The organism is Bradyrhizobium cedriense (genome assembly GCF_054602315.1).
Genome location: NZ_JBTSWB010000008.1, coordinates 341061 through 564384, shown reverse-complemented (window position 1 = coordinate 564384; position 223324 = coordinate 341061). Strand labels below are relative to the sequence as shown.

Below are 223324 nucleotides of genomic sequence, written 5' to 3'. Positions count from 1 at the left end.
GCCAGGATCTCCCGCACGCCGAAGGCGCGGACCAGCGTCTCATGGCCTTCCATGCCCAGCGTTTCCGTGACGCGCCGGGGCGCGAAGAATTCGACGACGCCAAGACCGATGCTGAACCAGCCCAGCGCGCGCGCGAGCTGGTCGGCGGGCTGCTTCAGGCTTGGGCCGCCCTGGACGATCTTCGGGTCGCCTTTGGTGCGAACAATGTTGGAGAAATGAAACATGGGTCTGCTCCTCAGGGCTTCAACACGACCTTGACGCAGGAATCGCGCTTGTCGCGAAACACCTGGTACATCTCGGGGCCTTGGCTGAGCGGGACGGTGTGGGTGATCACGAAGGAGGGATCGATCTCGCCGTCTTCGATGCGGCGGAGCAGGTCGTCGGTCCAGCGGTTGACGTGGGTCTGGCCAGTGCGCATCGTCAGCCCCTTGTTCATGAAGGCGCCCATCGGAAGCATGTCGGAGAGACCGCTGTACACGCCCGGCACGGAGATGATGCCGCCCGGCCGGCAGACATAGATCATCTCGCGCAGCACGTGAGGCCGGTCGCTCTCCGCCATCACCATCTGCTTGGCGCGGTCGAGCAGCGTGTCGGGCAGGGACGCCATGACATGCGACTCCATTCCCACGCAGTCGATGCATTTCTCCGGGCCCTTGCCGTCGGTCAGCTCCTTGAGCCGCTCCAGTACGCTCTCGGTCTCGAAATTGATCGTGGTGGCACCGCCGGCCTCCGCCATGCTGAGCCGCTCGGGCAGGCAGTCGATCGCGATCACCTGGTTGGCGCCGAGCAGGATGGCGCTGCGGATCGCCATCTGTCCGACCGGGCCGCAGCCCCAGATCGCAACCGTATCGGTGGGCTCGATGTCGCATTGCTCGGCCGCCTGCCAGCCGGTCGGGAAGATGTCGCTGAGGAACAGCAATTGCTCGTCGGGAATGCCCGCGGGCACCTTGATGTGGGTCGCATCCGCAAAGGGCACGCGGAGATATTCAGCCTGGCCGCCGGGATAGCCGCCGGTCAGATGCGTATAGCCGAACAGACCCGCCGTCGTGTGTCCAAAGACCTTGTCGGCCAGATGACGCTTGCGGTTCGTGGTCTCGCACACCGAAAAATTGCCGCGCTTGCACTGGTCGCATTCGCCGCAAATGATCGTGAAGGGCACGACGATACGGTCGCCCTTCTTGAGCTTGCCGTCGACACCCGAGCCGACCTCGACCACTTCACCCATGGTCTCGTGGCCCATGATGTCGCCGGGCAGCATGCCGGGAATGAAATTGTGGAAGAGATGAAGGTCGGAGCCGCAGATGGCGCAACTCGTGACCTTGATGATGGCATCGCGCGGGTCCTGGATCTCCGGATCGGTGACGGTGTCGCATCGTATGTCTTCCTTGCCGTGCCAAACCAGCGCCTTCATCTTCCGTCCTTTCGGCTGAGCCAGTTGCCATCTAAGTCCAGGAACGAACGATGGTTGCTATCGCCGCGCGCAAATTGTTCGCACCGCGCAGATAGGAACGAGAGAGCAGGGCAGCGATTGGGCGTCATCACCTCAATCCAAGGAAATGCCGCATGCCCGCCAATCAACTCGCCGTCGTCACCGGCGCCTCCACCGGTATCGGCCTGGAACTCGCCAGGTGCTGTGCCCAGGCAGGTTTCAACCTCGTCATCGCTGCGGACGAGCCTCAGATCGAAAGGGTCGCCGTCGATCTCCGCCGGCTCGGCGGCAGCGTGGAGCCGGTCCAGGCTGATCTCGCCACCACCGAAGGCGTCGACAAGCTCTGCGCTGCGGTGGGCGACCGGCCGATCGACGCGCTTTTGGCCAATGCCGGGGTCGGCCTCGGCAAGGCTTTCCTTGACCAGGATTTTGCCAGGGTGAAGCACCTCATCGACACCAACATCACCGGCACGCTGTATCTGATCCACCGCGCCGGCAACGAGATGCTCCGCCGCAACGCCGGTCGCATCCTGATCACCGGCTCGATCGCCGGCTTCACGCCGGGCAGTTTCCAGGCGGCGTATAACGCCAGCAAGGCATTCCTCGATTCCTTCTCGTTCGCGCTGCGTGAGGAGCTGCGCGACAGCGGCGTGACCGTCACCTGCCTGATGCCGGGCGCGACGGAGACAGAGTTTTTCCGCCGCGCCGACATGATGGATACCAAGGTCGGCACCGAGAAGAAGGACGGCGCGTATGATGTCGCCAAGGCCGGTTTCGATGCGATGCTGCGCGGGGAAGCCGACATCGTCACCGGAATGAAGAACAAGATCCAGACAACGGTCGCCAACGTCACGCCGAACGAGATGTTGGCCAAGCAGCATCGCAAGATGGCGGAGCCGGGTACGGCAAAAACCTGACGTCCCCGCTGCCATTTTTCGTGGCCGGCTCGGCACTCGGCATTTGACAAAGCGCCGGGGGCCGATTCACATACCCTAATGCGTTCGGCCCCCAAGCCAGTCAAGCTGTGCTCGCTGGATAGGGGGCTGGGCAATGGATCGCATCGAACAGGCGTTTGTCGCGACCGCGATCACGGGGTTTCTCGTGATGATGGGCGCAATCGTCTGGATGATGATGACTTGAGGGCCAGGAGGCTGTGTTGGAGGCTGTCTTGCGCATCGCGCTGCCCTATGCCGCGGTTCTCCTGTGCCTGGCAGTCACCGCCTGGATCGCTTTCGCGCGTCTGTTCTGATTGCCTGCCTCATCCATCCGCCGGATCGGCGATCAGCGCGGCCAGCTTCAGTGCCATCACGTCAAGATCGATCGGCTTCGCAATGAGCGGGACGTCCTGAAATTCCGGGCCGACGGTGACCTTTTCATACCCGGTGGTGAACACGAAGGGCACCTTGCGCGCCCTCAGTTCGCGGGCGATCGGAAAAACCATTTCGCTGTGAATGTTCACGTCCAATACCGCGGCATCCAGCGTGCTGCCGCCGCGCAGGATCTTGAGCGCGTCCTCGACGTGACCGGCGGGACCTGCGACCTCCGCTCCCAGGGCGCGGAATGTCTCGCTGATGTCATCGGCGAGAAAATATTCGTCCTCGACCACGAAAACCCTGCGCCCGCTGAAAGGCGCGGGCCGACTGAATGGCGTACGCGATATCGACATGGTGCCTCCACCCTTCGCTCCACCTGTAGGAACAAAAAAAGGATGCCCGCCTTAGTTGCGAAACGGCGCAATTGAGAACGGGTTCCATGAACAATCGCGACATCATCGTGATCGGAGGCTCGGCGGGAGCGACCCAGCCGCTCAAGCAGATATTGAGCCGCTTGCCGCCGGATTTGCCGGCTGCGGTCTTCATCGTCCTGCACATTCCGGCGCAGGGGATTGGAATTCTGTCGACGGTCGCCAGGAGCGCCGGCCCGCTCCCGGTTCGCCAGGCCGAACACGGCATGAAGATCGAGGCCGGACAGATCTACCTTGCCGCGCCGGACCATCACCTGCTGCTGTCCGAGGATCGGGTGCTGCTCGGGCGGGGTCCGCGCGAAAACCTGGTGCGGCCGGCCATCGACGCCCTTTTTCGCTCCGCAGCCATCACCCATGGCCCGCGAGTGATCGGCGTGCTTCTGAGCGGCTTGTTGTCCGACGGCGCGGCAGGCCTCGATGCGATCAAGCGCTGCGGCGGGATGGCGGTGGTCCAGGATCCCACGGATGCCATTTCCGACGAGATGCCGCGGCGCGCCATGGAGGAGACCACGGTCGACCTCTGCACTCCCGGCGCAAATATGGGTGACGTGCTGTCCGACCTGGTCAGGGAGCAGGCCGGAGCCGCGCTGCCGATCCCGCCGGAGATCCGACTGGAGGTCGAGATTGCGGCCGGAGACCGGATTGGCAGCGACAAGCTGTTCACGGTTGCCGATCCCGTCGCGCTGACCTGTCCGGCCTGCGGGGGCGTTCTGTCCGAGGTCAAGGAGTCACGCCCGATGCGCTTCCGTTGCCAGGTCGGTCATGCCTTCACGATCGATACGCTCGCCAAGGAGCAGGAGGGACGCGTCGACGAGGCCTTGCGTGTCGCCTTGCGGATCATTGAGGAGCGGGCGGAACTGGTGCAGCGCATGGCCGCCGATGGCCGGCGCAGCGGCAGGCCCGCGGTCGCCGAGATGTACCAGACGAGAGCGGCCGAATATCGAGAATATGCCGACATGATCCGGCGGGTGGTGCTACAATCGCTCGATCCTCCAGCCTGCAAGCGGGAGGCGTGAAGGGGCTGCCCATGGCCATCTCCCTTGCCGAACGATCGCAGCAGCTCGATGCCGAGCAGCGCCTTCTGGTGAAGGCCGACCGCGATATCGAGGAGGGTTGCCAACGCATCCGCAAGCAGGAGGATCGCGTGCGCGAATTTCTGGCCTGTGGTCACGATACCGACCAGGCGCAGCAACTCGTCGAGCTCCTCAAGAAGACCTTGATCGAATGGCAACGCCACCGCGTCCTGATCGCGCAGCGCGTGACGTATCTCCAGCGGCAATTGGCGGCGGGGCGGCCGGAAGCCGGCTGATAGCCGAAGCCCGGCAAGTCCGCGCGCCAAGACCCGACAGGTGATGGAGCCGCCTGCGACGCCTTGGATATTCGACGGAGGTCTGTGACGTTTTTGTCTTTGATCTGTTGGGGTCTGGTCGATTTCTGCTATTTGCAGGGGCTGGGCCCCATTTTGTCCCGACCAGCGAACGAGAGCTACCAGGAACATGACTGAAGTCGGCGACCAAGCGGTCGAAGGAGAGCGCCAGACCAAGACCCCGCTCGTCATCGGCGTTGGCGCTTCTCCTGGCGCTCTGAATAGTATCGAGCGCTTCTTTGCCAAGCTGACCCTGGGCGCTGACCAGGCCCTCGTGCTCGCGCTACAGAACCATGAGGCCTTCGAAGAGACGCGGCTGCGCCGGATCGTGCAAAGCTCGAACGGCGGCAAGCTGTCCGACCCCGGTCATGGCGATCCGATCGAGGGCGGCACCGTCTATCTGTGCCCGCCCGGGATGATCACCACGATTCAGGACGGCCGTTTCGCGATCCGCAAGGCCGAACAGGCGCCCGGCGAGCGCGCCACGATCGACAGCTTCCTTGTGTCGCTCGCGGAGGAGCGCGCCGAGAAGTCCATCGGCGTGATCCTGTCCGGCACCGGCGGCCACGGCACCCTGGGCACCGCAACGCTCAAGGATCACGGCGGCCTCGCCATCGCCGAGAAGATCGCGAGCGAGGAGTCCGATTCTCTCAAGGATGCCAACGCGCCGGCGGCGATCGCGGACTACGTGCTGCCACCGGAGGAGATTCCCGAGCACATCCAGGTTTATGCCCGCCATCTGCAGCGGCTGGAGGAGAAGCAGGGCTTCGACGAGGTGCTGGCCGCGGCCGCAACCTCGCTGTCGCGGATCGCCGACATTCTCCGCAACAAGACCGGCAACGATTTCCACGGCTACAAGCAGAACACTTTCCTGCGCCGCGTGCAACGGCGCATGCAGGTCGTCCAGATCGACGATATCCCCGCCTATGTGGACTTCCTGCGCAACGACAAGGATGAGGCGCAGCATCTCTTCAACGATCTCCTGATCGGCGTCACTGAGTTCTTCCGCGACAAGCGCGAGTTCGAGGTGCTGGAGACCCAGATCATCCCGAAGATCTTCGAAGGCAAGGGTGCGGTCCAGCAGGTTCGCGTCTGGGTGCTCGGCTGCGCCACGGGCGAGGAGGCCTATTCGATCGCCATCCTGCTGCGTGAATACATGGCGCGGATGGACGCCGCGCCGCAGGTGCAGATCTTCGCCACCGACATCGACGGCCGGGCGCTCGCCGCCGCGCGGGTCGGACGCTATCGCAGCTCCATCGAGGCCGACATGAGCAGCGAGCGCCTGGCGCGCTGGTTCGTGCGCGAGGGCGACACCTATTGCGTGGTCAAGGAGCTGCGCGAGATGTGCATCTTCTCCCAGCACAACGTCATCAAGGACGCGCCATTCTCCAGGCTCGACCTCGTCTCGTGCCGCAACCTGCTGATCTACCTCAACTCAGAGCTCCAGAGCCGTGTGATCCCGCTCTTCCACTTTGCGTTGTTGCCCGAGCGATATTTGTTCCTCGGCAATTCGGAGAATGTGACGCGGCATCCGAAGCTGTTCGTCCCGATCGACCGCCGCGCACGCATTTTCAGGAAGCTCGACACCGGAGCGCGGCTGCCGCCGGAATTTCCGATCACGACCGCAGCGGGCAGGATGCCGGCGGAAGTGGCGCCGGTGCGCTCGTTCGGTCCCGACGTCGGTCTGGAGCGGCGCGCGCAGCGGATCGCGGACCGGTATGCCCCCGCTTACGTCATCACCGACGATAATTTCCAGATCCTGCATTTTTCGGGGCGCACCGGGCGATACATCGAGCCGACCGCAGGCGCCGCAACCCTCGACCTGCTCCAACTCGTGCATCGCGATCTCCGCCTGGAACTGCGAACCGCGCTCGGCCGCGCGGCGGAGACCGACGAGCCGGTCCATGCCGAGCAGGTGCACCTCGAAGCAAGCGGCCACCGTATCCTCGTGAACATCACGGTGGAGCCGATCCACGAGGGCGCTGGCGGTCACCGCAATTTCGTCGTTCTGTTCAAGGACGGACCGGCCCAATTGGCCGAGGACGACCGGAGCAAGCCGAACGCGCTCATCCGTACCGAGCACGTCGAGCGGCTCGAAAGCGAGCTACGCGCGACGCGTGAGCGCCTCCAGGCCACCATCGAGGAACTCGAAAGCACCAACGAGGAGCTGAAATCTTCGAACGAGGAATACCAATCGCTCAACGAAGAGCTTCAGTCCGCCAACGAAGAGCTCGAGACCTCGCGCGAAGAGTTGCAGTCGATCAACGAAGAGCTGACCACCGTCAATGGCGAGCTGGCGCACCGCGTTCAGGAATTGACCCGCGCCACTAGCGACCTCAAGAATTTCCTCGAAAGCACGCAGATCGCAACCATATTCCTCGACAACGATCTGCGGGTGATGACCTTCACCCCGGCGATTACGCAGGTCTTGCATCTGGTGGAAACCGATGCGGGCCGGCCCATTTCGCATATCAAGGCGCGCATTCCTATCGAGGAGCTCTACGACGACGTTCGCCGCGTGGCGCGCACCCTGGGGGGCGCCGAGCGCGAGCTGACCGCGCCGGACGACGGCACCCGATACATCGCGCGCGTCCTGCCTTACCGCAGCATCGACAATTTCATCGCGGGCGTCGTCATCACTTTCATCGACGTCACGGCGATCACCCGCGCCGAAGAGCGGCAGCGCCTGCTCCTGGCCGAGCTCCAGCATCGGGTCCGCAATACGCTCGGCGTGGTACGCTCGATCGCGCGCCGCTCGGCCGAGACGAGCTCCACCGTCGAGGAATATGCATCCCATCTCGACGGCCGGCTGAACGCATTCGCCCGCACCCAGGCATTGGTCACCCGCGATCCTGAAGGCGGCGTCGACCTGGAATATCTCGTGGTCGAGGAGCTGCTGGCCTATGATGCGCGCGAAGGCGAGCAGATGCGGGTTTCCGGCCCCAAGGTACGCTTCCAGCCCAAGGCCGCCGAAACGTTCGCGCTGGCCATTCACGAACTCGCGACCAACGCGCTGAAATACGGTGCGCTGAGCCGGCCATCGGGCCGCATCGAGGTCTCCTGGCTCATTGACGAAAGCACCGAGCCCAAGCAGCTGGTGTTCGAATGGCGGGAGCGTGGGGGGCCGGAGGTGTCGCCGCCGCCGCGAAACGGTTTCGGCACCGAGCTTCTCAAGCGTACTCTGGCGTTTGAGCTGAAGGGACACACCACGATGGCTTTCAACTCGGGGGGTCTGCAATGCACGATCGCCATCCCACTGAGCAAGCGCGCCTTCCACACACCGGTTGTGGCTGACTGATGTTGTTGACGACCGCCGATCGCAGCCTGGTGCAGCCGGCCATTCGCCGGTTGAATGCACTGAGGCGCCTATCGCCGGAGGCGCGCGCGTCGCTTGAACATGCGATGCTCGAGGGGGTGCAGCGCGCTGGAGCGGGCGAGGACCTGATCTCGGAGGGAGACCCTGTCGATAGCGTCCGCATCGTATTGTCGGGCTGGCTCTGCCGCTACAAGACGCTCGAGGACGGCCGCCGCCAGATCGTCAACTTCATCTTACCCGGGGAGAGCTGTGACGCCTATGCTTTCCTGCTCTCCACCATCGATCATTCCATCGCCACGCTGACGCCGGCCATCTACACCAAGCTCAAGCGCGCGCGCTTCGACGGCCTGCTGGCCGCCGACCGTTCGCTTGCCGAAGCGTTCTTGTGCGAGACCCTCGTCAATAGCGCGATCCAGCGGGAATGGGTCATCAATCTTGGCCGTCGCGTCGCGCTCGAGCGCCTCGCGCATCTGTTCTGCGAGATCTTCGAGCGGCTTCGTCCCGTCGGCATGGTCGAGGGCAATACCTGCGCGATGCCGGTGACGCAGATGGACCTGGCGGACGCCACCGGCCTGTCGGTGGTCCATCTCAATCGCACGCTGCAGGAGCTGCGCGCCTCCGGACTGATTGCGTTACGCGATCGCACGCTGACAATCAGGGATCTCGAGGCGCTCAAGGACGCAGCCCTGTTTTCGCCGAGCTATCTGCAACTCTATCGGCGCGGCCCAGAGCAGGGATGACCCGCGGTCCTGCCGCGAGCAAAGAGGACAGCGGCGCGGTGGGGATTCTCAGGTCTGTCCACTAGGAACAGGTGCCGAAATGAGCTAGTTTACCGGCATCACCGGGCATGGCTCTGTCCGTAGGCGCCGGTGGCTGAGAGATCTCGCGCTCCCGCCTGCATTTTTCGGGAGCTGCTGTGTTCGATAATCCCCAGCATTCTGAAACTCGAGCTCTCCTTGAACGCGCCGACCGGGTTATCCAAGAGAGTATACGTCTGCGGGCTCTCAATGCCGAGGTCAGGAAGGAATTGCGGCTGATCCGCTACGAATTGGAACGGCAGCTCGCCGAGTGCTCCGCCAACAGCAGGGCGGCCCCGAGCGGTCGGGCACCGGTCTTTTGTCCGTGAACTCGCGCTACTGCGCCGGGATCTTTGCGAACATCCAGCCTGAGCCGCGAAGAATGTGTGCAATTGCGCATTTTGAGTAACTTACGTAAATGGCGCGCTCCCCGGTACGCTTATACTTTTTTCAATGTGCGACGCCCTCGTATCACGCGCAACCTGCGCGATCGATGTCAGCAGCGCTCTTCGAGAGGAGCGCCGACTGCTCATCGAACATCACGATCAAATCGTGGCTGACCTGCGCTTGGCCATTATGGAATGCGCCATGGTTCGCACGGAAATCAAAGCTTACCGAGACAATCAGGACAACTAGGGCTCGTTGACGTCCGCCCGGACAGACCACTGTGCGACGGCGGCTTTTTCACGGAACGCTGGCAACCGTTCCGTCTCCGGAACGTTGTCGCTTCGCCGCGCCGAACTGGCGTGGCGCTGACTCAACCGAGAACGCAACGGCGCGCTCCGAAAGCAGGGAGAACGTCTCATGTTGACGCGGCGCAAGTCCAGGCAAACGGATCCGCTCGAGGCGCGTTTGGCTGCCGAAGCTGAGCGGTTGCGCGAACAAGCCGGTTCGCTTCCGCCAGGGCCGGCGCGCGACGAGATATTGCGCAGGGCGCGTCAGGCGGAAACCGGCTCCCAGATGAGCGAGTGGCTGCGATCACCCGGCCTGCAGCCGCCGGACTAGGGTGGAGCTGGGCCGACGCGCTGTCGCTGGTACACGGAAAGCGCGTGCACATAGGTGGCACGCGCCGGGAACGGGTTAGATGTCGGCGCGTACCGATGCGCTGATGTCGTGGGCAGAAACCGGAAAAATGAGCGCCACGTCCATCGTCCCCGTTGCGTCCGGTTGTCACCCGGCGGTGCCTGAGATCAACGCCGCTTCGCAGCTTTGGTTCGCCGATTATAGGGCGAGCGGTTGACGGGCCTCAGCGAAATCCCTTCGCGTTGCGCCTTGCTGCGGATGGCTGCGACCGGACGCTGAAGCTTGATGCTCATCACGCCGGTCGGCGTGTTGCCTTTCGCAAGCTGCTTCAGCTTGCTCACGTCCGCGGGCGTCCACGGCTGCCGTGCGCGCCGCTTGTACGAAGGGTTTGCCTTGCGCGGTCCCTTGCGGCCGATCGGTGAGCCCGGCCGCTTCCATGCTGCTTTCGCCATGATGATCCTCCTTCAAGTCGTTCTTGAACATGCGAATCAGCATTTCGGTTCCGGCATTGTCCTGCCGTGATCCGTCCGTCGGCAAAATCACCGCGCGTTAACTTAGTGAAATGCCGGAACCGGCAGTTGCGGCGGAAGCTACAAACATTGCCGGGTTGGGGCGCCCCCAACCGGCAAGCGACTGACGAAAAATGCAACTCGGGCCTCGGCGCCTGATCCTCCCGCCGGGGCCCATTCCTCCGATCCGAGACCCCTTTGTGTAGGTACGATGACCGCCAAACGTAATCGCAGGAAGCAAACCCAATCGCTCCAGGAGCGGCTGGCCGCCTTCGCCGAAAGCGCCCGTGAGCGCGCGCACAACCTGCCGCCCGGCAGGGAACGCGAGATGCTGCTGCGACGCGCCAAGCAGAATGAAGTGACATCGAGCCTGACCGACTGGCTGAGCGCACCCGTCTCCCCCCGACGCGGACCATCATGATGGGAAGCATCAAGCACTACCGCGCATTCCAGATCGATCCGGACGGGCACGTGTTCGGATGCATCAATCTGGTTTGCGACGACGACGAGCAGGCCAAGCGCGAAGCTGCCGCGCTCGTGCTGGTCCACCGCATCGAGCTGTGGCGGCTCGACCGGCGGATCGCGCGGTTCGAACTGCCGCAGGAGATTGCACGCCGGTAGAGCTTCGGGAACCGCGCGCTGCGCCCCGGGTTGGTCGAACGATATCGACTTCGCCAGGAGCCAGCATGACGGACGCCGACGTTCGCAAGGGGATGCCGCCCGTCAAGTTGCCGCGCGAGGAGTTCGAACGGCGTTACAAGGGGCAGTTCGTCGATCCCGCCTTTGCTCCGCTGCAACGCGAGCTCGATGCCATCACCGCTGCGGCCTGGGACGCCTACAGCCATTCGCGCAAGGCGCCGTTGACACGGAAGGCGGGCGCGGGTTTCTCCGACCCCGATTACGATCTCGCGCTCGACTGGCTCGATGCGCGCGCAAAAATCCTGGAAGCGCAGCGACGGCATGACGATGCGGACGAGATGCCGCGGATCCTCGTCATCAACGGCTCGGCCCGCAGCGAGCACACCTGTCCCGGCGAGATGTCCAAGACCTGGCGCCTGGTGAAGCTCGCCGAGCCCGTCTTCGTCGAGATGGGATGTGCCGTCGACATCCTCGATCTTTCGCGTCTGGCCTCGGAATTCGGCAAGACCATTCACCCCTGTAAGTCCTGCGTCGGCACGGCGATGCCCCTGTGCCACTGGCCATGCAGCTGCTATCCGAACCACTCGCTGGGGCAGACCCACGACTGGATGAATGAGATCTATCCGCTCTGGGTTGCCGCTCACGGCATCCTGATCGTGACGCCGGTGAACTGGTACCACGTGCCCTCAGGACTCAAGGCGATGATGGACCGCATGGTCTGCGCCGATGGCGGCAATCCCGATCCGACGGCGACTCACGGCAAGAATGCCGCCGAAGCCAAGGCGATGGAGCTCAAGGGCTGGTCCTATCCGCGCCATCTCGCCGGCCGCCATTTCGGCCTCGTCGTTCACGGCGATGCGGTCGGCGCCGAGGGCGTGCGCCGGGCCTTGTCCGACTGGCTGACCGACATGCAGCTGATCTCGGCGGGCCGCTTCGCCGAGCTCGACGGCTATGTCGGCTACATGGAGCCGTACGCCACCTCCCATCGCGATCTCGACGAGGACGGGGAATTCCAGATGGAGGTGCAGAACGCGGCGCGCGCGCTCGGCAATGCGGTCCGGCTCGCGCGGGCCGGGCGGCTCCAGGAGCCCGGTGCCGGACTTGCGGACCCGAACCCGAAATGACAGCCGCGCCGCCGCTCGATTGCCTGATCGTCGGAGGCGGTCCCGCCGGGCTGATGGCCGCGATCTATCTGGCGCGGTTTCGCCGCAGCGTCTGCGTCGTGGACGCCGGCGCGAGCCGTGCGGCGCTGATCTCACGCAGTCACAATGTCCCGGGCTTCATCCACGGCCTGTCCGGGACTGAACTGATCGAACGGATGTCGGCCCAGCTGGACGAACTCGCCGTCACGCGCGTGAACGCCGAGGTCACCGCGCTGCAACGGGACGAGAATGGATTTCAGGCGACGTGGGGCGGGCGCATGCATGCGGCCGCCGCCGTCGTTCTCGCTTGCGGCATCGTCGATACCCATCCACCGTTCGAGGAATGGCGCGTCGCCGTCGCGGACGGCCTGTTGCGCTACTGCCCGGTCTGCGACGCCTTCGAGGCGACCGGCCGCCGCATCGGCGTCGTCGGCCCGCTCGCGCGGGCCGCCGCAAAGGCGCTGTTCCTGCGCGGCTATTCGCGCGACGTCACGCTGCTCGCAACGGAGGCTGACGACGATCAGGCCGCAGCGTCACGGCTGGCCGAGGCCGGTGTCGATCTCGTGTTCGCGCCCGACCTCCACTTGAGGCGGAGAGACGAGCTGCTAGAAGCCGTGTTCGCCGACGGCCGCACGGCGCAATTCGACACGATCTATCCTGCGATGGGCGCGGAGGTGCGCTCGCAGCTCGCGGTGGCGCTCGGCGCCGAACATACCGGCGAAGGCTATCTGAAGGTCGACGACCACCAGCGCACCTCGGTTCGCGGGCTCTACGGCATCGGCGACGTCGTCACCGACCTGCACCAGATCTCGGTCGCGTTCGGCCACGCAGCGGTTGCCGCCTGCACGATCCACAACAGCCTGCCGCAGCGCTTTGCATAGCCGGTCCCGTCACGACCGAACGGAACCTGGAACGAAGCGCGTTGCTGCGCTTTGGTCGATCGAAGTGGGGCGCGCAACTGGAGACAACCGATGGCTCAATCCGAAGACATGACCCGCTGCATCGACCTCTGCATGAGCTGCTACCGGACATGCCTCGGCACGGCGATGAATCACTGCCTGGAAACCGGCGGCAAGCACGTCGAGCCGAAGCACTTCCGCCTGATGATGGCCTGCGCGGAGATGTGCCGGACCGCCGCGCATTTCATGCTGATCAACACGCCGCATCACAAGCACACCTGCGGTGAGTGCGCCGAGATCTGCCGCGAGTGCGCCGAGGATTGCGAGCGGATCGGCGGCATGGACGAATGCGTCGCGATGTGCCGCTCGTGCGCTCAATCCTGCCGTGCGATGGCGGCCTGAGGAGGCGCCCATGCTGGAAGAGAAGCTCAAGGAAGCCATCATCGACGAATTGAAGCGCCAGGCCGCCGACCGGCCGCAATCGCTGAGGGTTCAGGGCGCAAATGATGCGAACCGCTCGGAGGAGCTGACCGTCAACGGCAGGATCGACCTTGGCGCGCTCGTCATGGTGATCGCGGGATCGGTCGCGGGCGGACCCTAGCGCGCTTCTCTGCACACCTCATGCAATTCGGGCGGAGCGTCGCAGGGACTGCGGCGGCTGACCGAATGCGCGTATGAAGGCTCTGCGCATCCGCTCGGGGTCGCGAAAGCCCGTGGACTGCGCGACGCGCTCGATCGTCTCTCCGGAGGACTGCACCCGCTCGCGTGCGACCTCGACCCGCAAGCGTTCGAGGGCCTTGGTCGGTGTTGATCCGGTTTCGGCGATGAAGGAGCGGACGAAATGCCGTGAGCTCAGGCCCGCCCGTTCGGCGAGCGCCTCGACCGTTAGCTGGGCATCCAGATTCTCGCGCATCCACGACAGCAGGCTGCCGAAGCGGCCGTTCGGCGTCTTCAATTCGAGCAAGGTCGAGAACTGCGATTGCCCGCCGCCGCGGCGATGATAGAGCACGAGCTGCCGGGCGATGGCTTGCGAGATCTCCTCGCCGTGGTCCTCGGTGATCATGGCGAGCGCGAGATCGATCCCGGCCGTGATTCCCGCCGACGTCCACACCCGGTCATCCCGGATGAAGATCTGGTCCGGCTCGAGCCTGACGTTGGGGTAGCGTCCGGTGAAGTCGCGCGCGCAGCACCAGTGCGTCGTCGCACAGCGGCCATCCAGCAGTCCCGCCTCGGCGAGTAGATAGGCCCCGTTGCAGACGCTGGCGATACGCACGCCACGCTTCGCCAGTCTCCGAATGAACGCGATCGTCGTCTTGCAGCGCGCGGCCGCTTCGATGCCTTCTCCGCCCGCGACGAAGAGCGTCGTGACTGCGCTTGCCGCGCGCAGGTTGCGCGCCAGCATCTCGGTGCCCGACGAACTGCGTACCTCGCCTGGCCTTGTGGCGACGGTGATCACTTGCGGCGCGTCCGGTGTGTGACGTCTGGCGATTTCGAACACCGAGATCGGGCCGGCCGCGTCCAGCAACTGGAATTCAGGAAAGATCAGGAAGCCGATCATGGACGCGTCCAAAAATGAGGGAAATACGCCGTTTCCGCGCCTTAGGCCAACATGGCAGGCTGCGACCGTCAAGCGCGATGTCGAGGTTGGAGATATGTCGGGTCCGTTGCAGATCGGCCTTCTGGTTTTTCCCCGCGTCACCCAACTCGATCTCACGGGTCCCGCTCAGGTCTTCTCCAGCCTGCCGGATGTGAACGTGCATCTGATCTGGAAACGCATCGAACCGGTGCCGAGCGACTCCGTGATTACGCTGACGCCGACCGTCACGTTCGCCGATTGCCCGCAGCTCGATGTGATCTGCGTTCCCGGTGGCTACGGTACCGACGAGCTGATGCTCGATGAGGACGTCCTCGCGTTTCTGCGCAGGCAGGAGAGTGGCGCCAAATACGTGACCTCGGTCTGCACCGGCTCGCTCGTGCTCGGTGCGGCCGGTCTGTTGCAGGGCTACCGCGCGGCCACGCACTGGACGGCCACCGACGCATTGCCGTTCTTCGGGGCGTCGGTGTCGCGCGAAAGAGTCTGCATCGATCGTAATCGGATCACCGGCGGCGGCATCACCGCCGGAATAGATTTCGCGCTCACGCCGGTCGCGATGTTGCGTGGCCGTGCCGCAGCGGAGATGGTCCAGCTCCGCATGGAATACAATCCCGCCCCGCCGTTTGCGGCCGGCTCGCCGGACACGGCGCCAGCTGCGATCGTCGCCGCCATGAAGGAGCGGGTCGCACCTGCGCAGGCGAAGCGTTTGGAGCTCGTCAGGAAGGCCGTCGGTCAGCAGGAATAACACGCTGCGAAAATCGGCGATCGAACTCGGGATCATTGGGGCAGGTCATCGCTGACATGCGTCGCGATGCTGGAATGGAGGGGGCAATGGCGCCTTGTCGCGTACGTAAGTTGCAGTCATGGCGCGTCCCGCTTGCGCGGTTCACCTTCGGACTTGCCCTGACGCTGGGGCCGGTCGCGCTCGCCGGGCGGAGCGCGGCCGCCGATGTCTCCGGCGGGGTGGTCAGGATCGGCATCATCAACGATCAGGCGGGACCTTTGTCGGACCTTGCCGGACCGGGCTCCGTCGTCGCCGCGAAGATGGCAGTCGAGGATTTTCAGAAGACCACGCCGGGGCTCAAGGTCGACATCGTCGTTGCCGATCATCAAAACAAGCCGGATATCGGCGCCCAGATCGTCCGCAAATGGTTCGACGTGGATGGCGTCGACATGGTGGCCGACGTCGGAAATTCGGCGGTCGCCCTCGCCATCCAGTCGATCGCGCGCGACAAGAACAAGATCGTGATCTATTCGGCCGTGGGCACCACCGAGATCGGCGGCAAGCAATGTTCGCGCACCGGTCTGATGTGGCTGCACGATAATTACAATCTGGTCGCCGGCTCGGTTCGGAAGCTGGTGTCGCAAGGGTACGACAGCTGGTTCTTCATCGCGTCCGACTACGCGTTCGGACGCAACATGGTCGAGGTGTCTCAGCGCGTGCTTGCGGCGACGGGCGCCAAGTCGCTCGGCGCAGTGTTTCATCCGTTGGGAAACGCCGACTACAGCTCGTTTCTGCTCCAGGCCCAGGCCTCGAAGGCGAAGGTGGTTGCCTTCGCCAATGCGGGTGAGCAACTCGTGACCTCGATGAAGCAATGGAACGAATTCGGAATGAATGCGGGCCCCCAGAAGGCGGTCGCCGAACTCATGTTCCTGACCGACGTACACGCCATGGGGCCCGAAACGGCCAAGGGCCTGACCACGGTCACGGCCTGGTATTGGGCCCTCAACGAGCAGACACGTGCCTTCGCCCACAGGTTCTACAAGTTGCACAATGCCATGCCGACCGCGCCACAGGCCGCGGTCTATTCGGCGGTCCTGCAATACCTGAAGGCTGCCGCTGCGGCCGGAACGGATGAGACCAACGCAGTCCTCGAGAAAATGCGGTCAATGCCCGTCGACGACTTCTACGCGCCGGGAGCGCGACTGCGCGCCGACAACAAGCTGGTGCATGATTTCTATCTCGTGGAAGTCAAGAAGCCCTCGGACGTGAAGGCCCCCTGGGACTACTACAACGTTGTCGAGAGGATACCCGCCGAGGATTCCTATCTCCCCTTGAGCCAGAGCGAATGCCCGCTGCTGAAAACCTCGCAGAACTAGCGCATCGTTCCATCCGCGCCTTGCGATCCTGAAGGCGCGCGTCCTCAGCCATACTCCTCCCCGATGCCGTATTCCCGGTAGATCGCCAGCGGATCGACGTCGGGAAACAGGCGGCATTTGGCCTGGGCGAGGTGCAGGCTCACCGCCGCCGGCTCCTTGCCGTTCGCGAGCAGCTTGCGGATGTCGTCCATATGCGCGTTCGGCTGATGCCGCGGTTCGAGCTGCTCCAGCGCGACCAGCGCCGTTGCGAGCGCCTCGGTCAGAACCCAGTCGTCGTGGCCCGTGATTCCCTTCTTCGGCATCGGCAGACCCCACATGTGGCGGCGGCCGGCAGCTTACCGCGACTTCCGCCAAATCGCCATTGACCCGTTGCGGGTTTGCGCGCGTGCAGGCGGACGGCCATGCTCCGGCTTGCCTTACGGCCGCGTCCGGCTAAAAGGCGGCGAGTTGCGGGGCGATGCTAGCTTTGTCGAAACGAACTTGGCGTAGACGGGCCGCTCCCGCATCGAGGCCGGCCGTTCCGGTCTGGGTCCCAATTCCCGTATTTCGCAACATCGTTTGGTTGCGCTCCCCAGAAGGTTCGAGCCAGCATGGTCTTTCTCAGCTTCGTCTACCGCTTCCTCACCAATTTCGCCTTCATGGCGGTGGTTTATTTCAGCCTGAACTTCATGGAGAAATATCCGAACCGGGCGATCCTGGCCATTCTGGTGCTGGTCTATGCCGCCATGCGTGCGGCTTCGACGCTGCGTGCGTTCTACTTCTTCCAGAAAATCGAGAGGCTGGAGGCGGAGACCAAGCGCCTTCAGGCTCCGATCAATGACGGTTCGGGCGGAACGTCGGCGCGCAAGCAGGTGCTCGCCGACGTCGCGCGACTGCGGCGCGACGGCGAGCTCAAGTCCTATATGGACCTGTTCTTCCTGGCGCTGATCGTGCTGCTCTGCGTCGCCGCGATCATGCGGCAATGAAGACTTAGGCGCGCTTCTTCAGGCTGGCGACGCGGGTCGGGCGGGGCATGGCGCTCTTGGATGCCGACCCCTTGGATGCGGTGCCGCTCGGTGCAGCCGCCTTGGGCTGCGCCGCATGATCAAGCGACAGCGGCGCCGCATGCGCCGTACGCCGTCCCTGCAGCTTGGCTGCCTTGCCCTTTGCTGCTTTGGCCTGTGCCGCCTTGTCCTTGGCTCCGTGCGTCTCGGCCGCCATCGCAAGCCGCGTCGCGGCACGCCGCGACAGGGACGTCGACAGCAGCACCTCGACCGAGCCTTCCGGGATTGTGAAGAGCGCGCGGCCTGGCACGGGCAGGGTGGCCGCGACATCGGCATGCGCCATGGTCCGGAGCGGCAGCAGCGGCCGATGTTCGGCCCGCGCATTGAGGTCTGCCAGCGCGGGCGCGGGAAGCATCGGAGTTTGCGCGAACACGAAGTTCGGCACGCGCGGCCAGCGCGCGATTGGCGTCGTCTCCGTCGGCGGATGCAGCAGCCATTCCACCGCCGTGGTCGGCGTCGCAGGCCGCTCGGCGGTCGCAGGCACCACATGCACGATGCGGTAGCCGCGCGCCTTGAGGTCGCGGATGATCTTGGGCAGCGCCGCCACGGTGCGGGCCTGGATGTCGTGCAGCAGCAGGATGCCCTTGCCCTTGGCTTCCAGCCGCTGGATCGCGAGCTGGTAGACGCGGTCGGACGACACATGCCGCCAGTCGTCGGCCGGGAAATCGGCGCTCCAGACCTGGATGCCGCGCGAGATCAGATGGTTCTCGATGCCCTCGGCGCGCATCAGGCCGGGAATGCGGAAGAACGGGGCGAGCTGGGACGGATCGGTCATCGCAGCCGCGGTCCATTCGATTCCGCCGTTGATCTCGGCCTCGGCCTTTTCGATCGGCATCCGGTCGAACGTCAGCGGATGGTCCATGCTGTGCGTGCCGACGGTGTGGCCCGCCGCGACCAGCTTGCGCACGCCTTCCGGATTGGCCTTGGCCTGGTTGCCGATGATGAAGAAGGTCGCCTTGATGCACTCGTCGGCGAGGATCTTGAGCACCTGGTTGGAATATTTCGGCAGCGGACCGTCGTCGAAGGTCAGGACGACCTCATGGTCCTTCAGCGGCAGCGTCTCGCGATATTGCATGGTGCCGATCAGCGGATGCTCGCGCGGATCGACCACGAGGGTGCGGGAGGTGCCGAGCGCGTCCGGATTGCCGGGGCAGTCGGCCGCGAGCGCGGCCGGCGAACCGATGGTCAGAATTCCCAGACAGAGGACGATCCACGATCGCGTCCGCGAAACAACGCTACTTCCGATCATGAACCTGGTCTGCCCTCATCTGCGATTGCCGCCTTATTAGGTCGGAGACGCCCCAAAATGGTTCAGGTGCAATACCCCCTGCAACTTTGCACGGGCTAGCATGAACGGAGTGTTAATTGGGCCCAGATCACCCCATTTTGCGCCGGCGTGACATTCCGGCATCAGCGCGTATCGGCATTCCTGTGCGGTGTGCCGGCAGGCACGACGTGAACCACGCGATAGCCGTTCTCTTTCAGATACCGCAGGAAGGCCGGCATCATCGCGGCCGTGCGTGCCTTCGGGTCGTGGAAGAGGATGATACCCTTTCCGCTCTCAGCCAAGCGCTCGGTCACGAGCTTCAGCTCCTGCTCCGGCGTGATCTCGGTCCAGTCGCTGGCCCAGAGGTCGGCTCCGAACACGACGATGCCGCGCGACTGCAGCAGATCGAGCTGCTCTTGCGTCGACTCGAAATAGGGAAAGCGGAAGAATGGCGTCGAGGGCGTCGTGGTCGAGGTGCCGTGCAGTGCCATCTCGTCGGCAGCGATGCCGCGGTCGATCTCGGCCTTCGCCTTGTCGAACGGGATCCGCGCCATGAAGGGATGCGATAAGGTGTGATGGCCGACGGTGTGGCCCTCGCGGGCGATGCGCTTGACCATGTCGGGATGCTGCGAGGCGTGCAGGCCGATCAGGAAGAAGGTCGCGCGCACGCACTCCTGCGCCAGCGCCGCCAGTACCTTCGACGTCGTCGGCGGATAAGGTCCGTCGTCGAAGGTCAGCACGACCTCGCGATCGGCCAGCGGCAGGGTCTGGGGAAAGCTCTTCAAGCCCACGCGCGGATAGGTCCTGGCGTCGACGCTCAGGACCCGCGAGGTGCCGAGCGCGTCCTTGCGCGGGCATTCGGCGGCATCCGTCGAGGCGATGCCGATGACGGCCGCGATGAGCGCGCCCGCCGTCACCGAGGTCCGTCCCGCTCGAAGCATCTTTATCATTGCGCTCGCAGTTGCCTTGTGGGTATTGGCTGACCGTCAGCCCGGATCACTCGTTCCAACCTGTCAAACGGCGAGGCGCGCCATGAACGAACATATGGACGTTGCCCGATCCGCTGCGGATTCGGTACTCGACCACGTGCCGATGCGCAATGAAGACGGCGAGATTCGTCACGAATTCGTCGAGGAAATTGCCCGTGCGATCGCGGCCGGCGACAGTGCGGCGCTGCGCGCCTGCGTCGCCGAGCTGCACGAGGCCGACCTCGGCGACCTGATCGGAGCCCTCGAGGCCGACGACCGTGTCCGCCTGGTCGAGCTGACCGGCCGCGATTTCGACTTCTCGGCGCTGAACGAGGTCGACGAGGCCGTCCGCGAGGAGATCCTCGAAGAGCTGCCGCCGGAGACGGTCGCCGAGGGTGTCCGCGAGCTCGAATCCGACGATGCGGTCGAGCTCCTGGAGACCCTCGACGAGGCCGAGCAGGAGGAGATCCTCGAGAAGCTGCCGCTCAAGGAGCGCGTCGCGCTCGAGCGCAGCCTGCTGTACCCGGAGAATTCCGCCGGCCGCCGGATGCAGACCGAGTTCATCGCCGTGCCTCAGGATTTCACCGTGGGCCAGGCGATCGACTATATGCGCGAGACGCCGGACCTGCCCGACCGCTTCTACGAGATCTACGTCGTCGACAAGGACCAGCACTGGCTGGGCGCCGTGCCGCTCGACGTGCTCTTGCGCACGCGCCGCCCGGTGGCGCTGACCGAGCTGACCGACGAAGACCGCCGTCGCGTCTCCGTCCTGGAGGACCAGGAGGAGGTGGCGCGCATGTTCGGCAAGTATAATCTCGTCGCCGCGCCCGTGCTCGACACCCAGGACCGCCTCGTCGGAGTCATCACCGTCGACGACGTCGTCGACGTCATCGAGGAGGAGGCGGACGAGGACCTCAAGGCGCTCGGCGGCGTCACCAGCGACGAAGAACTGTCGGACACCTTTCTGACCATCGCGCGCGGCCGCTTCAACTGGCTGCTGGTCAATCTCGCCACCGCGTTCCTCGCGTCGTCCGTGCTCGGCCTGTTCGAAGGCCAACTCGAGAAGATGGTGGCGCTCGCCGTGCTGGCGCCGATCGTGGCGAGCCAGGGCGGCAATGCCGCGACCCAGACCATGACGGTGGCGGTGCGGGCGCTCGCGACCCGCGAGCTCGGCTCCTCCAATGCCTGGCGCGTGGTGATGCGCGAGGCGCTGGTCGGCCTGGTCAACGGTCTCGCCTTCGCCGTGATCACGGGAATTGCGGCGGTGGCCTGGTTCAAGATCCCGGGCCTTGGCATCGTCATCGGGCTTGCGATGATCTGCAACCTCATCGCCGGCGCGCTCGGCGGCATCCTGATCCCGATGGCCCTCGACCGTGTCAGGGCCGATCCGGCGGTGGCCTCCGGAACGTTCGTGACCACCGTGACCGACGTGGTCGGCTTCTTCTCCTTCCTCGGGATTGCGACGCTCTGGTTCGGGTTGAGGTAGATCACGCCTCCACTCGGTCATTCCGGGGTGCGCCACTTGGCGGGCCCGGAATCCATTTGCCGGCGCCCTCCGGTGCACGATGGATTGCGGGCTCGCGCTCCGGCCGCGCCGGAATGGCGGGCCGCTCTCTTTAATCCGAACTTAAGCGACCTGCCGCATCATCGTCCGCGCTTGGGGGAATGGGCATGCGGCTGCGGCTGAAGGCGGACGGACGTATCGTCGAATTGCGGGACGGACAGGAATTTCCGGTCCAGCCGGCGGCCAATGCCGCGCCGGCCGATACCAGCCCGCTCGCGGTGCGCGACTTGCGCCGCCGCGCCTGCCTGACCCAGATGGAGTTCGCCGCCAAGCTCGGCGTGCCCGTCGAGACCATCCGCAACTGGGAGCAGGGCAAGCGCGCGCCGCGAGGGCCTGCTCGTGCACTGCTCGCCGTGATCGCGCATGCGCCGGACACCGTGTTCCAGGCGCTCGCCAAGGTCTGACGCACACCTCCCGTTAGTCCTGCGCCGAAGATCCACCCGGGCTGCCGCAGCTTCCGTTGGCAGCGTCGTGGGTGGGGTCCATAATGGCTCGCGGGGTTGCCGCAACCGAGAGGAATCCTCATGCTGTTCGTCGAGGCCAATGGCGCAAGGATCCCGGCGGTCGGGCTCGGGACCTGGGAATTGGAGGGGCGCACCTGCGCGCGCGTGGTCGAGCAGGCGCTGCGGCTCGGCTATCGCCACATCGACACCGCGCAGGTCTACGATAATGAGCGCGATGTCGGCGACGGCCTGCGCGCCTCCGGCGTGCGACGCGACGACGTCTTCCTCACCACCAAGGTCTGGACCAACCATTTCGCGCCCCACGATCTCGAGCGCTCGGTCAAGGAGAGCCTCGCCCGCTTGCGGCTTCCCTCGGTCGATCTGTTGCTGCTGCACTGGCCCAACCCCCACGTGCCGCTCGCGGAGACGCTCGGCGCGCTGTCGCATGCGAAGACGATGGGCCTGACCCGCCACATCGGCGTCTCCAATTTCACGGTGGCGCTGATCGAGCAGGCGGCCGCGCTGTCCGCGGAGCCGCTCGTCTGCAACCAGGTCGAGTATCACCCCTATCTCGACCAGGCGAAGGTGAGGGCGGCCTGCGACCAGCATGGCCTCGCGCTGGTCGCCTACAGTCCGATCGCGAGGGGCCGTATCAAGTCCGATCAGACGCTTGTCGACATCGGGCGCACCCACCGCAAGACGCCGGCCCAAGTCTGCCTGCGCTGGCTGGTGCAGCAGAATGTCGCTGCGATCCCGCGCACCTCGCGCATCGAGCGCCTGTCTGAAAACATCGAGATCTTCGATTTCGAGCTGTCGGAGGGCGAGATGAGCCGGGTCGCCGGGCTCGCCAATTCCGGGGGACGCCTGACCGATTTCGGCTTCGCGCCGAAATGGGATTGAGGGGGGCCATCATTATGCTAGGACCGGCGCGGCAACCCGAAGTCACTCGATGGAACCGCGGAAGATCATACGGACTGACATTGCAGCGTCTGCGATCGCGCATCTGACGCTGGTGGGGCTGATCATTCTGATCAGCGAGGTCCGTCCGTTTCACGCCGCGCCGCCTGAGACCGTTACCGTCGACATCGTCACCCCGGAGCAGGTCGAGGAGCAGATCAAGGAGCAGGAGACGAAGGAGGCGGCCAAGGAGAAGCCGCCGGAGCCGCCCGATTTCAAATTGCCGAAGTTGGATTTCACGGACAAGTCGGACGCGTCGGCCAAGCAGCAGGCCGCGCCATCGCCCTCCCAACATGCTTCGCCCGAGCCGCAACGGTCTGCGCAACAGCAACAACCACAGCAGCAGTCCTCGCCGTCGAAGCCGCCCGAGGCCAATGCACAACCACAGCAGCCTCCGGCGCAAGCCCAGCCACAGCCGACGTCCCAGGCCATGCCGCAGCCACCGATGCAGCCGCCGCCGCAATCGATGCAGCAGCCGCAGGCCGCAGCGCCGCCGACCTATCAGACGCCGGAGCCCGACGTCACCGTCAAATACGGCGTCATGCTGGGCCTGCCGCCTGAACTGCCGATGGAGTTGTCGAAAGATGCGCCCAAGGACGACGGAGGCGATGCCAAGGATTCGAGCGCCGCGAAGCTTCCGCCCGAGGTCATCGCCACGCTTCGCCGCCACCTGAGGAGCTGCGCCAAGCTGCCGGCCGGGGTGGCGGTGACCGACAACGTCCATGTCAAGCTGCGCACGGTGTTCGCCACCGACGGCACGCTGGCGCGCGAGCCGGTCCTGATCGAGGCCCCGCCGTCCGCGAAGGGCGTGGCCATCGTCAAGTCCGCAATGAGCGCGCTCCAGAACTGCCAGCCCTACAAGATGCTGCCAGCCGACTTGTACGCGGAATGGAAGGTGTTGGATTTGCCGTTCAGCCCGCGGGATTTCGGTGGGTAGCGCGGCGTTGTGTAGCCCACTTCCTGCTGTTTCGTCCCTCTGTCAACCGCTTCTGTAGAAATATTCCGCTTTACCGAAATTCGGTTTTGTCGTATGTGTCGCTCATCCCGGCTCATCCTTGAGGGGCGATCGTGTGGTCGTCATGTTCGCGAGCCGGGCTTGCGGTGGACGCGGCAGCGTCGGGCGCGAAAGGCAAGGGGCAGGGCGGATTGATCTCCGTGAGCCCTCGGCATCGCGCGGACGAACGGCGCTGCTAGGCTTCGTCTCGCATGCAAGTTTCCGGCTCCGTCGACAGGGCCGGGAAAACTGCGGCGAAATGGCGGGCCGTGCGTACGGCAAAACCGTGTGGTCCTGGCCGTCGTTGCTACGGTCAAGCCTTGGCGAATGCGGCAGTCGCGCCAACCGGCGCGGTGCCGGTGACTTTCGCGGGGTGAGGGAGGCCAGAGGGAACTCGGCTCCCGGGAGAGCGCGGCATAAGCCGTCCGACCATCGCGCAGGGAAGGCCGAGTGATCGGCACCACCTGTATGCTGCTGTGCGGTTCTTCCTGCGTGTGCATTTCGCGCAGCGGACCGCGGGTGTGAGGTCAGCACCCGGTCTTCCCTGCGCCCTCCTGGCCAAGAGGGTGAGCGACGAAGCAAAGCTCGGGCGAATTCAGCCGCGAGGACGTGAAGCCGTGTCTACGATTTGCGTGCGAGCCTCAAAACGATGTTGGCTCACCTTGCTCCGTCATTGTGATCGCTTCCGTGCCCCGGACGCAGCGCAGCACGCGCCTCAATGACCGCGCTTCAACTCCTCGCCATCCACCACATCCGGCGCCATCGCGGCCCACGCACTGGATGCGAACTGCCGTCGCCAGGTCACGACCACCACCGCCGCCGTGGTGACGAACAGCACCCAGGGACTGACGAACCAGCCGAGATAGCCGAGCGCGAAGAAGAACGCGCGCTGGCCGCGGTTGAAATGACGGCCGGCGGACTCGAACAGGCGCGAGGTGCGGATGACATGGGCTTCGGCCTCGGGCGTGTCGCGCCGGTCAGCCGGTGGCATGCCGCCGAACAGGATCGCGACGTAGTTGAACAGTCGGTAGGCCCAGGCGAACTTGAAGAAGGCGTAGACGCAGATCAGCACCAGGCCGACGCATTTCAACTCCCACATGGCCGGCGACGTGCTGAGGTCGATCGGCAGCTTGCTCAAAATCGTGATCGCATCATTGGTGGCGTGCAGCAGCGCCAGCGCGCCGCCGAGCGCGAACAGGCTGGTGGACGCGAAAAAGGCGGTGCCGCTCTGGAGCGAGGCCATGATCTGCATGTCGACCATGCGTGTCTCGCGGTGGAGCATCCGGCGCACCCAGACCTCGCGGTATCGATTCATGCGCGCCGACAGGCTGTCGCGTCCATAGGCCGAGTGCTCCAGCGTCAGGGCATAAACCAGCCACTCGATGCCGAAGAAGCCGACGGCGGTGATGTCGACCCAGTGCCTGCTCATGTCTGTCTCCTCGCAATCGCAACGATTGCCACGCGTAATCCGGTGCGGCAACGATTGATTGGCAGCAGGCGATGGCGCTAAAAACGGCTCGCTTCAAGGCGTCGTGGGAAGGATTGATGACATGGCAGCGCTGAAACTCGCGATCGGCAACAAGAACTACTCGTCATGGTCGATGCGGCCCTGGCTCGCGCTGCGAGCCAACGACATCCCGTTCGTGGAGACGCTCATCCCGCTCTACACCGACAACCCCGCGGACAAGGAGCAGATCCTGTCCTTCAGCCGCGCCGGCAAGGTGCCGGTGCTGGTCGACGGCGACATCACGGTGTGGGATTCGCTCAGCATCATCGAATACATCGCCGAGCGCTTTCCTGAGAAGAAGCTGTGGCCCGACGAGGCCGCGGCCCGCGCCCATGCCCGTTCGGTGTGCGCCGAGATGCATTCGGGTTTCATGGCCCTGCGCAACGAATGCGGCATGAACCTGCACCGCCCCGTGCGTCCTGTGACGCTGTCGGCGGACGCCAAAGCCAACATCGCGCGAATTCAGGAGATCTGGCGCGATTGCCGCGCCCGCTATGGCGCCGAGGGACCGTTCCTGTTCGGCCGCTTCGGTGCAGCGGACGCGATGTATGCCCCGGTCGTGCACCGCTTCCGGACCTACGCGGTCGAAGTAACGCCGGACACCAAGGCCTACATGGAGGCGATGATGGCGCTGCCGGCATTCCAGGAATGGACGCGCGACGGGCTTGCTGAAACGCTTGTCATCGACAAGTTCGAGGATGCCTGACGGCGGATCCGGCGGGGGCCGCTGACCGAGTTCCGGCCGGCGGAATAGGGTGAGGGTGGCGGGACCGGGCTGTGACATTTGCCTGCGACATCAGCCTGCGACATGCCGGCGGAACAAACCGCTCCCTACGGTATGATCGGCCCGCCTGCTGCCCTGGTATCGTTCTGAAATGACTGAAAAATTTGATCGCTTGCCATGCTGGCATGGCGCTGGCCAAAACGGGGGTGCGCGTGTTATACAACAACCCGGGTTTCCGGCCGGCCATCGCAGTGGGACCATGGGCGATGCGGGCGCTGTTTGAGTTATGGAGAGGGTGTTGAAGCACAAATTTCCCGTGGGATCGCGCGTCTTGTTCACCGCCAGCAATGTCGCGCGCCCTGCTGCCAGCGGCTCGTATGAGATCATCCGTCTGCTGCCGACCGATGGCGACGACTGCCAATACCGGATCAAGAGCTCGACCGAAGCGTTCGAGCGCGTCGCCAAGGAAAGCCAGCTCGCGCTCTCCTGAAGGCTGACCGCACCAGCGCATTGGTGCCATCAGGGATTTGTATCCTGCCGCCGTCAAAAGGCCCGCTTCACCTTCACAACGTGGGCCGGGGCAGTTGCCGGCTCGCGGTACTCGCTTGACCATTCGCTCTTTGCTCGCGTGAGGGGACGTCGCGCATGAACTGGGCATGGGCCACTTCGCTCGACCAAATCTGGCGTTCGCCTGCATTCCCGATGTGGACGGCGCTGGTGGCTGCCGGATTCTTCGGATTGATCCTCCTGATCACGCTGCTGCGCGCCGACAGATCGGTCGCCAACGGTGCGCTCACGGTCATTACGCTGCTATCCATCGCGATCGCGGGGGCAGCCACCGTGCGCGTCTATGGACCGGAAGGGCAGTCCGCACCCGCCGAAGAGCGCGTGCAGGCCGCTGTCACGGCCAGCCTGCCGGCGCTGTCCTGTCTCGACGACCTCGCCGGCGATGCCGTCGCCGCTGGCTGCGAGAAGGCGCTGTTCGGCGCGCCTGACGCCGCGGCTGCGGCCGTCTCCAACACTGCCGCCAGGATCGACCGGCTGACTGCGCTCGGCGACGTCGCCACGGCCGAGAAGCGCCTCACGCTCGAGATGAAGGTGCTGCGCAGGTCGCTTGAGCGTGATCGCTACGGCCTCGTCGCGCACGTGCTGGTCGCGCGCGACGGCTGCACGCAATTCGATTGCGCCGCGTTCCGCTCGCTGACCGACCAGCAGCAGGTCGCCGCCAACATGGAATCCCATCTCTACGACACGCTGGTTGCGCGCTATGCGCCGACCTGGAACGTGCCCGCAACGGCACCGGCGATGCCGGCCACCGCGGCGCTTGCCGGGATGCCGCCGTCGATGCCGACGGGCAGGCCGACCAATGCCGAGTTCCCGAGCGCTTCGTCGACGCCGCCGGTGAGCATCATGAATCCGGAGCCGCCCACGGCGGCGACGCGCCAGGCGGCGCCGGCACCGCGGGCGCCTGCCGCGGCCTCGGCACAGGCCGCGGCACCAGCTGCGCCGGCCGCGAAGAAGCCGCCGGCTCCAAAGGCTGCGCGTGCGCCCGCCGCCGCACCGGTTCCGCTCGCGCCGCCGGCGCCGACGGCTGCTCCCGCGGCTGCGGATAACGAGTAGATCGGCATTTTAAATGCGCAGCCGCCCGGCTAATGCTTGGCCATGCCGCTACATCTGATCAAGCTCGCCGTCGGCTGCGACTCCGTCAAGGAATTGAAGGGGTGGGTGGCCGAGCGGATGCAGACCGCCAGGAAGAAGGGTCTGCCGCAACATCACATCCACATCACCCGCATGGTGCCCAAGCGCGACGCCGAAATCCTCGCCGGCGGTTCGCTTTACTGGGTGATCAAGGGTGAGATCGCCGCGCGCGAAAAGATCATCGCCATCGAGCCGTTCCGCGACAAGGACGGTATCGGGCGCTGTCGGATCGTGATGCAGCCGAAAGTGATTTCCGTCTCGCCGCGGCCGATGCGCCCGTTCCAGGGCTGGCGCTATCTCGGCGACGATTCCGTGCCGGCCGATCTCGGCAAGTCCGCGGCCGGCTCCATCGCGGCGATGCCGGAGCCGATGCGGCGCGAGCTGCGTGACCTCGGACTGCTCTAAACCGCGATATTGTCGATCAGCCGGGTGGTGCCGAGCTTGGCCGCGACCAGGATTCGGAGCGGGCCGTCCTTGCGCGAGGTGACCGGTGCCAGCGTCTCGGCATGGCGGACCTCGTAATAGTCGAGCACCAGGCCGGCCGCCTCGATCATCTCGGCACCGCCCGCCATCGCCGGCGCGATGGAATCGCCGGAACGGATGCGCGCGGCGCTCGCCTTCATGGCGCGGTAGAGGACGGTGGCGGTCTGTCGCTGCTCTGGCGAGAGGTAGACGTTGCGCGAGGACATCGCGAGCCCGTCGCGCTCGCGCACGGTGCGGGAGCCGATGACCTTGACGCCGAGGTCGAGGTCGCGCGCCATCTGCGTCACCACCCGCAACTGCTGAAAATCCTTTTCGCCGAAGATCGCAAAGTCCGGCCGGCACTGCGTGAACAGCTTGCCGACGACGGTGGCGACGCCGCCGAAGAAGTGCGGGCGGAAGCGGTCCTCGAGCCCGGCCAGCGCCGGTCCCTCCGGGAGGATGCGGGTGGCAAAGCCTTCCGGATACATGGCCTCGACGCCTGGGTGCCAGACGACATCGACCTCCTCGGCCGCAAGCTTGGCGATGTCGGTCTTCCAGGTTCGCGGATAGGCGCCGAAATCCTCGGTCGGGGCGAACTGGGTCGGGTTGACGAAGATCGACACCACGACGCGGCTGGCGCGCCGCTTGGCCAGGCGAACCAGGGACACATGCCCGTCATGGAGGGCCCCCATGGTCGGGACCAGCGCGACGGTGGCCTTTCGCTTGCGGAGATTGTCGACGGCGCGCCGCAGGGCGGGGACCGTGCGGGCGATCAATGGGCTTGCTGACATCAGGACTCGACGGATTGGAATCATCGCAGGCACGGGCGTGGCGCCCGGCCGGCTAACCTTAACAAGCGGCGATCGTGGACGCCATGCATCCGGATGCGGCACAGCATCCCGCGCAACGTGGCGCACGATGTCGCGACATTGTGGGCGGGGTCACGGACGAAAGACGGCGCAGCGATTCATGACGAAGCAGGTGCGCTGCGATTTGCATGACCCGTCACGCATTTCACTTGACCGCAGACGCGGTCAACTCGAAGATATTCGTCAAGGGTGTTGAGGATTGCCATGCTTGTGCAGGCTAGCCAAGGCCAATCCGGCTCGGCGCATGTGGTCGTGCTCGGCAACGAGAAGGGCGGCTCCGGGAAATCGACCACCGCCTTGCACATCGCCGTTGCGCTCCTGAAGGCCGGCCAGCGCGTCGCGACAATCGACCTCGACTGCCGTCAGAAGAGCTTCACGCACTACATCGACAACCGCGCGGCCTGGGCCCGCCGTACCCAGCTCGACCTCGAACTGCCGGTGCATCGCTGCATCAAGCTCGGCGAGACCATGCAGATCGCCGAGAACGAGAATTCCGAGTTCCAGCAATTCATGGAAGCGGTTTCGGCGGTCGAGAGCAGCTTCGACTTCATCGTCATCGATACGCCCGGTACCGACAGCTATCTGATGCGCCTCGCCCATTCGATGGCTGACACCCTGGTGACGCCGATCAACGACAGCTTCCTCGATTTCGATGTGCTCGGGACCGTCGACCCCGCCAATTACGCCGTCACGGGCGAGAGCCATTATGCCGAGATGGTGCGTGACGTCAGGCGCAAGCGCCGCCAGCTCGACGGTGCAACCACCGACTGGATCGTGGTGCGCAACCGTCTGTCCATGCTCGGCTCCCGCAACAAGCAGCTCGTCGCCGAGGGATTGAAGGATCTGTCGCTGCGGCTCGGCTTCCGCTACGTCGACGGCTTCGCCGAACGCGTCGTCTACCGCGAATTTTTTCCGCGCGGCCTGACCGCCCTCGACGAGATCGACGAGGCCACGCTCGGCATGCGGCCCAATCTCGGCCACCTCACCGCGCGGGAGGAGGTGACCAGCCTGCTCCGCCAGCTCAAGCTGCCGCTCGACGAGCGCGGCCGCCGCCGTGCCGCCAACCGCGCCGAGTGGTTCAGTCAGGTCGACAAGCCACTCGAGGTTCACGACATCCTGGGCGCCTGACATCGCGGTATGCCGCTACTTCCGGTGACCCGAACCCATGGGTTCACGCGGGAACCCGGCCTGCGCCTGACGCGTTTTTACCCTGCGTTGACTTCGAAATTGAACCCAATCGAGCGCGGTTGCGTCGGATGGTGAGCTGTACCTCACGTAGCGGTACGAGAATGGGGTGCCCACAAAACGGGTGCGGCGCACAATGGAAGGGCGGCCGATTCACAATATTTAGCCTTCCTGTCACGCTGCTGTGACATATATTAGCGAATAGGCGACAAGGGACCGAAGAGCCCCGGAAGAACACGATTTTCAACAGGGATTCAGGCCGCTGGAGCCTGAGGCTGAGGACGAAAATGAAGCGTGGAATTGCCGTTCTGGTTTCGGTCAGTGCTCTCTGCGGCATCGCCTATTTCACGGCGAGCAAGTGGGCAATCAAGCACGAGACCATCACCTTCTATGATGCATCGCGCGACAACCGTCCGGTGCCGCTCCACATCGCGGTGCGCCGCGACAAGGAAATGCAGGCCAATGCCGGCATGATCATGCTGCCGGTCGCAGTGATCAATCACGGCAACACCGTCAAGAACACCGAGTACGGCTTCCTCGCCAACATCTTCGCTGCGCGCGGCTACATGGTCGTGAGCCCCCAGCATGACTTGCCGACCGATCCTCCGATGGTGACCAAGCCCGGCGAGCTCTATGTCGGTCGGTTGCCGCAGATCCTGCGCGGCGTCGCCAACATCCATTTCGCCATGCACGAGATGAAGAAGGTTCAGCCCAACGCCGACTACGACAGGGTGACGATGGTCGGTCACTCCATGGGCGGCGACATCACGATGTACTTCGCCAAGCAGTATCCGGATGAGGTCAAGAAGGTCGTCACGCTCGACAATCTGCGCGTGCCCTTCGTCACTGCGGGCAAGTTCAAGATCCTGTCGTTCCGCTCGCAGGATCCGCAGTTCAAGCCCGATGCAGGCGTGCTTCCGACCGACGAGGAATGCGAGAAGGCCGGCATTCAGGTCGTGAAGACCGAATTCCAGCACAACGACATGCGCGACACCGGTCCGGATGTGGCCAAGAACTCGATCCAGGGCATGCTCGACAAGTTCTTGAGCGCGACCGACAGCGAGGTCGCGCCGGTCGACACGCAATCCTCTCCGCCGAAGATTCTCGAGCCTGGTCCGGTCGCACTGATGGCGCCTGCCAAGAGCTGACGCCTCGCCATCATCGGCACCCATCTTGAAGCCTCCGCCGACGGACGTCCGCGGAGGCTTTGCGCATTGACCGGGCTCTCCGCGCCCACCACATTAGCTGCCCACGAATGATTGAGCAGGGATGTCGGGCCAGCCCATCAAACCGCGCGGCGATTCCGTCTCGACGAAGACCGGCGGCGCAGTGCCGCAGACCGGGACGTCGACCTCGGAGGACATTGCCGCCTTCGTCGCCAAGGCGCGTGCGCTGTCGCCGCATGCGCCCGGTGCGAGAGGGCGGCTGATCTTCGCGCTGGATGCGACGATGAGCCGGCAGCCGACCTGGGATATGGCCTGCGCGCTCCAGGCCGACATGTTTCGCGAGGCTGCTACCCTCGGCAGTCTCGACATCCGGCTGGTCTACTATCGCGGCCTCAACGAGTGCCGCGCTACGGGTTGGATCTCCGACAGCACCAGGCTGGCGACGCTGATGAGCAAGATTGATTGCCGCGGCGGCGACACCCAGATCGGCAAGGTGCTGACGGAGGCCCGGCGCGAGGCGGTCGCGTCCGGCGTGCGGGCTGTGGTGTTCGTCGGCGATGCCATGGAGGAAGGACTCGAGGAGCTCTGCGCCAAGGCCGGCGAGCTCGGCATGCTCAAGGTGCCCGTGTTCGCATTTCAGGAAGGCCATGATCCGGTCGCCGAGCAGGCCTTTCGCGAGATCGCGCGCCTGACCGGCGGTGCCTGGTGCCGGTTCGATCCCGGTGCGGCGGCGCAGCTCCGCGAACTGTTGCGGGCGGCTGCGGCCTACGCCGCAGGCGGACGCGAAGCGTTGTTGAAACTGGCGAGGACTGCGAGCGGCGCGGCGATGCTGATCGGCCAGATGAAGTAGCGATCAGGCTGGCGCCGCGCGCGGCGCCGTGGCCGCGATGCATTTTGCCGCGAGGGCGCCTATATTCCGGCCATGACCCTGATCGCCGGCGCTGTCGCTGTTATCACGATTTACCTCCTGCTCCAGATGTTCCGTTCCGCCAATCCGGCGGTGCTGGCACGCACCGTCAAGTTCGGCGGTGGCGTGCTGGCGCTGGCGGTCGCGGCCTTCACCGGCTTGCGGGGCGAGCTGGCGGTTGCGATCCCGCTCGGAATTTTTGGTGCTGGGTTGCTCGGCTGGACGCCATTGGCGAATGCCGGCTTCGGCAATGTCGGCGGGCTGTTCGGCGGGCTGTTCGGCGGCGGCGCGGCGCGCCCGTCCGGACAGGCCTCGCGGGTGCGCTCGCAATTCCTGGACATGCGGCTCGACCACGACACCGGCCAGTTGACCGGCCTGATCGTCGCCGGCCCCCACGCCGGTCGTGATCTCGGCGAGTTCGATCTCACCGGCCTGCTGGCGATGGTCCCGGCGTTCGATGCCGAGAGCGTGGCCTTACTTGAAAGCTATCTGGACCGCCGGTTTCCCGCTTGGCGTCAGAACGCGCAGGGCGATGCGGCAGGGGGGCAGCGCCGCTCGGCGGCGAGCGGCAAAATGACGGCGGAGGAAGCCTATCAAATCCTGGGCTTGCAGCCGGGGGCGGGGCGCGACGACATCAGCCGGGCTCACAAGTCCCTGATGAAGAAACTCCATCCCGACCAGGGGGGCTCGACGTATCTCGCCGCCCGGGTAAACGAGGCCAAGGATACTCTGCTTCGCACGCATAACGGCTAACTCCGGCACCACGCTACAAACGCTCGTACCGCGTGAGCTCTGCTTGCTCTGTCTGCCGTCGCCCCGATGCCCGCCCTTGTCGGCGTGGTCGATCCCTTGAGCAAGTTTTAACCGTAAATCCTTGACGAGAGGTTGTCGGGGAGCGGCTTTCTCATCAACAGCCTCGGCATCGTCGCATCCCGAAACGAAAATGCCCGCGCAAAGCGCGGGCATTTTGTCCGGGACGGCGAAGCAAGATCAGTTGCGGACGGTGATGCAGGAGATCTCGGCGCGCTTCAAGGCGCGGCAGACAGCCTCGGCCTGGTCGCGCTCGAGCCCGGCGAAGCGGGCGCGGTAGAGCTTGCGATTGTCCTTGGCGACCACGGGCTCGGTGAACGGGTCGGCCTTGCTGAGGAGGCCGCGGGCCGAGTTGCGGGCGGCATCGATGCGCTGCTGAGCTTCGTTCTCGCTCTCGAGCGCGCCGACCTGGACGATCCAGCCGCTGTGGAGGGGGGCCGGCCTGGTGGTGGCGCTCATCTGGATCGGCTGCGGCGCCGGGTCGGCGGATGCGAGCTTCGGACCCGCGGGAACGGGCGCTGCGGCGGTTGCGGCCGGCAGCACTCCGAGAATGCCGTTGCCGGTGCCGAATCCCGCCGGCTGCCGCGGCAGTTCAGTGCGGGCAATCTCGGCCTTGGGCGCTTCCGGCTGGCTCACGGCCTCCGGCTTGTTGATGAGATCCGCCCTGGCGACGACGGCGCCGGAGGTTTCCGCGACTTCGGAGCGGGGCGGGATGGTGCTGGTGACCGGCGGGGCGACCTGGGTCGGGGCGGCGGAGGCGACCTTCACGGCGCCGGCCTTGACCTGAACCGTCTTGACCCGAACCGGCTTCATCGGCTCGGACGAGCCGGGCATGATGGAGAGCGGCTGGCTCGAGATCACGCCATTGGTGAGCGGCGCCGGCTCGATCCTGGATTCGGTCGCGCGAACTTCGGGCTTGCTCGCCTCGGATCGGTGCTGAGCCGGCGGCATTGCAGCGGTCGCGGCGGCAAGCGTCGACAGACGCGCGGCGAGACGCGACGGGGTCGCTTCCGGGGCGGGGGCAGCGGCCTGAACCTGCGCGGGAGGCCGTGCCGGCGCATCCGAGGCATAGGCAACATCGGTATTGGCGTCAGCGCCGCGCTCAGTGATCGCCGCGACGGTGTGGGTGGTCGCGCCCTTCTCGAGATTCTCCGCGAGCAGGTTGCGCATGATGGCGTCGCGCGAGCCGCCGCTGCGGCCGCCGAGCACCACGCCGATCAGGTGGCGGTTGCCGCGGCGCATCGAGGTGACGAGGTTGAAGCCGGAGGCGCGGGTGTAGCCGGTCTTGATGCCGTCGACGCCCTCGACGCTGCCGAGCAGGTGGTTGTGGTTGCGGATCGACTGTCCTCGCCAATTGAACGTCGAGGTGGCGAAATAGCGGTAGTAGCGCGGGAAGCGCTCCTGGATCGCGCGACCGAGCGTGGCCTGATCGCGCGCGGTCGTGACCTGCTCGTCGTTGGGAAGGCCGTTGGCGTTGCGGTAAACCGTCTTGGACATGCCGAGCGAGCGCGCCTTGCGCGTCATCATCTGGGCGAAGTCATCCTCGCTTCCGGCAATCGCTTCCGCGATCACCACCGCTGCGTCGTTGGCGGAGCGGGTCACGAGGCCCTTGATCGCGTCGTCTACGCGAATGGTCTGGCCGACACGCAGGTTCAGCTTGGTCGGATCCTGATCGGCGGCGTGCCGGGACACCGGCAGCTCGGTGTCGAGCTTCAGCTTGCCGGATTCGAGGCGCTCGAACAGCAGATAGAGCGTCATGATCTTGGTCAGCGAGGCCGGATGGCGGATCCCGTCGGGGCTTGTTGCCTGGAGCACCGCGCCGGAATTGCCGTCGACGATGATGGATGCGAATTTCGGGCTGGAGCTCTCGGACACATCGCGCTGCACCCGGTGGTGCGCATACTGCCGGCGATGACGCCGCGCCTCGGCATCATCGGTGGTGAAAATCACTGCGGTGGTGATCGTAAGAAGCCCGAAAACGCCAACCCGCGCCCAGCGCGAGGAAGACAAGTTTTTACGAAGCATGGAACCCCGTCCCCGTTTCTGACTTGATCACCGGCTCGTGAGGCGAAATTGTGCCCAATGGAGCCGGGATCATTACCTGCTCAGGCTGTCCCTCCGCTGGTGTTCGCCGCGGGAGACGTTGAACCCGAGCCGCTGTTCTGGCTAAGGTGATGTTCTCAAACGGCTTTTGGCCGCTGTCGGAAGTGAACACGTCCAGGGAATCAAAGTAGGGGGCCGGGGTTTCCAAAAGCTTAAGGAACCATTGCGGGAAACCCCGGGAATCTCAGCAATTTGCACTCGGTTTTTGTGCGACGCACAAGATTCTTGACTTTTTTGTGCGCTGCACTAAATTTGTGCGAAGTCAGGGAGCCGGGGCTTCCCGACGCGAGCCAGGGAAAAGGATTCCGACATGTTCAAGGTTGAAGACTTTCAGAGCTACGGGAAAGAGCAGTTCGAGCAGTGCGTTGCCTCCGCGACCTCGGTGCAGCACGGCCTCCAGGCGATCGCCAGCGCCTATGGCGACTATACGAAGAAGTCGTTCGAAGACACCAAGTCCTTCGTCGAGAAGCTTTCCGGCGTGAAGTCGCTGGACAAGGCCATGGAAGCGCAGACCGATTTTGCCCGTTCCACCTACGAGACCTTCGTTGCGGAATCGCAGAAGATCGCCGGCCTCTACAGCGACCTCGCCAAGCAGGCGTTCAAGCCGGTCGAGACCATCGTGTCGAAGTTCACCCCGGCCGCTCAGTAACGTTTCAGGACGTCCTGAATCGAAAAGCCCGGCTCAACCAGCCGGGCTTTTTTGCGCGCATCCGTGGCCGGATAGATCCGTCAGCGCGCCACGCGCAGCTTCGACAGCGAAGTGCCGATATCCTTGAACACCGAGACGGTCTGGCTCGCCGAGGTGACCAGATAGAACTTGTCGCTCCCGCTGGCGCAATATTGCAGCACGCTCGATGTCGGATCCCCGCCGGTGTTCACCTGGACCGTATAGATCGTGACGTTGTAGGGCTGGGCCTTGGCGTTGTCGCAGAGGATCTTCTGCCGGGCGTCGATCTGCGAAGCATTGTTGTACCAGCGGTTCTGCGTGTTGAGACCATCGGAAAGCAGGACGATCGCGTCCTTGTAGGTGTAGTTCGTATCCTTGGCCGGCGCATTCATGGGATCGCCGGTCGACAGCGTCATCCAGCCCCAGGCAAGGCCGATGCCCTGATTCGTATTGCCGGTCGGAACCAGCTTGTCGATAAGGGACTTGAGCGAAGTCCAATCGTAGCTGAGCGGCATGATCGGCTGGATGTAGGCCGAATTGCTGGAGTTGCAGTAGGAATATTGCTCGGCCGGAAAAAGCGTGGCCGAATTGCCGCTCACGGGAGTCGTGTTCTTGGTGTCATAGTTCTGGTCGCGGTCAGTGACGCAGCCGGTCCAGGTATTGTGGTTCTTCGGTGTCCAGGTCTTGCCGTTGTTAACGCAGCTTGACCGCCTCGTGTAGCTCGTGTTGCTGCAGGTCCCGTTCACGGCCTCCCAGTCGGACCAGTCGATCCAGCTTTTCGTGTAGTTGGTGCTGCCGACGTTGACGTCCTTGGAAAAGGGCACGACCGAGATGTAGACGTCGCCGTTGTTCTTCGCGAGCGCGCTGAGCTGGTCGACCAGGTTCTTCGCGGCCGTTTGCATTGCCGGCATCTTACCGTCGTCTGACATTGATCCCGTGACATCGAGCACAAGGGCCACGCGCATGCGCGTCAAGCCCCAGGCGCTGGTGGATGTCGTGCCGACGTCGAGCGTCGGGAAGCCGGCGATCTTCATGAAGGTGGTGGTGTAGGTGCCGGCTCCGCTGAGCTGGATGGTCGAGCCGATGCTGCTGCTGGCGTTATAAGTGGCCGCGACGCTGACCGAGGGCAGGGTGTTGGTCTCCGTAAACAGGGCGTTGAAATAGGCTTGCGCCTTGGTGGATAACTGCGACGTCGTGATCGTGCCGGACGACAGGTCTCTGGAGAGCATCAGCGCCGTGGAATCCAGGGCTGACTGCATGGAGGAGCGCGCCTGGGCGGCGCGGCTATAGTCGATTGCGGCGCCGACGAAGCTCAGCACCGGAACGAGCGCGATGGCGAAGATGACGGCGATATTGCCCTGCTCGGCCGCTGCAAAGCGGGCGAGTTGCCGACCAAGGCGGCTCACGAGAGGCAGGCGAGACATGACGATCCCCGAAATCTTTATCTTGCCCGATTTCGCGCCACGCCATTGAATGGCAGGTAAATTGGACCGCAGAAAACCGGAGCCATCTGCGGAAAACCCGTCGCAGACGGGCTAAGGGGCAGGTTCCTGGTCAACGTGTTCTAAACGCGACGTTCGGAAATTTTTGTCAAATCGGTTCGAATTGATTAACCTGATGAGGATCGCCCGGACCGGGAATCGGGACGGCCGCGGCCGCATCGGCCGGACCTTCGCAAGCTTGCGGCCAGCCGGGGGCAGGCCCATATTGCTGGCGAACGATCCGGCTCGAGCCGGATCTGTCGGGAGCGGCGATCCAACCAGGCGGCGCGCCTGCGCCAGGCTCCGACGGGCCGGGTCGCGCGGTGACCGCCTTCGCTTCCGTGGGGAATTTGAACGCCTGTGCCATGTCGCAATTGACTTCCAGCCTCCACCCGTCCGCGCCAGCCGTCGCCGACGCTCCTCGCATGAGCAATGACGAGAACCGTTCGGGCAGCCCCTCGGGTCCGAACACGTCGGTCATCACCAAGGTCAAGCCCAAGACCAAGCGGCCGAACCTGTACCGCGTGCTGATCCTGAACGACGACTACACGCCGATGGAGTTCGTCGTTCACGTGCTGGAGAAGTTCTTCAACAAGGACGTCGAAGCTGCGACAAAGATCATGCTGCACGTCCATCATCATGGCATTGGGGAGTGCGGCGTCTTCACCTACGAGATCGCCGAGACCAAGGTGACGCAGGTGATGGATTTCGCCCGCAAGCACCAGCATCCGCTGCAATGCGTGATGGAGAAGAAGTAAGCACCTGGCGGCACGTTTGATGCCGGCTCTTGTGTCAGCCACTGTGATTGCCGCCTGACGGTTGCGCGCGATTTCCGTTGCACCCCGGCAAAACTACGGAATTCTGCGCCAGGGTAGATCCCGCCCAAATCGGAACGGGTTTTGCATCGAGAAATGCCGCAGGTGTGTCGCCGCCGAGTCGCGGAACCGGTCTTTCGCCGCGGTCTTGTATAACTATATGTGACAAAGGTTGTTGTTGCCTGACCGGGCGAGGACGATCATGATGGTGGGGGCCATAGAGGACGCGAATGCCGACTTTTTCTCAAAGCCTTGAACAATCCCTGCATCGTGCACTGGCGATCGCAAACGAGCGTCATCACCAATACGCGACGCTCGAGCATCTTCTGCTCTCTTTGATCGACGACTCCGATGCAGCCGCCGTCATGCGCGCCTGTAGCGTCGATCTCGACAAGCTCCGCACGAGCCTCGTCAACTATCTTGAGACCGAATTCGAGAATCTGGTGACGGATGGCGCCGACGACGCCAAGCCGACCGCCGGCTTCCAGCGCGTGATCCAGCGCGCGGTGATCCATGTGCAGTCGTCCGGCCGCGAAGAGGTGACCGGCGCCAACGTGCTGATCGCGATCTTCGCCGAGCGCGAGAGCCACGCCGCATACTTCCTGCAGGAGCAGGACATGACGCGCTATGATGCCGTCAACTACATCAGCCACGGCATCGCCAAGCGGCCGGGCGTCTCCGAGGCACGGCCCGTGCGCGGCGTCGACGAGGAGACCGAGACAAAGGGCAACGAGGATCCCAAGAAGAAGGGCGAGGCGCTCGAGACCTATTGCGTCAACCTCAACAAGAAGGCGCGCGACGGCAAGATCGATCCGGTGATCGGACGCAATTCCGAGATCAACAGGGCGATCCAGGTGCTGTGCCGCCGGCAGAAGAACAACCCGCTGTTCGTGGGCGAAGCCGGCGTCGGCAAGACCGCGATCGCGGAGGGCCTTGCCAAGCGCATCGTCGACAGCGAAGTGCCGGAGGTTCTGGCGGCTGCGACCGTGTTCTCGCTCGACATGGGTACGCTGCTCGCCGGCACGCGCTATCGAGGCGATTTCGAAGAGCGCCTCAAGCAGGTGCTCAAGGAGCTCGAGGCGCATCCCAACGCCATCCTGTTCATCGACGAGATCCACACCGTGATCGGTGCGGGCGCGACGTCGGGCGGGGCCATGGATGCCTCGAACCTGCTCAAGCCGGCGCTGGCCTCAGGCACGATTCGCTGCATGGGCTCGACCACCTACAAGGAATATCGCCAGCACTTCGAGAAGGACCGCGCGCTGGTGCGGCGCTTCCAGAAGATCGACATCAACGAGCCGACCGTCGAGGACGCCATCGCGATTCTCAAGGGGCTCAAGCCGTATTTCGAGGACTACCACCGGCTGAAGTACACCAACGAGGCGATCGAGGCAGCGGTGCAGCTCTCCTCGCGCTACATCCACGACCGCAAGCTGCCGGACAAGGCGATCGACGTGATCGACGAGTCCGGTGCCGCGCAGATGCTGGTGGCGGAGAACAAGCGCAAGAAGACCATTGGCATCAAGGAGATCGAGACCACGATCGCCTCAATGGCGCGGATCCCGCCCAAGAGCGTGTCGAAGGACGATGCCGAGGTGCTCAAGCATCTCGAGCAGACCCTGAAGCGCACCGTGTTCGGTCAGGACAAGGCGATCGAGTCGCTGGCCGCTTCGATCAAGCTCGCACGCGCGGGCCTGCGCGAGCCGGAGAAGCCGATCGGCTGCTACCTGTTCTCGGGTCCGACCGGCGTCGGCAAGACCGAGGTCGCCAAGCAGCTCGCGGCGACGCTCGGCGTCGAGCTGCTGCGCTTCGACATGTCCGAGTACATGGAGCGGCACACCGTGTCGCGCCTGATCGGCGCCCCTCCAGGCTATGTCGGCTTCGACCAGGGCGGCCTGCTGACAGACGGCGTCGACCAGCATCCGCATTGCGTGGTGCTGCTGGACGAAATCGAGAAGGCCCATCCTGATCTCTACAACGTGCTGCTCCAGATCATGGACCACGGCCGGCTCACCGACCACAACGGCAAGCAGGTCAACTTCCGCAACGTGATCCTGATCATGACCACGAATGCGGGCGCGGCGGATCTCGCCAAGCAGGCGTTCGGCTTCACCCGTTCGAAGCGGGAAGGCGACGACCACGAGGCGATCAACCGGCAGTTCGCGCCGGAATTCCGCAACCGCCTCGATGCCATCGTCTCGTTCGGCCATCTCAGCGTCGAGGTGATCGGCACGGTCGTGGAGAAGTTCGTGCTTCAGCTCGAAGCGCAGCTCGGCGACCGCGACGTCACCATCGAGCTGTCCGAGCCGGCCAAGGCCTGGCTGGTTCAGCACGGCTACGATGAGCAGATGGGCGCACGTCCGATGGCCCGTGTGATCCAGGAGCACATCAAGAAGCCGCTGGCCGACGAAGTGCTGTTCGGCAAGCTCAAGGGCGGTGGCCACGTTCGCGTCGTGCTCGTCAAGGACGAGGCCGACGAGACCAAGGAAAAGATCGGCTTCGAGTTCCTCGACGGCCCGGTCACGCCGAAACAGGAGAAGCTCCCGGGCGCCCGTAAGCGTCCGCCGGGCAAGTCCAAGCCGGGCGGCCCCGGCGGCTCGAAGGGGCCGACTTCCAAGGGCCCGCTGGTCAAGGTTTGATTGCCGTTTGACGAATTGACTGGGCCGGCTGCGAAGCCGGCCTTTTCGTTGATATCGATGTCGGACCGCGGAGCGGCCTTAAGTTCCGGCCTCCGGCGCGCGCGGTGGGCGCGGCTTCTTCGGAGCACGTGGCGATGCGTGCGGCACCGACGGCTGCATCGTCACGATGACGGGGTTCGGCTTGTGGTCGGTTGCCGCGCCCGTCGCGGCATCGACGCCCATGCCGATAACGCCGCCCAGCAAAAGATTGCCTGCAAAGCCCGCGGCTCCGGAAGTCGGTATGTCCCGGCTGAGCGGCACGATCTGCGGTTCATAGCCTTCCTTCTGGAAGGTGATCGAGATGTCGGCATTCCGCTTGACGACCACAGAGCAAGGCGTCGTGCAGGTGGTCGGAACGTCCATTCCGCTGACCACGGCTTCCACGCCTGATGGTGTCGATGAAATGCTGATGTTCTCCGTCGTGCCGCGCGTCACAGACGCGCAGCCGCCCAGCACGACGCTGAGCGCCACAATTCCCAATGAACGCATGAATAGCCCCCTTGTCCCGGCGTCTATGATGCGCAACCGTAACGGGAGAGCAATACGTCATTGGTCCTGATAGTTAAGCCACGCACAGGTTGCATGGAAGCGGTCGGAAGCTCGGCGCGGACCTCGCTAGTCGCCTCTCAGGCGCTGGTCGTCCTGCACGCGAACGTGCTCGGCGCCGCGCGCGCCCGCCGGCGACAGCCGCAGCAGGCTCAGTAGTGCGCCGCAGAGCGCAAACCCGACGCCTGCGAGCAGCGCCAGCCTGGTCCCCTCAACCGGATACCGTCCAAGCAGCAGTGCCACGAGGGCGGCGCCGGTGGTCTGGCCGAGCAGGCGCGCCGTGCCCAGCATGCCGCTGGCGCCGCCGGCACGCTCGCGCGGGGCGGCTGCGATCATGGTGCGGTTGTTGGGCGTCTGGAACAGGCCGAAGCCGGCGCCGGCGAGCGCCATCCGCCAGATCACATCGAACGGTGTCGGGCTTGCGGGCAGGAAGGCGAGCGCGGCAAGCCCGCAGGCGAACAGCGTGAGCCCGATGCCGCCGAGCAGTCCGGCCGGATAGTGCTCGATGAGGCGGCCGGCGAGTGGCGCTGCGAAAGCCACCGCGATCGGCCAGGGTGTGATCAAGAGGCCCATCTCCACGGCCGAATAGCCGAAGCGGCTTTGGAAATAGAAGGGTATCGCCACGAAGGCCAGCATCTGCCCGCAGAACGATGCGATCGAGGTCGCAATCGACAGCGCGAACACGGGGATGCGCAACAGGTCCATCGGCAGCAGCGGCGAGCTCATGTGGGTTTCGCGATGGACCAGCAACGCGCCGGCAGCGAGCGCGACCGCGAACTGGATGAGGCATATGAGCGCTGGCTGACCGTGACCGACGCTGTCGATCGCGGCGATGCCGACACCGAAGGTGATCGCGGACAGGCCTGCGCTCTGCCAGTCGAAGGAACGGGCCGCGGGCTCCGTGTGAGGGAGGCTGCGCAAGCCCAGCACGAGCGTCGCCGCGCCGAGCGGCACGTTGATGGCGAACAGCCACGGCCAGCTCCCGACCGCGAGGATGCCTGCGGCCAGCGTCGGGCCGACTGCGGCCGAGAAGGCAACGACCAAAGCGTTGAGCCCGATGCCGCGGCCGAGTTGGTTGCGTGGATAGGTGAAGCGCACCAGCGCGGCGTTGACGCTCATGATGCCCGCCGCGCCAAAACCCTGGATGATGCGCGCGGCCGTCAGCAGCGGCAGCGTGTGCGCCAGCGCGCACAAGGCGGATGCTAGCGTGAACAGCGCCAGCCCGACCAGATAGACCCGGCGGTAGCCGACGATCTCGCCGAGCGAGGCCAGCGGCAGCAGCGAGATCGTGATCGCGAGCTGATATCCGTTGACGATCCAGATCGAGAAGGCCGGACTCGCATCGAGGTCGGCCGCGATCGTCGGCAGCGCGACATTGGCGATGGCGCTGTCGACCACCGCCATGATGATGCCGAGCGCAATGGTGAGCACCGCCTGGTTGCGCTGCGGCTGCGGCAGGCCGTCGGCGTGCTCACTTGTGGTCGATGACATCGTGAAGCGTGTTTGCTCGAGACGCGGTTGCTGGTCCGCAACCTGGTCCGACCCGGGATGGTTCCAGCCAAAGCCTGGGCGATTTCCGCCCTATTTCGGCTTCCGTGGTTCCTGAATCGCCTTGAGATAGCTTACTACGGCCTCGGCGTCGTCTCGGCCGAATCGAGCCGTTGGCATGGAGCGGTGGATGCTGCTGTAGCCGTCCTGGAGGCGCTGCATGAAGTCGGGGTCGTAGAGTTTGTTCTCGCCGAGGTTCCGGAAAGGCGGTGCCAGCTCGTTCCGGCTCTTGCCCGTCGTGCCGACGGCGTGGCATTGCGCGCACATCCGTTGCAGCAATGCTTCAGCGCGCCGCTGTTCGGCGTCCAGGGCTTGACCTGCTGTGCTCCAGAGAGCGCCGACGGCCAGCAGCGCTGGCGCGAACTTGTTCATCGCGCACTCCCGTCGGGCCCCGCAATGGCAGCAGGATGCCACGGCCGACGCAAGCGGGCTTGATGCAGCTCAAGTGTCCTACACCGCCGGCGGATTCCGCTCGGTGAAGGTCACGCGTTGGTGCCAATAGGGATAGGGCAGCGTCACCGTGCTCGCGGCATCGAGCTTTGCGACCTGGTCCTTGGTCAGCGACCAGCCGACCGCACCGAGGTTTTCGCGCAGCTGGGCCTCGTTGCGCGCGCCGATGATCAGCGTCGAGACCGTCGGACGCTGGAGCAGCCAGTTCAGCGCGATCTGCGAGACGCTCTTGCCTGTTTCCTTGGCGATCTCATCGATCGCATCGACGACGCGGTAGACATGCTCGTCCGGAACGGGCGGTCCGAACTCGGCCGTCTTGGGCAGTCGGCTGACTTCCGGCTTCGGCTGACCGCGGCGGATTTTTCCGGTGAGGCGCCCCCATCCGAGCGGCGACCAGACGACGGCACCTAGCCCCTGGTCGAGCCCCAGCGGCATCAGCTCCCATTCGTAGTCGCGCCCGATCAGCGAGTAGTAAGTCTGGTTGGCGACGTAGCGCGGAAAGCCGTGCTTGTCGGCGACGGCAAGCGACTTCATGAGGTGCCAGCCCGAGAAATTCGAGATGCCGACGTAGCGGATCTTGCCGGCGCGCACGAGCATATCGAGCGTGCCAAGCACCTCTTCAGGCGGCGTGAAGGCATCGAAGCCATGGAGCTGGAACAGGTCGATGTAATCGGTGCCGAGCCGGCTCAGCGAGCCGTCGATGGCCGCGAGCAAATGCTGCCGCGAAGAGCCGATGTCGTTGGGGCCGTCACCGAAGCGGAACGTCGCCTTGGTCGAGATCAGAACCTTGTCGCGGCGGCCCTTGATCGCTTCGCCGAGCACCCGCTCGGACTCGCCGAGAGAATAGACATTCGCGGTGTCGAACATCGACACGCCGGCTTCGAGGCAGATGTCCAGAAGGCGCCGCGCTTCGGTCGCGTCCGTCGCGCCCCAGGCGGCAAGGCGGCCGACGCCGCCGAAGGTGCCGGTGCCAAGGCTCAGAGCGGGCACCATGAGGCCTGACCGGCCCAAGCGTCGGTATTCCATCGATATGCTCCTTGGCGCTGGTTGGTGCGTGCGCTTCTGATGTCCGATGGTAGCGCAGGGATTCAGCCCGGACCATCGCGCGCGCACATGGCGGCCCTGCGTTCAGTCGACGCGTTACGCCGTTGTGATTTGCAGGCTTAAGGCCGTGATCGCCGTGCGCAGCCGGACCTCAGCGACTAAGGTCGTCAAGAAGCCTGAGCACGTCCGCGGACGCCTCTTCGACGAGCGCGATTTCCCTGAGAGCGCCGGCGAGGTCGCCGTCCGCGAAGAGCTTGGCAGCCCGTTTTCCGTGGTCGTGAACGAGGGCGTGCGGCTTTTCGAGCGGTCCGAACGCCCGATGACTGCGCATCGTCAGAGATCCATCGCCGTAGTACCATTTGCCCAATCGGCAGGAATGATGATCTGCGAGTTCGTCGGCTTTCAGCGTCACGCGGCCGATCGCCATGTCTGCGAGGCGCTTCTTCCAAATGACGTGGTCCGCCTTGGCGAGCCGCGGAATCTTGTTGTCGAAGGACAGGCCGGCAATGTCCTGAAGTTGCCTGCCAGCGATCCCCTGGGAGACGTCGAGCTGAGAGGAGATGCTTTTGATCTGATCGACGTTCGCCAGCGTCATACGCGCAATCGCCGCGATGCCTTCGGCCACTTCGCGGGAGGCCTCGGTTTGCTGATTGAGGATATTGGCGATCTCGTCCATGCCGTCCGTCAGGGTGGCCGTCCGAGCTTCGACGCTGGACATCTCCTCGCCCAGCCGCGTAACGACGCCCTTGCTCTCGGCAGCCGCTGACTTGCAGCCGGCCATGGCGGTCACGATGAGTTCGATCTCATCTCTCAGGCGTTGTATCCGCTCGCGAATGTCCTCGGTCGCCTTGCCGGTCTGTTGCGACAGTCCCTTGACCTCCGAGGCGACCACGGCAAAGCCACGTCCAGCTTCGCCGGCGCGTGCGGCTTCGATCGTCGCGTTCAGCGCCAGAAGGTTGGTTTGCCTCGCGATCGCATCGATCGAGCCGACGATGGCGCCGATTTCTTCGGACGCCGCGCTGAGGGCCAGGATCTTGTCCGACGCGTCGTTCGCAGTCGCCTCGACCCGCTCCATCGCCCTCGAGGCGAGCCGGACGGTAGACATTCCCTGTTCGGCGCCGACCTTCATCTGGGCGGCGCTTGCAGCCGCATCCTCGGCATTGGATCGGATCTGGCCCACCGAAGCGACCATCTCTTCGCTGGCGGCGGCGAGGGCTTGCGTGCGTTGGTCGACCTCCCCGCAGGCGGTGAGCATCCGGGCTGCGGAAATCGCGGTTTCATTGCTCTGGACGTTGAGATCCACGATGGCGTCGAGCTTGTTCGAGGCATCGCCGGCCAATCTCGCCGCGAGCTTCGAGACGGCCTTGGACAGGCGATCGTCTCCGCCGCAGTCGGGTGCGAGGAAATTGCCTTCGGTCAAAGCCTCGATGTATGTCGCCAGAGCCTCGTCGCGGGGTTGCAACGCCGTCAGCTGGTCCGGCGCGGCATTGGATACCTTCAGTGCGGCGATCGAGCGCTTGCGGTTGGCACTGGCGAAAAGGGACATGCGGCATTCCGGCAAAGCTTTGTGGACGAACCTCTTCAATTTAGGCACCGAAACTGAACGGCTCGTAAGCTTTCCTATCGGAATTCTGCAAATGGAGGGCGCTCGGCCGCGTGATGTCCCGAGGTGCGAGGCGCGTTGCATCGCAGCATCCGCCTTCGTGCCAGAGGGCGCCAGGACGCTCCCACTGACCGATCAATGCCGCAACTGGCTCTGCCGGAAATCGCGTGGCGACATTCCGAAATGCTCGCGGAAGACGCGGCCGAAATGCGAGAGATCGTTGAAGCCCCAGGCAAAGGCGATCTCGCTGATATGGCGATGGGCGAGCACGGGCGAGGCGAGATCGCGCCGGCATCGGGCGAGGCGTTCGGCAAGAACATAGCGCTGGAACGAGGTGTCCTCGTCGGCGAGAAGGTCGTTGACGTAGCGCGCCGAGATGCCGAGCGCGGCCGCGGTCTCCGCCAGCGAGAGATCGGGGTCGGAGAGATGCGCGCGGATGTGCGCCTTTAATCGGTAGAGCAGGGCCGAGCGGTGGGTCGAGGACGGCAGCGATGTCTTGCCGAGCCGCTCGCTCAATGCCATGGCGAGCAGATCGACCGCCTGTTCCGACAGCGTGGCGGCGTTGTCCGGCGCCAGCCCGTCCGCGTTCTGGCAGAGGCGAAAGATGAAATCATAGACGAGCCGCTCGAGCGGTGCGTCGGCCCCGAACGTCGTCGCTGTCAGCGTCTCGGTGCCGCCGAGCCGGCGCTGCAACATCTGGCGCGGCACCTTGAAGATGGTCTGCGTGAAGGCTTCGTTGAACTCCAGCTCATAGGGCCGGGTGGTGTCATAGAGCGCGAACTCGCCGGGGTGGATCACGGTCTCGCGGCCGTCCTGCACCACGCCGCCGTCGCCGCGATTGCCGAGCGCGACCAGGACGAAATCCTGGTCCGAGCGCGCGATGCGCGAGGGGGTGCGAAACACGTGCTGGCGGTCCGAGCAGACCTCGGAGCATGCGGCCCTGCCGAGCGAAGCCTGCGTGACCGAGCCGCGAAACGCGCTGCCGAGATCGGACTTGCAGTCGAGTCCGACGAAGACGTCGCAGACGATGTCCTGCCAGAGGGCGAGCCGCCGATAGCCGGGGCTGCCGTCGGTGGTGAACTGGATTGGCATCTGAGAGCCTCCCTTCATCCAGCAAAACCGTACTTTGGCGCAGATCGAGCTTGACCGGAGGCAAATCCCATACCGGATCGGCCATCTCCGGCAGTCGAGTTTTTGTTCCGCCGTGGTCGAGCGCCCGGCCGCCCGGCTCGGCCAAATAGACTGCATCGGACGTGGTTTCCGATCAACCGGCAATGGAGGCGGGAATGGGCATCGAACATCCGAAATACAAGGTCGCGGTAGTGCAGGCGGCGCCGGCCTGGCTGGACCTCGACGCCTCGATCGACAAGTCGATCGCGCTGATCAGGGAGGCTGCGGAAAAGGGCGCCAAGCTGATCGCCTTTCCGGAGGCGTTCATCCCCGGCTATCCCTGGCACATCTGGATGGACTCGCCGGCCTGGGCCATCGGCCGCGGCTTCGTGCAGCGCTATTTCGACAATTCGCTGTCCTACGACAGCCCGCAGGCTGAAAGGCTGCGCGAGGCCGTCCGCAAGGCAAAGCTCACCGCCGTGCTCGGCCTGTCCGAGCGCGACGGCGGCAGCCTCTATCTCGCGCAATGGCTGATCGGCCCTGATGGCGAGACCATCGCAAAGCGCCGCAAGCTCCGGCCGACCCATGCCGAGCGTACCGTCTATGGCGAAGGCGACGGCAGCGATCTCGCCGTGCATGCGAGGCCTGACATTGGCCGTCTCGGCGCGCTGTGCTGCTGGGAGCACCTCCAGCCGCTGTCGAAATACGCAATGTATGCCCAGAACGAGCAGGTCCATGTCGCGGCCTGGCCGAGCTTCTCGCTCTATGATCCCTTCGCGCCGGCGCTAGGCGCCGAAGTCAACAACGCCGCCTCGCGGGTCTATGCGGTGGAGGGCTCCTGCTTCGTGCTGGCGCCTTGCGCGACGGTGTCGCAGGCAATGATCGACGAACTCTGCGATCGGCCGGACAAGCATGCGCTGCTGCATGCCGGCGGCGGCTTCGCCGCCATCTACGGCCCCGATGGCAGCCAGATCGGCGAGAAGCTGGCGCCGGACCAGGAGGGTTTGCTGATCGCCGAAATCGATCTCGGCGCCATCGGCGTTGCCAAGAACGCGGCAGATCCGGCCGGGCATTATTCGCGGCCCGACGTGACGCGGCTTCTGCTCAACAAGAAGCGGTACCAGCGCGTCGAGCAGTTCGCGCTGCCGGTCGACAGCGTCGAGCCCATGGAGATCGCAGCGGCGGCAAGCTGAACGCCGCAGGGAGGCATCGCCATGGAATCCGCAATTCCCGTTCATCTCGAAACTGCGCGCACGCGTCACAAGCGCGTGCCTGACGATTACCAGCCGCCATATCCGTCCTTCGTGGCGCGCTACAAGCCGGCCGTGAGCCGGGTCGTGATGGCCTATTTCGGCGTCCAGTATCGCGGTGAGACGCCGCCGGAGGCGCTGACGGAAATCACAGGGCTGCTGGCGGGCGAGGGCGGTCCTTCGCACTGGGACCGCGCGCATTATGTAGACCAGTCTGGCTATGAGACCATCGTCACGGTTGCCTATTGGGACGACCACGCGCGCTTCGATGCCTGGTTTGCGGCGGCGCGCGAGGCCTGGACCGGCAAAGCGCGTGAAGGTGTCGGCACCTTCATCGAGGTGCTGCGTCCTCTTGTAGCGCGGCACGAGACGCTATTCTCCTCGCCCGACCGGCCCGAGGGTATCGCCGTCATTGCGGACGGCATCAGCGGCGAGGTGCAGGAGCATGCTTATTGGGGCGGCATGCGCGACCGCATCGCGCTGTCGCAGATCGACGCGATGATGCCCGGCGGCGCGCCCGTGCTGATCCGCGACGGCGCGCGCCTTCGCGTGAAGGCGCATGACAATCTCCGCCTGATCCGCTCCGGGCAGGATTGGAGCGATACCGAGACGTCGGAACGAAAACTCTACCTCGACGACGTCGAGCCGATTCTGCGTGAAGGCATGGATTTCCTGCGCGACGATGGTCTCGCCATCGGCTGCTATGCCAACCGCTACATGCGCGTGCTCGCGGATGACGGCAGGGCGAGCGAAAAGTCCTACGGCCAGAGCTGGTGGAAGAGCCTCGCGGCACTCGAACGCTGGGCGGAGTCGCATCCGACCCACGTCAGGATCTTCGGTGCAGCGATGAAATATCTCTCGACGCTTGGACCCTCAGCCAGGCTGCGCCTGTATCACGAGGTCACTGTGGCCGCCGCCGACGAGCAGTTCTTTGAATATCTGAACTGCCATCCGAAGACCGGCATGCTGGCGGCGGTCGAGACCGTCAGCGCCTAAGCGGCACAGTGGCCGAGCAGCTCGGGATGTGCGGCGCAGATGTGATGCGCGCCGGCATCACGCAGCTCGTCCTCGCTGCCATAGCCATAGAGCACGCCGATGGCGGTCATGCCGTTGGTCCTGGCTCCGACCACGTCATGGCTGCGGTCGCCGATCATGACAGCGGTGTCCGGATCAACCCCGGCCTCGTCGAGCGCATAGCGGAGCAGGTCGCGCTTGTCGACGCGCGTGCCGTCGAGCTCGGAGCCGAACACGCGCTCGAAATACGGCTTCAGGCCGAAATGATCGACGATGCGGGTGGCATAGACGGCGGGCTTGCTGGTGGCGACGAACATGCGCGGTGATGTCGCGGCAAGTCTCGTCAGGGTGTCCATGATACCGGCATAGGCTTCGTTCTCGAACAAGCCGATGTCGCTGAAGCGCTCCCGATAGAGCAGCAGCGCGCGGTCTGCGAGTTCGTCGGTTCCGGTGAGCTTTTTCAGGCTGGCATGCAGCGGCGGCCCGATGCACCAGGTCAGCTCGTCCTCGCTCGGGACAGGCTGGTTGAGCCGCTCCAGCGCGTATTGGATGGATCGCGTGATCCCCGGCTTGGGATCGGTCAGCGTGCCGTCGAGATCAAAAAAGATTGTCACCATCCGGGCGGGCCTGCGTTGATACTGTCGCTTGTTGCTAGTTGGCTGGGGTTCCAAGTCAAGGTTCGTTTTGTCAGATTGCGTCAATGCCATGCGAATAGCTCGGGTTATCGCCGTCTTGTGCCAGGCCCTCATGCTGGCGCCGGGGCTGGCGGAGGAGGCGCCGCCTCCGGTCGCGCCCCCCAAGCCTGAGGAGACGGCCAAGCCGGCGGAGAAGCCCGCAGACGCTCGCGAGAGCGACACGCGGGAGTCGCTCTGCCTGATCATCGAAGCAGCCGCGCGCGACGCCAATCTGCCGTTGGAGTTCTTCGCCCGCGTGATCTGGCAGGAAAGCCGTTTCCAGTCCGACGCGGTCGGGCCGGTGACGCGCAACGGCCAGCGCGCGCAGGGGATCGCACAGTTCATGCCGGGCACCGCGAGCGAGCGCGGACTGCTTGATCCCTTCAGTCCGGTTCAGGCACTGCCGAAGTCCGCGGAGTTTCTCAACGAGTTGCGTAATCAGTTCGGCAATCTCGGCCTCGCGGCGGCCGCCTACAATGCCGGCCCGCGGCGCGTGCAGGAATGGCTCGCCGGCACCGGACCGATGCCCGAGCAGACCCGCAACTACGTCTTCGCCATCACGGGCACGAGCGTAGATGCCTGGGCCAAGGCCGGCAGCACCGGCAAGGAGCCGCCGAGTTCACCGCCGACGAGCTGCCGCGATCTGGTGGCGTTGCTCAAGCGCGCGCCGAACCCATTCGTCGCCGAGCTCGAGCAGCATGTGGAGCTTGCCGCCGCAAAGAGCTGGGGGGTGCAGCTCGCGGCCGGCTTCGACCGCAACAGGGCGCTGGCGATGTATTCCCGCGCCGTCACGAAACTGAGCACCGTGATCGGCGAGCGCGATCCGAGCCTGCTAAGCTCGGTGATGCGCAGCCGCGGCACGCGGGCGTTTTACCAGGTCCGCATCGGCACGGATACGCGAGCCGAGGCCGATGATCTGTGCAGTCGCATCCGCAAGGCGGGCGGCGCCTGCTTCGTGTTGAAGAACCGCGGTATGAGCGGGTAGGGGCGCGTCTCCCCTCGTCATTCCGGGGCGCGCCCTTTTGGGCGCGAGCCCGGAATCCATCACACGGCAGTCTCTGCGGCCCAATGGATTCCGGGCTCGCGACTTCGTCGCGCCCCGGAATGACGGCGATGAGTGCGTCACGCATGCCAGCTCCGCCGCCGGCTTCCTTGACGCAAGCTAGTCGATCGCCCGTTATGCGGGCACGATTCCTCACCCGGCCAGACTTCCCGTGGCGCTCCCTCCACTCGATTCACCCGAATGGCAAAGTCCCTGGCGCGCCTTTGCGTGGGGACTGCGCTCGATCTCGCAGACGATCCTCACCATCGTGCTGTTCGTGACCTATCTCGGCATCGGCGCGCTCGCCCACGACACGCATTTCAGCCTGGTCTGGGCGCTCGCCTCGACCCTGTTCGTCTGGGCCGGTCCCGCGCAGATCATTCTCATCACGACGCTCGGCTCGGGCGCGACCATCATCCAGTCCGCGATCGCGGTGACGGTGAGTGCCATCCGCCTGTTTCCGATGGTGGTCTCGGTGCTGCCCTTGATGCGCACGCCGACGACGAAACGGCGTGAGCTGGTCTTCGCCGCGCATCTGACGGCGGTGACCCTGTGGGTCGAATGCCACCGCTTTCTGCCGCTTGTACCGCGGGAGCGGCGTATCGCCTTCGTCCACGGGCTCGGCTGTGGTCTCGTGTCGGTGTGCCTCGTCGCCAACACGGTCGGCTATTTCCTCGCCGCCAATCTGACCCAGACGCTTGGAGCGGCGATCCTGCTGTTGACGCCGCTCTCCTTCCTGTTCTCGACCGCGCGCAACAGCCGCGAGCTCGCCGACGTCGTCGCGCTGACGCTCGGGATCTTGCTCTATCCGCTGGCCGCGAAGTTGAACTCCGGTCTCGATATCCTCGTCAGCGGCGTCGTCGCCGGCACCGTCGCCTACGGCGTGCATTGGTGGCGCGAGGTGCGGGCATGAGCATTGCGCAGCTCATCGGCGATTGGCATGCGCTCGCCGTGCTGTTCGTCGCCGGCGTCGTTCCCAACCAGATCTGGCGCATGCTGGGGCTGTGGTTCGGCGGCGGCATCGACGAGGGCTCCGAGCTCCTGGTCTGGGTGCGGGCGGTCGCGACCGCCATCCTGGCCGGCGTCATCGCCCAGATCGTGGTCGAGCCGCCGGGCGCGCTCGCCAGCGTGCCTGATGTTCTGCGCTATGGCGCGGTCGGTGCCGGGCTCGTCGTCTTCCTGCTGACCCGCCGCTCGATCTTCGCGGGCGTTGTCACGGGCGAAGTCTTCATGCTGGTCGGCAAGTGGTGGTTGGGCTAAAATCGCGGGCGAACAGCAAGGAATAGGACATATGGCTCGCGAACAGGAGCTCCGCGACGGCGAGATCGCCATCGAGCTGCCGCCGACGCAAGATGCCGGCCTCGTCTTCATCGGCCGCATCCGCACGCCCTGGACGTCACGGCTGGAGACGCCGCGGCAGGGGCGTCAGGACGGCCCGATATGCCGGCTCGAGATCTTCGAGCCGTTCGTGCCGGCGATCAAGGGCGTCGATTTCTACAGCAATCTCGAGGTGCTCTACTGGCTCGACCAGTCGCGCCGCGACATCATCCTGCAAAGCCCGAAGAACAACGAGAAGACCCGCGGCACGTTCTCGCTGCGCTCGCCGGTGCGGCCCAACCCGATCGGCACCTCGATCGTGAAGCTGGTCGGAATCGAGGGCAATGCGATCCTGGTGCGCGGGCTCGATTGCCTCGACAACACGCCGCTGATCGATGTCAAGCCTGACCGCTGCGAGTTCACGCCGCTGGCAGCGCCGCAGCGGGGCGATTTCGAGACGGAGTGATTTTCTCCGTTATTCCGGGGCGTGCCGTAGGCACGAGCTATGGTGCGCAATTGCGCACCTGAGAATCCATCGGGCGGCAGACACGGTGGTGAAATGGATTCCGGGCTCGCGACTTCGTCGCGCCTGGGAATGACGATCAGCTCTTCAACACCGCGATCAGCTTGGCCGCGTGCTCTTCCAGCACTTTGGCGTCTTCCTTGCGGCTCGCCGGCGGCAGCATGGCGACGCCGTCGTGGCGCGGCATCACATGCATGTGCAGGTGAAACACCACCTGTCCGCCGGCGGGCTCGTTGAACTGCTGCACGGTGATGCCGTCGGCGTTGAATGCCTTCATCGCGGCGGCCGCGATCCTGTGCGCGCCGCGGGCGACATGGGCGTAGTCATCCGGCTTGATGTCGAGGATGTTGCGCGCAGGTGCCTTCGGGATCACCAAGGTGTGGCCTGGCACGCGTGGCATGATGTCGAGGAAGGCGAGGACGTGCTCGTCCTCGTACACCTTGTAGCAGGGCAGTTCGCCGCGCAGGATCTTCGCGAAGATGTTGTTGGTGTCGTAGGCGGTCATTGGCAGCTCCTCGGCGGCTCCTCGAGATTTTGCGCTTACTGTCACCAGCCGTGGCAAGGCGTCAAGGCGCCTCGTCCGCGCCTTTGCGGAACGGGCCGAGCTCGGCAAGCTCGCGTCCGGCTTCGGCGACGTAGGCGCGCTCGCGCTTGAGGTAATCGTCGATGGCGCGGCGCAGGCCGGGATCGGCGATGAAATGGGCGGAATGGGTGGTCTGCGGCAGGTAGCCCCGCGCGATCTTGTGCTCGCCCTGCGCGCCGGCCTCGACATGCTTGAGGCCGCGTTGGATCGCGAAATCGATCGCCTGATAGTAGCAGACTTCGAAATGCAGGAACGGATGATGCTCGACGGCGCCCCAGTTGCGGCCGAACAGCGTGTCCGAGCCGATGAAGTTGATCGCGCCCGCGATCCAGCGATCGTTACGGCGTGCCATCACCAGCAGCACGTCATCGCTCATGGTCTCGCCGATCAGCGAGAAGAATTCGCGCGTCAGATACGGCCGGCCCCATTTGCGCGAGCCGGTCTCCATGTAGAACGCGAAGAAGGCGTCCCAGGCGTCCTCGGTGATGTCCTTGCCCGTCAGCCAGTGGATGGTGATCCCGGCGGCGAGGGCATCGCGCCGCTCGCGCTTGATCGACTTGCGGTGGCGCGAGTTCAGCGTCGCCAGGAAGTCGTCGAAATTCGCAAAGCCCTCGTTGTGCCAGTGGAACTGCTGGTCGGTGCGCTGGAGGAAGCCGTGCTCGGCGAGCAGCTTCCATTCCGCCTCGCGCGCGAAGGTGACATGGACCGAGGAAGCCTTGCTGACCCCGCACAGTGCCACCAGCCCGCTCGCCAGCGCCTCCATGATGCGCTCGCGATCGACGCCGTCGCGGACCAGAAGCCGCGGCCCCGTGGCCGGCGTGAAGGGCACCGAGACCTGGAGCTTCGGGTAGTAGCGCCCGCCAGCGCGCTCATAGGCATCCGCCCAGCCGCGGTCGAAGACATATTCGCCCTGCGAGTGCGATTTCAGATAGCAGGGCACGACGCCGGCGACGCGGCCGTCGAGCTTGGCCACCAGATGCCGCGGCCCCCAGCCGGTGCGGATCGTTGCCGAACCCGATGTCTCGATGGCGGAAAGAAATGCGTGCGAGACGAACGGGTTATAGGCGGCATTTAAGAGGCCGAGGGAATTGCCTGGACCGGCGGATGAGGTTCCCCCGTCATTCCCATTGCAAGCCTTGCCGGGAAAGGCGCAGGCGTCCCAATCCTCGGGCGAGACTTCGCCGATGGACGGTACGGCCTCGAGCGTAATTTCCGATGATGCCATTGCGCCCAAGATCGTGCATTGCAGCAGCGACTTCAAGAGGTGGGAACCGAGCTCTCTCGTGCCCCGGACGCATCGCAGCGCGCAGCGGCGGTACCCTACGGCACGAACCCCTCGAAGATCATCTGATCCGCATACTGCCCGACCCGCGTCCGCTGCTCGGGTGTCCGCACGGTCCAGCCGAGCAGGGCGCAGCCGAAGACGTTACGGGCGATCCAGGGGGCGGGGGCTGGGAGGTGATCGACCTTGAAGGCGACGAAATGCGGCTGGGTCCGGAAGCCATGGCGCAGGTACAGCATGCTGTCGCGCTGCTCCTGCGTCAGGTCAGCCCAATAATCGTCCTCATAGGTCCGCTGCGCGACGATACCGCGCGCACGGGAGGGCAGCAATTCGCGCAGCGCCAGCACCTGGTCGGGATCGAAGGACATACCGACGGCCGGTCCGTCATAGGATGCCAGCACCTCGGCCATCCGCTTCACCAGCTTGCGGTCGCCGCGGAAATGGCTCTTCACCTCGATCACCAGCGGCACCCGGCCTCCGACCAGGGCACAGAGGTCGGACAGCGACATCATCCGCTCGTCGGTGTCCTTGAACTTGACCGCTTTCAGCTCAGCCGCGGTCATTGCGATGACGTCGCCGGTGGCCTCGGTGAGGCGGCCGAGGGCATGGTCGTGATGCACCATGGCCTCGCCGTCGGCCGAGAGCTGGATGTCGACCTCGATCGAGAAATTGCCTGCAATCGCAGCCTGCACTGCGCCCGGCATGTTCTCGACGATGCCGCGCGAAATGTCATGCAGGCCGCGATGGGCGACCGGCCGAACTGTCAGCCAATCCGGAGCACGCATGCGCGTCAGGCGACCTCGAAGACGCCTTCGACCTCGACCGCCGCATCCGCGGGCAGCGAGGCGACCCCGACGGTGGTCCGGGCATGGCGGCCCTTGTCGCCGAAGGCGGCGACCATCAGGTCGGAGGCGCCGTTGAGAACCTTCGGCCCGTCCAGGAAATCCGGCGCCGAGTTGATGAAGCCGCCGAGGCGCACCACGCGCACGACCTTGTCGAGGTCGCCTAGCGCCGCCTTCACCTGCGCCAACAGGTTGACGGCGCAGCCGCGCGCGGCCGCCGCACCCTCCTCGATGGAGACGCCGGCACCGAGCTTGCCCTTGGCGATCAGCTTGCCGGCGGGATCGAAGCAGACCTGGCCGGAGACGAACAGCAGATTGCCGGTGCGCACGAACGGGACGTAATTTGCGACCGGGGTGGGGGCCTCATGCAGCTTGATGCCCTGTTCCGCCAGTTTTTGCTCGACCGTGCCCGCCATGTCCGACCTCGTTGTCCAAAATCATTGCCCCGGCGCGTTTGAAGGCCGGGCGCGCCCTGTTTCGCCCATCGTGCCGTTACATGCAAGCAACCGGGGTCGGCGTTTTGTCGAGGCAGAGCAACAGGTTCAACGCGAAGCGGCAACTTTACGTGAAACGGCCTCAGTTGCGACGCAATGGAACGGTCATTAAAATGTCGAATCTGCGCTTTCCTCAGGGAACAGACATGGTGCACCTTTTCCGGACTTCGCTCGGTGTGATGGCGCTCGCGGCGGCCGCTTTCGGCCCCGGCGACGGGGCGCTGGCCGCCAACGGTCCATTCCTCGCGCACCAGGCGCTCTATGACCTCAGCCTCGTCAAATCGCGCTCCAATTCGGTCAACAGAGCCCGCGGCCGCATCCTCTACAATTTCACGGGGAACGCCTGCGAGGGCTATACCTCGGAATTCCGCCAGGTGTCCGAGCTCGACAGCGGCGAGGGCAAGGTCACGCTGAGCGATCTCCGCTCCAATTCATGGGAGGACGCCGGGGGAAAGAGCTACCGCTTCAAGATCGAGACGCGCATGAACGAGGCGGATGCCGGCCGCGTCGATGGCTCGGCCGAGCGCGACGGCGACCACATCAACGTCAAGCTGAAGCTGCCGGCGCCGAAGAGTTTCACCCTCGACGGCAAGATCGTGTTCCCGACCGAGCAGATCCAGCGCATCATCGCCGCCGCCAGGGATGGCAAGTCGCTGCTCGAGCTTTCCGTCTATGACGGCTCCGACGACGGCCAGAAGGTCTACAACACGCTGACCGTGATCGGGCAGCCGATCCCCGCCGACCGTGCCACCTCGGCCGATCCATCGACAGCGGACGAGCACATGAAGTCGCTCAAGCGCTGGCCGGTCACCGTCAGCTATTTCGATCGCGACGCCCAGCAGAAGGAAGGCGAGCAGACGCCGGTCTATGCGATGTCGTTCGAACTCTACGAGAACGGCGTCTCCCGCCAACTCGTGCTCGATTACAACGATTTCGTGATCTCGGGTTCGATGGGCAAGTTTGACGTGAAGGACAGCAAGCCCTGCAATTGAGGGTTCGTTGCATCTAGCCCTCAACACCGTCTCCAGCTACGCTTCCTGCGAACCACAAACTCCGGGAGGCAGCTCATGCCCAAGCTCGATCATCTCCGCCCCAGCGGCCTTCATCACAATCCCGCCTATTCCCACGTCGTGACCGCTTCCGGCGCGCGGACCATCTACATCTCCGGCCAGGTGTCGGTGGACGAGGAGGGGCGGATTGTCGGCGAGGGCGATATTGCCGCGCAGACGACGCAGGTGATGCAGAATCTCGGCCACGCCCTGAAGGCGGCGGGGGCGACCTACGCCAACATCGTCAAGATCACGACGTTCGTCGTGAACTACAAGCCGGAGCTGCGCCCGATCATCGGCAAGGCCCGCTCCGCCTTCTTCGAGGGCATGGAGCCGCCGGCCTCGACGCTCGTCGGCGTCTCCGCGCTCGCCGCGCCGGAATGGCTGATCGAGATCGAGGCGATCGCGGTCACTGATTGAACCGGGGCTACGCCGACCTGGCTTTGGCCATCTCTTGCAGGACGGCCATCGCCTCGTCGGCCCTGTCCGCCGGCACAAGCAGGTGATCGTGATAGAAGGCCGAAACGGCATTCACGCTGATGCCGGCGTTGGCCAGACGTGACGTGACTGCCGCCAGAAAGCCCACCGCATCGAGTGCGGAGTGAACCGTCAGGGTGATCAGGCGGGATGTGAACGTGTAGCGCAGTCCTGCGCGCTCGGCATCCTCACGCCGCGTCACGAGAGTCGTGCCTTCATGCTCGCGGAACGTCAGCAGCGGGCGGATGTCGGCGGGAAGGCGCTCATCGTGTGGAACGGTGCAGAACACGAAGAGGTCCGGATACAGGTCCGGATTCATATTCTTCAGCAAGGCGTTGAGATCGAGCTCACCTGCCATGGCGCGTTGCCTTTCCGCGGATGACTTCGCGATCCAGCGACAGTAATCGGTGCCATACGAACCGCAATGGACTACGAAGCTGCGATTGAAAGCTCAGGGGTATTGGAGTCGCTTCGTGCGTTCGACCCGCGCGTGGTCGGCACACTGCCCCTTGGACTTGCCGTGTCGGGCAGCGACGTGGATATCGTCTGCCACGCCTTTGATCCCGACGGCTTTGCCGAGACGATTTGGCGGCGATACCATTCCTGCGATGATTTCCAGCTCCATCAGTGGACGTCTGCGGGGCGTCCATTGGTTGCCCGCTTCGCATGGGGCGGGTGGCCGTTCGAGGTCTTCGGAGCGCAGCGACCGGTCGACGAACAGCCGGGATGGTTGCACTTCGAGATCGAAAGGAGGCTGCTGGCGCTCGACGATGGTCGCCTGCGCAGCGCCGTCGCTCGGCTGAGATCGCAGGGCGTCAAGACGGAGCCAGCCTTCGCCGCCGTGCTCGAGATCGCAGGGGATCCCTATCGCGGCCTGCTCGATCTCGTCCACGAAACGGATGATCAATTGCGGGCCCGGCTGAGCAGGCTGTGACGAAGAGCGCGGGCCGACCGGCGATCACTCCTGCGCCTTCTCCGGCCCTTCATACGCAATGCCGCGGATCACCGCGGCGCTGCCGAACTTCTTGCGCAGACTATCCACCGCGCGCTCGGCGTGGGCGGCGCGGCGGTCGAGCATGTCGGTGTCGTCGGCGGGCGAGCCCTCGCGCAGCGCGCTGACGCCGGCGCCCATCAGGCGGAAGGCGGTGCCGTCGATCTCTTTCGCCAGCATCTCGCGGCAGATCGCGAAGATCTTCGCGGCAAGCTGGGTCGGCGCCGCGATCGATTGCGAGCGGGTGCGCTGGCGGAAATCGGCGGTCTTCAGCTTCAGCGTGACGGTCGAGCCGCCGAGCTCGCTGCTCTTCAGCCGCGACGAGGTCTTCTCGCACAGCCGCCACAGGATCTTCTCCAGCGTCGCGAAATCGCGGATGTCGGTCTCGAAGGTGGTCTCGCTGGAAATGGTCTTGGCGCCCCGGTCTGGCTCGACGCGGCGGTCGTCGATGCCGCGCGCGAGCCGCCACAGCCGGCGGCCGTCGCTCGGAAATTGTCGCATCATCTCGATCTCGTCGGCCTTCTGCAGGTCGGCGATGACGCGGAAGCCGCGCTGGCCCAGGCGCTCCTGCGTTGCGGGGCCAACACCGAAGATGAAGCCGACCGGCCTCGAAGCCAGCATCGTAAGGGCTTCCTCCTGGTCGAGTGCGGCAAAGCCGCGGGGCTTGTCGAGGTCGGAGGCGATCTTGGCGAGGAACTTGTTGCAGGACAGGCCGACCGAGACGCTGATGCCGATGTCGCGTTCGACCTCGCGGGCAAAGCGCGCCAGCACCTTTGCGGGGATCATGCCGTGCACCCGTTCGGTGCCGGAGAGGTCGAGAAAGGCCTCGTCGATCGACAGCGGCTCGACCAGCGGCGTCAGCGCCTGCATGGCCTGCCGCACCTCGCGGCCGACGCGGACATATTTGGCCATGTCCGGCCTGATCACGGTCGCATGCGGGCAGGCGTCCAGCGCCTTGTACATCGGCATGGCAGAGCGCACGCCATAAGTGCGGGCGATATAGCAGGCAGCCGACACCACGCCGCGCTTGCCGCCGCCGATGATGACGGGCTTGTCGGCGATGTCAGGATTGTCGCGCTTCTCGACCGTGGCATAGAAGGCGTCGCAGTCGATATGGGCGATGGTCAGGCCTGCTAGCGCGCGGTGGCGGACGAGGCGAGGGGATCCGCAGGCGGAACAGCGGCGCACGCCCATGTCCAGATCGGCCAGACAATCCCGGCAGAAGCAGCGGGGCCCGGCCGGGTCGGGGACGCTCACGGCACGTCGCGCTCCCAGGTCCGGTCCCCGAGCGCGTCGCCCAGGACCTGCCGCGCTGCGGCAACGTTGGTCGGATGCAGTTCCGCAGTGCCGGCAAAGGCCTTCACAGTGGCGTCATCGCGCAACACGAAATCGAGCACGCTGAGGAGGAAATTCGGGTCCGCGGCGGCGTTCCGGAGGGTCTCCGGGCCCACACCTGTCTCGGCCAGGAACAGGCCCAGCCGCTCCGGCTCGCTCGCGACGAAGGACAGCGCCTGAATCGCAACGATTTCAGCGACTTCGCGGGGGTTGTGAACAGGCTTTTTCACGGGCCCGGTTTGCCTTTCCGTTAACTTTCGGTGTCTACTTTGCATCATGCCCGAGTCTCGTGCCTGAGTCTTGCGATCCGGGGCAAGCAACTGGAAACCACATCGCAGAAAGTGGGCCCTCGGCTTTAACGAAACTAGAGCGAATCTGAGGCTAGTTTGAATCCAGTTTTCGAAGCGCCGGAAAGCGGCGCCTGAGGCGTCACATGTATCCGGCTTCGTGCCAATCAGGAGGACGGGATGGCTAAGACCGTCCTGATCGTGGAAGACAACGAGCTCAACATGAAGCTCTTCCGCGACCTGTTGGAGGCGCACGGCTACCAGACCTCCGGCACCAGCAACGGCTACGAGGCGCTCGATCTCGTTCGCAAGATGCGGCCCGACCTCGTGCTGATGGATATCCAGTTGCCGCAGGTCTCCGGCCTTGAGGTGACGCGCTGGATCAAGGACGATCCGGAGCTGCGCGCCATTCCCGTCGTCGCGGTCACGGCGTTCGCGATGAAGGGCGACGAAGAGCGCATCCGCGAGGGCGGCTGCGAAGCCTATTTGTCCAAGCCGATCTCGGTCGGCAAATTCATTGAGACGGTCCGGCGTTTTATCGGATAGGAAGTGAGTTCAAAGTGTCCGCGCGTATCCTGGTCGTTGATGACGTTCCTGCCAACGTCAAACTCCTCGAAGCCCGCCTGTCCGCCGAATATTTCGACGTGATGACCGCCTCGAACGGCACCGAGGCGCTGGCGCTCAGCCGGCGCGCCGAATGCGACATCATCCTGCTCGACGTGATGATGCCCGACATGGACGGTTTCGAGGTTTGCCGCCGCCTGAAGACCGATCCGGCAACGCATCACATTCCGGTCGTGATGGTCACCGCGCTCGACAGCCCCGCCGACCGCAATCGCGGGCTGGAGGCGGGCGCCGACGACTTCCTGACGAAACCCGTCTCCGACGTCGTGCTGATCGCGCGCGTGCGCTCGCTGACGCGGCTGAAGATGATGACCGACGAGCTGCGCATGCGCGCCATCACCTCGCTCGAGATCGGCATGCAGGCACCCGAACGCAGCGCCGTGGCCGACACCGGCAAGGGCGGCCGAATCCTGCTGGTCGATGACCGCGAGTCCTCCTACGAGCGGCTGGCGACGATCCTCGCCGCCGAGCACACCATCGATGTCGAGCCGAACCCGACGGAAGCGTTGTTCCACGCCGCAGAGGGCAATTACGACCTCCTGATCGTGTCGCTGGACCTCAACAATTTCGACGGCCTCAGGCTCTGTAGCCAGGCGCGCTCCCTGGAGCGCACGCGGCATGTGCCGATCCTGGCGATCGCCGACCCCGAGAATTCGACGCGGCTGCTCCGCGGCCTCGAGATCGGGGTCAACGACTATCTGCTGCGCCCCATCGACAAGATCGAGCTGCTGGCGCGTGCCCGCACCCAGATCCGCCGCCGCCGCTACACCGATCATCTGCGCGACAACGTGCAGAACTCGATCGAGATGGCGATCACCGATGCGCTGACCGGGCTGCACAATCGCCGCTACATGGAGAGCCATCTGGCAACGCTCGCCGAGCAGGCCGCGACCCGTGGCAAGCCGCTGGCGCTGATGATCCTGGACATCGACTACTTCAAGGCGATCAACGACAATTACGGCCACGATGCCGGCGACGACGTGCTGCGCGAGTTCGCGGTGCGGGTGCGGAAGTCGATCCGCGGCATTGACCTCGCCTGCCGCTACGGCGGGGAGGAGTTCGTCATCGTGATGCCGGAGACCGATCTCCACGTCGCCGGCATGGTCGCCGAGCGCCTGCGCCGCTCGATCGCGGGCGAGCCGTTCGCGATCCACAAGGGCACCAAGCGCATCGAGGTCACGATCTCGATCGGCCTCACCACGCTGGAGCGGAAGGGCGAGGCGGTCGCCGACGTCCTCAAGCGCGCCGACACGGCGCTCTATCGCGCCAAGCACGACGGCCGCAATCGCGTGGTGTCGCAGGCGGCGTGAGGCCGCCGCGCCCCGAAACTGCGAAAACAACCCCATGCACAGTAGACGACGCAAGTCTGATCAAGGACTTATGCGGGTGGCAAAGAGGTATGCGCGGGTCGCACGCCTGTTTGACTTGTCGGGCAAAACAGGAGCATGTTGGTAGCATCGAGACGGCCCTGCAAACTCCGCTGTCATTCCCCGCGAAAGCGGGGAATCCAGTACGCCGCAGCTTCTCGGTTCTAGCCTCACTGTCTCTGGAATACCGGGTCACCCGCTTTCGCGGGTGATGACATCGAATAATGCGGCAACAGTGTTCAGTGCGGTGTGCGTTTGCCTGACGCCGCCAGCTTCGCATCACCCCCCACATCCACCCCGGCATTGCGCAGCAGCACCTTCGCCGCTTCCTTCGCCGCGCGGGCCATCGCGGGATCATCGCGGACGAGGTCCTGCGCGATGGAGCCATCCACGAGCAGCACGAGCTGCGTCGCGAGCCCCTCCGGATCGGCAACGCCGAGCTCGTTCAACCGATCGCGAAACCAGAGGCGCCGGCTTTCCTTGAAGGCGATCGCGATCTTCTTCACGGCGTGGTCGGCAGGTCCCAGCTCGGCCACCGCGTTCACGAACGGGCAGCCGCGAAAATCCTTGGCCGCAAAGCGCCGCTCCAGCGAATCGAACGTTGCGAGGATCTGCTCGGCCGGCGGCTTGTCGGAGGGGCGCTGAGCGACGAAGCGGCGCTCCAGATACGCCGCGATCAGTGCGTCCTTGGAGGGGAAGTGGTTGTACAGCGTGCGTTTGGAGATGCCGATCTCGGCCGCGATGGTGTCGACGCCGATCGCGCGAATGCCTCGCAGATAGAACAGCTTGTCCGCGGTCGCGAGGATCCGCTCCTTCATCGTCTGTTGTGGGGGCGGGGGAGCCATGCGGCGGCCGACGTCCTGTTGGCTTGACAGCACCCCACAATCATAGCCTAAGTAAACAGGTCTGTGTAACCAAAATCAGCGGCAAAAGCAGACGTCGGCGTTTGCGCCGTGCCCATGAGGGAGAAGAAAATGCCCCTGTTGCAGGTGCTGCGCCCGACACTGCCGATCCTGATCGGCGCCTCCATCATGCTGACGCTGAGCATGGGGCTGCGGCAGAGCCTCGGCATATTCTTGCAGCCCTTGACGCAGGACATCCATATCTCGGTGTCCGATTTCACGCTGGCGCTCGCCGTGCAGAACCTCGCCTGGGGCTTTCTTCAGCCGCTCGCCGGCGCGATGACGGTGCGCTACGGCTTCCGCCCCATCATGATCGTGGGGTCGCTGATGTACATCGCAGGGCTCGCGCTGATGGCGACCGCCAGCGGGCTCACCAGCGTGATGATCGGCGGCGGCATGCTGATCGGCACCTCGATGGCCTGCACCGCGGCGGCGATCGCGATGTCGGTGGCGGCGCGCGCGGTGCCCGAAACGGTGCGCTCCACCGTGCTCGGCATCGTCTCCGGCGCGGGGTCGCTCGGCGCGCTCTTGTCGGCGCCGATCGGGCAGATGCTCAACGAGGGCTTCGGCTGGCGCATCGGCCTTGCCGGCTTCGTCATCATGTCGGTGCTGATGATCCCCGCTGCCTGGTATGCCGGGCGCGTCGACCAGATCCCGCTGCCGAAGCCGGCCGCCGACGAGATCGACGACGCCACGGCTGCGGCGGCCGCGAGGACCGCATTCGGCAATGCCTCCTTCGTGGTGATGACTTGCGCCTATCTCGTCTGCGGCATGCAGCTCGTGTTCCTCACCACGCATCTGCCGTCCTACCTCGCGATCTGCGGCCTCGATCCCATGCTCAGCGCTCAGACCCTCGGGATGATCGGCGGCTTCAACGTGCTGGGCTCGCTGTTCTTCGGCTGGGCCGGCCAACGCTGGAACAAGCTGGCGCTGCTGGGGGCGATCTACATCCTGCGCTCGATCGCGCTCGCCTGGTACTTCATGCTGCCGGCGAGCCCGTTCTCGACGCTGCTGTTCGGCGCCATCATGGGCTTTTTGTGGATGGGCGTCGGCCCGTTGGTCGCAGGCGCCGTCGCCGAGATGTTCGGCCTGCGCTGGCAGGCAATGATCCAGGGCCTCGCCTTCATGAGCCATCAGATCGGCAGCTTCCTCGGCGCCTATGGCGGCGGCGTGATCTACGACACGCTCGGCTCCTACACCATGGCCTGGCGGATCGGCGTGGCGCTGGGTCTGGCCGGCGGCATCGTCCAGGTCGCGTTCGCCCTGATCAGGCCGTCGCGGCCGCCGGCGCCGGTGCTGCGGACCGCGTAGGCGGAGCGCGTGAACGTATTCGTCATGGACGGGAGTTAGAGCGGACGCCACGCGGCTTGGCCGGGATCGTCCGCTTGTCGACCCGAAGCGGACTTCATGTTCACGCCGTCCGTACATCGACGCGACGACTAGCGATGAGAGGAGCGGCGACGAGCCCACTCACCAGCAAGAGCCAATCCTGCGGCACGGCGAGCAGTATGGCGGCGCTGCCGCCGATCAAGGACCAGATGACGGGAACAACAAGAAGCCAGCGCGGCACCGGACCAATGGTCAACAGGAGCATGCCGAACGTGAAGATCGCAACCGGGCACGGCGTGACGCCAAATACCGGAACCGCAGGATAGTGGTGACCTGTGGCCATACCGATCAATGGATAGACAATCGCAGCATAGCCGACCAGTGACGCTCCGACGAAGGCTGCAGCATCGCGGCGGAAGCCGAAGCGCAGCTGATTTGCGTATGCACCCGCCAGGAGGAGGCCACCGCCCTCGATCACGAACAGCATGGCGAAGAGATATGCAGTCTTGTTGATCTGGGAGAACCAGATCCCGTGATAGAGAACGCCGGTCCATATCCACATCGCCGCGAGTACAACCGCGATCGCGCGATTCGATCTCGCCGTTTGCCAGAATAGCAGGAGAACGGCCGCGCCGCCGAGCAGGTAGGCCAGAATCTGGCTCGGCCAGATGGCTTCGTTGTAGTCCGAGAACACCGCAAGAAATTGCTGCTGAGTAAATGGCAGCATCGCCAATGCCTCCAAGCGATCTGTCGCCAGGTAGTCGACCCTCACAGGTCGCCGCTTGATGCGACGCAAGTTGGCCTTCCATGATCCCGGACAGCAGACAATTGGTCAAAAAGCTCGCGGGCGAGCCGCTAAAGCCTTTTTTCGGATCGCTCCAGCAGACCGTAAATCAATCCCATCGTAACGCTATAGGTCGAGAGCATCGCCAACGAGAATGCGGCCGGCCAAAGATCTAGTCCGATGGCGGTTGCAAACGGGCCGAGGCCGACCAGCGGAAATGCGAACACATTCATCACCAGCCAGCCGCAAAGCCCGAAAACCATCCCCTTCGAGGCACCGCTGCGTCCTGGCAAGTATCGATAGAGATAGCCGAAGACGAGGCCGACCGCAGTCGACCCGTTGAAGAACGAGGCCAGCCAAAGAACTTGCGGATGAATGTCGTGCCCGATCAAGTCCGCTGCTGCCACCTGGAAGTTCTCGAACGGCTGGAACGATGGCAGGATTCCGGCCTTTGCCTTGAAGTACATCAGCGCGGTCGAAGCAGTGCTGCCGCTGAGCCCGGATATGGCGGATTTCCAGATCCACTCCCACGCCGTCCGCTCAAGGTGAGGTGAGGTCTTTGGCCCCGCAGTCTGCATGGTCAGCAAGTTTGCCGCGTGCGACCAAGGTCACTTTGATCTGCGTCAACCCGTTTCTGGCCCATGGTCGACATCGGGCGACGCGGTTCGGCAGGTGAGCACTGGTCGCGACGCCGCGACATTCACCTTCGCCGGGACGGGCAGCGGAAGACGCAGCCCCCGTGCAAACGCCAGATGTCGCGATGCAGGGCAGGCCGAAAATGAAAACGGGGCCGCAAGGGCCCCGTCAAAGTCTTCAACGTCCCGCGATCTTACTTGATCTTGGCTTCGCGGAATTCGACGTGCTTGCGCGCAACCGGATCGTACTTCTTCTTGACCAGCTTGTCGGTCATGGTGCGCGAGTTCTTCTTGGCGACGTAGTAGAAGCCGGTGTCGGCCGAGGACACGAGCTTGACCTTGATGGTGACCGCTTTGGCCATGTTCTGAACCTCAGAATATCGGGGAATCTGGAGCCGGCCAAACGGCCCGCGTTGGCCGGCAACCTAGCCAGAAACCGCCTGATGTCAAGGTTTTACACCCCGAAAACCACCCAAATCGGCCCGATCAGGCCTCGAAGAACCGGTTTTTCGGCCGCGGCAGGCCCAGATTCTCCCTCAAAGTGGGCCCTTCATACTCTTTCCGGAAAATCCCCCGGCGCTGCAGTTCGGGGACGACCTTGTCGACGAAATCGTCGAGGCCGGCGGGCAGGAACGGGAACATGATGTTGAAGCCGTCCGAGCCGCGCCCGACCAGCCATTCCTCCATCTGGTCGGCGATCGTCTTGGCCGTGCCGACGAAGGACAGCCCGCCATAGCCGCCGACTCGCTGGGCGAGCTGGCGCACGGTGAGCTTTTCTCGCGCGGCGAGATCGACCATGCGCTGGCGGCCGCTCTTGCTGGCATTGGTCTCGGGGATGTCGGGGAGGGGGCCGTCGGGATCGAAGCCGGAGGCATCGGTGCCGAGGATGACCGAGAGCGAGGCGATGGCGCTGTCGTAATGCACGCGGCTGTCGAGAAGCGCGCGCTTCTCCCTGGCTTCATCGACGCTGTCGCCGACCACCACGAAGGCGCCGGGCAGGATCTTCAGGTGCTCGGGATCGCGGCCGGCTTTCGCCATGCGGCCTTTGATGTCGGCATAGAGCTTTTGTCCGTCGGCGAGGCTGCCGCCGCCGGTGAACACGGCTTCTGCGGTCTCGGCCGCGAGCTGCTTGCCGTCTTCGGATGCGCCGGCCTGCACGATCACCGGCCAGCCCTGCACGGGCCGGGCGATGTTGAGAGGACCGCGCACCTTCAGGTATCTGCCCTTGTGGTCGAGCGTGTGCATCTTCGCGGGATCGAAGAACAGGCCGCTCTCGACGTCTCGCACGAAGGCATCGTCGGCGAAGGAATCCCAGAGGCCGGTGACGACGTCGTAGAATTCGCGGGCACGCTTGTAGCGCTCGGCGTGGTCCATGTGATCGTCGAGGCCGAAATTGAGTGCGGCGTCCGGGTTCGACGTGGTGACGATGTTCCAGCCTGCACGGCCGCCGCTGATGTGATCGAGCGAGGCGAAGCGGCGCGCGACGTGGTAGGGCTCGTCGAAGGTGGTCGAGCCCGTGGCGATCAGGCCGATCCGCTCGGTGACGGCGGAAAGCGCGGACAGCAGCGTGAACGGCTCGAACGAGGTCACGGTGTGGCTGCGCTTGAGCGCGTTGATCGGCATGTTCAGGACGGCGAGGTGATCGGCCATGAAGAAGGCATCGAACTTGCCGGCCTCGAGCTTCCGGATCAGCGTCTTGATGTGCGAGACGTTGAAATTGGCGTCCGGCCAGGCCCCGGGATAGCGCCAGGCGCCGGTGTGGATGCTGATCGGGCGCATGAACGCGCCAAGCTTGAGTTGCCGTTGTGCCATCGCCCGGGGTCCGTTCTTGGTGACGCTCGGGAAGACATAGGGACGCGGCGGAACTCCGCCATTGGGGAAGGCGGGAAGATTATTTTGTTTTTCGACGCTCCCTCAGCACGTCATTCCGGGGCGCCGCGGAGCGGCGAGCCCGGAATCCATCGGGCCGCGGAGACGGTGGATGAATGGATTGCGGGTTCGCGCGACGCGCGCCCCGGAATGACGAGAGGAGAGAGCTGCGTCCCGCAATGACGAACGAGGGCTTGGCGCCGGACCTAGCCCAACATATCCTTCTGCATCTTGCCGCCGTAGAAATGGAAGAACGGCACCGGCGCGTCGTGGCGGAGCGGGCCGGTGGCAAGGCGGACGTCGAGCTCGTTGAGCACGTTGCGTGTCATCGGATGCAGATCGGCGAGCGGTTTCGAGCCGAGCTCGACCCAGACCAGTTCGACCAGCTCGGCGTCGGCATGGATCACGCCCTCGACGCGATGGGTGATCGCGGAGGCGTCCGCGGTGAAGAAGCGGGTGTCGAAGCGCTTGACGCGGCCGGGCGGGGTGATGGCGCGGGCGATCAGGAACAGGCCGGAAGGATCGGGCAGCAGGCCGGCATCCGCGAACGGCTTCCAGGGACCGTCGAGCTTCGGCGCCTTGCCCTCCGCCTTGCGCCCAAGGCAAAGACCGGTCTCCTCGCAGGCTTCGCGGATCGCAGCAATGGCGAGCGATTTGGCGCGTGAGGCCGGGGTCTTCGGGCTGCCCTTGGCGAGATTGGCTTCGAGCTCCGCCGTGACGGGCGCGGCACAGGGGATACGATAATCGGCCTTGTCGACGCGGCCGCCGGGGAAGACGAATTTCCCGGGCATGAACACCACCTTGTCGTGGCGCTTGCCGACCAGCACTTTCGGAACGGCGTCGCTGCGATCGACCAGGATCAGCGTCGCCGCATCCTTCGGGCGGAAATAGGGATGATGGTCGGCTTCCTTCTCCTCGTGAACCTTGGTCTTCTCCTCCGCCTGCGAAATATCCGTCATGTCCTCACCCGAACTGTTGTTCTATCTGCTTACACAGGCGGAATACCATCCGAAGGGGTCTCGTCAAACCCGTGCATGCGCAGAGCCCATTGCAAGCCGACCACAGCTCCCTTCACGGGCTGGAGCAGCGCGAGCGAGGCGACGAAGGTGAAGGGCAGATAGGCTGCGAAGCTGATCCAGACCGGCGTGGTGTAATTGGTCTCGATCCACAAAACGGCCGGCACCACGATGTGACCGACGATGACGATGACGAGATAGGCGGGCAGATCGTCGGCGCGATGCGGCGTGAAATCGAGGCCGCAGCTCGCGCAATTGTCCGCCGTCTTCAGGAAGGCGCGGAACAGCTTTCCCTCGCCGCAGCGCGGGCAGCGGCCGCGAAAGCCGCGTTTCATCGCTGCAAAGACGTCGCGCTTCTCGACGAGGCCGGTCTCGCGTGTCCAGATCTTCGGGGCCGTGCTCATCGTCACCATGCCTTGCCTTTCTGTCCCTTGCCTTTGTCCTTGCCTTTGCCCTTGCTCTTCTTCCCCTTGCCGGACTTTTGCTTCTCCGGCTTGCGTTTTCTCTCCGGGCTGCGTCCGGGATGCGGCTTGGATGATTTTCGCTGTGGGCGTAACTGCCGGCGCTCGCGCTGGCCGCTCCCGCTCTCCGACGACAGCAGCTCGAAGCGGAGCGCGCCTGCGATCGGGGCTGCTTCGACCAGACGGACATCCACGACGTCACCGAGCTGGTACATGGTGCCGCTGCGCGTGCCGACCAGCGCGTGCCGGCCCTCGTCATAGTTGAAATATTCCGTGCCGAGGGATCGGATCGGGATCAATCCGTCGGCGCCGGTCTCGCTCAGCTTCACGAACAGGCCGGCGCGGGTGACGCCGGAGACGCGGCCCTGGAAGCTTGCGCCGATGCGGTCGGCGAGGTGATGCGCGATCAGGCGATCGACGGTCTCTCGCTCCGCCTTCATCGCGCGCCGCTCGGTCACCGAAATATGCGCGGCGACTTCGCCGAGCGATTCCGGCGTCGCGCTGTCGGGCAGCGCGCCTTCGCCGAGGCCAAGGGCGCGGACCAGCGCGCGGTGCACGACGAGGTCGGCGTAGCGGCGGATCGGCGAGGTGAAATGCGCATAGCGGCGCAGGTTCAGGCCGAAATGACCGTAGTTCTCGGAGGAATATTCCGCCTGCGCCTGGGCGCGGAGCACGACTTCGCTCACCAGAGGGTAGTAGTCGTGGCCTTCGAGCTGGGCGAGCACGCGGTTGAAGAGCGTCGGGCGCAGCGCGCCCGATTTCGTGAAGGGGACGTCGAGCGTCTCCAGGAACTCTGCGAGGGCGTGGACCTTCTCCAGCGTCGGCTCGTCATGCACGCGGTAGATCAGCGGCAGCGATTTCTTTTCCAGCATCTCCGCAGCGGCGACGTTGGCGAGGATCATGAACTCCTCGATCAGCTTGTGCGCGTCGAGCCGCTCAGGCACGACGACGCGGTCGACCGTGCCGTCGTTCTTGAGCAGGATCTTTCGCTCGGGCAGATCGAGATTGAGCGGGTCGCGCTCGTCACGCGCGCGTTTGGCGCAGGAATAGGCGGCATAGAGCGGCTTCAGGATCGGATCGAGCAGGGGGCCGGTGATATCGTCAGGCTTTCCGTCGATCGCGGCCTGGGCCTGCGCATAGCTCAGCTTCGCGGCCGAGCGCATCAGGATGCGGTGGAAGCTGTGCGAGCGCTTGCGCCCGTCGGGGCCTAGCACCATGCGCACCGCGAGCGCGCCGCGCGGCTCGCCGGGTACCAGCGAGCAGAGATTGTTGGAGATGCGCTCGGGCAGCATCGGCACGACGCGGTCGGGGAAATAGACCGAGTTGCCGCGGTCGAGCGCGTCGCGATCGAGCGCACTGCCTGACCGGACGTAAAAACTCACATCGGCAATGGCGACGTTGACGATGAAGCCGCCCTTGTTGTTGGGATCGTCATCGGGCTGCGCGTGGACCGCGTCGTCGTGATCCTTCGCATCGGGCGGATCTATGGTGACGAGCGGGACGTCGCGCCAATCCTCGCGCCCCTTCAGATTGGCGGGCTCAGCCGCCTCCGCCTCGCGCTCGGCGGCGGGCGAGAATTGCAGGGGGATGTCGTGGGCATAGATCGCGATCAGGCTGATCGCCTTCTCGGACTTGACCGAGCCGAGCTTCTCCTTCACGCGGCCCGAAGCAAGGCCAAAGCCGCGCGAGCGGACGATGTCGACGCTGACGAGGTCGCCATCCTGCGCGCCACCTGTATCGGTCCTGGCGATGTTCAGCTCGCGGTCGGCGAACTTCTTGTCGACGGGAACGAGCCGTCCGCCGCCCTCGGGAAGCTCGCGGAATACGCCGAGGATGCGGCTCCTGGCCTTGTCGATGACCTTGATGATGCGGCCGCGCCAGGCAGGGCCTTCGGTCTCGTCCGAGCGCTCGACGCGCAGCAGCGCGCGGTCGCCGACACCGGCGGCGGTGCCGGGCTTCGGCCGGCGCGGGATCTCGATGAGGATCTTGGGAGGCTCGCCGCTCTCGACCTCGTCCCATTCGGCGGGGGAGGCGATCAATTCGCCGTCGGAGTCGCGGCCGGTGATGTCCGCGAGCAGCGTCGGCGGAAGCGTATCCGGCTCCGAGATCTTGTGGCGCTTCTTCTTGACGATGCCGTCGTCGGCGAGCTCGCGCAGCATGCGCCTGAGCTCGGCACGGTCGGCGTTCTTCAGACCGAACTCGCGCGCAATGTCGCGGGTCCCGACATTTCCCTGGTTTGCCTTGATGAAGGCGACGATGGCGCTCCTGTCGGGAAAGCCATGGTCTTTCTTGCGTTTCACTTAGCCTCTAATTCTTGCCGGCACTTTTCTTGGCCGGAGCCTTGCCGGCGGCGGCCTTGGTCGGCGACGTTTTGGCGGTCGACGGCACGGCGGCGCGCGCCTTGCTGGTGGATTCGGATTTGGGTTTGGCCGCGGCTTTTTTCGCGGCCGGTTTCTTCGGCTTCGGCGGGGTGTCATCGCCGCCCGCAGCCGTCTCGGCGGCCTTTTTGGCCTTGGCCGGCTTTGCCGCCTTCTTCGCCTTGCCGCCAGCCTTGCCGCCGCCCTTGGCGGCGCGCTCGTCGATCAGCGCGATCGCCTGCGGCAGGGTGATCATATCCTTCTCGAACTCGGCAGGGATGGTCGCGTTGACGCCGCCGGCCGTGACATAGGCGCCGTAGCGGCCGCTCTTGACGGTGACGGTGCCCAGCGTCGGATGATCACCGATCGCCTTGCCGGGATCGGCGCCGAAGCGGCGGCTCGGGCCTTTGGCGACCTTCTCTGCGATCAGCGTCACCGCGCGGTTGAGGCCGATGTCGAACACTTCGTCACCGGCTTCCAGGCTGGCATAGGTCTTCTCGTGCTTCACGAACGGCCCGAAGCGGCCGAGACCGGCGACGATCGGCTGGCCGGTTTCGGGGTGCTTGCCGATCTCCCGCGGCAGCGACAGCAGTTTCAGCGCGAGCTCGAGGTCGACATCGCCCGGTGAGGTGCCCTTGGGAATCCCTGCGCGCTTCGGCTTCTCGCCTTCCGCATAATCCTTCTGCTCGCCGAGCTGGATGTAGGGCCCGAAGCGGCCGGCCTTGACCCAGACGTCGAAGCCGGTGTCGGGATCCTGGCCGAGCGAACGGTCGGCGGTCGCCTCGCTGTCGGCGGCGAGCTGACGGGTGTAGCGGCATTCCGGGTAGTTCGAGCAGCCGACGAAGGCGCCGAACTTGCCGGCCTTGAGGTTCAGCCGGCCGGTGCCGCAGTTGGGGCACTGCCTGACGTCGCCGCCGTCGGCGCGGGGCGGATAGATGTGCGGCCCCAGCATCTCGTCGAGCACGTCGAGCACCTGCGCGACGCGCAAATCCTTGATGTCGTCGACGGCGCCGATGAAGTCGCGCCAGAAATCCTTCAGCACCTGCTGCCAGGAGATCTCGTTGTTGGAGATGCGGTCGAGCTGCTCCTCCAGCGCGGCGGTGAAATCGTATTCGACGTAGCGGCTGAAGAAGCTCTCCAGGAACGCGATCACGACGCGGCCCTTGTCCTCGCCGTACAGACGCTTCTTCTCCAGCTTGACGTAGCCGCGGTCCTTCAGCACCTGCAGGATCGAGGCGTAGGTCGAGGGACGGCCGATGCCGAGCTCTTCCATGCGCTTGACGAGGGATGCTTCCGAGAATCGCGGCGGCGGCTCGGTGAAGTGCTGGGTGACGGACAGGCTCTGCCGTTTCGCGGCCTCGCCCGGGCTCATCGCGGGCAGACGGCGGGAGTCTTCGTCTTCCTCGTCGTCGCGGCCCTCCTGGTAGAGCGCGAGGAAACCATCGAACTTGACGACCTGGCCGGTGGCACGCAGCTCCAGCGTGCGGGAGCCTGCCTTCGCCGCGATGTCGACGGTGGTGCGCTCGAGTTCGGCAGATTCCATCTGGCTCGCGATCGCGCGCTTCCAGATCAGCTCATAGAGTTTCGCCTGATCCGCATCGAGCTTGCGGCTCAGGCTGTCGGGGCGGCGCGACAGGTCGGTCGGGCGGATCGCCTCGTGGGCCTCCTGCGCGTTCTTCGCCTTGGCCTGGTACTGGCGCGGAGCCTCCGGCACGTAGGCGTTGCCGTAATCCTCGGCGATCACCTTGCGCGCCTGGGTGATCGCGGACGGATCGATCTGAACGCCGTCGGTGCGCATATAAGTAATGAGTCCGGTGGTCTCGCCGCCGATGTCGATGCCTTCATAGAGGCGCTGGGCGATGCGCATCGTGTGCGCCGGCGCAAAGCCGTATTTGCGGCTGGCTTCCTGCTGCAGCGTGGAGGTGGTGAAGGGCGCCTGCGGATTGCGCCGGGCCGGCTTGGCGTCGACCGCGGTCACGGTGTAGCTGGCGGCTTCCAGCGCCTTCTTGAAATCTTCGGCTTCCGTGCCGGTGCCGATGTCGAGCCGCTGGATCTTCTTGCCGTCCGCCCCGACCAGGCGGGCCTCGAAGGCGTCGCCGCGGGGGGTGAGCAGGGTCGCGATCAGCGACCAATATTCGCGCGGCACGAACTTCTCGATCTCGAGCTCGCGGTCGCAGACGAGGCGCAGCGCCACCGACTGCACGCGGCCGGCCGACCGGGCGCCCGGCAGCTTGCGCCACAGCACCGGAGAGAGGGTAAAGCCGACGAGGTAGTCGAGCGCGCGGCGCGCCATATAGGCATCGACCAGCGCGCCATCGATCTGGCGCGGATGCTTCATCGCGTCCGAGACCGCCTGCTTGGTGATGGCGTTGAACACCACTCGCTCGATCTTCTGGTCCGTGAGCGCGCGCTTCTCCTTCAGCACCTCCAGCACGTGCCAGGAGATCGCCTCGCCCTCCCGATCAGGGTCGGTGGCCAGAATCAGGCGGTCGGCGCCCTTCAGGGACTTGGCGATCTCGTTGAGCCGGCCGGCAGCCTTGGGATCGACCTCCCAGATCATCTTGAAATTGGCATCGGGATCGACGGAGCCGTTCTTCGCGGGCAGGTCGCGGACATGGCCGAACGAGGCCAGAACCTCGTAGGACGAGCCCAAATACTTATTGATCGTCTTGGCTTTCGCCGGCGACTCCACGATGACGATATTCATGTAGTTCCAGTAACTTATGGGGAAATCTTGGGCCGAAAACGAAAGGATTCGGGTCGGCCGTTTCGACTCGAACATGGGTGGTGAGGCCGTTCCTGTCAAATCGAGGGGTGTTGACGGCGCCGGCGGTGGGGAAAGTTTCATATCGAGAAAGTTGTAAATTACCACCTTTCAGTTGCGGGGACTGTCGGCGTAGAGTCCCTCCGGGGCGCGGATTCGGGGTGGAGGTTGGTGACCAAACCAGGAAGGAAACGCGTGCGCGCGCGTTCCGGCGCGCAGGCACGTCCGCGGGGCGACGAACCCGGCGAAGGCGGGGCGGATGAGGCCGTCGCCTTCATCGCCGAGCAGGTGGCGGCCTTGCGCAAACTCGCGGAGCGGCACAAGCTCGATGTACTGCATTATTTGCTGGGCATGACCAAGCTGGAAGCCGACGAGCATCTGCGTCTGCGGAGCAAGCGCAAGCTCTCGTGAGGGGCGAGCCTTGCTCGTGAACTGCCGCGCTGCTCCCGGCGACCGAGCCGATGTGAAGAACGCCTTCAAACTCTCGACCCCAGCCGACCAATTGCGCAGCGATGTCCGCAGTCCCGTGATCGCCGCCTTGTTGATCGGAGGATTGATCCTCTGGTTCGCGATCGGCGGCCGGACGGATGGCGTCATCTATCGCGGCATCGACCAGGCATGGGCGGAGCCCGGTATCGTCCATCTCTGGACGAATCCAGCGGGCAATTACGCGATCGAGCGCAATGCGGAAATTGCCGCCATGGAAGGTCGGGTGCCTCTATGATCTCACCTACGATGTCGCGTTCGGCCGGCATCAGAGCAATGACCGCATCAAACGGTCCGCCGGGTTGCTCTCGTCGGATGCCAGACTAGCCGGACCGGCTCCGGCCAGCCACCTTCGATGACCGGCGCGGCTTGAGCGCCGTGTCGCCTGGTGCGAGCAGCCGCCCATCCTCGGCGCGCATTTCCAGCTTCTTCACCGGGCGGCCTTTGTCGCGATCGACGAGAATGGTCGCGATCTCCTCGGGGTGATCGTCGAACTCCTCGCTCCATTGCCGCAGCGCGACCAGGATCGGGAAGGTGCCGCGGCCCTTCGGCGTCAGCACATATTCCTGATAGGCGCTGCCGTCGGAGGCGGGCGCCGTTGCCAGGATGCCGTGGTCGACCAGCGATCGCAGGCGCGCGGCCAGAATATTCTTGGCCATGCCGAGCCTGCTCTGAAACTCGCCGAAGCGGCGGACGCCGAACAGCGCCTCGCGGATGATCAGCAGCGACCACCAGTCGCCGAGCGCCTCCAGCGACCGCGCGATCGGGCAGGCATCGCCCTCGAAGCTGGTTCGTTTCACCATCATCCCTGTCCTTTCGCGTTCGCCCGATCCCGGTGGCGATCACGCGCTTGTGTGGTTGCATCATAAAACCAAATGACCTAGATCGCAATCCGGTTTTATTATGCAACCACTGGAGGCGAACGTGAGATTGACGAACAAGACGGCCTTGATCACCGGCGGCAACAGCGGCATCGGCCTCGCGACCGCAAAACTGTTCGTGGCCGAGGGCGCCAAGGTGGTGATCACCGGGCGCAACAAGGAAACGCTGGCGGCGGCCGCCAAGGAACTCGGCCCGAACGCGCTCGCCTTGCCTGCCGATGCGACCGACATCGCGGCGACGGAAGCCGCGATCAAGCAGGGCGCGGAAAAGTTCGGCAAGTTCGACGCCGTCTTCGCCAACGCGGGCATCGCCGGCGGCACGCCGCTGGGATCGGCGACGCTGGACGTGTTCGAGAAGGTCATCAGCACGAACCTGACCGGCGTGTTCTTCACCGTCCAATCCGCGCTGCCTCATCTGAACGACAACGCCTCGATCGTCCTCAATGGCTCGGTGATCTCGGTGCTCGGCATTCCCGGTTACTCCGCTTACGGCGCCGCCAAGGCCGGGGTGCGCGCGATGGCGCGGATCATGGCTTCGGAGCTGTCGCCGCGCGGCATTCGCGTCAACGTCGTTGCGCCGGGCGCGATCCGCACACCGATCTGGGGACCTGCGGTCGCAACACCGGAGGCCGAGAAGGCGTTCGAGAAGCGGATCGCGCTGTCGACGCCGCTCGGCCGCATCGGCGAAACCGATCACGTTGCGAAGACGGTGCTGTTCCTCGCATCCGATGATTCCGCGCATGTACAGGGGCAGGAGATCTTCGTCGACGGCGGCGCGGTTGCCTCTCCGAGTGGCGCGCCGATCTATCGCGGCTGATCGCTGCAACCGAGCTCGTTCTCGTCCGGCGCAAGACGCACCTTGCGCCGGACGATTCAGGCGTGGCGAACGTTATGCCGCGTGCAGGCTGGTCGCGGCCTGAAGTGCGCCGGCGAGTCCCTTTTCGCGGTGATCCGGCCCAAGCTGGATCCCATCGGCGGAGATGAATTCGGGGTTGGTGATGCCGATGAACCCGAACACCCAGCGCAGATAGGTTTCGAGATGCTCGCCAGCTGCGGCGGGCGAGCCTGCGCCGTAATGGCCGCCGCGTGAGATCGCGACGATCACGCGCTTGCCGCCGGCGAGCCCCTCCGGCCCGGCCGCGCCGTATTTGAAGGTCTTCCCCACCACCAGGATGCGGTCGATCCAGGCCTTGAGCTGGCTCGGAATGGTGAAATTGTACATGGGCGCGCCGATCACGACGACATCGGCCGCCAGGAATTCGTCGAGCACGGCCGCGCTGGCGGCGAGGTCGGGCGCGAGCTCCGCCGGCGCCGGTGCGCCTTGCGCGGCCGCCAGATGCGAGCCGGAGAGATGGGCGAGCGGTGTCTGGCTCAGGTCGCGATATGTGATGTCGAGTGCGGGGGTCGCCTGCCGCAGACGGTCGACGATGGCGGCGGAAACCTGGCGGCTGACGGAGTGGGGGCCGAGCACGCTGGAGTCGATATGGAGCAGTTTCATTTGGGGTCACCCTGGTATAGGTTTGTAACCAGAGCTACATGAGTGACTGTCGAAATCCCCGCAAGAACGCACTTTTTTGAGCCATGGGCACATCATTGAAACCTGAGAACACCGATTTACCTGCCGCGGCGAGGCTTGTTCCAGGTCAGGATCAAAGGCCAGACCCCAACCATGCGGACTGCCGCGGGGTCGCCTCCGTGCTGTCCCGCGTCGGCGACAAATGGAGCGTGTTCGTCATCATGATGCTCAGCGACGGGCCGAAGCGCTTCAATGAGCTCAAGCGCATGATCAACGGCATCTCGCAGCGGATGCTGACTTTGACGCTGCGCGGCCTCGAGCGCGACGGCCTGGTCACGCGCACGATCTTTCCGACCATTCCGCCGCGGGTCGACTATGAGCTCACCGATCTCGGGCGCGGTCTCCAGCAGCCGGTGAAAGCGCTCGGCGAGTGGGCCATCTCGCATCAGGAGCAGATCGCGGCCGCGCGCACGCGGTTTGATGAGCGAAACGGGGGCTGAAGCCTCATGAAGCTGGATTGATCGACTGTCTGCGGTTCGCCACTCCTACGGGAGAGGTGAACCCGCGGCGCGCATCGATTCAACCAATACTCATTACGGTTTACAGTAACGACACCAACCCGCCGCCTTGACGTTCAAGGCGGCCGGCGAGCTCGAGCTCCAGCAGCACGGTGCGCACGATTGCGGGCGAGGCGCCGGACATCCGCACGAGATCGTCGATCGAGATCGGGGCTGGGCCGAGCAGGTTGGTGATCTGATCGCGGTCATGGCTCCGCGGATCACTCTCGAACGGCTCGGTGTCGGGCTCGCCTGCGGGGTGCATCAGGGGCCGCTCCATGATCGGCTCAACCGCGTTGATGATGTCGGCTGCTTCGGTGACGAGCGTCGCGCCCTGCTTGATCAGATCGTTGGCGCCGGCGGCACGCGGATCGAGCGGCGAGCCCGGCACCGCGAACACCTCGCGGCCCTGTTCGGCCGCCATGCGCGCCGTGATCAGCGAACCGGAGCGGTGTGCGGCCTCCACTACGACGACGCCGAGCGAGGCGCCCGAGATCAATCGGTTGCGGCGGGGAAAGTCGCGGGCGCGCGGCTCGTGGCCGAGCGGCATCTCGGAGATCGCGGCACCCGCGTGGTCGAGGATCGCGGCGAGCAGGTCGCCATGCTCGGGCGGATAGATGCAATCATGGCCGCCGGCCAGCACCGCGGTCGTGCCGCTCTCGATGCTCGTGCGATGCGCCGCCTGATCGACGCCGCGGGCAAGGCCGGAGATGACGACGAAGCCGGCGTCGCCGAGCTCGCGCGCGAGCTGGCCGGCGAACTTCAAGCCGGCGCCGGACGCGTTGCGCGAGCCGACGATGGCGATCATGGGCCGCATCAGGGTCTTGGCGTCGCCGCGCACGGCGAGCAGCGGCGGTGCATCGTCGATCATCGCCAGCCGCGTCGGATAGCCGTCCTCGCCCGGCGCGAGCCAGGCGATGCCGTACTTGCGGCTTGCGGCAAGCTCGGCCTTCGCCTCGTCTGCGCTGCAGATGCGGGCTGATCGCTGGGCGCCGCCGCGGCGGGCCAGATCCGGCAGGCGCTCCAGCGCGGCACGCGGGCTGCCAAAATGATCGACCAGCGAACGGAAGGTGCGCGGCCCGACATTGTCGGAACGGATCAGCCGCAGGCGGTCGATCCGCTCTTGCTCGGTCAGCTCCACGCTCGGATTGATGGCGTCCACGGTGTCTCCTTGTGGGGGCAGCATGGAACAACCTGAGAGCGTTGTGCAACAGTGACGTGCGCTTGCGCGACCTCGCTGCGATGCTAAAAGCGATCAAAATAACAAGGATGTTGTCATGATCTCACTCGCCGAACTCCAGCGCCGTATTGAATCCGGCGAGTTGTCGCCTGATGCCGCCATTGCGCAATCGCACGCGGCGATCGAGGCCAGGGAGAAGGACGTCCGCGCCTTCGTCCGCCATGACAAGGCTGCCAAGGCGCAAGCCTCCGGTCCGCTGCGCGGCATCGCCGTCGGCATCAAGGACATCATCGACACCGCCAATATGCCGACCGAGATGGGCTCGGAGATCTATCGCGGCTGGCAGCCGCGCGCCGATGCGCCGGTCGTGATGATGCTGAAGCGGGCGGGCGCCACCATCATCGGCAAGACCACGACCACCGCGTTCGCCTCGCGCGACCCGACGCCGACGCGCAATCCCCACAATACAGGTCATTCGCCGGGTGGCTCCTCCGCGGGCTCGGCTGCGGCCGTTGGCGCCGGCATGATCCCGCTGGCGCTGGGCACCCAGACGGGCGGCTCGGTGATCCGGCCCGCCGCCTATTGCGGGACGGCCGCGATCAAGCCGTCGTTCCGGATGCTGCCGACGGTCGGTGTGAAGTGCTATTCGTGGGCGCTCGACACCGTCGGCCTGTTCGGCGCGCGCGCGGAAGATCTTGCGCGCGGGCTTCTGGCGATGACCGGTCGCAGCGAATTTTCCGGCATCACGCCGGCGAAAGCGCCGCGCATCGGCGTGGTCAGGCAGGAATTTGCCGGTGCCGTAGAGCCGGCCGCGGAGCAGGGCTTGCAGGCTGCGATCAAGGCGGCCGAACGCGCCGGCGCCAGCGTGCAGACCATCGATCTGCCCGAGGCGGTGCAGGAGGCCTGGCGCATCCACCCCATCATTCAGGATTTCGAGGCGCATCGCGCGCTCGCCTGGGAGTTTTCGGAGCGTCACGACGAGATCGCGCCGATGCTGCGTGCCAGTCTCGATGCGACGGTCGGGCTGACGCCGAAGGAATATGACGAGGCGCGCCGCGTCAGTCGCCGCGGCCGCCGCGATCTCGGTGAGGTCTTCGAAGGCGTCGACGTGCTCTTGACCTATTCGGCGCCGGGCACCGCGCCGGCCAAGGAGCTCGCGAGCACAGGCGATCCCCGGTACAATCGCCTCTGGACGCTGATGGGAAATCCCTGCGTCAACGTGCCGGCGCTGAAGGTCGGTGGCCTGCCGATCGGCGTGCAGGTGATCGCGCGCTTCGGCAACGATCCGCTCGCACTTGCGGCGGCATGGTTCCTGGAGGAGGCTCTGGCGCGGGCGTGAGGCGTGCACCTCAACTTCATGTGAGCGCTGCGGATGCAACCGGGCCGTGGCTGGGCCGACCAACTGAACTCATGACTCTGCAGAACCCACACAGCACAGCCGGCTCGAAGTTCTTCAGCGCTGGCGAAGGCCTCGACGGTATCGTCGAGGCGTTTTGCGATATCGATCTCGCCGACGCCGCAATCGCCCGTGCGTGCACCATCAAGGTGCTGCCGACGACGTCGCCCGTCGTCATCGTACACTACCGCGCCCCGATGGCATCGCAGCGCGGTACCTACAAGCGCACCATCAACGGCATGCACACCCGTGCCGCGACGTTGAAGCCGTGCGGACCGGTCGGCGCCGTGCTGGTTCGGCTCAAGGCCGACGCGGCCGACCGCGTGCTCGGCGTGAGGCCTGCCGACTTGCTCGATGCCAGCATCGAGCTGTCGGACATCTTTGGTGACGGTGCTGCCGCGCAGCTCGAGGCGCAACTGGGCGAGGCCGGCAGCGCAGCTGCGCGCGTTGCCTGCATGCAGGACTTTCTCCGGACGAGGACAGGACCGAGTCGTCTCGATCCGCTGGCGGTGCAGGCGATGCGTGCGATCCAGCGCAATCCGTCGATCTCCATGCGCCGGCTTGCCGGACATCTCGACATCGGCGAGCGCAGCCTGCAACGGCGCTTCAAGGCGGAGACCGGCGCGAGCGCAAAGCAGTTCGCGCGGATCGAGCGGATGCAGCAGGCGGTCGGCGCATATCGCGCCGGTCTTGATTGGGCCGGAGTCGCGCATGCGAGCGGCTTCACCGACCAGGCGCATCTGATCCGCGATTTCCGCGCGCTTGCGGGTCGGCCGCCGGAAGCATTCTGCCGGTGTGCCGCTGCCGAGCGCGTGCAAGCCTGGAACACGGAACTCGCCGCGTCGGATTTTTACAATACGTTCGTCGCCTAGGAAGCTACCAGCGCGTCTCCCCGCCCTGCAAGGAGACATGAACATGCTGATCGAGATCGCCCGCGGCACGCGGCTGCGCAACGCCTTCAACAAGGAGACGTTCGTCTTCTCCGGTCCGCTCGACAATCTCGAGATCGCGCGGTTCGGCGTGATTCTCGAAAAGGGCGGCTCGGGCGGCGGCAATGCGCTGGTGCATGTTCATCCCGCCGCGGACGAGCATTTTGCGGTGAAGAGCGGTCGCGTCAAATTCGTCGTCGACGGGCGTGAGCAAGTGGTGGACGCCGGAGGCGCTGTGACCGTCCTCCGCGGCCGACCGCATTACTTCGCCAACGTCGGTGACGACAATGCCGAGCTCGAGGTCTCGTTCACGCCGGCGCAACAGCATCTGCGCTTCTTCGCCAATTTCGTCACGCTCACAGTGAAGCAGCCCAAGTGGTTTTCCAGCGCCGGCGATCCGAACTTCCTGCTGGTCGCGCTGGTGCTACACGCCTATCGCAATCACATGTATTTGGCTGGCGTGCCGATCTGGCTGCAACAAGTGCTGTTCGCCGTGCTTGCGCCGATCGCGCGCCTTGCCGGCTACCGGTTGGCGATCGAGCCGTTACGTGAGGCTAGGTCAGGCCTTTCCGCGTGAGGTGAGGATTAGATCAATGCCAGCTCGGCCGCCGCGGGCGTGGTTCTCTGCGTCGCACCCGCATCTTGCCCGAGCCAGCGCTCGGCGGCTGCGCGGCCGCTCCGGTGCAGCGCCCGAATGAAGCCGCGGCCGAGATCGGTGGAGGAGCGCTGCGCCAGCCCTTCAAAAAAATCCTCGGCCGCAATCCGGGTGAGCCGCAACGAAGTCGTGCCCTGGGACTGCGCCCATGCGATCGCGGCGATTTCGGCATTGAGGGCGGCGTTGGCCGCGATCTGGTCGAGCCGACGGTCGATCGCGGCGAGCGTGATCGGCACGTAGCTGTCCCGCGCCGGCGTGACCTGTATGAGCAGGACGTCGGACGTCGTCGTCTCCTGCGTCAGCCGCAGCAGCGGAGGGTTGCCGCCAAAGCCGCCGTCCCAATAGGCCTCGCCGTCGATCTCGACGGCGCAGTGAACCAGGGGCGGGCAGGTCGAAGCCAGTGCGACGTCGGCAGTGACAGCGTCGTTGCGGAAGATCTGCTGCTGCCCGTCGCGGATCCGCGTCGCGGCGATCAGAAGCTTTGGACACCTCGCGTCGTGCAGGGCGGTAAAATCGATGTCGCGGGACAGTGCCTGTCGCAGCGGATCGAGATCGAACGGATCGAACTGGCCGGAGCGCAGCGCCGGGCCGAACGCGACCGAGCTTCCCGCCGGCGAAAAGCCGCCGATCAGCATCAGCGAGCGGAACGAGGCCTCGTGCATCAGGCGAATCCAGAACCGGTTGAGCCGGCTGCGGGCGCCTTCGCGTCCACCCTCGACAAGGCCGGAGGCGAGCAGCAGCGCATTGATGGCACCGGCGCTGGTGCCGCTGACCGTGTCGATCGCGATGCCGGGCTCTTCCAGCAGCCGCTCCAGCACGCCCCAGGTGAAGGCGGCAAAGGTGCCGCCGCCCTGGAGCGCCAGCGAGAGTTTTCGCGGCGGCCATTGGCCGGGACGCGCCTGCGGGAGCGCGACCGGTGCAGCCTTGGTGACCACGGCGTCGAGCAAAGCGTTGGCTTGCGCGACGGGCTCAGGCTGCGGCACTTGCGGCGAAACGGGCGCGGGGTCGGGCGGCGGCGCTTCGGACCAGATATTGGTCGCCGAGAGCAGCCGGCTCGCCGCGCTTCCGGAAGCACCCAGCGAACCAACCCCGTCATGCGCGTCGATAATCATCTCGCTCATTCTGAGCAACCGCGTAACGCCGTTTCCTGCGTCAGGATGACAGGCATGGAACCCGTTCGCTACTGTCTGCACCGAGCGGTGCGGAAGTTGCGAACAGGATTTGGCGTATAATGCGGAAGGTGTGCGGCGATATCCGTACTTTTTCCGGCTTCAAGCCTTCTCGCCGATGCGGCTTTCCTTGCCACCTTGCAGGCGCTTGATGTTCTCGCGGTGGGCATAGAACAGCAGAAGCGTCAGCACCGCTGCCAGTGCCGACAAGGCGAGGTGACCGAACCACCACAGGAACATCGGCGTGATGAACGCCGCCACCAGCGCCGAAAGCGAGGAGTAGCGGGTCGTGAAGGCTGTCGCGAGCCACAGCAGGCAGAACACGACGGCGCCCGGCCAGAACAGGCCGAGCAGGATGCCGATATAGACGGCGACGCCCTTGCCGCCCTTGAACTTGAGCCAGACCGGGAAGAGGTGACCAAGGAAGGCGCCGAGCCCGGCCACCATGGCGGCATTGGGTCCTGCGATGTAGCCGGCGGTCACGACGGCCACGGTGCCCTTGAGCGCATCGAACAGCAGGGTGCCCGCGGCAAGGCTCTTGCGTCCCGTGCGCAGCACATTTGTGGCGCCGATGCTGCCTGAGCCGATCGAGCGGATGTCCTGCGTGCCCGCGAGCCTGGTCAGGATCAGCCCGAACGGAATCGAGCCGAGGAGGTAGCCGATGGCGAAGGCCACCGGCAAAAATGCTTCAAGCCCCATGGCGGCAGCTCCAAAGGCAGGATTCCCGTGTCGAAAGATTGCGGATGTCAGACATGCTCGTAGACCGTCCGTCCGCCGACAATGGTGCGCACGACGCGGCCTGTAAACCGGGCCTCGTCGAACGGGGTGTTCTTGCAGGGTGATTTGAGGTCTGCGGGATCGACCACCCAGGGCGTATCGGGGTCGATCACGATGACGTCGGCGGGGCTGCCGGCGCGCAGGGTTCCGCCCGGGAGCCCGAGCAGCTCGGCCGGACGGGTCGACATCGCGCGGATCAGCGTCTTCAGTTCCAATTCGCCATTATGCACCAGCCGCAAGCCGGCCGGCAGCATAGTCTCGAGCCCGACGGCGCCGGGCGCGGCTTCCGCGAACGGCAGGCGCTTGACCTCGACGTCCTGCGGATTGTGGTCGGACATGATGACGTCGAGGAGGCCGGAGGCGAGCGCCGCTACCAGCGCGCGGCGATCGTCCTCGGTGCGCAGCGGCGGCGACAGCTTCAGGAACGAACGGTAGGGGCCGATGTCGTTCTCGTTCAGCGCCAGGTGGTTGATCGAGACCGAGGCGCTTACGGCGAGCCCGGCGTCGCGCGCGCGCTCGAGGATTTCAAGGGAGTCGATGCAGGTCAGCGAAGCCGCATGGTAGCGGCCGCCGGTGAGCGCGACGAGGCGCAGGTCGCGCTCCAGCATCACGGCTTCGGCGGCATTCGGGATGCCCATCAGGCCGAGTCGGGTCGCGAACTCGCCTTCGTTCATCACGCCTTCGCCGACCAGGTTGGGGTCCTCGGTGTGATGCACGATCAGCGCGTCGAAGTCGCGCGCGTAAGTCAGCGCGCGGCGCATCACCTGGGCGTTGGTCACGCTTTTGTCGCCGTCGCTGAAAGCGACCGCACCGGCCGCCTTCAGGAGGCCGAACTCGGTCATCTCCTCGCCGTGCATGCCCTTGGTTAGCGCCGCCATCGGCTGGATGTTGACGATCGCGGTGTCGCGGGCCCGGCGCATCACGAAGTCGACGGTTGCCGAATTGTCGATGACGGGCGAGGTGGCGGGCTGGCAGATGATGGTGGTGATGCCGCCGGTTGCGGCGGCCTGGCTGGCCGAAGCAAACGTCTCGCGATGGCTGAGGCCGGGCTCGCCGACGAAGGCGCGTATGTCGATCAGGCCCGGCGCCACGATCTTGCCGGAGCAGTTGACGATGTCGGTGCCCTCGGGAACGCCGGCTGCGCCGATGCCGCGGCGGGTCTCGCGGATGGTGCCGTCGGCGATCAGGACGTCGCCGACGCCGTCGAAATCCCTCGAGGGATCGATGACGCGGGCGTTGGCGAGCAGGATGGGACGGCGATCGGTCAACATCGGCATCACGCGTTCGGCAGGTTGCGGGCGAGCGCTTCCAGCACGGCCATGCGCACGGCGACGCCCATCTCGACCTGTTCGCGGATCAGGGACTGGGCGCCGTCGGCCACGATCGAGTCGATCTCCACGCCGCGATTCATGGGGCCGGGATGCATCACGAGGGCATCCGGCTTGGCGTAGGCGAGCTTCTTCTGGTCGAGCCCGAAATAATGGAAATACTCCGACGACGAGGGCACGAAGGAGCCGTTCATGCGCTCGCGCTGGAGCCGCAGCATCATGACGATGTCGGCGCCCTCGAGGCCCTCGCGCATGTCGCGCATGACCTCGACGCCCATCCGCTCGATGCCGGTTGGGAGCAGCGTGGAGGGGCCGACGACGCGGACGCGGGCGCCCATGGTGTTGAGCAGGATGATGTTGGAGCGGGCCACGCGCGAATGCAGCACGTCGCCGCAGATCGCGACCACCAGACCTTCGATCCGGCCCTTGTTGCGGCGGATGGTGAGCGCATCCAGCAGCGCTTGCGTCGGATGCTCGTGCGCACCGTCGCCGGCATTGATCACGGAACCGTCGACCTTGCGCGCCAGCAGTTCCACCGCGCCGGAGGCGTGATGGCGCACCACCAGGATGTCCGGGTGCATCGCGTTCAGCGTCACGGCGGTGTCGATCAGGGTCTCGCCCTTGCGGATCGAGGAGGAGGACACCGACATGTTCATGACGTCGGCGCCGAGGCGCTTTCCCGCGAGCTCGAACGAGGACTGGGTCCGGGTCGAGGCCTCGAAGAACAGGTTCACCTGCGTCCGTCCCCGCAGGACGGTGCGCTTCTTGTCAACTTGGCGGTTGACCTCGACATATTCTTCGGACAGGTCGAGGAGGCCGCTGATGTCGGCGGCAGAAAGGCCCTCGATGCCGAGCAAATGCCGGTGGCCGAGGACGAAGGTCGATTTCGATGTCATTAAAAGCAGAGCTATAGGGAGGGATGGCGGGGGGAGCAAGCTGCAAATCCCGCCGCCGGACTTATCCACGGCGCTTTGCGGCCGGGGGGCGCCCGGGCCGCCTGTGTTCGGGGCAGCCGCTTTGCGCTAGACTCGTCCCATTCGTTGCGTCACGGGCTGGATCATGACGAGCACGCGGTATTTTAATCGACTGGCGCGCAATATTGCTGCGCTGGCGGCCGCGTGCATGGTCGGCCTGGCGACGCCGGCTTCGGCGGAGAAGCGCCTGGCGCTCGTCATCGGCAACGATCTTTATCCGAACCTGCCGGCCGACCGGCAATTGAAGAAGGCGGCCAATGATGCAACGACGGTGGCCGACGCGCTGAGGTCACTCGGATTTGAGATTGTGCTGGGCACCAATCTCGGCCGCCAGGGAATGATCGACCGTCTCGCGGATTTCACGGCACGGCTGGAGCCGGGCGACACGGCTGCCGTGTTCTATGCAGGGCATGGCGTTGCGATCGCCGGGGTGAACTATCTGGTGCCGAGCGATGTTCCCACCATCGTCGAGGGCGCGGAGGCGCGCGTGCGCGGGGCCTCGATCGCGGAGCCGGACCTGATTGCGGAGCTCCAGGCGAAGGCGGTGCGGGTCGCCTTCGTCGTCATCGATGCCTGCCGTGACAATCCGTTTCCGCGGGCCGCCGGCCGCTCGATCGGGAATACGCGCGGACTTGCCGATGCGAGGCCGGCGCGCGGAATCTTCACGCTCTATTCTGCGGGCATCGGCCAGACCGCGCTCGACCAGCTCAGCAGCAGCGATACCGCGCACAATTCGGTGTTCACGCGGATATTCGTTGAGCAGTTGAAGCGGCCCGAACTGCATCTCGGCGACCTCGCGGTCGAGGTGCGCGAGCGCGTGGCGGTGCTGGCGCTCACGGCGAGTGACGGCAGCGGACAGCCGGTGCCGCACGAGCAGACGCCGGCCTATTACGACCAGACGCTCGGCGGGCGCATCTATCTCTGGAATGCGGGGTCGTCAAACGGGGCGCCGAAAGTGGCGGGCATGCTCGTGAAGCCGCCGGCCAGTCCTGCGTCTGCGGAGCGCTCGGCCTTTCGTCCGCCGCGTCCGTCCACGGCTGGCGAAAGCTGCGCGCGCAGCGGCTTTGAGACCTATTGCGTCAGCTCGACCCTGAAGCCGCAATTCGGCAATTCATATGGTGTGGCGAACCTGTTCGACGCCTCGACAGGGACGGCCTGGGTCGAGGGAGCGTCGGGCAACGGCATCGGCGAATGGATCACGGTCGAGTTCGAAACCCTGCGGCGGGTCAAATCGATCCATGTGCAGAACGGCTACCAGAAAAGTCCCGACATCTTTGCCAAGAACAACAGAGTTCGCCAGATTCGCGTGCTGTTCTCCGGGGGAGAGTCGCAGACCTTCACCCTCGACGACAAGCGATCGGCGCAACTGCTGACATTGCGGCCGCAGGTTGCGGCCTATTGGATGCAATTCATCATCGATGACGTCTGGGCCGGTAACAAGTATATGGACACCGCGGTCACAAAACTTCTGGTCAACTCGGATCCGGCGCAATGACCGCAGGCCTAGGGATCGTGGCGCGTGCAACGCTCGTTGCGTTGCTGGCAGGATCCGTCCTCGCGCCGGCGCGGGCGCAGACCTTGCCCGGCGGCTTCGTGTACCTGCGCGATATCGATCCCAGCATCATCCAGGACATCCGCTATGCCACGTCGAACAATTTCGTCGGCCGTCCGCTCGCCGGCTACGATGCCGGTGAATGCGTGGTGAAGCGGGAGGTGGGGCTGCGGCTGAAGGCGGTGCAGCAGGAACTGGCCGCACAGAATCTCTCGCTTAAAATGTTCGACTGCTACCGGCCCGCGCGGGCCTCGCTCGACATGGTGAAGTGGTCGCAGAACGGTCATGAGACCACGGCCGAGCGGCGCTACAACCCGAGGATTCCGAAGACGGAGCTGTTCCGCCTCGGCTACATCGCCAGCCGTTCGCAGCATTCGACCGGAGCGGCGCTCGACCTCACGCTGGTCGATCTCAAGGCCGCCAATTCCGCCAAATATGATCCGTCGAAGGCCTATGCCGATTGCACGGCGCCGGTCGAGGCGCGGGCGCCGGAGGGCAGCGTCGACATGGGGACCGGCTACGACTGTACCGACGCGAAGGGACACACTGCGACACCATCGATCAATCCGGAGCAGCGCGCCTGGCGCAAGCGCCTGGTCGCTGCGATGGCCAGGCAAGGCTTTGTGAACTATTCGAAGGAGTGGTGGCACTTTTCGCTGCCGGGGGCAGGCGGGGCAGCCTATGATTTCCCGATTCCGCCGCGCCGGAACTGACGTCCGAGCCGAGAAGCACCATGACCCAGCCGAGCTTTGCGACCCACGAGGTCTTCAACCAGTCGCCGCCGTTCGAGGACGTCGACCTCTTCGCCGTGGATCGGCCGCTGATCGAGGCGGTGAAGGCCAATGGCGGCGCTGCGGCGGAGCGGGAGCTGTCCGACTTCGGCAAGCATTGGGGCTCGGCGGCGATGGCCGATCGCGGACGCATGGCGAACGAGAACACGCCGAAGCTGCGCAGCTTCGATGCCAAGGGCAATCGGCGCGACCAGGTCGAGTTTCATCCCGCCTATCACGAGCTGATGGCGTACAGTGCGCACGCCGGCGTGCACAATTCGACCTGGACGGCGGAAGGAAAGCCTGCGGGCGATGCCGCCGAGGTCATTCGCGCGGCAAAGTTCTACATGGCCGCGCAAGCCGAGACGGGTCATCTTTGTCCGATCACGATGACGCGCGCCTCCGTGGGGGCGCTGGCGGTCCAGCCTGACTTGCTCGCGCGCGTGATGCCGGTGCTGTCGACGAAGAGCTATGATCCCAGCTTTGCACCATGGTGGCAGAAGCGCGGCATGACGGTCGGCATGGGCATGACCGAGAAGCAGGGCGGCACCGACGTGCGCTCCAACATGACGCGCGCCGTGCGCGACGGGGACGGCTATCGCATCACCGGCCATAAATGGTTCATGTCGGCGCCGATGTGCGACGCGTTCCTGGTGCTGGCGCAGGCGGATGGCGGGCTGACCTGTTTCTTCATGCCGCGCTTCGCGCCGGATGGCTCGGTGAACGCGATCCAGTTCCAGCGTCTGAAGGACAAGCTCGGCAACCGTTCCAACGCGTCGTCCGAGGTCGAGTTCGCCGGTGCCTACGCGGAAGCGGTGGGCGAGGAGGGCAAGGGCATCCGTACCATCATCCAGATGGTGCAGCTGACGCGGCAGGATTGCGCGATTGCGTCCGTCGGCCTGATGCGCTCGGGGCTGGCGCATGCGCTGAATCATGCGCGGCACCGCAGCGTGTTCCAGCGGCACCTTGCCGACCAACCCCTGATGCAGGCGGTGCTGTCGGACATGGCGCTGCATGTCGAGGCGAGCACGGCGCTGGTGATGCGGCTCTGCCGTGCCTTCGACCGCACGCCGCAGGATGCGGCGGAGGCTGCCTATATGCGGCTGCTGACGCCCGCGATCAAATACTGGACCTGCAAGAGCGCGCCGCCGTTCCTCTACGAGGCGATGGAGTGCCTCGGCGGCAACGGCTATGTCGAGGACGGCATTCTGGCGCGCCATTACCGAGAGTCGCCGGTCAACGCGATCTGGGAAGGTTCGGGCAACGTGATGTGCCTCGACGTGCTCCGCGCGCTCGCGCGCGAGCCGGAGGCGGCGATGGCGGTGCTGCAATCGCTCGCGGCCGAGACCAAGGGTCTGCCGGGAGCTGTTGAGGCGGCCACCTTCATTGGCAAGACCTTCCGCCGCGCCGACGGTGAGCGCGTCGCGCGCCTTGCCGTCGAGAAGTTGGCGCTGCTTGCGGCCGCCGCGGCGCTCAACGGCGTGTCGCCTCACAATGCCGAATTGTTCGCAAGCACGCGTCTGGCGGCCAATCACGCCAGCATGTATGGCGCCGTCGAACTCGACAGCGGCGACGTGCGCGCGCTGCTGGAGCGGGCGCTGCCCTGATTGTTTGTCCCGTCATTCCGGGTTCGGTCCTTCAGGCCGGCCCCGAATGACAGGTGTTCTCCTACCGAAAGCCTTCTGATGGACTCCCTCAATCCCGATCATCCGCCGATCGCCGCGGCGCCTGCGGACCTCGCTCCACGCGTCTGGAAGTTCTGGGGCACGGCGCTGTGGGGCGTCTTCATCTTCGTCGCGATGTTCGTCGGGCAGATCGGCGCCGTCGTTCTGCTGGCGTCGCAGCGCGGTCTTCCCATGGACCTCTCTTCGCTCCAGCTCGTTGGCCGCGAGCCCCAGACGCTCGCGCTGTCGGTCATCATGGGTCTGCCGGCGACGCTTGTCGCGGTTTGGCTCGCGATTCGCATCAAGAAAGCGTCCTTCGTCGATTATCTCGCGCTGCATTGGCCTTCCTGGAAGCAGCTGCTGTTCGGCGCCGTCGGCCTCATCCTGATCGTGCTGGTCTGGGAGACGATGTCGCGCGCCCTCGGCCGCGAGGCGACGCCGGGCTTCATGTCCGACCTGTTGAAATCGGGACGCGACAAGGGCGCCGCGCTGTTGCTCCTGTTCGCCTTCAGCGTGGCCGCGCCGATCTCGGAAGAAATCCTGGCGCGAGGTTTCCTCTATCGCGGCTGGTCGGTGAGCTTCCTGCGCGTTCCCGGGGCGATCCTGCTGTCGTCGCTGGTCTGGACCGTCGTGCACCTGCAATACGACATGTACTTCCTCGCCGAGGTCCTCGCCATCGGCCTGTGGTTCGGTTACATGCGCTATCGCTCCGGCTCGCTCTGGATCACCATCGTGCTCCACGCGCTGAACAATCTGACCGCGGTGGTGCTGACGATGTGGCTTGGGGGCTAGCCGCGGCCACTCAAGGCTCCGTCAATGCGAACGTCTAAGCCGCCAGCGCGATCGCAACCGGCATCGTAATAGCCGCAAAGATCGTCTGCAGCGTGATGATCTGCGCCAGCAGCGGCGCGTCGCCGCCCATCTGGCGCGCCAGGACATAGGCGCTGGACGAGGTCGGCACAGCCGAGCAGATCGCTACAATCGCAAGGCTGTTGCCGGAAAGACCGAACCAGACACCGAGCGCCAGCGCAAACGCGGGCATCAGCACCAGCTTGAGCGCAACGCCGATGGCAGCGCCGGCGCTCGGACGCAACAGCCCTTCGAGATGCAGCCCCGCTCCAGTGACGAGCAGGCCGATGGCGAGCGAGGAACCGCCGAGTGCGTCGGCAACCTCATGCCAGAGCCTTGGCAGCGGCAGGTGGGCGACGTTGACGGTAAGGCCGATGATGCAGGCCCAGATCAGGGGATTGCGAACCAAGGTGATGACGATGGCGCGGCCGGATTGCTTTTCGGGCGATGCGTAACGTGCGAGCACCGAGACACTGAATACGTTGACGAGCGGGATGATCGCAACCATCGCCACGGAGGCGAGCGCCAGCCCGACATCACCGAACAAATTGGCGGCGATCGAAAGTGCCACGAAGGTCTGCCAGCGCGTCGCGCCCTGAAAGATCGAGGTGAAGGCGGGACCGTCGATGCCGAGCCGCGACAGGACAGGGCGCAGCGCAAGGCACAACAGCGACATCGCCAGCGCCGACAGCAGCAGCGCACCGCCGACGCCGGCGACCGGCACCTTGGAAAGGTCGGCCTTCACCAGGGTCTGGATCAGCAGCAGGGGGAACAGCACGAAATAGGTCAGCTGTTCCAGCCCGTGCCATTGCGTGTCCAGCCGCATGAGGCTGCGCTTCAGCACGATGCCGAGCACGATGAGGATGAAGACCGGCAGCAAGGCCGCGATCACGACGGCCATCGGTCAGGCGGATCCGGTGCGGAGGTTGGCGAGACGGTCGAGCGCACCTTGCAGGATGAAGATGGCGGCATGCTCGTCGATCACCTCGGCGCGCCTGGCGCGGCTGACGTCCATGCCGATCAGCTCGCGTTCGACCGCCGCGGTCGACAGGCGCTCGTCCCAGAGGCCGATCGGAAGCGCAGTCAAGCCGGCAAGATTGCGGGCGAAGGCGCGGGTGGATTGCGCGCGCGGGCCTTCGCTTCCGTCCATGTTGATGGGCAGGCCCAGCACCAGGCCGACCGCCTTGCGCTCGGCCCCGATCGCGAGCAATCGAGCGGCATCCTGCTTGAAGGCCTTGCGCTGGATCGTCTCGACGCCGGTCGCCAATCTCCGGTCTGGATCAGACACGGCAACGCCGATGGTTTTCGTGCCGAGATCGAGCCCGACCAGCGCGCCGCGTTGGGGCCAGTGGGTTGCAGCATCGACGAGAGGCAGGATAAGAGCCGGCATGGCGTAGCGCATATCACGCGTCATGCTGCGGAGTGAACCCGGAACATGGATGCGCTGACAATATTCGGTCTGTTCGCCGTCACGGCGATGCTGGTCACCTACGCCCTGGAGGATCGCAGCCACTGGTTCGTGCTGCTGTTCGCCGCATCGTGCGCGCTCGGCTCGGCCTACGGCTTTCTTCAAGGCGCCTGGCCGTTCGGTCTGGTCGAGGCGATCTGGTCCGTGGTGGCGCTGCGGCGCTGGCAACTGAAGCCGTAGTGGTTCGAACCGCGACAGGAAGAGCGCGAGAAGGCCATGCACAAATGCACCGATCATTTGTGGCGAATCTCACACGGATGAAGCCGCTGACCATGGCATGATGTCGCGTCCTCAGCGGCGCACGTCGATTGACGCTCTGGTTGCCGCGAGATAAGTTTATAGGCCTAAAGTAGTGCGGGCGCGTGCCCCGATTTCCAGAACGATGGGCAGCGGCCGGCAGTCCGGCCCGCGATGCAACTTGGCGCATATTTTCAAGCGCCGACGTCCAATATTCGCCCCTTATTTTGAGAGGTCATGATGCTCATCAAGCCAAGCCTGATCGCGGGCTCAGAAAGACGATTCAAGCAAGCCGAGTTCTCACCCGATGCCTTGAACCGGAAACTGGGCGACGGGCCGATCGAGATGACCGTCGAAAAGTTACGTCAACGTCAGCGCCAGCTCCTGGCCGAGACGCAAGACGTGCAGGCGGTCGAGATCGGCCTGGAGCGAATCATCCGGGGCAATGATCTCGACAGCATCAACTATCTCGCCAAGGGAACCGCTGCCGCGCGCTCGGTCTGCCGTATTCAGCTCAGGGATATTGAGTCGAATCTGCTCGGCTATGGCTCGGGCTTTCTGATCGGGCCCGGCCTTCTGCTGACGAACCATCATGTGTTCGGCAAGCCGGCCGACGCGGCCAATTCGATTGCCGATTTCAACTACGAATTGGACGTTTCGGGACAAGAGCGTGCGCCGGTGCGGTTCAAATTCGAACCGGGCAGGTTCTTCTACACCAATGATAGGCTGGATTTTTCGGTCGTCGCGGTGGCGCCGACCTCGGTGTCGGACCACGAGGAGCTCGAGGATTGGGGATGGCTGCCGCTGAGCGGCGCGCCCGGCAAGGCAGACCCGGGTGAGTATCTCACCATCATCCAGCATCCCGGCGGACAGATGAAGCAGGTCTGCGTCCGCGAGAACAAGCTGCTCAAATATGTCGGCGACTTCCTCTGGTACAATACCGATACGACGGCCGGCTCGTCGGGCTCGCCGGCGTTCAACCGCTTCTGGCAGGTGGTCGCGCTGCACCACAGCGGCGTTCCCCGGAAGGATACGCAGGGCCGTACCCTGACCAAGGACGGCAAGGTGTGGAAGCCGTCGATGGACGAATCCTCGATCGACTGGATCGCCAACGAAGGCATCCGGATCAGCGCGATCGTCGCGGATCTCAAGGTCGCCGTCGGCTCCCATCCCCTGATCAAGCCGGTGCTGGATGAGGAAGAGCCACCGATCCGGCACGAGCGCGCGATAGCCCCGGTGCCGGCCGCCGTCCCTGCTTTCGGTACCAATGCCTGGGTCGAGCAGTCCCTCGAGGGGACCTCGCTGGTGGTCCCGATCCGCGTACCATTGCCGACTTTCAGGAAGGAAATTCCCTTCGCTCCGCTGACGCCCGTGCAGGGCCCTTCGGCTGGTAACGGAGGCGCACGCAACGGCGGCAAGCCGTTGATCGCCCGACCGGTCGGCCTGTTGCCGCACATCAGCGCGAAGAACGGGCTGCCCATGGAGGCCGTGCATATCGATCAGAGCACGCTGAAATCGCGGCCCGGCTACAAGGCCAATTTTCTCGGCACCGGCAAATTCTCCGTCCCCCTGCCGAAAATACCCGCCGCCCTCAAATCGAGGGTCGCGATGTTGAAGGGGAGATCGAGGCAGTCCGAGCTGAAATACTTCAACTACAGCGTCGTCATGAACAGGGAGCGCGGGCTGGCCTTCTTCAGCTGCGTCAATATCGACGGCGGCAAGCAGCAGGACGTCGGCAAGCGAGAAGGTGATTCCTGGCTGCGTGATCCGCGCATCGACGAGGATGCCCAGATCGGCGATGAGTTCTACCGCAAGCAGGCCACATTCGAAGCGGACCGCAGCAAGAATCCGTTCGACCGCGGTCATCTGGTGCGTCGCCTCGATGCGACCTGGGGCGACACGGTCGCCGCGGCCAAGCAGCATGGCGACGATTCCTTCCATTTCACCAATTGCGCGCCGCAGTTCTTCTCGTTCAACCAAGGCAAGCAGCTCTGGGCAGGACTGGAGGATTACACGCGCGATGTCCTGCTCGAAGGTGAGGAGAAAGGCATCGTCATGAACGGCCCGGTGTTCGATGGACCGGATGCCGACGGATCCGATCTGCCCAATCCGGCCGGTCGGCCGCACAAGGATCCGAGCTTCGGCGGCGTTCGAATTCCGAAGTACTTCTGGAAGATATTGATCCGCCGCAACGACGATGGCGATGCGCTCGAGGCGGCGGCATTCCTGATGAGCCAGCGAAAGCAGGTCATGGAGATCGACCGAGTCCAGGAGGCGGATCTGCTCGAGCGGATGTCCAAGGAGGATGTCAGCGTCTTCCAGGTCTCGATCGCGGACCTGACGAAATTGACCAAGCTCGACTTCGGCAATCTCGCCGACGCGGACTCGCACGAGGCGACCTCGGTGGGCCCGCGGCGGATCGAATCCTATGAGGACATTCGGATCTAGGGCGGTGTTCTCGCAGTAACCCAACGACGGCTTCGGGTGAGGGGAGCGGTGTGCTCTGTCGAGACACTGATGCCCCTCACCCGGGGCGCTTGCGACGCGGGACGCGCGTCAGCGGATCGCGATCGGGTTGATCATCGCCTGCACGCCGCCGGTCCAGCGCGGCTGTCCCAGCACGAACAGGAATTCATAGCCCTTGTCCCTGGCCAGCGCGGCGGTGTCCATGTTTTCGAGGATGTAGGTCCCGTTCATCGCGAGCAGGATCTGGTGCACCTCGAACACGTTCTTGGATTCGAACGGCAGCACCTCGAGTCCCCAGGTGTCGGCGCCGACTGCGACGACGCCCTTGCCGGTCAGATATTTTGCCCCCTCGACGCCGAGCCCGGGCTCGCCGGCCGAATAGCGCTTGTCGTCCTTGCCGACCAGGCTGAGCCAGCCGGTGTGGAAGATGACGACGTCGCCCTGGCGGATCTCGACGTTCTGCTGCTTGGCGGCTTCCTCGATCTCCTTGACGTTGAAGGCGGTGCCTTCCTTCACCACGTCGGTCTTGAAATAGGCGGCCATGTCGAGCAGGACGCCGCGCGTGACCATCGGCGGCACCTTCTCGATGCCGAGCTTCTTCAGCCCGGTCGGATCGGCGAAATCGGCGAGCTTGTTGCCGTTGTAATAGACATGCTCGATGCCGAGATGGCCGAGGCCGTCGAGCTGGCTGCCAACGCCGACCCACGTGTCGAGGATATCGTCGTTATAGGTCGCCTTGTTGGGACCAAGCCCTGCGTTGCCGGCCTGTCCCGGCTGCACCACCGTGATCTTGTAGCTGCGCGGCGGATAGGCGGGCGTCTGCGATGTGACGGGAATGCCGAGGGCGTAGGTCTTGCCGGTCTTCACCAGCGATGCCGCCTTCACCACCAGCTCGGGCGTCATGTAGTTGGCGGCGCCGACCTCGTCGGTCGGTCCCCATTTCGATTTGGTCCAGTCCTGTGCGCTTGCAGTTCCTGATATCGCCGACAACGCAGCGACACAGCACAACACGAGCGTATTGCGCATCGATAGTCCTCCCGATGTTCTTTGCCGATGTTTGGCTTCGTTATGGTTTTGCGCTGGCCAGTCAGTCATCCTAACGTAGAATGATCGCGGGCTTCAAAGCTTTTTGATGTGCTGCGTTGCCGCGGCAAGAACACGACGCGGAAACGCGATGGATTTGTGACGAATTTCGTAGGGTGGAACGCTGCGTCGTTTCAGGCCGCGATGACGTCGTCGTCCTTCTTCAGGCAGTCGGCAAAACCGCTCAGCGCGCTGGTTTGATGGCCCGCGCGGCGGTGGATGAACAGTGTCTCGACGCGCGCCTGCGCCGGGCTCAGCGCGTGGATCGTGATGCTGCCGTTCATCGCACTGCGCTCGACGACCGCGCGCGGCAGCAACGTCACGCCCATGTCGGCGGCGACGCAGCCGATCATGCCGTCGAGCGTGCCGAGCTCGAAGCGCGCGGCCGACGGCCAGCCGAACTCGACGAACACTTGCTCGAGTCGTTGGCGGTAGGTGCAGCCGGTGCGGAAAACCAGCGCGGTCGGCCCGGACTCCGGCGTGCCTGCGCGCAGCTCGGCCATCGAGACCCAGCGCCGCGCGCTGACCAGCACCAGCTCCTCGCGGAAGGCACTCGTCGCCATGAGATCGGCATGCGCGATCGGACCCGCGACGAAGGCTCCGTCGAGGGAGCCTTCGAGCACGCCGGTGACGAGGTCGGCTGTCGGCGCGGTGCGTAAGGAAAGGCGCACGGCGGGGAAGCGGCGGTGGAAGTCGGCGAGCAGCGGCGGCAGGCGCACGGCCGCCGTCGTCTCCATCGATCCGATCGCGAGCGGTCCTTTCGGCTCGCCATCGTCACGCGCGGCGAGCAACGCTTCGCGCGATAGCGCCGCCATCCTTTGCGCGTAGGGGAGGAGGCGCTTGCCGGCACCCGTCAGTGCCATGCCGCGGCTGTGGCGCTCGAACAGCGCCGTGCCGATCTCCGCCTCCAGCGCTTTCACGCGCTGGGTCACGTTCGACTGCACCGTGTTGAGCTCTTCGGCGGCGCGGGTGATGCCGCCCGTGCGGGCGACGGCGGCGAAGGTCTGGAGATCGCTCAGTTCCATGGCATCATTTCGCTTTTGAGATGGCAACGTTCGCAACAATTCATTTTTCGAGAATGCTAGTCGCGGCTAGTCTCGCTGTCCAGATCGGGGAGGAGCCATGCCGATGACGACGTCGCTGACCACGCTGCTGGAGATCGCGCATCCGATCTTGCTGGCGCCGATGGATGTCGTCGCCGGCAGCCGCCTGGTCGCGGCTGTGAGCCGCGCCGGCGGGTTCGGCATTCTCGGCGGTGGCTATGGCGAACGAGCGTGGCTGGAGCAGGAGACTGCGAAGCTCGCCGAACTGCGTGCGCCGTTCGGGATCGGCTTCATCACATGGAGCCTCGCCAATAGGCCCGAGCTTCTCGACATCGCGCTCGGCGTGAAGCCGTCGGCGATCATGCTGTCGTTCGGCAATCCCGCGCCGTTTGCGCCCAAGATCAAGTCTGTCGGCGCACGACTGATCTGCCAGGTGCAGGACGAAGCGATGGCGCGGCAGGCACTCGATGCGGGCGCCGATGTCCTGATCGCGCAGGGAACGGAGGCGGGAGGTCACGGCGCCACACGCACCACTGTCGATCTCGTGCCCGCGATCGTCGATCTCGCCGCAGGCCGCGTGCCGGTGGTCGCGGCCGGCGGCATCGCAGACGGGCGCGGGCTCGCCGCCATGATGATGCTGGGCGCGAGCGGCGTGCTGCTCGGCACGCGGTTCTATGCAAGCCGGGAGGCGGATGGCGCGGAGGAGGCGAAACGACGCATCTGCTCGGCACAGAGCGGCTCCACGGTGCGCGGCATCATCTTCGATCTCTCCCGCAACAATGTCTGGCCGGCACCGTTCACGGGGCGATGCCTGGTCAATGATCACGCCAGGCGCTGGATCGGTCGTGAGGTCGAGCTGATGCAGAATGTCGCCGCAGTTGCCACGGACTATGCCGCAGCCAAGGCGGCCGGCAATTTCGACGTCGCGGCCGTGATCGCGGGCGAGGCGGTCGGGCTGATTCATGATATTCCACCGGCGGCCGAGATCGTCGAGCGGATTGCGGCAGAGGCGGAGCTGCTTCTCTCCGGCCGACGCAACTCCGCCGCTTCTTTTCCTTCTCCCTTGCGGGAGAAGGCCGGATGAGGGGTTCTATCCCCGGAGAATGAAGTCATACCTGAGAGGTCTGTATCCGCGGATGCAAACCCCTCACCCGTCTCGCCGCTACGCGGCGATCCAACCCTCTCCCACAAGGGGAGAGGGGAAGAGCGAGAGAACAGCCATGTGGCCTGACCGTCGACTGATTGATCTGTTCAAGACCGAATTCCCGATCGTGCTGGCGCCGATGGCCGGCGCCATGGATGCGGAGCTGGTGATTGCGGCTGCGCAAGGCGGCGCGCTGGGCTCGCTGCCATGCGCGATGCTGTCGGCCGAGAAGGCGCGCGAGCAGGTCGGTCTCATCCGCCAGCGCGTGAAGGCGCCGGTCAACATGAACTTCTTCTGTCACACGCCGGTCGAGCTCACGGCTGAGGCCGAAGCGCGCTGGAAGCAGCGGCTCGCGAGCTATTACAGCGAGCATGGTCTCGATCCCGCGGCGCCGCTCGCCGCGGCGAACCGCGCACCGTTCGATGCAGCCTTCTGCGAGGTCGTCGAGGAGCTGAAGCCGGAGGTCGTCAGCTTCCATTTCGGGCTGCCGGAGCAGGCGCTGCTCGAGCGCGTCAAGACGGCCGGCTGCCGCGTCATCTCGTCGGCCACGACCGTCAAGGAAGCGGTCTGGCTCGAGCAGCACGGCGTCGATGCCGTGATCGCGCAAGGCGCCGAGGCGGGCGGCCATCGCGGCATGTTCCTGACCGACAAGATCGCCGAGCAGCCCGGCACGTTTGCGCTGGTGCCGCAGGTTGCCGATGCCGTGAAGGTGCCGGTGATCGCGGCGGGCGGCATCGCCGATGGACGAGGCATCGCTGCGGCATTCGCGCTCGGCGCATCCGGCGTGCAGATCGGCAGCGCTTATCTGCGCTGTCCGGAATCCAGGGTCAGCGCGGGCGGCCGCAAGGCGCTCGCCGAAGCGCGGGACGATTCCACCGTCATCACCAATGTCATGACGGGCCGTCCGGCGCGCGGCGTCCAGAACCGCCTGATGCGCGAGGCCGGCCCCGTCTCGCCCGATGCGCCGCCGTTCCCCCATGCCGCGACCGCGCTGGGGCCGCTGAAGGCCGCCGCCGAGAAGCAGGGGAGGGTGGATTTTACCAATCTCTGGGCGGGACAGGCCGTTGCACTGGGCCGCGAGATCCCCGCCGCTGAGTTGACCCGCGATCTGGCCAAATCGGCCTTGGCTCGCCTGAAAGCGCTGGCCGGATAAGCCTCCCGGTTCTTGTTTGCGCATGATCTTTTCGGAAAACCGCTTCACACTTTTCCGGATCATGCGCTAGCGCCGGTTGCGGCGCAAAAGCGGCCTCTGCTATACGGCACATGGGTTTTGCCGTGAGAGGCCTTATATAATGTCCGTCGACGCCGCTACCGTCCGCCGCATCGCGCATCTGGCGCGCATTGCGGTTTCCGAGGACGAGGTTCCGCATCTGCAGGGCGAGCTCAACGCCATGCTCGCCTTCGTCGAGCAGCTCTCGGAGGTCAGTGTCGAGGGCGTGGAGCCCATGACCTCGGTCACCCCGATGCAGATGAAGAAGCGGCAGGACGTGGTCAATGACGGCGAGATCGCCGATGATATCGTTGCCAACGCGCCCGCGACCGAAGGCCATTTCTTCCTGGTGCCGAAGGTCGTCGAGTAGAATGGCGTCTTCGAGCGAAGCGGAAGCGGTCCGCGCGAAGAACACGCGTCAAATCAAAGAGTCTTAGGACGTAGTCCGATGTGTCTGCTTTGCGACGATGAGAAGGCCTATCAGGCCTACATGAATTACCTCGACAAGATGGAACGGCAGGGCAAGGCTGCCGACCCCAATGTCGCCGTCAATGCCGTGCTCGACGAGATCGAGGCCGCCGCGAAAGCCGCCGCCAGGAAAAACGTCGTGCAAGACGACCCGGCCAACGACAAGACCCTGTCTCCGTTCTTCTGCAGCCCGATCAATAAATGACCGATTTGACATCGCTGACGCTCGCCGAGGCCCGCAAGGGTCTCGCCGACAAGACTTTCACGTCACTCGAGCTGACCGACGCGCATCTGGGCGCGATCGAGGCTGCGCGCGTGCTCAATGCCTTCGTGATGGAGACGCCGGATCAGGCGCGCAGCATGGCGCGCGAGGCGGACAGCAAGATCGCCAAGGGCGATGCAGGCCCGCTTGCGGGCATCCCGCTCGGCATCAAGGACCTGTTCGCGACCAGGGGTGTGCGCACTACGGCGTGCTCGAAGATCCTCGGCAATTTCGTGCCGACATATGAGTCCACCGTCACCTCGCAGCTATGGCGCGACGGCGCCGTGATGCTCGGCAAGCTCAACAACGACGAGTTCGCGATGGGCTCGTCGAACGAGACCTCATGTTTCGGGCCCGTCGGCAATCCCTGGCGGCGCGACGGCAGCAACACCACGCTGGTGCCGGGAGGCTCGTCCGGCGGCTCGGCCTCGGCCGTGGCGGCGCTGCTCTGCATGGGCGCGACCGCGACCGACACCGGCGGCTCGATCCGCCAGCCGGCAGCGTTCACCGCGACCGTCGGCATCAAGCCGACCTATGGCCGCTGCTCGCGCTGGGGCATCGTTGCGTTTGCGTCGTCGCTCGACCAGGCCGGTCCGATCGCGCGCAGCGTCCGCGATGCCGCGATGTTGCTGCGTTCGATGGCCGGTCATGACCCGAAGGACACGACCTCGGTCGACATTCCCGTGCCGGATTACGAGGCCGCGATCGGCAAGTCGGTGAAGGGCATGAAGATCGGCATCCCCAGGGAATATCGTCTCGACGGCATGCCGGCCGAGATCGAGAAGCTCTGGAGCGAGGGCGCGGCCTGGCTGAAGGCGGCTGGCGCCGAGCTCGTCGAGGTCTCGCTGCCGCACACCAAATATGCGCTGCCGGCCTATTACATCGTGGCACCGGCGGAAGCCTCCTCCAACCTCGCGCGCTATGACGGCGTGCGCTACGGCCTGCGCGAGCAGGGCAGGAACGTCATCGAGCTCTACGAGAATACCCGCGCGTCGGGCTTTGGCGCCGAGGTGAAACGCCGGGTCATGATCGGCACCTACGTGCTCTCGGCCGGCTATTACGACGCCTATTATCTGCGCGCCCAGAAGGTGCGCACGCTGATCAAGAAGGATTTCGAGGACTGCTTCGCGAACGGCGTGGATGCCATCCTGACGCCGGCGACGCCGTCGGCCGCGTTCGGTATCGGCGAGAAGGGCGGTGCCGATCCGGTCGAGATGTATCTCAACGACATCTTCACGGTGACCGTGAACATGGCCGGCCTGCCGGGCATCGCCGTGCCCGCCGGCAAGGACGCGCAGGGCCTGCCGCTCGGCTTGCAACTGATCGGCCGTCCGTTCGACGAGGAGACGCTGTTCTCGCTCGGCGAGGTGATCGAGCAGGCCGCCGGCCGCTTCACGCCCGCGAGGTGGTGGTGAATGTCGCTGATTTCATCGCGAGCCTCGACGGCGCGGCGCCCGCGCCAGACCTGAGCGCGCCGCTCGCCGGTCTCTGGTGGGCCGCGAAGAGGGACTGGGACCGCGCGCACGGGATCGTTCAGGACGACAGCGGCCGTGAGGCTGCCTGGGTGCACGCCTATCTGCACCGCGTCGAAGGCGACCTCGCTAACGCCGGCTACTGGTACCGCCAGGCTGGCCAGCCCACGGCAAAGGATTCATTGGAAGCAGAGTGGGAGCGGATCGCTGCCACGCTGCTCGGGAGCAGGACATGAGCACGGCCACGCACAAGCTTCTCAAGGGCGCCACGGGTGACTGGGAGATAGTCATCGGCATGGAGATCCATGCGCAGGTGACCTCGAACTCGAAACTGTTCTCGGGGGCCTCGACGGAATTCGGCGGCGAGCCCAACACGCACGTGTCCCTGGTCGATGCCGCCATGCCGGGCATGCTGCCCGTCATCAACGAGGAATGCGTCAGGCAGGCTGTCCGGACCGGGCTCGGTCTCAACGCCAGGATCAATCTGCGTTCGGTGTTCGACCGCAAGAACTATTTCTATCCGGACTCGCCGCAGGGCTACCAGATCAGCCAGTACAAGTCGCCGGTGGTAGGCGAGGGCGAGGTGCTGGTCGAGCTCGACGGTGGCCGCAGCGTCAGCATCGGCATCGAGCGGCTGCATCTGGAGCAGGACGCCGGCAAGCTGCTGCACGACCGGTCGCCGACCATGTCCAATGTCGATCTCAACCGCTGCGGCGTGGCGCTGATGGAGATCGTCTCCAAGCCCGACATCCGCGATGCCGAGCAGGCTAAAGCCTATGTGTCCAAGCTGCGCTCGATCCTGCGCTATCTCGGCACCTGCGACGGTGACATGGAGAAGGGATCCTTGCGCGCCGACGTCAACGTCTCCGTGCGCAAGCCCGGCGGGCCGCTCGGCACCCGCTGCGAGATCAAGAACATGAACTCGATCAACTTCATCGGCCAGGCGATCGAGTACGAGGCGCGGCGGCAGATCGAAATCCTTGAGGACGGCGGCCAGATCGAGCAGGAGACGCGGCTCTACGACCCCAACAAGGGCGAGACGCGCTCGATGCGGTCCAAGGAAGAGGCGCATGACTACCGTTACTTTCCCGATCCCGACCTGCTGCCGCTGGAGTTCAGCCAGGAATTCGTCGACGAGTTGAAGGCGAAGCTGCCGGAGCTGCCGGACCAGAAGAAACTAAGGTACGTCCGAGATTACGGGCTAACCCCCTATGATGCCGACGTGCTTGTCGCAAGCCCTCATGTTGCGACCTATTACGAAGTCGTGGCTGAACATGACCCTTCGAACGCGAAAATGGCGGCCAACTGGATCATCAACGAAGTTTTCGGTCGGTTGAACAAAGAGGGTATTGAGATCCAGCAGTCGCGGGTCAAGGAGTGGCAGCTTGGCTCTCTCCTAATGGCAATCGGAGCGGATACAATTTCGACCAGCTCGGCCAAGAAGGTCTTCGATGTAATGTGGAATGAAGGCGGCGATCCGGGCGAAATAATCGAGCGGCTGGGGCTCAGGCAAGTCAACGACGCGAGCCAAGTCCAAGTCGCCATTGATGTTGTATTGCAGCAGAACCCCGAGAAAGTCGAAGAGGTTAAGGCCAAGCCGCAGATGCTCGGCTGGTTTGTTGGTCAGGTACGGAAGCGTCTGAGTGCTAACGTCAATCCCCAGCTCATCAGTGACATGCTGAAGACCACACTTGGCATTTGAGCGACGCAGCCTCCGTGAGACCACGTGCTTGCTCGTAGTGGCCAGCGAGTCGCCTCTGCTAAACTCGACAAGCCGCAGTCGCTCGGCTGGTTCGTCGGGCAGGTGATGAAGGCGTCGGGCGGCAAGGCCAACCCGCAGAGCGTCAACGAGCTGCTCAAGTCCAAGCTCGGTCTCTAGGCTCGCGCGTTCGAACGAGGTGACGGACACGCTTCGTCACCTCGCTTCCGGTTCTCGCTGCGACGTTCGCGCGCATCCTCGGAAGCAAACTTCATCCCGATCGACGGTGTCGCGGCGACCGAATCGCCGTCACGCGATTCGCGCGAAACGGCGGCTTGCACACGCTCCGGCGAGCGCTCGCGCCGTTAAGCACGAAAATATTTTCGTTGCCAAAATTCGCGACTCAGAGTCCGCGAAGCGCCCTTGCGGGGCGATCGAGGAGATGGCGATGCGCATCATCGCGTTGATCGCCTGCGATGCGCGCGTGCCGAAAAATACTTGCTGCATAGTGTTTTCCTGCAATCGCATCTCTTTCGAACGTCGATGCCGCGAGTACTCCCTGCCGTCGCTCGTACATCTCATGCAGTGCGTCTGCGTCGCGCTCGCCAAGCGCACGCGTCTTGCGCCGTCAACACTTCTTTAAGCGGGAAGCTGTTTTTTTCTTCGTGTTGGTGTATTCGGGATGAGTGCATTCGATCCCCGAGTGCACGCAGCGATTAAAGCCATCTCACACATCGGAGGGCAACATGGCCAAGAAAGCGAAGAAGGCGAAGAAGGCGAAGAAGGCGAAGAGCGCAGTGAAGAAGACTGCGAAGAAGACCCGCAAGGTCGCGAAGAAGAAGTAACTTCGCTTCTGAAGTTGCCGGCTCCAGTAGCCGGCACGTCATCAGCGCCTCTCGAGGTTCTGGTCGACGATAGAGGGTGTCGGCGAGACATCAGGTCAACGGTCGGACCGTCTCATTCGCGGTCCGGCAGAAGAAACGAGTTTTCTTCGTTCGGTGCGGTCCTCCTTTCAGAGAGCTCCGCAATTTCGCAAGCGGCCTCGAGCCGACGTGAAATCTGGTCCTGACGTGTTCGCCGACGCCCTCGTTCCTGAGGCCGGGGTATTGCCGGCATTCCCTTTTCCGACATTGCTGATCTGACCGCGGCGTGGCCGCTGCCTTGCTCGAACTGCCGAGGTGCAGGCTCGGCTGGGGCTGATGCACGCTGTTCGCGTGCCGCGTCTCCATTCGTGCTGTCATCGCCGGGCTTGACCGGGCGATCCAGTACTCCGGGACGGCAGTGATTGAAATCGTCAAGCTGCGGCGTACTGGCTTTCCCGCCTGAGCCTGTCATCGGGCTCGCCGGAGGCGAGACCCCGGTGGCGCGGAATGACGGCCCGGTGCGGCCCCGACGGAATCCGCCCACCACACGACATGCCTCACCGCGCGCAATGGTTATCGATGTCCCAAAATCCCAAGGTAAACCGAATCTGAGGAATTGCAGAAGTGCCTGTAAACCGGGGATTTCTGGATTCCGTGCGTCGGCGTCGCACGCTCGCGTTTACGTCTGCTTCATCGCGATACTTAAACTGCCATTCAAATTTGCCCGCCATCATCGCCTCCAACAAGCCGGCAAACGGCATGGGGATGAGTTGAACGGCGCATGATCCCGGAAAAGTGGTCTTCCGGTTTTCCGGCAAGGGTCGTGCGCAAATCTGAATCGGACGGGAGCCGCGCTCGGGGGAACGAGACGGCATAAGAACAAAGGGGATGCGTGATGTTTCAGGGTACTTTCGATCTGGAGACGGCGACGCCGACCGACGCGAGCGCGCTGTCGGACGTGCTGTTCGAGCGCGGGATTTATTGGGCGAGCGGCCGCTCCGGGATCGTCGATCTCGTCGCCGCGCACAAATGGTTCAACCTCGCCGCGTTGAAGGGCCGCAAGGAGGCCGTGGTCCTGCGCCAGGAAGTCGCCGGGCAGATGTCGGACGCCGAGATTTCGGTCGCGCAGCGCGAGGCGAGGGCGTGGGTTTCCGCCCACTGAGATGAGCGAGTGGCTGACCCGGGTTCGCACGGGCAGGCCCAGTTGCGCTGAATCAAGCTTCCCCGTCGTGCCGCCGCATAAGACGACGGCATGGGCGACCTGGACACGAATGGACGATGGCTGCCGATTCAGATCGCCCCCGATGAGTGCGACCTGGAACTCGGACGTCTGCACAAGACGGGTGTCGTGCCCTGGTCCTTTCCGTGTCGGCGCAAGGGCGGCGTCTGGTTCAATGTTTGGGCCGACGAGGCCGTGCTGATATCGCCCTCGTATTGGCGGATATGGCGATCCGGCATCTAGGTGCGCAATATAGAAGGACCGCGCGAATCGAGCTGAGCTCGCGGTGGGGCACCCTGATGCCAGGCTTACAGGCCGGCGTTACGATCGCTCTCGGGCGAAAGAACCCACAGAACTCGATTGATTCTGGTGCCGGTTGGCGGAGAGGGAGGGATTCGAACCCTCGATACAGCTTGAGACCGTATGACGCTTTAGCAAAGCGTTGCCTTCAGCCACTCGGCCACCTCTCCGGTGCGAGCCTTATGCCCCTAATCGCTTGGGCCGGTCAATTTGGAAGCGTGTGTTTTCGTTCGAATATTCCCACCGATCTTTCAAAACAAGCGGGCTTGCCCTCGGGCGAGAGTGGAGCGCTGCGAAAACGGGCCCAAAGCTGGAGCATCCGGCGCATGGCGCAAGGGTGTTCCGTCTCAAGAAGCCTCTTTGCTCGTGTCAGAAGCTGAATTTGCGGGGGAATTCAACCTTGCGCGCGGAGTCCATGGACGATTGGCGTCTCCTGCCTGGCCGCCAGCCACCCGATTCGAATCCTTGCATTCATATAGAGGGTGTTTGCGGCGCGCCTCAGCCGTCGCAGTGACCGGGCTTGCCTCGGACCGCTGGAGGCGGGGCGATACTGCCCGCTGAGTCTCCTTTCCTGATTCCACGATTCGAGCGCGTCAAAGCCGCTCCAGGCGGAGCTCTCGCCGAGGGCGCCTCATGTGGGGAACTTTGATGGCAAATGGAACCGATCGAAAAACAATAGTTAAAACAATATGTTACAAGGGCGATCTGATCACATCTGCGTGTTATTTGTGCAACACCCGTTGGAAAACACTCTTCATCGGCCCGTTTCAGAGCGTTCTGTTGTTGTGTGTGCAAGGGCGTTCGGTAATTGTGACTGAGCGACGGAGGGGGGCATCCCGAGGTCGTCCCGGTTTAGGTGGTTCGCTTAAGTCCCTCGCGTTAGCGGGTGTGTCCGAAAGCGCGAAGCGGCTAAGCGGTGAAGTTAAGGGACAAGGGAACCAACCTTAGGGTGTCGTCACCCAGCGGATCCGGAACCTTCCCTATAGAGCAAACTTGGAGGTTTAACATGAAGTTGGTTAAGAGCCTTTTGCTCGGTTCAGCGGCGGGTCTGATCGCCGTTGGCGGAGCGCAGGCAGCCGATCTCCCCGTGAAGGCCAAAGCGGTCGAATACGTGAAGATCTGCTCCCTGTACGGAGCCGGATTCTACTACATCCCGGGCACCGACACTTGCATCAAGCTGGGTGGTTACTTGCGCGCTGAAGTCGCGCTGGGCACCAACAGCGTTTACAACGGCGCGTTCAGCGGCGCCGCTGGCGCGCACAATCGCCTCAGCAACTACTACACCATGCGGTCTCGTCAGGACCTCAACATCGACACGCGCACCGCGACCGAATACGGCGTGGTCCGCACGTTCTTCGATGCGACCTTCTCGTGGACGACCGGTGGCTACACCGGCGGTGGTACCACGGCCTATGACTCGGCTCCCGCCGGAACGAACGGTAACGGCTCGGTTGCCGGTGGTTCGCTCGGTGTGTACTACGCCTTCATCCAGTTCGCTGGCTTCACGATGGGTAAGGCGGTCTCCCAGTTCTCCGCTCCCTGGACCAACTATCCCGGCAACAACTTCGACGGTCTCGTCGGTGGTGGTGGCACGGTCACCGGTGTGAACCAGTTCACCTACACCGCTGACTTCGGTCAGGGCATCACGGCAGCCTTCTCGGCGCAGGATCAGGTCCAGTACTATCAGGCTGGTATCAACAACCTCTCCCTGCCGGGTACCTTCGGCTACGGCAGCAACAACACGGCCGGCTCGCGTTCGCCCGACCTCGTTGCCATGGTCCGCGTCGACCAGGCTTGGGGTCTGTTCCAGGCGTCGGTTGCGGCTCATGAGAACCATGCGGGCTACTACGGCGCCACGGAAGTCACCGGTCATCCCGGCGACAAGTGGGGTTGGGCGGCTCAGCTGGCTCTGTCGATCAAGAACATCCCGACTGGTGCGGGTGACACGATCAACATCCAGGGCGTCTACACGGACGGTGCGACCCGTTACAACATCCAGGATCTCGCCGGTGGCGCTGGTGCTTGGACGAGCTACGGCAGCACGGGCCTCGGTGGTGCGTATCAGAGCCTCGGCATTGCCTTCGCGCCTGACGCGGTCTTCGTAGCCGGCGGCGGCCTGGAGCTGGTCCAGACCTGGGGTATGCGCGGTGCGTTCACCCACAACTGGGATCCGTACTGGAACACGGCGCTCTACGGTGCTTACGCTGGGGTCCGCTACAGCGGCGCAGCCAAGACCGCGATGTGCGGCGTGGGCGGCACTGTGTCGGTTGCCCTCGGCATTGCCTCGGCTTCCTGCAACCCGGACTACAACATCGCTCAGTTGGGTCTCATCACCCGCTGGACCCCCGTCAAGAACCTGACCTTCTCGGCTGACTTCAACTGGACCCATCTGGACCAGAAGTACGCTGCAGGGACGGTCACCGCTGCTGGCGCCAGCGCTGCGCTGGCCAAGCCGGTCGCTGCGTACGAGCTCAAGGATCAGGACAGCTTCACGCTGCTCCTCCGCGCTCAGCGCAACTGGTAAGTTCGGTCTAACGACCTGACAGAGAGCCCCGGCGGGAAACCGCCGGGGCTTTTCTTTTCCCAGCCATTCGATCTCCCTCCGCGCAATGGGCCAGAGCCTTTCCCGTTCCGATGGAATCGGAGCGCGGCTCCAGATTCTCGTTTTGACGCGTTTTCTTGACGCGAACCGGCGTCCACTTCGCTCGAAAACGCTCTGACCTGGCGCGCAGCTCATCGTCGCTGGTGTTCTTCGTTGCAACCCGATCGAAGTGGATGCGGAAGAGGGGACGGCTGCGAGCCGTCAGCGACCTGGGTGCGCAGAGAGGGTTGCCGTTGGCGGCTCGGCCGTCGCGGACGCCGTGACGTTCTTTCCCGACAGCAGGGTGGGGCGGCGCCTCCATCTCCGAGCGCGCCGAGCCCGAATCTACCGGTCGGATCACCGCCGCAGCAGCGCTCGAGCTGCGTGTCGAGAAGGCGCGCCCGAGGATAGTCGTCGATCGGCAGGGATGCTTCGCCTGGTCGGTTGCCGATCAGGATGGTGCTCGCCATCCATGCTCGAAGAGCTGCGAGGTGAGAGGAGACCGCTATTCCACGCTTACGGCGCCGCGACGCAGATCGGCTTCGATCTGCAAGCGCGTGCCGCCGCCGAAGCGGGCGCGGTAGACCTGAAGGTTCTCCATGATCCGCTGCACGTAATTGCGCGTCTCGGAGAACGGGATCAGCTCGACCCAATCGACCGCGTCGACCTTTGGGTTGCGCGGATCGCCGTAACGTTCGACCCACTTCTTCACGCTGCCGCGGCCGGCATTGTAGGCGGCAAAGGTCATGATGTAGGAGCCGCGGTAGTCCTCGAGCAATCCGCCGAGCTCGGCCGAGCCGAGCGTGGCGTTGTAGACCGAATCGTTCTTCAGCCTTGCGAGGTCGTAGGTCGCGCCGTGCCGCTTGCAGACATAGCGCGCGGCATCCGGCGTCACCTGCATCAGCCCATAGGCCTGCGCCGGCGAGACCACTGACGGATTGAACGCGCTCTCCTGGCGGGCGATCGCATAGACGATGCTGCGCTCGACCTCCGGACCGATCGGTGTGAACTGCGGAATGCCGTTGACCGGATAGGCGTAGAAATCGAACGGCAGGCCGCGATTGAGCGCGGCCTTGCCGACCAGCAGCATGCCGCGCGCGTCGCCGTAGCGCTGGGTGAGCTCGCCAAGGCCGGCAAGCGCCTCGGGATCGCCGTTCTCGCCCATGTCGGCGAGCAGGGGCACCGCGAGCTCGCGCGCGTCGAGCTCGTAGAGCAGATGCGCCGCGCGCACGATCTCCAGCCGCTCGGCGCCGCGCCCGCGCGGCTGGCTGTTGAGCTCGATTTGCGGCAGGCCGAGCTTTGCGCGCGCGAGCTGACCGTAATAGCTGGTCGACTGTTCGGCGGCGCGGGCATAGGCGTTGCGGGCCTCCTGCTGACGACCCATCGCTTCGGCTGCGCGGCCCTGCCAATAGCCGGCCCGCGCCAGCGCCGTCGGATTGACGCTGCCGACGCCGATGCGGGCAAAATGCTGGGCGGCGGTTGCGGGGTCGTTGAGGAAGCGCAGCGCGATCCACCCGGCAGTGAACTCCTGCTCGGTCTTGTAGATGTCGCGCGAAGGCAGCGCGGCGTCGCGCGCGATCAGATAGGCGCTGCGGAATTCCTCGGTGTCGATCATCTTGCGCGCCAGAAGGCGCCGCTCGATCCACCATTCGTCGAGATTGTGCAGGCGGCCCGGGTCCTTCGGCGCGGACAGCATCAACTGGGCGGCCTCGGCGAACTTTTCCTCGCGGCGCAGCAGCTGGATCTTGCTGAAGATGTAGCCGGGATCGCCGTGCAGCTCGCGCGGCACCGCATCGAGCAGCGCGCGTGCGTTCGGCGCCTTCTTGACGGCGGCGATGCGGGCCTTGGCGAGGGCGACATAGCCGGCGCCGAGGCGCTTTGCCGCGCGCAGCGCCGCCTCGGTCTCGCTGCCGTAGAGCAGGGTGTCCATCCGCGCCTTCTGATCGCCCGGCGTCAGCAGGGCGCCGAACTGGTCGAGCGCATTGTTCTCGGTGTCCTCCGACATCGGATCGCTGCGCCAGGCGTCGCGCACCAGCCGTTCGGCATTGGCGCGGTCGCCTCGCGCCAGCATCGCCTTGGCGAGCGTGAAGCGGCCCTTGGCGGAGATCGGGGACTCGTTCTCGAACCACGACCACGCGACCGAATCGTCGCGCCTGTCGTCCCACATCGCGGCCTCCAGGCGCCGGCGCAGGAAGGTCTGCGACGGCCAGCTCGGATTGGCGGCGAGGAAGGCGCGATAACGCTCTACGCTTGCGCCATTGTCCTCGCTGCGCAGGATGATCCATTCGGCGAGCTTTCGCGCGACGGGATCCGAGATGCCGGCTGCGGCATTGGCGGCCTCGCCGGCCTTGCGCTTGCGCACGAGCTCGATGACGGTCTCCAGCGTGTCCTTGTCGGCTTGCGGCGTCGACGACGTCGCAGCGACCGCGGCCGGGATGACCGGCTTGCGCGGCGCCGCATGCTGGCGGGTCGCAGGGGCGAGCACAGGAGCCGCAACCGGTCTGGCAGCGACCGGGGCGGTCGGCTTGACGGTGGCCGTCACGGCCGGTGCGGGAAATGGTTTGTGGGGAGACCCGCCGGCCGTTGGTTGCGATTTGGGCGCAGGGGCCGTTGCCGCAGGCTTCGGCTTGTCCTTCGCGGGTTCCTTGCCGGCAGAATCCTTGGCAGGCTTCTTCGCGGCATCCTTGGCAGGCGCGCTCGCCGGACCCTTGGCCGCGCCTTTTGCGGCGTCCTTCGCTGCGTCTTTGCCGGTTCCCTTGGTTGTTTCCTTCGCCGTGTCCTTCGCTGTGTCCTTGGCCGATCCCTTGGTAGCTGGCTTCGCGGGGCCCTTGGCAGCTTCCGCGGCCGTCTCATTCGACTTGGCGAGCGCAGCGCAGCCCATGGACAGCCCAGCCATCAGGCACACGGCCAGACCGGTGGATCGCCATGCGGCACGAGCAAAGGAGGTCACGGCGTTTCGTCGCCCCGAATCAGTGGAATGGCTCAAGATCTAGCTGAATCTGATTGAATATGCGGACAAATTACCAACAGCCGCTTACCTCGGGCCAATTTGCAACGCCACCGCGGCAAAATCGCGACCTAAACCCTGCGTCACACAGAAGCGGGCCTTTTACCGGCGGGATAGACCCGATATGAATGGGGCTTGCTCAAGAGATCGCCGCGTACGGAGGAAGTCCATGGCAGCCAAGACGAAATTCCGGGGGTCGTTCACCGCCTTGGTCACGCCGTTCAAGAACGGCTCGCTGGACGAGGCGGCGTTCCGCTCCCTCGTCAATTGGCAGATTTCAGAGGGCACCAACGGCCTGGTCCCGGTCGGCACGACCGGCGAGAGTCCGACGCTCAGCCATGACGAGCACAAGAAGGTGGTGGAATGGTGCATCGCTGAAGCCAAGGGCCGCGTGCCCGTCATCGCCGGGGCCGGCTCCAACTCGACCAAGGAGGCGATCGAGCTCGCCCAGCACGCGGAGAAGGCGGGCGCGGATGCCGTGTTGGTCGTGACCCCCTACTACAACAAGCCGACCCAGGAGGGGATGTACCAGCACTTCAAGGCGATCAACGACGCGATCGGCATTCCGATCATCATCTACAACATCCCGCCGCGCTCGGTGATCGACATGTCGGTCGACACCATGAACCGGCTGTGGGAGCTGAAGAACATCGCCGGCGTCAAGGATGCCACGGCCAGCATGGTGCGCGTGTCGCAGCAGCGCGCGGCGATGGGTGAGGATTTCAACCAGCTCTCGGGCGAGGACGCCACCATCATCGGTTACATGGCCCATGGCGGCCATGGCTGCATCTCTGTCACCTCGAACGTAGCGCCGCGCCTGTGCTCGGAGTTCCACGCCGCCTGGCAGAAGGGCGACACCAAGGCGGCGCTCGCGATCCACGACAAGCTGATGCCGCTGCACAACAACCTCTTCATCGAGAGCAATCCGGCGCCGATCAAGTATGCGATGTCGCTGCTCGGCAAGCTGGAGGAGACGCTGCGGCTGCCGATGGTGCCGGTCTCCGAGCCGACGCGCGTTGCGGTGCGCAGCGCCATGGTGCACGCCGGCCTCATCAACTGACGCCTCGGCCTTACTGGGGGAGCCTTTCGTGACCGTCGAGGAAAAGGGCGCGCGCATGCTGAAGGAGTTCCGCGAGTTCGCCATGAAGGGCAACGTCGTCGATCTCGCGGTCGGCGTCATCATCGGCGCGGCGTTCGGCGCCATCGTCAACTCGCTGGTCGGCGACGTCATCATGCCGATCATCGGCGCTGTCACCGGCGGGCTCGACTTCTCGAATTACTTCACCCCCTTGTCGAAGGCGGTCACCGCCACCAACTTAGCCGATGCGAAAAAGCAAGGCGCCGTGCTGGCTTGGGGCAGCTTCCTCACGCTGACGATCAACTTCATGATCGTGGCCTTCGTGCTGTTCCTGGTGATCCGCGCCATGAACACGCTGAAGCGCAAGGAAGAGGCCAAGCCCGCGGAGCCGCAGAAGCCGTCGGCCGAAGTCGAGCTCCTGACCGAGATCCGCGATCTCCTCAAGAAGTGACGCGCGCACTTCATCCGAACTGTTAGAATACGCGCGCATCTCGATCAGGTTTGTCCGTCATGGCCGATAAGAACGAACGTCCGATCAAGGTCATGGCGGAAAATCGCAAGGCCCGCTTCAACTATGCGATCGAAGATACGATCGAGGCGGGGATTGCGCTGACGGGGACCGAGGTCAAGTCGATCCGCAACGGCAAGAGCACGATCGCGGAATCCTATGCCGATTCCAAGAACGGCGAGATCTGGCTGATCAACGCCACCATTCCCGAATATCTCCAGGGCAATCGATTCAATCACGAGCCCAAGCGGCCGCGAAAGCTTCTTCTCCACCGCCGTCAGATCAACAAGCTGATGGGCGCGGTCGACCGCGAGGGCATGACGCTGATCCCGCTCAAGCTCTACTTCAACGAGCGCGGGCGCGCGAAATTGCAGCTCGCAGTTGCAAAAGGCAAGAAGCTGCACGATAAGCGCGAGTCCGAAAAGAAGCGCGACTGGAGCCGGGAGAAGGGCCGGCTGATGCGGGCGAGGGGATGACGCGATGAATCAACGGAGTCTGCTGGAGGTTGATTGGAGTCAGATTCCTGCGCCCTCGGACGACGGCGGCGCCGCGCATCTCGTTGGCATGACGTTGCCGCCGATCGGGCTTCTCGCGACTGACGACACGTCGGTCACCCTGTCGGCGCTGCGCGGCCGCACCGTGGTGTTCGCCTATCCCCGCACCGGCGAGCCCGGCAAGATCGCGCTGGTCGACGATTGGGACATGATCCCGGGAGCGCGCGGCTGCACGCCGCAGACTTGCGCGTTCCGCGATCTGTTCGCCGAGCTGAAAGCCGCCGGCGCCTCGCACGTGTTTGGCCTCTCGACCCAGAGCAACGCGTATCAGACCGAGATGGCCTCGCGCCTCCATTTGCCATTCCCTGTGCTCTCGGACGAGAAGCTGGCGCTCACGCGTGCCCTGAACCTGCCGACCATGGAGGTCGCAGGCCTGACGCTGATCAAGCGCCTGGCGCTGATCATCGACGATGGCAGGATCAGTCATGTGTTCTATCCGGTGTTCCCGCCCGACCGGAACGCCGGCGACGTCCTGGATTGGCTGAAAGCCAACCCCGCCAAGGCCTGATCCAAGGCCTATTCCCGAGGCCTAGTCGAGGTCGGCCTTGATCCTAGCGAACACGGATCGGAACATGTCCGGCGTCAGCACGCCGGTGTTCGTGTTGTAGCGCGAGCAATGATAGCTGTCGTAGAGCTTGAACCGGCCTGCCTGATGCACCGCGCCGTGGCCGAAGGGAGCCTGCGAGCCCTTCAGATTCAGCGGTTTGAGCACGCTGTCGTGCGCAATCCGCCCGAGCGCGACGATCGCGCGCAGGTTCGACATCGCATCGAGATTCGCCGTGAGGAACTGGCGACAGGTGTTGATCTCGACCGGCAGCGGCTTGTTCTGCGGCGGCACGCAATGCACCGCATTGGCGATCCGGCAGTCGACGAGTTTCAGGCCGTCATCGGGGCGCGCCTGATAGGTCCCCTTGGCGAAGCCGTATTCGATCAGCGTGGCGTAGAGCAGGTCGCCGGCATAATCGCCGGTGAACGGCCGTCCCGTGCGGTTGGCGCCCTGCATTCCCGGCGCGAGGCCCACGATCAGGAGGCGCGCCTTGATGTCGCCGAAGGGCGCGACCGGCGCATTGTGCCATGAGGGCTCTCGTGCGCGGTTCGCCTCGCGAAAGGCGACCAGGCGCGGACAGAGCGGGCAGTCGCGGCCGGGAACGACGGTGAGGGGCTGGCGGCTCGTCCGGGCCGCCTCACTCCTCGAAGTCGTCATCGCCCCTCGGCGCCATCGTGGTTGCGCGCTGGAGGAATTGGGGGGCGTGGTGGCGTTCGCCACGCTCGCCGCGGTCACGCGGGGCGGGGCGCTCGGAGGGGTCGCGACCGAGCTTGGATTGCAGCTCGACGAGGTCGGTGAAGACATCGGCCTGACGGCGCAACTCGTCGGCAATCATCGGCGGCTGGCTGGCGATGGTGGAGATCACCGTGACCCGCACGCCGCGGCGCTGCACGGCCTCGACCAGGGAACGGAAGTCGCCGTCACCCGAGAACAGCACCATCTGGTCGATGTGCTCGGCCAGCTCCATGGCGTCCACCGCGAGCTCGATGTCCATGTTGCCCTTGACCTTGCGGCGGCCGGAGGCGTCGATGAATTCCTTGGTCGCCTTGGTGACGACGGTGTAGCCGTTGTAGTCCAGCCAGTCGATCAACGGCCGGATCGAGGAGTATTCCTGATCTTCGATGATGGCGGTGTAATAGAACGCCCGCAACAACGTCCCGCGGCTCTGAAACTCCTTCAGGAGGCGCTTGTAATCGATGTCGAAGCCCAGAGTTTTCGCCGTCGCGTAGAGATTGGCTCCATCGATGAAGAGCGCGATCTTGTTGGTAGGAGAAGGTGACATTCAGTTGCTCGCGTAGTGTTCGTGATTGATCGTTTTTTGTTGGCGCGGCGACAGCAAGCCGCGCAGTTCTAGAGTGCCGCCGCGACCCGTCGAAACCGCAAATCCGGAGAAGTCGGGGCAATCAAGGTATAGTTATGGCGGACTTGCATACACCCGGCGCCGCACATGATGGCAGCCCGGAAAACCACCCGTCTCAGCCCCAATGTGGGGGTAGCAGAGCCGTTTGGCGAGGCCAAATCACAAATTGGCCTTGCGAAACCGTCCCGGTCCCTATAACTAGCCCCAATCATCCACATATTTCGTCCCACCCACAACGGAGCGACAGTCCATGGCTCGCGTCACCGTAGAAGATTGTATCGACAAGGTCGACAACCGGTTTGACTTGGTCCTGCTGGCTGCCCACCGTGCCCGCATGATCTCGTCCGGTTCACAACTAACGGTTGACCGCGATAACGACAAGAACCCTGTTGTGTCTTTGCGCGAAATTGCCGAGACGACGATTTCGCCGGAGGACCTCCGCGAGGAGCTGGTGCATTCCCTCCAGAAGTTCGTCGAGGTCGATGAGCCCGAGCCGGACACGGTGCCGCTGATCGGTTCCGCGGGCGCGAGCGTCGATGCCGACGATACCGAGGTTGCCGTGGAGCGCATGACCGAAGAGGAGCTCCTGAAGGGTCTGGAAGGCCTCGCGCCCCCGGAGGAGCAGCCCGAGGAAGACGAGTAATTCCTCCGTCGCGACCATCGATTTCTTGTGATCTTATCGAAGGCCCGAACCGTTGTTCGGGCCTTTGCTTTTGTTGACCTTTTCGTGGTTACCATGGCGTGGTCGGTTGGCGCTGGGTCCTGTCACTGAATTGATCGGACACGAGCGCGATCGGAGCTAGGATGTATATGCAGCGGGCCGGCTCAGGGTCCGCTTGAAGGCAGGACGGTATGGTATTTCGGCGTCGCAGACCCACGCAGATGCAGGCCGCAACCGAATCGGTTGCCGTGGCCCCGACTGCGCCGGTCGCCCGTCCGGCCAGGCCCCGCGCACGCATGATGCGTCAATATGATCTCGTCGAGCGCGTCAGGTCCTATAATCCCAACACAAACGAAGACCTGCTGAACCGGGCCTATGTCTACGCCATGAAGGCGCATGGTTCGCAGACCCGCGCCTCGGGCGACCCGTATTTCTCGCACCCGCTCGAAGTGGCGGCGATTCTCACCGACCTCAAGCTCGACGACGCTACGATCGTGGCCGCGCTGCTGCATGACACCATCGAGGACACCGAGGCGACGCGGGCCGAGATCGACCAGATCTTCGGACCCGAGATCGGCGCCCTGGTCGAGGGCCTGACCAAGCTGAAGCGGCTCGAGCTGGTGTCGCGGGAAGCTAAACAGGCCGAGAACCTGCGCAAATTGTTGCTGGCCATTGCCGATGATGTCCGTGTGCTTCTGGTCAAGCTCGCCGACCGCCTGCACAACATGCGCACGCTGGATTTCGTGCCGACGGAATCGCGCCGGCGCATCGCCGAGGAGACGCTCGACATCTATGCGCCGCTCGCCGGGCGCATGGGCATGCAGGAAATGCGCGAGGAGCTGGAGGACCTGTCCTTCCGCACCCTCGACCCCGAGGCCTACTCGGTGGTGATGCAGCGGCTCGACGCGCTCGCCGAGCGCAACCGCAACCTGATCGGCGAGATCGAGGACCAGCTCTCCAACAATCTGCGCCACCGGGGGCTGGGCGCGCGCGTCTATGGCCGCCGCAAGAAGCCATTCTCGATCTGGACCAAGATGGAGCGGAAGTCGGTCGGCTTCGAGCAATTGTCCGACATCTTCGGATTCCGCCTCGTCGTCAACGACATCGAAGCCTGCTATCGCGCGCTCGGCATCGTGCACACCACCTGGCCGGTGGTGCCGGGGCGCTTCAAGGACTACATCTCGACGCCGAAGCAGAACGACTACCGCTCGATCCACACCACCGTGATCGGCCCCGGCAACCAGCGCGTCGAGCTCCAGATCCGCACCGAGGCGATGGACCAGATCGCCGAGCGCGGCATCGCCGCGCACGTCTTCTACAAGGAAGGCGTGGGCTCGCCGACCGAATACCTCAAGCGCGAGTCCAACGCGTTCGCCTGGCTGCGCCACACCATCGGCATCCTCTCGGAAAGCGCCAACCCCGAGGAATTCCTGGAGCACACCAAGCTCGAGCTGTTCCACGACCAGGTGTTCTGCTTCACCCCGAAGGGCAAGCTGATCGCGCTGCCGCGCCATGCCAACGTGATCGACTTCGCCTATGCGGTGCACACCGACGTGGGAAACAGCGCGGTCGGCTGCAAGATCAACGGCAAGTTCGCGCCCTTGTCTTCCGAGCTCCAGAACGGCGACGAGGTCGAGGTGCTGACCTCGGAGGCGCAGTCGGCGCCGCCGTCGGCCTGGGAGACGCTCGCTGTCACCGGCAAGGCGCGGGCCGCGATCCGCCGCGCCACGCGCACTGCCGTGCGCGATCAATATGTCGGCCTCGGCCGGCGCATCGTCGAGCGCCTGTTCGAGCGCGCCAAGATCGAATACGCCGACGACAAGCTCAAGGGTGCGCTGCCGCGGCTCGCGCGCACCTCGATCGAGGACGTCATGGCGGCCGTCGGGCGCGGCGAGATCAAGGCCTCCCACGTCGCGCGTGCGATGTACCCCGACTACAAGGAGGAGCGCATCGCGCGCTACGGCGTCAAGAAGGGGCTGGCCGCCAAGCTCAAGGAGAAATCGTCGGAGCCCTCGCGCAGCCCGGTCGCGATCCCGATCCGCGGCATCAATTCCGACCTGCCGGTGAAGTTCGCGCCGAATGGCGGCGCCGTGCCGGGGGATCGCATCGTCGGCATCGTCACGCCGGGCGAGGGCATCACGATCTATCCGATCCAGGCGCCGGCCCTGAAGGATTTCGAGGAGGAGCCGGAGCGCTGGCTCGACGTGCGCTGGGACATCGAGGATTCTCTCCCGCAGCGATTTCCGGCCCGCATCAGGGTCGAGAACGTCAACGAGCCCGGCGCGCTCGCGCAGATCGCGACCGTGATCGCCGAGCACGACGGCAACATCGACAATATCAGCATGCAGCGCCGCTCGCCGGACTTCACCGAGACGACGATCGATCTCGAAGTCTACGATCTGAAGCATCTGAGCGCGATCCTGGCCCAGTTGCGCGCCAAGGCCGTCGTCGCCCGCGTCGAACGTGTTAATGGATAGACGCTTGCATATGCGCCTATCACCTTGATTTCGTGAGTCCTGAAATGCCCGCAACTCCCCTCCGCCTCGGCGTCAATGTCGACCATGTCGCGACCCTGCGCAACGCGCGCGGCGGCCGCAATCCCGATCCGGTGCGCGCCGCGCTGCTCGCGATCGAAGCCGGCGCCGACGGCATCACCGCGCATTTGCGCGAGGATCGCCGGCACATCCGCGACGAGGACATGGCGCGGCTGAAGGCGGAGATTTCCAAGCCTCTCAACTTCGAGATGGCGGCGACCGACGACATGATGCGGATCTCGCTCGCCACCAAGCCGCACGCCGTGTGCCTCGTGCCGGAGCGGCGCCAGGAGGTGACGACCGAAGGCGGCCTCGACGTGGTCGGTCAGCACAATGCGCTCGCGCCCTATATCGCGCGGCTGAACGACGCCGGCATCCGCGTCTCGTTGTTCATCGCCGCCGATCCCGCCCAGATCGAGATGGCGGCACGGCTGCGCGCGCCCGTGATCGAGATCCACACCGGCGCATGGTGCGACGCCGTCGTCGACGGCCATACCGCGAAGGCCGAGGCCGAATGGCACCGGATCGTGGCGGGGGCGAAGCTCGCGAAGGCCGCGGGGCTCGAGGTTCACGCCGGTCACGGGCTGGACTATGCGACGGCGGAGACGATCGCGGCCCTGCCCGAGATCATGGAGCTCAACATCGGCTACTACATGATCGGCGAAGCCCTGTTCGTGGGGTTGGCCGAGACCGTGCGCAGCATGCGCGCGGCGATGGACCGCGGCCGGAGCCGGGCATGATCATCGGCATCGGCTCCGACCTGATCGACATCACCCGCGTGGGCAAGGTGATCGAGCGCCATGGTGAGCGCTTCCTCGACCGCATCTTCACCGCGGCGGAGCGGGCCAAGGCGGAACGGCGTGCCAAGAACGAGAAGATGGTGGTCGCGACCTATGCCAAGCGCTTCGCCGCCAAGGAGGCCTGCTCCAAGGCGCTCGGCACCGGCATCCGGCGCGGCGTCTGGTGGCGCGACATGGGGGTGGTCAACCTGCCGGGGGGACGGCCGACCATGCAACTGACCGGCGGCGCCCTGGCCCGGCTTAAGGCCCTGACGCCGGACGGGTTCGAGGCGCGGATCGACGTTTCGATCACCGACGACTGGCCGCTGGCGCAGGCCTTCGTCATCATTTCCGCCGTCCCGCTGGCGAAGCCCTGACGAGATGCCGGAATTTCTGTGATTTTACTGATAGATCAATGCGTTATTCAGTTTTGATGCGATCCTTGATTGCGCGGTCTCCGACAACCGTCTAAAAGTCCGCCGACGCAAATCAGGCTGGGTGAATTCGGCTTTACGCCGGAATTGGCCCTCACTGTCAGAATCAGGACAATCTCCTTGGACCGCGAACCGATGGGCTGTTCGCGGGAGGAGGGCGCTCTGTGACCGCCGGCCGGAATTGAGAGAGCAATGAGCGTGACTTCAGGAACGAAAACTGAGAGCGGCATCGGTGAAACGATCCGGGTCGTCATTCATGCTCTCCTGATCGCGCTGGTGATCCGCACCTTCCTGTTTCAGCCCTTCAACATCCCGTCCGGCTCGATGAAGGCGACGTTGCTCGTCGGCGACTACCTGTTCGTCTCGAAATTTTCCTACGGCTACAGCCACTATTCCATCCCGTTCTCGCCGCCGCTGTTCTCGGGGCGGATCTGGGGCTCGGATCCGAACCGCGGCGACATCGTCGTGTTTCGGCTGCCGAAGGACGATTCCACCGACTACATCAAGCGCGTGATCGGTCTTCCCGGCGACCGCGTCCAGATGCGGGACGGGCTGCTCTACATCAACGACGCGCCCGTCGAGCGGCAACGCATGAGCGAATTTGTCGGCGAAGACCCCTGCGGCTCCGAAGGTGGCGGCATCTCCCGGGTGAAACGCTGGAAGGAGACGCTGCCGAACGGCGTCTCCTACGAGACGCTGGACTGCGCCGACAACGGGTACATGGACAACACCAACGTCTACACGGTGCCGGCCGGTCATTTCTTCATGATGGGCGACAATCGCGACAACTCCACTGACAGCCGCTTCCTCGGCCAGGTCGGCTATGTGCCGCAGGAGAATCTGATCGGCCGCGCCCAGATGATCTTCTTCTCCATCGCCGAAGGCGAGCATGCCTGGATGTTCTGGCGCTGGCCGTGGGCGGTACGCTGGAATCGTTTCTTCAAAATTGTCCGATGAAAGACGAAGCCAAGGACATCGCGACCCAACCGATCGAGGCGCAAGCGGGCCCCGAAGGGGAAGCTGTGACCAGGACGGCTGCAGACAAGACAACCGTAGACAAGACAGTTGCAGACAAGACGCCTGCGAAGAAGAAGCGGGTGCGGAGCAGCAAGGCCAAGGCCACGGATGCGAACGCGGCGCTCGAGGCGCGCATCGGCCACAGCTTCGCCGACCCGAATCTCCTGATGCAGGCGATCACGCATGTCTCGGCACTGAAGTCCGGGCGCAAGCGCGGCGATAGCTATCAGCGGCTGGAATTCCTCGGCGACCACGTGCTCGGGCTGGTCGTCTCGGACATGCTCTATCACGCTTTCCCGAATGCCGATGAGGGCGAGCTGTCCAAGCGTCTTGCCGAACTCGTGCGCAAGGAGAGCTGCGCCGACGTCGCCAAGTCGCTCGGTCTGCTCGACGACATCAAGCTGGGCTCGGTCGGTCCCGGCGCCGACGCGCGCCTGCGCAAGAGCGTGCTCGGGGACATCTGCGAAGCGGTGATCGGCGCCGTCTTCCTCGATGGCGGCTATACGGCCGCGTCCGAGTTCGTCAAGCGCAACTGGACGGAGCGGATGCACAAGCCGCGCCGTCCCTTGCGCGACCCCAAGACCGTCCTTCAGGAGTGGGCGCAAGGCAAGGGGCTGCCGACGCCGGTTTACCGCGAGGTCGAGCGCACCGGCCCGCATCACGATCCGCAGTTCCGTGTCGCGGTGGACCTGCCGGGATTGGCTCCGGCCGAAGGCGTCGGCGGCAGCAAGCGCGCGGCAGAGAAGGTGGCGGCTTCGGTGATGATCGAACGCGAAGGCGTTGGCGGCAGCAATGACGGCTGAAGCAAGCGACAAGGCGCCCGCCGCGACGCGCTGCGGCTTCGTTGCGCTGATCGGCGCGCCCAATGTCGGCAAATCCACGCTGGTCAACGCCCTGGTCGGTGCCAAGGTCACGATCGTCTCGCGCAAGGTGCAGACCACGCGCGCGCTGATCCGCGGCATCGTTATCGAGAACAACGCGCAGATCATCCTGGTCGACACGCCCGGCATTTTCCTTCCCAAGCGCCGGCTCGACCGCGCCATGGTCTCGACCGCCTGGAGCGGGGCGCATGATGCCGATCTCGTCTGCGTGCTGCTCGATGCCAAGACCGGCATTGACGAGGAGGCGGAGGCCATCCTCGCCAAGGCCGCGAGCGTCAATCACGAGAAGATCCTGGTGATCAACAAGGTCGATCTGGTCCAGCGCGAGAAGCTGCTGGCGCTGGCACAGGCCGCCAATGAGCGCATGAAATTCGCGCGGACCTTCATGATCTCGGCGATCTCGGGCGATGGCGTCGACGACATCCGCAAGACGCTCGCGGAAATGGTGCCGCCGGGACCGTTCCTCTACCCCGAGGACCAGATGTCGGATGCGCCGATGCGGCAGCTGGCTGCCGAAATCACGCGCGAGAAGATCTATCAGAAGCTGCACCAGGAATTGCCCTACCAGTCCACGGTCGAGACCGACAAGTGGGAGGAACGCAAGGACAAATCGGTGCGCATCGAGCAGACGATCTTCGTCGAGCGCGAAAGCCAGCGCAAGATCGTGCTCGGCAAGGGCGGCGCCACCATCAAGTCGATCGGCGCGGACTCGCGCAAGGAGCTGATGCAGATCCTGGACGTGCCGGTGCATTTGTTCCTGTTCGTCAAGGTGCGCGAGAACTGGGGTGACGATCCCGATCGCTATCGCGAGATGGGCCTGGACTTCCCCAGGGAATAACCAAGAAAAGACAGGTCACCGATGAACGTGCCCAGCAACGTCCGGCGCTTCGAGGCGCTGCTCTATGCATCGTTGATGCTGGATGCCCTGTCGGTCGCCGCGCAGGACCGCACGCCCAATGCCGAGATGACCGAGCAGATGATCATGACGGCGACCTTGCTCGCGGCCGGCATGATCTTGCTGCTGGTCTATTTCGTCTGGCTGGCTGCGCATCGACGCAAGAACTGGCCGCGCTGGGTGCTGGCGGCAGCGCTGGTCCTGTCGGTGATCTCGCTCGGCCAGACCATCGGCGAGAAAGGCCTGGAACTCGACAGCGCCATCGAGGTCGTGTCCTGCGTGCTGACGACGATGGGCCTGTATTTCTCCTTCAACGGCGACGCGCAGGGCTGGTTCAACGCGTGAAGCTGCACAGGGTGGATTCGCGAAGCAAAATCCACTGCTTATATGCGTGGAGACGATCGGCGGATCATCCCTTCGGCTAATCCGCCCTACGATTGAAGGGCGGAATCCGCTAAGCTTCATCCCATGGAATGGACCGACGAAGGCATCGTGCTGGGGGTGCGGCGGCATGGCGAGAGCAGCGCCATCGTCGAGCTCCTGACGCGTTCGCATGGCCGGCATCTCGGTCTCGTCCGTGGCGGCGCCAGCGCGCGGATGCGGCCGCTGCTGCAACCCGGCAACAGCGTCAGCGCGGTGTGGCGGGCGCGGCTCGACGAGCATCTCGGCACCTATGCGATCGAAGGATTGAAGCTGCGTGCGGCGACGCTGCTGGGATCGTCTCACGGTGTCTACGGCATCACCCATCTCGCCTCGGTGGCGCGACTGCTGCCGGAGCGCGATCCGCACGAGGAGATCTTCGGGCTGCTCGAACATTCGCTCGACGATTTCGACGATATCGGCAGTGCCGCTGTACACGTCATCCATTTCGAGCTGGCGATGCTCGCCGAGCTCGGTTTCGGTCTGGCGCTTGAGAATTGCGCGGTGACCGGCGAGACCAGGGACCTGATCTATGTTTCGCCGAAATCCGGCGGCGCCGTGTCGCGCGGTGCGGGCGAGCCGTGGCGCGATCGCCTGTTGCGCCTGCCGCCGTTCCTGCGGCACGGCGAGGTGCATACCGATCTCACCGAGCAGGATCTCCAGGACGGCTTTCGGCTCACCGGCCTGTTCCTGCTGCGGCATGTGCTGGAGCCGCGCGGGCATGTGCATTCCGACGCAAGGGCAGGCTTCATCAACGCGTTGACACGGCAGCAGGCGAGGGCGGCGATTCCAGCGCCATGACGGTTCCACAGACCTGCATTGCCCAACAACGCAGCATTTAAGGCGGAACCAAACCGGGTTTCCCGGATTGGCCCTCGGGGTTCCAACCCGGGGTAATGCTTCATGCTGATCAAGGGCTTTGTGATATCGGCTGCGCTTGTCGCGCTGGCACCGGACGCACTCGCAGGCGAGCAGCCGGGCGTGTTTCGCCGCGCCTCCTGCACCGTCGTCAGGTTCTATGTGGCCAAATATTCGGCAGCAGCCGCAGAGGCATGGGCGCGGTCCAAAGGCGCGACCGAGGCCGAGATCGAGACGGCCCGGCGTTGTCTGACCAATGCGCCAACCACGGCGCAGGCTCCAAAGCCGCCAACCACTCAGCCGGTGACCGCGGGCTGGGCCGGGCATTAGAGCGTTTTCGAGCGAAGTGGACACCGGTTCGCGTCAAAAAAACGCGTCAAAACAAGAAGCTAGAGCCGCGTTTCCATCGGCACGGGAAAGGCTCTAGCCGCCCACAGGGAACAATCGATCCTTGCCCGATTCGCTTCCACGGTTTAACCGGGCGGCATGGGAAAACGAATCGTTCCGCCGGAAGAACCGGCTGAAATTCACGAGGTGCCGCTGCGGGAAGCGCTGGAAGAGCGCTATCTCGCCTATGCGCTCTCCACCATCATGCACCGCGCGCTGCCGGACGCGCGCGACGGCCTGAAGCCGGTGCACCGGCGCATCCTCTACGGTATGCGCCTGCTCCGTCTCGACCCGGGCACGGCCTTCAAGAAGTCGGCGAAAATCGTCGGCGACGTGATGGGCTCTTTCCATCCGCACGGCGACCAGGCGATCTACGACGCCATGGTACGTCTCGCGCAGGATTTCTCCTCGCGCTACCCGCTGGTCGACGGCCAGGGCAATTTCGGCAATATCGACGGCGATAATCCTGCCGCCTACCGCTACACCGAAGCGCGCATGACCGATGTCGCGCGGCTTCTGCTCGACGGCATCGACGAGGACGGTGTCGAATTCCGCCCCAATTACGACGGCCAGTCGAAAGAGCCGATCGTGCTGCCCGGGGGCTTCCCGAACCTGCTCGCCAATGGCGCGCAGGGAATCGCGGTCGGCATGGCGACCTCGATCCCGCCGCACAATGCCGCCGAGCTTTGCGAGGCCGCGCTGCATCTGATCGAGAAGCCCGACGCGAAATCCAAGGCGTTGATGAAGTGGGTGAAGGGCCCGGATTTCCCGACCGGCGGCATCTGCGTCGATTCCAAGCAGGCCATCGCCGAAGCCTACACGACCGGCCGCGGCTCGTTCCGTGTGCGTGCGAGATGGGAGCAGGAAGAGGGCGCACGTGGCAGCTGGGTCGTCGTCGTCACAGAGATTCCCTTCCTGGTTCAGAAGTCGCGCCTGATCGAGAAGGTCGCCGAGCTGCTGGACCAGAAGAAGCTGCCGCTGGTCGGCGACATCAGGGACGAGTCGGCCGAAGACGTCCGCATCGTGATCGAGCCGAAGTCGAAGAACGTCGATCCGGCGCTGATGATGGAATCGCTCTTTCGGCTGACCGAGCTCGAAAACAAGATCCCGCTGAACCTCAACGTGCTGATCAAGGGCAAGGTGCCCAAGGTGGTCGGCCTGGCCGAGTGCTTGCGCGAATGGCTCGACCATCTGCGCGACGTGTTGATCCGGCGCAGCAATTATCGCAAGGCGCAGATCGAGCACCGGCTGGAAGTCCTCGGCGGGTTCCTGATCGCCTATCTGAACATCGACAAGGTGATCAAGATCATCCGCACCGAGGATGAGCCGAAGCCCGAGCTGATGAAGGCCTTCAAGCTCACCGAGGTGCAGGCCGAAGCCATCCTCAACATGCGCCTGCGCTCCTTGCGCAAGCTCGAGGAGATGGAGATCCGCACCGAGGACAAGAACCTCCGCGGCGAGCTCAAGGGCATCAACGCGGTGCTCGCCTCCGAAGCCGAACAGTGGAAGAAGGTCAGCGAGCAGGTCGGCAAGGTCCGCGACATGTTCGGGCCGAAGACGCCGCTCGGCAAGCGCCGCACCACCTTTGCGGACGCGCCCGAGCACGATCTTGCAGCCATCGAGGAGGCCTTCGTCGAGCGCGAGCCGGTGACCATCGTCGTCTCGGACAAGGGCTGGATCCGCACCATGAAGGGGCATGTCGAGGATCTCTCGGGGCTCGCCTTCAAGCAGGATGACAAGCTGGGCTTCGCGTTCTTCGCCGAGACCACCTCGAAGCTGCTGCTGTTCGCGACCAACGGCAAGTTCTACTCGCTCGACGTCGCAAAGCTCCCGGGCGGCCGCGGTCACGGCGAACCGATCCGCCTGTTCATCGACCTCGAGCAGGAAGCCGCGCCGGTCGCGCTGTTCGTCCACAAGGGCGGACGCAAATTCCTGGTCGCGAGCCACGAGGGCCAGGGCTTCGTCGTCAACGAGGACGATTGCGTCGGCACCACCAAGAAGGGCAAGCAGGTTCTCAACGTCGACATGCCGAACGAGGCGCGCGCGATCACCGAAGTGCTCGGCGACACCGTCGCGGTGATCGGCGAGAATCGCAAGATGCTGGTCTTCCCGCTCGACCAGGTGCCGGAGATGGCCCGTGGCCGCGGCGTGCGCCTGCAGAAGTACAAGGACGGCGGCCTTTCGGACATTGCCGTGTTCGACGCCAAGGCCGGCCTGACCTGGAAGGACTCCGCGGGCCGTGAATTCTCCGCGACCATGAAGGAGCTCGCGGAGTGGCACGGCACCCGCGCCGACGCCGGCCGCCTGCCGCCCAAGGGCTTCCCGAAGTCGAACAAGTTCGGCCGGGGGATCGGGTAGGGAGAGCGGCGCGCGCATTTGCCTCCAGATCATCATTGCGAGCTCAGCGAAGCAATCCAGTATTGCGCCGTGGAAAGTCTCTGGGTTGCCTCGCTGCGCTCGCAATGACCGAGGATCGGGGAAAGCGCCGCTCTCCAATCTCATCATCAATCACAGACACAAGTCGGGCGTGGCTTCACGCATCTCGCTCGCGTGCAGGGTGGCAACGCCGCACCCTCGCAAACGCGCGGCTGATAGTCGTGAGCGCATACGTGCTTCTGCCGTGTGGGCACGAACATTGCTTTTTGCTGGCGACCGTAACCGTTTCGCCAAGGCAAGAAGAAACAGATGTTCAAATTGAAGTCCTTCGTCCCCGCGCTGCTCGGCCTCGCGATCGTCGCGGCGCCGGCGCATGCGGCGGGAAATCTCGTCGCGGTGCTCGAGGCGGAGATCGTCACGCTCGATCCGCACTTCTCGACCGCCTACATTACGCGCACGTTTGGCTACATGGTGTTCGACACGCTGTTTGCGAAGGATTCCAAGGGCGACGTCAAGCCGCAGATGGTGCAGGACTGGAAAGTCTCGGCCGACGGTTTGACCTACAGCTTCACGTTGCGTGACGGCCTGAAGTGGCACGATGGCCAGCCGGTCACGGCAGCCGATTGCGTGGCCTCGCTGCGCCGCTGGGGCACGCGCAGTGCGCTCGGCCGCCGCATCTTCGCGATCACGTCCTCGCTCGAACCGACCGATGCCAAGACCTTCGTGCTGACGCTGAAGGAGCCGTCCGGCCTCGTCATCGATGCGCTGGGCAATCCCGTCAGCCCTGTCGCCTTCATGATGCCCGAGCGGATTGCCAAGACGCCCGGCGACCAGCGTATCACCGAGATCGTAGGCTCAGGTCCCTTCGTCTACAGCAAGGCCGATCACCGCACCGGCGACCGCATGATCCTGAAGAAATTCGCCGACTATGTGCCGCGCCCCGAGCCCGCCGACTTCCTCGCAGGCGGCAAGCGCGTCAGTGTCGACACGCTGGAGATCCGCGTCATTCCCGACGGCTCGACGGCGGCCTCCGCGCTGCAGGCCGGCGAAGTCGACTTCATGCAATACGCGCCGTTCGATCTGCTGCCGCAGTTGGAGAAGAACTCCCGCGTCAAGCTCGTCAACTTCACCGGCGGCAACATGTTCGCGGGCGCCTATCGTCTCAACGCTGCGTCGAAGCCGTTCGACGATCCCGCGATCCGGCGCGTGCTGTGGAAGCTGGTCGATCAGCGCGAAGTGCTGGATGCGCTCGGGCTCGATGCCAAATACGCCACGCCTTGCGCGACGTTCTTCACCTGCGGCACCACCTATGAGAGCAAGGCCGGCACCGAAGCGGCGGCGAAACCGTCGATCGAAGCAGCGAAGGCCGCGCTGAAGGCGACCAAATATGCCGGCGAGCCCGTCGTCGTCATGCAGGCCAACGATCTCGAAGCGCCGCGCGTCTCGGCGCAGGTGCTTGCGGAGCGGCTGAAGGCCGCCGGCTTCAACGTCGATCTGCAGGTGATGGATTGGGCGAGCGTGCTGGCGCGCCGCGCCAAGAAGGAAGGCTGGAGCGTCTATGGCGTTCACGCCGGCGGCTTCGATCTGGGTTCGCCGCTGACCAATGTCATGGTTGCCTTCAACTGCGCCGACTTCACCGGCTGGCAATGCGATCAGCGCATCACGCCCTTGACGGAAGCTTTCGCCAAGGCGCCGGCCGAGGAGGACCGCAAGAAGATCGCGGGCGAGATCCAGGCCGTCATGTACGATCAGGCTCCCGGCATTCCGTGGGGCCAGTTCGCGCAGCCCGCCGCCTATCGCGCGACGTTGCGCGGTCTGATACCGTCCGCCATCCCGGTGTTCTGGAACGTTGAGAAGTAACGCGATGTACGATGTCATTGTTGTCGGCGGCGGCTCCGCCGGCGCCGCTGTTGCGGCACGGCTTTCCGAGGATCCCGCCCGGCGCGTCCTGCTGCTCGAAGCGGGGCGCGACTGGCGGGCCGACGAGGCTCCCTGGGAGGTGCGGACGCCCAATCCCATTCCGATCATTCACAAGCGCGAATACCAGGAGAAATGGCAATGGCCCGACCTGTTGACGCGCCGGGTGGCGGGGCAGGAGCCACGCTTCTACTGGCGCGGCAAGGGTCTCGGTGGCTCATCGATGATGAACGGCCAGATCGCCATTCGCGGCGTGGCCGATGCATTTGACGAATGGGCCGCCAACGGCTGCACCGGCTGGTCGGCCAGGGAGGTGATGCCGCTGTTCTCGGTGATCGAGGACGATTTCGAGTTCGGCGACGCCGCGGGCCACGGCCGCGGCGGGCCGCTGCCGGTCTATCGCGCGCCGCCCGAGACATGGGGGCCGATCGATCGTGGCCTGCGCGATGCGGCGCTGGCGAGCGGCTATCCCTGGTGCGACGACGTCAACGGTCCGGACGGCGAGGGCGTCGCCTGCTATCCCATCAACAGCCGCGACAGCCGCCGCATCACCACCAATGAAGGGTATCTCGAGCCCGCGCGCGGCCGCGCCAATCTGGAGATCCGCGGGCATGCGCTGGTCGATCGCGTGCTGATCAGCGACGGAAGGACGACTGGCGTCCGCGTCCATGTCGAGGGGCAGGGCACCCACGAGATCAGCGCGCGCCAGATCGTGCTGTGTGCCGGTGCCATCCACAGTCCGGCGATCCTGCTGCGCTCCGGAATCGGGCCGGCCGATGAATTGAAGGCGATGGGGATCGCGGTCGCGCGCGATCTGCCGGTCGGCAAGCATTTCTTCGACCACCCGCTGTTTCGTGCCACGATCCAGCTCCGGGAGGCGCTTCGTCCCACCGATCCCGACACCCGCCACACCAATTGCTGCGTGACCTATTCCTCGGGCCTCGCCAATGGCGGCAAGCGCGACATGATCCTGATCGCCTTCAACCACCGCGGCGTCGGCGTGCCGGGCGCGATCGGGGCCGGGCTGTTCAACGCCTATTCTCGCGGGACGCTCAAGCTCGCCTCGACCGATCCCGCGATCGATCCTGTCGTCGAGGAGAACATGCTGGCCGATCCCCGCGACATGCTGCGGATGATGGATGCGGTGAAGCGCTTGGCAGTGATCACCTCCCAGCCGGCGCTGTCAGGCATCGCCGACTGGATCAGGCTCGCCGACACCGACCTGACGCTGGCGCAGGCCGCCGCGCTGCCGGATCTCGAGCTCGACGCGGTGCTGCGGCGTGAGACCGGCGACATCCAGCACGCCGCCGGCAGCTGCCGCATGAGCGCCGTGGGGGATGCCGACGGCGTGGTCAACCCGGACGGTACGGTGAAGGGCATCGCGGGCCTGCGCGTCGCCGACGCCTCGATCATGCCGTCCGACTGCCGCGCCAATACGCATTTCACGACGGTGGTGATCGGGGAAGCGATCGCGCGGATGATGATGCGGTAGTCCTACTGAGGCAACTCGCTCATCAGAGTGACGGTGAGGGTGGTGCTCGCGGCTACCTCAGCGTCATTGCGAGCGCAGCGAAGCAATCCAGACCGTCTCCGCCGAAAGATTCTGGATTGCTTCGCTGCGCTCGCAATGACGGAGCAAGTGGCGAGGCCATCGCTCTCCAATTCACACTTCAAACAGCAGACACACCATCGCCTTCCCGCGGCGCGCCTCGCCCGAGTTTTGCTTCAGGTGCGCCCTCGAAAATGACGAGGGCGCAGGGAAGGCCGGGCGCCGGCTGGCACCCGAGATCCGTGCGCCGAAAAAATGCACACGGGGTGGACCACAGGTGATGCCGGTCGCCCGGCCTTCCCTGCGCGAATGGTTTTAACGGTGTCCTTCGTGCTCTCCTCGGGGAGCGATGCACTATTGCCCCCGTCGCCTTGCGGATGATCGATGCGCGTGCCGGTCGGCCGCCGCATCACCGCAAGCCTTGACGCAGACCCCGGGCGTCAGGACCACACGACTTCTCCGTCCGCGCACGTCTCCGCTGGGAATTCGAGGGGTGGCGTGTGCTCGCCCCCAAAGCCATGCGAAGACGCTGTCGGCGCCGTGTCGTCGGCGCGAGGCCATTGCTCACGGCGAAGCCGCCCTGCAATGCCCGTTGCGCCCGACGCCGTCGCGTCCATCGCTGCCCAGCCCGCAGTTCGTGACGATCGCGATCCGCCCCTCGTCTCGGGCCAGGGTGGTCTGTTTGTACGATAAATCCGAATTTCGGTAAAGCGGAATCTTTTGGGCGGCGGGGGTTGACAAGCGGCATGGTCAAGCTGACCGTGCTGTTTTACCCGGACGGGCACCCGACCCACCGAGGCACAGAGAACCTGACCCCACAAAGGCCGCTGCAAGCTTGCAGCGGCCTTTGCATGTCCGTAAGGCAATATTCGGCACTCAAATCGTCTGACCGCCTGATACTTCGATCCGTTGCCCCGTGACCCATCGATTGTCTTCACTCAACAGGCTCGCGACCATCGGACCGATATCATCCGGGACGCCAACGCGGCCTAGCGCGGTCATGGCGGCAAATTGCTTGTTCACGTCTGGATTGTCGCGCACCAAGCCACCGCCAAAGTCGGTTTCGATTGCGCCTGGCGCAACGCTGTTGACGCGGATTCCACGCGGCCCAAGCTCCCTGGCCATGCAGACCGCCATCATGTCAGCGGCGGCTTTCGCCATGGTGTAAACGGCGAAGCCAGGATAGGTGACGCGCGTCAAGCCACTGCCGATGGTGACGATCGAGCCACCATCCGCCATCAGCGGCAACAAGGCCTGGGTGAGGAAGAACACGCCTTTGACATGGAGGTTCATCTGCTGGTCGAACTGAGCCTCGGTAGTCTCGGCGAGCGGAGCGAAGAGGCCGTCGCCGGCATTGTGCACGAGGTAGTCGAAGCTCTCGCGACCAAATGTCTCCTTCAGCGTCTGGCCCAGTGTTCGCGCGAAGGAGGAAAATCCGGCGACGTCGGCGCTGTCCAACTGAAAGGCCACGGCCCGGCGTCCGATCGCCGTGATCTCGGAAACGACGCTCTCCGCAAGATCCGCACGACTGCGGTATGTGACGATGACGTCACTGCCCTTGCGCGCGATGTTGACGGCCATGTTGCGGCCGAGGCCGCGGCTGGCGCCGGTGACGATTGCGATCTTTGCCATGTGATGTCTCCTTCGTTTGACATGGCGAAGGTGGCAGACACAGCGGCATTCGAGTTGCCGGATCCTTGAACCTTCTTGCCTATTCCTCCAAAGACCGCGAGCGTCGCTCAGGCCGGGTCGGCGCTGTGTCGACGATAAATTCACATGCCCAAAGTTGGAGCAGTCCGGCCATGCCCGGTTGCCGTGGCGCCCGGCTGGTATAAATTCGCGAAATGACGCCGACCTTGCTCGAAGTTGTTCGCCGCTACGCGGATCTGCATTCCGACCAGAACGGCGCCGCCAAGACGCCGATCCCCGGGCTTACGGCCATACGGGCCACGACGCGCGGCCAGCTTCAGCACGCGATCAACCGGCCGCTCGTCGCGCTTCTCCTGCAGGGCCGTAAACGCGTGACGATGGGATCGCACACCTTCGATTTCGGCGCGGGGCAGTCGCTCCTGATCTCGGCAGATGTGCCGACGGTCAGCCAGATTACCCGTGCCAGCGCGCAGGTCCCCTATGTTTCTCTGGTCGTTGAGCTCGACCCGGCGATGATCGCGAGCCTGATCGTGGAGATGAAGCTGGCTCCGGAACAGAAAGGCTCTCCCGTGCGCGTCGATCCGACTGATTCGGAGGTTGCCGATGCCGCGCTCCGATTGATGCGGCTGCTCGAGCGCCCGTCTTCTTTGCCGGTTCTGCGATCTCAGTTCGTTCGCGAGATCCACTACTGGCTGCTGGCGGGACGACACGGCGCAGCGATAAGGGCTCTGGGAGTGGCCGACAGCCATGCGCAACGCATCGCGCGCGCCGTCGCGATCATTCGATCCGAGTATACCAAGCCGCTCCGCGTCGAACGCCTGGCGGAAGCGGCTGCCATGAGTCCTTCCTCGTTTCACCAGCACTTCCGCGCGATTACATCCCTCAGTCCCTTGCAATTTCAAAAGCAGCTGCGGCTCATCGAGGCGCGTCGGATGATGCTGTCGGAGGGCTCGGAGGTGAGCAGCGCTGCCTTCGCAGTGGGTTATGAGAGCGTCCCACAATTCACGAGAGAATATGGGCGCATGTTCGGGCTGCCGCCCGCGAAAGATATCAGAGCTGCGCTCGGGCAATTGGACGCTGCAGCCTGAGGCCAAGCCATCGATTGTCCCAAGACGTTCAGGCGGACAGCGTCGCGGCGCGTTCCACTTCTAGATGATGCCCGCCAGCCTTAACGCCACACCCGCCGCGCACGAGCCCGCCAGCACCGTCAGCATACCAAGCTTGAACCGGAAGATCGCGGTTGCCGCCCCGATCGCCAGCGCGAGCGCGGACACATCCACGCTCGTCAGCACTGGCCTGTCGAAGTCCAGCGGGAACGCATGCACCGGCACGGTTTCGCGAAACAGCGTGTGCAGCGCGAACCAGATCGAGAGATTGAGGATCACGCCGACCACCGCGGCGGTGATTGCACTGAGCGCCCCGGCGAGCCCTCTGTTCCCGCGCAGGCGTTCGATATAGGGGGCTCCGACGAAGATCCAGAGGAAGCAGGGCGTGAAGGTGACCCAGGTCGCGAGCAGTCCGCCGAGGGTCGCAGCCAGCATCGGCGACAGGCCGCTCGGGTCGCGATAGGCCGCCATGAAGCCCACGAACTGGAGCACCATGATGAGCGGGCCCGGCGTGGTCTCGGCCATGCCGAGACCGTCGAGCATCTCGTGCGGCTTCAGCCAGTGATAGTGTTCGACCGCCTGCTGGGCGACGTAGGCCAGCACGGCGTAGGCGCCGCCGAAGGTGACCAGCGCCATCTTCGAGAAGAACAGCGCGATCTGGCTGAACACATTGGCCTGTCCGAGGACCAGCAGCAGCGCGAGCACCGGAACAAGCCACAGCGCCAGCCAGAGCGCGCCGACGCGGATCGCACGCGCCGTGTTGGGACGCACGTGCTCGGGCACGGCATCGCCGAGCATGCTGTCGATCAGGGCGCCGCTGCCGCCAGGACCGTGACCGGCCGGCGCGAACTCCGCACGGCCGCTCCGCGCGCCGGCATAGCCGATGATGCCAGCGGCGATGATGATGATCGGGAAGGGGACGGCAAAGAAGAAGATCGCGACGAAGGCCGCGGCCGCGAGCGCGATCATGATGCGGTTCTTCAGGGCGCGCTTGCCGACGCGCACCACGGCCTCGACGACGATGGCGAGCACGGCGGCCTTCAGGCCGAAAAACAGCGCCTCGACGAAGCTGACATTACCGAATGCGGCATAGATGTAGCTGAGGCCCATGATGGCGATGATGCCGGGCAGGATGAACAGCCCGCCCGCCATCAGGCCGCCGGCGGTGCGGTGCATCAGCCAGCCGACATAGGTCGCGAGCTGCTGCGCCTCCGGTCCCGGCAGCAGCATGCAGTAGTTTAGCGCATGCAGGAAACGGGCTTCGGAGATCCAGTTCTTCTCCTCGACCAGAATGCGGTGCATCACCGCGATCTGGCCCGCGGGCCCGCCGAAGCTCAGGCAGGCGACGCGGAACCAGACGCGAAAGGCTTCACTGAGGCTGATGCCGTGACCGGCATCAGCCTCAGCTTGAACGTTACGGATGTCCATTACGCCTTCACCTTGTTGGTCGGCCAGTTGTGGGTCTCGGCCGTGGCGTCGCGGCACCAGCGGTAGAAGGCATCGTAGAGCGTCATACCGGCTTCGAGCTGTTCGAGGTCGTCGTCGTACATCCGGGACAGCCCGAGCGAGGCCGCGAGCAGGCCCGGTGCCTCCGGCGCCAGATCCGGCCGCGCGGTGTCGGCGCCGCGCACCAGCGTCGCGAGGCGAAGCAGGGCCGGCGTTGCGATCCCGAATTCCTCGATCATGACATCGAAGGTGCAGAGCTCGCCACGGTGACTCCAGAACACGTTCTCGATGTCGAAGGGGGCCGCGCCGAAGCGCTCGCCGACGGCGACCACCTCGGATGGCGCCACATAGAGGAACACTGCGTTGGGATCGACGAAGCGGCGGATCAGCCACGGGCAGGCGATGCGATCCACCTTCGGTCGCGCTCGCGTGACCCAGACGGTGCGCCCCTTGGCATCGCGCGGCGGCAGCTTGCGGGCATCGACCAGCGGCAGCCCGGCCGCCTTCCAGCCTTCGAAGCCGCCCTCCAGCGTCTCGGCGTCCACGCCGAGCTGGCGGAGCCAGGCCGCCGTGCCCTGCGCGAGCTTCTCGCCGCGGAAGCACGAGACGATGGCCCGGCGACCGGCGAAGTCGCCGCCCCAGTCCGCCACATTCTCGTGGTTGAGCTTGATGGAGCCGGGGATCAGCCGCCGGTCGGCGGCGAAATCCTCTTCGGTGCGGACGTCGATCAGGACAGGGCCGTTCGCCGTGCCGATCAGCCGTGCCAGCTTGTCAGACGAAATGGTCGTGAATGTAGACATGATGCGTCCTCGCATAAACCGAACGGGACGCGATGCTTGGGCCTGTCGCCTCGTGGGGAGATCGCTCAAATCCCCATGGCGCAGATTACATCGAAACTAAGAAGCACTGTCAATCCGCAGGATGATTGGACCTTAGAAAAGTGCGGCCCGCCGGTCTATATTGAACCCTAACAGACCTGAATTTCCTGGAGAATTCGATGCATTCCCATTCCATCGAACAATGGACCCATGACCACGCGTTCCTGGGCGAGAAGCACGACGAGAACGAACGCCGCACCTGGCTCGTGGTCGTCCTGACGCTGGTCATGATGGTCGGCGAGATCGTGGCAGGCTCGCTGTTCGGCTCGATGGCGCTCTTGGCCGACGGCTGGCACATGGGCACGCATGCGGCGGCGCTCGGCATTGCCGCCTTCGCCTATCGCTTCGCGCGCCGGCACCTGGGGAATGCGCATTTCACTTTCGGTACCGGCAAGTTCGGGGATCTTGCCGCCTTCGCCAGCGCAATCATCCTGGGCCTGATCGCAGTCGAGATCGCCTATGAGAGCGTGCTGCGGCTGATCACGCCGGTGCCGATCGTCTACGGCGAAGCCATGGCCGTGGCTGCCCTCGGCCTGTGCGTCAATCTCGCCAGCGTGTGGCTGCTGCGCGATAGCCATGATCATCACCACCATCACGCCCATGATCACCGGCATGCGCATGAAGATCATGACCACGATCACGATCATCACGGCCATCATCACCATCGCCACGACAACAATCTTCGCGCGGCCTATGTCCACGTCATGACCGATGCCGCAACCTCCGTGCTGGCGATCGCAGCGCTGGCCGTCGCCATGTATTCGGGCTGGGTCTGGGCCGATCCGGCGGTCGGCCTGATCGGCAGCGCCGTGATCGCGAGCTGGGCGTTCGGCCTGATCAGGTCGTCGGGTGCGGTGCTGCTCGACGTGCGCGCCGACGAGAAGCTGGAACGGGTGATCCGGGCCCGCATGGAGGTCGGCGACGATCGCGTGACCGATCTGCATCTGTGGCAGGTCGGCCCCGGCCATTGTGCCGTGCTGCTCTCGGTGGTGTCGGACAAGCCGAAGCAGCCGGCCGTCTACAAGCGGCGGCTCGCCGGGCTGAAGGGCCTCAGCCACGTCACGGTCGAGGTGGAGACCTGCCCGCATTGATGGGAGCCAACTGCGTCGCGGCGGCGCCGGAGCAAGCGCCTCGTCCTTCGAGACGACCGCTTCGCGGTCCCTCAGGATGAGGCTGAATGGCATTTTGATGTGCGTTTAATCCGGCGCAGCACATTCGATCCTCATCCTGAGGGCCCGCCAACGGCGGGCGTCTCGAAGGATGTGCTGCGGGAAGGCTGCCTCAGCTCTTCGGAGCCGTCACCGCCGCCGGCGGGCTCGCGTCCGGCGTTTTCTTCGGCTTCAGCGTGCCGGCGTAGAACGAGACCAGCCACACCAGGATGATGGCGAGGAGATAGACGCCCCAGGCCTGCGGCGGCGTTGTCGCCCAGCGCAGGAGGCCTTTGAATGTGCGGGGCGGGCCGGCATCGTTGCTCATGGCTCGCTTCTGCGCGAAAGCGGCCGTGCCGTCAATCAGGCCGCGGCACCGGGCGGATCAGGAACAGCGCCGCCAGCGCCGAGAGGCTGAGCGCAGACGAGACGATCAGCACCTTGGCGCCCATGACGTCGATGAGCAGGCCGAACACCAGCGGCGCCACTGCCTGCGCCATTCGTGCCGGCGCGCCGATGATGCCGAGACGGTAGCCATAGTCCTTCGGGCCGAAGATCGACAGCGGCAGCGTGCCGCGTGCGATCGTCAAAATGCCGTTCCCGGAGCCGTGGAACAGCGCGAACGCGCTCGCCGCAGCGCCGCCGAAGATCGCCACGATCACGGCGCCGATCGGATGCGTGAGGCAAGCGAGCCGCGTCGACCACAGCGGGTGGAAGCGGCTGAGGAAGCCGGCTTCGAGCATGCGCGCACCGACTTGCGCCGGGCCGATCAGTGCGCCGGCCGCGATGGCCTCGGCCGGCGTTGCCCCTGTTGTCTCCAGGATGCGCGGGAAATGCGCGGCCATCGCCCCCGTGACCGTCCAGACCGCGGCAAAGATGAAGGCCAGCAGGACCATGGTGCGGTCGAGCGGCAAATGCGGTTTCTCGGCCGCGGCTGCCGCTTGCTTCGCGCCTTTGATCGCCGGCAGCATGAAAAAATTGAGTGGCAGGCCGATCAGGATGTTGGCGGCGGCCCAGGCAAAGCAGGTGTCCCGCCAGCCGATATGGGCGATGCCCCAGGCGGTGAGCGGCCAGCCGACGGTGGAGGCGAAGCCCGCCATCAGCGTGATGCCGGTGATGGGCCGGCGTGCCTCGATGCCGTAGATGCGGCCGAGCGCGGCGAAGGCGGCGTCGTAGAGCCCCATCGCCATGCCGATGCCGAGCACGAGCCAGGCGATCGCCATCACCGCGATCGATTGCGAGAACCCCAGGAGCACGAGGCCGGCGGCGATGATCAGGTTCGAGGCCGACAGCACCTGACGGCCGCCGACGAGATCGATCTGGCGTCCGATGCGCGGGCCGAGCATGGCCGAGATCACCAGCGCGGCCGAAAACGCGCCGAAGATCCAGTTGGAGGAGACGCCGAGGTCGCGCGCCATGGGATCGGCGAGCAGCGCCGGCACATAATAGCTCGAGGCCCAGGCCAGGGTCTGCGTGGTGCCGAGCGCCAGGATGATCGGAAGCTGGCGCTGGGTCATGTCCTCGTGCTTCTGGCCGGTTGCGTCATTTCCTTCATTTGCCGCGTGCGGCGAGAGCGCGTCAACAGCGCCTGCGACATATTCGACCTGCTGCGAACGGAAGGCTCGGCTGTTGCGTCCTCGCGGCCTTTCGTTCGTCACGAAGGCACGCCATAATAGCGCATGCAATTGACCTCGCGCGTTGCGCTGATGAACTGGCTGACCGGCCAGGGGCTCACGGGCCTTCCTGAAAACGAACTGCTCCGCGGCTTCTGCGAACGCTGCTGCGCCGAGGGGCTGGAACTGTCGCGCGGACTCGTCGTGATCGACACGCTGCATCCGATCTACGAGGGCCGCGGCTTCCGCTGGAGCGACCGTTCCAGCAACGAGAGCGATGCGTTCGAATACGGTTCGACGGCCGAGGGCGACGCCGCCAAGAGCTGGCGCCGCTCGGTGTTCTTCCACATGCTCGAGCACGGCCACGACGAAATGGTGATCGATCTCGCCGCGGCGCCGTCGATGGATTTCTCGCAGATCGGCGAGCTCGCCGAAAAGGGCCATAAGCACTATCTCGCCTTCGTGCACCGCTTCGGCGAGAACGGCGCGCTCGGCCTGATGGATTGCCTCTATTCCTGCTGGACCACGCGCCGCGAGAACGGCTTCAGCGTGGTGGAGCTCGAATCGTTGCGCGATCTGGTCCCGGTGCTCGGGCTCGCGATCAAGTCGGCGCAGCAGGTCGATATCGCGCGCACGCTCGGGCGCGTCTATCTCGGCCGCGATGCCTCCGAGCAGGTGCTGCGCGGGCGCATCTCGCGCGGCGTCACCGAGCGCATCAACGCGGTGCTGTGGTATTCGGACCTGCGCGGCTCGACCGGGATCAGCGAGAGCATCGGCCCGGACGAGATCATTCCGTTCCTCAACGACTACGCGCAGGCCGTGATCGACCCGATTCACGATGCCGGCGGCGACGTGTTGAAGCTGATCGGCGACGGCGTGCTGGCGATGTTCACCGGCGAGGACATGGCGGCGGCTCGCCGCGCTGCGCTACGGGCGGAGCATCTGTTCCGCAAGAACGTCGCGGTGCTGAACGCACGCCGCGCCGCGAACGGCCGTCCCACCACGTCGGCCTATATCGGCCTGCATGTCGGGGAGGTCTTCTACGGCAACATCGGCAGCGAGGACCGGCTCGACTTCACCGTGGTCGGCCCCACCGTCAACGAGGTCAGCCGCATCGCCTCGATGAGCCGCTCGGTCGACCGCGAGCTGCTGGCCTCGTCGGAATTCTACCAGGGCCTCGACGCCGCGGGGCGCCGCTATCTCGTCTCCACCGGCCGCTACGCCCTGCGCGGCATCGGCCGGGCGCAGGATCTCTATACGCTCGATCCGGAGGTCGATGCGAGCGAGCCGGTGGCGGGGAGCTACGAGCGGTACCTGGCGGGTTAGGGCAGGCTGCTGCAACATACTCCGTCATTGCGAGGAGCTCTTGCGACGAAGCAATCCAGACTTTCTCCGAAGGAATATTCTGGATTGCTTCGCTTCGCTCGCAATGACGGCACGGTCAGCACCCCACCGCTGCTTCATCCCCCACCATGTCCGGCTGCCGGTCCAGCGACACTGCCGGCGACAGCAGGATCACCAGCGCCTGCAGTCCGAAGACGGCGGCCGCCAGATACAGGCACGCTTCCGCGCTCCAGAGGCCACCGACGATTGCGCCCAGCGCCGAGCCGAGCGGACGGGCGCCGTAGCTCATGATGTTGATGGCGGAGACGCGCCCCAGAAGGCGCGGCGGCGTCACCGACTGGCGCAGCGTCGTGGTCGAGATGACCCAGAGGATCGGCCCGACGCCGAGCAGGAAAAAGCTCAGGCCCGCGAGCCAGGGTGAGGGAAGCGGCACCGTCAGCGCCATCGCCAATGCCGCGACGAAGCCGGTGACGGGGCCGAGTCCGACCACGGTGCCAAACGCGAGGCGCTGCATCACGCGCGTGGCGAGGAGCGCGCCGATCACCATGCCGACGCCGTACATCGTCAGCACGGCCCCGACACCGGCCGCCGTCAAGCCGAGATGACGCACGGCGTAGGGCACGAACACCGCGATCTGCAGGAACCAGCCGGTGTTGAAGATGAACTGGGTGATGAATACCGGCCGCAGCAGCGGATGGTGGAACACGAAGGCCGCGCCTTCGCGGATCTCCTGAAGGGGATGTCGCTGCGGCGACGGTGCGCGCACGGGCTCGTAGATGCCCGAGAGCAGCACCACCGCGACAGCCGAGAGCGCCGCGGCAAGGCCGAACGCCGGGCTTGCGCCCCACCATCCCACCAGCGCGCCGCCGAGCGCGGGCCCGCTGGCAAAGGCGATGGTGCGCGCGAGCTCGATCCGCGCATTCGCCGCCGGCAACAGGTCCGGGCTCACCAGCGAGGGCACCAGCGCCGGCGCGGCGACGCTGTAGACGACGGTGCCGCACACGGCAGCGAAGCCGAGCAGGGCCAGGAGTGGCAAGTCGAGGGCCCCCAGCGTCAGCAGGAGCACGATGGCGGCGAGCGCGGCCGCCCGCAAAGCCTCGGCGCCCGCCATCAGCCGGCGGCGGGAGATGCGGTCGGCGAGCACGCCGGCGGGAATGGCGAACATGACGAAGGGCAAGGTGAGCGCGGTCTGGAGCAGGCCGGTCCGACCCTCGGCAACCCCCAGCGTCAGCACGGCAACGATGGGCGCTGCGGCGAGCGCGATCTGCTCGGCCGATTGCGCCGCGAGGTTCGACCAGGCGAGGCGGTTGAAGGTGGTAGGGAGGCGAGGGGGCGTTGACATGGCTCATATCCTGCAAAGGCGAATTGGCGGCATGTTCACCCCTGACGACCACCAGACCCACCCGCTTCCCGACAACGGCGGGGCCTCCAACAGACCGCGGCGACAACGGTGCGGCTAGATGCAGTTGCAAATGAGTTGCAATAAGGATGAACTTGGGTATTCTGCCGGCATGGATGCCCGATCGCCCCAATTGACCCCCGACTCCGCCGGCTGGCGTGCCGACGCGCCCACCACCAAAAGCCTCGCCGAGGTCAACTCAACAGTCGCGATCCCGATCGCTGGCCACTGGTCGCGGCGGCTGCTCGCCTTCGTCGGTCCGGGTTATCTCGTCTCGGTCGGCTACATGGACCCCGGCAATTGGGCGACCGATCTCGCCGGCGGGTCGAAGTTCGGCTACACGCTGCTCTCCGTCATCCTGCTCTCGAACTTGATGGCGATCCTGCTCCAGTCGCTCGCGGCGCGGCTCGGCATCGTCACCGACCGTGATCTCGCGCAGGCCTGCCGCGGCACCTATTCGCGCCCGGTGAACCTCCTGCTGTGGCTCGCCTGCGAGGCGGCGATCATCGCCTGCGATCTCGCCGAGGTGATCGGCACTGCGATCGCGCTGAAACTGCTGTTCGGCATTCCCTTGATCGGCGGCGCATTGCTCGCCGCGCTCGACGCCTTCCTGCTGCTGCTCCTGATGAACCGCGGCTTCCGCTTCCTGGAGGCCTTCGTCATCGCGCTGCTCGTGGTGATCGCGGTCTGCTTCGCAGTCCAGATCGTGGCTGCGGCCCCGCCGGTGGCGGAGGTCCTGCGCGGGTTCGTGCCGAAGAGCGAGATCTTCACCAATTCCGAGATGCTCTACATCGCGATCGGCATCATCGGCGCGACCGTGATGCCGCATAATCTCTACCTGCACTCCTCGATCGTGCAGACGCGCGCCTATGAGCGCAACGACGAAGGTCGCCGCGAGGCGATCAAATGGGCGACGACGGACTCGACCATCGCCCTGATGCTGGCGCTGTTCATCAATGCCGCGATCCTCGTGGTCGCGGCGGCGACCTTCCACAAGAGCGGCCATTCCGACGTCGCCGGGATTGAGCAGGCGTTCGAGCTGCTGTCGCCGCTGCTCGGCCTCGGCATCGCGTCGACGCTGTTCGCGGTCGCGCTGCTCGCCTCGGGCCTGAACTCGACGGTGACGGCGACGCTCGCCGGCCAGATCGTGATGGAAGGCTTTCTCGACTTGCGCCTGCCGAGCTGGGCGCGTCGCTTGCTCACGCGCGGCATCGCCATCGTTCCGGTGATCGTCGTCACGGCGATCTATGGCGAACGCGGCACGGCGGATCTGCTGGTGTTCAGCCAGGTCGTGCTGTCGATGCAGCTGCCCTTCGCCGTCATCCCGCTGGTGCGCTTCGTCTCCGACCGCCGCAAGATGGGCCGGTTCGCGATTCCGAAGTCAGTCGCCGCGGTCGCGTGGATCGTTGCGGGCGTCATCGTGGTGCTGAACTTGAAGCTGCTCGCCGATACCCTGTTCGGCTAGGACAGGGCGCCTATTTTTTGCGGCACCTCTCCGCGAGAGTCGTGCCTTCACGGCGGTTTGACCGATCAGCGGCCCGTTCCCGAAAGCAACGGCGAAACGGGCAGACGGTAGCACTTCGATTTTGTAAACTCCCACCTTTTCAATTTGTGCGGGACGCGTATACTGCAGAGATTGCTTGTAGACGTAGTAGTGTAGGGCGTAACATGATGTTGCTTGTTTCAGGATTGATTTTGCTCCCCGCGGGATGATCGGCGGCCCGCGCGGTTGAAATTGGGCCGACTGCATTATCTCTGGATACATTTAATCTCTGGTGCGCGGACTTCGTCGGCGTGCGGTTTGTTTAGTTAAATTCATTGCTTTGATCGACCGCTTGTTTTTTTGCTGCGCGGATTGACGTCCGGGAGGGACGATGATCAGGCCAGAAGGCGTTGGTTATTTCGGTAAATTCATTGAGAAGTGGGGGCGGCCGTGACCAGGTGTCCCTCTTGTTCCGCGCGTGTCGGCCGTGAGCATCGCTTCTGCGCTCAATGCGGCGCGGGTCTCAATCGTGGCGCTGGCGAGCCCGATACCCCGGATCGGGATCCGCGCGTCGTTGCGCTGCGTGATCCCTCTCCGTTGCGGTCAAGGATGCTGACCGAAAACAAGCAGGTCAGCGTGCTGTTCGCCGACGTCTGCGACTCCACTCAACTGCTGCAGCATGCCGACCCCGAGGAAGCCCGCAACTATCTCGGCAGGGCGCTGGATCAACTGGCCGAAGCAGTCGAGACCTATGGCGGCACGGTCAGCCAGTTGCTCGGCGACGGCCTCGTCGCGCTGTTCGGCGCGCCCCTGGCGCAGGAAGACCACGCGCTACGGGCGTGCCTTGCCGCACTCAAGATGCAGAGAGCAACCTCTCCCGGACCAGACCTGCAAGGCGCGGGCAGCCCGACGTTGCGGATCGGCATCAATTCGGGAGAGGTGCTGGTAGGGGTCGTCGGCCAATACGGGTGGTCGCACTATGGTGCCGACGGCAAGACGATTCACCTGGCGTCGCGGCTCGAAAAGATCGCTCCGCCCGGCGGCATTCTGGTCAGCGCGGCGACGCAGCGGCTCGTCGCCCAGCAGATCGAGACGCGGCCGGCGGGAACCAAGTCAATACGTGGATTGGACGAGCCGATCGAGCTTCACGAGGTCGTGGTCGAGACGGAAAGCTCGGCAGCGGCGCCGCTGACGCGCAAGCAACGCTGGGCGCCTCTGGTCGGGCGCGAAGAGCCTTTGCGGATTCTGGCCGGGGACGTCGAGGCCGCTCGAAACGGCTGCATGCGAACGATCGGGCTGTGCGGCGATGCCGGGATCGGAAAATCTCGCTTGATCGCCGACTGGACGGCCACTCTCGCGAGCCAGGGCTTCGAGGTCTGCGTTTCGCAGGCGAGGGGTTATGCAAGTACCCGCGCCTACAACACCGCCACGGACCTGATCGCCAGCCTGGTGGGGCTGGCGCACATCAACGTGACGGACATACGTCAATCCGCCAAGCGGGCCCTGATCGAGGCCTGGCCCGCCGAGGGGGCCGACCATCTCGCAGCGGTCAGCGATCTGTTGGGGCTGGCGGCGCCCGACCAGGCCTGGCTGGCGCTGAACCCGATCCAAAGACGGCGCCGCATTGGCGAGGCACTGCTGTGGCTGGTGCGCAGACGCGCCCAGCCGGGCCCGTTCGTGCTGGTGCTCGAGGATGTCTTCCTGGCCGATCGCGAAAGCCGGAGATTGTTCGAGGCGTTGCTTCCGAAGCTTCAGGGATTGCCGGTCCTGGTTTGTGTCAGCTATCGGCCCGATTTCGATCATCAATGGCGAGCGGCGCCCTGGTTCGCAGAGCGCATGATCGAGCCGCTCCGCGACGGCGAGATGCTCAGGCTCGCACGTGCCCTGTTGGGTGACGATCCATCCGTGCTCGGCGTCATGAGCGAACTGGTCGCCCGTGCCGACGGCAATCCCTTCTTCCTCGAGCAGTTGGTTATCACCCTGATCGATGACGGGTCGCTGGAGGGAACGCCCGGCGCCTACCGCCTGCAGAGACCTCTCGGCGAGCTGCGCGTGCCGGGCTCCATCGCCGCGGTCATTGGCGCGCGGACGGACAGGCTGCCTCAAGCCGCCAAATCCGCGCTCGAGGCTGCGGCCGTGCTCGGAGATCCCATCACGCGCGACCTGATCGCCACCATGCAGGCCGTGGACCTCGCACGTGCCGAAGAATTGCTCGGTCTTTGCGTCGCGTCCGGGTTGCTGACGGGTCCCGAGCAGACGAGCGACGCGCACGCATTCGCGTTCCGCCACGCGTTGGTGCGCGACGTCGTGCTCGGGGTGCTCACGCGCAACAGGCTGAAAGCGCTGCATCGACAGGCCTTCCTGGCGCTGCACGCACAGCCGGGGGCCGCGGATGCGGATGCCGCGCCTGCGTTGGCACACCATTCCTTCAGAGGCGAGGAATGGGAGCAGGCGGCAAAATTTGCCATCAAGTCGATGTCGCGAGCCATCTCGCATTCGGCCAACCAGGAAGCCCTCCAATTGTTCGAGAGGGGTATCCATGCGGCCCGGCGTGTCGACGGCGCCTCGACCGCGCAAGCCCTGGAGCTCGCGCTTCGGCTGGAAGCCATCGGCGCAATGCTGGCCCTTGGGCAGATCGACGACATCTTCAGCAACATGGAAAGGGCTGAAGCCATTGCCGCGCAACTGAACGATCAGCGCGCACGGGCGGCCGTTTCGACGGAGACGGCGGTGTTCTTGTGGATGCGCGGTCGTTTCGAGCTGGGCCTGCGCTACGCCTCGCTTGGCCTGGAAGCGGCCCGTCTCGCAAAGCGTCGGCACATGATGATGGCGGCGCATCAGACGCGCCTCATGCATCTGCATGCGCTCGGGCGATATGCGGAAGCGGCTGTCGAAGCCAACGTCCTGCTGTCCGACTACGGTCCGGAACTGTCGGCGCACTACGTCCAGCCCGGATGGGCCGCCATTCCGATCATCAATCTGTATGCGTTTCACGCCAGCACGCTCTGGCGTCTCGGGGACAGCGAGGCTGCCAACGCCCTCTGTGCCAAGGCCTACGAGATATTGTCGGACATCAACCACCCGTACTCCCGCCTGCTGATCGACACCGTCCAATCGCAGATATGGATCGAGAACGAGGAACTCGACCGGGCGGAGCCATTGATGCGCATGGGCGTGCAGCAATGCATGACGCACAACGTGCCGACGATGCTTTCCGTTTGCACGGGCGTTCTCGGCAGTGCGCTTGCACGCAACGGCAAGGCTGCCGAGGCAGCGACCATGCTGGAGAAGGGGTTTGCCGATCGCATCTACGAGGCGGCCGGCCCCTACGGCAGGACGTTCATGCGCGTGAGCCTGGGCGTTGCCTATCGGAAGCTCGGACGGTTGGACGAGGCGATCGCGGTCGGGCGCAAGGCGGTCGAGCAGGCCGCCGAAGAATACGGTCACCAGACCGAAGCCCTGTACGAGCTTGCCGAAACGTTGCGGCAGGCCGGCGATCTGGCGGGCGCCGAAGCGAATTTCAAGCGAGCCGCCGAGGCGGCGGACCGTCTAAGCATGCCCCACTACCAAAGACAGGCCGCCGAGGCTCTCGGAAATTGGCGGAAGGATGGGTATGCAGCATGAAACTATCAGCCGGCACTCCTGATGCAATGCCGCCGGGGCTCCGCAGCCTCCTCTACTGGACCTTCTGCTGGGCCAATCGTCATCCGATTGCCCTGCGCGCCGTCGGTGCAGTCCTTCGGCTCTGGCCGTTCGTCGGCGGCTGGTTCGGACTGGCGGCGCGGGCCAGCGCCGTGAAGGGGGTCCTGACGAGGCCGCAGAGCTTTTCCAATACCGCTCACGCGTCCAACCTATCGGCTGGCAACTATCTGATCGGCATGGATCGGGGGCCTCTCTACGATCACGACAAGCGTTTGCTCGACGCGCGGCTGGCCCTGCTGGCCTCGAACCTGCCTCTTGCTGCCGATCAGGAGGTTCAGTATCGCGTCACGCAGCTCTCGGCGATCGAAACGAAGAAGCCGTTCGACCTCATCGACGACTACCTGATGTGGATTGTGTTTCGCGCGATGGATCCGCTCTTCGGGTCGGCGACCGCCCGGGTGGTTGCGGGCGCACATGGCAGCATCACAGACGTCGGGCTACAGCGGCAGTATCTCCTGGAAATTCGATACGTCGCCGGCCAGCTCCTGGCCGGAAGCTCGGCAACGCTGAGGATTCAACGGCGGGCGGAGCTCTGCTCCGATGCGCTGCGTGCGCGCATCGCGGCCGTGCGCGGCGACATTCAGGCCGCGTGGGGGGGCAACGAGACTGCCGAGGTGATTGACCGAAACGCGGTCGGTCTTGCATGGATTTCCCATCCGGTCACGGTCCAGTCCGGAGCACTGGCTGTGCAGGAACTGCTCCGTCGTCCGAAGGTGCACAGGGCGTTGCGGGCTGAAGCCGAGCGCCTCGGGCCGACCTCCGTTTGGCAGGATAAGGCGTTCCGCGACCACGTTCGGAATCACGTGCTCGAGCTGATGCGCTTTCGCCCCATCTTTCCGCTGCTAGCCCGCGACGTGCCGCGCGATACGGAATTCGAAACGGGCGCCCGCCACAACGCAACATGCCCGGCCGGTGGCAAGATGGCGGTCTGGTCGATCGCTGCCTTGTTCGATTCAACGGTCATCGAGAAGAGCCGCCAGTTTTGCCCCGCTCGCAAGTGGGGACAGCACCAGGATTTGCGCTGGCTGATGTTCGGATACGGCACTCGCCAATGTCCCGCCAAGGACTACGCAGTCGAGATCCTGACGAGCGCGCTGATTGGTTTGTTGATCTTGCCCGAGCTGAAATTGGCAGGCGGCGAGGGCAAAGCCATCACCTACGATGGCCCGCTGATGTCGCGCATGAGCGTCAGCTTTGCCTGACGGGTTGGAGGACGGACGGCCATGCTCAGGATGGTCCGGCAGCAGATGATCTGCATTATTGCGCCTGGCTGGCGCGGCGCGGTGGATTTTTCGGACTCGGGAGACATGCAGCACGCGCTGGATGCGCTTTTGCGGGACGTTGCGGTCGTTCAGTTCGCTTCCATCGCGTTGTTGCCGGCGCGAACGGATGCGCCGGAGCAGGCGCCGTCGCTGATGCTCGAGCTTGCCGTCGAGGAAGGCATCGATCCGCAGGACATGCTGTACAGGCTGGTCCATCATCCCAGCGGTACGATGTGGTCGCTCTTCAACTCCTACTGGCCCGGCGGAGGGCCTGCGCTGGAGAGCGCGCGCAACGGACAATTGTTTGACAAGCTGATCGATTGGCTCAGCCTCGCCGATGGCGGCTTTGTCGGTCCTCGCGACCGAACGGCCCGGCAGATCTGCAAGGAACAGCAACTCCTGAAATGGACCCGGGCCGAGGGGCGCAAGTTGAAAGCCACGCACGGCGACGACCGCGCATCGTTCGCGCTTGCACTGGCCCAGCGGGCATTCCAGGAGCCGCGCTTCGATTGGGCGATGCAGCCTGCTCCGCGGAGTTTTTGGCGCGGGATGGGTGCGAGCATCTCCGGAAAGGTCGGCTATTGGCTCGCGATCTTCGGCTTGTGGTTGGCCCTGGTCTGGCTGCTGGGCGCGTTGCCGCGCGGGTTGTTCGGCGCCTATACTTGGTTCTTCGGCGCGTCCCATCCCGCGGTGCAGTCCGGCGTCGACGTCATAAGCAATGCAAGCATGTGGATCGTGTGGGCGAGCCTCAGGGCACTGTTCGCATTCGTCGCGCTCCTATTCCTGGGATGGCTGTTCCTGATCGCGCTGCCGGCCCTGTCCCGGCCGTGGCGGCGCTGGGTGGACAGCGTTCGCCGCGAACTCGAACGGCCGACTGAGACGTGGTCGTCATTCTCCACCCGTGTTGTCGGCTGGATCGTGGTCGTGCCTGCGCTCGTGGCGATCCTGGTGTGCGCGGTGGTCTTCGTGTTCTATCCCAAGCCGATCCTCGAAGGGTTCATGGCGCTGACGGCGCGGGTTCCGGGCTGGAAGCTCGCCGTCTTCGGCGTGCTCGCGGTCGTCGCGCTGGTCGGCATCGGGACCTTCTTCTCCTGGGTCAATCGCCGGTTTGCGGCCTTGAGCAAGTGGTTCTTTCATCCCTACGAAGAGGACGTCACCCGGGCCCAGCAGGTCCATCCGTCAATCGACCAGTGCGAAGCGCTGTTGGCCGACGGGACCGCGCACATGGTCAGCTTGACCGATATCCGCAGCCCGAATGGCTGGAGCGCATGGTGGATCCGTGCGTCACTGCGTATCGTGACGTTCTTTGGGCGCGTGTTCTTCACCGAAGGGCGGCTAGGCGACGCACCGGGTATCCATTTCGGCCACTGGCACATCATCGAGGGCGGTCGACGCTTTCTATTCTGCTCGAACTATGACGGCAATTTCGGTGGTTACCTCGACGATTTCATCAACGGCGCGACCATCGGAACCACGTTGGCCTGGCGGTGGACGACGCTGAGGCCGCGCGGATCGGCGGCCGTCGGGCAACCGGATATCAAGGCGCCGCGCGATTTTCCGCCGACGCGCTTCGTTCTTTTTCGTGGTGTGAAGTGCGAGTTGAGATTCAAGTCCTATGCCCGCGACAGCATGCTTCCGCACATGTACCGCTTCGATGCGTGCAACGCGACGATCGACGAGATCAACCTTGCGACCGGTTTGCGTGACGCACTGTTCGGGGAGCGCAACGACCGGAACGACGACTTCATCATGAGGGCGATCGAAACATGAAGGCCTCGTATCTCTCCGAACAGTTCGCGGATATCCAGGGAATGCTCGGAAGCGGCTATGGCTGGCTGAAGACAAGCCGCTTCTGGCTGCTGACGATCAAGGCCGGCCGCGAGAACGATGCGCGAGCGTGGCTCGCGGACCTCGTCGAAAAGAAGCTGGTCGTGAGCGTCGCGGATGTCAGGGAATCGAGGAAGCAACGCTTCGACGATGCCGTCACCATCGCTTTCAGCTATTTGGGACTCGCAAAGCTCGGATGCGAGGAGACGGATGCACATCCTTTCCCGTCGCCTTTCAGCAGCGGCATGGGCAGCGACCTGCGCGCCTTGCTGTTGAGGGACAGCCCCCGAGATTGGCGCTGGTCCGATGTTGAAGGCGGCGCCGGCGGCCCCGTGCATGTGTTGGTCGCCGAATGGAGGAAGCGATGGAGCGCTGCTGAGTTGGCGAGCGCGCCGGAGCGGTCGGCAGAACTGAATCCTGATACGGACGTGTTCGATGTCATCAAGGTCGACAATGATCCCTGCGCCTTCCAGAAAAAGGAGGGCGACCCCGAAGAGAGATTGTACGAGCCGTTCGGGTTTCGCGATGGCCTCGCGCAGCCCGTGATCAGCGAACTCAGGGAAGAGCATGGCGACGGGCTCAGGAAGGTCAGGCAGGACGCCGGCAAGCTGTATGAGGATCGCGTCGTTGCCCCGGGCGAGTTCATCCTGGGTTACCGCAACGAATACGACGAACTGACTTATTGCCCCAACGTCAAGCGGTGGCCGGGCGACGCCACGTACACCCGAGGCCGCTTCGCGCTGAACGGAACTTATCTCGCGGTTCGCCAGATCGAGCAGGACGTCGAAGCGTTCGCGAAACTTGAAGCGACGTACGGCGTGAATGTCTGCGAGAAGGTGATGGGCCGTCGAAGGAACGGAAAGTCATTGTCCTGGCAAGGCAGTCCCGACGCTTCGATTTCGGATTCGGAGGCCGATGCATTTCGCTTTCGTGTCGACGACGCGAACGGCTTTGGCTGTCCGAAGGGGGCCCATATCCGCCGGGTCAATCCGCGGGATACGCTGGGCCTCGACGTGCAATCGAGCATCAAGTCGGCGAAGCTGCACCGGCTGCTGCGCCGAGGACGACCCTATCGCGAGGAGGTTGAGAACGATAAGCCGCGCAAGGGCATCTTCTTCATCGCGTGCAACGCGGACCTCGAGCGGCAGTTCGAGTTCATCTACCAGCGGTGGTTGCGAAATCCGCGGTTCGCCTGTCTGCACGACCAAGACGACCCTCTCGTCGGCAAGCCCGCTGCCGCCAAGAGCTTCTCCATACCGGGATTGGCAAGCGGCGAGGAAGTGTCCTTAGACGTTTTTACCCGGACGCGGGGGGGAGGCTACTTCTTCCTTCCCGGAATCTCTGCACTCAAATTCATCCTCGGGTGCGAGAGCATTTCCAAAGCGACCGGGTCAGACGCAGTCGTAGCCTTGGCGCGCTGAAAGCTGTCGCGATCCCGTAAAGCCTCAATCCTGCGGCTCGGATGCCACGTCGCCCTGGGCGTCGACGCGCAGCCAGCCTGACGGCGCGAGGCGCTGCTGCGGCAGGAAGCGGGCCTTGTAGTCCATCTTCTTGGAGCCCTCGATCCAGTAGCCGAGATAGACGTAAGGCAGCCCTTGCCGGCGGGCGCGGGCGATGTGGTCGAGGATCATGAAGGTGCCCATCGAGCGGCTGACCTGGCCGGGCTCGAAGAAGGAATAGACCATCGACAGGCCGTCGCTGAGCACGTCGGTCAGCGCCACCGCGATCAGCTCCTCGCCGCGGCCGGTGATGCCGCTGTCGGGGCCGCGCTTGCGGTATTCGATGATGCGGGTCTCGACATGGCTGTCCTCCACCATCATGGCGTAGTCGAGCACGGTCATGTCGGCCATGCCGCCGTGGCGGTGACGCGCGTCCAGATAGGCACGGAACACCGAATATTGCTCGGAGGTGGGCACGGCGCTGCGCTGCTCGCCGATGATGTCGGCGTTCCGCGCCATGACCTTCCGGAAGTTGCGGGAGGGTCGGAACTCGTTGGCGACGACCCGGACCGAGACGCAGGCGCGGCACTGGTCGCAGGCGGGGCGATAGGCGATCGACTGGCTGCGGCGGAAGCCGCCATGGGTCAGGAGGTCGTTGAGGTCGCCCGCCCGGTCACCCACGAGGTGCGTAAACACCTTGCGCTCGTGCCGGCCCGGCAAATACGGGCAGGGGGAAGGCGCCGTAAGATAAAACTGTGGTGTGTCGCGCGAGTGCTGGGTCAAGGGACGTCGTGGGCCTCCGAAGTGGAAATCAGCATCGCGCTACGGAAGCCCTTGGTCAATCGGTCTACTCGGCAGGTCAGATCAGACAGCTTAGTCGGTCCGGGTTGACAGGTCCTTGATCACCAGCTTCTGGCGCCCTGGGGCACAGGCGCGCGGACGGAGTTGTTGATCACGACCGTTCCCAGCACGAAATCGTGCAGCAGGCGACGGCGGCCGTTGAACAGGCCGACCAGCACCACGAAGGGCGACAAGAACGAGACCGTAATCCAGAACAGCACGGCATGGGTGGCGCCGAGGACGAAATAGCCGGGCGCGCCGTACCAGGTGCGCAGCTCCAGATCCATCAGGCGCATGCCGATCGTCGCGGAGGAGGGACCGCCGATGCAGGCGCCGTAATAGACGATGGCCCAGATCACGGAGGCCGGCCAGGCCAGCCAGAACAGCGCCCAGCCGAGGCCCAGCGTGACCACTCCGAACAGCGCGATGAAGACGTAGCCGAGGACGACGGGAACGGAGATCACGACCATGTCGATCAGGAAGGCGAACACGCGCCGCGTCGCCACGCCGCGGAACAGTTCCGGATGCAGATACGGGTCGTAGGCATGCGGCTGCACCCCGCCGTCATTGCGCCAAGCGTCTGAACTACCCGAGTCATACGACATCGTCCGTCCTCCCAGGAGGAAAAACCCTCGTGGCACGACATGGGAACAGACCATGCCCGTGCCAAGGGCGCGCGGGCATTAACAAGCCGAAATATTCCGGCGATTCGGGGGCGAGTCTCGGCGGCGAGAAGCACGGCACCCGCGCCGCGTCCTGGGGGCGGCATTGGTGATGCAGTGGGGGCTACCCTTGTGCCCGCAGCTTCTCCGCCGCCCTCGGCGCAAAGTAGCTGAGCACGCCATCCGCGCCGGCGCGCTTGAAGGCGAGCAGGCTCTCCATCATGGCGCGTTCGCCGTCGAGCCAGCCGTTGTTTGCGGCGGCAGCGATCATCGCGTATTCGCCGGAGACCTGATAGGCGAAGGTCGGCATCGCAAAGGTGTCCTTTACGCGGCGCACCACGTCGAGATACGGCATGCCGGGCTTCACCATCACCATGTCGGCGCCTTCGACGATGTCGAGTTCGACCTCGCGCAGCGCCTCGTCGGTGTTGGCGCTGTCCATCTGGTAGGTGCGCTTGTCGCCGGTCAGCGTCTTGGCCGAGCCGATGGCGTCGCGGAACGGCCCGTAGAAGGCGGAGGCGTATTTCGCGGCATAGGCCATGATCTGCACGTCGAGCAGACCTGAGCGGTCCAGCCCCTCGCGGATCGCGGCGACGCGGCCGTCCATCATGTCGGAGGGCGCGATGATGTCGCATCCGGCTTCGGCTTGCACCAGCGCCTGGCGCACCAGCACGGCGACCGTCTCGTCGTTCAGGATCTTGCCGTCGGAGATCAGGCCGTCATGGCCGTGGCTGGTGAAGGGATCGAGCGCGACGTCGCAGAGGATGCCGATCTCCGGAAACTCCTTCTTGATGGCGCGCACGGCCTGGCAGACCAGGTTGTCCGGATTGGTCGCTTCCGTGCCTTCCTCGTCCCGCAGGGAGGGCTCGGTGTAGGGAAACAGCGCGAGGCAGGGGATGGTGAGCTTCATCGCCCGCTCGGCCTCGCGCACGGCCTGGTCGACGCTGAGGCGATCGACGCCCGGCATCGAGGCGACCTGCTCGCGCTTGTTGGTGCCGTCGATCAGGAACAGCGGCCAGATCAGATCGTCCGTGGTGAGGACGTTCTCGCGCACCATGCGCCGAGCCCACTCGGCCTTGCGGTTGCGGCGCGGGCGGACGGTCAAATCGAGCGCATGGGGCACGGTCGCGCTATCCCGGCGCGATACCTCGCGCAATTCGATCGGACGTCCGTATTTGATCGCCATCACTCTTCCTCCGGCTGGAATTATTCTTATACCAGCTCTCATGGTTCCCGTCATCGCGGCTTGACCTGCCGCAAGGGATGGCAGGCCGATTGATTTTGCGGGGCGAAGCAGCCAGAAGGGGGCATGTCCGAGATCTCCACCCGCGATGCGGCCCGCGACGGCGCCAATGCCAGGGACGCCGTTCGAGACAACGCCAGAGACAGCGCAATGTCGGTGGCGGCGATCTCGTCGGAGCGGGCCGAGTCCGACGACAATGTCTGGACGCGCCGGCTGGTGCTGTTCCTGCGGGTGATGGCGCTGCTCTCGATCCTGAAGGGGCTCTATCACTGGGCGCAGGTGACAGGCTTCGTCGGCGGCGAGGACGAAGCCTTCGAGAACCAGTCGATGGCCTGGCAGGCCGCGACCGTCTACTTCGCCGTGATCGAGCTCGTCGCCGCCGTCGGCCTCTGGCTCGCGACGCCCTGGGGCGCGGTGGTATGGCTGACGACCGTGGTGTCGATGGCGGTCATCGAGCTGATGTTCCCCGGCATCTACGGCGGCAGCCTGGTCGTGGTTGGCGTCGAAGCCTTCATGCTCGCCGCCTATCTCGCGCTCGCCTGGATGGCCGCCCGGGAACGGCCGCCGTAGCAGCGTTTCTCGACGCGCGAGCACTCGTGTCCCGGACGCAGTGCAGCATCAACAGCGCGTTTACGCGCGTCGTCGACGCGCTATAGTGATGCGCTGCTGCGCCGGGGCCCATTTCTGCGCGATTTCACTTGCGACATCCGGATCCCGGCTCCGCGCTTCGCTTCGCGGCGCTTGTCCGGGACATGAGAGTGTTGCTCTTGGTTGACCGTTGGTTGCCTAAAATTTGCAGTAAGTTTTCGTTGACCAGCCGGTTCCGCCACAGCCGTTACGCGCTCGTTTCGAAACGGGGCGGAGCTGTTCTGGAATGCGACAAGCGGGGCGGACGGAGGGTGAACAGGACCTTGCGAGGGTCAACAGACGGTTGCGAAAAGTGCTTGTGGGACAGGCTTAATCCGCAATTCACTGTCTTAAATTCATGATCTCTTTATTCTCTTATTTAAGCCGATCTTCAAAAGCGCCCCTTAAGTTGCACCTATCAGACGGGACACAAGTTTCGTCGAATAAGTGTCGATAAAAACGACAACAGGGGAAGTGTCATGATGAAAGCCGTCGCAACTGCGGCAGATACCGCAGAGCGCGTCTCCGGCCAACAGGGTTCGGTGCAGTCGCTCTATCTGGAAGCTTTGACTCTGGTGGAGCGGCTGCATCGCCGGCTCCTCGACGTGATCAAGGATGAATTCGATCGCCGCGGCCGTGCGGACATCAACTCGGTCCAGGCGCTCCTGCTCTACAACATCGGCGACAAGGAGCTGACCGCGGGCGAGCTGCGCACGCGCGGCTACTATCTCGGCTCCAACGTCTCCTACAATCTGAAGAAGCTCGTCGAGCTCGGCTTCCTCGATCATCAGCGCTCGCGCGTCGATCGCCGCTCGGTGCGCATCCGCCTGACCCCGCAGGGCCAGGAAGTCCGCCGCATCGTCGATTCGCTTTACCAGAAGCACGTCAAGACGGTGGAACAGGTCGGCGGCATCTCCGGCGACGAGTTTGCGACCCTGAACAAGTCGCTGCACCGCCTCGAGCGGTTCTGGACCGACCAGATCCTCTATCGCCTCTGAGTTTTCTAAGGGATCAAGGCCAAGCCGGCCCGCAACAAGACCGGCAGCCGTCCCGAACGTGCCCGACTTCCCCCAGCGCGCCGGCCCGGATCTGTCCGGACCGGTGCGCCGTTCGCGCGTCTGCAGAAGGCAAGAAGCCCTTCGCCGCGCAGCGCGGTCGCTTTCCTCAGCCCGGCTCGGGTTTCATCGCAAGCGCTCCTCCCAATGGCGAAACAGGGCGACTTCATCGTCGGCCGCGACGAGCGGGTATGACAGGCCGCCAAGGCGCGCACGCCGCGGGCTGAACCCGAATTGCTTGCGAAAGGCCCGGCTGAAATGCGCTGCGCTCGGAAAACCGTATTCGCGCGCAACATCGCCGATCGCGACGGCTTCGCCGGCGTTGAGGCGGGCGTGAATCGTCTCCAGCCGTCGCTTCCGAACATAGGCCGTGACTCCGCCTGCATTGGCGAAGGCGCGATAGAGATTGGATTTCGACGTTGCGAGAGCCCGGCTCATGGCCGCGATGTCGAGCCGGTCGGATGAAAGGTTCTGGTCGATATAGACTTCCGCGCGCTCGCGCAGGGTGGTCACTGACCTGCGGGGCGCGGCTTCGCCGCCTGCCGGCCGCGCGCCCAGCACCGTCGCCAAAAGTCCGACGAAGGCCGCCGACAGGCTGGCCGCATCCTGGATGGTCATCTCCTCAAGTTGTTGCACGAAGGACAACAGGAAGTCGGCAACGAGGCGGCCCCATGCACCGTCGATGACGACGCCATGTGTGGAGGGATCATATCCCGTTCGCTCGAAGGCGCGTCGCGCTATGGTGCAGGTGATGCAATCCAGCGCCGTCCCTTCGGTCACCAGGGTGCGGCGCGTATCGAAGGCGGCCAGCTCGCCTTGCCGCATCGTGCGCGGGGAGGGCTCGTCCTCTGTGGTGAAGGTCACCGCGCCGGCCTTGAGGAAAACGACCTGGATCATGTCGAGGCCGTCGCCCTGCGCCATCTCGGCGGTTCGCACCATCCTGGCTGGACCGATCCGGGAATGGGTCACGACCATGTCGCCGAGGGTCCAGGCATCCACGATGGCCTCGAACGATGCGCCGGCGTCGGGGCGGGTCACCTCATGCGTGGCGATGCCTGAGCGCCAAATGTCGAATCTCTCGGTCTCGGGGAAATTGCTGGTGTCGAAATGCAGCACCGGAATGGGGGTGGACATGGTCTCCCTGCGAAGTCCCAAACGCTTTTCGAGTTGCTTATAGAACGGCGCCTCGCGCGAGCCGAAGGCAATTTTGACTTCCCGGACCAAGAGAGTTGACCGCTGAATTCAAAATCGATCTGGCGCGCTTCGCAGGAGCCGAATCCGTTGTACGTTGACGTGCTGACAACTTATTGCTCGCAAGTGATTTGACTCTCCAGGCCTTTGCAATGTCCACGTCCGATTTGTCGCGCGCGGTGTCCGGTCTCTCGTCGCGTTCGTTCGGGCCGTCTCCGGTCCGCTTGTTCGTCATGGCTGCCGCGGCTTTTGCCGCCATGCCACTGCTCTCGGCGCCGGCTCAGGCGGCTTGCACTCCCGCTGCTGCCAACAATGTCGCGGCGACCTGCACCGGGGTCACCACGGATCAGAATGGCACGAACGGTTACGGCTCCGCCGCGATCGACAATCTCGCGGTCACCGTCGTCCAGGGGGCGTCCGTGACGGGGACGAGCTACGGCATCAGGTTCAACACCGGAACGGTCGTGAACTCGGGTACGATCACGGGAATCAACGACCGCGGTGTCTTCGGTGCGACCAGCGCGACCGTGACCAATTTCGGCACGATCAGCGGCTTTGTCGGAGTCGACACTGGCCTTGACGGGTCCGTTGCGAATTTTGGAACCATCTCCAGCAGCGTTAGCGATGGCGTCAGGGGCCACAACGTCACCGTCGTGAATTCCGGGACGATCACGGGCTTGGGCTTTGACGGCGTCTTTGCCACCGGCTCGAGCACGGTCAGCAATTCGGGCAGCATCATCGGAAATTTGCACGGTATCTACGCCCTGGGGGACATCAGCGTCATCAACTCGGGCTCGATTAGTTCGGCGAACGACGCCATCTATGCGGCGAACGGCAGCGCAACGGTGGTCAATTCGGGTACCATCGCGATGACCGATACCTTCGGCAGCGTCATTTATGCGCAAACGACCCTGACGCTGATCAATTCGGGGATCATCACGTCGACGTCGGTGGGACCTTCTTCCGGTGGCACGATCGACGTGACGAATTCAGGGTCCATCCTCAACAATGGATTTGGCCCGGCCATTTCCGGCACGGTTGCGAAGGTGACGAATTCCGGCACCATCATCGCCGTTGATGGCGCGGTGGTCAGCGCCTCGAACGTCACCGTCACCAATTCCGGATTGATGCGCGGCTATTGGGAGGGCGTTGGGTCTCAGTACGCCACAGTGACCAATTCCGGCACGATCATCGGCGAGCATTCGGCAGGCGTTTCCGCCTCGTTCGATGCGATCGTCACGAATTCCGGCGCGATCACAGGGAGCGGCGCGGGCATTCGCACCTTCAACGGCAGCGTCAACACCGTCAACTTCGGGACGATCACGGGCAAAGGGCCTTCCGGCATCGGCATTTTGTCTGGGACGATGGGGACCGTGGTCAATTCCGGCACGATCATCGGCGAGGGCGGGACCGCGATCCAGTTCGGCGCGACGACGCCCGCGCAATCCGACAGCCTGACCGTGCTTCCCGGTGCGCGCTTCGGCGGGGTGGTCGATTTCACCGGGGGCGCCGACACCGTCAGTTTCGGTCCCGGAAGCTGGATCCTGAACACCGCCAATTTCGACAAGACGCTCTCGACCGTGACCACCGCCGGCAATCCTTATGTCGTCACGTCCAACCAGATCATCGTCGCCGATCTCTCCAGCTTCGGCGCGCAGAACCGCGCGATCATGGACATCACCGGATGGATCGGCTCGGTCCTGCCCGATGCGCCCGTGTTCGCGCCGGGCGCGGGCGCTGCCAATGCGTTTGCCGCGACCGAACCGGCGTCTCCGTTCGATGCGTTCGACAGTTTTCCCTCGGTTGCACTGGGATATGCCCCGGCGCCTGCGTTCAAGGCGGCGAGCACAAATTACGGCGGGGGCAATGCGGTCTGGGCCAAGGCCTTTGGCGGCCAGCGCCTGCAGGACAACAACGGCGCATTGATCGGCGGGACTACGACGGGCTATGGCGGCGCGGTCGGCTACGAGCGACTAATCAGTCCCGACCTCAGGCTAGGCGTGCTCGCGGGCGGCAGCACCAACAAGACCAATCTGCATTTCAACGCCGGAAACACCGGCACCGACACCGTGTTCGGCGGCGCCTATAGCCGCAAGACCTGGGGCGGCACGTTCCTCGATCTCTCCGTGATCGGCGGAAGCCTAGACAATTCCAGCCTGCGCAATATCGGAGGCGGCCTCGCCTTTGCGACGGCCACGGCGTCCTATGGCGGCTGGTTCGTCAATCCTGCGATGATGTTCGGACGCCGTCTCGATGTCGACGGGCGCGGCTTCACGATCACGCCGGCGGTGAAGGTGCGCTACGTGGCCGCGCATTTCGGCGGCTATGCGGAGACGGGCGCGGGCGCCGCCAATGTCAGCGTCGCCGGCCGCGACTTCCAGGCCTGGGAGGAGCGGGCCGAACTGACCTTTGCCAACACCAGAATGCTCGCCAACGGACACCGGGTGACCGCGCGCGTCTCCGCCGGTGCCCTCGCGCAGCAGCGCAGCGCAGGCGGTCTGGTGAACGTCGTGTTGCTGGGGCAGAACTTCGTGGCGGCGACGCCCGAGCGCAGCAGCGTCGCGGGCGGCTACAGCAGTGCGGGCCTCGATTGGCAGATGGGCCCTGTCACGCTGTTTGCACATGGCGAGGCAACCTATACCAACGATGTGTCGCGCACCTATGCCGGCAAGGGCGGCGCCCGCGTGACCTGGTAGCCGAGCGAGGGCGTCGGCAAGCCCGTTCGCAGCTGCAAAAAAATCTCGGCTGGCGGCGGAACATGTTCCGCCCTTCGCAGTTGTTCCTCCCGACCGGAAGGGAGCGATGCTGCTTGAACGCGGGCTGCAGTCAATGAACGTCGAACTCGTGAGCGAGGCTTACGCCATCGCCGCGAATTATCTGCGCCGCTCCGGCGTGATCGCCGACACGCTCGTCACCAACGAGCGCCTGCTCGAGATCATCATCAAGCTGCTCCAGCGCGGCGAATTCAACAAGATCAGGCTCGCGAATAGGGCGATCAGCCGGTTCGAGGCGGACGCGATTGCCTGATCACGTGTCCCAACATCGCCTGCCAGAGGGTGCCATGGAAGCTGCCATCGACCGCATCATGAAGACCTATGACCTGCTTGCCAACCGTACCGCCGCGGCCAGCGAGGAGGCGAGGGCCAAGGTGACGGCCTACCTGAACACCCTGATGGAAGCCGGCGAGAAGGACCCGCACAGGTTGACTGTCTGCGGGCTGACGTACCTGCGCCAGCTCGACGGCAGTGTGGACCCGGTCAAAGCCGGCTACACGGGGCTATAACCGGCCGGGGAGCTTCTTCCGGTTAGGACCAGAACGGGCCTTTCGGGCTGGCAGGATGGACGGGCGCGTCAGCCGCACTTCCTCCATCACCTCCAACCTCCCCACCATATCTTGCATAAATATCAGGCTCGACCCGCAACTACTTGGCCGGGGGCGGGCGATGTGGTAGATCGCGCTCGCCGCTTCCGATCGCCACACCAGACCCGCCCGTAGCCCGCCAAAAGGCTGCGGCGGTGGAGATATTCGCAAGATGACCGCACCCAAAACCGCCTCCGCGCCCGATTCGTTTTTCACCGCCTCGCTCGAGCAGGCCGACCCGGAAATCGCCGCCGCCATCAGGGGCGAGCTCGGCCGGCAGCGGCATGAGGTCGAGCTGATCGCCTCCGAGAACATCGTCAGCCGGGCCGTGCTGGAAGCGCAGGGTTCGGTGATGACCAACAAATACGCGGAGGGCTATCCGGGCGCGCGCTACTACGGTGGTTGCGAGTGGGTCGACGTCGCCGAGAACCTCGCGATCGATCGCGCCAAGAGGCTGTTCGGCGCCAAATTCGCCAACGTCCAGCCGAATTCCGGCAGCCAGATGAACCAGGCGGTGTTCCTGGCGCTGCTCCAGCCCGGCGACACCTTCATGGGTCTAGATCTCGCGGCCGGCGGCCATCTCACCCATGGCTCGCCCGTCAACATGAGCGGCAAGTGGTTCAAGGCCGCGCACTACACCGTGCGCCGCGAGGACCAGATCATCGACATGGATGCGGTCGCCAGGCAGGCCGAAGAGATCAAACCAAAGCTGATCGTTGCCGGCGGCTCGGCCTATTCGCGCGCCTGGGACTTCAAGCGCTTCCGCGAGATCGCGGATTCGGTCGGCGCCTATCTCCTGGTCGACATGGCGCACTTCGCCGGTCTCGTCGCCGGCGGCGTGCATGCCTCGCCCGTGCCGCATGCCCACATCACCACGACGACGACGCACAAATCGCTGCGCGGTCCGCGCGGCGGCCTGATGCTGTGGAATGACGAGGCGCTGACCAAGAAGTTCAACTCGGCGATCTTCCCGGGGTTGCAGGGCGGCCCGCTGATGCACGTGATCGCGGCGAAGGCGGTCGCCTTCGCCGAGGCGCTGCGTCCGGATTTCAAGGTCTATGCGAAGAACGTTGTCGAGAACGCCAAGGCGCTGGCCGAAGCGATGAAGAGCCACGGCTTCGACATCGTCTCCGGCGGCACCGACAACCATCTGATGCTGGTCGACCTCCGGCCGAAGGGCCTGAAGGGCAACGTCTCGGAGAAGGCGCTGGTCCGCGCGGCCATCACCTGCAACAAGAACGGCATTCCCTTCGACCCGGAGTCGCCGTTCGTCACCTCCGGTATTCGTCTGGGCACGCCGGCGGCGACCACGCGCGGCTTCGGCGTGGCCGAATTCCAGCAGGTCGGCGGCATGATCGCCGAGGTCCTCAACGCGATCGCGCAGTCTTCCGACGGCAAGGCGCCGCTGGTGGAGGCCGCGATCAAGGAACGGGTCAAGTCGCTCACCGACCGGTTCCCGATCTACCAGTAAGGCTAGGCCAAGCGGATGCGCTGCCCGAACTGCAACAGTCTCGATACGCAGGTAAAGGACTCGCGTCCGACCGAGGACTCGTCCGTGATCCGCAGGCGGCGCGTGTGCGTCGCCTGCAATTTCCGCTTCACCACCTTCGAGCGCGTGCAGCTGCGCGAGCTCACCGTGATCAAGCGCAACGGCCGCCGCGTGCCGTTCGACCGCGACAAGCTGATGCGTTCGGTGCAGATCTCCTTGCGCAAGCGGCAGGTCGAGCCGGAGCGGGTGGAGAAGATGGTCTCCACCATCGTGCGCGAGCTCGAGACCGGCGGCGAGGCCGAGATCTCCTCCGAGGTGATCGGCGAGACCGTGATGGAGCATCTGCGCACGCTCGACGACGTCGCCTATGTGCGCTTTGCCTCAGTCTATCGCAATTTCCGCGAGGCCAAGGATTTCGCCGACGTGCTCGGCGAGCTCTCCGGCGAGGAGGAAGCGCGGCTCGCCGCGATCCGCAAATGATCTTCCGCATCCTGGAGGATCAGTTCGCGCAGAAGGCCCGCGAGGCCAAGGACGCCGATCGCAGGTTCATGGAGCTGGCGCTCTCGCTGGGTAAGCGCGGGCAGGGGCAGACCTGGCCCAATCCGGCCGTGGGCGCCGTCATCGTCAAGGACGGCGTCATCGTCGGCCGCGGCTGGACGCAGCCCGGAGGTCGGCCGCATGGCGAGCCCGAGGCGCTTCGGCGCGCGGGCGAGTCGGCGCGCGGCGCCACGCTCTACGTCACCCTGGAGCCGTGCTCGCATTTCGGCAAGTCGCCGCCTTGCGCCGATGCGGTGATCGCAGCGGGCATCAAGCGGGTGGTGGCCGCGATCGAGGATCCCAATCCTGAGGTCGCAGGCCAGGGGCATGCGCGTCTGCGCGCTGCCGGCATCAATGTGGATGTGGGCCTTTGCGCGGCGGAGGCCGCCTTCGACCATGCTGGCCATTTCCGTCGCATCCGGGACAAGCGTCCACATGTGATCCTCAAGCTCGCGATTTCACCCGATGGCAAGATCGGCGCTGCCGGTGGCAAGCCGCTCGCGATCACGGGCGAGCCGGCGCACGACCGCGTGCATCTCCTCCGCGCGCAGAGCGATGCGATCCTGGTCGGCATCGGTACCGTGCTGGCGGATGATCCGCTCCTCACCTGCCGCCTGCCGGGCATGGCGGCGCGCTCGCCGGTGCGGGTGGTGCTCGACCAGAGCCTGCGCATCCCGGCCTCGAGCCGGCTCGTTCGTACCGCGCGCGAAACGCCGCTTTGGGTGATCGGTTCAGAACTCGCCGAAGCTGCGGCCGCAACGCGCCTCGGCGCGGCAGGCGCGCAGATCATGCGCATGCCGTCCGGCAGTGCATCGGGACTTGGCCTGCCGGCCGTGCTGCATGCGCTGGCGGAGAAGGGCATCACGCGGCTGATGGTTGAGGGCGGCAGCCGCGTTGCGGCCTCGTTCGTCGCGGCCGATCTCGTCGACGAGATCTGGCTGTTCCGCGGGGCGGAAACGGTCGGCGAGGGCGGCGTCGATGCACTCGATGCATTGCCCTTGACGAAAATCACGCAGTCGCAGGCCTACAAGGTTCATGCTAGCGAGACCTTCGGCAAGGATACTCTCACCATCTACGAGCGTTCGTAATGTTCACCGGCATTGTCACCGATATCGGCGAGATCGTCGCCTTCACACCGAGGGCGCAGGGCCAGTTGCACCGTCTGCGCATCGCCTGCCACTATGATCGTGCGACCATCGCCGATGGTGCTTCCATTGCCTGCAACGGCGTCTGCCTGACCGTGGTCGGCTCGGGCGTGGAGGGTGGCAAGGACTCTAAGCAAAGTACCTGGTTCGAGGTCGATGCTGCCGCGGAGACCCTGGCGCTGACGACGGCAAAACACTGGAAGCTGGGAACGAAGCTCAACCTCGAGCGCGCGCTGAAGATCGGCGACGAGCTCGGCGGGCATATCGTCGCCGGTCATGCCGACGGTATCGCGACGCTACTCAGCCGCGAGGATCTGCCCGACATGGCGCGGTTCGAGCTCTCCACCACGCGGGAGCTGGCGCGGTTCATCGCGACCAAGGGCTCGATCACGCTCGACGGCGTGTCGCTGACGGTCAACACGGTCAAGGACGTGAGCTTCTCGGTGCTGATCATCCCGCACACGCTCACGGTCACGACGATCGGCGGCTGGAAGGCGGGTGACGAGGTCAATATCGAGGTCGACCTGATGGCCCGCTACGCGGCGCGGCTGACGGAAATGAAGTGACCGAGGCATAAACTTCGTCATGCGCGGGCTTGACCCGCGCATCCATCCTCTTAGAGAGGGGCTAGCCCGATGGATTGCCGGGTCAGGCCCGCAATGACAGAATAGGTTGACCATGGCAGACGCGCGGCGCGCACCCCTGAAGGACCAGACCGACATTTCCGGCGCGCGCGCGCTGATTGTCGAGGCGCGGTTCTATGACGATCTCCAGGACGCGCTTCTGGATGGCGCGGTGGCCGAGCTGAAGGCGGCTGGCCTGACGCACGACGTGATCACGGTTCCCGGTGCGCTGGAAATCCCCGCGGCAGTCGCCATCGCGGTCGATGCCGCCGCGGCGAACGGCAAGCCGTACGATGCTGTGATCGCGCTCGGCTGCGTGATCCGCGGCGACACCATTCACTTCGAGATCGTTTCCCAGGAATCCTCGCGCGCGCTGATGGACCTCGCCGTGGTGCGAAAGCTGCCGCTCGGCAACGGCATCCTCACCGTCAACACCGAAGCGCAGGCCTGGGCGCGGGCGCGCGCCAGCGAGCTCGACAAGGGCGGCGATGCCGCGCGTGCCGCGCTGGCGATGCTGCGCATCAAACGCCGCCTCGCGCAGGCCTGAGCCATGGCCGACAACATCAAAAAGCCTCCGCTCGGCACCGAGAAGAAAGCGAACCGGCGCGGTGCGGCACGGCTCGCAGCCGTGCAGGCGCTGTACCAGATGGATATCGCAGGCGCCGGCATCAACGACATCTTCGCCGAGTTCGAGAGCCATTGGCTCGGCAATGAGGTCGAGGGCGACACATATCTACCGGCCGAAGCCGCCTTCTTCCGCGACGTCGTCTCGGGCGTCGTGCGCGACCAGAAGAAGCTCGATCCGCTGATCGACGAGGCGCTGTCGAAGGGCTGGCCCTTGAAGCGGATCGAAGCGATCCTGCGTGCGGTGCTGCGGGCCGGAGCCTATGAGCTCCAGCATCGCAAGGACGTGCCGGGCCGCGTCGTGGTCTCCGAATATGTCGATGTCGCGAATGCCTTCGTCGATCGCGAGGAAACCGGCATGGTGAATGCGGTGCTCGACCAGATCGGCCGGCAGTTTCGCGGCGACGAGTTCGGGCGGGGGTAATTGGAGGTCGTCATTGCGAGGAGCGTAGCGACGAAGCAATCCAGACTATTTCTCCGGAGGCAGTCTGGATTGCTTCGCTTCGCTCGCAATGACGGCGGGAGATGACGGATCTACCTGATGACCACTCCGCAAAATCCTTCCGCCGAAGATTCCCTCATCGCGCGCTATTTCAAGCCGCTGGCGACCGATCCCGGTGCTTTCGGGCTGGTCGATGACGCCGCGGTCCTGTCCTCGTCCGGCGACGACATCGTCATCACCACCGATGCCATCGTTGAAGGCGTGCATTATCTTGCCAACGATCCGCCCGACACCATCGCGCGGAAGGCGCTGCGGGTGAACCTGTCCGACCTCGCCGCCAAGGGCGCGCTGCCTGCCGGCTTCGTGCTGACGCTGGCGCTGCGCGGCCAAGAGGATGCATGGCTCCGTCCCTTTGCGGACGCACTGGGAGAGGACGCAAAGAACTTCGCTTGTCCTCTGCTCGGCGGCGACACGGTGTCAACGCCGGGCCCGCAAATGATCTCGATCACGGCCTTCGGCCGCGTGCCGCGGGGGCGGATGATCGGCCGTACCGGCGCAAGGCCCGGCGACCGCATTTTGGTGACGGGGACGATCGGCGACGCTGCGCTCGGCCTCAACGTGCTCAAAGACGGCGCGGCGGCCGGCGCGCTGACATCAGATCCTGCTGCACGGGATTTTCTGGTCTCACGCTATCGGGTGCCGCAGCCGCGCAATGTGCTGGCGCGGGCCGTGCGCGATCATGCGACCGCAGCGATGGACGTTTCCGACGGCCTCGCCGGTGATCTGACGAAACTCTGCGCAGCGTCCGGAGTCTCGGCTTTGGTCGAGCTGACGAGCCTGCCACTCTCGGCCGCGGCGGCCGATCTGCTCGCACGCAAGGTCGTTTGCGTCGAGACGCTGCTCGCTGGGGGCGATGACTACGAGGTGCTGTGCACCGTTCCGCCGGCGCAAAGCGAGGGGCTGATCGCTGCGGGGCGGGCCATGGGCGTGACCGTGACCGCGATCGGAACGATCCTGGCGGGGCGCGAGCGACCGCGCTTCCTGGACGGGCAGGGGCAGGAACTGCTCCTGAGGCGGCTGTCCTACAGCCACTTCTAGGAATCGCTCCAAACCGGCATCTTGGTTCTCAGTGTTGGTCTAAATACCTGCCGAGATCGGCGCTTTCGGCCTTATCCGGCGTTGCACCCTCAATTTGATTTTGGCAAGCTCGCGACCGACTAAGGCCGCCCCTTTAGGGCAAAGGGGGCGGCCTTGTTCGAAATCAAGGCGCCGCACCGCACGACAGACAACAAAGGCGCCGGGGGTACATCAAGGATCTGAGGCAATAATCACATGACAGCATTATGGTTGATAGTGCTCTGCGGAGTGCTTTCCGTCGTCTACGCGATTTGGGCGACGTCTTCGGTGTTGAGCGCGGATGCGGGGTCGCCGCGCATGCAGGAGATCGCAGCAGCCGTGCGCGAAGGCGCACAGGCGTACCTGCGGCGCCAGTACACCACGATCGGTCTCGTCGGCATCGTCATCTTCGTGCTGCTTGCCTATTTCCTCGGGCTCTATGTCGCGATCGGTTTTGCCATCGGCGCCATCCTGTCGGGGGCGGCCGGCTTCATCGGCATGAACGTCTCGGTCCGCGCCAATGTGCGCACGGCCCAGGCCGCGACGACCTCGCTTGCCGGCGGCCTCGAGCTCGCCTTCAAGGCGGGCGCCATCACCGGCCTTCTCGTGGCCGGCCTCGCGCTGCTCGGCGTCACGCTCTATTTCGCCTTCCTCGTCCACTCGCTGAAGCTCGCGCCTGACAGCCGGGTCGTGGTCGACGCCCTGGTGGCGCTCGGGTTCGGCGCCTCGCTGATCTCGATCTTCGCCCGTCTCGGCGGCGGCATCTTCACCAAGGGTGCGGACGTCGGCGGTGACCTCGTCGGCAAGGTCGAGGCCGGCATTCCCGAGGACGATCCACGCAACCCGGCGACCATCGCCGACAACGTCGGCGACAACGTCGGCGACTGCGCCGGCATGGCCGCCGACCTGTTCGAGACCTATGCGGTGACCGCGGTCGCCACCATGGTCCTGGCCGCGATCTTCTTCGCCAAGACGCCGATCCTCGCGGACATGATGACGCTGCCGCTCGCCATCGGCGGCATCTGCATCATCACCTCGATCATCGGCACCTTCTTCGTCAAGCTCGGGCCGAGCCAGTCGATCATGGGCGCACTCTACAAGGGCCTGATTGCGACCGGCATCCTCTCGCTGATCGGCATCGCGCTGGTGATCTACTACCTGATCGGCTTCGGCAAGCTCGAGGGCGTCAACTATACCGGCATGGCGCTGTTCGAGTGCGGCGTGGTTGGTCTCATCGTCACCGCGCTGATCATCTGGATCACCGAATACTACACCGGCACCGACTACCGACCGGTGAAGTCGATCGCCCAGGCCTCGGTCACTGGCCACGGCACCAACGTGATCCAGGGCCTCGCCATCTCGATGGAAGCGACCGCGCTGCCTGCGATCGTCATCATCGCCGGCATCCTGGTTACCTACAGCCTCGCCGGGCTGTTCGGCATCGCGATCGCGACCGCCACCATGCTGGCGCTGGCCGGCATGATCGTCGCCCTCGACGCCTTCGGCCCCGTCACCGACAATGCCGGCGGCATCGCCGAGATGGCGGGACTGCCCAAGGAGGTGCGCAAGTCGACCGACGCGCTCGATGCGGTCGGCAACACCACCAAGGCGGTGACCAAAGGTTACGCGATCGGCTCGGCCGGTCTCGGTGCTCTCGTGCTGTTCGCGGCCTACAACGAGGACCTCAAGTTCTTCATTGCCGGCTCCGCGCAGCATCCCTACTTCGCCGGCGTCAATCCGGACTTCTCGCTCAACAACCCCTATGTGGTGGTGGGCCTCTTGTTCGGCGGCCTCTTGCCGTACCTGTTCGGCGCGATGGGCATGACCGCGGTGGGGCGCGCCGCCAGCGCGATCGTCGAGGAGGTGCGGCGTCAGTTCCGCGAGAAGCCGGGCATCATGCAGGGCACCGACAAGCCTGACTACGGCAAGGCGGTCGACCTGCTGACGAAGGCGGCGATCAAGGAGATGATCATCCCGTCGCTGCTGCCGGTGCTGTCGCCGATCGTCGTCTACTTCCTGATCTACGTGATTGCGGGCGGCGGCGCGGCCGGCAAGTCGGCGGCGTTCTCGGCCGTCGGCGCGATGCTGCTCGGCGTAATCGTGACGGGGCTGTTCGTCGCGATCTCGATGACCTCGGGCGGCGGCGCCTGGGACAACGCCAAGAAGTACATCGAGGACGGCCATTTCGGCGGCAAGGGCTCTGACGCCCACAAGTCGGCCGTCACCGGTGACACCGTCGGCGATCCCTACAAGGACACGGCGGGACCTGCGGTGAACCCGATGATCAAGATCACCAACATCGTGGCGCTTCTGCTGCTGGCAATCCTCGCGCACTGAGCGGCATCACGAGTTTGCAAGGAAAACCCCGTGGCGCGAGCCGCGGGGTTTTTGGTTCACGATAACGTTCCTTCGCATCTGCCTTTGTCGCAGGGGAACTGTGAGCTCAATTACAAAGTGTCTTCCCTGAGGGGGCTACCGTGCAGGTGCTGTCTCACCCACTGGAGGGAAGAATGACGCAAGCTGCAAACCTGAATCCAAGACACGGGAAAGCCGGACGCCAGCCGACCAGGGCGGGCTTGAAACCGCCCAGCGCCAATGCAGACCCCGGCATGTTCGGCCGGATGTTTGACTTGCCGGCCTTTACGGCACCGGATGCTGCGCTGCAGGCGCTTGCCGCCGCGATGAAGGACGCCAGTCCGGACGATCAGACCGGCGACAATGCCAGCGTCCCCTCGGGCTTCACCTATCTCGGCCAATTCGTCGATCACGACATTACGCTCGATCTGACGTCGCTTGCCGAGAAGCAGGAGGATCCCCACGCCACCACGAACTTCAGAACCCCCAGGCTCGATCTGGACAGCATCTACGGTCTGGGACCGGATGGCAGCCCGCAGCTCTACGCTCGCGATCCCAACAACATCACGCAGCCCGGGCCGAGGTTCCTGCTCGGCAAGACGGCGCCCACGCCGCGCGCGGCCGGCGTGTTTCCGAATGATCTGACGAGGAATTCGGAAGGACGAGCCCTGATCGGCGACCATCGCAATGACGAAAATCTCCTGGTCGCGCAGACGCACCTTGCGTTCCTGAAATTCCACAACAAGGTCGTCGATATGCTCGCAGCCGGTCCGAACCCACCGGCGGCCGACAAGCTCTTCTCCGAAGCAAGGAAGCTGGTGACCTGGCACTATCAGTGGATGGTGCTGCACGATTTCGTCGAGCGCTTAACGGAGAAGGGCATCGTCGCCAGGATTCTGCACGAGGGCCGGAAGTTCTACCGATTCCAGAAGGTGCCCTACATGCCGGTCGAGTTCTCGGCGGCAGCCTACCGGCTTGGGCACAGCATGGTTCGCGAGACGTATAGCCACAACCGTGTGTTCACGCAGCCCGGCGGCTTTGCTGCGGCGAGCCTCAGCCTCGAGTTCTTTTTCTCCGGGCTCTCCGGCCGCATCTTGGGCGAGATTGCCGGCACCACTCCCAACGCGCCCAATTCCCCACCCAATGTCAGCACCTTGCCCACGGATTGGATCATCGACTGGAGCCGCTTCTACGCATTCGATCCGGCGCCTCTGCCGACGCCAAACTTCCTGTTCAACCATTCGCGCAAGATCGATCCATTCCTGATTCCGAAATTGCACGATCTTCCAGGTGGCGGCGGAAGCCTCCCGTTCCGCAACCTGCAGCGCGGAGTCAATCTCGGATTGCCGTCGGGGCAGGATGTGGCGCGTGCGATGGGGATTCCGGTGCTCAAGCCAACGGAGATCGCAACCGGTACGGACGGCGCCGTTGCGGCCGCCCAGGGCTTCGATCGAAAGACGCCGCTTTGGTACTACATCCTCAAAGAGGCCCAGGTGAAGACCGGCGGCCTACGGCTCGGTCCGGTCGGCGCGCGCATCGTGGCCGAGGTGTTCATAGGCATCGTCGCTGGCGATAACCAATCCTATCTCAGCCAGCAGAACTGGAAGCCGACGCTGCCGGCGAAGACTCCGGGCACTTTCCTGATGAGCGATCTGTTGCGCTTCGTCGGAGATATCAGCCCGATCGACGGCGTCACGACCGGATAGCAGTTGCTCAAGTCCCGGATGCCGCAGGCGGCATCCGGGACACGAGAACTACTGCACATCCATCTGCAGCCCTTCTTTCTGGATGATGCCGGCGAACTTCTTCGTCTCGGCCTCCAGGAAGGCGGCAAATTGCTGCGGGGTGCCGTAGTCGGCGCGGGCGCCCATGGCTGCGATCTGCTTCTTGATGTCCTCGCGCTCCAGCATCGCCTTGACCTGGAGATTGAGCGCGTTGAGCACCTCGGGTGAAACCCCCTTTGGCAGGAACACCGAGAACCAGGACGATATGTCGAAATTCGCCAGCTCCGGCGCGCTCTCTCGCATCGTCGGCAGGTTCGGCGCGAGGTCGCTGCGCTCGGTCGTGGTGACGCAAAGACCGTTGAGCGTGCCGTTCTGCACCTGCGGCAGGCTCGGATAGAGATTGTCGAACAGGATCTGGATGTCGCCGGCGAGCGCCGCCTGGAGCGCGGGTCCGGCACCGCGGAACGGGATGTGCGTCATCTTCAGGCCGGTGAGCTGGAGGAACCAGGCACCGGTGAGATGAGGACTCTGGCCGACGCCGGAGGAGGCGTAGCTGAGCTTGTCCGGATTGGCCTTCAGATACGCGATCAGCTCGGCGACCGACTTAATGCCGGTCTTGGGATGCGCCGAGACGATGTTCGGGATCCGGATCATGTTGGAGACCGGCTGGAGCTGGTCGGGCTTGTAGCTGAGGTTCTTGAAGATGCTGTAGGCGATCGCGTTCGGACCGGGATTGCCGACCAGGATGGTGTGGCCGTCCGGCTTGGCGCGGACGACCTCGGCAGTCCCGATGGTGCCGCCGCCGCCCGAGCGGTTTTCCACGACCGCGGACTGGCCCCATGCGGTTTGCAGATGCGCGGCCAAGAGCCGGCCCATTACGTCGGTCGAGCCGCCGGCCGCAGCCGGCACGACGAGGCGAACGTTCTCGGTGGGCTTCCAGTCGGCAAGGCTCGATCGCGGCAATATGGCTGCGGCTGAAAGGCCGGCAGCGCCGGTGAGCACGCGACGGCGGGTCAACAAAGGCTTAGGCACGAATCTACTCCCTGCTTTTTCGTTGCAGGGACCGTACGGAACCGCTCGTGCGACCGCAAGTCGCGTGCGACGGGGAGTGCCGCGCGAAAGGCGGCACGACGCCGCAGCTTGGTGCCATATACCTTCCGACGGAATTGGAAGGTCGGTTGCAGCTCTTACGCAAGCAATTATCGACACCGCACGGAAGCGCTCACGAGTCTCAGTTGAAGCTGAGCAGCTTGAACAGCGGCGTGAGGTAGCTCATCTCCTGGCCCGAGGTCGGCGTGGTGCGGCTGATGAAGTCGAAGATCTTGCCGTCCTGGAGGCCGTAATTCGCAAGCCGGCGCACGCGCCGATTCTTGTCGAAATAGATCGCGATGACACGCTGGTCGACCACCTTCTGGTTCATGAAGGCGACCGGGCGCTCCGAGCGCTGCGAGATGTAATAGAACACCTCGCCGTCGAGTGTCGCGACCGTGGAGGGGGTGCCCATCACGATCAGCACCTGGTCCTGGCTCGCGCCGATCGGAATCTGTTCGAGCGCGCCGGGCGGCAGGATGTAGCCCTTCTGGAACTGCTCACCGGTGCAGCCCGCAAGTGCCACGCCGACCACGGCCGTAGCCGCGAGCATGCGCAAGCCGCGCCAGCATGCGTGAAGGCCGCGCCGCTTGTCCGCGCGCAGGCTGGTCTGGTTCGTTGTTGTCATAGCGGAACTGATTCCGTCCCCTTGCGTCGCGCGAGGCGCTGAAGTACCGGGCGGAGGCTCTGAATGCAACACGCGCGCGCCCGCTTGCGGAAACCACAATGCTTTGGCCGTTCAATCACTTCAGGAAACCCCGACTAACCCCGGCGGGCACCATTGAAGCCATCTATGGCATGATCGTGACGCAGGCGCGAGAACCCATGTTTTACCGTGACTTGGGCGTGCCCGATACGGTTAACGGGCGTTTCGACCTGTTGCTGCTGCATCTCTGGCTGCTGCTGCGCCGCCTGCGCGCGGTCCAGGGCGCCACGGAGCTGTCGCAGGCGCTGTTCGACCGCTTCTGCGAGGATATGGACGACAATCTGCGCGAGATGGGGGTGGGCGACCAGACCGTGCCGAAGCGGATGCGAGCCTTCGGCGAGGCCTTCTACGGCCGCGTCCAGGCCTATGACCAGGCCATGGAGGGCGGCGGCGAGGCGCTGGCATCGGCGATCTGCAAGAATATCTTGAATGGGACCGGCCTCGACCAGGCGAAGCGGCTCGCGGCCTATGCCCGGGCCACTGAAGTCGATCTCGGCCGGACCGATGAGGCTGCGCTGCTGCGCGCCTCCTTCAAGTTTCCTCCAGTGCTCTCCGAGGATGTCACGCCATGAACCGACCAAATGCCGGATCCGAGCCAGATCCCTGGCGGGCACCCCTCATCGCTGCGCAAATTCCTGACGGAGGCCTGCATCGCAAGCTCGAGGCATCAGCGGCCGAGCGGCAGGCCATGGCGGCGCTCGCAGGCGTTCGCGAGATCCTGTCTGCCCAGGCGGAGTTCGATGTGGTGCCCAAGAGCGGCGGCCGTGTTCAGGTGACCGGCAACGTCCGGGCCCGGGTCGGCCAGACCTGCGTGGTCACGCTGGATCCCATCGAGAGCGACATCGAGGAGGAGGTCGACCTGATGTTCGCTCCCGAGGTCGAGGCGCGCCGCCTGGCCGATCTGATCGAGGAGGGGCAGGACGGCGAGGAGCCGCCCGAGGTCGCTGACCCGCCCGAGCCGATCGTCAATGGCATCATCGACCTTGGCCGGCTCGCCACCGACGCCCTTTTCCTGGCGATCGATCCTTATCCGCGCAAGGAGGGGGCGGTGTTCGAGGCCGAGGTCACCGTGCCCGATCCCGAGGACCATCCATTTGCCGCGCTGAAGGCGCTTCAGGACGGGAAAAAGAGCAAATAGCCGGGCAATTCCGGCGGGCCTGCTTGGGACGGGACACGAGCCGTTTGCCTTGCCGGTCAAAAGAACGGCTATATCCCGTTGATTTCAATGTGTTTCGCGGCGATTTGCCCGCGCCCCCTGTGGATCGCCGCGAATGCAAAAGGCTGGGGGCAAGAGGTTGTTTCGGAGTAACAAAACGCTATTGTCGCGCCCCGGTCCGGGTGCGGCGTGGCGCCTGACCGGTCGCCATGTCCGTGGCGAACCCATTTTGCGGCCCCGCTAGCTCAAGACCGCACCAGACCAGGTTTCCAGGACTTTCATGCCAAGCAAGGTTCGCATCGCGCTGGACGCCATGGGGGGCGATGTCGGCCCCGCCGTGGTCATTCCGGGCGCCGCCATCTCGCTTCAGAGGCATCCCGATACCGAATTCCTGCTGGTCGGCGACGCCGCCAGGATCGAGCCCGAGCTCGACAAGCAGCCGAAGCTGAAAGCCGCCTCGAAGATCGTCCATACCGACGTCGCCATCAGCATGGAGGACAAGCCGAGCCAGGCGCTGCGGCGCGGCCGCAAGACCTCCTCGATGTGGCTCGCGATCGACGCCGTCAAGAAGGGCGAGGCGGATGTGGCGATCTCCGCCGGCAATACCGGCGCGCTGATGGCGATGGCGCGCTTCCATCTGCGCACGCTGCCCGGCATCGACCGCCCGGCCATCTCGGCGATATGGCCGACCTTGCGCGGGGCGTCCGTCGTGCTCGACCTCGGCGCCACCCTCGGCGGCGATGCGCATCACCTGGTGTCGATGGCGGTGATGGGCGCGGCCAAGGCGAGCGTGCTGTTCAACAAGAAGCGGCCCACGGTCGGTCTGCTCAACATCGGCGCCGAGGAGATCAAGGGGCACGAGGAGATTCGCGAGGCCAGCGAGATCCTGCGGGCGAGGAACCTGCCGGAGCTCGATTATATCGGCTTCGTCGAGGGCGACGGGATCGGCAAGGGGCTGGCCGACGTCATCGTCACCGAGGGCTTCAGCGGCAACATCGCGCTCAAGGCCGCCGAGGGAACCGCGCGGCAGATGGCGGAATTGCTCCGTAACGAGATGCAGCGGAGCTGGCTCTCCAAGCTCGGCTATGTCTTCGCGCGCAGCGCCTTCCAGGCCCTGCGCGACAAGATGGACCCTCACAAGTCCAATGGCGGCGTGCTGCTGGGATTGAGGGGGGTGGTGGTCAAGAGCCATGGCGGAACCAACGCCGAAGGCTTTGCCTATGCGATCGATGTTGGCTATGAGATGGCTCACTACGATCTCCTGAACAAGATCAATCAGATGCTCAACCGCGAGGGTGGTGCACTCAGTTCGGTGCAGGCCGCGCAGGAGGCTGTTTCGTGACGAAAATTCGTTCGGTCGTGCTCGGCTGCGGCTCTTATCTGCCGGAGCAGGTGGTGACCAACGCCCAATTGGCGGCGCGGATCGACACCTCCGACGAGTGGATCGTGCAGCGCACCGGCATTCGCGAGCGGCACATCGCGGCCGAGGGCGAGTTCACCTCGCACCTGGCGCTCAAGGCGGCGCAGGCGGCTCTGAACGATGCCGGTTTGGACGCGCAGTCGATCGACCTGATCGTGCTGGCGACCTCGACGCCGGACAACACCTTCCCTGCGACGGCTGTCGCCGTACAGCACGGGCTCGGCATCAATCATGGCGCGGCCTTCGACCTCCAGGCTGTGTGCTCAGGCTTCGTGTTCGCGCTCGCCACCGCCGACAATTTCCTGCGCACCGGCGCCTTCAAGCGCGCGCTGGTGATCGGCGCCGAGACTTTCTCGCGCATCCTCGACTGGAACGATCGCGGCACCTGCGTGCTGTTCGGCGACGGCGCCGGCGCGGTGGTGCTGGAGGCGCAGGAGCAGCCGGGCAAGGCCGCGACCGACCGCGGCGTGGTGACCACGCACTTGCGCTCCGACGGCCGCCACAAGGCAAAGCTGTTCGTCGACGGCGGGCCGTCCTCGACCCAGACCGTCGGCCATCTGCGCATGGAGGGCCGCGAGGTCTTCAAGCATGCGGTCGGCATGATCACCGACGTGATCGTCGATGCCTTCGAGGCGACCGGGCTGAATGCCGACGGCATCGACTGGTTCGTGCCGCATCAGGCCAACAAGCGAATCATCGACGCTTCCGCGCACAAGCTGCACATCGCGCCCGAGAAGGTGGTGCTGACGGTGGACCGGCACGGCAACACCTCCGCGGCCTCGATTCCGCTCGCGCTCTCCGTGGCGCGCAAGGACGGCCGCATCAAGAAGGGCGATATGGTCCTGCTGGAGGCGATGGGCGGCGGATTCACCTGGGGTTCCGCGCTGGTGCGCTGGTAAGACACACTCGATAAAATTTTGCCGAAATCGGCGCCGATTATCGGTGCGCCTGCATTGATGTGCGCTGTTGACCGCCGTATCGTAAGCTCATAATTTCAGACAAGAATTGTTCGCCGTGATGTGGGGCAGGGCGATGACCGATCAAAGTAAAACCGTAACGCGTGTCGATCTGTGCGAAGCCGTCTACCAGAAGGTGGGCCTGTCGCGCACGGAATCGTCCGCCTTCGTGGAACTCGTGCTGAAGGAGATCACCGACTGCCTGGAGAAGGGCGAGACGGTGAAATTGTCCTCGTTCGGGTCCTTCATGGTCCGCAAGAAGGGTCAGCGCATCGGTCGCAACCCGAAGACCGGAACCGAGGTGCCGATCTCGCCGCGGCGCGTCATGGTGTTCAAGCCCTCGGCGATCCTGAAGCAGCGGATCAACGCCCAGCACCGCACCAATGGCGATGCCACCAGCAAGGCTCAACCCGAGGCGTAGCCGCCTTTCGGAAAGGACTGGCATTTGGACAAGGCGCCGGATGCGTTCCGAACCATCAGCGAGGTAGCGCAGGAACTCGACATTCCGCAGCACGTGCTGCGGTTCTGGGAGACCCGCTTCTCGCAGATCAAGCCGATGAAGCGCAGCGGCGGCCGCCGCTACTACCGCCCCGACGACGTCGACCTGCTCAAGGGCATCCGCCGCCTGCTCTACGGCGAGGGCTACACCATCCGCGGCGTGCAGCGGATCCTGAAGGAGCACGGCGTCAAATCGGTGCAGGGCCTCGCCGACGGCGCGGCCGCGGTCTCGTTCGGCGCCATCGAGGACGCCATCGGCGCGAGCCTGATGGAGCCCGAGGACGAGGCGCCCATCAAGGGCGTCACCGACAGCGACGATGACGACTACCAGGGCGATGAGGAGGAAGGCATCGACTTCCGCTTCACCGAGATCGACGACGAGGAGATCCTCACCACCTTCCGCAAGGGCGGCACGCCCGTCGCACCCGCCGGCCCTAGCGCGCTGGACCGGGAGCGGCTGGGACGGGCGCTCGCCGACCTCGTCGCCTGCCGCGAGATGCTGGATCAGGCGCTGAAGGACGGGTAGGGGCGGCGGCCCACCGGCTTGGCGGGCAGTTCCGTGCGCTTTGGGCGGGTACACCAAAATGCTGCGGCCTCGCCTTGCGCAAAGCGGCGATCCTAGCTAATGGAACGACGTTCGGAGCGTGGCGCAGCCCGGTTAGCGCACTAGTCTGGGAGACTAGGGGTCGGAGGTTCAAATCCTCTCGCTCCGACCAATACTTAGCCGGATTTCAGGGCATCCGGATTTTCCCAAGGGTAACGGATAGGGTAACGGAGGGCTGCTACCTCCGGCTTGTTTTGCACATCTTAGAAGCAGTTTTCCAATTCGGGCTATGGACAAGGCATGCGTGCTTAAACCACACAATGCTCGTCGTATTTGGGGGCGGACAGTGCCTAATGTTGATAAGGACCTTCTGACATTTGAAGTCAGCGATCCGCTCGCAAAGACAATCAGCGAGCGCGAATCGCAGGAGTTAGTAATCGCGCTCGTTGGGCCGGTAGGTTCCGGGGTCACAACGTCAGCACTTTTGCTCAAGGATTTGCTGAAGACCGGCTACAGCTACGACGTTGAGATCATCAAGCAGAGCCTGATCATTGCCAACGAGGCTTCGCGCGTAGGTTTTGCGAAAGTGCCGCAGACGCCCCTGAGCGCCTATATCGCCACGATGCAAAGCGCTGGCAACGCACTGCGCGAAAAGTTCGGACCGAACTATCTAGCTGAGAAGACCGTCGAGCAGATTGTCAAACATCGCAAGTCGAAAGGCGGGATCGTAAACGGGAAGGTTTTGCCTGGGCGACGGGCCTTCATCATTGATTCCATCAAAAACGTCGACGAGCTATCTATTTTGCGGAGCATTTACCGGGATGCGCTCTGTCTCTTCGGTGTTTTTGCACCGGACGACATACGCCAACAGCGGTTGAAAGACGGCGGCGCCTTACCCGGCGACGTGGAGACAGTCATCCAGCGTGACCTTGGCGAGAAGGGAACTTTCGGCCAAATGACACGGAAGGTGTTTTCGTCGGCCGACTTCTACGTTTGCAACGATCAAAAACAGGATGAACTCCGACGAAAGCTCTCACGTTTCCTCGAGATCATTTTTGACATCGGGGTTCACACACCGACGCTTGAGGAGGCCTCGATGAGCAGGGCGATGACGGCTGGCGCCGCCTCTGCTTGCATGTCCCGGCAGGTCGGAGCAGCAATCGTCTCACGCACCGGTGAACTCATAGCGACCGGGTGGAATGACGTCCCCAAATTTGGAGGCGGCTTGTACACTGAGGACGATCAAACCGTGGTCGAAGCGGGCTCAATCAAGGACAAGGATCGGCGATGCTTCAAGTGGGGCGGTTGCTACTGTCACAACGAAACCATGCGCAATGGAATCATGGACGGCATCGTAAAGCGGATCGTCGACTCAAAGAATCTGTTGCGGAAGGGGGCCACCGAGAGGGACGTTAGAAAAGAGCTTAGTGAAACCGACGTGGAAGACCTCACTGAATACTCACGGTCTATCCATGCTGAGATGGAGGCAATTCTATCTGTTGCGAGAGAAGGAAAGCATTCCTTGGTGGGAGCCACGCTCTACAGCACCGTATATCCATGTCACAACTGCGCGCGCCACATCGTGGCTGCCGGCATCAAAGACGTAATTTATATTCATCCATATCGAAAGAGTAAGGCAATACAGCTCCACCACGATGCTATATCGGAAAACCCGGAGAATCGGCACGAGCGCGTGCTATTTAGACAGTACGATGGAGTAGCTCCCCACGTCTTTTTGAAGTGCTTCAACGCCGTTCGTGATCGAAAATCGAATGGTAATTTCGTTAAGAAATCCCTAAGTCACGCCACGCCAATCTTCAAAATTCCACTTGATGCGCAGATTGATTACGAAAAGAAAGTAATTGCTGATTTAGCGTCTAAGGAGGATAATGGTTGAAAATCGAGTCTGGGGAACGCGAATATGTCAAAGCGGCATGACACTTCTCTGATTGAGCAGCTCGATCTAGATCTGCCGTCTCCGGTCCAAGGCCGTGGTACTGCGTGCGTGGTTCGATTCATCGATCAAGAGACGCGGTTGCTTCGCCAAGAGGCTATTGAGCACGTTCGACGAGCCGGTATTTTCGAAGTTCCAAAGAGCCGGTTGGGCTAAACCCGCAACTCAGTGACGCTTGTTTCCGGTCCCTGCGTCGCCATCCATAGCGTTATGGCGACCGAGAGAACTAAGTCGTCGTGGGCGCCGACCCGTGCCGCGTAGGTCGTGCGGCCGGCTTCCGAAATCTTCCGTTTGAAGTCCTTCAATTCTTCCTTGAGCGCCGCGGCATCGCTCGCGGCAGCCGCGATCCGCAGTTCTCCGCTGTGCGAATGCGCTTCGAGGTTCGAGATCAGCAAGCCCTTGGGCACGTGCCAGGTCTTGGCGCCGTGCTGCGTCGCCTCCAGTCCCGCGGTGATGGTGATCCTGTTCGGGTGAAGGCCGGCGGCATCGAACATGTCACCGACCGGGCGGCCGACGCCGGTTTCGTCAATCACCAGCTTGGGCTTGAGAGCGTCGAGCGGCGGGCGAGACAGCAGATTGACCACGCGCTGAATCTGTTGCGGGTAGGACATGCCGAGAGGCAAGCGCTCCAAATGGCGCACGTCGAAATGTTCGGTTTGATCCTGCCGCCAGTAGCCGGCCTTGATGTTCTCCGTCCACGTGTCCAGTGGCACAACGCGATGGTTCAAAGCGCAGATGGCGGTGGGGTCGGTGCTTTGTCCCAGGTCGACGCCAACGAACCACCGGTCGACCGCGCGCGCGGGGATTTCACGTCTGCTGATTGCCGTCATACCCATAGCGGACGAACCTCATTGGTGAACATCGCGTCGATGATCGACGTGGAGAACGCGGCGTCTTCGGTGTCGAGGAATTCGCACAGGTACTCTTCGCGGAATTTGGTCTCGCCGAGATTCTTGCGCTCGCGCGCGAGGAATTCCGGTGTGATGCGAGGGCACGCCCCCAGCTCGACGCGGATGCGATGCCACTCTGAATCGCTCGATGTCCAGGTTTCGTAGAACGCGCCCCGCTTGCCTTTGGGCGTCGACAAATAGACCAGTTGTGCACGCCGATTGGTCGCGAGCATAGGGCGGATGGCAGCAATCAGCGCATCGGAGCAGCGCGCCGCCTCATCGATGATAGCCAATCGAACGTTGGCCAGGCCGCGAATGGTGTCGCCATCGTTGTCGCCGGGCAGAGCGAGCAAGCGGCTGCCGTTTGCAAACTCGATGCGGCGGGCTGCATCCCCTACCAGGGGGGCCGCATCCTTGATTCGGTTGTACGTTGTGCGGGATCGCAGCACGAACTCGTCCGATAGGCGCTGTGCCGGCGACGCGATCAAGATCAGGCTGTCCGGCTCGGTTGTCGCGACTGATAGAGATTTGATGACGCTCGCTTCGGTCTTTCCATGCTGCCGTGGGATCAACATGGCGGTTTGGGGCGCATCGGAGCGGACGAAATCGGCCTGCCAATCGTCCAATTCGATATCCGCATCGCGGGCGAGCAATGCCGGATCCAGCGCCCGAGCTATGTCAGCGGCCATCAGCATGGCAGCGGGACCGGGCAGGGCGGCACGGCGGGCTTGGCCTCGATGACCAGCGGCGGCTTGCCAGCGCGTGCGGCGATCGCGGCGGCCGCGTCCGTCTCCAACCGGTGCAGGGCGGCGCCCACGGCGCGCGCAGCCTCAGGGAAGGGGCGCAGGGCGGTCACGATCGCCTGGCGCATCGCCAGGTAGTCCGCGCTGATCAGGAGCGACGTCGACCGCACATCGTGGCGCTGCACGATCATGCCCAATAGCTTGCCGACGAGCGCCAGGTTTGCGGTGATGGCGCCTTCCGCGCTGATGGCTGCTTTGATGTCGCCGAAATCGATCGCCGTTGCCACGTGCTGTTGCAACCGGGCGCGCTGATGCACGAGCTGGGACAGCAAGCCTTCCTGCTCGCTCGCCTGCAAGGCGTCCAGATCGATCTCGGTGGGCTTCTGTGCGGTCAGGATCGCCGCGCGCATGGCGGGGCTGACATGGTTCGCAGCGTGCCGGCCGACGGCATCAGCGCTGACGTTGAAGCGGCGGGCGAGAGCGTTGTGCGCAACGCCGTGCGCGAGTCCAATCTCGATCTGATGCCGGGACTTGTGAGAGCAAATGCTGCACTTCGGGCCAGTCTTGCCCATTACTCGACTCACCTGCGATTTGGCCACGCGAATTCGCGTTTCGATACCCTTGTGTTTACCCCAGCATACTAAAAAATCCGTGAACCAGAAAAAGTGCTGTACTGTTAGTAACAATGCGTAACGGAGCACTAGTCAGTAGAACTAAAGCGCGTCGATCGAAGTGCTCAGAACGGCGCGATAGAGTTGCAAAGGGCGCGCGCATTGATGCAGCGGCTAAGAAGAAACACTTGCCAGTTGCGCTTCTGTGCGACTGACGGCTATGATCGTGATCTGCAAACGGGTAGCCAGTGACATGCGAGGCTTATCCAGTGCTGCCATTGTTCTTCTGATGCTTTCTGCTAGCCAAGTGTTGGCACAAGGCGGATCGGCGATGCGTGAAGGTCCGGCAGGAAGAGGGTCGCCGGGCGTGCCGCAACAGAACCCAGGCTGTAATACGCAAGCTGCGAGAATATGTCAGGCGCAAGCGAAAGCCGACATAGATGAGTGCAAGTATAGCCGTCTAGTTAATTGCCGCGCTCACATGCTGATGAAATATTCCGAATGTAAATTCGAAGCGGGGTGCCAATAATGATTTGGAGAACGCTTATTGCGAGTTTAGTCCTACTCTCTGGCGCACCTTCCTTCGCGCAGGGGACTTGTGAATACAACATCATGATGTCGTTGATTGAACAACAAGCAGCATATCAGTCACAACTACTATCGACCTTTGACAATTTTGAAAAATGCGAGATTGCCAAGGAGATCATTGCTTTGTCGGAACAGAACCTCGCTTACACCACGCAATGTGGCGATCCTGTCCAAATAATCAAAGCGCGGGGAATTGTGCAGGGAAACTATAGGTCGGCATCATTTTACTGCGGCCAGTAGTTTGCCATCCAGTCACTATCAACGCACACACACGCGCAACCATAGGATCTGAGTGTGTGTGCGTACGATCGGAAGGGACGTAAACGTCCCCCTTTCCGATTATCGTCTCCGCACAGCCGCTGAAAGTGTGAAGCCTTGGAAATTGCAACGCTTTTCCCAATTTTCTCACACACTCACAGCGCAAAACGCACATGTGCGAAAAGTGTGCGTCCCGAGCGGAAGTAGGCCGGAAAAGCGCACAGCCCTGTGTGTGTATATTCTGTCTACTTCAAAATGAAGTTGAACCACGCGGAAGTGGGATCGGCGGCACCGGCATCGTTGCCCGCTTCGCGTCGATCGCATTCAACTCGCGGTCGCCGGTATGGGTGGTTCGCCACGCTCCAAGCCGCTCGACCACCAGCTTTTCCTTGAGCAATCGTTTCAGAACGCGCGCCACCTTCGTTTGGTTTGGTGCCGCATTTACCCCGTATGTCCAGCCGAGCACCTTAGCCAGATCCGTCGGTGATGAACCCTGCTTGTCGCTGACGGCACGCAGCACACGTTCGTTATCGTGGTCGGCCCCTTTTTCCACGACATTGGCCCTATCGCCGCCGACCGGCCGGGCAATGACGGTCGGGATCGGTCGGCCCTTCGTGTCTTTGAGCTTTGGATGATCGCGCACCGTTTCCAGTTCGAAGTGCATTGCGGGAAACTCGGGGCCGCGGAATTTGCCCTGTGCGCTGAGAGCGAGCAACGAGTCGCGCCGCTGAACAGCAATATTGCCGTCGACTTCCGCCAGGAACGCGCCGCCGCCTCGCGGGATCAGATCGTCGTCGCCGGCCCGCTTTGTCGGATGACAGAGCACAATGACAGTCGGGCCGCCCGGTAGTTGCGTGAGCGACCGGAGCTGCCGCGCGTAGGCCCCGGCCTGCGTGTTGGAATTCTCATCCTCCGATGAATTGTAGGCCGCCGCGGTGTCGACGATCACCAGGGCCAGGCTCAGGCCCTTCCGGATCACTTCCGCGGTTATGCGCTCGGCGGTTTGATTGAGATCCATGGCCCCGACGAGGAAATGCACGGCCGTAGTGTCGGGGCTGATCCCCATGTCGCGAGTTAACCCGAGCCAGCGCGCCTGCACGTCCGTCGGGTTCTCACCCGCGAAATAGAGCGTGGTCCCTTGCTCAAGCGCCGCGCCGTTGAGCGGCCGACCGGCGGTCACGTGGCCCATGATCCGCATCGCGATCGCTGTTTTGCCGGATCCGGTGGCCGCCGTGAGGCTGTAGAAGTAACGGCGCTGTAGGATGCCATCGATTAGAAAGTCCGGTGGCTCGTACGCGGCAACGAACTCGCCGGAGGACTTGAGCAGGTCGGGTTGCGGAGCCGCGGGCGCCTTAAACGGAACGACAGGCATCGGGGGTGTCTTCTCCAACAGTTCGCGAAAGCGGCGTTCGGTCCAACGGTCGTACTTAATGCCACTGATTTCGGGCCGGCCGTCCGCCAGCCATTTGGCATAGCCGGCGTCGTCGAGATCGAAGAATCGGTCGAGGCGCCTCAGGCGCCGGGCTTCGCGAGCATCATCCGCGGCTTTAAGTGCGGCTCGTTTGGCGCCGACCTTGGCGGCCAGATCGTTCAGGATCGCCTCAGTCCGATCGCAGGCCTCACCACATGGCTCGTAGCCGCGTTCTTCCTTTTCACTTGCGAGGACGTCGATGATCAGATGATCCGTCCAGTGCTTCTCTCGGTCGTACGACGCCCACAGTTCGACTAAATACGCCTCGTATCCTTCCGGCGTTGTGGGTCGGCGTTGGTCGTTCTCCAGCAAATGATGAGCAAGCAAGGGAGACTCGTACGCGAGCATCATGTCTCGCCAGAGCGCGAAACCCTCGTTTGGCCATAAGCGGTGCATGTCCCAGCCAAGACAAAGCGGCGGTGACATTTCGGGTTCTGCGCTGCCGGCCCACCATTCACAAAGATCGTTCAGCGCATCAAGCGCTAAGGGCGTTGCCAGGCGTTCGGCTTCATCGAGTTCAAGGAGGCTAATCGGAGCTGTTTCGGTTTCGGTCATGCCGGCGCCTTCAGACCAAGCAGTTTCGCAATCTCCAGCAGCACGCGACCGTGAAACACGGTCAGACGCTCGACATCGCGCCGCTTCCGTTCGCCCCGCTGGTAAAGTGCGTTGACGAATTGGGCCACTTCGTCGGGCGGGCGATCGAAGATCGACAGCGAAACGAACACACCATCAGCGTCAAAGTTCGCCGTAACGAGATCGTCGCCGCGCTCAAGGCGCTCTTTGATCCGCGGCACCAGCATGTCGGCGATGAAAAGTGCAAGCCCATGACCAGCGGTCTTTGCCGACAGGTGGGCGAGATCGTCAGCATAGCCCTTCGGATTGATTAGGTATTCATGCATCGGAAGGTCGAGAACTCGCTTGACCTCTTTGGCGAAGTCGCCGCCGCGCTCATGATCGATGGCGAGCGAGATCAACCAGACGGCGGCGTCGCGTGCTGTCATTTCGGCAGCGCCGCGCCCATGCCCCTTGATGTTGAGGAGCCCGGCCGCTCTCAGATGCCGGCCGTATAGATCCACGGTCGAAAAAGGCTCGTTGAGCAATTCCGACAGCGCCTTCGCGAGATCGCCAGATGTAGCCATGATACGCGGCCCGTACTTTTATCGGTAGTTTTTCCTATTGAAATAATCAATACACCTGCTATTCTTAACAAGTCAACAACACCCGAGGGGGATCCGATGGCTAAGAAAACCGACACAGACTTCACCAAGCGCACCATCGCGACGATGGCGCAGGAGATGGTCAACGCAAAGAGCGCGTTCGACCGCTCGTTCACGATATTCAAAGCGCTGGCTAAGGAGCATGGCGTAAAGCTGCCGAAGCCGGAGTGACTCACCGGTCTTTGGGTCCGCGGGGCGGCCGGGCTTTGCTCTCGGCCGCTTTTCGCGCTTCGTATTTGGCCTCCCATTCATCTTCGACGCGTTGTTGCTCGCCACGCCGAAGCGCCTCGCGTGCCTGTTCAAGGGCCGCATGGGACAGTTCGGTCGCGGAGAGCTTTGGACCCGGTGAGGTGGTGAATATTCTATCGAGCGGGTTCGCCTGTTGCTCGGAAAGATCGGTGAACGCCGCGTCGAGCTGCAGTCGGTCCCAGATGAGGCGCGAGAACACCCGTTTCGGCCGGGGCATCCAGCCTGCCTGCACCATTCGGTCAAACGTGGTCGTGCTCACGCCAACGTAGCGAGCAGCTTCATCGCGCGACATGCCCCGGGGCGGGTATGCAATTTGATCTGGCCAGAGGGTCATGCCCCGATCGGTAGCACGCTGCCGTGGCGTGTTATGTTGACAATTCCCAATAGCAAATTTTTGCACAGAAAGTCTTGGTTGCATCCGGTTCGCCGTTGCGTTTGAATGTCCCCCTTTGAGGGGGCATTCATGTTTATTCGCAATTGCACAATGGCGGCCGCTTTGGCCATCGTTCTCGCCGGGTGTCAGACGGCCGCGCAGGCGCCGAACACCGCGAGCGGAAAGCCAGAAGTCACGATTCGCGCCACGACTGCCGCGATCAAGGCGAGGCTATTGTCTCTCGCATTGGACAAGCGCTTCAACGTGACCAAGGATACCGAGTACCTGCTGCAGATCGAGAAGCCGTCGGAGAACTTCGGCGCTGCCCTGTTGCTCGGCTCCAAATATGACGGCATTCCCGCCGAGCGGATCGTGTTCACTTTTGCGCCGATCGGTGACACAACCCGCGTCGTCGCGGCCGGCATGTTCGTTACCAACCCCGGTTCGGCCTTCGAACGCATCACGCCGATCAATGGGGGCGAAGGCGCAGTCCGAACACAGCAGACGCTCGATGAATTGAAGATCAGCATGGAGACGCCTGCACCGCCATCGGCCGCCCCGGTTGCTGCCGTTCGCAAGCCCGCAAAGCCAGCCACGTAGATCCCCCAGAAGCTGTTGCCGTGACCGGCCTTAATTCATTTTGTGGCGGAGGATCCGGACAAGGTCCTTCTGCTCTTCAATGTACTCCTGCACCGCCTCGCGCATTTGCTCAGTGCGGCTTCGATCAGGCGGCGATATCGGCTTTTTAGGCGGCTCTAGCGGATCGCGCTTCATATTCTCATTCCGCGTACGGTCTGGCGCCAGAGGATTGATTTAGCTCAACGGAATGAGTTCCATTTTTCCGCGCCTCGCCGTGCCCCGTATAGACAGCCTGCGCCTTGTACCCATCATCCGACCGATGCCTGCGCTTGAATTCCGTAGCTGGCCGAAGCTGTGCCGCCGCCCGGCGCCGACAGCCCAAACGAAACATAGTGGTAGCCGTCTGATCCCGCAGTCTTCCGCCGTAGTCCGGTTAGGGGAATTCGATTCGTCACGCCTGTCGGGTTAACGTTCCAGTTGAGATCGGCATACGCAGCGCCGTCAAAAAACACAGTGAACCCGACCGCGCCGGTCGTGGTCGAATTGTTGAGCGTTCCCGTCACCACCATGTCGACGACTTCGTCGGCCCAGGCTACGAATTCGGCCTTCGAGACAGTCTTCTCCACTTGCGATCCGGACGTTTCGGTCGACGTGGTATCGACTGCGCCGGTCACGTCGCGCCGAGCACGATTGAACCACGAGACGACGAACCGTTGAGTGGCGCTGTTGGCCCAAGCCGAACCCGTGACAGCGCGTGCCATACCGACCAACGAGCGGGTGTCGTCACCGCTTTTGATCTCGGTTCCCTTGTTGCTGGACGTGGTCGACGTGGCGTGCGCTGTCGTCAGGGCTTCGAGTGCGTTCACGACGCCGCCCGACGCAGTCGCGTAGATAAAATATGACGTGCCAGGAGTGAGACTCGTTGCCGCAAGCGAAACACCGCCATCTGGAACCGTGCACGATACACCGTTGACGGTCAGCAAGTTGCCATTGTACGGCGACAGAACGAGATTTCCGCCCGACAATGTCAATCGACACTGCCCATGAGGTAGCGACACACCAAGGTTGCTGCGAGCGGTCGACGCGCTCACCACGTCCGACAGGTTGTTCGCGGCCAGCAGCGGCTTCGTGACGGGCATCACGAATGCATGGTAGTTGCTGCCGTCCGACCAGATCATTGCGCCGAGGTTCTGCGCCAGGACCAAGCTCGCCCCGCCGTTGATGGTCGACGTTGCCGGTGTGATTGTCAGTGCACCCGCGCCGGTATTCTTGACGAATACAGTCCAGCCGTCGAGGAACTGGCTCGATGCGCCGGCCTGCGCAATGGTCGCGGCGATCGCCGACGCGTTGGAATAGGTGATCGCGTAGCCCATGTCCGTGTTCGCGATGACGTCAGACGTACCCGTGACCACGCGCGTTCCGCGGACCCCGTCCATGTCTTCGGCCGATTCGATAAACCGAACCTGCGCCGAGCCGGTCAGCGAAATGCGCGACGTTCCGAGCGTACCACCGCTGCGCGAAGCGAGGACGGTCGTTCGGGCGAACGTCGTTCCGGACGCGGCATAGGCGCCGCGCACGAGTTCCCAATTGTTGCCGTCGGTAAGAATCGCCGTATACGTGCGCGCATCGATTGCACCGGCTTCGGCGGGTGTCATGAACGACTGCGAATAGGCGCTGCCTAGCGTAATCGTTTCGCTGGTGCCGGTTGCGGTCGTGAGAACTCGAACGAGATTGAGCTTGTGGGGCACTTTCGGATACTCCTAACTTACATTTCGCCAATCGAAAAGCCCTGGCAGGGCACTTCGGGCAGGTCGGTGGGTTGATGTTTTGTACGAGGTGCCGGCTTTTCGTCGTCTGCCGGCGGCGGATCTGGTTGAATGTCGTTCTCTCTGGTCATTGTTCTCTCACTTCTTGATTGTGTCCCGGCTTCACTCCCGGGGGTGCCTTGGACGCCTGGCACCGGCCAGCGCCAAGCGGACCATTCGGCATTGGCTTCATGGAGATCGTCGAAATCCGGATCGAGCATTTCGCCCGGTGGCAACGTCGGCGACTGATCGCGCGGCCGGTCATGTTGCCGTTTCTGCTTCGGCGTCATTGCAGCAATCTCCGCTTTTTCGCGTCGGTGACGGTGTTAACGATCCGACTCGGCAGTTCCGCTTTGAGCTGACGCAGTTGTCCTTCAACCCGTGCCAATCCTTCCTTGTCGGCACCGGTCGCATCGATATTGATGCTCACTGGCGCGCTGATCGTGTCGCCGCCCGCGGCAGCCGCCAGGCGCGAGACCATGCCGTTCGGAGACATCGTGCCGCCGTCGGCGAAGCCGGGCAGGAACGGCTTGCTGACGTGGTTCGGGACGACCGTTACGCCGCCCTTGTGGACATTGATCAGCTCGGGGCCGCGCTCGCCAACCACGCCCCAGCCGGGGCCAAACGTGCCGCCGTTGGCAGCCGCGAACACGCCGGGGCCGGCAGGGCCGCCGAGCACAATTCCGCCGTTTGCCACGGTGCCCGATCCACCCACGCCGAACAGGCTGCCAATCGCGCCGGCAATTCCGCCGGCACCGCTCGACGATCCGCCGAACGCCGAGGCGAACAGATTGTCCGCCGCGATCTGCATCAGCTTGTCGGCGATCTTGCCGAGGGCGTTGAGACCGGAATCCTTGAACGCGTCCCAAGCCGATGCGCCACTGCGAATTTGCTGTCCGAACTCGACAAAGAACCCGCGGTTGACATTCATCCCCTCAACCATGAGACCGTCGAGTTGCTTCCGCGCGTTGCCAGCGTCGTTCAAAGCTTGCTGAAGCATGGGCAGCGCTGCGCCGGCCACCTTCGCCTGATCGGCGAGCGCTTCGACGGATTTCGCGGCAAGGTTTGAGGCGTTTGCAAACTGTTCGAGATTGGCCGGATCGATCAGGCCACGGTCGACCCAGCTTTGCAGCATATCCGCAGCGGCCTTCTGCGCTTCGGTGAAATTGAAAATACCATATGCGGCCTGTTCGCTGACGCGCTGCAATTCCGCCTGCGCGCGGACGATATTCTTGATCGCCTCGGCTTGCTGCTTCGAGACGCCGACACCTTGCAGTCCAGCCGCGGCAAGTTCGAGTTCCTTTGCCTTGACCTGATCCTCGACCGTCGCCAATTGACCAAGTAGCGCAATCCGCTGAGAGACCGCGCCGTAGGCGCCTATCCGGCCGCGAGCCGGCGGCCCGGCGAAAATCCATGGGCGACGTTCCACCGCGGCCAATCGATGGGCGCCGGCTTGATGAGTTGCCCGATCTGATCTTCTGGCCATCGCTGCAAGAGGCATTGGGTGATTCCTTCGCGGGTAATTGTCGTGAGCTGCGCATATCCGCCGATCCAATGAATGCGATCGTCGAACAGCGCGTGGCGCTGCATTTCGATGACTTTGCGCAGCTTGTTTTTCAGAACCGCCGGCTCATCGTCCTCGGATAGACCTTCGAACCAGGCGTCCATTATGATTTCGCCTGGGATCACGGGACCGGCGACGACGTTGGGGAGGCGCTGCAGGGTGAACGGATCTGGGAGATATTCTCCCTTCGTGCCTTCTGGCACGCCGATTGGAGTGTCATCGGTCGTTTCGATAACGTACGCCTCCGGACCTCCGCGGGACTCGGAGAAGCCGACTAGAAGCATTTCGATCGTATCCTTGAGCTGCCAGCGGTTCACGATCGAAGGCAGAACGATCTCGATGCACTCGACAACGTCATCGAACGTTGCAAACGCGCTGGTTAATTCGTAACCGAGGACTGGCGTGGCAATCGTCATGCCTCGAATTGCAATTCCGCCGGGCCAGCCAGGTACGGTGTAGAATTTCGGTACGAAGCCGGCCAGAACACCGTTGCGATCGTAACTTGCCGCGTCGGTGACAACATGGATCGCCTGATGCTTTGGGCTAATTACGATGTTGGTGGCGGTCACGGTGCGATCACTCCGCAGCGGACGCGAGCGCACCGAGCACGTTGAGCGCCTCGGGATTCTGGCGCCGGTATAGCTCGTCGAAATCAGTTCCGGCTTCGGCCAGAAGCGGGTCGACAATGGGTTTCGCCCACATACGAAAATCTGTTTCGTGTTGAACCTCCGCGGCGGCGCGAATTTCCTTGTCCGCGAGTCGAACGAGTTCGTCCGCCAGTTCGAGCGATTTCAGATCGTTGGCGATCCTGGCCAGTTCGGCGCCGTGCGTCTGTCGGAGCATCGCATTCACCAATTCGCCGTGCACGCTTGCCGGCACGCCAGAGAGTTCGGCAGGTGCCCGCGCCACCGCTGCGGCGATCTCGGGATGCAACCGCTGCGCTCGATCCCGCTGCTCTTGCGGCAAAGTGCGGACGAACGCGCGATATTCCTGATCCTGCAGAACGCCAGCAAGATCGTCTTTTTCTCGCCCGGGCAGCTTGGGCAGCGACGACTTGATATCGGCGCGCAACTTCCGCAGCGCGACTCGAGTCTGCGCGTTGGACGTGACGAAATTCGAAATCTCGTCGCGCTTGGCCGCCCTTTTGCCAAGATCGTTCAAGTGTTCCCAATTCGACGACTTCGCGGCGCCGGCCGCTTTTTCCTTCGCCGTTCCAAGAATGCCGAGTTGCACCCGCATCATGTCGCCGACTTTTCTCTGGGTGGGGCGGCTCGGGTCGAGCTGGTTGATGTAGTCGGCGAAATATTTTTTGCTGCTCATGTGTTCCGATCCTTACTTCGGCTCGTTGTCACCGGGCGGGACGATATGAGTCACGCCGTTGACGGTGCTGGTCGCGGGAATTGCGGGTCGTTCGACGCTCGCCACGCCATTTGTGACCGAGCGCGACCGCGCGCGCGGCGTCTCGACATGGTGGCCGAGAGAACCGTCGGATTTTGAGAGCGGGACGGGTGGAATGCGAACGGTGGACATTGCGAAATGGTCCTTTTGGGTTTGAGTAGAACGGGGCTGCGGGGCCAGGCGAGTTCAAGGCATCGCCCGCCCCGCGCCACAGACCGCCGATGGCCCACCGGCGGTCGAGCTGGAGAATGTTGTCAGTTTGCTTGAATGTTGATTGTCAACATCAGGCCGCGACGGGCTCGCGACGCGCTGCGACCGAGCGCTCCCATGCGGCGAGTTCACCGAGGCGCCAGAAGCGACGTTTCGCGATGTAGATCGGCCGCGGGAAGGTGGGGTCGTCTTTCAGACGACGCTCGACCCACATGTGACTTACGCCCCCGAAGCGGGCGCGAACCTGGGTCGTTGTGATGAGTGGATCGTGATCACTGATGATTGTCATCTGACGTGTTGTCCTGTCTTGTTCGCACAGAACATCACGAAGCGACGCGCCCCATCTAGCGGCGAAAAGAAAGTGGTATTTCTACCGGTGGATCAGACGGCCCAATAAGAACGCTTTCGATCCAAGTCGCGCTCAATGGTTGAAGGCGATTTATTGCGAGCGCGCGGATCCTGTGCAGCCCAGTTCGCCGCGCGCTCCGCAGCGGCCTTGCCGGGGAATTTACGCTTTGCTTCATCGAGCAATTCAACATAAGCGCGAACGTCTGCCACTTTGTCACGGGGGCGACCGGCCGAATTGAGTTCGCCGGCAAGTAAGTGCGCCAGAGAGCGTCGGTCGCCGCTGCTTAGGGGACGTTCCGACAGCAGATTCAAAATTAGGTCCGCCGTTGGACCGCCATCCGCGCACGCCTTTCGCAGTTTTGCACCGTTGAACGCTTTGATGGCTTTGACAATGGAACCGAAGAAATCGTCGGCAGGGCAGGGGATTGTGACGTCATGATTAGCGAGACGGAGCGCTCTTTCGACGGCGCCCATACGATTGCCAGTCACAAAGGGAGCGGTCTTGTACTTTGACTTGCTCACGCGGGCTCCCTCTGGAATTGAACCACATTGCTCGCGGGACGGTTGTTCACCAGATCGTCGACATATCGTGCCCAGGCTGCGAACGCCTGCGTCTTCTCCCGCAAATACTTGTGTCGAGCGTAGACTCTGGCAACGCCGCGAATAGCGCCGGACGAGTGGTTCACACACGCCTCAGCGATCTCGATTGAGAATCCCAGCGCTTGCAGTCCGGAATAGAAGGTTCGGCGAAGGTCGTGCAGCGTCCATGGATCCAGTTGCGCGTCTGGATCCGCCTTGCGCAGCTCGGCTAACATCGCTTCGTCAAAGCGCTTTTTGGCCTTCGATAATCCGCTGATCGGCGTTTCGCCGGTCGTCGTGAATAGAAGGCCCTTGCCCTTGATGGTGGGAAGGGACTTCAGCAGGTCGACGGCTTGCGGGCTCAGCGGCACAAGGTGCTCGCGTCCGTTCTTCGTCCGCTCCTTGGGGATGGTCCATAACGGCTCACACCACCGGCCACCATCGTCGAGCACTAGCGATGCACCGCGAAGGTCCAATTCGGACCGTGGCAGCGCTCGCAACTCGTCGCGCCGTTGTCCAAGCAGGATCAAGGATTGCACGAGCCGGCCGAAGGGGTAGCCCTCACGATCAGCAACTTTCCAAGCGGCAACCAGTTCGGCGGCGGAGAGCTTGCGCTCTCGTTCGGTTTCATGTGCGAAGGCGTCGAGCGAAGCGACGGGAGAGGCTTCCCGCATGTCACGGTCGACGCACCAGTCGAAGAACGTCTTGAGGGTGGTAAGCGTGCGGTTGGCTGTCACGCCGCGACCGGAGTCAACCAAGGAGTCGAGCAGCACGATGGCGTCGTGCTTGGCAATGGAGGCAAGGGGGCGGCCTGACCATTTGCCGAGCACGCCGTTCCCGGTCTTTTCCCACTCCCCGGGGGTCTCGGGATCCGGCTTAAGGCCGAAATAATGGGCCGTGAGGAGGCGGGTTGATTCGCGCAATCCTTGGCGCTTGCGCCCCTTGTACCGCTTTAGGAACTCGATCATGGCCGCGTCGATCGTATTGTCGCGGACGGCCTCTCGCTTGGCTTCAGCCTTCTCCTGGCGTCGGACATGGGTGGGGTCGATCCCTCGCCGCACGTCCTCCGCCGCGGCCGTAGCGAGCATGCGGGCTTGGCTGGGAGTCAGAGGATGGCCGATCTGCGGCGGAGCCGGGGAGGGTGTGAGCGCCAGCGGCCCGAGTGTGAGCTTCTTAGGGGCGCGCTGACCGACCTCGTCGTGCTCGACCGGGGAGCGGAAGCGAAACACCCACGATTTGATGCCGGAGGGGTGGACCACGAGGAACAGGCCGGCGGCACCGCCGTCGGATTTCTCGTAGCGAACTGCGCGCGGCTTGAGTTGCTCGATCGCCAGGCTGGATAGCGCCCTAGTCTTAGCCATGCCGTTACCCCAAGGTGCTGTGGGGTAACGTCTTGATGCCGTTAGCGGCCGTTACCCGACGTTAGTAACGTGCCTGAACAAGGCTAAAAAATCAATGAAAAACAACGTCAGTTGACGCTATGGGCGTTCAGTCTCGTTACGCTTCGTTACGGCATCACCTTCGTCTGGGAGACTAGGGGTCGGAGGTTCAAATCCTCTCGCTCCGACCATTTTTCTCAAAGCATTTGTCCGATGGATCGATCGTCGGCGCGGAGCTTTTGTCCCGCAGCGACGTGTGCGCGTGGACCGGTATCAGACGGCTGCTCTGCGGTTGGCGGACCAAAATGCCAAAACAACCCCATGCACAGTAGCGAAGTCCTTGGAGAAGTTCGTTTTTCAGAAGCCAAACGCGGGATCCTGGCGATCGGATTGTCCAAGGCTGACGTCATGCGATTTCTCCAGGCCGATGGCGTGTTTATCCTCTGCACCACAGCAAGATGTGCAGGCAGTGAATTACCGCTCGCGAAGCTGGTTGGCGCCGGCGTGAAACCTGACACGATATTCGGTAGGCAGAACGCTCAAACGCCGAAGCTCCTGTCGAAGATCAAATCAGACTCGCTGCCCTAGCTCCGCGCTCGCCGGGCCGCCGTCGACCGTGCGGCAGACAAGCTCCGGTCGCGGACGGTGCCGGCCTAGCAGGCCGCAAAGCGCGGGGCGCGGACGACTAGGTGCTACGCCCTCGTCAGGTATCACGATCGCAGACCTTAATGGCGAAACGACTACGCGACTATTTGGGGCGTCGAATGATGGGTCATGGGTCTACGAAGGATTTGTTGGTGCGATCTCGGGACCGGCGAAGTGCGGGCGGCGCAACTCTCCTGGCGATCACCGCGTTCATATCATGTTGTGGCCAAGCCAATGCCGCGGAGTTTTCAGGCGGCGTCATCAAGATCGGCATCATCACACGTCGATACGGCTGCGGGCAGCTGTCGACGCGCATGCACTCAGGTTATCTGGGTATGACGCCGGTGCTCGGCGAGGGCGACGAATTCTCACTGGTTGCAATCATGCGTTGAGCAATGACAGCGTAAACCTTGCGCCATGCCTGCTCGATGTCATCGGTCCAGTGTGGCCCGAGACCTCGCGCCAGGCTCCAAAGCAATGCTTCGCCAACGACCGGATAGTGCTCAGGCTTCACGCCATAGCGCAGATGATTGCGGCCAAGCATGTCTGCACCGGACAACAGTCCGGTTGTCTGATCGAGGCTGCCAACGAGCACCGCCAGCTTTGAGATGAAGTCCTGCTTGAGACGACTCATGTCGGCGGGAAACATCGGTCTGAATTCCGGTGCAAGCTCAAAGATGCGATCGTAGAACGCCGTTGTCATGTCGGTGGCGTTCGCGAACGCAAGGTCAAAAGAGGACCTGACGCGAATGATCTCGTCTGCGGTCAGCATGATGGTTCGTGCTTTGATGAGCTATTTTGAGAGCGGCCGCGCACTGATGTAGTCGGCATCACTGTGACGATGCCTTCGAATAGCTTGCAAGCTCATAATGAATGCATTCTCACTGCTGCCGCGAACCTACAACATGAACAAGCCCACTTGAGATCATCGGCAGGGGCGATACCGTAGCTCGGACGAGGTCATCGCAACCGTTCAACGAATGGTTGCCCTTGCAGAAGAGGGGTCGGTTGAGGGACTTATTCAGTCCAACCCGGCTGCTTGCACCAGGTGAAAGACGCACCCGGCTTGCTCGCCCACGGCTTCGCCGTCCAGGCGATTTTCGTGGCTGATGTATTGGCCTCCAGCCATCTTGTGGATCGTCCAGCGCAGCGGATCGCTGTGGCCATCGTCGAAAATATACGTCTCGTGAAGAGTACGGTGTCGGTGCTCGCGTCGAACTCGCCATGCGCCAGGAATCGTTGCCCGCTTCTAGTGCCAGCCAAGGCATCGCGATCGGCAGCTGAGGTTAGTGGGATATGAGAGGGATACAGGGCTTGCGCCATCACATTGGGCTGGCGCGGTGGGGCCCGCTGGGAGGCAGCCTCCGGGCGTTTCCTCTTGTCGTCAGTAGTTTTGCGGGGCCTTAGGCGTGGCCCTTGATCTCGTAGTGACCCGGCACGCATTTGTAGCGCTCGAGGCGCCAGTTGGCGTGATAGATCGGATGTTCGCCCATCCATTTCGCGAGCGGGGCCTGTGCGCCGACCGCGCACTGCATCATCGAAATCTCGGGCGTCATGTTGCTGTCGGTCACGATTTCCTCGACGCAACTGCCTGAGCTGGCTGCGCCAAGCCGGCAGAGCACGGCAACGACGGTCACGAACATTCCTGTCACCTCATCGGTTGTTTCTGACCACGACAAGGATGCAAGCGGAGTGCCAGAGCCTGTTGCACGCGAGCGACACGCCGGCTTGGCCGACTCAACCCAGCGTCTGGTGTCCATTTGACGATTCGGATTGTAAAAAGATTGCCCATAAACCGAAGCCGGAGAAATACGGGAAACGGACATACCCGATTGTGGCGCCGGCGCGGGTGTTGGTACTTCGGGCGACACCGGAGCAAGCGCCTCGTCCTTCGAGACGACCGCTTCGCGGTCTCCTCAGGATGAGGCTAAGGGGCTGTGGTGCTCGTTGAAATTGCCGCCCCATACTCCGCCCTCATCCTGAGGGCCCGCCTCAGGCGGGCGTCTCGAAGGATGCGCCGCAAGCGACTCTGTCACAAAGCTAAAGCCGTGCACTGACCGAATACGGAATGACAATAGTTCGCGCGCCGAAATAACGCCGAGGTTGCACCAACGATCCGCTTTCCTTTGCGGATGAGGCGCTGCTACATTTTGCGCGCGCCCGGCGAAAAGCGCTGTGACGAAGAAACATACCGACAAGGGGAGGGACCGAAGTCCCATGAAGGATTTTGCTGGAAAGATCGCGGTCATCACCGGCGGCGGCACGGGAATGGGGCGCGAGCTCGCGCGGCAGCTCGTCGCCGAGGGCTGCAATGTCGCGATGTGCGACGTCTCCGAGGCCGCGATGGCCGAAACCAAGCGGCTCTGCGAGACCGAGAAGCTGCCGCAAGGCCTGCGCGTCACGACGCATGTCGCCGACGTCGCGATCGAGGATCATCTGAAGCGTTTTCGCGACGAGATCGCCGAGCAGCAGAAGACGGACAAGATCCATCTGTTGTTCAACAATGCCGGCATCGGCGGCGGCGGCAGCCTGTTCACCAACACGCGCGAGCAGTGGGAACGCACCTTCAACATCTGCTGGGGCGGGGTCTATCTCGGCGTGCGCACCTTCCTGCCGATGCTGGTCGCCGCGGACGAGGCCCACATCGTCAATACCGCGAGCGTCAACGGCTTCTGGGCCTCGATCGGCATGAACCAGGCGCACACGGCCTACAGCTCGGCGAAGTTCGCCGTGAAGGGATTCACCGAAGCGCTGATCAACGATCTCCGCCTGCACGCGCCGCACGTCAAATGCTCGGTGGTGATGCCTGGTCACATCGGCACCTCGATCGTCTCCAATTCGCGCAAGGTCCAGAGCACGGACGGCTCGGAGCGGCTGAACGCCGACGAGGTGGCGCTGACCCGCAAGCGCATGATCGCAGCCGGCGTGCCGGATGCCGACAAGATGTCGGACGAGGACATCCAGGCGGTGTTCGCCGAGCGCGCCCGCCGCTTCCTGGAGGATGCACCGACGACGGCGGCGGAGGCGGCGAAGATCATCCTCGACGGGGTCAAGGCGGAGCGATGGCGCATTCTCGTCGGTGAGGACGCAAAGCGCCTCGACCAGCGCGTGCGCGCCACGCCCGAGCAGGCCTACGACCGCGCCTTCTACGAAAGTTTCACGCAGGAGGTCGGTTGGCGGCTCGGCTGACACCGCCCCCGGGCGGGCGCGAATATGGGTATGATGACCATCATGGCAAGAGTGAGCAGAGCAATTTTTGCGTGCCACCTCTTGCCAAGGTCCGCCGCTCCATGATTGATCGGAATGTCACGCATGCGAGATTGCGATGTTCAAGCGATGGTGATCTGAAACGCCTCTCATCGGGCGCACGGCCGCTTGGTCGGCGAACGGAAATGGTTTAGTCATCCGGGGTTGACGCGACGATAGAGCGTAGCTCCCAATGACGCCCGCATGCCTCTCAGACGACTGGACCTTTTGCCCGGAACGAGAGGACATCTCCGCTGAGTTCACGCGGCTGTTGACTGCGGCCCAGGAGGGCGGCGCGACGATCGCGGAATGCCTCATGATCGCACGGCAGCTGAAGCGCGGCGACGACCGGTCCTGGCATCGCGAGTGGAAGAAGCTGGCGCAAACCAACCGGCAGCGCGCCGAGACCGCGTTCGTGGAGGGGCACCTGGCGAGCGCGCAGCGCAATTGGCTGCGCGCGATGAACTACTATGGCGCCGCGGCGATGCCGCTCGACACGGCCGACGAGCGCCGCTGGGTCGCGGTGCTGGCGATGCAGGAATGCGCGCGCCGCTACCTCGCGGCACGCAGCCCGGCCGGCGAGGTGGTGACGATACCCTGGCTCGACGGACATTCGCTGCAGGGTTACTTCCTTCCTGCGCCTTCGGGGAAAGAGCGGGCTCCGACCGTGATCTGCATCGGCGAGCCCGGTCACCGCAAGGAAGAGTTCCTGTTCAAGCTCGTGCCACATGCGCGCGAGCGCGGCTTCTCGATGCTGGCACTCGACCTCTTCGGCGACCAGCGCGACGATTATCTCGACGCGCTATTGCAGCGGCGGGATCTCGAGAGCGCGATCCCTGGCGTCATGGACTACCTGGAGACGCGCGGCGACGTCGACTTCGCGCGCGTCGGGATCATCGCCGATGGCTGGGGCTCATCCTTCGTGGCGCGCGCGGTGTTGCAGGAGCCGCGGCTTGCCGCCGCCGTCTGCGACGGCGGCCTGTGGGACCTGCACGAGCGGGCCTTCTTTGCCAGCCGGTTCGCGATGAGCGACGTCAGCATCGTCCCGGTGCCGCATGCGCCGCTGATGGCCTCGAGCGCCGACTGCCCGGTGCTGATCACGCTCGGCGAGGACGGCTGGCTCAAGGCCGACCGGGCGCGTCAGATCGTCCAGAGCTCCCGGCTCGGCAGTTCGGACGTCATGCTGAAGGTGTTCACTGCGGCGGAGACGGGCGCCGCGCAGGGCCATGCCGACAATCCGAGCCTTGCCAACGAATACATCTTCGATTGGCTCGAGTCGCGGCTCGGCGGCGTCGGGCGAATCTAAAGCGCCATCCGATTAGGATGAACCGTCATCGCTTTCGGTTGTTGTTTGAGCATGATCTTTTCGGAAAACCGCTGCGCACTTTCCGGATCATGCTTTAGCGGCGGCCCGGACAGACCGGGCGTCAGAAGTCCAGGGTCAGGCGGACGCAGGCCTTTTCGAGACGGGTCTTGAGCGTCGCGAGCTTGGTGGTGAATTCGGTGAGCTCGGCCTCGTCGAACTCCTGGAAGACGAATTCCTTGATGGTCTTGTACTGCTCGTTCAGGCTCGCCAGGTGCTTCTGCGTCTTCTCGGTCAGGGACAGCCGGACCACCCTGGCGTCGGTCGGCGAGGGGCGGCGGCGCAGCAGGCCCTTCTTCTCGAGCATCTTGGACTGGGTGGTGACGAAGGACGGATCGACGTGGAGGAGCTTGGAAACGACGTTGACCGGGATGCCGTCGTCCTTGTCGAGGTCGGAGATGGCCATCAGGATCAGCCATTGCGGCCCGCTGATTCCGAGCGTCCTCGCCCAGAACTGACGCAGCTCCTCGAGATACATGTTGATCGACGATATCTCCCAGGTGAAGCGCCTGATGATATCCAGATTGCCGATCGCGCGCAGGCGCGCTCCTTCTTTCCTCGTCGCGGACACAGCGTCACTCCGTGAACCGATCGTTCCGGTCGGTGTTCGTGGAGTGCCATAGTCCACGCAAGCCTGCCCTGACGCAAGTGCAGGGCAGGGCAATTGTTACAAAACTGACAAATATGACCCACTCAGTCGATCGGGTCACCTTTGTTGTTGCCGCTGCGACACAGCGGTCGCTCAATCAGAAAGCTGACTTCATAAACTATTTTAATTAGCCAATTCTAGCATGCATAGTGCGACCGACGGTGGGGGAGAGTCTCGACCGTTCCGTTGCAGGTGGATCGCTCAAGTCCCTCGCGTTCAAGCGGGTGTGTCGGGAGGCGCGAAGCGGCTGAGCGGGTTTTGAGAGGCGGGGATTGGGGGGCGCTTCGGCCCGCCTCGCCATGATGACAACTTGGAGGTTTACATGAAGATGGTAAAGAGCCTTTTGCTCGGCTCCGCGGCGGGTCTGATCGCCGTGGGTGGAGCGCAGGCAGCCGATCTGCCCGTCAAGGCGAAAGCGATCGAATACGTCAAGATCTGCTCGCTGTACGGCGCCGGCTTCTACTACATCCCGGGCACCGACACCTGCATCAAGCTGGGCGGCTATCTGCGTGCCGAAGTCGCGCTCAACTCGGGCGGTCACTACAACGCTCAATTCAGCGGCGTGAGCGGCGCGCACAACCGCTTGACCAATTACTACTCGATGCGGTCCCGCGCGGATCTCAACATCGACACGCGCACCGCGACAGAATACGGCGTCGTCCGCACATATTTCGATGCCGTGTACACTTGGACATCCGGCAGCTACACCGGCGCCGGCACGGGAGTTGCCGGCGGCGCGACCGCCTATGATTCGGCTCCCTCCGGAACGAACGGTAACGGCTCGGTCTCCGGCGGCTCGCTCGGTGTGTACTACGCCTTCATTCAGTTCGCCGGCTTCACGATGGGTAAAGCGGTGTCGCAATTCGACGCGCCGTGGACGAACTATCCGGGCAACAACTTCGACCAGCTGGTCGGCGGCGGTGGCACCGTTACCGGCGTGAACCAGTTCACTTACACTGCGGACTTTGGGCAGGGCATCACGGCCGCGATTTCGGCGCAGGATCAGACCGCCTACTACCAGACCAACATCTGGAATACCTCGGGAGCGACGGCTGCCGGCATCATCGGTGGCGCGTACGGTCTCAATGACCTCGGCGGTTCACGTTCGCCGGACATTGTCGGCATGGTGCGCGTCGACCAGGCCTGGGGCCTGTTCCAGGCCTCGGTGGCGGCTCACGACAACCACGCCGGATACTACGGTGCCAGCGAGACGACCGGGGCACCGTCCGACAAATGGGGCTGGGCCGCTGCACTGGCCTTGTCGATCAAGAACATCCCGACCGGCGCAGGCGACGTGCTCAACATCCAGGGCGTCTACACCGAGGGTGCCAGCCGTTATAACTTCCAGAGCCTTGCGGCGACCAGTTACTCGATGTTCAGCGGCAGCGGGAACGGCGCCTACCAGAGCGTTGGTTTCGCTGGCGTATCGGACGCAGTCTTCGGAGCCGGTACCGGGCTCGAACTCACGAAGACCTATGGTATGCGTGGCGCGTTCACGCACAACTGGAATCCGTACTGGAACACAGCGCTCTACGGTGCATACGGTGCAGTCCGTTACACCAGCACCGCCAAGGGGCTGATCTGCGGCAGCGCAGGGATGGCGGCTCTGGCTCTGACCGGTACTTGCAATCCGGACTTTGACATCGCCCAGGTTGGCGTGATCACCCGCTGGACGCCGGTCAAGAACCTGACCTTCTCGGGTGATTTCAACTGGAGCCGGATCGACCAGAAGTACACCGGCACGGTTGCTTACGCCGGGAGCGCAGCCACCGCAAAGCCGGCGGCTGTCTACGAGCTGAAGGATCAGGACAGCTTCACGCTGCTGCTTCGCGCTCAGCGTAACTGGTAAGATCCCTCGATGCGGCATGGCCCCGGTACGAGACTGCCGGGGCCATGTCCGAGCGTTGTCTAGGACACCGTGCGAAATAGTGACGAGAGCCATGCAATCCCGTCAGCCTCAAACTTATTTACTTACCTGAGTTAGTAAGCTATATTGGTGGCAGTCGACGTCGAAACGTCGATGGCTCCTGGCTTGATGCTAGGCCTCCCGAAACCTCCGGCAATGCCCTGCCGGAGGTTTTGATTTTTCTCAGCCGCGCATCACGCGTGCGCGCGCATGCGGCCGGTAGGCGAGGCGGCTGTGACCGGCGCAATAAGGCTGGCCGTCGGGGGCAGTGTTGCCGCAGAAGCAGAAATCATCTTCGCCCGGCGTCGAGATCGGCCATCGGCAATGGTTCTCGGACAATTCCAGTAGCGAGCAGCGATTGGCCTCCTCGATGGGGCCTGCGACCGCGGGTGCATCGGCCTCGCCATAGATCGTTGCGAGCATCGCATATTGCAGCCGGGGCACGGCCCGCCGGGCCCGCGCCGAGCTCCTGTCCTGGACCTTGCTCTCGTCGACCTTCCGGCCGCGCGTCAGATTCAGCCGGGACAGCTTGCCGATCACGGCGTTGCGGCTGACGCCGATATCGGCGGCGATCTCGCGGCAGGAGAGGCCAGCCTCGAAATGCTGCTTCAACAATTCAATGCGTTCGTCGGTCCAGGTTGGTGAGAGAGCAGGCATGTGTAACGGTCCCAGGTTGCAGATGTCGGCCATCCGCCTGCTCGAAATCCGTCCGCCTCACGTCCGGCGCGCGCTCACGTCCTGCCATTGTCGCGGATCGACAGGAGCCCGTCCTTGATGGCGAGACGGATGCCTTCCTCGATCAAGGTACGTGCGACGCCGGGAACGCTGGTGCCGTGGGTGCCCTGTCTCACCAGTTTTTCGAGATACGCGATGGTCGAGAGCGCCAAGGTTACGGGAATGCGGTCAGTCTCGGCTTTTTCGGTGGCCATGGCCGAACGCTAGCCTCTTACTCGGGTACATAAAAGTAACGATTAAGACTCTATTTAGGTTCGGGGGTGGGAGTCAAATCGGGCCCAGGGCACCAACTCAGCCCCTTGAAATCGCTTGTGAATCGAACATGGCGCGGCGCGCCGCCGGAAAGCCCGGGCGGCGGCTTGATGTCGGCGGGTGTGGGAAGGGGCGCGGCGGCTCAGCCGTGCACGATCGCTTTTTCGATCATGCAATGGATGCCCTTGGCGCCGTTGACGGTCTGGGTCACCCGCAAATCGGCGGCCAGGCTGCACAGCGTGTAGGCGTCCTCGCGCGAGAGGTTTCGCTTTTCGCCGAGCAGCGCGATCATGTCGCGCAGCGCACGCACCGCGCACTGATCGAGATCGGGGTCCATCGCCATGGTCATGTAGTGCGTCGCGGTCTCGGCGCGGGGATAGTCGAGCCTGATATCCTTGCGCAGCGTCAGGCGGAAGCGGCCCTGCAACGCGGTCTCGATCGCGGTGACGCAGACCTCGCCGTCGCCCTGCACGCCATGGCCGTCGCCGCAGGAGAACATCGCACCCGGCACGAACACGGGCAGATACAGCGTCGCCCCGGCGCCGAGCTCCTTGTTGTCGAGATTGCCGCCCATCGCGCGCGGAATCAGCGATGAGATGCGGCCCCAGGCGGGCGGCGGCGAAACCCCCATCACGCCGAAGAACGGCTTGAGGGGCAGGTCGAGGCCCCACGGCATGCGGCCAACCATCCGCGTGCGGTCCAGCGGGATGTTGAGAATACGCGTCTCGTGGAAATCGTCGGGCAGGGTGCCGGACAGCGGCTTGATCATGTTCCAGCCCCAATCCTGCCGGAGCTGGACGTCGAGAATCTCGACCGCGAGCACGTCGCCGGGCTCGGCGCCTTCGATTGCGATCGGACCGGTGAGGATGTGGCCGGGCAGCATGCGCTCGTTCCTGGCATGAACCTCGTGCATCTCGGGCGGAATGTGAAATTTGTCCCGATCGGGCAGCATGTCGGGTCCGCCGCTGATGGTATCGACCGTCACCTCGTCGCCGCTCGCAATGGTGAGGACGGGCTGAAGCGCGGCTTCGAAGAAGCCCCAATGGCAGGTTTCGGGGCTGGAATGCAGGTGATGATGGGTCATGTGCCGCGTCCGGTCGGTTTCATCGGCCGCGGGCTTGACCCGGCGATCGATCCTCTTTCAAGAAGATTTCTGAAGAAGTGCGGGCCGGTCAAGCCCCGCACGGACGGGACAAGACGATTCCAGCGAGGCTCCCCTGTATTTCGTTCTTTCCAAGACGCTCGGCACCGCGCTGCTGCCGATCAACCTCCTGGTCGAGCTCGGAATCCTGTCACTGCTGCTGATGGCGACGCGCTTTGCCGCGCTTGGCCGCAGGCTCGCGGTGATCACACTGGTGCTGCTGGCGCTCGCGGCGTTCTCGCCGCTCGGCAACCTTCTGGTCTATCCGCTGGAGTCTCGCTTCCCGGCCTGGGATCCGTCGCGTGGCGCGCCCGACGGCATCATCGTGCTCGGCGGCTCGGTCGACACCGATCTGTCGGCGGCGCATCGCACGCCGGTCGTCGCGCACGCGGCCGATCGTCTGTTCGCGCCGGCCGAGCTTGCGCGCCGATATCCGAACGCGCGCATCGTCTTCACCGGCGGCACGGCGAACCTGGTTTCGACCGAGGCGAGGGAGGCCGACTACTCCGCGCCAATCCTGGAGAATCTCGGCATCGCGAAGGAGCGCCTGATCCTCGAGCGCGATTCCCGCAACACCTGGGAGAACGCGATCTTCACGAAACAAATGGTGGCCCCCAAGCCGGGCGAGCGCTGGCTCCTGGTCACCTCGGCGTTTCATATGCCGCGCTCGATGGGCATCTTCCGCAAGGCCGGATTCGACGTCGAGGCCTATCCGGTGGACTGGCGGATGGGAGGGCGTGACGATCTTTTTTCCTTCACCAATATGGCCGCGGACGGGCTGCGACGGACCGAAGTGGCCGTCCGCGAGTGGATCGGCCTCGTGGCGTACCGTCTGATGGGCAGGACCGGCGAGTTGCTTCCGGGACCGGGCAAGGACTAGAACGAGGCCTGAGAACAAGAACACACGGCGCGTGATCGCCGGCCGGGAGGGACCGCCATGCAGGAGCAGAGCGCAGAAAGAATCGATCTTGCCGGCCTCGTCGCCGATCTCAACGGCCTACTGCGGCTGAAGACGACGGTGATCGGCATGAAGCTTTTCGCGCAAGCGGCCGAGATGGAGGCGATCCCGAAGATCCGCCGGCCGAATGCAATCCACACCACCGACCAGATCGTCAGCATGGCCGCGCGCCTGGGATGGACCGTCGGCATCACCGCCGAGGATTTGGTCGGCGCGCAGTGCCGCGCCGTGATCGGGCTGGCGCCGCAGGACGACACATGGCGGTCGGGTGCGAATTATGTCGGCGTCTGGCACGGCACAGCGGAGGACGCCCGCAAGCGCCAGGAGGCGCTCGACGTGGTTCCGTTCGGGCAGTATCAGGCGCTCGCCGTCAGTCCGCTCACAAGCGGACGGCTCGATCCGCCAGACATCTGCCTCGTCTATGCGACGCCGGGGCAGATGATCATCCTGATCAACGGGTTGCAATATACCGGTTACAAGAAGTTCGAATGGGGCGTGGTCGGCGAGACCGCGTGCGCGGATTCCTGGGGGCGGGCGCTCAAGACCGGCGAGCCCAGCCTGTCCTTGCCATGCTATGCCGAACGGCGCTATGGCGGCGTGCCGGACGAGGAGATGCTGATGGCCTTGAAGCCCTCGCATCTCGCCAAGGCAGTTGAAGGCATGAAGGCGCTCGCCAGGAACGGCCTGCGCTATCCGATCCCGCCCTATGGCATTCAAAGCGACGTCCGTGCCGGCATGGGCGTGAGTTACGCGAAGAAGTAAAGGCCGACCATGAGCTCTGCGAAATTCGACATCGTCGTCTACGGCGCGACCGGCTTTACCGGCCAGCTCGTCGCCGAATATCTGGCGACGCATTACAAGGACGACAAGTCCCTGAAATGGGCGATGGCGGGCCGCAGCCTCGACAAGCTGAAATCGGTGCGCGAGGCCATTGGCGCGCCCGCCGACACGCCGCTGATCGTGGCGGATGCGTCGGACGCTTCGTCGCTGAAGGCGATGGTGGCGCAGACCAAATCGGTGATCACGACGGTTGGACCGTATCAGTTTTACGGCGAGGAGCTGCTTGCGGCCTGCGTCGCTGCCGGTGCCGACTATTTCGATCTCTGCGGTGAGCCGGTCTGGATGCGGCAGATGATCGACAAGTACGAGGCGGCGGCCCAGGCGAGCGGCGCACGCATCGTGTTTTCCTGCGGGTACGACTCCGTGCCGTTCGAGCTCGGCACGTTCTTCGTCCAGGAAGAGGCGAGGCGCGCGTTCGGCGCGCCGGCCGCGCGCGTGAAGGGCCGTGTGCGCGACATGCGCGGCACGCTGTCGGGCGGCACCGCGGCGAGTGCGAAGGCAACCTTCGATGCGGTTGCCAAGGATCTCAGCCTCGTCGCCATTCTCAACGATCATTTTGCGCTGACGCCGGGGTTCACCGGGCCGAAGCAGCCCAAGGGCAACAGGGCTGCCTACGAGGAGGATCTGCAATCCTGGGCCGCGCCCTTCATGATGGCGCTGATCAACACCCGCAACGTCCATCGTTCCAACATGCTGATGGGCTTTCCCTACGGCAAGGACTTCGTTTACGACGAGATGGTCCTGACCGGTCCCGGAGAGAAGGGCGAGGCCAACGCCAAGCGCGTGATGGCAGCCAATGCCGAGAAGACCGGCCCGAACGCGCCGAAGCCGGGCGAGGGGCCTTCGAAGCAAGAGCGCGAGAACGGCTTGTTCGATCTGCTCTATGTCGCGATCGCACCGGACGGTCGTCAGGTCCGCGCCGGCGTCACCGGCGACCGCGATCCCGGCTACGGCTCGACCTCGAAGATGATCTCCGAATGCGCGATCTGCCTGCTGCGTGATGCGACGGATGTTCCCGGCGGCTTCTGGACGCCGGGCGGTGCGATGCAGCACAAGCTGATCAAGCGGCTGGTCGATCACGCCGGGCTGACGTTCAGGGTGGAGGCCTAGGCGCTATCTTGGCTTCGTCCCGCTTTCAAGCTGAAGTTGCTTCGTCGCCGGTCTTGATCTTGTAGGCCTGCGCGGCCGCGATCATGCCCCACATCGCGCCCAGCATCATCCAGAAGTGCCGCCAATGATCGGTATCGATCACGAAGCTTTCGCCGACCGTGCCGAGGAAGGCGGAAAACACCGCGAGATAGGTGCGCTGCCACGGCACACGGACGAAGATGTGCCTGAAGCCCATGATGACGGTGGTGAAGACCAGCGCGGGATAACACACGCCGGAAAGCCAGCCGCCGGACATGAAGGCGTTCAGGTAGGAGTTGTGGGTGTCTTCGGGGAAGAAGCGGTGGAATTGCAGGGGGCCGATGCCGAACGGCAGGTCGAGCGCCATCTCCGCGCCGAGGATGTGCCGGCCGAACCGGCCGAAGCGGCCCTCGTCATAGCTCTGGTCGAAGCTCGCGCGCTGCTTGAACATCTCGGCGGTGGAATCGAGCGACAGCAGCACCGCGACCAGCGCGAGGCCCAGCACCGCGGCGACGATCGCCATGATGACGATGCGCGATCGCTGCGCATTGGTGCGGCTCGTCAGCACCATCAGCGCCAGCATGAAGGCGGAGGTCAGCACCAGCCCGCCCCAGGCGGCGCGGGAGAAGGCGAGCAGGATCGCCAGCGACATGATGGCGAAGGCGATGACGTTGCGGAAGGCTTTCGCCAACTTGTCGGAGACGACGCTTTGGAGCGCGAACAGCGCCGGCAGGATCAAGAAGGCGCCGAGCACGTTCGGGTCCTTGAAGGTGCCGCGCGCGCGCCCATAGAGCGTCAGGAGGTCGTTGCCGCCAGGGACCAGGTGAAAGTAGCCGGCGACCGCCAACAGCGAGGCAATCATCGCGCCGACCACGAGCCCGCGCCGCAACATGTCGAGCCGGGCAGTCGTGTCCTCGGCAATGACCATGGCGAAGAACACCACGGTCACCGCCATGTACCAGGAGGTTGCGATCCAGGTCGCCACCGCGGACTGCTCGAACAGCGGGATCGCGCTGATCGTGTAGCCGACATTGAGCAGGACCAGCAACGCGACCAGCGGCATCAGCGCGAGCTTCAGGCGCAGGCCGGTAGCGAAGAACGTGATTGTCGCGAGCAATGTCGCGACCTCGTAGGGGCTCGGCTCGATGAACACGATCGCGCCGCAGGCGCCGACCAGCCACACCAGCGCGCGCTGCAGCGCCAGCACGCCGGGTGCAGCCGGTGCGGCTGCGTTCACTTCGCCGGCTGTCGCCGCATACGCCATCAAACGCTCATAAGCTTACGCTACTTGTACGCCACAAACACCGCTGTCATCGCCCGGCTTGACCGGGCGATCCAGTATTCCGCGGCGCGCGTTGCAGAAAACGGCCGGATCTGCGGCGTACTGGATGCCCCGGTCAAGCCAGGGCATGACGGAAAACTCAATACGCGTTCTCGTTCTTGGTCAGCAGCGAGATCGGCGTCTTCAGCAGAATGTAGAGGTCGAACAGCACCGACCAGTTCTCGATGTAATAGAGGTCGAATTCGACGCGCTTCTGGATCTTCTCTTGATTGTCGATCTCGCCGCGCCAGCCGTTGATCTGGGCCCAGCCGGTGATGCCCGGCTTGACGCGGTGGCGGGCGAAATAGCCGTCGACGGCTTCGTCGAACAGGCGGCTCTGGAGCTTGCCCTGCACAGCATGCGGACGCGGGCCGACCAAAGAGAGGTTGCCGGAGAAGACCACGTTGAAGAGCTGCGGCAGCTCGTCGAGGCTGGTCTTGCGGATGAAGCGGCCGACGCGGGTGACGCGCGGATCGTTCTTGGTCACCACTTTGGAGGCAGTCGGGTCGGCCTGATGGTGGTACATCGAGCGGAATTTGTAGACGTCGATGCGTTCGTTGTTGAAGCCGAAGCGCTTCTGGCGGAACAGTACCGGGCCGGGGCTGTCGAGCTTCACCGCCAGCGCCACCAGTCCCATGACCGGCAGGGCTGCGAGCAGCGCGAGGCTGCCGACGAGGCGGTCGAACAGCCACTTCATCACCAGGTCCCAGTCGGTGATCGGCGCCTCGAACACGTCCAGCGTCGGCACCTCGCCGAGATAGGAATAAGAGCGGGGGCGGAAGCGCAGCTTGTTGGTGTGCGCGGACAGGCGAATGTCGACCGGCAGCACCCAGAGCTTCTTCAGCATCTCCAGGATGCGTGTTTCCGCCGAGATCGGCAGCGCGAACAGCACGAGGTCGACGCGGGTGCGGCGGGCGAATTCGACGATGTCGTCGACCTTGCCGAGCTTGCGCGCGCCGGCGCAGGTGTCGAGCGCGCGGCTGTCGTTGCGGTCGTCGAACACGCCGAGGATATGGATGTCGGAGTCTTCCTGAGCGTTCAGCGCCTCGACCAGTTGTTCGCCGTTGCGGTCGGAGCCGACGATGATGGTGCGGCGGTCGAGCCGCCCCTGGCGCGCCCAGCCGCGCACCAGCGAGCGCAGCACCAGGCGCTCGGCCGTCAGCGCGGCGAGCCCGAGGACATAGAAAGCGGCAAGCCATAGCCGCGACACTTCACTGCCGAACTTGGCGAAGAACGAGATGCCGATGAACAGCAGGAAGACGAACGACCAGGACGAGATCATCCGCGTCATCTGCCGGAGTTGCCCGCGGAACAGCTGCACCTGATAGATGTCGGCGGCCTGGAAGCAAACGACCGCTGCAATGGCGACGGCGACGACCTCCGCAGGATAGACCCAGCTGAAGCCGGAGAGCGGCATGACATAGCCGACATAAAGGGCGATGCCGACGAGGCTCAGCAGCGCGAAATCGGCGAGCCGGACGAAACCAGCGATCACGATCGGCGAATAGGCGCGGGCGACCTTCTGGTTGACCACTTCGAGCGCGGTGGGCGAGAGCCGGCGGCGGCGCTCCACGAAGGCCTGGTCAGCAGGCTTCGCCGCGGCACTGGTCGCGGCATCGAGCATCGAGCGTGCGTTGAGCGGTTCCACGGCGTCCACGTCCATTCCAAAGCCCGCGGCACGGCATCGCGCCCGGACAAGCATCCCCTGGCGCCTCGATTATCGGACAAATCGGAAGATTCTCTAAAGCGAGCTTAAGGATGGTTAATGATTTGCAAATGCGTCGTGATAGCCGGCGAGGACGCCCTCGACCATCGCGGCCTGCGAGAAATGTGCCGAGATGCGCTCGCGCAAGGACAGTGCGCGCTGCGCCGTCACTTGTGGATCTTGCAGCGCCCCGGCGATCGCCTCCGCCATGGCCTCGGGATTGCTCGGCGCGAACAGGGCGGGGTTGTCGGCGCCGAAGATCTCGGGAATCCCACCGATGCGGGACGCGATCATCGGAATGCCCGCGGCGCCGGCCTCGATCACGACGTAAGGCATGGAATCGCCGCGCGAGGGGACGACCAGCAGCCGCCCCTTGGAGAAGCCGTAGCGCGCCTTGACGTGACCGATGAAGCGGATTGAACCGGACAGCCCGAGCCTCTCGACCTGCGCCTTCAGCGCGGCCGTCTCCTCGCCGTCGCCGCCGAGCGTGAGGGTGACCTTGTTGCCGCCCTCGTGCAGGCGCGCCACGGCGTCGACCAGCAGATCCGCGCCCTTGATGTGCCTAAACTCGCCCACGTAGCAGATGTCGGTGGCATCCTCGGCGATGACGACCGGTTCGAATTCCTCCGGCGTCACGCCATTGAAGACACAATGCACCACGCCCTTGGGCGTGCCGACGATGCGCTGATAGGTGTCACGGGCAAACGCGCTCTCGAACAGGAACAGGTCGGTCGAATCCATCAGCGCGCGTTCGAGCCGGGCGTAGAACTCGCCCTTGAAGGTGTTGAGGGGATAATGCAGCGAGCCGCCATGCGGCGTGTAGATGCGGATGGTGTCGTCCGAGCGCCGCCGCATGCGGATGAAGGCGCCGGCCTTGGCGCCATGGCCGTGCAGGACGTCGGGCTTGAGCATGGCGATCAGGCGCCGCATGCGAAGCCATACCAGGACATCGTCGGGGGACGGCTCGCGGCGGATCGCAAGCCGGTGCACGCCTAGCGTCAGCCGCGGCGCGAGTTCGGCCAGCGCCTTGTCGGCGCGCTCGCCGCCGGTGAGGCTGTCTGCGAGGATGCCGACATGATGGCCGCGATCGACCTGGCCGTTGGCGACATCGAGGATATGGCGGAAAATGCCGCCGACCGGAGCACGCACGGCGTGGAGGATGCGAAGCGGCCGGTCGGGAGAGGGGGGCATGATCAAAACCAGCTCGACGGCGACTGCCGAACAATTCTCGCGAAATAATCGAGGGGGATTAAGGGGCCTCGTGGTTAACAAATGGTGACGGGGTGCGTGGGGGATGTCGCCCGTCGCAGCGATTAACCCAGCGGCAACCTTAATGGAGTGTAATCGCCCCGGTTGAGATAGAGTCGCAGCGTTGCCCTGCGGGAGTGTTCGATGCGTTTAGCGTTCTGGCGTGCCGGCAAGGACAAGGCGGTGATCGAGCGGGCGGTTGCGAAGTCCAAGCCCAAAGCCGAGTCCAAGGTCCAAGCCGACATCGAAGCCAAGGTCGAAGCCGAAGCAAGGTCTGCGCCCGTCGTCACGAAGCAGGCGCAAGTCGAGTCCGGCGACATCGACCTGCACGCGCTCGGCGCGGCTTTGGCGCGCAAGCGCGGCTGGATCATCGTGCCAACGGTGTTGGCGCTCGTCGCGTCCCTCGCCATCGTCAATCTCGTCACCCCGCGCTACAAGTCCGAAACCCGCATTCTGATCGACGGCCGCGAGAACGTGTTCCTGCGCCCGAACAGCGATCGCACCGAGGAGCGTCAGGCGCTCGACGCCGAGGCCGTCACCAGTCAGGTGCAGCTGGTGTTGTCGCGCGATCTGGCGCGCGAGATCATCAAGAAGAACAAGCTTGCGGAACGCCCTGAATTCGACCCGGTGCTGCAAGGCATCTCGCCGCTGAAGTCGCTCGCCGCGCTGATCGGCATCGGCCGCGATCCATTCGCAATGACGCCGGAAGAGCGCGTGCTCGATGCCTATTACGAACGCCTGCAGGCCTACGCGGTCGACAAGTCGCGCGTGATCGTGGTCGAATTCCAGTCCGCCGATCCCGAGCTCGCCGCCCGCGTCGCGAATTCGATCGCTGACGGCTATCTCGTGCTCCAGCAGGGGGTACGTCAGGAGCAGGCCAAGAACGCCAGCCAGTGGCTGGCCGGCGAGATCGAGAGCCTGCGCAAGAAGGTCTCGGATGCCGAGGCCAAGGTCGAGGACTTCCGTTCCAAGTCCAGCCTGTTCGTCGGCACCAACAACACCACACTGTCGAACCAGCAGATGGGCGAGGTGAATACCCAGCTCAACAATGCGCGCTCGATGAAGGCCGACGCGGAGTCCAAGGCGCGCCTGATCCGCGAGATGCTCCAGAGCGGCAAGCCGATCGAGGCATCCGAGGTCGTGAACTCCGAATTGATGCGCCGGCTGTCGGAACAGAGGGTGACCTTGCGAGCGCAGCTCGCCGAACAATCGTCTACGCTGCTCGGCAATCACCCGCGGATCAAGGAGCTGAAGGCGCAGCTAGGCGATCTCGACAATCAGATTCGCGACGAAGCGGCCAAGATCTCGCGCTCGCTCGAAAGCGACGCCCGGATCGCTGCCGGCCGGGTCGATGGCCTGACGGTGAGCCTCGAGCAGCTCAAGAAGCAGGCGGCCTCGACCAACGGCCAGGACGTTCAGCTCCGCGCGCTCGAGCGCGAAGCCAAGGCGCAGCGCGATCTGCTCGAGACTTATCTGGCCAAGTATCGCGAGGCCAATACCCGCGAGACCATCGACACTGCGCCGACGGATGGCCGCATCATCTCGCGCGCCATCGTCTCGAACACACCGGCCTATCCAAAGAAGCTGCCGATCGTGCTGATCGCGACCATCGCGACGCTGCTGCTGTCGTCCGGCGTCGTCATCACCGGTGAGCTGCTGCGCCAGACCGCGCCGCGCGTGGCGGCTGCGCTTGGTCCGGTCCAGGCGCAGGTGCGTCGGGAGCCGCTTGTCCAGCCGGCCGTCGAGCCGACTGTCGATGCGATCACCGATCCGGACGTCGTCCCGGTCTCGACAGAGCCCGCGCCGCTGCAGCCGCAGATGGCGGCCGAGGTGGAGGCCACCGAATTCACCGAGATCGAACGTCTGGCCGAAAGCCTGCGCGCCGCTGGTCCTTCGGCCAAGAAGGTCACCGTACTCGGTACCGCCCCCGGCGAAGCGATCACTTTGTCGACTTTGACGCTGGCCCGGTACCTTTCGCGCGATGCGCGCGTCGTCGTGGTCGATCTCGCCGCATCCTCGCCGACGATTGCCGCGGTCTCTGTCGATGCGTCGGCTCCGGGCCTCGCCGAACTGATGCAGGGCGAGGCGTCGTTCGCGCAAATCATCACCCGGGACAAGCTCTCGCGGCTGCATCTGGTCTTGGCCGGCCGTCCCGGCTTCGACCGCAGCCTGCTGCAATCGCCGCGCGTTGCGCTCGCGATCGACGCTCTGCTGCGCGCCTACGATCACGTGCTGGTCGACGCCGGCGGCGCCTCCGACCTCCCGGCCGAACTGCTGACGGCGCATGCCCGCGCCGTCGTGGTGCCCGATGCGTCGATGGCACCGGATGCGCGCACACTGATGTGCGAGCAGCTGAGGGCCGTCGGCTTCAGCGACGTGACGATGCTGAGCAAGCCCGTGCAGCCGTCAGGTGTCGTGGAAGCCCCGCGCGTCGTGGCGGCGTAGGCTCACCCTTCTCTCCACAGCGTCATGGCCGGGCTTGTCCCGGCCATCCACGTCTTGTCAGTTGTGCAAAGAACGTGGATGCCCGGGACAAGCCCGGGCATGACGACCTCTCGTGAATGTTCATCTGCGGTTGTGCCGGGAGGCAAGAGGGCCTCGCGATTCGAGAGTGTCTTACCCGAACGCCTGCCGCAGCCGTCGGGCCATGTCGAACAGCATCTGGTTCTGCTTCACCAGCCGCTTGCCGCGGCTGAGCGAGGACATCGCCATAGCCGCGAGCCTGCCGCGAGAGGTCAGGGGGACGAAGCTGTCGAAAATGTCCTCGTCGTCCTTGCAGAACATCCGCTTGTACTCGTCCGAGCCGATGCCGAGGTCGAGCGAGCGGTAGCCGCGCTCGGCGCAGCGGTCGATGATGTAGCGCATCAGGATGAGCCCGGGGCTGTAGCGCGCGTGCTCGGACATCGTGTAGGTGTTGAACATCATCGAGAAGCGCTGGCCGTCGGCGACGCCGGCGAAGATCGCGATCACCTCGTCGTCGCATTCCAGCGCGTGGATGTCGATGACACGGCCGTCGCCGCGCGGTGCCAGGCAGGCGCTGCGGACGAACTGTTCGACGCCGGGCTCGGCGAAGACGTTCGGGAGCTTTTGCTCTGCCATCCGCACCGGCTTGACGCGGAAGAACCAGTCGAGCAGGCGGGTGATGTCTGCGTCCGAGGTGGCGAGGTGATAGCGATAGCCGGCGAGCGCCTGGAGCTTCTTCTCCTTGCTCTTGAGGCGGCGGCGGAAGGAGTTGCTGATCCGCGACGGCGGCGGGCCGCCCGGCTCCATCACCAGCAGCGGGCAGCCGTTGATCGCGCTCTGCCGCGGCAGTTGCGCAAACGGGTTGCTCTGGTCGTGCCAGCGCATCGGCTGTTGCGTCAGCGCCAGCAGGTCGGCATGCTCGCCCAGCCGCGCGAGCAGCGCGTCGAGATCGGCAGTGGCAACCTGCGCCGCGAACTCGGCGTTCCACAGGCCCATGTTGAAGGTCGTGTGCTTGCCGCCCATGAAGCAGGCCGTGCGCACGCCGTGGCCTTGGCGTTGCGAGAGCGGCAGCAGCAGGAGCGGTTGGCGATCGGCATCGCGGGCGATCACGATGAGCGGCCGGGCGCCTTCGTGGGCGCCGACCTGTCGTTGCCACGGGCCGAGCAGGTCGAAACGCTGGTAGGGCGTGAAGAGGTGGCCGCTCTTCTCGAAGGCGCGCCAGACCGGCTCGGCTTCGGCCAGGTCGGTCACGATATCGACCTGCGCGATACGGCTCGCTTTCGACCGCGCGGGCAGATCTGCCGTCCGGCTTTGCATCGCCGCAGCCATGGTCATTCGCGAAACCTGTCGAGAAATCGTAAATACGTATTTCGGCCTGGGGCCGACCTTTGCAAACAAAGGTCAACAAAGGGTAATGACAATGGGAGAGGGATCGGCCGCCGGGCGCGCGTAAAGGGTGGGATTTTGGCATCCGACGACAGATGGCCGGAACGGCTCCGCCTCGAACTGGCCTGGTTCGCGGGCCAGGCCGTGCTGCGCAGTCGCGGCGCCGGCGCTATTCTTCGCTTTGCACACGTGCGGCCGCGGCGGCGCGGATTTCAGCCGCTGCGCGCGAACGAGATCTCGCCGCAATTTCTCGACCGCGCCATTCGCGCGCTGAAGCGGTGGAAGTACGATTTCCTCGGCATGGACGAGGTCTGCCGGCGTGCGGTGGCACTGCCGGAGAAGCGCCGCTTCGTGGCGTTGACCTTCGATGGCGCGCCCAAGGATCTCGTCAAATTCGCCTATCCGGTGCTGGCGCGCCATGGCGTGCCCTTCACGATCTATGTGCCTACGGCGTTTCCGGACGGCGTCGGTGAGGCCTGGTGGCTCGGGCTCGAGCAGGTCATCGCGCGCGAGAGCCGCATCAGCCTGATGATGGGCGAGAAGGAGCAGCGTTTCACTGTCACCGACAATGTCGGGAAGCAAGCGCTGTTCTCGTATCTCGAGAGTTGGCTGCGATCGTTGCCGCCGGCGGATTTGTCGGCCGCGATCGCCGATCTCTGCACGCGCCACCGGGTCGACCTCGCTGCACTCTCCCGCGAGGCGTCCATGGATTGGGAGGATCTTGCGAAGCTCGCCGCCGATCCGCTCGTCACGATCGGCAGCGCGACGGTGAACTATCCCGTTCTCGCCAACATGAAGGATGCTGCCGCGCTGCGCGAGATGACGATGGGCAAGGCCGTCGCGGAAGCGGCTTTCGGCCGCGAGATCAGGCATTTCGCCTTCCCGTTCGGCGATCGCTCGTCGTTTCGGCGCAGCCATGTCGTGATGGCGGAGGAGGCCGGATTTGCCGGCGCGGTGTCGACGATCCCGGGCATCGTGGAAGCGGAGGGGCGCACCAATCTGCGCGCGCTGCCGCGGATTTCGTGGGACGGACGGGTGCGTTCGTTGCGGATGCTGCGCGTGCTGGTGTCGGGCGCAGCCTTTGCGCCGGTGAAGCCGACGAGCAGTACTATCGGCCAGACTTGACCCGGTCGGGCCGCTGCATCCAGCTCACGATCGGCATCGCCGGGAGCACCCAACCCATGCCGACCACGACGTAGTAGACCGCCTGTCGCCAGCCGGATTCGGCGATCCAGGGCATCTGCGCCAACGCCATGCCGAGCAGGGCCCAGACGGTGGCCAGCACCAGGAGCAGGATGGCGCCGAGGAACTTACGTGTGCGGATCGTCATGGCGATAGCTTGCTGCGTTCGCGTAACTTGCGCTGCGGGAGCGGGGGACTATAAGGGGCACGCAGTCCGGTTCAAGCCTGGTTTTGCCCCGAATGACGACGATTTCCGCCCCGTCCGAGCCTCTTCGCGCCGTGCGCTGGTGGCTGATGTCCGTTGCCGCGCTGATCGCGCTGATGGTGCTGGTCGGCGGCGCGACGCGGCTGACGGAATCCGGCCTCTCGATCGTCGAATGGAAGCCGGTCACGGGCAGTGTTCCGCCGCTCTCGGAGGCGCAGTGGATCGAGGCGTTCGAAGCCTACAAGAAGATCCCGCAATATCGCGAGCTCAACGCGGGCATGAGCCTGTCCGAGTTCAAGGAGATCTTCTGGTGGGAGTGGAGTCACCGGCTGCTCGGCCGTTTCATCGGTGTCGCTTATCTCTTGCCGTTCCTGTTCTTCCTGTGGCGCGGCGGCCTGTCCGGTGAGCTGAAGCGGCGGCTGTGGCTGCTGTTCGCGCTTGGCGGGCTTCAGGGCGCGGTCGGCTGGTGGATGGTGGCCTCGGGCCTGACGGGGCGGGTCGAGGTCTCGCAGTATCGGTTGGCGACACATCTGGTGCTCGCGCTTCTGATCTTCGCCGGGATCGTGTGGACGGTGCGGCGGCTCAAGGAGCGGCCGCAGATCGCAGCACCGGCCCGGCTGCGGTTCACGAGCGCGCTGCTTCTCGTCGTGACGTTCGTGCAGATTTATTTCGGCGCGCTGGTGGCGGGCCTGCGCGCCGGGCGCGCCTACAACACCTGGCCGCAGATCGACGGCGCGTTGATCCCGTCGGCGGAGCGGTTGTGGTTCGAAACGCCGTGGTGGCGCAACATGTTCGACAACGTGCTCACCGTGCAGTTCGAGCACCGCATGACCGCCTATCTGCTGTTCGCGCTGGCGGCGCTGCACGCGATCGACGCGGTGCGCTCGCGCGCAGGGGCGGCGGCGAGCGGCGCGCTGTGGCTGTTTGCGGCAGTGAGCCTGCAGGCGGTGCTCGGCATCCTCACGCTGCTCAACCAGGTGCCGATCGATCTCGCGCTCGCCCACCAGGCGGTCGCGATCGTGGTGTTGACGCTTGCGGTCGTGCAGGTGGAGCGTCTGGCCGCGCGGCAATCCGTCGAAGCGCAGCCGCGCGCGGTCCCGGCCGGTCAGCCCGGCTGATCATCATCAGCCCGCTGATCGGAGATCAGCAATAGCCGTAAACGCCGCACGCATAGGGCAGGCGCCAGAAGTAGTCGACCTGCGTCCCGCCGTAATAGGCGCCCTGATAATCGTAGCTCCAGGGGCGACCGTAATAGCCCGGCAGCGTGTGGGAGCCGGGCAAGAGCGGCGTACCCGGCAGATTGCGGATGTAGCTGCCGACGCCATAGGCTGGCGAGATCAGCGCATCCGGATCAGTTTCGACGTAGACTTTAGGCGGCTCCTGTGGCGGCACGGCGGCGCGCCGCTTCGGCGTCGCCGGCAGATCGGCGGCGAGCGCGTTTGAAACCGTCAGCATCGCCGCAAGGGCAGGCACCATCCAGCGCAGCATCGTCGGCTCCGAATCAAAAAGGGCGATCCAAGGACGATCTATGGGGCAGATATGGTTAATGACTGTTAACTGGCGGCGGTCGCCGATGTCATCCGGGCGGGTCCGGCAGGACCGACCCGGAATCCAGAAGTGTGCAGATGTCGTCGAGGTTCCGGGCTCGGTGCTTCGTACCGCCCCGGAACGAGGAGGACTACGCCGCCAGTGCCTGTTCCAGATCCGCGATCAGGTCTTCCTTGTCCTCGATGCCGACCGAGAGCCGCACCACGTCGGGGCCAGCGCCGGACTTGATCTTGGCTGCGTCGTCGAGCTGGCTGTGCGTGGTCGAGGCCGGATGGATCACGAGCGAGCGGGTATCTCCGACGTTCGCCAGGTGCGAGAACAGCTGCAGTTTCGACACCAGACTGACGCCGGCGTCATAGCCGCCCTTCAGGCTGAAGGTGAACACTGCGCCGGCGCCCTTCGGCGCATATTTGCGCGCGAGCCGGTTGTACTTGTCGCTCGGAAGGCCGGCATAGCTCACCGAGGCCACCGCCGGATGGCTGGCGAGGAATTCGGCAACCGCCCTGGCGTTGTCGCAGTGCTTCTGCATGCGCAGCGGCAGCGTTTCGATGCCGGTGAGGATCATGAAGGCGTTGAAGGGCGACAGTGCGGGGCCAAGGTCGCGCAGGCCGAGCACGCGGCAGGCGATCGCGAAGGCGAAATTACCAAAGGTCTCCTGGAGGCGGATGCCATGATATTCGGGGCGCGGCTCCGACAGCATCGGATATTTGCCGCCCGTGGACCAGTCGAAAGTGCCGGCATCGACGATGATGCCGCCAAGCGAGTTGCCGTGGCCGCCCAGGAATTTGGTCAGCGAATGCACGACGATGTCGGCCCCGTGGTCGATCGGGCGGATCAGATAGGGCGAAGCCAGCGTGTTGTCGACGATCAGCGGCACACCGGCTTTGCGCGCGACCGTCGAGATCGCCTCGATGTCGGTGATGCTGCCGGCGGGGTTGGCGATGGACTCGATGAAGATGGCCTTCGTGCGCGGCGTCACCGCGCGCTCGAAGCTCTCGATGTCATCGGGATCGGCCCACACCACGTTCCAGCCGAAGCTCTTGAACGCGTGTGTGAACTGGTTGATCGAGCCGCCATAGAGTTTTCGCGCGGCGATGAACTCGTCGCCCGGCTGGAGCAGCTGCTGCAACACCACGACCTGCGCGGCATGGCCCGAGGCCACCGCAAGCGCAGCGGTGCCGCCTTCGAGTGCGGCGACTCGTTCTTCCAGCACGGCATTGGTCGGATTGCCGATGCGGGTGTAGATGTTGCCGAACGCCTGCAGGCCGAACAGAGAGGCGGCGTGATCGGCATCGTTGAAGACGAAGGACGTCGTCTGATAGATCGGAGTCGCGCGTGCGCCGGTGGTGGGGTCGGGCTGTGCACCGGCATGCACGGCGAGAGTCGAGAATCCCGGGAGGCGATCGCTCATTTGGACGTCCTATGTCTTGTGGTCTGAAAATCGGGCGGCATGCTGATCGGCGCCGCGCTCGCCGTCAAGGCGCGGGTTCACATTGAAACGATCGTGCTACGCATTGTCGCGTTCGCGAAAGAAATCCTTCGCGATTGCGTCAGCTCTGCTCGGACTTGTTTTTCGCGGCGCGATCGGACGCTGCGGTGTCGCCGCCGCCAACGCTCATTCGATTGAGGGATAGCCGCATGCCTTGCGTCGGTGCCGGCGCCCGCTTGGAACTGAGCGTGCGCGAATTCACACCCATCCAGGAGATTTCGGACGACAGGCGGCCATATTCGATTTTGGGGCAGCGGTTCATCACGACCTTGATACCGACCGACTCCGCCTTCGCCGCCGCCGCGTCGTCGCGCGCCCCGAGCTGCATCCAGATCACCTTCGGCAACGGGTCCAGCGTGAGCGCCTCTTCGACGACGGGCATGATGTGGCTGGCGTTGCGGAAAATGTCGATCATGTCGACTGGACGGCCGATGTCCGAGAGCGAGGCGATGAACGGCTTTCCAAGCAGCTCCTTGCCGACATGGCCGGGATTGACCGGGATCATGTCGTAGCCGCGCTGCGCCAGATACTTGAACGCGAAATAGCTCGGCCGCACGTTGACCGGCGAGGCGCCGACCATCGCGATCGACTTCACGCTGTTGAGGATGCCGCGGATGTAATTGTCGGGATAGGCGTCGTGGTTCATTTGTTTCTTTCTCTGACCCTTATGGTGAGGAGCGCGGCACGCGCGTCTCGAACCATGAAGCCGCGGTCGGGTCTCTATCCTTCGAGACGCCGCCTTCGGCGGCTCCTCAGAGGAGTTGACTATTCATCCCGCCATGTCGGCGTGCGCTTCTCGATGAAGGCGCCGATGCCTTCCTCGGCGTCGCTTGCCATCATGTTCTCGGTCATCACCTCTGCCGCATAGCGATAGGCGTCTGCAAGGCTCATCTCGGCCTGGCGATAGAACGCCTCCTTGCCGAGCCTGATCGTGTAGGCGGATTTCAGCGCGACCTTCTGTGCCAGCGCAATCGCGGCATCGCGCTCGGTCCCGGCGGCAACGACGCGGTTGATGAGCCCGATCTCGCGGGCGCGCGCCGCCGGAATCGGCTCGCCCGTCAGCAGCATCTCCATCGCCTGCTTGCGCGGCACATTGCGCGACAGCGCCACCATGGGCGTCGAGCAGAACAAGCCGATGTCGACCCCGGGCGTCGCAAAGCTTGCTGCCTCGGAAGCGATCGCGAGATCGCAGCTCGCCACGAGCTGGCAGCCGGCCGCAGTCGCGATGCCCTGGACCGCCGCGACCACCGGCTTCGGCAGTTGCACGATCGCCTGCATCATCGCGCTACAGGCATTCATCATCTCGGCGAAGAAGGCGCGGCCGCGATCCGGATCGGCGCGGCGCGCGGTGAGCTCCTTCATGTCGTGGCCGGCGGAGAAGGCGGGACCGTTGGCCGCGATCACGACGCCGCGGACGGCCTTGTCGTCGCGGATCTCGTTGAGCTCGGCATGCAGGCCCGCGATCATCGCCTCAGACAGGCTGTTGCGCGCCGCCGGGCGGTTGAGCGTCAGGATCGCGATGCTGCCGATCGTCTCGCGCAGCAGGATCTGAGGTTGCGAGGAGGGGGCGCGGGCGGCCTGGACGGACATTGACGCGGTTTCCGCTGGATGATTGCAATTGGATGACGCAGATAACTTAATGTAACAGGACACGCGAAGCGAGGGTGGGGACGGCATGGCGTTAGCGAAAATGAGCGTGGCGGAGCTCGAGCAGTTCCTCCGTCACGAATTTCCCCAGGCCTTCAGCGGTGACGACATCACGATCGAGAGCGCGGACGGCCAGACTTGCCTGCTACGCCAGCGCTACAGCGAGCGAATGCTGCGGCCGGGGGGAACCGTGTCCGGCCCCACACTGATGGCCCTCGCCGATTTCGCGATGTACGTGGTGCTGCTGTCCGCGATCGGGCCGATCGGGCTCGCGGTCACCACCAATCTCAACATCAACTTCCTGCGCAAGGGCCAGCCCGGACAGGATGTTCTCGCCGAGGCGAGGCTCCTCAAGCTCGGAAAGCGTCTGGCGGTCGGAGAGGTGAACCTCTTGTCGGGCTCGTCACCCGATCCGATCGCCCATGTCACATCGACCTATTCCATTCCAAATGTTTGAGCTTTTCGCAGGTAATATGGTACCATATTTTCAAGTACTTGATTTCATTGGATTAATTTGCTACCTTGGGCATTGACCGTTGCGAGTCTCTTCTCTAGAAAATCGCGCAGTCCGGTGCGGTGTTCGCGCCGATGTCTCCCTCACGGAAATTCTGACATGAAAACCTTTTCGGCAAAGCCGGCCGAGGTGAACAAGAAGTGGGTGCTGATCGACGCCAAGGGTCTGGTCGTCGGCCGTCTCGCCACCATCGTCGCCATGCGGCTCCGCGGCAAGCACCTCCCGACCTACACCCCGCACGTCGATTGCGGCGACAACGTCATCATCATCAACGCGCAGCATGCGGTCCTCACCGGTCGCAAGCGCGAGCAGAAGACCTACTACAAGCACACCGGCTATGTCGGCCACGTCAAGGAGCGCACCGCGCGCCAGATCCTCGAGGGCCGTCATCCCGAGCGCGTGCTCGAGAAGGCCGTCGAGCGCATGATCCCGCGTGGTCCGCTCGGTCGCGTGCAGATGGGCAACCTCCGCGTCTATGGCGGGGCCGATCATCCGCATGAGGCGCAGCAGCCCGAGAAGATCGATATCGCCAAGTTGAACCGCAAGAACACGAGGGCCGCATAACATGGCCGAATCCATCCAGTCGCTCGACCAGCTCTCGCAGCTCAAGACGGCGGCAGCGCCAGAGGCGCCCAAGCACGAGAAGAAGGTCGACAAGTTCAACCGCGCCTATGCCACCGGCAAGCGCAAGGACGCAGTCGCCCGCGTGTGGATCAAGCCGGGCGCCGGCAAGGTCACCGTCAACTCCCGCGAGGTCGAAGTCTATTTCGCCCGTCCCGTGCTGCGCATGATGATCGAGCAGCCGTTCTCGGTGGCCCAACGTTCCGGCCAGTACGACGTGATCTGCACCGTTGCCGGCGGCGGCCTCTCCGGCCAGGCCGGCGCGGTCCGTCACGGCATCTCCAAGGCGCTCACCTATTTCGAGCCGGAGCTGCGCGGCGTGCTCAAGAAGGGCGGCTTCCTCACCCGCGACTCGCGCGTGGTCGAGCGCAAGAAGTACGGCAAGGCCAAGGCCCGCCGGTCCTTCCAGTTCTCGAAGCGTTAATCGCTTTTGTCGCATTCGCCGCGAAAGCGGCTTCAATGAAATGCAAAAGGGCGCTGATTTCAGCGCCCTTTTTGCTGTTCGTTTGTATGCAAATTGATGGCGTGTTTCCCGAAAACTTGGATGCCGGCGAAAACCTGAATGGAACCCGCCGGACATAGCGTCGCATTCGGAAGGGCGCGTAAGTCGGCTGGGCCGATCGCGTAACTGCTATGTTCTAGAGGGGGCCGACATGATGTCGCTCGATAGCATCACGCTCTATTTGGTCGCCACCATGGTAGCCGGACTGCTCGGCGCCATGATGGTGTTTTTCGGCAAGCAGGAGAACAGCCTGGCGCTGAAATGGTGGGGCACCGCCTATCTCCTCGGTGCCGCCTCAGTCGCGTTATGGACGGCGGCCGGCGACCGGCTGGGCCCCCACATCTACCTTGCGTTGAACGCTGTCGGCTTCGTCGCCTGCGGCATGGTGTGGAATGCGGCGCGCGTCTTCCACGGCCGCAAGCCAAACTGGCCCGGCCTCGTGCTGGGCGCGCTCGCCTGGGTCGCCGCCGTCACGCTGCTCGACCCCGCGGCGTCCATGCTGCGCATGATCGTCGGCGCCGGCATCGTCTCGGTCTACGCGGCGCTGGCCGCAAGCGAGCTGTGGACCGAGCGGCGCAAGAGCCTGCAAAGGCGCTGGCCCGCCTTCGTCGTGCCGGTGATGCATGGCTGCGTGCTGATGCTGCCGATTCTGATCGGCAGTTTCCTGCGTCCGCACGATGCCGGCTTTTCATCGAGCATCTGGGTGACCGTATTCGCGGTCGAACTCGTGCTCTACGCGGTCGGCACCGTGTTCGTGATCTTCATGCTGGTGTCGGAACGCACCGTTACCGCGCACCGGACCGCGGCGTCCACCGATCCTCTGACCGGCATGCTCAACCGCCGCGGCTTCTCGGAAGCCTGCGCACGCGTAATTGAGCGCGAGGCGAAGGCCGGGCGGCCCGTGACCGTGATGATCTTCGACATCGACCACTTCAAGTCGATCAACGACCGCTTCGGCCATCCCGCCGGCGATGAGATGCTGAAGCTGTTCTCGACCGTCGTGGTCAACAACCTGCGCATCTCCGATCTCTCTGGCCGCATCGGCGGCGAAGAGTTCGCCGCGCTCTTGCCGTGTTCGCTGGAAGAGGGCGTGCTGGTCGCCGAGCGCGTGCGCGAAGCGTTCGAGACCTCCGGCGTCGTGGTCGATGAAGGCCCGGTCGATACCACCGTCAGCATCGGCGTCGCCGGCGGTCCGGCCGGCACCGAGCTCGAGGTGCTCTTGGCCTCCGCCGACACCGCGCTCTACCAGGCCAAGCGCGGCGGCCGTAACCGCGTCGAGGCGGCCGAGGAGCTGCCGCTGTCGCTGGAGAACTGGCGGCGCCAGAGCGCCGCGCGAACCGGCGCAGCGCAGGTGCGTCCGGCCACCGCCTGAGCCGCGGGGGCTTGCGGTAATTTTCTGTTTACCATTCGATCCCTACCATTGCGGCCATGGAATCGATCCGTCGACAGAAATCCGCAAATCACCCTGATGTCGCTCGAAGCCGCCGCTGCCTCCGCACGCGGCGGTTTCGCCTGTCTCTTCTCGACCGCCGATGAATACGAGACGGCGCTGATCGCCGCACGTCGCGCGCAAGGACGCTACGGCCAGCACCGCAGCTACTGGCCATTCGCAATGTTCGTCGGTTGCGTGTTCATCGTTGCGGGCACCGTTTTGCTGCTCGCCTGACAGGCCTGCATTCAAGAGACCTGCAGCCTCCAGCGAGCCAGGCGCCGTTTCGGCGCCTTTTTCTTTGTCGCCGTCTGCGGTAGACACGCCTATCGAACAAAAAGGGCGGAAACCGATGATCACCGAGATCGCGCAAATCGACGTCAAGCCGGGCAGCGAGAAGGATTTCGAGGCGGCCGTCGCCAAGGCCAAGGCCGCCTTCGGCCGCTCCAAGGGCTTTCACGGATTCGAGCTGCACAAATCGATCGAGAAGCCGCAGCGCTACCGGCTGATGGTGAAGTGGGAGACGCTGGAGAACCACACCGTCGACTTCCGTGGCTCGGAAAATTTCACCGAATGGCGCGGCCTCGTCGGCCAGTACTTTGCCGCGCCTCCCGAGGTCGAGCACACCGAGACGGTGCTGACGACCTGACGGCCTGAGCGGCGTCAGGCCGCCTCCGCCAGCAGCGGCGCCTCGTCCGTCTTGAAGTGGTCGATCATGACCTTGGCGATGGCGACCAGTGGCAGCGCCAGCGCGAGGCCCCAGATGCCGAATACGACGCCGAGCAGGATCTGGAACGCGAACAGCGTGGCCGGCGGAATGTCCAGTGCCTGCCGCTGCAGGATCGGCGTCAAGATGTAACTCTCCATGGCGTGGACGCCCATGAAGAGAA

Annotated in this window: 224 protein-coding genes, 2 tRNA genes and 1 pseudogene (2 of these 227 only partly in view); 133 read left to right on the top strand and 94 right to left on the bottom strand. The window is 64.4% G+C overall.

Going from position 1 to position 223324, the window contains the following annotated elements; genetic code table 11:
- A protein-coding gene (locus tag ACYCVF_RS30575) for a hypothetical protein (protein ID WP_459595166.1) crosses the window boundary here: on the bottom strand, positions 1-224 show its beginning. Its footprint begins 346 nt before the window's first position; the window shows 224 of its 570 coding nt (coding positions 1-224); the start codon lies at positions 222-224; its stop codon lies off the left edge, out of view.
- A gap of 11 nt (positions 225-235) precedes the next feature.
- Positions 236-1411: a zinc-dependent alcohol dehydrogenase gene (locus ACYCVF_RS30570; protein WP_459595167.1), complete on the bottom strand. Its 1176-nt coding sequence runs from the start codon at positions 1409-1411 to the stop codon at positions 236-238.
- Between the two features lie 152 nt (positions 1412-1563).
- Between ACYCVF_RS30570 and ACYCVF_RS30565 the strand changes: the two genes are divergently transcribed.
- Positions 1564-2346 carry an SDR family NAD(P)-dependent oxidoreductase gene (locus tag ACYCVF_RS30565; RefSeq protein WP_459595168.1) on the top strand — a complete coding sequence of 261 codons (783 nt, stop codon included), beginning with the start codon at positions 1564-1566 and terminating at the stop codon, positions 2344-2346.
- A 341-nt stretch (positions 2347-2687) separates the two neighbouring features.
- On the opposite strand, the gene ACYCVF_RS30560 is transcribed toward ACYCVF_RS30565, so the two are convergent.
- Positions 2688-3095, bottom strand: coding sequence for a response regulator (locus ACYCVF_RS30560; protein WP_459595169.1), 408 nt, complete (start codon positions 3093-3095; stop codon positions 2688-2690).
- An 86-nt stretch (positions 3096-3181) separates the two neighbouring features.
- On the opposite strand from ACYCVF_RS30560, the gene ACYCVF_RS30555 reads away from it, so the two are divergent.
- The 5 genes from ACYCVF_RS30555 (at position 3182) to ACYCVF_RS30535 (ending at position 9657) form a co-directional block, all read left to right on the top strand.
- Complete coding sequence (locus tag ACYCVF_RS30555; protein ID WP_459595170.1) at positions 3182-4189, top strand: chemotaxis protein CheB; 1008 nt, start codon at positions 3182-3184, stop codon at positions 4187-4189.
- A gap of 11 nt (positions 4190-4200) precedes the next feature.
- On the top strand, positions 4201-4482 hold the full coding sequence (locus tag ACYCVF_RS30550; RefSeq protein ID WP_459595171.1) for a hypothetical protein: 282 nt from the start codon (positions 4201-4203) through the stop codon (positions 4480-4482).
- A gap of 187 nt (positions 4483-4669) precedes the next feature.
- On the top strand, positions 4670-7837 hold the full coding sequence (locus ACYCVF_RS30545) for a CheR family methyltransferase (RefSeq protein WP_459595172.1): 3168 nt from the start codon (positions 4670-4672) through the stop codon (positions 7835-7837).
- Positions 7837-8595, top strand: coding sequence for a Crp/Fnr family transcriptional regulator (locus ACYCVF_RS30540; protein ID WP_459595173.1), 759 nt, complete (start codon positions 7837-7839; stop codon positions 8593-8595). The genes ACYCVF_RS30545 and ACYCVF_RS30540 overlap by 1 nt, the downstream gene beginning before the upstream one ends.
- A gap of 861 nt (positions 8596-9456) precedes the next feature.
- Entirely contained in the window at positions 9457-9657 is a 201-nt protein-coding gene (locus ACYCVF_RS30535; RefSeq protein WP_459595174.1) for a hypothetical protein, read from the top strand.
- Positions 9658-9842: 185 nt separating this feature from the next.
- Here ACYCVF_RS30535 and ACYCVF_RS30530 read toward each other — a convergent pair whose 3' ends face one another.
- Entirely contained in the window at positions 9843-10127 is a 285-nt protein-coding gene (locus ACYCVF_RS30530; RefSeq protein ID WP_459595175.1) for a hypothetical protein, read from the bottom strand.
- Between the two features lie 268 nt (positions 10128-10395).
- Between ACYCVF_RS30530 and ACYCVF_RS30525 the strand changes: the two genes are divergently transcribed.
- From ACYCVF_RS30525 to ACYCVF_RS30500, 6 genes are all read left to right on the top strand, one after another.
- Positions 10396-10605, top strand: a complete 210-nt coding sequence (locus ACYCVF_RS30525) for a hypothetical protein (RefSeq protein WP_459595176.1) — start codon at positions 10396-10398, stop codon at positions 10603-10605.
- Positions 10602-10805 (top strand): hypothetical protein, encoded by a 204-nt coding sequence (locus ACYCVF_RS30520; RefSeq protein WP_459595177.1) that lies wholly within the window; start codon positions 10602-10604, stop codon positions 10803-10805. The genes ACYCVF_RS30525 and ACYCVF_RS30520 overlap by 4 nt, the downstream gene beginning before the upstream one ends.
- A gap of 65 nt (positions 10806-10870) precedes the next feature.
- A complete protein-coding gene (locus tag ACYCVF_RS30515) occupies positions 10871-11947 on the top strand; it encodes a flavodoxin family protein (protein ID WP_459595178.1) in 1077 nt (358 codons plus the stop codon).
- Positions 11944-12846 carry an NAD(P)/FAD-dependent oxidoreductase gene (locus ACYCVF_RS30510; protein ID WP_459595179.1) on the top strand — a complete coding sequence of 301 codons (903 nt, stop codon included), beginning with the start codon at positions 11944-11946 and terminating at the stop codon, positions 12844-12846. Before ACYCVF_RS30515 ends, ACYCVF_RS30510 begins: the two co-directional genes overlap by 4 nt.
- Positions 12847-12936: 90 nt before the next feature.
- The gene (locus ACYCVF_RS30505) at positions 12937-13266 is read left to right on the top strand and encodes a four-helix bundle copper-binding protein (RefSeq protein WP_459595180.1); all 330 of its coding nucleotides are present in this window, start codon (positions 12937-12939) and stop codon (positions 13264-13266) included.
- A gap of 10 nt (positions 13267-13276) precedes the next feature.
- Positions 13277-13465 (top strand): hypothetical protein, encoded by a 189-nt coding sequence (locus tag ACYCVF_RS30500; RefSeq protein WP_459595181.1) that lies wholly within the window; start codon positions 13277-13279, stop codon positions 13463-13465.
- Between the two features lie 18 nt (positions 13466-13483).
- On the opposite strand, the gene ACYCVF_RS30495 is transcribed toward ACYCVF_RS30500, so the two are convergent.
- Positions 13484-14422, bottom strand: coding sequence for a GlxA family transcriptional regulator (locus ACYCVF_RS30495; RefSeq protein ID WP_459595182.1), 939 nt, complete (start codon positions 14420-14422; stop codon positions 13484-13486).
- Positions 14423-14516: 94 nt separating this feature from the next.
- On the opposite strand from ACYCVF_RS30495, the gene ACYCVF_RS30490 reads away from it, so the two are divergent.
- Together ACYCVF_RS30490 and ACYCVF_RS30485 are read left to right on the top strand one after the other, a co-directional pair.
- Positions 14517-15203 (top strand): DJ-1/PfpI family protein, encoded by a 687-nt coding sequence (locus ACYCVF_RS30490; RefSeq protein WP_459606461.1) that lies wholly within the window; start codon positions 14517-14519, stop codon positions 15201-15203.
- A gap of 86 nt (positions 15204-15289) precedes the next feature.
- A complete protein-coding gene (locus ACYCVF_RS30485) occupies positions 15290-16558 on the top strand; it encodes an ABC transporter substrate-binding protein (protein ID WP_459595183.1) in 1269 nt (422 codons plus the stop codon).
- Positions 16559-16602: 44 nt separating this feature from the next.
- On the opposite strand, the gene ACYCVF_RS30480 is transcribed toward ACYCVF_RS30485, so the two are convergent.
- Complete coding sequence (locus ACYCVF_RS30480; protein WP_459595184.1) at positions 16603-16860, bottom strand: hypothetical protein; 258 nt, start codon at positions 16858-16860, stop codon at positions 16603-16605.
- A gap of 288 nt (positions 16861-17148) precedes the next feature.
- On the opposite strand from ACYCVF_RS30480, the gene ACYCVF_RS30475 reads away from it, so the two are divergent.
- Positions 17149-17523, top strand: a complete 375-nt coding sequence (locus tag ACYCVF_RS30475; RefSeq protein WP_459595185.1) for a hypothetical protein — start codon at positions 17149-17151, stop codon at positions 17521-17523.
- Between the two features lie 4 nt (positions 17524-17527).
- Here ACYCVF_RS30475 and ACYCVF_RS30470 read toward each other — a convergent pair whose 3' ends face one another.
- Positions 17528-18850, bottom strand: a complete 1323-nt coding sequence (locus tag ACYCVF_RS30470) for a polysaccharide deacetylase family protein (RefSeq protein ID WP_459595186.1) — start codon at positions 18848-18850, stop codon at positions 17528-17530.
- A gap of 161 nt (positions 18851-19011) precedes the next feature.
- Positions 19012-19818 (bottom strand): polysaccharide deacetylase family protein, encoded by an 807-nt coding sequence (locus ACYCVF_RS30465; protein WP_459595187.1) that lies wholly within the window; start codon positions 19816-19818, stop codon positions 19012-19014.
- Positions 19819-19900: 82 nt separating this feature from the next.
- Here ACYCVF_RS30465 and mgtE point away from each other — a divergent pair, with 82 nt between their 5' ends.
- The 4 genes from mgtE to ACYCVF_RS30445 all read left to right on the top strand — a co-directional run bounded on the left by mgtE (position 19901) and on the right by ACYCVF_RS30445 (position 23737).
- A complete protein-coding gene (mgtE, locus tag ACYCVF_RS30460) occupies positions 19901-21322 on the top strand; it encodes a magnesium transporter (protein WP_459595188.1) in 1422 nt (473 codons plus the stop codon).
- Between the two features lie 179 nt (positions 21323-21501).
- Entirely contained in the window at positions 21502-21804 is a 303-nt protein-coding gene (locus tag ACYCVF_RS30455; RefSeq protein WP_459595189.1) for a helix-turn-helix domain-containing protein, read from the top strand.
- Between the two features lie 120 nt (positions 21805-21924).
- On the top strand, positions 21925-22743 hold the full coding sequence (locus ACYCVF_RS30450; RefSeq protein ID WP_459595190.1) for an aldo/keto reductase: 819 nt from the start codon (positions 21925-21927) through the stop codon (positions 22741-22743).
- Between the two features lie 49 nt (positions 22744-22792).
- A complete protein-coding gene (locus tag ACYCVF_RS30445) occupies positions 22793-23737 on the top strand; it encodes a hypothetical protein (RefSeq protein WP_459595191.1) in 945 nt (314 codons plus the stop codon).
- Positions 23738-24509: 772 nt separating this feature from the next.
- Here the strand turns inward: ACYCVF_RS30445 and ACYCVF_RS30440 are convergent.
- Positions 24510-25223, bottom strand: coding sequence for a DUF599 domain-containing protein (locus ACYCVF_RS30440; RefSeq protein WP_459595192.1), 714 nt, complete (start codon positions 25221-25223; stop codon positions 24510-24512).
- A 121-nt stretch (positions 25224-25344) separates the two neighbouring features.
- Between ACYCVF_RS30440 and ACYCVF_RS30435 the strand changes: the two genes are divergently transcribed.
- The 4 genes from ACYCVF_RS30435 (at position 25345) to ACYCVF_RS30420 (ending at position 28128) form a co-directional block, all read left to right on the top strand.
- Entirely contained in the window at positions 25345-26007 is a 663-nt protein-coding gene (locus tag ACYCVF_RS30435) for a glutathione S-transferase family protein (protein ID WP_459595193.1), read from the top strand.
- Between the two features lie 304 nt (positions 26008-26311).
- Positions 26312-26515: a hypothetical protein gene (locus ACYCVF_RS30430; RefSeq protein WP_459595194.1), complete on the top strand. Its 204-nt coding sequence runs from the start codon at positions 26312-26314 to the stop codon at positions 26513-26515.
- Between the two features lie 155 nt (positions 26516-26670).
- Positions 26671-27645: a hypothetical protein gene (locus ACYCVF_RS30425; protein ID WP_459595195.1), complete on the top strand. Its 975-nt coding sequence runs from the start codon at positions 26671-26673 to the stop codon at positions 27643-27645.
- 42 nt (positions 27646-27687) lie between these two features.
- A complete protein-coding gene (locus tag ACYCVF_RS30420) occupies positions 27688-28128 on the top strand; it encodes a DUF1489 family protein (protein ID WP_459595196.1) in 441 nt (146 codons plus the stop codon).
- Here the strand turns inward: ACYCVF_RS30420 and panC are convergent.
- Positions 28125-28976, bottom strand: coding sequence for a pantoate--beta-alanine ligase (gene panC / locus ACYCVF_RS30415; RefSeq protein WP_459595197.1), 852 nt, complete (start codon positions 28974-28976; stop codon positions 28125-28127). The genes ACYCVF_RS30420 and panC overlap by 4 nt on opposite strands.
- Positions 28977-29258: 282 nt before the next feature.
- On the opposite strand from panC, the gene ACYCVF_RS30410 reads away from it, so the two are divergent.
- From ACYCVF_RS30410 to ACYCVF_RS30395, 4 genes are all read left to right on the top strand, one after another.
- A complete protein-coding gene (locus tag ACYCVF_RS30410) occupies positions 29259-30182 on the top strand; it encodes a division plane positioning ATPase MipZ (protein WP_459595198.1) in 924 nt (307 codons plus the stop codon).
- 344 nt (positions 30183-30526) lie between these two features.
- The gene (locus ACYCVF_RS30405; RefSeq protein WP_459595199.1) at positions 30527-31387 is read left to right on the top strand and encodes an alpha/beta fold hydrolase; all 861 of its coding nucleotides are present in this window, start codon (positions 30527-30529) and stop codon (positions 31385-31387) included.
- A gap of 121 nt (positions 31388-31508) precedes the next feature.
- A complete protein-coding gene (locus tag ACYCVF_RS30400) occupies positions 31509-32255 on the top strand; it encodes a vWA domain-containing protein (RefSeq protein WP_459595200.1) in 747 nt (248 codons plus the stop codon).
- Positions 32256-32327: 72 nt separating this feature from the next.
- Entirely contained in the window at positions 32328-33065 is a 738-nt protein-coding gene (locus tag ACYCVF_RS30395; protein ID WP_459595201.1) for a DnaJ domain-containing protein, read from the top strand.
- Between the two features lie 237 nt (positions 33066-33302).
- Here the strand turns inward: ACYCVF_RS30395 and ACYCVF_RS30390 are convergent, their stop codons facing one another.
- On the bottom strand, positions 33303-35147 hold the full coding sequence (locus ACYCVF_RS30390) for a serine hydrolase (RefSeq protein WP_459595202.1): 1845 nt from the start codon (positions 35145-35147) through the stop codon (positions 33303-33305).
- Between the two features lie 388 nt (positions 35148-35535).
- On the opposite strand from ACYCVF_RS30390, the gene ACYCVF_RS30385 reads away from it, so the two are divergent.
- Positions 35536-35874 (top strand): phasin family protein, encoded by a 339-nt coding sequence (locus tag ACYCVF_RS30385; RefSeq protein ID WP_459595203.1) that lies wholly within the window; start codon positions 35536-35538, stop codon positions 35872-35874.
- A gap of 80 nt (positions 35875-35954) precedes the next feature.
- Here ACYCVF_RS30385 and ACYCVF_RS30380 read toward each other — a convergent pair whose 3' ends face one another.
- Positions 35955-37316, bottom strand: coding sequence for a TadE/TadG family type IV pilus assembly protein (locus ACYCVF_RS30380; RefSeq protein WP_459595204.1), 1362 nt, complete (start codon positions 37314-37316; stop codon positions 35955-35957).
- A 482-nt stretch (positions 37317-37798) separates the two neighbouring features.
- Here ACYCVF_RS30380 and clpS point away from each other — a divergent pair, with 482 nt between their 5' ends.
- Together clpS and clpA are read left to right on the top strand one after the other, a co-directional pair.
- Complete coding sequence (clpS, locus tag ACYCVF_RS30375) at positions 37799-38131, top strand: ATP-dependent Clp protease adapter ClpS (RefSeq protein WP_028135886.1); 333 nt, start codon at positions 37799-37801, stop codon at positions 38129-38131.
- A gap of 287 nt (positions 38132-38418) precedes the next feature.
- Complete coding sequence (clpA, locus tag ACYCVF_RS30370) at positions 38419-40827, top strand: ATP-dependent Clp protease ATP-binding subunit ClpA (protein ID WP_459595205.1); 2409 nt, start codon at positions 38419-38421, stop codon at positions 40825-40827.
- Between the two features lie 78 nt (positions 40828-40905).
- Here the strand turns inward: clpA and ACYCVF_RS30365 are convergent, their stop codons facing one another.
- From ACYCVF_RS30365 to ACYCVF_RS30340, 6 genes are all read right to left on the bottom strand, one after another.
- On the bottom strand, positions 40906-41355 hold the full coding sequence (locus tag ACYCVF_RS30365; RefSeq protein WP_459595206.1) for a PEGA domain-containing protein: 450 nt from the start codon (positions 41353-41355) through the stop codon (positions 40906-40908).
- Between the two features lie 126 nt (positions 41356-41481).
- On the bottom strand, positions 41482-42903 hold the full coding sequence (locus ACYCVF_RS30360; protein WP_459606456.1) for an MFS transporter: 1422 nt from the start codon (positions 42901-42903) through the stop codon (positions 41482-41484).
- Between the two features lie 90 nt (positions 42904-42993).
- The gene (locus ACYCVF_RS30355) at positions 42994-43332 is read right to left on the bottom strand and encodes a c-type cytochrome (RefSeq protein ID WP_459595208.1); all 339 of its coding nucleotides are present in this window, start codon (positions 43330-43332) and stop codon (positions 42994-42996) included.
- A gap of 78 nt (positions 43333-43410) precedes the next feature.
- Positions 43411-44436 (bottom strand): aldo/keto reductase, encoded by a 1026-nt coding sequence (locus ACYCVF_RS30350; RefSeq protein ID WP_459595209.1) that lies wholly within the window; start codon positions 44434-44436, stop codon positions 43411-43413.
- Between the two features lie 169 nt (positions 44437-44605).
- Positions 44606-46000, bottom strand: a complete 1395-nt coding sequence (locus ACYCVF_RS30345) for a methyl-accepting chemotaxis protein (RefSeq protein ID WP_459595210.1) — start codon at positions 45998-46000, stop codon at positions 44606-44608.
- 192 nt (positions 46001-46192) lie between these two features.
- Entirely contained in the window at positions 46193-47149 is a 957-nt protein-coding gene (locus ACYCVF_RS30340) for an AraC-like ligand-binding domain-containing protein (protein ID WP_459595211.1), read from the bottom strand.
- 194 nt (positions 47150-47343) lie between these two features.
- Between ACYCVF_RS30340 and ACYCVF_RS30335 the strand changes: the two genes are divergently transcribed.
- A complete protein-coding gene (locus ACYCVF_RS30335; RefSeq protein WP_459595212.1) occupies positions 47344-48360 on the top strand; it encodes a carbon-nitrogen hydrolase family protein in 1017 nt (338 codons plus the stop codon).
- 21 nt (positions 48361-48381) lie between these two features.
- A complete protein-coding gene (locus ACYCVF_RS30330; protein WP_459595213.1) occupies positions 48382-49413 on the top strand; it encodes a phenylacetaldoxime dehydratase family protein in 1032 nt (343 codons plus the stop codon).
- Here the strand turns inward: ACYCVF_RS30330 and ACYCVF_RS30325 are convergent.
- Entirely contained in the window at positions 49410-50048 is a 639-nt protein-coding gene (locus ACYCVF_RS30325; RefSeq protein ID WP_459595214.1) for an HAD family hydrolase, read from the bottom strand. The two genes, ACYCVF_RS30330 and ACYCVF_RS30325, sit on opposite strands and share 4 nt — an antisense overlap.
- 130 nt (positions 50049-50178) lie before the next feature.
- Between ACYCVF_RS30325 and ACYCVF_RS30320 the strand changes: the two genes are divergently transcribed.
- The 4 genes from ACYCVF_RS30320 (at position 50179) to tsaA (ending at position 52930) form a co-directional block, all read left to right on the top strand.
- On the top strand, positions 50179-51090 hold the full coding sequence (locus ACYCVF_RS30320; RefSeq protein WP_459595215.1) for a transglycosylase SLT domain-containing protein: 912 nt from the start codon (positions 50179-50181) through the stop codon (positions 51088-51090).
- Positions 51091-51319: 229 nt separating this feature from the next.
- The gene (locus ACYCVF_RS30315) at positions 51320-52060 is read left to right on the top strand and encodes an AzlC family ABC transporter permease (protein WP_459595216.1); all 741 of its coding nucleotides are present in this window, start codon (positions 51320-51322) and stop codon (positions 52058-52060) included.
- Complete coding sequence (locus tag ACYCVF_RS30310) at positions 52057-52407, top strand: AzlD domain-containing protein (RefSeq protein WP_459595217.1); 351 nt, start codon at positions 52057-52059, stop codon at positions 52405-52407. The genes ACYCVF_RS30315 and ACYCVF_RS30310 overlap by 4 nt, the downstream gene beginning before the upstream one ends.
- Before the next feature lie 31 nt (positions 52408-52438).
- Entirely contained in the window at positions 52439-52930 is a 492-nt protein-coding gene (tsaA, locus tag ACYCVF_RS30305; RefSeq protein WP_459595218.1) for a tRNA (N6-threonylcarbamoyladenosine(37)-N6)-methyltransferase TrmO, read from the top strand.
- 136 nt (positions 52931-53066) lie between these two features.
- On the opposite strand, the gene ACYCVF_RS30300 is transcribed toward tsaA, so the two are convergent.
- From ACYCVF_RS30300 to ACYCVF_RS30285, 4 genes are all read right to left on the bottom strand, one after another.
- Entirely contained in the window at positions 53067-53492 is a 426-nt protein-coding gene (locus ACYCVF_RS30300; protein ID WP_459595219.1) for an HIT family protein, read from the bottom strand.
- Positions 53493-53553: 61 nt separating this feature from the next.
- Complete coding sequence (locus ACYCVF_RS30295; RefSeq protein WP_459595220.1) at positions 53554-54795, bottom strand: GNAT family N-acetyltransferase; 1242 nt, start codon at positions 54793-54795, stop codon at positions 53554-53556.
- 95 nt (positions 54796-54890) lie between these two features.
- Entirely contained in the window at positions 54891-55637 is a 747-nt protein-coding gene (locus ACYCVF_RS30290) for a glycerophosphodiester phosphodiesterase (protein ID WP_459595221.1), read from the bottom strand.
- Positions 55638-55642: 5 nt separating this feature from the next.
- Complete coding sequence (locus ACYCVF_RS30285) at positions 55643-56110, bottom strand: RidA family protein (RefSeq protein ID WP_008130072.1); 468 nt, start codon at positions 56108-56110, stop codon at positions 55643-55645.
- A gap of 224 nt (positions 56111-56334) precedes the next feature.
- Here ACYCVF_RS30285 and ACYCVF_RS30280 point away from each other — a divergent pair, with 224 nt between their 5' ends.
- Positions 56335-57180 carry a cell envelope integrity EipB family protein gene (locus ACYCVF_RS30280; protein WP_459595222.1) on the top strand — a complete coding sequence of 282 codons (846 nt, stop codon included), beginning with the start codon at positions 56335-56337 and terminating at the stop codon, positions 57178-57180.
- 75 nt (positions 57181-57255) lie between these two features.
- Positions 57256-57657, top strand: a complete 402-nt coding sequence (locus tag ACYCVF_RS30275; protein ID WP_131867974.1) for a RidA family protein — start codon at positions 57256-57258, stop codon at positions 57655-57657.
- A gap of 7 nt (positions 57658-57664) precedes the next feature.
- On the opposite strand, the gene ACYCVF_RS30270 is transcribed toward ACYCVF_RS30275, so the two are convergent.
- Positions 57665-58072, bottom strand: coding sequence for an ACT domain-containing protein (locus ACYCVF_RS30270; protein ID WP_459595223.1), 408 nt, complete (start codon positions 58070-58072; stop codon positions 57665-57667).
- Positions 58073-58138: 66 nt separating this feature from the next.
- Here ACYCVF_RS30270 and ACYCVF_RS30265 point away from each other — a divergent pair, with 66 nt between their 5' ends.
- A complete protein-coding gene (locus ACYCVF_RS30265) occupies positions 58139-58648 on the top strand; it encodes a DUF4269 domain-containing protein (protein ID WP_459595224.1) in 510 nt (169 codons plus the stop codon).
- A gap of 24 nt (positions 58649-58672) precedes the next feature.
- On the opposite strand, the gene ACYCVF_RS30260 is transcribed toward ACYCVF_RS30265, so the two are convergent.
- Together ACYCVF_RS30260 and ACYCVF_RS30255 are read right to left on the bottom strand one after the other, a co-directional pair.
- On the bottom strand, positions 58673-59962 hold the full coding sequence (locus ACYCVF_RS30260) for a DNA polymerase IV (RefSeq protein WP_459595225.1): 1290 nt from the start codon (positions 59960-59962) through the stop codon (positions 58673-58675).
- Positions 59959-60270, bottom strand: a complete 312-nt coding sequence (locus ACYCVF_RS30255) for a DUF3572 domain-containing protein (protein WP_459596425.1) — start codon at positions 60268-60270, stop codon at positions 59959-59961. The genes ACYCVF_RS30260 and ACYCVF_RS30255 overlap by 4 nt, the downstream gene beginning before the upstream one ends.
- Before the next feature lie 237 nt (positions 60271-60507).
- Between ACYCVF_RS30255 and ACYCVF_RS30250 the strand changes: the two genes are divergently transcribed.
- Positions 60508-60873, top strand: coding sequence for a response regulator (locus ACYCVF_RS30250; RefSeq protein WP_008566616.1), 366 nt, complete (start codon positions 60508-60510; stop codon positions 60871-60873).
- Between the two features lie 14 nt (positions 60874-60887).
- Positions 60888-62261 (top strand): PleD family two-component system response regulator, encoded by a 1374-nt coding sequence (locus tag ACYCVF_RS30245; RefSeq protein WP_459595226.1) that lies wholly within the window; start codon positions 60888-60890, stop codon positions 62259-62261.
- A 296-nt stretch (positions 62262-62557) separates the two neighbouring features.
- Here the strand turns inward: ACYCVF_RS30245 and ACYCVF_RS30240 are convergent, their stop codons facing one another.
- Positions 62558-63163 carry a TetR/AcrR family transcriptional regulator gene (locus ACYCVF_RS30240; RefSeq protein WP_459596427.1) on the bottom strand — a complete coding sequence of 202 codons (606 nt, stop codon included), beginning with the start codon at positions 63161-63163 and terminating at the stop codon, positions 62558-62560.
- A 129-nt stretch (positions 63164-63292) separates the two neighbouring features.
- On the opposite strand from ACYCVF_RS30240, the gene ACYCVF_RS30235 reads away from it, so the two are divergent.
- Entirely contained in the window at positions 63293-64531 is a 1239-nt protein-coding gene (locus ACYCVF_RS30235; RefSeq protein WP_459595227.1) for an MFS transporter, read from the top strand.
- 100 nt (positions 64532-64631) lie between these two features.
- On the opposite strand, the gene ACYCVF_RS30230 is transcribed toward ACYCVF_RS30235, so the two are convergent.
- From ACYCVF_RS30230 to topA, 8 genes are all read right to left on the bottom strand, one after another.
- Positions 64632-65345 carry a DUF6064 family protein gene (locus tag ACYCVF_RS30230; RefSeq protein WP_459595228.1) on the bottom strand — a complete coding sequence of 238 codons (714 nt, stop codon included), beginning with the start codon at positions 65343-65345 and terminating at the stop codon, positions 64632-64634.
- Between the two features lie 59 nt (positions 65346-65404).
- Positions 65405-65911 carry a DUF6789 family protein gene (locus tag ACYCVF_RS30225; RefSeq protein ID WP_459596428.1) on the bottom strand — a complete coding sequence of 169 codons (507 nt, stop codon included), beginning with the start codon at positions 65909-65911 and terminating at the stop codon, positions 65405-65407.
- A gap of 251 nt (positions 65912-66162) precedes the next feature.
- Entirely contained in the window at positions 66163-66330 is a 168-nt protein-coding gene (gene rpmG / locus ACYCVF_RS30220; protein ID WP_007603295.1) for a 50S ribosomal protein L33, read from the bottom strand.
- Between the two features lie 124 nt (positions 66331-66454).
- Entirely contained in the window at positions 66455-67780 is a 1326-nt protein-coding gene (locus ACYCVF_RS30215; RefSeq protein WP_459595229.1) for an LLM class flavin-dependent oxidoreductase, read from the bottom strand.
- Positions 67781-68043: 263 nt separating this feature from the next.
- Positions 68044-68796 (bottom strand): NUDIX hydrolase, encoded by a 753-nt coding sequence (locus ACYCVF_RS30210; protein ID WP_459595230.1) that lies wholly within the window; start codon positions 68794-68796, stop codon positions 68044-68046.
- 29 nt (positions 68797-68825) lie between these two features.
- Positions 68826-69266, bottom strand: coding sequence for a DUF983 domain-containing protein (locus tag ACYCVF_RS30205; protein WP_459595231.1), 441 nt, complete (start codon positions 69264-69266; stop codon positions 68826-68828).
- Positions 69260-71614, bottom strand: coding sequence for a ribonuclease R (gene rnr, locus ACYCVF_RS30200; protein WP_459595232.1), 2355 nt, complete (start codon positions 71612-71614; stop codon positions 69260-69262). The genes ACYCVF_RS30205 and rnr overlap by 7 nt, the downstream gene beginning before the upstream one ends.
- Positions 71615-71621: 7 nt before the next feature.
- Positions 71622-74378 carry a type I DNA topoisomerase gene (gene topA / locus ACYCVF_RS30195; protein WP_459606455.1) on the bottom strand — a complete coding sequence of 919 codons (2757 nt, stop codon included), beginning with the start codon at positions 74376-74378 and terminating at the stop codon, positions 71622-71624.
- Between the two features lie 252 nt (positions 74379-74630).
- Between topA and ACYCVF_RS30190 the strand changes: the two genes are divergently transcribed.
- Positions 74631-74846 (top strand): hypothetical protein, encoded by a 216-nt coding sequence (locus tag ACYCVF_RS30190; RefSeq protein ID WP_459595234.1) that lies wholly within the window; start codon positions 74631-74633, stop codon positions 74844-74846.
- A gap of 16 nt (positions 74847-74862) precedes the next feature.
- Positions 74863-75159, top strand: coding sequence for a hypothetical protein (locus ACYCVF_RS30185; RefSeq protein ID WP_459595235.1), 297 nt, complete (start codon positions 74863-74865; stop codon positions 75157-75159).
- Positions 75160-75244: 85 nt separating this feature from the next.
- Here the strand turns inward: ACYCVF_RS30185 and ACYCVF_RS30180 are convergent, their stop codons facing one another.
- Positions 75245-75724: a winged helix-turn-helix transcriptional regulator gene (locus ACYCVF_RS30180; protein WP_459596429.1), complete on the bottom strand. Its 480-nt coding sequence runs from the start codon at positions 75722-75724 to the stop codon at positions 75245-75247.
- A gap of 121 nt (positions 75725-75845) precedes the next feature.
- Between ACYCVF_RS30180 and ACYCVF_RS30175 the strand changes: the two genes are divergently transcribed.
- Positions 75846-76619 carry an SDR family oxidoreductase gene (locus tag ACYCVF_RS30175; protein WP_459595236.1) on the top strand — a complete coding sequence of 258 codons (774 nt, stop codon included), beginning with the start codon at positions 75846-75848 and terminating at the stop codon, positions 76617-76619.
- Positions 76620-76691: 72 nt separating this feature from the next.
- Here the strand turns inward: ACYCVF_RS30175 and ACYCVF_RS30170 are convergent, their stop codons facing one another.
- Complete coding sequence (locus ACYCVF_RS30170) at positions 76692-77300, bottom strand: FMN-dependent NADH-azoreductase (RefSeq protein ID WP_459595237.1); 609 nt, start codon at positions 77298-77300, stop codon at positions 76692-76694.
- 83 nt (positions 77301-77383) lie between these two features.
- Between ACYCVF_RS30170 and ACYCVF_RS30165 the strand changes: the two genes are divergently transcribed.
- Positions 77384-77818, top strand: a complete 435-nt coding sequence (locus tag ACYCVF_RS30165) for a winged helix-turn-helix transcriptional regulator (RefSeq protein ID WP_459595238.1) — start codon at positions 77384-77386, stop codon at positions 77816-77818.
- A gap of 100 nt (positions 77819-77918) precedes the next feature.
- Here the strand turns inward: ACYCVF_RS30165 and dprA are convergent, their stop codons facing one another.
- Complete coding sequence (gene dprA, locus ACYCVF_RS30160) at positions 77919-79061, bottom strand: DNA-processing protein DprA (RefSeq protein ID WP_459595239.1); 1143 nt, start codon at positions 79059-79061, stop codon at positions 77919-77921.
- A gap of 91 nt (positions 79062-79152) precedes the next feature.
- On the opposite strand from dprA, the gene ACYCVF_RS30155 reads away from it, so the two are divergent.
- The 3 genes from ACYCVF_RS30155 (at position 79153) to ACYCVF_RS30145 (ending at position 81957) form a co-directional block, all read left to right on the top strand.
- Complete coding sequence (locus ACYCVF_RS30155; protein WP_459595240.1) at positions 79153-80394, top strand: amidase; 1242 nt, start codon at positions 79153-79155, stop codon at positions 80392-80394.
- A 71-nt stretch (positions 80395-80465) separates the two neighbouring features.
- Positions 80466-81323 carry a helix-turn-helix domain-containing protein gene (locus ACYCVF_RS30150; RefSeq protein WP_459595241.1) on the top strand — a complete coding sequence of 286 codons (858 nt, stop codon included), beginning with the start codon at positions 80466-80468 and terminating at the stop codon, positions 81321-81323.
- A 43-nt stretch (positions 81324-81366) separates the two neighbouring features.
- Positions 81367-81957 (top strand): cupin domain-containing protein, encoded by a 591-nt coding sequence (locus tag ACYCVF_RS30145; protein WP_459595242.1) that lies wholly within the window; start codon positions 81367-81369, stop codon positions 81955-81957.
- An 8-nt stretch (positions 81958-81965) separates the two neighbouring features.
- On the opposite strand, the gene ACYCVF_RS30140 is transcribed toward ACYCVF_RS30145, so the two are convergent.
- The 4 genes from ACYCVF_RS30140 to ACYCVF_RS30125 all read right to left on the bottom strand — a co-directional run bounded on the left by ACYCVF_RS30140 (position 81966) and on the right by ACYCVF_RS30125 (position 86205).
- Entirely contained in the window at positions 81966-83156 is a 1191-nt protein-coding gene (locus ACYCVF_RS30140) for a patatin-like phospholipase family protein (RefSeq protein WP_459595243.1), read from the bottom strand.
- A 150-nt stretch (positions 83157-83306) separates the two neighbouring features.
- Positions 83307-83903, bottom strand: coding sequence for a glycerol-3-phosphate 1-O-acyltransferase PlsY (gene plsY / locus ACYCVF_RS30135; RefSeq protein WP_459595244.1), 597 nt, complete (start codon positions 83901-83903; stop codon positions 83307-83309).
- Positions 83904-83950: 47 nt separating this feature from the next.
- The gene (locus tag ACYCVF_RS30130) at positions 83951-85252 is read right to left on the bottom strand and encodes a dihydroorotase (RefSeq protein ID WP_459596430.1); all 1302 of its coding nucleotides are present in this window, start codon (positions 85250-85252) and stop codon (positions 83951-83953) included.
- A 5-nt stretch (positions 85253-85257) separates the two neighbouring features.
- Positions 85258-86205: an aspartate carbamoyltransferase catalytic subunit gene (locus tag ACYCVF_RS30125; RefSeq protein WP_028181359.1), complete on the bottom strand. Its 948-nt coding sequence runs from the start codon at positions 86203-86205 to the stop codon at positions 85258-85260.
- A 163-nt stretch (positions 86206-86368) separates the two neighbouring features.
- Between ACYCVF_RS30125 and ACYCVF_RS30120 the strand changes: the two genes are divergently transcribed.
- From ACYCVF_RS30120 to ACYCVF_RS30105, 4 genes are all read left to right on the top strand, one after another.
- A complete protein-coding gene (locus tag ACYCVF_RS30120) occupies positions 86369-87778 on the top strand; it encodes a caspase family protein (RefSeq protein ID WP_459595245.1) in 1410 nt (469 codons plus the stop codon).
- Positions 87775-88548 (top strand): M15 family metallopeptidase, encoded by a 774-nt coding sequence (locus tag ACYCVF_RS30115; RefSeq protein ID WP_459595246.1) that lies wholly within the window; start codon positions 87775-87777, stop codon positions 88546-88548. Before ACYCVF_RS30120 ends, ACYCVF_RS30115 begins: the two co-directional genes overlap by 4 nt.
- A gap of 20 nt (positions 88549-88568) precedes the next feature.
- Positions 88569-90212 (top strand): acyl-CoA dehydrogenase family protein, encoded by a 1644-nt coding sequence (locus ACYCVF_RS30110; RefSeq protein WP_459595247.1) that lies wholly within the window; start codon positions 88569-88571, stop codon positions 90210-90212.
- A gap of 78 nt (positions 90213-90290) precedes the next feature.
- Entirely contained in the window at positions 90291-91061 is a 771-nt protein-coding gene (locus ACYCVF_RS30105) for a CPBP family intramembrane glutamic endopeptidase (protein WP_459595248.1), read from the top strand.
- A 34-nt stretch (positions 91062-91095) separates the two neighbouring features.
- Here ACYCVF_RS30105 and ACYCVF_RS30100 read toward each other — a convergent pair whose 3' ends face one another.
- Together ACYCVF_RS30100 and ruvX are read right to left on the bottom strand one after the other, a co-directional pair.
- A complete protein-coding gene (locus tag ACYCVF_RS30100) occupies positions 91096-92019 on the bottom strand; it encodes an AEC family transporter (protein WP_459595249.1) in 924 nt (307 codons plus the stop codon).
- A 3-nt stretch (positions 92020-92022) separates the two neighbouring features.
- Positions 92023-92508: a Holliday junction resolvase RuvX gene (gene ruvX / locus ACYCVF_RS30095; RefSeq protein ID WP_459595250.1), complete on the bottom strand. Its 486-nt coding sequence runs from the start codon at positions 92506-92508 to the stop codon at positions 92023-92025.
- Between the two features lie 45 nt (positions 92509-92553).
- Between ruvX and ACYCVF_RS30090 the strand changes: the two genes are divergently transcribed.
- Both ACYCVF_RS30090 and ACYCVF_RS30085 read left to right on the top strand, forming a co-directional pair.
- On the top strand, positions 92554-92766 hold the full coding sequence (locus ACYCVF_RS30090; protein WP_459595251.1) for a hypothetical protein: 213 nt from the start codon (positions 92554-92556) through the stop codon (positions 92764-92766).
- 294 nt (positions 92767-93060) lie between these two features.
- A complete protein-coding gene (locus tag ACYCVF_RS30085; RefSeq protein ID WP_459595252.1) occupies positions 93061-95271 on the top strand; it encodes a DNA/RNA non-specific endonuclease in 2211 nt (736 codons plus the stop codon).
- 108 nt (positions 95272-95379) lie between these two features.
- On the opposite strand, the gene ACYCVF_RS30080 is transcribed toward ACYCVF_RS30085, so the two are convergent.
- Both ACYCVF_RS30080 and ACYCVF_RS30075 read right to left on the bottom strand, forming a co-directional pair.
- Complete coding sequence (locus ACYCVF_RS30080; protein WP_459595253.1) at positions 95380-96315, bottom strand: cyclase family protein; 936 nt, start codon at positions 96313-96315, stop codon at positions 95380-95382.
- A 191-nt stretch (positions 96316-96506) separates the two neighbouring features.
- Complete coding sequence (locus ACYCVF_RS30075; protein WP_459595254.1) at positions 96507-97397, bottom strand: LysR substrate-binding domain-containing protein; 891 nt, start codon at positions 97395-97397, stop codon at positions 96507-96509.
- A gap of 97 nt (positions 97398-97494) precedes the next feature.
- Here ACYCVF_RS30075 and ACYCVF_RS30070 point away from each other — a divergent pair, with 97 nt between their 5' ends.
- The 11 genes from ACYCVF_RS30070 to ACYCVF_RS30020 all read left to right on the top strand — a co-directional run bounded on the left by ACYCVF_RS30070 (position 97495) and on the right by ACYCVF_RS30020 (position 105995).
- Positions 97495-98499, top strand: a complete 1005-nt coding sequence (locus tag ACYCVF_RS30070; RefSeq protein ID WP_459595255.1) for an NAD(P)H-dependent flavin oxidoreductase — start codon at positions 97495-97497, stop codon at positions 98497-98499.
- A gap of 136 nt (positions 98500-98635) precedes the next feature.
- A complete protein-coding gene (locus tag ACYCVF_RS30065; RefSeq protein ID WP_459595256.1) occupies positions 98636-99712 on the top strand; it encodes an NAD(P)H-dependent flavin oxidoreductase in 1077 nt (358 codons plus the stop codon).
- A 139-nt stretch (positions 99713-99851) separates the two neighbouring features.
- The gene (gatC, locus tag ACYCVF_RS30060; protein WP_459595257.1) at positions 99852-100139 is read left to right on the top strand and encodes an Asp-tRNA(Asn)/Glu-tRNA(Gln) amidotransferase subunit GatC; all 288 of its coding nucleotides are present in this window, start codon (positions 99852-99854) and stop codon (positions 100137-100139) included.
- A 78-nt stretch (positions 100140-100217) separates the two neighbouring features.
- Positions 100218-100442 (top strand): hypothetical protein, encoded by a 225-nt coding sequence (locus ACYCVF_RS30055; protein WP_459595258.1) that lies wholly within the window; start codon positions 100218-100220, stop codon positions 100440-100442.
- Positions 100439-101914, top strand: coding sequence for an Asp-tRNA(Asn)/Glu-tRNA(Gln) amidotransferase subunit GatA (gene gatA / locus ACYCVF_RS30050; RefSeq protein ID WP_459595259.1), 1476 nt, complete (start codon positions 100439-100441; stop codon positions 101912-101914). The genes ACYCVF_RS30055 and gatA overlap by 4 nt, the downstream gene beginning before the upstream one ends.
- Entirely contained in the window at positions 101905-102207 is a 303-nt protein-coding gene (locus tag ACYCVF_RS30045; protein ID WP_459595260.1) for a hypothetical protein, read from the top strand. Before gatA ends, ACYCVF_RS30045 begins: the two co-directional genes overlap by 10 nt.
- Positions 102204-103673, top strand: coding sequence for an Asp-tRNA(Asn)/Glu-tRNA(Gln) amidotransferase subunit GatB (gene gatB / locus ACYCVF_RS30040; protein WP_459595261.1), 1470 nt, complete (start codon positions 102204-102206; stop codon positions 103671-103673). The genes ACYCVF_RS30045 and gatB overlap by 4 nt, the downstream gene beginning before the upstream one ends.
- 24 nt (positions 103674-103697) lie before the next feature.
- A complete protein-coding gene (locus tag ACYCVF_RS30035) occupies positions 103698-103850 on the top strand; it encodes a hypothetical protein (RefSeq protein WP_459595262.1) in 153 nt (50 codons plus the stop codon).
- Between the two features lie 268 nt (positions 103851-104118).
- On the top strand, positions 104119-104313 hold the full coding sequence (locus tag ACYCVF_RS30030; RefSeq protein ID WP_459612945.1) for a hypothetical protein: 195 nt from the start codon (positions 104119-104121) through the stop codon (positions 104311-104313).
- 1115 nt (positions 104314-105428) lie between these two features.
- Positions 105429-105695 carry a hypothetical protein gene (locus tag ACYCVF_RS30025; RefSeq protein WP_459606453.1) on the top strand — a complete coding sequence of 89 codons (267 nt, stop codon included), beginning with the start codon at positions 105429-105431 and terminating at the stop codon, positions 105693-105695.
- A 90-nt stretch (positions 105696-105785) separates the two neighbouring features.
- Positions 105786-105995 carry a hypothetical protein gene (locus ACYCVF_RS30020; protein WP_459595265.1) on the top strand — a complete coding sequence of 70 codons (210 nt, stop codon included), beginning with the start codon at positions 105786-105788 and terminating at the stop codon, positions 105993-105995.
- 134 nt (positions 105996-106129) lie between these two features.
- Here the strand turns inward: ACYCVF_RS30020 and ACYCVF_RS30015 are convergent.
- Positions 106130-106222 (bottom strand) — tRNA-Ser (locus ACYCVF_RS30015).
- Positions 106223-107058: 836 nt separating this feature from the next.
- Between ACYCVF_RS30015 and ACYCVF_RS30010 the strand changes: the two genes are divergently transcribed.
- Positions 107059-108576 (top strand): porin, encoded by a 1518-nt coding sequence (locus ACYCVF_RS30010; protein ID WP_459595266.1) that lies wholly within the window; start codon positions 107059-107061, stop codon positions 108574-108576.
- 562 nt (positions 108577-109138) lie between these two features.
- Here ACYCVF_RS30010 and ACYCVF_RS30005 read toward each other — a convergent pair.
- Positions 109139-111529: a lytic transglycosylase domain-containing protein gene (locus tag ACYCVF_RS30005; protein ID WP_459595267.1), complete on the bottom strand. Its 2391-nt coding sequence runs from the start codon at positions 111527-111529 to the stop codon at positions 109139-109141.
- Between the two features lie 280 nt (positions 111530-111809).
- Between ACYCVF_RS30005 and dapA the strand changes: the two genes are divergently transcribed.
- Genes dapA through ACYCVF_RS29985 form a run of 4 tightly spaced genes read left to right on the top strand, consistent with a single transcriptional unit; the run spans position 111810 to position 114288 of the window.
- A complete protein-coding gene (gene dapA, locus ACYCVF_RS30000) occupies positions 111810-112700 on the top strand; it encodes a 4-hydroxy-tetrahydrodipicolinate synthase (protein WP_459595268.1) in 891 nt (296 codons plus the stop codon).
- Between the two features lie 55 nt (positions 112701-112755).
- Positions 112756-113169, top strand: a complete 414-nt coding sequence (gene mscL / locus ACYCVF_RS29995; protein WP_459596431.1) for a large conductance mechanosensitive channel protein MscL — start codon at positions 112756-112758, stop codon at positions 113167-113169.
- Positions 113170-113228: 59 nt separating this feature from the next.
- Positions 113229-113702: an SsrA-binding protein SmpB gene (gene smpB / locus ACYCVF_RS29990; protein ID WP_024341117.1), complete on the top strand. Its 474-nt coding sequence runs from the start codon at positions 113229-113231 to the stop codon at positions 113700-113702.
- Positions 113703-113706: 4 nt separating this feature from the next.
- On the top strand, positions 113707-114288 hold the full coding sequence (locus ACYCVF_RS29985; protein ID WP_459595269.1) for a peroxiredoxin: 582 nt from the start codon (positions 113707-113709) through the stop codon (positions 114286-114288).
- Positions 114289-114309: 21 nt separating this feature from the next.
- On the opposite strand, the gene ACYCVF_RS29980 is transcribed toward ACYCVF_RS29985, so the two are convergent.
- Positions 114310-114984: a uracil-DNA glycosylase gene (locus ACYCVF_RS29980; protein WP_459595270.1), complete on the bottom strand. Its 675-nt coding sequence runs from the start codon at positions 114982-114984 to the stop codon at positions 114310-114312.
- Positions 114965-115609, bottom strand: a complete 645-nt coding sequence (locus tag ACYCVF_RS29975) for a LabA-like NYN domain-containing protein (protein ID WP_027573659.1) — start codon at positions 115607-115609, stop codon at positions 114965-114967. Before ACYCVF_RS29975 ends, ACYCVF_RS29980 begins: the two co-directional genes overlap by 20 nt.
- Before the next feature lie 328 nt (positions 115610-115937).
- On the opposite strand from ACYCVF_RS29975, the gene rpoZ reads away from it, so the two are divergent.
- The 13 genes from rpoZ (at position 115938) to ACYCVF_RS29910 (ending at position 130338) form a co-directional block, all read left to right on the top strand.
- Positions 115938-116330, top strand: coding sequence for a DNA-directed RNA polymerase subunit omega (gene rpoZ / locus ACYCVF_RS29970; RefSeq protein WP_007603391.1), 393 nt, complete (start codon positions 115938-115940; stop codon positions 116328-116330).
- 209 nt (positions 116331-116539) lie between these two features.
- Positions 116540-118825 carry a RelA/SpoT family protein gene (locus tag ACYCVF_RS29965; RefSeq protein ID WP_459595271.1) on the top strand — a complete coding sequence of 762 codons (2286 nt, stop codon included), beginning with the start codon at positions 116540-116542 and terminating at the stop codon, positions 118823-118825.
- Positions 118826-118869: 44 nt separating this feature from the next.
- Positions 118870-119622 carry a pyridoxine 5'-phosphate synthase gene (locus ACYCVF_RS29960; protein ID WP_459595272.1) on the top strand — a complete coding sequence of 251 codons (753 nt, stop codon included), beginning with the start codon at positions 118870-118872 and terminating at the stop codon, positions 119620-119622.
- The gene (acpS, locus tag ACYCVF_RS29955; RefSeq protein WP_459595273.1) at positions 119619-120038 is read left to right on the top strand and encodes a holo-ACP synthase; all 420 of its coding nucleotides are present in this window, start codon (positions 119619-119621) and stop codon (positions 120036-120038) included. The genes ACYCVF_RS29960 and acpS overlap by 4 nt, the downstream gene beginning before the upstream one ends.
- Before the next feature lie 249 nt (positions 120039-120287).
- Positions 120288-121052, top strand: coding sequence for a signal peptidase I (gene lepB, locus ACYCVF_RS29950; protein WP_459595274.1), 765 nt, complete (start codon positions 120288-120290; stop codon positions 121050-121052).
- Positions 121049-121915 (top strand): ribonuclease III, encoded by an 867-nt coding sequence (gene rnc / locus ACYCVF_RS29945; RefSeq protein WP_459595275.1) that lies wholly within the window; start codon positions 121049-121051, stop codon positions 121913-121915. The genes lepB and rnc overlap by 4 nt, the downstream gene beginning before the upstream one ends.
- On the top strand, positions 121905-122831 hold the full coding sequence (era, locus tag ACYCVF_RS29940) for a GTPase Era (RefSeq protein WP_459595276.1): 927 nt from the start codon (positions 121905-121907) through the stop codon (positions 122829-122831). The genes rnc and era overlap by 11 nt, the downstream gene beginning before the upstream one ends.
- Before the next feature lie 21 nt (positions 122832-122852).
- Entirely contained in the window at positions 122853-123233 is a 381-nt protein-coding gene (locus ACYCVF_RS29935; RefSeq protein ID WP_459595277.1) for a hypothetical protein, read from the top strand.
- A 123-nt stretch (positions 123234-123356) separates the two neighbouring features.
- On the top strand, positions 123357-124109 hold the full coding sequence (gene recO / locus ACYCVF_RS29930) for a DNA repair protein RecO (RefSeq protein ID WP_459595278.1): 753 nt from the start codon (positions 123357-123359) through the stop codon (positions 124107-124109).
- Positions 124110-124211: 102 nt separating this feature from the next.
- Positions 124212-124496, top strand: coding sequence for a hypothetical protein (locus ACYCVF_RS29925; protein ID WP_459595279.1), 285 nt, complete (start codon positions 124212-124214; stop codon positions 124494-124496).
- Between the two features lie 156 nt (positions 124497-124652).
- Positions 124653-126911, top strand: a complete 2259-nt coding sequence (parC, locus tag ACYCVF_RS29920; protein ID WP_459595280.1) for a DNA topoisomerase IV subunit A — start codon at positions 124653-124655, stop codon at positions 126909-126911.
- A 327-nt stretch (positions 126912-127238) separates the two neighbouring features.
- Positions 127239-128789: an ABC transporter substrate-binding protein gene (locus ACYCVF_RS29915; RefSeq protein ID WP_459595281.1), complete on the top strand. Its 1551-nt coding sequence runs from the start codon at positions 127239-127241 to the stop codon at positions 128787-128789.
- A gap of 4 nt (positions 128790-128793) precedes the next feature.
- The gene (locus ACYCVF_RS29910) at positions 128794-130338 is read left to right on the top strand and encodes a GMC family oxidoreductase (protein ID WP_459595282.1); all 1545 of its coding nucleotides are present in this window, start codon (positions 128794-128796) and stop codon (positions 130336-130338) included.
- A 933-nt stretch (positions 130339-131271) separates the two neighbouring features.
- On the opposite strand, the gene ACYCVF_RS29905 is transcribed toward ACYCVF_RS29910, so the two are convergent.
- Positions 131272-132027 (bottom strand): SDR family NAD(P)-dependent oxidoreductase, encoded by a 756-nt coding sequence (locus ACYCVF_RS29905; protein WP_459595283.1) that lies wholly within the window; start codon positions 132025-132027, stop codon positions 131272-131274.
- Positions 132028-132239: 212 nt separating this feature from the next.
- Here ACYCVF_RS29905 and ACYCVF_RS29900 point away from each other — a divergent pair, with 212 nt between their 5' ends.
- On the top strand, positions 132240-133133 hold the full coding sequence (locus ACYCVF_RS29900) for an AraC family transcriptional regulator (RefSeq protein WP_459595284.1): 894 nt from the start codon (positions 132240-132242) through the stop codon (positions 133131-133133).
- Positions 133134-133193: 60 nt separating this feature from the next.
- Here ACYCVF_RS29900 and chrA read toward each other — a convergent pair whose 3' ends face one another.
- Positions 133194-134579: a chromate efflux transporter gene (chrA, locus tag ACYCVF_RS29895; protein ID WP_459595285.1), complete on the bottom strand. Its 1386-nt coding sequence runs from the start codon at positions 134577-134579 to the stop codon at positions 133194-133196.
- The gene (locus tag ACYCVF_RS29890) at positions 134579-135397 is read right to left on the bottom strand and encodes a chromate resistance protein ChrB domain-containing protein (RefSeq protein WP_459595286.1); all 819 of its coding nucleotides are present in this window, start codon (positions 135395-135397) and stop codon (positions 134579-134581) included. Before ACYCVF_RS29890 ends, chrA begins: the two co-directional genes overlap by 1 nt.
- A 197-nt stretch (positions 135398-135594) precedes the next feature.
- Here ACYCVF_RS29890 and dmeF point away from each other — a divergent pair, with 197 nt between their 5' ends.
- Positions 135595-136566: a CDF family Co(II)/Ni(II) efflux transporter DmeF gene (gene dmeF / locus ACYCVF_RS29885; RefSeq protein WP_459595287.1), complete on the top strand. Its 972-nt coding sequence runs from the start codon at positions 135595-135597 to the stop codon at positions 136564-136566.
- A gap of 190 nt (positions 136567-136756) precedes the next feature.
- Here dmeF and ACYCVF_RS29880 read toward each other — a convergent pair whose 3' ends face one another.
- Together ACYCVF_RS29880 and ACYCVF_RS29875 are read right to left on the bottom strand one after the other, a co-directional pair.
- Entirely contained in the window at positions 136757-136951 is a 195-nt protein-coding gene (locus ACYCVF_RS29880; RefSeq protein WP_459595288.1) for a hypothetical protein, read from the bottom strand.
- Between the two features lie 31 nt (positions 136952-136982).
- On the bottom strand, positions 136983-138140 hold the full coding sequence (locus tag ACYCVF_RS29875) for an MFS transporter (RefSeq protein WP_459596432.1): 1158 nt from the start codon (positions 138138-138140) through the stop codon (positions 136983-136985).
- Between the two features lie 162 nt (positions 138141-138302).
- Between ACYCVF_RS29875 and ACYCVF_RS29870 the strand changes: the two genes are divergently transcribed.
- On the top strand, positions 138303-139562 hold the full coding sequence (locus ACYCVF_RS29870) for an adenylate/guanylate cyclase domain-containing protein (protein WP_459595289.1): 1260 nt from the start codon (positions 138303-138305) through the stop codon (positions 139560-139562).
- Positions 139563-139677: 115 nt separating this feature from the next.
- Here the strand turns inward: ACYCVF_RS29870 and ACYCVF_RS29865 are convergent, their stop codons facing one another.
- Positions 139678-140922, bottom strand: a complete 1245-nt coding sequence (locus tag ACYCVF_RS29865) for an MFS transporter (RefSeq protein ID WP_459595290.1) — start codon at positions 140920-140922, stop codon at positions 139678-139680.
- 169 nt (positions 140923-141091) lie between these two features.
- On the opposite strand from ACYCVF_RS29865, the gene ACYCVF_RS29860 reads away from it, so the two are divergent.
- The 5 genes from ACYCVF_RS29860 to ACYCVF_RS29840 all read left to right on the top strand — a co-directional run bounded on the left by ACYCVF_RS29860 (position 141092) and on the right by ACYCVF_RS29840 (position 150674).
- On the top strand, positions 141092-142444 hold the full coding sequence (locus ACYCVF_RS29860) for an Nramp family divalent metal transporter (RefSeq protein WP_459595291.1): 1353 nt from the start codon (positions 141092-141094) through the stop codon (positions 142442-142444).
- A 627-nt stretch (positions 142445-143071) separates the two neighbouring features.
- Positions 143072-146086: an ATP-binding protein gene (locus ACYCVF_RS29855; protein WP_459595292.1), complete on the top strand. Its 3015-nt coding sequence runs from the start codon at positions 143072-143074 to the stop codon at positions 146084-146086.
- Positions 146083-147366, top strand: coding sequence for a cytochrome P450 (locus tag ACYCVF_RS29850; RefSeq protein ID WP_459595293.1), 1284 nt, complete (start codon positions 146083-146085; stop codon positions 147364-147366). Before ACYCVF_RS29855 ends, ACYCVF_RS29850 begins: the two co-directional genes overlap by 4 nt.
- Before the next feature lie 21 nt (positions 147367-147387).
- Positions 147388-149196 (top strand): hypothetical protein, encoded by a 1809-nt coding sequence (locus ACYCVF_RS29845; RefSeq protein WP_459595294.1) that lies wholly within the window; start codon positions 147388-147390, stop codon positions 149194-149196.
- Positions 149193-150674, top strand: a complete 1482-nt coding sequence (locus tag ACYCVF_RS29840) for a Dyp-type peroxidase (protein WP_459595295.1) — start codon at positions 149193-149195, stop codon at positions 150672-150674. Before ACYCVF_RS29845 ends, ACYCVF_RS29840 begins: the two co-directional genes overlap by 4 nt.
- A 24-nt stretch (positions 150675-150698) precedes the next feature.
- Here ACYCVF_RS29840 and ACYCVF_RS29835 read toward each other — a convergent pair whose 3' ends face one another.
- The 3 genes from ACYCVF_RS29835 to hemB all read right to left on the bottom strand — a co-directional run bounded on the left by ACYCVF_RS29835 (position 150699) and on the right by hemB (position 153380).
- On the bottom strand, positions 150699-151475 hold the full coding sequence (locus ACYCVF_RS29835) for an arginyltransferase (RefSeq protein ID WP_459595296.1): 777 nt from the start codon (positions 151473-151475) through the stop codon (positions 150699-150701).
- Between the two features lie 119 nt (positions 151476-151594).
- The gene (locus ACYCVF_RS29830; RefSeq protein ID WP_459595297.1) at positions 151595-152137 is read right to left on the bottom strand and encodes an RDD family protein; all 543 of its coding nucleotides are present in this window, start codon (positions 152135-152137) and stop codon (positions 151595-151597) included.
- 181 nt (positions 152138-152318) lie between these two features.
- Complete coding sequence (hemB, locus tag ACYCVF_RS29825) at positions 152319-153380, bottom strand: porphobilinogen synthase (RefSeq protein ID WP_459595298.1); 1062 nt, start codon at positions 153378-153380, stop codon at positions 152319-152321.
- A 123-nt stretch (positions 153381-153503) separates the two neighbouring features.
- Here hemB and ACYCVF_RS29820 point away from each other — a divergent pair, with 123 nt between their 5' ends.
- Complete coding sequence (locus tag ACYCVF_RS29820; protein WP_459595299.1) at positions 153504-154007, top strand: DUF6163 family protein; 504 nt, start codon at positions 153504-153506, stop codon at positions 154005-154007.
- A gap of 536 nt (positions 154008-154543) precedes the next feature.
- Positions 154544-155062, top strand: coding sequence for a transcriptional regulator LdtR (gene ldtR, locus ACYCVF_RS29815; protein ID WP_061024738.1), 519 nt, complete (start codon positions 154544-154546; stop codon positions 155060-155062).
- 183 nt (positions 155063-155245) lie between these two features.
- Here the strand turns inward: ldtR and ACYCVF_RS29810 are convergent, their stop codons facing one another.
- Entirely contained in the window at positions 155246-156253 is a 1008-nt protein-coding gene (locus tag ACYCVF_RS29810) for a helix-turn-helix transcriptional regulator (RefSeq protein WP_459595300.1), read from the bottom strand.
- 209 nt (positions 156254-156462) lie between these two features.
- On the opposite strand from ACYCVF_RS29810, the gene ACYCVF_RS29805 reads away from it, so the two are divergent.
- From ACYCVF_RS29805 to ACYCVF_RS29750, 12 genes are all read left to right on the top strand, one after another.
- A complete protein-coding gene (locus ACYCVF_RS29805) occupies positions 156463-159006 on the top strand; it encodes an autotransporter outer membrane beta-barrel domain-containing protein (protein WP_459595301.1) in 2544 nt (847 codons plus the stop codon).
- Positions 159007-159112: 106 nt separating this feature from the next.
- Complete coding sequence (locus tag ACYCVF_RS29800; protein ID WP_459595302.1) at positions 159113-159337, top strand: hypothetical protein; 225 nt, start codon at positions 159113-159115, stop codon at positions 159335-159337.
- 34 nt (positions 159338-159371) lie between these two features.
- Positions 159372-159593, top strand: a complete 222-nt coding sequence (locus ACYCVF_RS29795; RefSeq protein ID WP_459595303.1) for a hypothetical protein — start codon at positions 159372-159374, stop codon at positions 159591-159593.
- 250 nt (positions 159594-159843) lie between these two features.
- On the top strand, positions 159844-161142 hold the full coding sequence (glyA, locus tag ACYCVF_RS29790; RefSeq protein WP_459595304.1) for a serine hydroxymethyltransferase: 1299 nt from the start codon (positions 159844-159846) through the stop codon (positions 161140-161142).
- A gap of 15 nt (positions 161143-161157) precedes the next feature.
- Positions 161158-161640 (top strand): transcriptional regulator NrdR, encoded by a 483-nt coding sequence (gene nrdR / locus ACYCVF_RS29785; RefSeq protein WP_011087793.1) that lies wholly within the window; start codon positions 161158-161160, stop codon positions 161638-161640.
- Positions 161637-162785 carry a bifunctional diaminohydroxyphosphoribosylaminopyrimidine deaminase/5-amino-6-(5-phosphoribosylamino)uracil reductase RibD gene (gene ribD / locus ACYCVF_RS29780; RefSeq protein ID WP_459595305.1) on the top strand — a complete coding sequence of 383 codons (1149 nt, stop codon included), beginning with the start codon at positions 161637-161639 and terminating at the stop codon, positions 162783-162785. The genes nrdR and ribD overlap by 4 nt, the downstream gene beginning before the upstream one ends.
- Positions 162785-163408 (top strand): riboflavin synthase, encoded by a 624-nt coding sequence (locus ACYCVF_RS29775; RefSeq protein ID WP_459595306.1) that lies wholly within the window; start codon positions 162785-162787, stop codon positions 163406-163408. Before ribD ends, ACYCVF_RS29775 begins: the two co-directional genes overlap by 1 nt.
- 112 nt (positions 163409-163520) lie before the next feature.
- Positions 163521-164012 carry a 6,7-dimethyl-8-ribityllumazine synthase gene (ribH, locus tag ACYCVF_RS29770; RefSeq protein ID WP_459595307.1) on the top strand — a complete coding sequence of 164 codons (492 nt, stop codon included), beginning with the start codon at positions 163521-163523 and terminating at the stop codon, positions 164010-164012.
- Positions 164013-164015: 3 nt separating this feature from the next.
- Positions 164016-164513 (top strand): transcription antitermination factor NusB, encoded by a 498-nt coding sequence (gene nusB, locus ACYCVF_RS29765; RefSeq protein ID WP_459595308.1) that lies wholly within the window; start codon positions 164016-164018, stop codon positions 164511-164513.
- 117 nt (positions 164514-164630) lie between these two features.
- Entirely contained in the window at positions 164631-165629 is a 999-nt protein-coding gene (gene thiL, locus ACYCVF_RS29760) for a thiamine-phosphate kinase (protein WP_459595309.1), read from the top strand.
- A gap of 234 nt (positions 165630-165863) precedes the next feature.
- The gene (locus ACYCVF_RS29755) at positions 165864-167984 is read left to right on the top strand and encodes a sodium-translocating pyrophosphatase (RefSeq protein WP_459595310.1); all 2121 of its coding nucleotides are present in this window, start codon (positions 165864-165866) and stop codon (positions 167982-167984) included.
- 173 nt (positions 167985-168157) lie between these two features.
- Positions 168158-169708: a peroxidase family protein gene (locus ACYCVF_RS29750; protein ID WP_459595311.1), complete on the top strand. Its 1551-nt coding sequence runs from the start codon at positions 168158-168160 to the stop codon at positions 169706-169708.
- 48 nt (positions 169709-169756) lie between these two features.
- On the opposite strand, the gene ACYCVF_RS29745 is transcribed toward ACYCVF_RS29750, so the two are convergent.
- Positions 169757-170758 (bottom strand): Bug family tripartite tricarboxylate transporter substrate binding protein, encoded by a 1002-nt coding sequence (locus ACYCVF_RS29745; protein ID WP_459595312.1) that lies wholly within the window; start codon positions 170756-170758, stop codon positions 169757-169759.
- A 199-nt stretch (positions 170759-170957) separates the two neighbouring features.
- The gene (locus tag ACYCVF_RS29740; RefSeq protein ID WP_061021916.1) at positions 170958-171443 is read right to left on the bottom strand and encodes an outer membrane protein assembly factor BamE; all 486 of its coding nucleotides are present in this window, start codon (positions 171441-171443) and stop codon (positions 170958-170960) included.
- Between the two features lie 98 nt (positions 171444-171541).
- Here ACYCVF_RS29740 and ACYCVF_RS29735 point away from each other — a divergent pair, with 98 nt between their 5' ends.
- The 8 genes from ACYCVF_RS29735 (at position 171542) to ACYCVF_RS29700 (ending at position 177992) form a co-directional block, all read left to right on the top strand.
- The gene (locus tag ACYCVF_RS29735) at positions 171542-172093 is read left to right on the top strand and encodes a ubiquinol-cytochrome C chaperone family protein (RefSeq protein ID WP_459595313.1); all 552 of its coding nucleotides are present in this window, start codon (positions 171542-171544) and stop codon (positions 172091-172093) included.
- On the top strand, positions 172090-172659 hold the full coding sequence (locus ACYCVF_RS29730; protein WP_459595314.1) for a YceD family protein: 570 nt from the start codon (positions 172090-172092) through the stop codon (positions 172657-172659). Before ACYCVF_RS29735 ends, ACYCVF_RS29730 begins: the two co-directional genes overlap by 4 nt.
- A 298-nt stretch (positions 172660-172957) precedes the next feature.
- A complete protein-coding gene (gene plsX / locus ACYCVF_RS29725; RefSeq protein WP_459595315.1) occupies positions 172958-174019 on the top strand; it encodes a phosphate acyltransferase PlsX in 1062 nt (353 codons plus the stop codon).
- Positions 174016-174996, top strand: a complete 981-nt coding sequence (locus ACYCVF_RS29720) for a beta-ketoacyl-ACP synthase III (protein ID WP_459595316.1) — start codon at positions 174016-174018, stop codon at positions 174994-174996. Before plsX ends, ACYCVF_RS29720 begins: the two co-directional genes overlap by 4 nt.
- Before the next feature lie 133 nt (positions 174997-175129).
- Positions 175130-175474, top strand: a complete 345-nt coding sequence (locus ACYCVF_RS29715; protein ID WP_459595317.1) for an integration host factor subunit alpha — start codon at positions 175130-175132, stop codon at positions 175472-175474.
- A gap of 24 nt (positions 175475-175498) precedes the next feature.
- Complete coding sequence (locus ACYCVF_RS29710; RefSeq protein WP_459595318.1) at positions 175499-176077, top strand: MerR family transcriptional regulator; 579 nt, start codon at positions 175499-175501, stop codon at positions 176075-176077.
- Between the two features lie 112 nt (positions 176078-176189).
- Positions 176190-176267 (top strand) — tRNA-Pro (locus ACYCVF_RS29705).
- A 174-nt stretch (positions 176268-176441) separates the two neighbouring features.
- On the top strand, positions 176442-177992 hold the full coding sequence (locus ACYCVF_RS29700) for an anti-phage dCTP deaminase (protein WP_459606452.1): 1551 nt from the start codon (positions 176442-176444) through the stop codon (positions 177990-177992).
- 209 nt (positions 177993-178201) lie between these two features.
- Here ACYCVF_RS29700 and ACYCVF_RS29695 read toward each other — a convergent pair whose 3' ends face one another.
- Genes ACYCVF_RS29695 through ACYCVF_RS29685 form a run of 3 tightly spaced genes read right to left on the bottom strand, consistent with a single transcriptional unit; the run spans position 178202 to position 180254 of the window.
- Positions 178202-178885, bottom strand: a complete 684-nt coding sequence (locus tag ACYCVF_RS29695) for a hypothetical protein (RefSeq protein ID WP_459612943.1) — start codon at positions 178883-178885, stop codon at positions 178202-178204.
- Complete coding sequence (locus ACYCVF_RS29690) at positions 178876-179634, bottom strand: terminase large subunit domain-containing protein (protein ID WP_459606450.1); 759 nt, start codon at positions 179632-179634, stop codon at positions 178876-178878. Before ACYCVF_RS29690 ends, ACYCVF_RS29695 begins: the two co-directional genes overlap by 10 nt.
- The gene (locus ACYCVF_RS29685) at positions 179628-180254 is read right to left on the bottom strand and encodes a hypothetical protein (protein ID WP_459606449.1); all 627 of its coding nucleotides are present in this window, start codon (positions 180252-180254) and stop codon (positions 179628-179630) included. Before ACYCVF_RS29685 ends, ACYCVF_RS29690 begins: the two co-directional genes overlap by 7 nt.
- Before the next feature lie 651 nt (positions 180255-180905).
- Between ACYCVF_RS29685 and ACYCVF_RS29680 the strand changes: the two genes are divergently transcribed.
- Positions 180906-181121: a hypothetical protein gene (locus ACYCVF_RS29680; protein WP_459606448.1), complete on the top strand. Its 216-nt coding sequence runs from the start codon at positions 180906-180908 to the stop codon at positions 181119-181121.
- 268 nt (positions 181122-181389) lie between these two features.
- Here the strand turns inward: ACYCVF_RS29680 and ACYCVF_RS29675 are convergent, their stop codons facing one another.
- Both ACYCVF_RS29675 and ACYCVF_RS29670 read right to left on the bottom strand, forming a co-directional pair.
- Positions 181390-183165, bottom strand: coding sequence for an AAA family ATPase (locus tag ACYCVF_RS29675; RefSeq protein WP_459606447.1), 1776 nt, complete (start codon positions 183163-183165; stop codon positions 181390-181392).
- A complete protein-coding gene (locus ACYCVF_RS29670; protein WP_459606446.1) occupies positions 183162-183710 on the bottom strand; it encodes a hypothetical protein in 549 nt (182 codons plus the stop codon). The genes ACYCVF_RS29675 and ACYCVF_RS29670 overlap by 4 nt, the downstream gene beginning before the upstream one ends.
- A 135-nt stretch (positions 183711-183845) precedes the next feature.
- Between ACYCVF_RS29670 and ACYCVF_RS29665 the strand changes: the two genes are divergently transcribed.
- Positions 183846-183998 carry a hypothetical protein gene (locus tag ACYCVF_RS29665; protein WP_459606445.1) on the top strand — a complete coding sequence of 51 codons (153 nt, stop codon included), beginning with the start codon at positions 183846-183848 and terminating at the stop codon, positions 183996-183998.
- A gap of 1 nt (position 183999) precedes the next feature.
- Here the strand turns inward: ACYCVF_RS29665 and ACYCVF_RS29660 are convergent, their stop codons facing one another.
- Positions 184000-184410, bottom strand: a complete 411-nt coding sequence (locus ACYCVF_RS29660) for a helix-turn-helix transcriptional regulator (protein WP_459606444.1) — start codon at positions 184408-184410, stop codon at positions 184000-184002.
- 150 nt (positions 184411-184560) lie between these two features.
- On the opposite strand from ACYCVF_RS29660, the gene ACYCVF_RS29655 reads away from it, so the two are divergent.
- The gene (locus ACYCVF_RS29655) at positions 184561-185049 is read left to right on the top strand and encodes a hypothetical protein (protein ID WP_459606443.1); all 489 of its coding nucleotides are present in this window, start codon (positions 184561-184563) and stop codon (positions 185047-185049) included.
- Between the two features lie 287 nt (positions 185050-185336).
- Here the strand turns inward: ACYCVF_RS29655 and ACYCVF_RS29650 are convergent, their stop codons facing one another.
- From ACYCVF_RS29650 to ACYCVF_RS29610, 9 genes are all read right to left on the bottom strand, one after another.
- Entirely contained in the window at positions 185337-186776 is a 1440-nt protein-coding gene (locus ACYCVF_RS29650) for a hypothetical protein (protein WP_459606442.1), read from the bottom strand.
- A gap of 17 nt (positions 186777-186793) precedes the next feature.
- Positions 186794-187123 carry a hypothetical protein gene (locus ACYCVF_RS29645; protein ID WP_459606441.1) on the bottom strand — a complete coding sequence of 110 codons (330 nt, stop codon included), beginning with the start codon at positions 187121-187123 and terminating at the stop codon, positions 186794-186796.
- A complete protein-coding gene (locus tag ACYCVF_RS29640) occupies positions 187120-188271 on the bottom strand; it encodes a hypothetical protein (RefSeq protein WP_459606440.1) in 1152 nt (383 codons plus the stop codon). The genes ACYCVF_RS29645 and ACYCVF_RS29640 overlap by 4 nt, the downstream gene beginning before the upstream one ends.
- Positions 188211-188966 (bottom strand): hypothetical protein, encoded by a 756-nt coding sequence (locus ACYCVF_RS29635; protein ID WP_459606439.1) that lies wholly within the window; start codon positions 188964-188966, stop codon positions 188211-188213. The genes ACYCVF_RS29640 and ACYCVF_RS29635 overlap by 61 nt, the downstream gene beginning before the upstream one ends.
- A gap of 7 nt (positions 188967-188973) precedes the next feature.
- On the bottom strand, positions 188974-189717 hold the full coding sequence (locus ACYCVF_RS29630) for a hypothetical protein (RefSeq protein WP_459606438.1): 744 nt from the start codon (positions 189715-189717) through the stop codon (positions 188974-188976).
- Positions 189718-189729: 12 nt separating this feature from the next.
- On the bottom strand, positions 189730-189927 hold the full coding sequence (locus ACYCVF_RS29625; RefSeq protein ID WP_459606437.1) for a hypothetical protein: 198 nt from the start codon (positions 189925-189927) through the stop codon (positions 189730-189732).
- 151 nt (positions 189928-190078) lie between these two features.
- On the bottom strand, positions 190079-190294 hold the full coding sequence (locus ACYCVF_RS29620; RefSeq protein WP_459606436.1) for a helix-turn-helix transcriptional regulator: 216 nt from the start codon (positions 190292-190294) through the stop codon (positions 190079-190081).
- Positions 190295-190386: 92 nt separating this feature from the next.
- Positions 190387-190875 carry a hypothetical protein gene (locus tag ACYCVF_RS29615; protein WP_459606435.1) on the bottom strand — a complete coding sequence of 163 codons (489 nt, stop codon included), beginning with the start codon at positions 190873-190875 and terminating at the stop codon, positions 190387-190389.
- Positions 190872-192293, bottom strand: a complete 1422-nt coding sequence (locus tag ACYCVF_RS29610; RefSeq protein ID WP_459606434.1) for a tyrosine-type recombinase/integrase — start codon at positions 192291-192293, stop codon at positions 190872-190874. Before ACYCVF_RS29610 ends, ACYCVF_RS29615 begins: the two co-directional genes overlap by 4 nt.
- Before the next feature lie 339 nt (positions 192294-192632).
- On the opposite strand from ACYCVF_RS29610, the gene ACYCVF_RS29605 reads away from it, so the two are divergent.
- Positions 192633-192899 carry a hypothetical protein gene (locus tag ACYCVF_RS29605; RefSeq protein ID WP_459595371.1) on the top strand — a complete coding sequence of 89 codons (267 nt, stop codon included), beginning with the start codon at positions 192633-192635 and terminating at the stop codon, positions 192897-192899.
- Between the two features lie 382 nt (positions 192900-193281).
- On the opposite strand, the gene ACYCVF_RS29600 is transcribed toward ACYCVF_RS29605, so the two are convergent.
- The 3 genes from ACYCVF_RS29600 to ACYCVF_RS29590 form a co-directional block, all read right to left on the bottom strand.
- A complete protein-coding gene (locus tag ACYCVF_RS29600) occupies positions 193282-193728 on the bottom strand; it encodes a globin family protein (protein WP_459595372.1) in 447 nt (148 codons plus the stop codon).
- A gap of 249 nt (positions 193729-193977) precedes the next feature.
- A complete protein-coding gene (locus ACYCVF_RS29595; RefSeq protein ID WP_459596433.1) occupies positions 193978-194193 on the bottom strand; it encodes a DUF3833 family protein in 216 nt (71 codons plus the stop codon).
- Positions 194194-194359: 166 nt separating this feature from the next.
- Positions 194360-194599: a hypothetical protein gene (locus ACYCVF_RS29590; protein ID WP_028178804.1), complete on the bottom strand. Its 240-nt coding sequence runs from the start codon at positions 194597-194599 to the stop codon at positions 194360-194362.
- 574 nt (positions 194600-195173) lie between these two features.
- On the opposite strand from ACYCVF_RS29590, the gene ACYCVF_RS29585 reads away from it, so the two are divergent.
- Positions 195174-196145, top strand: a complete 972-nt coding sequence (locus ACYCVF_RS29585; RefSeq protein WP_459595373.1) for an SDR family NAD(P)-dependent oxidoreductase — start codon at positions 195174-195176, stop codon at positions 196143-196145.
- A gap of 250 nt (positions 196146-196395) precedes the next feature.
- Positions 196396-197508: an alpha/beta hydrolase family protein gene (locus ACYCVF_RS29580; protein WP_459595374.1), complete on the top strand. Its 1113-nt coding sequence runs from the start codon at positions 196396-196398 to the stop codon at positions 197506-197508.
- 121 nt (positions 197509-197629) lie between these two features.
- Here the strand turns inward: ACYCVF_RS29580 and ACYCVF_RS29575 are convergent, their stop codons facing one another.
- Positions 197630-198136, bottom strand: a complete 507-nt coding sequence (locus ACYCVF_RS29575; protein WP_459595375.1) for a MarR family winged helix-turn-helix transcriptional regulator — start codon at positions 198134-198136, stop codon at positions 197630-197632.
- Between the two features lie 400 nt (positions 198137-198536).
- On the opposite strand from ACYCVF_RS29575, the gene ACYCVF_RS29570 reads away from it, so the two are divergent.
- The gene (locus ACYCVF_RS29570) at positions 198537-200063 is read left to right on the top strand and encodes a porin (RefSeq protein ID WP_459595376.1); all 1527 of its coding nucleotides are present in this window, start codon (positions 198537-198539) and stop codon (positions 200061-200063) included.
- Positions 200064-200303: 240 nt separating this feature from the next.
- Here ACYCVF_RS29570 and ACYCVF_RS29565 read toward each other — a convergent pair whose 3' ends face one another.
- The 3 genes from ACYCVF_RS29565 to ACYCVF_RS29555 form a co-directional block, all read right to left on the bottom strand.
- A complete protein-coding gene (locus ACYCVF_RS29565; RefSeq protein ID WP_459595377.1) occupies positions 200304-200777 on the bottom strand; it encodes a GcrA family cell cycle regulator in 474 nt (157 codons plus the stop codon).
- A 74-nt stretch (positions 200778-200851) separates the two neighbouring features.
- On the bottom strand, positions 200852-201049 hold the full coding sequence (locus ACYCVF_RS29560; protein WP_024341172.1) for a hypothetical protein: 198 nt from the start codon (positions 201047-201049) through the stop codon (positions 200852-200854).
- Positions 201050-201249: 200 nt separating this feature from the next.
- Positions 201250-202191 (bottom strand): acetamidase/formamidase family protein, encoded by a 942-nt coding sequence (locus ACYCVF_RS29555; protein ID WP_459595378.1) that lies wholly within the window; start codon positions 202189-202191, stop codon positions 201250-201252.
- Between the two features lie 169 nt (positions 202192-202360).
- On the opposite strand from ACYCVF_RS29555, the gene ACYCVF_RS29550 reads away from it, so the two are divergent.
- The 3 genes from ACYCVF_RS29550 to ACYCVF_RS29540 are packed head-to-tail and all read left to right on the top strand — an operon-like array spanning position 202361 to position 205156.
- Positions 202361-203128, top strand: coding sequence for a YdcF family protein (locus ACYCVF_RS29550; protein WP_459596434.1), 768 nt, complete (start codon positions 202361-202363; stop codon positions 203126-203128).
- Between the two features lie 57 nt (positions 203129-203185).
- Complete coding sequence (locus ACYCVF_RS29545) at positions 203186-203968, top strand: DUF169 domain-containing protein (protein WP_459595379.1); 783 nt, start codon at positions 203186-203188, stop codon at positions 203966-203968.
- Between the two features lie 9 nt (positions 203969-203977).
- Positions 203978-205156, top strand: a complete 1179-nt coding sequence (locus tag ACYCVF_RS29540) for a saccharopine dehydrogenase family protein (RefSeq protein WP_459595380.1) — start codon at positions 203978-203980, stop codon at positions 205154-205156.
- Positions 205157-205181: 25 nt separating this feature from the next.
- On the opposite strand, the gene ACYCVF_RS29535 is transcribed toward ACYCVF_RS29540, so the two are convergent.
- The 3 genes from ACYCVF_RS29535 to ACYCVF_RS29525 all read right to left on the bottom strand — a co-directional run bounded on the left by ACYCVF_RS29535 (position 205182) and on the right by ACYCVF_RS29525 (position 209391).
- Positions 205182-206438, bottom strand: a complete 1257-nt coding sequence (locus ACYCVF_RS29535) for an O-antigen ligase family protein (RefSeq protein ID WP_459595381.1) — start codon at positions 206436-206438, stop codon at positions 205182-205184.
- A 157-nt stretch (positions 206439-206595) separates the two neighbouring features.
- Positions 206596-208143: an undecaprenyl-phosphate glucose phosphotransferase gene (locus ACYCVF_RS29530; protein ID WP_459596435.1), complete on the bottom strand. Its 1548-nt coding sequence runs from the start codon at positions 208141-208143 to the stop codon at positions 206596-206598.
- A gap of 114 nt (positions 208144-208257) precedes the next feature.
- Positions 208258-209391, bottom strand: a complete 1134-nt coding sequence (locus ACYCVF_RS29525; protein ID WP_459595382.1) for a glycosyltransferase family 4 protein — start codon at positions 209389-209391, stop codon at positions 208258-208260.
- A gap of 201 nt (positions 209392-209592) precedes the next feature.
- On the opposite strand from ACYCVF_RS29525, the gene ACYCVF_RS29520 reads away from it, so the two are divergent.
- On the top strand, positions 209593-211893 hold the full coding sequence (locus tag ACYCVF_RS29520) for a GumC family protein (protein ID WP_459595383.1): 2301 nt from the start codon (positions 209593-209595) through the stop codon (positions 211891-211893).
- A gap of 171 nt (positions 211894-212064) precedes the next feature.
- On the opposite strand, the gene ACYCVF_RS29515 is transcribed toward ACYCVF_RS29520, so the two are convergent.
- Positions 212065-213246 (bottom strand): GNAT family N-acetyltransferase, encoded by a 1182-nt coding sequence (locus ACYCVF_RS29515; protein ID WP_459595384.1) that lies wholly within the window; start codon positions 213244-213246, stop codon positions 212065-212067.
- A 129-nt stretch (positions 213247-213375) separates the two neighbouring features.
- Here ACYCVF_RS29515 and ACYCVF_RS29510 point away from each other — a divergent pair, with 129 nt between their 5' ends.
- Positions 213376-214422 carry a polysaccharide deacetylase family protein gene (locus ACYCVF_RS29510; RefSeq protein ID WP_459595385.1) on the top strand — a complete coding sequence of 349 codons (1047 nt, stop codon included), beginning with the start codon at positions 213376-213378 and terminating at the stop codon, positions 214420-214422.
- Here ACYCVF_RS29510 and ACYCVF_RS29505 read toward each other — a convergent pair.
- The gene (locus ACYCVF_RS29505; protein WP_061027002.1) at positions 214406-214627 is read right to left on the bottom strand and encodes a DUF2842 domain-containing protein; all 222 of its coding nucleotides are present in this window, start codon (positions 214625-214627) and stop codon (positions 214406-214408) included. The genes ACYCVF_RS29510 and ACYCVF_RS29505 overlap by 17 nt on opposite strands.
- A 92-nt stretch (positions 214628-214719) precedes the next feature.
- On the opposite strand from ACYCVF_RS29505, the gene ACYCVF_RS29500 reads away from it, so the two are divergent.
- Positions 214720-215802 carry a COX15/CtaA family protein gene (locus ACYCVF_RS29500; protein ID WP_459595386.1) on the top strand — a complete coding sequence of 361 codons (1083 nt, stop codon included), beginning with the start codon at positions 214720-214722 and terminating at the stop codon, positions 215800-215802.
- Positions 215803-215827: 25 nt separating this feature from the next.
- On the opposite strand, the gene ACYCVF_RS29495 is transcribed toward ACYCVF_RS29500, so the two are convergent.
- The 4 genes from ACYCVF_RS29495 to ACYCVF_RS29480 all read right to left on the bottom strand — a co-directional run bounded on the left by ACYCVF_RS29495 (position 215828) and on the right by ACYCVF_RS29480 (position 219311).
- On the bottom strand, positions 215828-216172 hold the full coding sequence (locus ACYCVF_RS29495) for a hypothetical protein (protein ID WP_459595387.1): 345 nt from the start codon (positions 216170-216172) through the stop codon (positions 215828-215830).
- A 190-nt stretch (positions 216173-216362) separates the two neighbouring features.
- Positions 216363-217643, bottom strand: coding sequence for an O-acetylhomoserine aminocarboxypropyltransferase (locus ACYCVF_RS29490; RefSeq protein WP_459595388.1), 1281 nt, complete (start codon positions 217641-217643; stop codon positions 216363-216365).
- A gap of 139 nt (positions 217644-217782) precedes the next feature.
- Positions 217783-218367 carry a CoA-binding protein gene (locus ACYCVF_RS29485; RefSeq protein WP_459595389.1) on the bottom strand — a complete coding sequence of 195 codons (585 nt, stop codon included), beginning with the start codon at positions 218365-218367 and terminating at the stop codon, positions 217783-217785.
- A 119-nt stretch (positions 218368-218486) separates the two neighbouring features.
- Positions 218487-219311 carry an enoyl-CoA hydratase gene (locus ACYCVF_RS29480; protein WP_459595390.1) on the bottom strand — a complete coding sequence of 275 codons (825 nt, stop codon included), beginning with the start codon at positions 219309-219311 and terminating at the stop codon, positions 218487-218489.
- Positions 219312-219396: 85 nt separating this feature from the next.
- Between ACYCVF_RS29480 and ACYCVF_RS29475 the strand changes: the two genes are divergently transcribed.
- The 6 genes and pseudogenes from ACYCVF_RS29475 to ACYCVF_RS29450 all read left to right on the top strand — a co-directional run bounded on the left by ACYCVF_RS29475 (position 219397) and on the right by ACYCVF_RS29450 (position 223083).
- Entirely contained in the window at positions 219397-219825 is a 429-nt protein-coding gene (locus ACYCVF_RS29475) for a PaaI family thioesterase (protein WP_459595391.1), read from the top strand.
- A 156-nt stretch (positions 219826-219981) separates the two neighbouring features.
- Complete coding sequence (gene rplM / locus ACYCVF_RS29470) at positions 219982-220446, top strand: 50S ribosomal protein L13 (protein WP_459595392.1); 465 nt, start codon at positions 219982-219984, stop codon at positions 220444-220446.
- A 1-nt stretch (position 220447) separates the two neighbouring features.
- On the top strand, positions 220448-220927 hold the full coding sequence (rpsI, locus tag ACYCVF_RS29465) for a 30S ribosomal protein S9 (protein ID WP_028178828.1): 480 nt from the start codon (positions 220448-220450) through the stop codon (positions 220925-220927).
- 229 nt (positions 220928-221156) lie between these two features.
- The gene (locus ACYCVF_RS29460) at positions 221157-222377 is read left to right on the top strand and encodes a GGDEF domain-containing protein (RefSeq protein WP_459595393.1); all 1221 of its coding nucleotides are present in this window, start codon (positions 221157-221159) and stop codon (positions 222375-222377) included.
- Between the two features lie 56 nt (positions 222378-222433).
- Positions 222434-222671: pseudogene (locus ACYCVF_RS29455) on the top strand (hypothetical protein).
- A 115-nt stretch (positions 222672-222786) separates the two neighbouring features.
- A complete protein-coding gene (locus tag ACYCVF_RS29450; RefSeq protein WP_027518288.1) occupies positions 222787-223083 on the top strand; it encodes an antibiotic biosynthesis monooxygenase family protein in 297 nt (98 codons plus the stop codon).
- Between the two features lie 14 nt (positions 223084-223097).
- On the opposite strand, the gene ACYCVF_RS29445 is transcribed toward ACYCVF_RS29450, so the two are convergent.
- Positions 223098-223324 carry the 3' portion of an AI-2E family transporter gene (locus ACYCVF_RS29445; protein ID WP_459595394.1) on the bottom strand. It continues 913 nt past the right edge of the window, so 227 of the gene's 1140 nt are visible here — the last part of the coding sequence; the start codon falls outside the window, past its right edge; it ends in the stop codon at positions 223098-223100.

Excerpts from the sequence above, each read along its gene's own strand:
- ACYCVF_RS30025 (WP_459606453.1), top strand. The coding sequence starts at position 105,429 with ATGTTTCAGGGTACTTTCGATCTGGAGACGGCGACGCCGACCGACGCG.
- ACYCVF_RS29490 (WP_459595388.1), bottom strand. The coding sequence starts at position 217,643 with ATGAGCGATCGCCTCCCGGGATTCTCGACTCTCGCCGTGCATGCCGGT.
- ACYCVF_RS29475 (WP_459595391.1), top strand. The coding sequence starts at position 219,397 with ATGGCGTTAGCGAAAATGAGCGTGGCGGAGCTCGAGCAGTTCCTCCGT.
- hemB (WP_459595298.1), bottom strand. The coding sequence starts at position 153,380 with ATGGCGATCAAATACGGACGTCCGATCGAATTGCGCGAGGTATCGCGC.
- ACYCVF_RS30275 (WP_131867974.1), top strand. The coding sequence starts at position 57,256 with ATGCCCAAGCTCGATCATCTCCGCCCCAGCGGCCTTCATCACAATCCC.
- ACYCVF_RS29800 (WP_459595302.1), top strand. The coding sequence starts at position 159,113 with ATGCTGCTTGAACGCGGGCTGCAGTCAATGAACGTCGAACTCGTGAGC.
- ACYCVF_RS30325 (WP_459595214.1), bottom strand. The coding sequence starts at position 50,048 with ATGGTGACAATCTTTTTTGATCTCGACGGCACGCTGACCGATCCCAAG.
- ACYCVF_RS30335 (WP_459595212.1), top strand. The coding sequence starts at position 47,344 with ATGGGCATCGAACATCCGAAATACAAGGTCGCGGTAGTGCAGGCGGCG.
- panC (WP_459595197.1), bottom strand. The coding sequence starts at position 28,976 with ATGTCAGCAAGCCCATTGATCGCCCGCACGGTCCCCGCCCTGCGGCGC.
- mscL (WP_459596431.1), top strand. The coding sequence starts at position 112,756 with ATGCTGAAGGAGTTCCGCGAGTTCGCCATGAAGGGCAACGTCGTCGAT.
- ACYCVF_RS29795 (WP_459595303.1), top strand. The coding sequence starts at position 159,372 with ATGGAAGCTGCCATCGACCGCATCATGAAGACCTATGACCTGCTTGCC.
- ACYCVF_RS29585 (WP_459595373.1), top strand. The coding sequence starts at position 195,174 with ATGAAGGATTTTGCTGGAAAGATCGCGGTCATCACCGGCGGCGGCACG.
- ACYCVF_RS29965 (WP_459595271.1), top strand. The coding sequence starts at position 116,540 with ATGGTATTTCGGCGTCGCAGACCCACGCAGATGCAGGCCGCAACCGAA.
- ACYCVF_RS30320 (WP_459595215.1), top strand. The coding sequence starts at position 50,179 with ATGCTGGCGCCGGGGCTGGCGGAGGAGGCGCCGCCTCCGGTCGCGCCC.
- ACYCVF_RS29600 (WP_459595372.1), bottom strand. The coding sequence starts at position 193,728 with ATGCTGACCGCAGACGAGATCATTCGCGTCAGGTCCTCTTTTGACCTT.
- ACYCVF_RS29910 (WP_459595282.1), top strand. The coding sequence starts at position 128,794 with ATGTACGATGTCATTGTTGTCGGCGGCGGCTCCGCCGGCGCCGCTGTT.
- ACYCVF_RS30225 (WP_459596428.1), bottom strand. The coding sequence starts at position 65,911 with ATGCAGACTGCGGGGCCAAAGACCTCACCTCACCTTGAGCGGACGGCG.
- ACYCVF_RS29860 (WP_459595291.1), top strand. The coding sequence starts at position 141,092 with ATGGATGCCCGATCGCCCCAATTGACCCCCGACTCCGCCGGCTGGCGT.
- smpB (WP_024341117.1), top strand. The coding sequence starts at position 113,229 with ATGGCCGATAAGAACGAACGTCCGATCAAGGTCATGGCGGAAAATCGC.
- ACYCVF_RS30470 (WP_459595186.1), bottom strand. The coding sequence starts at position 18,850 with ATGATCGGAAGTAGCGTTGTTTCGCGGACGCGATCGTGGATCGTCCTC.
- ACYCVF_RS29505 (WP_061027002.1), bottom strand. The coding sequence starts at position 214,627 with ATGACGATCCGCACACGTAAGTTCCTCGGCGCCATCCTGCTCCTGGTG.
- ACYCVF_RS29980 (WP_459595270.1), bottom strand. The coding sequence starts at position 114,984 with ATGACGACTTCGAGGAGTGAGGCGGCCCGGACGAGCCGCCAGCCCCTC.
- ACYCVF_RS30280 (WP_459595222.1), top strand. The coding sequence starts at position 56,335 with ATGGTGCACCTTTTCCGGACTTCGCTCGGTGTGATGGCGCTCGCGGCG.
- ACYCVF_RS29665 (WP_459606445.1), top strand. The coding sequence starts at position 183,846 with ATGGCTAAGAAAACCGACACAGACTTCACCAAGCGCACCATCGCGACG.
- ACYCVF_RS29755 (WP_459595310.1), top strand. The coding sequence starts at position 165,864 with ATGACAGCATTATGGTTGATAGTGCTCTGCGGAGTGCTTTCCGTCGTC.
- dprA (WP_459595239.1), bottom strand. The coding sequence starts at position 79,061 with ATGCTGCCCCCACAAGGAGACACCGTGGACGCCATCAATCCGAGCGTG.
- ACYCVF_RS29975 (WP_027573659.1), bottom strand. The coding sequence starts at position 115,609 with ATGTCACCTTCTCCTACCAACAAGATCGCGCTCTTCATCGATGGAGCC.
- ACYCVF_RS29495 (WP_459595387.1), bottom strand. The coding sequence starts at position 216,172 with ATGCTGCGCTGGATGGTGCCTGCCCTTGCGGCGATGCTGACGGTTTCA.
- ACYCVF_RS30150 (WP_459595241.1), top strand. The coding sequence starts at position 80,466 with ATGACTCTGCAGAACCCACACAGCACAGCCGGCTCGAAGTTCTTCAGC.
- ACYCVF_RS29960 (WP_459595272.1), top strand. The coding sequence starts at position 118,870 with ATGCCCGCAACTCCCCTCCGCCTCGGCGTCAATGTCGACCATGTCGCG.
- ACYCVF_RS30350 (WP_459595209.1), bottom strand. The coding sequence starts at position 44,436 with ATGGAATACCGACGCTTGGGCCGGTCAGGCCTCATGGTGCCCGCTCTG.
- ACYCVF_RS29535 (WP_459595381.1), bottom strand. The coding sequence starts at position 206,438 with ATGGCGTATGCGGCGACAGCCGGCGAAGTGAACGCAGCCGCACCGGCT.
- ACYCVF_RS30340 (WP_459595211.1), bottom strand. The coding sequence starts at position 47,149 with ATGCCAATCCAGTTCACCACCGACGGCAGCCCCGGCTATCGGCGGCTC.
- ACYCVF_RS30310 (WP_459595217.1), top strand. The coding sequence starts at position 52,057 with ATGAGCATTGCGCAGCTCATCGGCGATTGGCATGCGCTCGCCGTGCTG.
- ACYCVF_RS30105 (WP_459595248.1), top strand. The coding sequence starts at position 90,291 with ATGGACTCCCTCAATCCCGATCATCCGCCGATCGCCGCGGCGCCTGCG.
- ACYCVF_RS30100 (WP_459595249.1), bottom strand. The coding sequence starts at position 92,019 with ATGGCCGTCGTGATCGCGGCCTTGCTGCCGGTCTTCATCCTCATCGTG.
- ACYCVF_RS30480 (WP_459595184.1), bottom strand. The coding sequence starts at position 16,860 with ATGCCGAAGAAGGGAATCACGGGCCACGACGACTGGGTTCTGACCGAG.
- thiL (WP_459595309.1), top strand. The coding sequence starts at position 164,631 with ATGACCACTCCGCAAAATCCTTCCGCCGAAGATTCCCTCATCGCGCGC.
- ACYCVF_RS29545 (WP_459595379.1), top strand. The coding sequence starts at position 203,186 with ATGCAGGAGCAGAGCGCAGAAAGAATCGATCTTGCCGGCCTCGTCGCC.
- ACYCVF_RS30505 (WP_459595180.1), top strand. The coding sequence starts at position 12,937 with ATGGCTCAATCCGAAGACATGACCCGCTGCATCGACCTCTGCATGAGC.
- ACYCVF_RS30180 (WP_459596429.1), bottom strand. The coding sequence starts at position 75,724 with ATGGTGAAACGAACCAGCTTCGAGGGCGATGCCTGCCCGATCGCGCGG.
- ACYCVF_RS29560 (WP_024341172.1), bottom strand. The coding sequence starts at position 201,049 with ATGGCCACCGAAAAAGCCGAGACTGACCGCATTCCCGTAACCTTGGCG.
- ACYCVF_RS29460 (WP_459595393.1), top strand. The coding sequence starts at position 221,157 with ATGATGTCGCTCGATAGCATCACGCTCTATTTGGTCGCCACCATGGTA.
- ACYCVF_RS30385 (WP_459595203.1), top strand. The coding sequence starts at position 35,536 with ATGTTCAAGGTTGAAGACTTTCAGAGCTACGGGAAAGAGCAGTTCGAG.
- ACYCVF_RS30130 (WP_459596430.1), bottom strand. The coding sequence starts at position 85,252 with ATGTTGACCGATCGCCGTCCCATCCTGCTCGCCAACGCCCGCGTCATC.
- ACYCVF_RS30435 (WP_459595193.1), top strand. The coding sequence starts at position 25,345 with ATGGCAGCGCTGAAACTCGCGATCGGCAACAAGAACTACTCGTCATGG.
- ribH (WP_459595307.1), top strand. The coding sequence starts at position 163,521 with ATGGCAGACGCGCGGCGCGCACCCCTGAAGGACCAGACCGACATTTCC.
- plsY (WP_459595244.1), bottom strand. The coding sequence starts at position 83,903 with ATGGGGCTTGAAGCATTTTTGCCGGTGGCCTTCGCCATCGGCTACCTC.
- ACYCVF_RS29855 (WP_459595292.1), top strand. The coding sequence starts at position 143,072 with ATGCTGACCGAAAACAAGCAGGTCAGCGTGCTGTTCGCCGACGTCTGC.
- tsaA (WP_459595218.1), top strand. The coding sequence starts at position 52,439 with ATGGCTCGCGAACAGGAGCTCCGCGACGGCGAGATCGCCATCGAGCTG.
- ACYCVF_RS29985 (WP_459595269.1), top strand. The coding sequence starts at position 113,707 with ATGAATCAACGGAGTCTGCTGGAGGTTGATTGGAGTCAGATTCCTGCG.
- topA (WP_459606455.1), bottom strand. The coding sequence starts at position 74,378 with ATGAATATCGTCATCGTGGAGTCGCCGGCGAAAGCCAAGACGATCAAT.
- ACYCVF_RS30450 (WP_459595190.1), top strand. The coding sequence starts at position 21,925 with ATGCTGTTCGTCGAGGCCAATGGCGCAAGGATCCCGGCGGTCGGGCTC.
- rplM (WP_459595392.1), top strand. The coding sequence starts at position 219,982 with ATGAAAACCTTTTCGGCAAAGCCGGCCGAGGTGAACAAGAAGTGGGTG.
- ACYCVF_RS29610 (WP_459606434.1), bottom strand. The coding sequence starts at position 192,293 with ATGGCTAAGACTAGGGCGCTATCCAGCCTGGCGATCGAGCAACTCAAG.
- ACYCVF_RS30110 (WP_459595247.1), top strand. The coding sequence starts at position 88,569 with ATGACCCAGCCGAGCTTTGCGACCCACGAGGTCTTCAACCAGTCGCCG.
- ACYCVF_RS30075 (WP_459595254.1), bottom strand. The coding sequence starts at position 97,397 with ATGGAACTGAGCGATCTCCAGACCTTCGCCGCCGTCGCCCGCACGGGC.
- ACYCVF_RS30055 (WP_459595258.1), top strand. The coding sequence starts at position 100,218 with ATGTGTCTGCTTTGCGACGATGAGAAGGCCTATCAGGCCTACATGAAT.
- era (WP_459595276.1), top strand. The coding sequence starts at position 121,905 with ATGACGGCTGAAGCAAGCGACAAGGCGCCCGCCGCGACGCGCTGCGGC.
- ACYCVF_RS30165 (WP_459595238.1), top strand. The coding sequence starts at position 77,384 with ATGGGCACATCATTGAAACCTGAGAACACCGATTTACCTGCCGCGGCG.
- gatA (WP_459595259.1), top strand. The coding sequence starts at position 100,439 with ATGACCGATTTGACATCGCTGACGCTCGCCGAGGCCCGCAAGGGTCTC.
- ACYCVF_RS30535 (WP_459595174.1), top strand. The coding sequence starts at position 9,457 with ATGTTGACGCGGCGCAAGTCCAGGCAAACGGATCCGCTCGAGGCGCGT.
- ACYCVF_RS29675 (WP_459606447.1), bottom strand. The coding sequence starts at position 183,165 with ATGACCGAAACCGAAACAGCTCCGATTAGCCTCCTTGAACTCGATGAA.
- ACYCVF_RS30545 (WP_459595172.1), top strand. The coding sequence starts at position 4,670 with ATGACTGAAGTCGGCGACCAAGCGGTCGAAGGAGAGCGCCAGACCAAG.
- ACYCVF_RS30330 (WP_459595213.1), top strand. The coding sequence starts at position 48,382 with ATGGAATCCGCAATTCCCGTTCATCTCGAAACTGCGCGCACGCGTCAC.
- gatC (WP_459595257.1), top strand. The coding sequence starts at position 99,852 with ATGTCCGTCGACGCCGCTACCGTCCGCCGCATCGCGCATCTGGCGCGC.
- ACYCVF_RS30065 (WP_459595256.1), top strand. The coding sequence starts at position 98,636 with ATGTGGCCTGACCGTCGACTGATTGATCTGTTCAAGACCGAATTCCCG.
- ACYCVF_RS30265 (WP_459595224.1), top strand. The coding sequence starts at position 58,139 with ATGGACTACGAAGCTGCGATTGAAAGCTCAGGGGTATTGGAGTCGCTT.
- ruvX (WP_459595250.1), bottom strand. The coding sequence starts at position 92,508 with ATGCCGGCTCTTATCCTGCCTCTCGTCGATGCTGCAACCCACTGGCCC.
- ACYCVF_RS29740 (WP_061021916.1), bottom strand. The coding sequence starts at position 171,443 with ATGACAACAACGAACCAGACCAGCCTGCGCGCGGACAAGCGGCGCGGC.
- ACYCVF_RS29695 (WP_459612943.1), bottom strand. The coding sequence starts at position 178,885 with ATGGGTATGACGGCAATCAGCAGACGTGAAATCCCCGCGCGCGCGGTC.
- rpsI (WP_028178828.1), top strand. The coding sequence starts at position 220,448 with ATGGCCGAATCCATCCAGTCGCTCGACCAGCTCTCGCAGCTCAAGACG.
- ACYCVF_RS29870 (WP_459595289.1), top strand. The coding sequence starts at position 138,303 with ATGCAATTGACCTCGCGCGTTGCGCTGATGAACTGGCTGACCGGCCAG.
- glyA (WP_459595304.1), top strand. The coding sequence starts at position 159,844 with ATGACCGCACCCAAAACCGCCTCCGCGCCCGATTCGTTTTTCACCGCC.
- ACYCVF_RS30525 (WP_459595176.1), top strand. The coding sequence starts at position 10,396 with ATGACCGCCAAACGTAATCGCAGGAAGCAAACCCAATCGCTCCAGGAG.
- ACYCVF_RS30300 (WP_459595219.1), bottom strand. The coding sequence starts at position 53,492 with ATGACCGCCTACGACACCAACAACATCTTCGCGAAGATCCTGCGCGGC.
- ACYCVF_RS30205 (WP_459595231.1), bottom strand. The coding sequence starts at position 69,266 with ATGGTGACGATGAGCACGGCCCCGAAGATCTGGACACGCGAGACCGGC.
- ACYCVF_RS29540 (WP_459595380.1), top strand. The coding sequence starts at position 203,978 with ATGAGCTCTGCGAAATTCGACATCGTCGTCTACGGCGCGACCGGCTTT.
- ACYCVF_RS29925 (WP_459595279.1), top strand. The coding sequence starts at position 124,212 with ATGCTGATCAAGGGCTTTGTGATATCGGCTGCGCTTGTCGCGCTGGCA.
- ACYCVF_RS29655 (WP_459606443.1), top strand. The coding sequence starts at position 184,561 with ATGGCGGCCGCTTTGGCCATCGTTCTCGCCGGGTGTCAGACGGCCGCG.
- ACYCVF_RS29480 (WP_459595390.1), bottom strand. The coding sequence starts at position 219,311 with ATGTCCGTCCAGGCCGCCCGCGCCCCCTCCTCGCAACCTCAGATCCTG.
- clpA (WP_459595205.1), top strand. The coding sequence starts at position 38,419 with ATGCCGACTTTTTCTCAAAGCCTTGAACAATCCCTGCATCGTGCACTG.
- ACYCVF_RS29520 (WP_459595383.1), top strand. The coding sequence starts at position 209,593 with ATGCGTTTAGCGTTCTGGCGTGCCGGCAAGGACAAGGCGGTGATCGAG.
- rnc (WP_459595275.1), top strand. The coding sequence starts at position 121,049 with ATGAAAGACGAAGCCAAGGACATCGCGACCCAACCGATCGAGGCGCAA.
- ACYCVF_RS29715 (WP_459595317.1), top strand. The coding sequence starts at position 175,130 with ATGACCGATCAAAGTAAAACCGTAACGCGTGTCGATCTGTGCGAAGCC.
- ACYCVF_RS29645 (WP_459606441.1), bottom strand. The coding sequence starts at position 187,123 with ATGACGCCGAAGCAGAAACGGCAACATGACCGGCCGCGCGATCAGTCG.
- ACYCVF_RS30290 (WP_459595221.1), bottom strand. The coding sequence starts at position 55,637 with ATGCGTGCTCCGGATTGGCTGACAGTTCGGCCGGTCGCCCATCGCGGC.
- ACYCVF_RS30235 (WP_459595227.1), top strand. The coding sequence starts at position 63,293 with ATGCCCCTGTTGCAGGTGCTGCGCCCGACACTGCCGATCCTGATCGGC.
- ACYCVF_RS30295 (WP_459595220.1), bottom strand. The coding sequence starts at position 54,795 with ATGGCATCATCGGAAATTACGCTCGAGGCCGTACCGTCCATCGGCGAA.
- ACYCVF_RS30565 (WP_459595168.1), top strand. The coding sequence starts at position 1,564 with ATGCCCGCCAATCAACTCGCCGTCGTCACCGGCGCCTCCACCGGTATC.
- ACYCVF_RS30455 (WP_459595189.1), top strand. The coding sequence starts at position 21,502 with ATGGGCATGCGGCTGCGGCTGAAGGCGGACGGACGTATCGTCGAATTG.
- ACYCVF_RS30140 (WP_459595243.1), bottom strand. The coding sequence starts at position 83,156 with ATGAGCGAGATGATTATCGACGCGCATGACGGGGTTGGTTCGCTGGGT.
- ACYCVF_RS29525 (WP_459595382.1), bottom strand. The coding sequence starts at position 209,391 with ATGCCCCCCTCTCCCGACCGGCCGCTTCGCATCCTCCACGCCGTGCGT.
- ACYCVF_RS29680 (WP_459606448.1), top strand. The coding sequence starts at position 180,906 with ATGATGTCGTTGATTGAACAACAAGCAGCATATCAGTCACAACTACTA.
- ACYCVF_RS30005 (WP_459595267.1), bottom strand. The coding sequence starts at position 111,529 with ATGGCTGGGCTGTCCATGGGCTGCGCTGCGCTCGCCAAGTCGAATGAG.
- ACYCVF_RS29570 (WP_459595376.1), top strand. The coding sequence starts at position 198,537 with ATGAAGATGGTAAAGAGCCTTTTGCTCGGCTCCGCGGCGGGTCTGATC.
- ACYCVF_RS29750 (WP_459595311.1), top strand. The coding sequence starts at position 168,158 with ATGACGCAAGCTGCAAACCTGAATCCAAGACACGGGAAAGCCGGACGC.
- recO (WP_459595278.1), top strand. The coding sequence starts at position 123,357 with ATGGAATGGACCGACGAAGGCATCGTGCTGGGGGTGCGGCGGCATGGC.
- nrdR (WP_011087793.1), top strand. The coding sequence starts at position 161,158 with ATGCGCTGCCCGAACTGCAACAGTCTCGATACGCAGGTAAAGGACTCG.
- plsX (WP_459595315.1), top strand. The coding sequence starts at position 172,958 with ATGCCAAGCAAGGTTCGCATCGCGCTGGACGCCATGGGGGGCGATGTC.
- ACYCVF_RS30030 (WP_459612945.1), top strand. The coding sequence starts at position 104,119 with ATGCGCATCATCGCGTTGATCGCCTGCGATGCGCGCGTGCCGAAAAAT.
- nusB (WP_459595308.1), top strand. The coding sequence starts at position 164,016 with ATGGCCGACAACATCAAAAAGCCTCCGCTCGGCACCGAGAAGAAAGCG.
- parC (WP_459595280.1), top strand. The coding sequence starts at position 124,653 with ATGGGAAAACGAATCGTTCCGCCGGAAGAACCGGCTGAAATTCACGAG.
- ACYCVF_RS30515 (WP_459595178.1), top strand. The coding sequence starts at position 10,871 with ATGACGGACGCCGACGTTCGCAAGGGGATGCCGCCCGTCAAGTTGCCG.
- mgtE (WP_459595188.1), top strand. The coding sequence starts at position 19,901 with ATGAACGAACATATGGACGTTGCCCGATCCGCTGCGGATTCGGTACTC.
- ACYCVF_RS29690 (WP_459606450.1), bottom strand. The coding sequence starts at position 179,634 with ATGCTGATGGCCGCTGACATAGCTCGGGCGCTGGATCCGGCATTGCTC.
- clpS (WP_028135886.1), top strand. The coding sequence starts at position 37,799 with ATGAGCAATGACGAGAACCGTTCGGGCAGCCCCTCGGGTCCGAACACG.
- dmeF (WP_459595287.1), top strand. The coding sequence starts at position 135,595 with ATGCATTCCCATTCCATCGAACAATGGACCCATGACCACGCGTTCCTG.
- ribD (WP_459595305.1), top strand. The coding sequence starts at position 161,637 with ATGATCTTCCGCATCCTGGAGGATCAGTTCGCGCAGAAGGCCCGCGAG.
- ACYCVF_RS30390 (WP_459595202.1), bottom strand. The coding sequence starts at position 35,147 with ATGCTTCGTAAAAACTTGTCTTCCTCGCGCTGGGCGCGGGTTGGCGTT.
- ACYCVF_RS30555 (WP_459595170.1), top strand. The coding sequence starts at position 3,182 with ATGAACAATCGCGACATCATCGTGATCGGAGGCTCGGCGGGAGCGACC.
- ACYCVF_RS30360 (WP_459606456.1), bottom strand. The coding sequence starts at position 42,903 with ATGTCATCGACCACAAGTGAGCACGCCGACGGCCTGCCGCAGCCGCAG.
- ACYCVF_RS30500 (WP_459595181.1), top strand. The coding sequence starts at position 13,277 with ATGCTGGAAGAGAAGCTCAAGGAAGCCATCATCGACGAATTGAAGCGC.
- ACYCVF_RS30495 (WP_459595182.1), bottom strand. The coding sequence starts at position 14,422 with ATGATCGGCTTCCTGATCTTTCCTGAATTCCAGTTGCTGGACGCGGCC.
- ACYCVF_RS29735 (WP_459595313.1), top strand. The coding sequence starts at position 171,542 with ATGCTTTGGCCGTTCAATCACTTCAGGAAACCCCGACTAACCCCGGCG.
- ACYCVF_RS30405 (WP_459595199.1), top strand. The coding sequence starts at position 30,527 with ATGAAGCGTGGAATTGCCGTTCTGGTTTCGGTCAGTGCTCTCTGCGGC.
- ACYCVF_RS30440 (WP_459595192.1), bottom strand. The coding sequence starts at position 25,223 with ATGAGCAGGCACTGGGTCGACATCACCGCCGTCGGCTTCTTCGGCATC.
- ACYCVF_RS30465 (WP_459595187.1), bottom strand. The coding sequence starts at position 19,818 with ATGATAAAGATGCTTCGAGCGGGACGGACCTCGGTGACGGCGGGCGCG.
- ACYCVF_RS29890 (WP_459595286.1), bottom strand. The coding sequence starts at position 135,397 with ATGTCTACATTCACGACCATTTCGTCTGACAAGCTGGCACGGCTGATC.
- ACYCVF_RS29515 (WP_459595384.1), bottom strand. The coding sequence starts at position 213,246 with ATGACCATGGCTGCGGCGATGCAAAGCCGGACGGCAGATCTGCCCGCG.
- ACYCVF_RS30510 (WP_459595179.1), top strand. The coding sequence starts at position 11,944 with ATGACAGCCGCGCCGCCGCTCGATTGCCTGATCGTCGGAGGCGGTCCC.
- ACYCVF_RS30020 (WP_459595265.1), top strand. The coding sequence starts at position 105,786 with ATGGGCGACCTGGACACGAATGGACGATGGCTGCCGATTCAGATCGCC.
- ACYCVF_RS30520 (WP_459595177.1), top strand. The coding sequence starts at position 10,602 with ATGATGGGAAGCATCAAGCACTACCGCGCATTCCAGATCGATCCGGAC.
- ACYCVF_RS30250 (WP_008566616.1), top strand. The coding sequence starts at position 60,508 with ATGGCTAAGACCGTCCTGATCGTGGAAGACAACGAGCTCAACATGAAG.
- ACYCVF_RS29730 (WP_459595314.1), top strand. The coding sequence starts at position 172,090 with ATGAACCGACCAAATGCCGGATCCGAGCCAGATCCCTGGCGGGCACCC.
- ACYCVF_RS29810 (WP_459595300.1), bottom strand. The coding sequence starts at position 156,253 with ATGTCCACCCCCATTCCGGTGCTGCATTTCGACACCAGCAATTTCCCC.
- ACYCVF_RS30530 (WP_459595175.1), bottom strand. The coding sequence starts at position 10,127 with ATGGCGAAAGCAGCATGGAAGCGGCCGGGCTCACCGATCGGCCGCAAG.
- ACYCVF_RS29450 (WP_027518288.1), top strand. The coding sequence starts at position 222,787 with ATGATCACCGAGATCGCGCAAATCGACGTCAAGCCGGGCAGCGAGAAG.
- ldtR (WP_061024738.1), top strand. The coding sequence starts at position 154,544 with ATGATGAAAGCCGTCGCAACTGCGGCAGATACCGCAGAGCGCGTCTCC.
- ACYCVF_RS30430 (WP_459595194.1), top strand. The coding sequence starts at position 26,312 with ATGGAGAGGGTGTTGAAGCACAAATTTCCCGTGGGATCGCGCGTCTTG.
- ACYCVF_RS29915 (WP_459595281.1), top strand. The coding sequence starts at position 127,239 with ATGTTCAAATTGAAGTCCTTCGTCCCCGCGCTGCTCGGCCTCGCGATC.
- ACYCVF_RS29500 (WP_459595386.1), top strand. The coding sequence starts at position 214,720 with ATGACGACGATTTCCGCCCCGTCCGAGCCTCTTCGCGCCGTGCGCTGG.
- ACYCVF_RS30080 (WP_459595253.1), bottom strand. The coding sequence starts at position 96,315 with ATGCGCAATACGCTCGTGTTGTGCTGTGTCGCTGCGTTGTCGGCGATA.
- ACYCVF_RS30115 (WP_459595246.1), top strand. The coding sequence starts at position 87,775 with ATGACCGCAGGCCTAGGGATCGTGGCGCGTGCAACGCTCGTTGCGTTG.
- ACYCVF_RS29880 (WP_459595288.1), bottom strand. The coding sequence starts at position 136,951 with ATGAGCAACGATGCCGGCCCGCCCCGCACATTCAAAGGCCTCCTGCGC.
- ACYCVF_RS29905 (WP_459595283.1), bottom strand. The coding sequence starts at position 132,027 with ATGGCAAAGATCGCAATCGTCACCGGCGCCAGCCGCGGCCTCGGCCGC.
- ACYCVF_RS30560 (WP_459595169.1), bottom strand. The coding sequence starts at position 3,095 with ATGTCGATATCGCGTACGCCATTCAGTCGGCCCGCGCCTTTCAGCGGG.
- ACYCVF_RS30425 (WP_459595195.1), top strand. The coding sequence starts at position 26,671 with ATGAACTGGGCATGGGCCACTTCGCTCGACCAAATCTGGCGTTCGCCT.
- ACYCVF_RS30400 (WP_459595200.1), top strand. The coding sequence starts at position 31,509 with ATGTCGGGCCAGCCCATCAAACCGCGCGGCGATTCCGTCTCGACGAAG.
- ACYCVF_RS30380 (WP_459595204.1), bottom strand. The coding sequence starts at position 37,316 with ATGTCTCGCCTGCCTCTCGTGAGCCGCCTTGGTCGGCAACTCGCCCGC.
- ACYCVF_RS29660 (WP_459606444.1), bottom strand. The coding sequence starts at position 184,410 with ATGACCCTCTGGCCAGATCAAATTGCATACCCGCCCCGGGGCATGTCG.
- ACYCVF_RS30490 (WP_459606461.1), top strand. The coding sequence starts at position 14,517 with ATGTCGGGTCCGTTGCAGATCGGCCTTCTGGTTTTTCCCCGCGTCACC.
- ACYCVF_RS29620 (WP_459606436.1), bottom strand. The coding sequence starts at position 190,294 with ATGACAATCATCAGTGATCACGATCCACTCATCACAACGACCCAGGTT.
- ACYCVF_RS29875 (WP_459596432.1), bottom strand. The coding sequence starts at position 138,140 with ATGACCCAGCGCCAGCTTCCGATCATCCTGGCGCTCGGCACCACGCAG.
- ACYCVF_RS30355 (WP_459595208.1), bottom strand. The coding sequence starts at position 43,332 with ATGAACAAGTTCGCGCCAGCGCTGCTGGCCGTCGGCGCTCTCTGGAGC.
- ACYCVF_RS30120 (WP_459595245.1), top strand. The coding sequence starts at position 86,369 with ATGACGAGCACGCGGTATTTTAATCGACTGGCGCGCAATATTGCTGCG.
- ACYCVF_RS29900 (WP_459595284.1), top strand. The coding sequence starts at position 132,240 with ATGACGCCGACCTTGCTCGAAGTTGTTCGCCGCTACGCGGATCTGCAT.
- ACYCVF_RS29820 (WP_459595299.1), top strand. The coding sequence starts at position 153,504 with ATGTCCGAGATCTCCACCCGCGATGCGGCCCGCGACGGCGCCAATGCC.
- ACYCVF_RS30145 (WP_459595242.1), top strand. The coding sequence starts at position 81,367 with ATGCTGATCGAGATCGCCCGCGGCACGCGGCTGCGCAACGCCTTCAAC.
- ACYCVF_RS29805 (WP_459595301.1), top strand. The coding sequence starts at position 156,463 with ATGTCCACGTCCGATTTGTCGCGCGCGGTGTCCGGTCTCTCGTCGCGT.
- ACYCVF_RS30085 (WP_459595252.1), top strand. The coding sequence starts at position 93,061 with ATGATGCTCATCAAGCCAAGCCTGATCGCGGGCTCAGAAAGACGATTC.
- ACYCVF_RS30445 (WP_459595191.1), top strand. The coding sequence starts at position 22,793 with ATGGAACCGCGGAAGATCATACGGACTGACATTGCAGCGTCTGCGATC.
- ACYCVF_RS30485 (WP_459595183.1), top strand. The coding sequence starts at position 15,290 with ATGGCGCCTTGTCGCGTACGTAAGTTGCAGTCATGGCGCGTCCCGCTT.
- ACYCVF_RS29685 (WP_459606449.1), bottom strand. The coding sequence starts at position 180,254 with ATGGGCAAGACTGGCCCGAAGTGCAGCATTTGCTCTCACAAGTCCCGG.
- ACYCVF_RS30240 (WP_459596427.1), bottom strand. The coding sequence starts at position 63,163 with ATGGCTCCCCCGCCCCCACAACAGACGATGAAGGAGCGGATCCTCGCG.
- lepB (WP_459595274.1), top strand. The coding sequence starts at position 120,288 with ATGAGCGTGACTTCAGGAACGAAAACTGAGAGCGGCATCGGTGAAACG.
- gatB (WP_459595261.1), top strand. The coding sequence starts at position 102,204 with ATGAGCACGGCCACGCACAAGCTTCTCAAGGGCGCCACGGGTGACTGG.
- ACYCVF_RS30210 (WP_459595230.1), bottom strand. The coding sequence starts at position 68,796 with ATGACGGATATTTCGCAGGCGGAGGAGAAGACCAAGGTTCACGAGGAG.
- ACYCVF_RS30070 (WP_459595255.1), top strand. The coding sequence starts at position 97,495 with ATGCCGATGACGACGTCGCTGACCACGCTGCTGGAGATCGCGCATCCG.
- ACYCVF_RS29565 (WP_459595377.1), bottom strand. The coding sequence starts at position 200,777 with ATGCCTGCTCTCTCACCAACCTGGACCGACGAACGCATTGAATTGTTG.
- ACYCVF_RS29630 (WP_459606438.1), bottom strand. The coding sequence starts at position 189,717 with ATGAGCAGCAAAAAATATTTCGCCGACTACATCAACCAGCTCGACCCG.
- ACYCVF_RS29625 (WP_459606437.1), bottom strand. The coding sequence starts at position 189,927 with ATGTCCACCGTTCGCATTCCACCCGTCCCGCTCTCAAAATCCGACGGT.
- ACYCVF_RS30270 (WP_459595223.1), bottom strand. The coding sequence starts at position 58,072 with ATGGCAGGTGAGCTCGATCTCAACGCCTTGCTGAAGAATATGAATCCG.
- ACYCVF_RS30090 (WP_459595251.1), top strand. The coding sequence starts at position 92,554 with ATGGATGCGCTGACAATATTCGGTCTGTTCGCCGTCACGGCGATGCTG.
- ACYCVF_RS29935 (WP_459595277.1), top strand. The coding sequence starts at position 122,853 with ATGAACGTGCCCAGCAACGTCCGGCGCTTCGAGGCGCTGCTCTATGCA.
- chrA (WP_459595285.1), bottom strand. The coding sequence starts at position 134,579 with ATGGACATCCGTAACGTTCAAGCTGAGGCTGATGCCGGTCACGGCATC.
- ACYCVF_RS30420 (WP_459595196.1), top strand. The coding sequence starts at position 27,688 with ATGCCGCTACATCTGATCAAGCTCGCCGTCGGCTGCGACTCCGTCAAG.
- ACYCVF_RS29580 (WP_459595374.1), top strand. The coding sequence starts at position 196,396 with ATGACGCCCGCATGCCTCTCAGACGACTGGACCTTTTGCCCGGAACGA.
- ACYCVF_RS30365 (WP_459595206.1), bottom strand. The coding sequence starts at position 41,355 with ATGCGTTCATTGGGAATTGTGGCGCTCAGCGTCGTGCTGGGCGGCTGC.
- ACYCVF_RS29830 (WP_459595297.1), bottom strand. The coding sequence starts at position 152,137 with ATGTCGTATGACTCGGGTAGTTCAGACGCTTGGCGCAATGACGGCGGG.
- ACYCVF_RS29555 (WP_459595378.1), bottom strand. The coding sequence starts at position 202,191 with ATGACCCATCATCACCTGCATTCCAGCCCCGAAACCTGCCATTGGGGC.
- ACYCVF_RS30010 (WP_459595266.1), top strand. The coding sequence starts at position 107,059 with ATGAAGTTGGTTAAGAGCCTTTTGCTCGGTTCAGCGGCGGGTCTGATC.
- dapA (WP_459595268.1), top strand. The coding sequence starts at position 111,810 with ATGGCAGCCAAGACGAAATTCCGGGGGTCGTTCACCGCCTTGGTCACG.
- ACYCVF_RS29590 (WP_028178804.1), bottom strand. The coding sequence starts at position 194,599 with ATGTTCGTGACCGTCGTTGCCGTGCTCTGCCGGCTTGGCGCAGCCAGC.
- ACYCVF_RS30345 (WP_459595210.1), bottom strand. The coding sequence starts at position 46,000 with ATGTCCCTTTTCGCCAGTGCCAACCGCAAGCGCTCGATCGCCGCACTG.
- rpmG (WP_007603295.1), bottom strand. The coding sequence starts at position 66,330 with ATGGCCAAAGCGGTCACCATCAAGGTCAAGCTCGTGTCCTCGGCCGAC.
- rpoZ (WP_007603391.1), top strand. The coding sequence starts at position 115,938 with ATGGCTCGCGTCACCGTAGAAGATTGTATCGACAAGGTCGACAACCGG.
- ACYCVF_RS29845 (WP_459595294.1), top strand. The coding sequence starts at position 147,388 with ATGCTCAGGATGGTCCGGCAGCAGATGATCTGCATTATTGCGCCTGGC.
- ACYCVF_RS30125 (WP_028181359.1), bottom strand. The coding sequence starts at position 86,205 with ATGACATCGAAATCGACCTTCGTCCTCGGCCACCGGCATTTGCTCGGC.
- ACYCVF_RS30570 (WP_459595167.1), bottom strand. The coding sequence starts at position 1,411 with ATGAAGGCGCTGGTTTGGCACGGCAAGGAAGACATACGATGCGACACC.
- ACYCVF_RS29605 (WP_459595371.1), top strand. The coding sequence starts at position 192,633 with ATGCACAGTAGCGAAGTCCTTGGAGAAGTTCGTTTTTCAGAAGCCAAA.
- ACYCVF_RS29775 (WP_459595306.1), top strand. The coding sequence starts at position 162,785 with ATGTTCACCGGCATTGTCACCGATATCGGCGAGATCGTCGCCTTCACA.
- acpS (WP_459595273.1), top strand. The coding sequence starts at position 119,619 with ATGATCATCGGCATCGGCTCCGACCTGATCGACATCACCCGCGTGGGC.
- ACYCVF_RS30475 (WP_459595185.1), top strand. The coding sequence starts at position 17,149 with ATGGTCTTTCTCAGCTTCGTCTACCGCTTCCTCACCAATTTCGCCTTC.
- ACYCVF_RS30285 (WP_008130072.1), bottom strand. The coding sequence starts at position 56,110 with ATGGCGGGCACGGTCGAGCAAAAACTGGCGGAACAGGGCATCAAGCTG.
- ACYCVF_RS29840 (WP_459595295.1), top strand. The coding sequence starts at position 149,193 with ATGAAGGCCTCGTATCTCTCCGAACAGTTCGCGGATATCCAGGGAATG.
- ACYCVF_RS30395 (WP_459595201.1), top strand. The coding sequence starts at position 32,328 with ATGACCCTGATCGCCGGCGCTGTCGCTGTTATCACGATTTACCTCCTG.
- ACYCVF_RS30550 (WP_459595171.1), top strand. The coding sequence starts at position 4,201 with ATGGCCATCTCCCTTGCCGAACGATCGCAGCAGCTCGATGCCGAGCAG.
- ACYCVF_RS30410 (WP_459595198.1), top strand. The coding sequence starts at position 29,259 with ATGCTTGTGCAGGCTAGCCAAGGCCAATCCGGCTCGGCGCATGTGGTC.
- ACYCVF_RS30170 (WP_459595237.1), bottom strand. The coding sequence starts at position 77,300 with ATGAAACTGCTCCATATCGACTCCAGCGTGCTCGGCCCCCACTCCGTC.
- ACYCVF_RS30215 (WP_459595229.1), bottom strand. The coding sequence starts at position 67,780 with ATGGCACAACGGCAACTCAAGCTTGGCGCGTTCATGCGCCCGATCAGC.
- ACYCVF_RS29485 (WP_459595389.1), bottom strand. The coding sequence starts at position 218,367 with ATGAACCACGACGCCTATCCCGACAATTACATCCGCGGCATCCTCAAC.
- ACYCVF_RS29865 (WP_459595290.1), bottom strand. The coding sequence starts at position 140,922 with ATGTCAACGCCCCCTCGCCTCCCTACCACCTTCAACCGCCTCGCCTGG.
- ACYCVF_RS29850 (WP_459595293.1), top strand. The coding sequence starts at position 146,083 with ATGAAACTATCAGCCGGCACTCCTGATGCAATGCCGCCGGGGCTCCGC.
- ACYCVF_RS30540 (WP_459595173.1), top strand. The coding sequence starts at position 7,837 with ATGTTGTTGACGACCGCCGATCGCAGCCTGGTGCAGCCGGCCATTCGC.
- ACYCVF_RS30155 (WP_459595240.1), top strand. The coding sequence starts at position 79,153 with ATGATCTCACTCGCCGAACTCCAGCGCCGTATTGAATCCGGCGAGTTG.